The following is a 224,140-nucleotide window of genomic DNA, read 5'->3' as shown; positions in this document are numbered from 1 at the left end:
CTGACGTGCAGTCACTGATCGATGATCAAGAGATCACAGACACTTCTCCGCCCGAGCCGCCGGTGCGGAACGCCAGCAAGAAAGCCCGCCAGAAGACCTACCAAGAGTATCTTCAGGACATTGGCGACCCACCGAATGCCGATGACGAAGAGTCCGGGCCAACTAAGCGAAGTCGCAATCACTACCGCCGCAGCGTCAAATCCCGCCAAGCAGTACTCGTTCGCGCCAACGATGAGTGCGAGAACGACCGGTGCACTGGGATGCCAGGAGACACCAAGCCCGACGGCACTGCGATCCTCGAAGTTGACCACATTGACGATCGCGCGCTCGGCGGCTCTGATCACCCCACAGCCATGATCGCGCTGTGCCCCAACTGTCACGCCACGAAGACCCATGGGAGCAACCGAGTGGCCTTCAAGAAGCACCTTCGCGCCCGGCTCGCTGCGCTACATCACTAGTCCACAACGGACAGACAAAAAGGCCCTCCCGCGAACGGGAGGGCCTTAGTGCTGTCTCAACCAGACGTGCGCCCGAAGGGATTCGAACCCCTGACCTTCTGATCCGTAGTCAGATGCTCTATCCAGCTGAGCTACGGGCGCTTGTTCAGTTATCAATCTAGCACCTGCCGGAACAGGCACCAGCGGAGGCTCCGGGATTTGAACCCGGGAGGGGGGGTTACCCCCAACCGCATTAGCAGTGCGGCGCCATAGACCAGACTAGGCGAAGCCTCCCAGGCCCAACGACCACTGCTCAAATAGGTTACACACCCTCCTGCCCCCCTTGGAAGGCACCCCCCTTAGACGCGTTGCAGGGCTCTGAGCAGGCCGGATGGGCGTCCACCGAGTCCTTCGGCTTCGAAGACGGCGACGCCGACGCGAGGGAGGTCTCGGGCCGCGGGGTAGGCGAGGTAGCGCGGGACCCAGCGCGGCTGGAACTTCGCGTTGAAGCGGTAGAGGGTCTCGATCTGGATCCAGCGTGAGAAGAATCGCAGCGTCCGGGCCGAGAGGCGGGCGACGGGGCCGGCGCCGATGCGTTGGCCTTGTTCCAGCACCGCGCGGAAGGCGGCGAAGTTCAGGGAGACGTGCTGGGCGGGCGTCGTCAGAAGCAGCTCGGAGATCATCAGTTCGTTGACGCCGTTGTCGGCGGTCCGGTCGCGGCGCATGACGTCCAGCGACAGGCCTTTCTCACCCCAGGGGACGAACTGGAGGATTCCGCGCACCTGTCCGTCGTGCTCGGCGGTCACCAGGACCGAGCCCGGGTCGCCCATGCGGCCGAGGGCCATCGAGAAGCCGCGTTCGGTGTCGGTGCCGCGCCAGGTGGCCGCGAGGGCGCGGAGTTCGTCGAGTTCCCCGGCCGGCAGGTCTTCGGCTTTTCGGATGCGCGCGGTGTAGCCGGCGCGCTTCGTGCGTGAGACGGCTTGGCGGACTCCGCGCATGACGCGCCCTTCGAGGGTGAAGGTGTCGGTGTCGACGACGGCCTCGTCGCCGATCTCCAGCACTTCGAGCCCGAAGCGGGCCCAGACGGTCGCGCCCAGTTCCGAGCAGCCCATGGTCGCCGGGGTCCAGGCGTACCGTCGGCAGACGTCCAGGTACTCCTCGATCGCGCCTGGCCACGCTTCCGGGTCGCCGAGGGGGTCCGCCGAGCACAGCGCGACCCCGGCGATCACCCGATAGGTCACCGCCGCCTTCCCCGACTTCGAGAACACCACGAACTTGTCCCGGCGCAGCGCGAAGTACCCGAGCGAGTCCCGCTCCCCCAACAGCCCCCTGAGCCGCTCGACCTCCTCGTCGGTCAACTCCGGCGCGGGTTCGGCCGAGCGGAGCAGGAAGTACGCCGCCAGCAGCACCGCGCCGATCCCGAACAGCAGGCCGACGGCGGCCGACAGGTCTTCCAGCCACAGCGCGGGGAACGTCACCGGGCCGCTCACGCCGATCAGGGCCAGCGCCGACTGCGCCAGTCGGTCGCCGGCACTTGAGGGAGCGAGCGCGACCGACAGCAGCACGAAGTTGATCGCGACCCCGGCCACCGTCAGTTGCAGGAAGACCCGGATCGCGCGCCATCGCCCGGTCACCGGATCGGGGAGCGCGATGAAGTGCCGCCGCGTCGCGATCAGGGCGATCAGCAGCGCCAGCGACACGAGCCCCGCGCCGAGGGTGTGCCGCAGCCCGAGATGCGACACCGTCAGCAGCGCGGCGGCGGCGACGGCCAACTGCCAGGCCCGGCGCTTCCGCCGTTTGAGTCCGGTGGCGAGCAGCATCAGCAGCACGCCGGTCACCAGTGCGACCGTCGCCGCGCCGACCGTGGCCTCGTGCGGCAGTTCCAGCCAGGTGGCGACGCGTCCGCGCAGGGTGCGCCGCCCGGCCGGGACCAGCACCGAGACCAGTGCCAGCAGCCCGGCCAGCCGCGTCACCCAGGTGATCACCGCCACCGAAGTGGCGCCCGCCACCCGCCAAGCACCTGCCAAATCCCGCCCCCGTCAGCTCCTTGCCAGCTCCACGAACGGTACAAGGGCGTCGGGGTTCAGCAGGGCATCCCTGCTGACGGCGCGGTCAGGTGAAACCCCCGAAAGGATCTTCTTGACCGGGACCTCGCATTTCTTGCCGTTGAGCGTGCGGGGTACCTCGCTCACCTGGACGAACCGGTCGGGCACGTGCCGCGGCGAGAGCGCTCCGCGCAGCTCCTTGCGCAAGGCGGGTTCGACCTCGTCGAGCGACGCGCCCTCGGCCAACACGAGGAAGCACAGCAGCTGCCCGTCCTCGTTGCCCGCCGCCGAAGTGTCGATCACCAGCGAGTCCGCGACCTGGTCGAACGACTCGACGACCCGGTAGAACTCGGCCGTGCCCATCCGCACACCGCCGCGATTGAGCGTCGAATCGCTGCGCCCGTAGATGACGGCGGAGCCGCGGCCGGTGATCCGGATCCAGTCGCCGTGCCGCCAGATCCCCGGGTACATCTCGAAATACGCCTCGCGCAGCCGCGAGCCGTCCGGGTCGTTCCAGAAGTACACCGGCATCGACGGCATCGGCTCGGTGATCACCAGTTCGCCGACCGTCTCCACCACCGGCTTCCCGTCCTCGTCGAAAGCGGCGACGGCGGCGCCGAGCGCGCGGACCGAAAGCTCGCCCAGCCAGACGGGGACGTCCGGGGCCGACGCGACGAACGCCGCGCACAGATCCGTGCCACCGGACACCGAGCAGATCTGGACGCGTTTGCCCACCTCGTCGACGATCCACCGGAAGCCTTCGACGCTCAGCGGCGCGCCGGTGGATCCCAAGGCGCGCAACGCCGTCAGGTCGAACCGCTCGGCCGGTTTGATCCCGGCCTTCAGACAGCTCTGGATGTACGGCGCCGACGTGCCGAAATAGGTGACGCGGTGCTGCTCGGCCAGATGCCACAGCACGTTGAGGTCCGGGCTGCCGGGGCTGCCGTCGAAGAGCACGATCGTGGTGCCGGTCAGCAGGCCGGAGATGAGGAAGTTCCACATCATCCAGCCGGTGGTGGTGAACCAGAAGAACCGATCGCCCGGGCCGAGATCGCTTTGCAGGGCAAGGGCTTTGAGATGTTCGAGGGTGATCCCGCCGTGCCCGTGGACGATGCCCTTCGGCAGGCCGGTGGTCCCCGAGGAGTACAGGACCCACAGCGGGTGGGCGAAGTCGACGGGCTCGAAGGCCAGTTCCGCGCCCTTGTTGTCGGCGAGCAGCTTGTCCCAGTCGAGGGTGCCGTCGAGGCGGCCGCCCGCGTAGTCGATGAGCACGGTCGCTTCGAGCGTGGAGATCTCGTCGCGCAACGAGTTCACCGTCGGCCTGCTGTCGAACCACCGTCCATTGTAGACGTATCCGTTGACCGCGATCAGCACCTTCGGCTCGATCTGCGCGAAGCGGTCGGTGATCGCGCGGACACCGAAGTCCGGCGAGCACGACGACCAGACGGCGCCGAGGCTCGCGGTGGCGAGGAAGGCGATCAGCGTCTGCGGGCAGTTCGGCGCCAGCGCGACGACCCTGTCCCCTTTGGACACTCCGAGCTTGCGCAGTCCTTCCCGCGCGGAGGCGACGGCGGAGCGCAACGCGCCGTACGTCAGCTGCGACGCGAGGCCGTCCTCGCGGTGGAAGATCACGGCGATCTCGTCGTCGGCCTTCGCGGCGCCCGCGACGCCGGGCATGAGCGAGTGCTCGGCGTAGTTCAGCGTGCCGCCCGCGAACCACTGGGCGTTCGGCATCTCGCCGGTGAGCACCTCACCGGGCTGGTCGTGCCAGCGCACGCCGAGGAACTCCGCGACGGCGGACCAGAACTCCGCCCCCTGCCGTACGGAGAACTCCCACAACGCGTTGTAGTCGTCGACCTCCACGCCGCGTTCGGTGCGCAGCCACTGGCGGAACGCGTCGATCTTGGTGTCGGGCAGGCGGCTCGGCTCGGGGCGCCAGAGCACTTCCGGGGCGTCGGCGGTGTGAGTCACCCCGCGATGTTAACCCTCGTTAACCTGCTTGGCGAGCCCCGGTGAACAGCTCGTACGCCATCGACTTCAGCCGTGACGCGTCGAGCGGGGTGACGGTCAGCCACCCTCGGTCGCGCCGGAGCCCGTAGCGGCCGTCGGGGGTGTCCACCCAGGTCAACGTACCCTCTCCGCGCACCCAGCGGCCCTCCCACGATTTCCTGACCGCGCCGAGCCGCCCGCTGCCGATCCGCTGGGTCGCGATCCGGACCAGCACGATGATCTCGGGTTCCCGCAGCCCGGCGTCGCGCAGGACGTCGGAGAACGCCGGCTGCCCGCCGCGCTCCCCCGCCTCGCACGCGGCCGTGTAGTCGTCGACGCGCAGGTTGACCGAGAGACCCCGCCCCTGCTCGCATGGCGGCAACGCCTGCAGCAGGGTCGCGGCGACGAGCGGTTCGCGCAGCGCCGACAACTCGACGTCGGTGCCTGAAACGCCGATCGCGACCGCGCCGCGCTCGGACACGCAGCCGACCGCCCGGTACGCCGGGTCGGCGTCGAGCCGCAGGTCGAGTGTGAGTTCGCTGTTCGCGACGGTGTGCAGCAGCCGCACCAGTTCGGGCGCGGGGGCGTCCACCGTGCCCAGGCCGCGTTCCGACAGCGTCGCACTCGCCGTGGCCACCAGCTCCGCGCGGAACTCGGGTGTCCGCCCGACGTGCGGCACCTCCAGTACCGCGGGCAGTTCGTCGCGTCCATGCGCCGACCAGAGCAGGAACAGCTCGCCGACGTGCAACCGGATCCAGTCCATCAGCGACCGCTCCTCGGGTCCTCGCCGATGACCGGTGGGGTGACATGCCCGCTGAGGCCCCACACGTCCGAATCCTCGACGAGGTAGTCCGGCGCCTTGTGCGCTTCCTCGTCCTGCCGCCCTTGTGCGGGCGCCATCCCCATCGGCATACCGCCGAAGCCGCCCATGCCCGCGGCCGCGGCGCGGGTCCCGGCCGGTTGACCGGGCTGCCCCGGCGGCCCGAACGCACCGGCACCGGACCGGCCGCCCTGACCGAGCTGTTCTTGGGTGCCTCCGGCGGTGCCGGGCGGCGGTGGCACGTAGGCGCCGCTGCCCGCGCCCGGCACGCGCGGCGCATCGACCGGCTCCCGCACCGGGACCGGGGCCAGGTCGTCGGCGCCACTGCTGTGTGTCGAATCGTCCGGCGGCGGGACCGGTTCCGGCTTCGGATCGGGTTTCGGCTCCGGTTCTTCGGGTGTCTCAAGGATCTTCGGCTGCTTGCCGTACGAAGTGAAGCTGGGAACGTTCTCGTAGACCTCGCCGGAGCTGAACTGCATCCGCGTCATCACGTCGGCGGCCTGACGGTGCAGATCCTGCGAGCTCTCGTCGGTGGGTTCGGCGACGATCCGCCCGGCTTCGGCGAAGCCGGATCCCGACGGCGTCGACGCCGACATAGCCTGCGTCGAATCGGAGACCGGGATCGGGCGGCGCTTCGGCGGCTCCGGCAGCTTGGGCCGCGGCGCGTATCCCGGCGGCTCGGGCATCGTGCGGCGCGCGGTTTCGGCGATATCCGCCTGGCGGCGCACGCAGTTCGCGACGTTCTCCGCCCGCCAGCCCGTCTCGCCCGCCCAGTCGACGAGCTTGACCGCGGCGTCACGGGCCCTGTCCGCGCCCTCTCCCGTCCAGCCGTCGGCGGTGGCCACGAGGGCCGCCCTGAGCTCGGAACCGACCCGGTCGAGGAAGGCGCTGATCTTCGTCCATTGCGCGGCTACGGCTTCCGCGCTCGCGAGGTCCAGCTCGTTGTGGACCATCGCGTAGAGCTCCCGATGCGAGTAGCTCATCCAGTCGATGTCGGCGGTGAGGTGTTCGGGGCCCGGTCGCGGTTCGGGCTCCCGCGGCGGCCACGGCATGGGCAGGATGCGCATCAGTGCTCGTCCTTCCGCTCGTGGCCGACGATGTCCTCCATGTCGAACCGGCGGGCGACCCGTTCGAGCTGCTCCTGCCCCTCTTCGTCCGCGGCGACGTACATCTTCCGCGCCGCCATCACGGTGAGCTGGAAGTCTTTGAGGACCTTCGCGAAGTCCTTGAGCACGGGCACGGCCGCCTCGGTCCCCTTGTTCGCGGCGCCCTGGAAGCGATCGCTCATGGTGCGACCGATGAAGTTGTCGCCCAGCTTCAACGGCGCGTTGAACTCCGTCGAGTCCTTGATCAGCGCGTTGAGCTCCTGGCGCGCCTTGAGCAGGGCGTCGACGAGCTTCTTGGCGGCGTCCTCGGAGACTTTGACGGTCCCCTTCTTGGCATCGGTCTTGGAGTCCCGGATCTGACCCGCCACGGGAGCCAGCGCCGGAGCCGAAGCTCCGAACGCGGCTTGTGGCGTCACGGGTACTTTGGGTGACTGTGCCATTCGACCCTCCCCTGTCACATCTTGAGGGGAATGCTAGCGCGAATGGGGTCAGCGGAGGTGGGCGTCGAACCAATTCAACGTGCGCTGCCAGGCCTCCGCGGCCGCGTCCGGGTCGGCGTCGAAGCGGTGATTGGCGCCCGGGTAGTGGACGACGTTCGTCGCGACACTCGCCGTCGCCGCCGCGTCACGCAGCTGCTCGACCTCGGCACCTCCGGCGGCGTCGCCCGCGTCGCCGTACATGCCCAGCCACGGGCTGGTGAGCCGTCCGGCGATCTCGACGAGGACCGGCAGCCCGGTGACGCCCTGCCCGCCGACGCTCACCGCCGCGCCCAGCCTGCGGTTCGACGCCACGACCAGCGCGGCCGTCCCTCCGAGGTCGAAACCGACCACACCGACGAGATCCGCTTGGACACCACGCTCCGCGAGCCAGGAGAGCGTCGCGTCGGTGGCTTCGAGCAGGTCCTGCTGGGTGAGGTTGTCCCGGTCGAGATGCGGGGTGACGGTGAGCCAGCCTTCGCCGGCGAGACCGGCCAGGAGCAGGCCCAAACCCTCTTCGACCTCTTCGGCCTCCTCGTGCAGCACCACAAGTCCGCCGCGGACGACACCGTCCGGTTCGGCGAAGGTCAGGCGCAGCGTGTGGCCGTCGGCGTGCTGGTGTTCCACGGTGGTCGTCAGGGTCATTCCTCCATCAGACCACTCTTAGGTAAATATTCGGAGCTTGCCCTCGCGCGGGAGGATACGGTGTCGGAGCCGTCCCCCAGACGTAGGAGCGCCGAAGATGTCACCTGTTTCGCCGCGTGCGGATCTCGAATCGTTGCCGAAGTACGTCCCTGGCCGGACGATCCAGGGCGCGATCAAGCTGGCGAGCAACGAGGTTCCCGGTGGCCCGCTGCCGAGTGTGGCGCAGGCCATAGCCGAGACGGCGCAGGGCATCAACCGGTACCCGGACATCACGGCTTCCGCGCTCGTCGAGCGCCTGGCCCGCGAGCTGAACGAGTCCGTCGACCGGATCGCCGTCGGCTGCGGTTCGGTTTCCCTGTGCCAGCAAATGATCCAGGCCCTGTGCGGCCCGGGTGACGAGGTCGTCTTCCCGTGGCGCTCGTTCGAGGCGTACCCGATCGTCACGCAGGTGGCGAACGCCGTGAGCGTGAAGGTGCCGCTCACCGCCGGGCACGGGCTGGACCTGGACGGGATGCTGGCGGCGATCACGCCGAAGACGCGGCTGGTCTTCGTGTGCAACCCCAACAACCCGACCGGGACGGTCTTGCGGCGCGCGGAACTGGAACGCTTCCTCGACGCCGTTCCCTCGGGTGTGCTCGTCGTGCTCGACGAGGCGTACAAGGAGTTCGTGACCGACGCCGAGGTGCCGGACGGCGTCGAACTCGCGCGCGGCAGGGACAACGTCGCCGTGCTTCGGACGTTCTCGAAGGCGTACGGCCTCGCCGGCCTTCGCGTGGGTTACGCGGTGGCGCCGGAAGCGATCACCGTCGCGCTGAAGCAGGTCTACGTCGCGTTCTCGGTGAACATGATCGCCCAGGCGGCGGCCATCGCGTCCCTCGACGCGGCCGACGAACTGCTGGAACGCTGCAAGGAGATCGTCTCGGAACGCACGCGCGTCCGGGATGCGTTGGTGGCCAAGGGTTACGAGGTGCCGGAGACGCAGGCGAACTTCGTCTGGCTGCCGCTGGGCGAGCGGACGACCGAGTTCGCGGAGCACGCCCTGGAGCGGAAGCTGATCGTGCGCCCCTTCGCGGGCGAAGGCGCGCGAGTGACCATCGGGACGCCCGAGGAGAACGACCTCTTCCTCGAAGCGGCCGGGGACTTCCCCCGCTGACCGGGCTTCGCGGCGGCCCGCACTTCGTGGACGGAGTGCGGGCCGTTTCCTGTCTCGCGTGCCATGAAAGGTCCTTTCCTTGCGAAATTTGCAAGGAAAGGACCTTTCATGGCGTTCGCGGCGGAGCACGGCCTGCGGGTCGCCTATTTCAGGAGCAGCTGCACCATCGCGGCGACACCGACCACGACGATCACGCCGCGCAGCACCTTCGGCGAGAGCTTGCGGCCGATCTTCGCGCCGAGCTGGCCGCCGATCGTCGACCCGACCGCGAGCAGCGCGACCACGGGCCAGCTGACCGGCGCGATGAAGGCGTAGATCGTGCCCGCGACGATGTTCACGACGGCGGAAAGGGCGTTCTTGACGCCGTTGAGCCGCTGCAGCGACTCCGACATCAGCATCCCCATGACGGCCACCATCATCACGCCCTGCGCGGCCGTGAAGTATCCGCCGTAGATACCGATCAGGAAGATCAGGAACAGCAGGAGCGGCCCGATCTTGTGGACCTTCCCGTTCTCCTCGCGGCGCTTCGCGACCCAGGCGGCCACTCGCGGCTGGACGATCACGAGCACCACCGCGAGCCCGACGAGCGCGGGCACGACGGTCTCGAAAGCGTCCTTCGGCAGCGAGAGCAGCAGGATCGTCCCGCAGATCGCGCCGAAGAACGACGCCACGGCGAGTTTGACGACCTCGGGCCAGTAGCCCTTGAGCTCCTCCCGGTAGCCGATCGCCCCGCTGACCGTTCCGGGGGCGAGGCCGATCGCGTTGGACGTCGTCGCCGTCAGCGGCGAGTAGCCGAGCGCGACCAGGACCGGGAACGTCACCAGCGTGCCCGAACCGACGACCGTGTTGATGGTGCCCGCCCAGAGCCCCGCGATGAAGATCACGACCGCGTGCCACCACGTCATAAAGCACTCACGTCCGCACCCTAAGCACCGTTACCTCCTTTCGCGCCGCGGATGTGTCTAGTCGAACATTCAACGAGCCCGTTATGTCTCGTTCGACGGGGAACCACTCAGTTCTCCTCCGGCAGATGGGCCGCGGTGATCTCCGAGGCGACCGTCCAGCCGAGCGTCAGGTACAACGCGCGCCCCTCCTCCGTCGCGACCAGGACCGCCCGCTCCGCCCCGGCGGCGACCGCCACCTCGTCGAGCCTGCGCATGACGAACCGGCCCAGCCCTCGCCGCTGATGCTCGGGCTCCGTCACGACCTGATCGATCACCGCCGTGCCGCCGGCTATCGCGACCCGGCCGGTGGCCGCGCGCGAACCGTCGGGCGCGCGCACCACGACGTCGGTGACGACGCCGTCGCCGACCAGTTCCGCCCGGTACGGCTCGGGCGCGGCCATGACGGGACGCAGCGCGATCGGCGCGCTCATCAGGTACTCCGGCGGGCCGACCTCCCATTCCGGCGGCACCGTCTTCGCCACTTCCTCACGTGGACCACTCACCTTCAACCACGTTCCGGGCTCGGTCAGCGAACGCGCCCGGCTCGCGACCGATCCGGTATCCGCCAGCACGTATCGCACGCGATGCCCCGGACGCCCGACGTCGAGCCGGTAACCGTCCGGTTCGGCGACGGGGATCCCGACGCCGCGGGAGAGCGCCCAGCCGTGCACCCATGCCTTGATCAGCCCTGCCACCCCAGTCATCGTCAGAGGATGACATCCCGCACCGACAATTCCGGCGGCCCCGCCGGGCCTGCGAGGATGGGGCCGTGGCCGACGACGAGCGCGAACAGGTGTGGAGTGCGACCGTCGATCATCTGCGCACGATGATCGACTCGGGCAGGCTCCCCGCCGGGTCGAGACTGCCCGCCGAACGGGCGCTCTGCGAGCAGCTCGGGATCAGCCGCGGTTCGCTGCGGCAGGCGTTGCGGGTGCTGGACTCCATCGGTTACGTGCAGGTGCGGCCGGGTTCGGGCACCTACGTCCGCGAAAACCTCGGCGAACAGCCGCTGCGCGGTTGGTTCTCCGAACACGAGCAGCTGGTCGAGAAGCTGTTCGACCTGCGGACCACCGTCGAGCCGACGCTGGCCGAGCGGCTCGCGCTCGAGCACACGCCGCGGGTGCTCGCCCGGCTGGAAAGCACCGTCGACGAGATGGACCAGGCCGCCGCCGACGGCGACATGCTGCGCGTGATCGCGGCCGACGCCGAATTCCACCGGGTGATCGCGGGCAACGCCGGCAACGACGACGTCACCGATCTGCTGCGTTCGGTCCTCTCGCTGGTCGGCGAGGAGCGGCGGGCGGCGTTGCGGCTTCCGGGGCAGATCCGGAAGGCCGTCGACGAACATCGCGCGATCCTCGAAGCGATCCGCCGGTCGGACGCGGCGGCCGCGCGGGAGATCACCTTGCGGCATCTGCTCGACGCCAAGACCTACGTCCACGACTACACGACCGGGGATTAACGCTTCCTTGATGGCGCGACCACCCTCGCACGAGTATTGTTTTCAGAAGTTTGTGAAACTTCTGACAGGGGTGTTGTGGTGGAGAAGGTCCGGTTCACCGAAGAGAAGGCGACGATGCTCGCCACGCTGTACGGCCGGGCGCTCGACGCCCGCGGCGATCGGCCGGTCCTCGGCGACAAGGCCGCCGACGAGGCCGTCAAGCAGATCGACTACGACTTCGCCTCGCTGGGCGTGAACGCCGACATGGGGCTGACCGTCGCACTGCGGGCCAAGCCGATGGACGACTGGACCGCGTCGTTCCTCCGGGAACACCCGGACGCGACCGTCGTCCAGCTCGGCTGCGGGATGGACAGCCGCGTGTACCGCGTCGACCCGCCGCCCACGGTGCGGTGGTTCGACGTCGACTACCCCGAGGTCGTCGACCTGCGCGCCCGGATCTACCCCGAACGGGACGGGTACCGGACCATCGGCTCGTCGGTGACGGATTTCGGCTGGATCGACGAGATCCCGTCGGACAAACCCGGTCTGGTGATCGCGGAGGGGCTGACGATGTACCTGCGGCCGTCCGAAGGCGAGGAATTGCTGCGGCGGCTGATCGCGCATTTCCCGCAGGGCGGCGAAATGGTCTTCGACATCTTCAGCAGGCTGGGGATCAAGCTCCAGAAGCTGAATCCTGTGGTCCGCAAAGCCAACGCCACGCTGTACTGGGGTATCGACGAGATCTCCGAATTGGAACGGCTCGGACTGACGCTGGTGTCGAAGCTCGACTCGACGGACTACGCGACGCCTGAGGTGAAGGACCGGCTTTCCGGGTCGATGCGGGCGCAGCTGTGGTTCGCGGGACTGTTCCCGGCGTTCAAGAAGATGGGGCGGATCCTGCGGTTCCGGTTCTGAGCGGCGCGCGGAGGCGTTTCGGGTCAGGACCAACGGCCAAGTACATGAAGGACCCCATCCTTGCGCCTAAGTACAGGAAGGGGGCCTTCATGTACTTGAAGGCCCCCCGACCCGACGCGTCAGCGTGACTCCAGCACCCGCTCGACGAACCGGTGCAGCTTGTCCTCCAGCCGTAAGACGCGTTCTTCGAGCGACAGCGTTTCCGCCGGCTGCGGCACGTCCGGCTTCAGCTCGCCGCGGATGTACTGGCTGCACGCCAGATTCGCGCACGCGTAGATGCCGAGCGTGTTGCCTTCGCGCCCGAGTTTCCCGGCGCGGCGGCCGGAGAACAGCGCGATGTCGGACAGCGGATGTGTCGTCGTGCACAGGCCGCACATGTTGCTCAGCAGGACACGGCCCTTCGGCCGGGGCGCGGCGCGCAGGGACAGCCCGACGGTTTCCCCGCGGTACGGCAGCACGAGATACGCCCGCGCGGCGGCCTTCGGATCACGCCAACCGAGGAATTCCCTTTTCTCCCAAGGGATCTCTTCGGGCCGGGCGGGCAGCGTGACCCCTTTGGCCTCGCCTCGGGTGCAGTTCACGAAGGACGCTCTGATCTCGTCCTGGCCCAGCGGTTCCATGCCCGCACGGTAACCACCGCGCCCGGGAACTGGCGAACCGTTTTCCGCCGGAGGTCATACGATCACCGGGTGCGCGGGAAGACGATGTCGAGCCGGTTCCGGCTGGTGCTCAGGACCAGTCTGGGCTTCGCCGCGCTCGGCGTCGGATCCAGTGTGTGCGGCGCCGGTGTCGTGGCGTTGCTGCTGCTCCTGCAGGGCCTCCCGAGCGAGGTCGGCGATCGGGGCTGGATCCTCGGGGTCACCGCGGCCGGGATCGTCGCGCTGTCGCTGATCGTCGGCACCGCGTGGACGGCGTGGCTGCAGCGGCGCACGGCGGTCTGGTTCGTCTTCGGCCGTCCGCCGACGAAAGCCGAGGCCGAACGGGCGCTCCGGCTCCCGGTCGACATGGGGATCGTGAGCGGGACACTCTGGCTGATCGGCACGATCGTGCTCGGTTCACTCGCGCGGGTGCTCGGGTCCTGGATGGACGCGCTCGGGATGGCGCTGGTCATCGGGCTCGGCGGGCTGACCACGGTCGGCCTCACCTATCTCGCCGCGGAATGGGTCGCCCGGCCGGTGATGACGATCGCGCTCAAGGTGACCCCGCCGAAGGGGACGCTCAAGGTCACCGTGCTGACCAGGGTGGTCGTCACCTGGTCGCTGGCGAGCGGTGTCCCGTTCCTCGGCGTGCTGCTGGTGGCCACGCCGCCCGATCTCGGCCAGGGCGACCACGTCGCGAGCCTGATCATGCTTTCGGTGATCGGGCTGGGTGTCGGCGCGATCGGGACGGGCCTGCTCGCGAAGGCCGTCGCGACCCCGTTGCACCGCCTGCGGATAGCGCTCGACGAGATCGCGCGCGGCAACAAGGAGGTCGTGGTCGAGGTCGACGACTCCAGCGAGATCGGCCTGCTCCAGACCTCGGTGAACGACCTCGCCGCCGGGCTGCGCGAGCAGGAGCGGATGCGGGACCTCTTCGGCAGGCACGTCGGGGACGAGGTCGCCCGGCACGCGCTCGAGTACGGCGCCTCCCTTTCGGGTGACGTACGCGAGGTGACGGCGCTGTTCGTGGACGTCGTCGATTCGACGGCCTTGGCGAGCCGCACCCCGCCCGAAGACCTGGTGAAGATGCTCAACCGGTTCTTCACCAGCGTGGTGCACGCGGTCGGGGCGCGCGGCGGGCTGGTCAACAAGTTCCAGGGTGACGCCGCGCTCTGCGTCTTCGGCGCCCCGACCCGGCTCGCGGACGCGCCGACGGCCGCGCTTTCGGCCGCGCGGGCGATCCGGGACGCCGTCCAGGAGACCGGCGAGCTGGACCTCGGCATCGGGGTCGCGAGCGGCCGCGTCTTCGCCGGTCAGCTGGGCACCAGCAGCCGGTTCGAGTACACCGTCATCGGCGACGCGGTGAACGAGGCCGCGCGCCTGACCGAGTACGCGAAATCCGCCGACGGCCGGATCCTGGCGAGCGAAGCCGTGCTCAAAGCGGCCTTGGAGAGCGAGCGCTCGCACTGGGAGCCGTACGCGGCGCTGGAGCTTCGCGGGCGTCAGGAACCGACGCACACCTGGGCGGCGAGCGCGCTCAGCCCGGAATGACGTCCGGCCAGCGCAGCAACGTCGAACCCCAGGTCAACCCGGCCCCGAAGGCCCCCATCACGACGCGGTGCCCCGGCTGGAGCGTCCCGTCCTTGACGGAGTCGGCCAGCGCGATCGGGATCGACGCGGCGCTCGTGTTGCCCACCTTCTCGATGTTGGACACCATCACGTCGGCCGCGAGGCCGAGCTGTTTCGCGCAGGTCTGCAGGATCCGGATGTTGGCCTGGTGCCCGACGAACCGGTCGATGTCCCCGACCATCCAGCCCGCGGAATCCAGCACCGCGCGCGCCGACTGGACCATCCGGGCGCAGGCGTGCCGGAAGACGGTCTGGCCCTGCATCACCAGATAGTGGTCACGCGGGTCGTCCGAGCGGCGGTTCTTCGCGCCGCCCGCCTCGACCCAGAGCAGTTCCGCGAGTTCGCCTTCGCTGTGCAGGTCGAACGGGCCGAGCGCGCCTAGTTCGCCGGGGTCGCCCGCGCGCAGCAGGACGGCGCCCGCGCCGTCGCCGAAGATCGGCACCGTGCCGCGGTCTTCGGGGTCGATGAGCGAGGTGAAGACGTCGGCGCCGATCACCAGCACCCGCCGCGCGATGCCGGCGGCGATCAGCCCGGCGCCGGTGGCGAGCCCGTAGATGAACCCGCTGCACACGGCGTTGACGTCGAAGGCGGCGACACCGTTCAGCCCGAGTTTCGTCGCGACCTGCGGCGCGCTGGCCGGGCACAGCTGGTCGGCCGTCGACGTCGCGAGCACGATCGCGTCCGCCTCGGCCTCCCCCGCCGAGGCAAGCGCCCTTCGCCCCGCCTCGACGGCGAGATCCACAGTGGACGTCCCGGGGTCGACGACCCGGCGCTCGGCGATACCGGTCCGCGAGCGGATCCACTCATCGGAGGTGTCCAGCCGCTGGGCGATCTCCTCGTTGCCCACCACGCGCGGAGGCAGCCAAGAGCCGAGACCGGCGAGAACGGCCGCCTGAGATGAGGGCACCAAGAAATCCTTTCGCGGGGGAAAAGAGAGGTCTGCCATTCACTTGTAAGCGCTACCATTCAGTAGACCCGCCAGTTGTGTTCCGGGTCACAATTCAAAGAATTCTCATCTTCGCCCCCGCGGTCCGGCGGCGTGACCGACGCCGCGTGAGGGCGCGATCAAAGAACAGGCGCCGGGGAGAGCCGTCCGGTTAGCCTGACCTGGTGCATACACCCGACCTCGACCGCCTGGACGTCGCGATCCTCTCCTGCCTGCAGTCCGACGCCCGCACGATCGCCGAGCACATCGGCGCGAAAGTGGGCCTGTCGGCGGCGGCCGTGCAGCGGCGGATCAAGCGGCTGCGCGAGGCCGGGGTGATCGAACGCGAGGTGGCGGTGCTGTCGCCGCAGGCGCTCGGGCTGTCGATGACGTTCGTGGTCATGGTCGAGATGGAACGGGAGAACCTGGCGGTGCTCGACGGGTTCCGCCGTCAGGTGCTCGCGGACGACAACGTCCAGCAGTGCTACTACGTCACCGGCAACGCGGACTTCGTGCTCGTGGTGACCTGCCGTGACATGGCGGATTTCGAGACGTTCACGCGGCGGATGTTCTTCGACAACCCGAACGTGCGGCACTTCACGACGTCGGTGGCGATGGACCGGGTCAAGACCGGGCTGTCCCTGCCGCTGGAGCCCTGAGGGTCCAAAGAGGACTCCCTGACCTCGTCACCACGGGTGTCGGCCCGAACGCAAGGGGTCTGTGCCGGGCGTTACACCACTATGGACAGATGCAGCCGATAGCGTGAACGTGGCGACATTCGCGTCATCCGGCCCGTGTCCGGCCATCTCCTCCCCGAGACGAAAAGTTCGCGCCGCGCGAACCACGAGCACCTGAGGAGTGGCCGTGCACACTGACGCAATTCACCAGAGCCAGTTCGTTCTGCTGAACAACAGCAGCACGCCCGTTCTCTCCCGCCTGTCCTTCCACGCCGGCGAACCCTTCGCGGTCACCGTGGCGTTCCGGACCGAGCGCGGCCGGTGGGTCGAGTGGACCTTCGCGCGTGAGCTGCTCGTCACCGGACTCACCGACCCGGCCGGCCTCGGCGACGTCCGCGTCCGCCCCGACCTCTCGGAGGACGAGGCGATGCTGACGCTGGAAATCGAGTCACCCGACGGCTATGCGTCGTTCGAGCTGGAGCGCGAGGACGTGGAGACGTTCCTCGAGTCCACTTACGAGCTGGTCCCGCTCGGTTCCGAGAGCGAGCACTTCGACGTCGAGGCGCTCATCGAGGAGATCAGCAACGTCTGAAGACTTTCCCGCGGCACGAAAACGAAGGGCGGCCCGAGTGCGCTGGAGGCACTCGGTCCGCCCTTCGTCCTGTGTTCACGGTCCCCGGAGACCGGGGGCTGAGGTCAGCCGAGAACCAGGGAGGTCCCGGTCGCGGACAACGCCGGCCGGACCGGGAAGAAGTACGTCACCGTGCTGTTGCCGCCGGACAGCATGCCCTGGGCCTGGTTGCCCGCGATGAACGAACCGCCGGAGTCGCCCGCCTGCGAGCGGACGTTGGTGGCGGTCATGCCGTAGACGGTGCCTTCGGCGTAGCGGACGGTCTGGTTCTTGGCGCCGACGGTGCCGCAGGTCCAGCCGGTGGTCGAACCCGACTTGCAGACCGAAGCGCCGGTGGCGGCCACGGTCGAGCCGCTCACCCGGGTGCCGTTGTTGATGATGCCGCGCGGCGTCCAGTTGCTGTTGACCCGGACGTGGCCGTAGTCGTTGGTCGGGAAGCTGACGCGGGCGAACGAGCCCATCGCGACCCGGTTGGAGCCGGTCACCGTGCCCGGGCCGCAGTGTCCGGCGGTGAGGAAGCCGCCGTTGACCGAGAAGCCGATCGAGCACCGCGAAGAGCTGTTGATGTAGTAGGCGTCCCCGCCGCGGACGTCGTATTTCAGGGTCGGCACCGAAGTGGTCTCGACCACTGCGACGGCGGTCTTGTCCACCTTGGCCTTCTCCAGATACGAGTCGACGACGCCGCTCTTGCCCGGCAGGACGTTCACCGTCACCCGGTTGGTCTTGGTGTCCACACCCCAGCCGGTGATCGCGCCGTCCGCCGCGCGCTCACTCGCGTTCAGTTTGTCCACAGTGGAATCGAGCTGGGTGGCCGAGAAGCGGACCAGTTCGGCTTCCGCGCCACTGGCGAGGACCTGGCCGAGTTTCGCCGCGTCCGTGACGCCGACGCGGAGCTTGCCGGTGGCCTCGTTGTAGCTCGCGCCGCCGAAGCTGCCGGCGAGTGCCGAGGCGAGTACCTGTTCGAGCGAGCCGGCGGCGGTCTCGCTCTGGATCCGGGCGAGTGCCTGATCGGCGGTCAGGCCGAGGTCCCGTTGCAGGGCGGGAACCATCTCGGCGTTGAGCAGGTTGTCCGAGGACGCCGCCGCGGTGGTGGTGCCCGTGACGAGCGTGCCGGTGGCCAGTGCTGCCGTGGCGGCCACACCGAGGAGCTTCGTGATCTTCATGCTTCTCCCTCGTCATCACGCACGGCTCCGGTTCGCCATGCGATAGCCCTCCCCTGAAGGGTGAGGGTTCTGGACTCCGACGAAGCTCGCAATCCGGGTCGGCGCGGGATAGGTATACCCATTCTTCGGGAACCGAATCCCCTGCTCCACGGGCGGGCCACGTAGAGCGGGCACCCGGACGGACACGTCCGTAAGTAGGGTTTCGAGCGAATACCTTGCGTAGTCATTGCCATCCCCTGAACGTGGGATGAATCGCCGAATCGGGTTTGTCGCCGACGTTTCGGGTGCCTGGTGATTTTCCAACCGATGATCCGTCAGCCAACCGGTGACGCTGCGTCCCCGAACGGCCTCAATGGGTGCCCGGGGTGTCCGTGTTGGGTGGTTTACGACCCGGTAGGCAGTGCTTAGGCTCCGCAGGACAACGCACAAGATCGTGTCGGGCTCAGCGGGAACTCCCCACCGAGGAGCGCATGATGTGGCTTGCCACCCCTCGCCCGACCTCGGTTTCGGTCCGTGCCGGATCGACGGCATTGGTGGGCCGCGACGTCGAGGTCTCGGCGATCGTGAAGATCCTGCTGCGCCGTCCCGCAGCCGTGCTGATCGAAGGCGAACCCGGGATGGGCCGCAGCAGGCTGCTCGAAGAGCTGGCCGGGCGTCGCGAGTTCGCGTCCTCCCGGGTGCTCTCGGGTGCCTGCCAGCCGATGCGCGAACCGTTCCCGTTCGGGCCGGTGCTCGAAGCGCTGCGGTCGGCGGGCGACCGGCCGCTCGGTCCGCTCAGCCCGGTGGCCGGGGTACTGAGACCCTTGCTGCCCGAACTGGCGGAAAGCCTTCCGCCCCAACCGGAACCGCTCGCCGACCCGTGCGCCGAACGCCACCGCCAGTTCCGCGCCGTCCGTGAACTCCTGATCGCCTGCGGGCCCGCGCTCGTCCTGATCGACGACCTCCAGTGGGCCGACGAAGGCACCCGTGACCTCTTGCGGTTCCTCGCCGCCGCGATGCCCGCCGAGCTGGCCCTCGTCGCGGCCTACCGGACCGGTTCCCCCTCCGGACCCGGTGCCGGCATCCCGTTCCGCACCCCGCCGAACGTCCAGACCGCCCGCGTGACGCTGGGCCCGCTCGACCTCGACGCCGTCGGAAAGCTCGCGGAGGAACTGCTGGACCTGCCGAGGGTTTCCGCGCCGTTCACCGCGAAGCTCCACGAAAGCACCGCCGGGATCCCGTTCGTGGTCGAGGAGACCCTGCGGGCGCTGCGGGACGCGGCGGGGCGGCTGCCGATCGGCGAAGTGCTGGGCGACCGGCTGCTGGAAAGCCTCGAAGTCCCGATCTCCCTGCGCGAAGCCATCACCGAACGGCTCGACGCGCTGCCCGGACCCGCCGTCCGGCTCGCCCGCGCGGCGGCGGTGCTCGCCGTCCCCTCCGAACCGGCGGTGATCGGCGAACTCGCCTGCCTCGACGGCGACGCCCTCCGCACCGCCCTGTTGTCCACTTTGGACGGCGGCGTCCTCGGCGAACTCGGCGGCGACCGCTACGGGTTCCGGCATCCCTTGGCCCGCAAGGCCGTCTACGACACGATCAGCGGTCCGGAGCGGACTCTGCTGCATTCGCGCGCCATCAAGGTGCTCGCCGAGCAGCCCGCCCCGCCGCTGACGCTGCTGGCGAACCATTCGCGCGCGGCGGGGCGGACCGGGCAATGGCGCCACTACGCCGAAGCCGCCGCCGACGAGGCCATCGCCCACGGTGACACCTCACGCGCCATCGACCTGCTCCAGTCCGTGCTGGCCGAGGCGGGGCTCGGCGAGGACGACATCGCCCGGCTGGCCACGAAACTCAGCCAGGTCGCGCTGCGCGGGTTCCGCCCGGACGTCATCGAGACGCTGGAGCGGATCCTGGAAGACCTCACCGACCTGCGCCCGAGCGTGCGCGGGACGATCCGGCTCAGCCTCGGGATGCTGCTGGTCCGCACGATCGGGCGGCTCGGCCGCGGCCGGGTCGAGGTGGAGCGGGCGATCACCGAACTGGCCGACGAGCCGGAACTGGCCGCGCGCGGGATCAACCTGCTCGCCCAGCCGATCGACGGGCTGACCCCGTTGTCCTGGCACGAGGTCTGGATGGGCCGGGCCCGCGAGGTCTTCGACCGCATCGAAGACCCGGAGCTGCGGCTCGCGCTGCTCGGCGACCGGATCGCCACCCAGGCGCATATCGGCGACGGATCGGCCTGGACCGAGTTCACCGGACTGGCCGACCAAGGCGGCGGAGTCGCCGAACGGGTCCAGCTGGCGCGGCTGTGGTGCAACCTCGCCGACGCGCAGTCCTGGGCAGGCCATCTGGCCAGGGCGGAAAAGCTGGTCACGGAAGGGATCCGCCGCGCGACCGACGCCGGCGCGCTCTACGCCGCGGGCCTCGCGCAGGGCACCAAGGTCCGGCTCGACTGGGTGCGCGGCGACTGGTCCGGGCTCGCGGAGGCCACCGAACAGCTCCGCGACGGCTACCCCGATCTGGGCCCGATCGTCATGGAGTGCTCGCTCGTCCTCGGCGGGCTGGCCGCCGTGCGCGGGGAATTCGCCGCCGCGCAACGACATCTGGCCACGGCGAGCGTGCACGCCCCGGAACACGGGCCCATCCCGGTCGTCCTTTCGGCGGCGGGCGTCCTGATCCGGGTGCTCCTCGCGACGGACGACGTCGACGGCGCGTGCGCGGCGGCCGACAACGCCGTCGCGGCGGCCCGGCGCAAGGGTGTCTGGGTGTGGGCGGCGGCGCTGGTCCCCGCCGCGGCCGAGGCCTACACCCGGGCCGGGCGCTGGTCTGAGGCGGATGCCGTGGTCGAGGAGTTCGCCCGCGGCGTCGACGGCAAGGATTCGCCGGTCTCCCGGGTCGCGCTGCTCGCCGGCCGGGCGATCCTGCTCGACGCTCGCGGCAAACATCCCGCCGCGGCAACGGTTTTCGACGAGGCCGCGGCCGGATACGAAGCCCTGCCGATGCCGTATCAGGCCATCGGCGCCCGCGAGCGGGCGGCGCTGTGCCGGCTGACCGCGGGCCGTCTCGACGCGGGCCGCCTCACCGCGGGCGACCGCAAGGCGATCGAGGAGCTCGCGGCGGCCGCGGAAGCCTACGAGCGGCTCGGCGCGACCAGGGACGCCGGCCGGTGCCGCCACCTGCTGCGGGAACACGGCGCGTGGGCGCCCTCGCAGCGTGGGCGGCGTGGCTACGGCCAGGAGCTTTCGCCCCGCGAACTGGAGGTCGCGCGCATGCTTTCCGACGGCCGGACGAACCGGGAGATAGCGGACGGATTGTTCCTTTCCCCGCGCACCGTGGAACAGCACGTCGCCAAGGTCCTGCGGAAACTCGGGGCCCGTTCGAGGACGGACGTGGCCCGCCGGATGACGACTTACGCGCCCGCCGCCGTCGACCGGTAACGTGGCGGTGAACGACCGTTATTCCTTTAGGGGCAAGAAAAGTGCCCGATCGGGCACGGTGATCCATTCCATCGTGTTCGGCCGTGTACGTATGGTTCCGTAGGTTCATGCGCTGTGCTAGTTTGTTTTGGCCATTAACAAAGTCGGGGCCCGACCCCGTGAGGGAGTAGCGCAGAAGCATGGCTGAGCGAGCCGATTTCGCGCTGGGGACGGTCGAGGCGACAGTGGTCGGGCGGGCGCTTGGCGTCGATGCCCGCCTGTTTCCGTTGCGCGTGCAGAACACTTCGATCGACCCGGACCGGTACGCCGCGATCATCCGGAAGGTCTACACCGATCTCGAACAGCGCCGCCTGTCGGTCGACGGCGAGCTGAACAAGGCCGTCCGCACCGCGTTCGCACTGCTCGGGAACCACCGGATCACCGTTTCGATCAACGGTATCGACGGCATCGGCCAGGACATCGCCGTCCTCGCGCTCACCGACGGCAGGCAGGCGCTCGGCATCACGCAGGCCCACGGCGAAGACCTCCTGCAGTTCGCGCTCTTCGACGACGAGGAGCTGGTCGAGGTCCTCTCCGGGGTACTGCCGCGGATGCGCCCCGCGTCGACCGGCCGCCGCACGCTCGTGCAGAAGGAGGAGCGCGCCGTCTCCGCGATGGCCGCGCGCCGCCAGGCCGAAGCCGAGTTCGACGAGGAAGAGACCGACGCGTTCGGCAACCTCCAGTTCACCGGCGTCGTCCGCGCCCGGCCGGAAGCCGCGGCACCGCGCAACGACGAGAGCGACGTCGAGGTCTTGGAGAAGGTGCTGTCCGGGACCCGGCTCGGCGGCGGGTACATCATCGTGAGCGGGATCGGCCGCCGCGGCGAACGGCTCCGGTCGACACCGTTGAGCTGGCTCGACACCGAAGACGGCCGGTACCTGATCCGGACCGAGACCGACGAAGCCTCCGGCGCCGTGATCGGCCACTACGACCCGGCCAGTCAATCGGGCGTGGCGAACGCGATCCGCGAAGCCATCGCTGACATCTACTGACCTTCCTGAACCCGGCGAGAGGAGCCTCCGTTGACCGAGGAAGCACACGAACTGCAGCCGACGGAAGCGTGGGCCCCCACGAAGGTCGCGCTCTCGGGCACGCAGCTGAAGCGCATGGCGGTGCAAGGCGGCTTCGCCGTCGACGAAACCACCGGCCAGGAGATGATCCGTTCGCTCCAGGGTGTGATCGACAGCCTCGAAGAGCGCTGGAGCGCGCTGACCAAGCTGCAGAAGTCGCCGCCGATGAGCTCCACCGCGACCGCCCGCTGGGTGTCCGAACACATGCACGGCACCGCGACGGACGCGCAAGGTCTGCTCACCCAGCTCCAGGCCGCTCGCGCCGAGTTCCCCACCTACATCGAGGCGATCGAACTCGCCCAGCGGAACTACCGGGAACGCGACACGCAGAACCAGCGTGACCTGAAGCGGATCGACACCGAGATCTGAAGGAGAGACCTGTGACCGAATCCGAGGAGAAGACGGCGAAGGTCTCCGACCCGAACTCGCCCGATTACGACAAGCTCGACCCGAACTACGACCCCACGGCCGACTCGTCGTCCGACTACTACGTCGGACCGCTGGCGGACGAAGCCGCCTCCGGCGACGAGATCCGGGCCGGTGCCTCGGCCGGTACGGACCTTCTCTTCAACATCCTCGGCTGGGGTGACAAGGCGCTCAACGGCTTCAAGGACATCTTCACGCAGAAGATGTACGAGGGACAGCTGGAGAAGGCGCGCGAGGGTCTCGACAAGAACCTGGACATCCGCAAACCCGGCGAGCCGCCGTCCACGATCTGGGCGAACGCCACCCACGAACAGATGCAGACCGCGATCGCGGACAACGCGGATCCGGCCGCGGTGGCCGAGACCTCCGAGGAGTGGGTCCGGGCGGGCAACGACCTGGCCTCGCATCAGCGCAACCTGGCGAAGGCGATCAGCGCGAGCACGGCCAACTGGGAGGGCGAGGGCGGCGACGCGGCCCGCGAGCACCTCGCCGGTGTCGGCAAATGGCTCGGCTCGACCGCGAACGGCGCGACGCTGGCCGGACGGCAGCAGCAGATCCACTCGCAGACGCTCAACGAGACGCAGAAGCAGATGGCGGCGAACCCGCCGGTGGCGTTCAACGTGCAGGAGGCCAACGCCAACCTGCAGAAGATCACCGACCCGTACGTGTACATGGCACAGCTCGGGAAGGACCTCTCCACCTTCAAGCAGCAGCAGGACGCGCGCGACCAGGCCGCGAAGGTGATGACCGACTTCGACACCACGGTCGGCTCGGCGATCGCCACCCCGGCGTTCCCCGCTCCGCCGAAGCTGGCGACGGCGACCAGGCAGCTGCAGGGCAGCCCCGCCGGCGGTGGCGCGGGTTCGCCCGCCGGCACGCTTCGCGACCGGATGTCGCCCGAAGGCGCCGACGGCACCCCGTTCAACGCGGTCTCGGACCGTACGCGTCCGGACGGCCTCGTCGCTTCGATGGACGGGACGCCGCAGGGTGGGGCCGGTGGACCCGGCAGTGTGTCGCCGTTCAACTCGCCGAACGGCGGACCGGGCGGCGGCCCCGGTGGCAGCCCCAGCGGCGGTCCTGGTGGCGGTCCCGGTGGCTTCCCGGGCGGTGGTGGTCCTGGCGGCGGTCCCGGCTCCAGCCCGACCATGCCCAACATCAACATCCCGAACGGGCCGACCGGCGGCGAGACCTACAAGCCCGCCGCGTCGACGGGTCCCAACCTGCCGAACATGCCCAAGATCGACGACAGCACGCGCACCACGGGCTACACGCCTCCGTCCGTTTCGCCGCCGTCGTTCACCCCGCCGAACATCCCGATCCCGGAGAGCAGTGGCCCGCGGCCCGGTGGCGGTCTTCCCTTCACACCCCCGAACATCCCCATCCCGAACGGGCCCAACAGCAGCGGGCCGAAGCCGGTCATGCCGAACATCCCGCCGATCCCGCGTGGTGGCATCGGCGAGCGGCTCACCGGCCCCTCGTTCCCCGACGGCAACCCGTACAAGGGCACGCCGTACAACGCGCCCAAGCTCGGCATGCCGAACATCCCCGGCGGTGGCGGCACCGGCGGGACCAGTGGTTTCGGCGGCGGCGGTACCGGTGCGGGAGGTGCCGGCGGCGGCGGTCTCGGCGGCGCCGGACGGGCGACCGGCTCGCTCGGCATGGGCGGCGCCGTCGGCGCGGGCGCGATGGACGCCGAGGCGGCCGCGGCCCGTGCGGCGGGCTCCGGCGGCAAACCGGGTACCCCCGGCGGCATGGGCCCGATGGGCGGGATGGCTCCCGGTGCCGGCAAGGGACAGGGCCAGGACGACAAGGAGCACAAGGTCGCCGACTACGTCGAATCCGACGACCCGTCCTTCTTCGCCGCCGACGAGGTCGTGGCGCCGCCGGTGATCGGCGACTGGAAGAACAAGGACTGGAAGTGACGGCTTCGTTCGAGGTCGATCCGGACGACCTGACCGCGCACGCGAGCCATCTCGACGGGCTCGTGGACCGGCTGAACACCGCGCACGCCGCGACCGGTTCGGCGATGTCGGCGGACGCGTACGGCCTGCTGTGCGCGTTCCTGCCGCCGATCGTCAATCCGGCGGGCGAACGCGCGGCGGAGACGATCAAGGCCGCCGCGGAAGGGATACAGTCGACGGCCGACAACGTCCGCACCGCGGCCAAGTCCTATGTAGACGGTGACAAGACCAACGCGGAACCGTTCAAGGCGGACTTCTCGGCCTTGGACATCGGAGGAAAGAAGTGACCGGCGCGAACGAGCTCGGCGAGCTCATGCTGGACCCGGACGAGGTCCAGCGCAAAATGGAGCGATGGGCCGCGGGGCTGGAAGAAAAAGCCCAGCGTTACGCGGCCGCACAGGAGCGGACCGAGCAGCTCCGGCTGACCGCGTCCAGCTCCGACGGCGCCGTGAAGATCACCGTCGGAGCGGACGGCGGCGTGACGGACATCGAGTTCGGGAACAAGGCCAGGACGTACCCGCTGGAGGAGCTGTCGCGGCAGATCCTCCAGACCATGCACCAGGCGCAAGCCGGGATCGCGGGCCAGGTCGCCGAGGTCATGCAGGAATCGCTCGGCGACGAGGACCAGGAGACCAGGGAGCTGATGATCGGCACCCTGCGCAGCCGCTTCCCCGAGATCGAGGAGGAAGAGCCGCCGTCTCCGCCGCCCGCTCCCCCGGCGTCCGCGTCCGACGCTCCGCCTCCGCCGCAGGCCCCTCGCGAACGGCGTCACGAAGCGCCGGACGACGAGGAGAACTCACCCTGGTGAGCCCTTCCGGTCACAGCGGCTGCGCATGAAGGCCACCTTTGGGACGTTGGATGTCTCAAGGGTGGCCTTCAGGACATCGCTTCTGTCCAGGACAGGGGCGCGTCCGTGTCGCGAAAGCCACTTTCGGGACATCAGGCGTCGCGAAAGTGGCTTTCGCGACGCCTGCACGCCACCACTCACGCGGCGGTCAGGCGGCCGCGAGCGAGACGACGCGGTTCCGCCCGCTGTTCTTCGCCTGGTAGAGCGCGGAGTCGGCGACGTGCAGCAGCCGTTCCAGCACGGTCCCGCCGGACGGGTAGACCGCGACGCCGATCGACACCGAAAGCCCCCGCACGACCCGAGGCCCTGAAGCGGTCGCGACCTCGACCTCGATCGCCATCACCGCCTGGCGGACCCGCTCGGCCACGGGGAGCACCTCGGTCTCCGTCGCCCCGGGAAGCAGCACGACGAACTCCTCGCCACCGAAGCGGCCGACGGAGTCGTAGTCGCGTACGTGCTCGGAGATCGTCTTCGCGACGACCTTGAGCACGACGTCCCCCGCGAGATGCCCGTAGACGTCGTTGACCTGCTTGAAATGGTCGAGGTCGAGCATCAGCACCCCGAGTTTGCTCTTCGCCCGCGCCGCCAGCGAAAGCTCCCGTTCGCCCAGGGCGTGCCACGCGTGCGCGTTCAGGACGCCGGTCTTGCCGTCGATGTTCGCCGCGATCTCCAGCTGCCGCACCAGCACGCTGCGGTGCAGCACCAGCACCGGGAGCAGCACGAACGGGACCAGCGCGGGCGCGTGCACGATGCCCAGCGCGGTCGACGTCCCGAGCACCAGGGTGGTGACTTCCAGCAGGTTGTCGTCACCGGTACCGAACAGCGACCGCAGTGACCTGGCCCCGGTGTGCAGGTAGACCGACAGCGCCACGATGAACGCGTTGGCCACCGTGAACACGGCCGCCGCCTCGACGATCTTCAGCGAGCCCGCGAACCCGACGGGCAGTCCGTTCCAGCCGGAGACGATGGCCCCCGAAGCCAGGCAGGAGATCACGATCGCCGCCGCGCAGTACACGACGCGATAGGCCGGGCGGTGGCTCATCCCCCGCCAAACCCGGAACCAAAGATGCAGGTAGATGAGCAATCCGAGGACGGGCGCGAGCCCGGACGGCAGGACGAGCACCCCCGCGAACGTCCACACCGAAGTCATGTTGATATGCGGCCGGTCGCAAAGCGTGCGCCGCAACCGTTCCACCGAACGCGACAGCTCGGCCTGCAGGACAGCGAGGCCGAGCAGTGATCCAAATCGGACGAATTCCGTAGTCTCGTAGTTCGATCGGAGCAAGGCGATTACGGCGACTGCCGCCGCAAGACCTTCCACCACAAGAAAAACCGCGGGAACACCGCGTGGTCCGGACCATAATTCCCAGCGTCGGACCTTGGCTCTCAGACGTGTACCGGCCCCTTCTCCGGCGAGTTCCGCATCCCCCATAATCATCGTCACCGGTCCCCCTTCCGTACACATTTCAATGTATCCGAGGTAGTACTGAGGGTGGCTCGAGTCAATTCCGGAACACACAGATGGAGCAGTGGGAGGGAGGACCATCATGAACGGTCGCGAGGACTGATCCCACCAATTCAGCCGGTTCGGCTCCCGGCCGGGAGCCATACATCGGGGCCGGTGGCGATGGCGCGTTTCCAGGCCATCGCCATCGGTCCCGCCGTGACGACGGCCACCGTCGCGGCCACTCCGACGGCCACGAACGGACCGGTCAACTGGGCGAGACCGCCCGCGAGCATGATCCCGATTCCTTGCACGGTCACCAAACTCGTCGAGGTCAGCCCCATCACCTGCGCCCGGACGCCGTCCGGCACCGCGCGGGCCATCAACGCGACGGCCTGCAGGTGGTACGGCGCCGCGAAGGCACCGCTGAGCCCGATCAGCGCGAGGCAGACGGGCAACGAAGGACGAAAGAGGACGAACACCAAAGGAACGACGGATGCGATGGCGAGAATGCCGACGATTCGCGTTTTCCGTCGAGCGGGAACCCATTTCGTGAAGATCCACGAACCTATTACCGAACCGATCGGATCCGCCGCGAGAATAAGACCGACCGCGAAACTGCCCGCCCCGAGCCCGACGGCCAGCGGCGCCGCGAGCCCTTCCGGCGCGATGGCGAACCCGGCGAGCATCTTCAACCCGAACAGCACCCGGATTCCCTTGCCCTGCCACAGTTCCCTGGCGCCTTCACCACTGAAAGCCCGCGCCACCCGGCTTTTCACCGAAGATTCCGTGGCGGCGGGCCCTCGGCGGCGCACCCCGACGGACACGAGCGACGCCGAGACCACAAAGGTCACCGCGTCGATCACCAGTCCCCAGTAGGGCGTCACGAACCCGATCACCAGTCCGCCACCGCCGAATCCGGCCAGCTGTGCCGTTTGGATGGTGATCGTCCGGACCGCGAGCCCGGCGACGTAGGAGTCGCCTTCGAGAACGTCCGGGAGCAACGCGAGCTGCGCCGCCCGGAACGGGCCGCCCGCCGTCGTCAGGATCACCAGCAGTCCGGCCAGGACCGGCAGCGGCACCCCCGCGGCCATCGACGCCGCGATCGCCGCGCGCAGCAGATCGCAGACGATCATCACCGTCCGCCGCGAATACCGGTCCGCCAAACCGGCGAACAGGGTGCCGCCGATCAGTGTCGGCAGATACGTCAGGCCGTAGGTGAGCCCGGTCAGCCCGGCCGACGCCGTTCTTTCCCAGACCAGCACCGACAACGCGACCCTCGCCAGCTGGTCACCGGCCTGCGAAAGCGCCTCCGCCGCCCACAACGCACGGAACTCGCCGACCGCGAAAGCGGCCTTGAACGCGGTGCCCCGAGCGGAATCCCCCTTCTCCATGAGCCCCTCCCCTTGGCTCACGGTAGTCGATCACTTCCGCAGTGTCAGCGGCCATCCGGCCCACGACGACCGTCAGTATCCACTGTGGACAGACAGTTTCGCGTGCTCCACCGCGGCCAGCGCGAAGGCCCGGACGAGCGGATGCGGCCGGGTCCCGTCGCCGGCGAGTTCCGGCTGGAACAGCGTCGCCAGGAAGAACGGGTGCTCCGGCAGTTCCGCGATCCGCGCGTCGCCGTCGCCGTCGAATCCACTGAAGACCAACCCGTTGGCCGCCAAGGTGTCCAGATGCCGGACGTCGAGACCGTACGAACAGTGGTACCGCTCAACGGAACGTGCCGTCCCGAGAACCCGTGCCGCCAGGGTGTCCGGCGTGACGTGGACGGCACCCTCGTGCCCGACGAGCGAACAGGCGAGCGGGACGATCAGCCGCTCTTCCGCGTCCGGCGCGTTCTCCGCGTGCCCGATTCCGCCGAGACCGCAGACGTTCCGCGCGAATTCCAGCAGCGCGTGCTGGAAACCGGCGCAGGTGCCGAGGAACGGGATGCCGTTCTCGCGGGCGGCGCGCACGGTCTCGACCGCACCGGATTCGGACCGATAAGGACTGCCGGGCACCAGCCAGACGGCGTCGAAGCCGGTGAGGTCTCCGGCGGCGTCCGTCGGGATCCAATAGGCGTCGAGTTCGAGGCCGTCGCGTTCGGCGAGCCGTTCGAAGAGCAGGGGGATGCGGACGTGGGAGCGGACGCCGTCCGACCGGTCGCCGACCAGGGCGACCCGGGCTGTCTGTGTCATGCGCCCATCCTGACCCGCGAACCGAGTTCAGCGCCAACGATGATCCCTGCTGTCTTCATAAGCAATACTGATCCCCATGGAGACTCATCTGCTCCGCACCTTCGTGGCGGTGGCCCGCGGTGGCTCGTTCTCGCAGGCGGCCCGCGACCTCGGCTACACGCAATCCGCGATCTCCCAGCACATCGCCGCGCTCGAACAGGACCTCGGCACCACGCTGCTCACCAGGCGTCCCGTCGCCCCGACCCGGGCCGGAGAACGTCTCCTCGAACACGCCGGTCCGCTGCTGACCCGGCTCGACGCCGCCCGCGCGGACCTCGCCCGGCTCACCGCGGCTCCCACCGGGCGGGTCGTTCTCGGACTGACCCCGCTCTCGCTCACCGCCGAAGTCGCCGCCGCCGCGCGCCGCGGCACCGAATTGCGCGTCCTGGGCCGCGAAGACGTCCTGCCGCAGGTCGCGACGGGCTCACTCGACCTCGGCCTCGTCGACGGCATGACCGCGCCGAGCGATCCGCTCCCGCTGCCGGACGTCGGCCCGCTCACCACCACCGTCGTCGGCGAACGCCCGCTCGCGGTCGCGGTGCCCGGCGGCCATCCGTTGGCGGGTCGGGCGGTCCGGCTCGCCGAACTCGCCGACGCGGCGTGGATCGACGCGCCGGACACGGCGATTCCGTTGGAACGCTTGAGAAAATCCGCCTCGACCGACGGATTCCGCGCTCGGCTGCGCTATCGGGGTACCGACGTCCGCGGTCTGCTCGGCCTGGTCGCCGCCGGTCAGGGACTGGCGCTGCTCCCGGCGGACGTGATCACCGGCGTGAGCGCGCTCTCCCTGTCCTCGCCGCGTGTGGTGCACCGCACCGAACTCGTGCACGGCGACCCAGGCGAAGGCTCCGCGCTGGCCGCCGCGCTGACGGGTCAGCGGCCGTAGCTCACCATTCCCTGTGCCATCTGCATCGCCAGGGAACTCGCCACGACGGGGTCCATCATGCTCCGGATGTCCTGCGTGGCCTTGTCGCGCGAGCCGAGGTCGGAGCGCGGCTGCTCCGGCGGCTTGGTCTCGGCGGGCGGGAGGGCGACGACCCGCTCCTTGGCGGGCTTCTTCGTCGCGGGCACTTGCTGCTTCACGGTGACCGGGACGTAGACGGTCACCGGGGCGGGCTGCGGCGCGGGCTGCGCGGCCGGCGGTGCCGCCTGCTGGGTCACCACGGCGGGCGACGGCTGCTCGGGCAAGGCGGTGTCGCCGACCGGCTGGAGCGTGAAGGTGCCGGCGAACCAGCCGATCGCGAGCAGCGCCACCCCCGCTCCGCCGACCAGCCAGGACCGGGCGCGGCGATGGATGACGACGGCCTTGGGGCGAAGATCCTTGTCCACCACTGGTTCGCAGACCGGGGGCCGCACCGGCATCGGCTCGGGCTCGGGTTCGTTCTCCGGGCTGCGCCGCCGTTTCGGCAGGCTCGCCGCGATGATCCCGGTCCGGTCCAGCAACTCCGCCGTCTCGACGGAGAGCGCGGCATCGGTCGGCGTACGGCGCTGGGCGGCGCGCGGCATGGGGACCTCCGGAAGCGGAATCACGAACTTGAGCATTGTGGTGCATTTCCGACGCCGCCGTAAGTAACGCACCCCGATCGAGTTATCCCGAGCCGTCCGGACCACGGAGGGTTACTCCGTTCAGGGGCTTCCTCTTTTTTACAGATTCCGCATTCCCAAGCGCCCCAACAGCGCGAGCGGCCGCTGGTAAAAGGAGCCGAGCACCCGGGGGATCGCGTCGATGGCGTACGCGTCCGGACCGATCAGGATCCGCGCCGTCCCCCGTTCGATACCACGAACGATGGTCTGGGCGGCCTTCTCCGGCGTCGTCCTCGCGATCTTTTCGAATCCCTCGGCGGCTTTGTCGATGTCCCGCTCGGCGCCACCCCGCGCGTCGCGGGCGATATTCGTCTTGATCCCGCCGGGATGCACGCAGCTGACCTTGACCGGATACCGGGCGATCAGCATTTCCTGCCGCAGCGCCTCGGTGAACCCCCGCACCGCGAATTTCGCGGCGTTGTAAGCGCTCTGCGTGGGCACGCCGATGAAGCCGAACACGCTCGAAAGGTTGACGATGTGCCCGTCGCCCGAAGCGATCACCTGCGGCAGAAACGCTTTCGTACCGTTGACCACGCCGCCGAGATTGATCCCCATCAGCCAGTCGTAGTCGTCCCAGGTCATTTCCTCGACCGTGGCGCCGAGCGCGACCCCGGCGTTGTTCACCACGACGTTGGCGCCGCCGAAATCGACGGCGACCTCCTCGGCGTGCGCGAGAACGGCGTCACGGTCGGCGACGTCGAGCTCGTAGGCCTTCACTGTCGCGCCCGCCTTCTCGCACTCGGCGACGGTGCCCGCCGCGCGGACGGCGTCGACGTCGGAGAGCGCCAGCCTGGCACCCCGCCCCGCCAGCTCGATCGCGAGCGCCTTGCCGATTCCCGATCCCGCGCCCGTGATCACCACGACCTTGTCCGTGAACGACTTCATACCCGCTCCCAACCAGCTCGACTGTTACCGGAGGTAACACATACTACGGCTGTGACCTTGCTGTGCGTTGATCGATTCGGGCTGTGTTCGTTCCCCACTTATGGTGATCTGTAACCGGACAGCCGTGGACGAGCGAAAGGAAGGCGATGCGCCGCGCCCTGTTGCTCGTGCTCTGTGTCGTTCTGTCCGGTTGCTCCGCCGCGTCGGATCCCGCCGTGACCGAAGACGGCGCCGCCGCCGCGACGGTGGCGGCCACCCCCGCGGCACCGACGACGAATCCCGCGATCGGCGCGCTCTTCATGGACGGAACGCATTTCTGCACGGCCAGCGTCGTCCACAGCGCCCCCGGCGACCTCCTGCTCACGGCGGCACATTGCCTGCACGACGGCGAAGGCGGCGAGTACGCGACGGGGATCTCGTTCGCTCCCGGCTACCACGACGGTGTCGCGCCGTACGGCTATTGGGACGTCTCGGATCCGCAGGTCCCCGACGGCTGGGCCGATTCCTCCGATCCGGACCTGGATGTCGGCTTCGCGACCGCCCATCAGGCGGGCACCACGAAAACCCTCGAAAGCGTCACGGGCGCCAACACCCTGCTGACCGGTGGCGGGTTCGACCACCCCATCACCCTGACCGGTTATCCCGACGAACGGGAGGCGCCGGTCGTCTGCCACGGCACCAGCGCCCAGGCCGACACCTATCAGATGCGCGTCGCGTGCCCCGGCTTCACGACCGGCACCAGCGGCGGCCCGTGGGTGGCCGAGCCCGATCCGAAGACCGGGCTCGGCACCGTCGTCGGCGTGATCGGCGGCTACCTGTACGGCGGGGACGATCCGGACACGTCCTACAGCAGCTACTTCGACACCGACGTCGCCACCTTGTACCGGAAGATGGACGCACGGGGATGATCTCCCCATGAGCATCCACGACGTCCCGATCACCGGTGAGCCGATCCGCCTCGGCCAGTTCCTCAAACTGGCCAACCTGGCCGAAGACGGATCGCACGCCAAAGACCTCCTCGACGCCGAAGAGGTCACGGTCAACGGCGAGGTGGAGGTCCGGCGCGGCCGTCAGCTGACGAACGGGGACGTCGTGGAGGTCGGCGGCGAAGGCGGCCGCGTCGTCCTGGGCTAGCGGCCCTCGCTCGCCTCACGCGTGACCGACCGGACGACACCTGTGCTCAGCCGGACGACACACGTGAGCGAGCGGACGTCATCCGTGATCAGACGGACGACACACGCGTGGCTAGCGGCCCTGCAACGGCGCCAGGCGCAACGCCCTCGCGAGTTCTTCGAGCTCGCGGTGCACCGGCTCGCTCAGCGGGACCCCCAGTGCCTGGCACTGTTCGAGGTACTGCGCCTCGCGCCAGCCCGGATAGCGGACCGGGGTACCGCCCTCCCAGCCGAGCAGGCTGCCGAACAACGCGCTCGCGGCCTTGTAGAACCCGTCGGCGCTGCGCAGCGTCGTCGGCGCGATGGCCATCACCATCAGGCCGGTGTCGTGGTCGTGGTCGCCGACCCCCGACAGCACCCCGGCGAAGATCTCCACCAGCAGGGCGAAGCCGGCGATGGCGGCGCTGCCCGCGCCGTCGACGTCCCCCAGCGTGTCCAGGTCGAGGACGAATTCGGGGTACGCGCCGGCGGGGGCGGCCATACCGAGCGGGTTCGCGGCCGTCCCGCGTTCCCCGCCCGCCGCCATGACGAGCCCGATCATGGTGTGCGGCAACGCCCTCGCGGCATGATGCCCGGCGCGGCCGAACGGCCCGACGCCACGCACCGACATGAGCCCGACGCCGTACCGGCCCGCCCGGGACACCGCCCGGTCCATCGCGTCGCCGACGGCCCACAGGCCCGGCGCACGGCGGTAGTCGATCAGGGCGGCGGCGCCGCGGTCGGCGATCATCAGCGGTTCGGCCCTCGGCCGCACCATCCCGTCGGCCAGCATCGGCAGATGGACCCGGATCAGTTCGGCGACACCGGACTCCGGTGTTCCGGTGAGATCGCCGTGGCACAACGCCTCGGCGGCCATCCTGGCGCGCGACCACGGCAGGTCGTGCGCGGTGAAGACCTCGGTGACCAGGTCGATCAGGGCGTCGATCGGGACGCGCTGCCAGACCTGTTCCGGTATCGGGGAGGGTTCGGCCGGTTCGGGGATCGGCTCGACGGGGGCACGGCGGAGAGAGCGAGGTCTGAGGGGCACTCCGCCGAGGGTGCCCAAACGCGTTTTTCGGCGTCAACGAACCGGGGCAGCTTCTAACCGACTGTGTGATCGGAGCACTCGGAAACGTCGGTGGGCGGACGTACGATCGGGGCATGTGCCGGAACATCACCACGCTACGGGGCCTGGAACCGGCGGCGACGCCGGACGAGATCGAGGCCGCCGCCCGCCAGTACGTCCGCAAGGTGTCCGGGGTGCAGAGCCTTTCCGACGCCACCCGCGAGCCGTTCGAGGCCGCCGTCGCCGAGATCACCGAGATCACCCGGCGAGTGCTGTCCGAGCTGCCGCCGCGCCGTCAGCCGCCGACGACGGTGCCGCCGCTGCGCCGCCCCGAGGTCCAGGCTCGAATCGCGGCGAAGGCCGCGAAGAGCCAGGCATCCTGAGCTCCGGCGGTTACGGTTAGCGGGTGACATACCCGCAAGACCCCTACGGTCAACAGCAGCCCTACGGCCAGCAGCCTCCGTACGGGCAGCCGTACCAGCAACCGGGTTACGGATACGGCCCGGCGATGCCGCCGCAGGAACAAGGCCTGGCCATCGCGGCGCTCGTCGTGTCGATCGCCAGTCTCGTCGCGTGCAGCGGGCTGCCGTCGATCGCCGGCGTCATCATGGGGCATATCGCGCATTCCAAGGCCAAACGCGGGGAAGCGGGCGGCCAGGGGATGGCGCTCGCGGCGATCATCATCGGCTATATCGGCGTCGCCATCATCCTGCTGCTCTTGGCGGGCTTCATCTTCGTCGGGATCTTGACCGACTGGGACTTCGACTAGATCCGAAGCATGTCAACAAAGGCCCGTCGGATACCCTCGACAGCGGTAGCGTGTCCGAGCGGCCGAAGGAACATGTCTTGAAAACATGCGAGGGCTCTGTCCTCCGTGGGTTCGAATCCCACCGCTACCGCCAGTCTTGAAACGAAAGCGCCCCAGGCCCGCGGACCTGGGGCGCTTCGCGTCACGCGGGCACCAGTGCCCAGACGGTCTCGTCGCTACGGCCGCCTTGGAACGGCCGCTGCTCCAGGAGCGAAGCAGTGCCGTTGTTGATCTGCCGCACCGCCAGCTTGCTCGCCCGGTTCACCAGCCCGTAGCGCATGTCGGCGCTCCGCAGCAGCTTCCACTGCTGGTTGGTGGCCGAGCCGCAGTGCGTCTGTTCGAACTGCGCGCCCTCCGCGGTGCTGCCGGAAACCGGCCGCAGGCACTGACCGCTCCGCTCGTTGGAGATCTTCCAGTACCCGCCGCCCGCGTCGGTGAGTCGCCACTTCTGGCCGTTGTCGTTCTGCCTGGCCACGTTGGTGATCTTCGCGCCCGCGGACGACGAACCGTCGACGACCGCCGCGCTGTTGCCGTTGGTGGCGACGGTCAAGTAGTACTTCATGCCCGCTTTCGGGCCGGGATCGGCCACGGGGTTCAGGGTCCACTGCTGATTGGCCGCCCCGGTGTAAGGCTGCTGGACCAGCGGCGCCGGGTACGCGCCGCCGTCGGTGATCGCGTAACCCGTCAGATAGTTGAAGATCGCTACTTTGCCGTTGCCGAGCGGCTGGAACGCCCACCGCATGCCGTTCTGGCCGTTGCAGTTGTACTGCAGGATCGGCGTACCGGGCGCCGTCCCGCTCTGGGCGCTGTCGGCGCACAGCTGGCTGTTGGCGTTGATCAGCTGAAGACCGGTGTTGTACCCCAGGATCCACTTCTGGCTCATGGAGTCGGTCCGCGGCCGATGGCTGAGGTTGGCGAGGCCGCCGGTCGACGAGCCCACCACGTCGATGGCGTTACCGCTCGCGCCGGTGATGACGTAGGTCTTCCCGCCTTGGGCGTGGCCGTCGTCGTTGTCGGGGATGTCCTTCTTGATCAGGAAGGCGCTGTTCGCGACGTTCCAGTGCGTCGCGAGCCAGCTGCCGGGAGTGGGGTTCGTACTGAAGTAGTCGTCGTTGCCGCAGTCCAGCAGCCGGTCGAAGTCGCGTTCCGTGCAGTCGAAGGACTGGGTGTCGCCGTAACACATCAGGTCCCATTCCTGGGAGCAGTGCCCGCCGCCCTGATAGTGCGGGGCGCCCGGCAGTACCGCGCCGAGCATGTGCCCCAGTTCGTGGGCGGCGGCGTTGACACCCCAGCAGGGGACGGCGATCTCCGTGTAGTGCCTGCCGTTGTTGAAGGCGTTGGCGGGGCCGGGCTGGTCGTCGCTGTCGCCCCACGTGCCCGCGCAGGTGTGCGGGTTGTCGGAGAACAGCATGTAGTCCCGGTCCGCGTTGAAGAAACCGGCCTGGATGGCGCGGTCACGGATCGCGCCGGACTGGTAGGTGCCGTCGGGCACCACGAGATTCGCGACGGCGACCTGGCAGCCCGCGCCCGCCGTCGTCACGTAGCGGAGATGCCTGCTGGCGCCGGTCGCGGCGGCGCTGTCGTTGAACGAATCGTCGATCCCGGACGCGTAGGCGCGCAGGGACGGCACCACGGTCGCGTACCGGTCGGGCTGACCGGCCTCACGGACGTAGACCAGCTCGACACGTTTGCCGGAAACCCCGTCGCCCTCGCAGATCACCGGGTTCGCGGCGATCAGCGCTTGAGCGACGGCTGGAGCGAGCGGGGCCGGGTCCACACCGGAGGCGGCCGCCTCTCCGGTGAGCAGGCCACAGATGAGACCGATGGTCACCAGCAGGCAGGCGGTTCGCCGTTTCGCCTTGGACAAGGGCTCTTCCTTTCGCGATGGAGGAACGCGACAAGGACGCTAGAGATCGGATGTATGGCCGCGCCAGGCAGAAGGACCGGCAGACTGCCGCTACTCTTCGGCCATGCCCAAGTACCTGCTGCTCAAGCACTACCGCGGCGCTCCGGCAGCGGTGAACGACATCCCGATGGAGCAATGGGCGCCGGAGGAGATCACGGCGCATATCGACTACATGAGGGACTTCGCGAACCGGCTCGTGGAAACCGGCGAATTCGTCGGAGAACAGGCTCTCGCGCCCGAAGGCACCTTCGTCCGGTACGACGGCGAGGGCAAACCGCCGGTCACCGACGGCCCCTTCGCCGAGACCAAGGACCTCATCGCCGGTTTCATGATCATCGACGTCGACAGCTACGAGCGGGCGCTCGAATTGGCGGGGGAACTGTCGGCCGCCCCGGGAGCGGGCGGGAAGCCGATCCACGAATGGCTCGAACTGCGTCCGTTGCTGGGTGAGCCACTCGTCAGCACGGAGTGACCACCGAACTGGACGAGGCCCTGCTCCGGAGCCTCACGCCGAACGTCCTCGGGATCCTCGTCCGCCGCGGTGCCGGCTTCGCGTCGGCCGAGGACGCCGTCCAGGAAGCGCTGATCGAGGCCGTCCGGGTCTGGCCCGGTGACCGGCCGAAGGATCCGAAGGGCTGGCTCGTCACCGTCGCGTGGCGCAAGTTCCTCGACATGGCCAAGTCGGACGCCGCCCGCCGCCGTCGCGAGGACCTCGTCGACGAGGAGCCGGCCCCGGGTCCCACTCCCGCGGTGGACGACACGCTGCAGCTCTACTTTCTCTGCGCCCACCCGTCGCTGACGCCGTCTTCGGCGGTCGCGCTCACCCTGCGCGCCGTCGGCGGACTCACCACCCGCCAGATCGCCCAGGCGTACCTGGTGCCCGAAGCGACCATGGCGCAGCGCATCAGCCGGGCCAAGCGCACCGTCTCCGGAGTGCGGTTCGACCAGGCGGGCGATGTCGCCACCGTGCTCCGAGTGCTCTATCTCGTGTTCAACGAGGGCTACTCGGGTGACGTCGACCTCGCCGCCGAAGCCATCCGGCTCACCCGCCGGCTCTTCGCCTCGATCGACCATCCCGAGGTCGCCGGGCTGCTCGCCCTCATGCTGCTCCACCACGCCCGGCGCGCCGCGCGGACGGCGGCCGACGGCGCACTGGTGCCGCTCGCGGACCAGGACCGCGGCCAATGGGACAAGCGCCTGATCGCCGAGGGCGTCGAGATCCTGCAAGCCGCGCTGGCCCGCGACAGGCTGGGCGAGTTCCAGGCGCAGGCCGCCATCGCGGCACTCCACGCCGACGCGCCCACCGCGGCGGAGACCGACTGGGCGCAGATCGTCGAGTGGTACGACGAACTCGCCCGGCTGACCGGCAGCCCGGTCGTCCGGCTCAACCGCGCGGTCGCCGTCGGCGAGGCGGACGGACCGCGCGCGGGGCTGGCCGCGCTCGCGGAACTGGACGATTCACTGCCGCGGTACGCGGCGGTCGCGGCGTACCTCCACGAGCGCGACGGCGACCTGGTGACGGCGGCGCGGCTGTACGGCGAGGCCGCGGGCAAGGCGGCCGACCCGGCCGAGCGCGCCCACCTGACGCGTCAGGCGGCGAGACTCAGTTCCTGTTGGTGAACCCGCGTCCGCGATCGACGTCGGCAGGGCGCGACCCGGTCTACCAGGTCGCGCCGGGTGCTCAGGGCGCCCTGCCACCGCGATTGCGGGGCCTTCGGCCGGGGCGGGTTCACGCGTATGGTCACCTTCCCGGCAAATCTCAGCTCCGCCAACTGGTCCTCAGGAAGTGATCGGCGGCAGGCGCGGGAGGCCGTCGATCTCCGACAGGTGATCCAGCACGCGTCCGAAAGCCTGGCCGAGCACCCGCTGCTCCTCGGGGCTCAGCAGGTCGATCAGATGCTCCCGGACCCCTTCGACATGCGTCGGCGCGGCGCCTTCCAGCAGTTCCGCGCCGCTCGCGGTCATCTCCGCGACGACGCCGCGCTTGTCCGCCGGGTCGCGGGTGCGGCGGATGAGGCCCTCCGCCTCCAGCCGGACCATCTGGTGCGAAAGCCTGCTCTTGGTCGAACCGAGCACGCTCGCGAGCTCCGTCATCCGCATCCGCCGGTCGGGCTGGAGGGAAAGACAGACCAAGACCTCATAGTCGGCGAGGCTGACGTCGTGGCGCTCGGAGAGCTCGCGATGAAGGCGCTGCCGCAGCCGCATGGTGGCGACGATGTACGAGCGCCAGGCGACCATCTCGGAATCGGACAGCCAGCGCACTTCCTTCTGCTCCACCGCCATCCACGCAGAGTAGAGCGTTGATCGCACAAGGCGCATACCCACCGGTTACTTTTCGGCCCTGAAAAACCTGGTGGAACATTCGCCCGAAGGAGGGTTACGAAAAGGTTGAGACTCGGCGAGAAAAGGCGCATTCTGCTTGTCAGCGGATGGTCGGGCAAGTACCGGGCGAACCCGTGGAAGGGTCGCCGGACCTGCTCCCAGCCGGGAAGGGTCAGGTGGTGGTATGGCGGGTGATTCTCGCGGTTGACCGCCTGCTGTGTCCCCGCGACCGGAACGGAAAGGACCGGGTCGGTCGCGACTGTGAACAGCGACGAGCGCGGGCATCTCGGATGCGCTCGACAATTCTGGCGCATTCGGCGTCACTCCGGCCTGTTTCGGGTTCGCGGCCTCTTCGACCGCCTCGGCAGCGCAGGACGCCGGCCCGGTGATCGCGGCCAACCGGCGATCAGAACAAGACAACCTCGGTAGCCCTGGGTGCGGTCGCGTCGCGCGGCCGCACCCAGGCATATCCGGGGTCTTCCGGCTACGCTTCCCCCGTGCGATTCGACGAAGGCGCGGGCCTGGACACCTCCGAGGTGGAGGATCTGCGCGGCGGTGGCGGCGGGATCGGCGGCCGGGTGGCACTCGGCGGCGGCGGGCTCGGTGTGGTCGGCCTGGTCATCTACTTCCTCTTCTCCCAGTTCGGCGGCGTGAGCCTGAACCCGTCTTCGAGCGGGCTCGGCGGCGTGGGCTCCGGGCAGCAGATGGACAACACCTCGCTGTCCCAGGAGTGCCGGACCGGCGCGGACGCGAACCGGAACCACGATTGCGCGATCGTCGCCATCATCAACTCGATCCAGGACTACTGGGGGCAGGAGTTCCAGCGCTCCGGGTCGACCTACCGCAAGGCTGTCACCAACTTCTTCAACGGCGGCGTGAACACGGCCTGCGGCAACGCGACCTCCGACGTCGGGCCGTTCTACTGCCCCGGCGACTCCGAGGTCTACATCGATCTCGGCTTCTTCAACGAACTCCGCACCCGGTTCGGCGCGGAGGGCGGACCGTTCGCGGAGGCGTACGTGCTGGCCCACGAATACGGCCATCACGTGCAGAACCTCACCGGCGTGTCCAAAAAGGGCACCGGGAGCGGGCCGACGTCGGGTTCGGTGCGGCTCGAACTGCAGGCCGACTGCTACGCCGGTGTCTGGGCGAACCACGCCACCACCACCCCGACCGAAAGCGGGCGGCCGCTGATCAGCGAGATCAGCCAAAAGGACATCAACTCCGCGCTGGACACCGCTTCGCGGATCGGCGACGACTACATCCAGTCGAAGCTCGGCGGGGGCCGGGTCGACGAGTCGAAGTTCAGCCACGGCACTTCGGCGCAGCGGAAGAAGTGGTTCACCACCGGCTTCCAGACCGGCGAGCCGGCGCGGTGCGACACCTTCGCGACCAACAGCCTGGGCTGAGCGCCACCCCCTGGATGCCAGGAACGGTCCTTTCCTTGCAAATTTCGCAAGGAAAGGACCGTTCCTAGCATTCGAGGGAGCTACTACGCGGCGACGTGGTGCTCGTCGGCCTGGACGGAAGCCGTCATGCTCCGCTGCTGAGACCGCTCAGTCGCGCGAAGGGCCTTCGCCTTCGCGGTCGAGCTGCCCGACACACCGTTGATGTTCTCGGTGCTGGTCGCGTACACGCCCAGCGCCCAGGCGACGGCGTCGGAGTTGCGTTCGAGCGCGACGCGATCGACGTTGCCAAGGTTGTCGCACGCCTGGTGGTAGCACTTGTCGTAAGCAACGCCGGCGCTGCCGCCCCACTTGGCCGCCTGCGCCGCGGTCTTCACGCCTTCGGCACCGGTGAACAGGCCACCGGCCGGGATGCCGACCGCGATGAAACGCCCGTAGTCGGAGCGACCGGTGAAGTCCGTGCCCTCGACCGGGACACCCTTGCCGAGCTGGAGGTAGTCGACCAGGGTCTTTTCGAGCTGAGCGGAACCGTACGGGCCCGCACCCGCGCCGACACCGTCGGAGTTGTCACCGTCGTAGGCGAAGTACGCCGCGTTCGGCGAGCCGATCATGTCGTAGTTGTAGTAGAGCGCGATGTCGAGCTGCTGCTCGAAGCTCAGCGAGTTGACGTAGTAGGTCGAGCCGACGAGACCGAACTCCTCGGCGCTCCACCAGCCGAAGCGGACGGCGTTGTTGGCCTTGGGCTTGCTGCCCAGCTGCAGCGCGGTCTCCAGCAGTGCGGCGGAGCCGGTGCCGTTGTCGTTGATGCCGGGGCCCTCGGTGACGCTGTCGAGGTGGGCGCCGAGCATCACGACGTTGTCCTTGCGACCGGTCTTGGTCTCGGCGAGGACGTTGTAGCTGGTCCGCGCCTCCTGGAAGGCACGCAGGTCGAGGGTGACCGAGGCACCGGCCTTGCCGGCGAGCGCCTGGCCGTCGGCCTGGGTGATGCCGCCGGTCGGGATCTTGGCGGCGGACGGATCGCCCAGGGTGCCGTTGACCGGCCCCGGGACGTTGTTGTAGATGATCGCGCCGACGGCACCCGCCGCGGCGGCGGTCGCCTGCTTCTGCGCGAAGGAGCAGCCACCGCGCTGGATCAGCGCGATCTTGCCGGTGACCCCGCCGGCGTAGTCGGCCGCGTCGCAGCCGCTGGTGTCGTCGACCGGGACCACCGCGAGCGGGGCGGTGATTCCGCCGTCGGGCGTCGAGGGGCTGTAGGACATGATGATGATCGGGACGTCGGTGCCCGCGACCGTCAGCTTCTCCGCGAGGGTTTCCGCGTAGGTGAAGGGGAACTCCTGCCGCGTGACCGTGAAGCCCGCCTGCTCCAGCTTCGTGGCGACATACTCCGCGGACTTCTTGTGCCCTTCGGTGCTGGCCGCGCGGCGTCCGCCGTTCGCGTCCGAGATCCGCTGCAGCGCGATCAGATGCCGGTTGACGTTGTTCACGTTGACCTTGTCGACGAGCTGCTTGGCCAGCGCGGGACCGTCGAGCCCGGTCGTGGCCGTCGCAGCGGGAGCCATTCCGACCGTGAGCGCGGCGGTGGCCATCACCACGATCGAGGGAACAATGCTTCTTCGCGAATATGACATGAGCGTCACCTTTGTGTGGTTTGCACCACAGGTCAACCGACGTTCGGCGGACTTTACGACACCGGGATAGGGTCGTTTGTATGTATGCGATCACCATCCGTGAGCCCGGCGAACCCGATGTTCTCGAATGGACCGAGGTCCCCGATCCCATAGCGGGTGAAGGCGAAGTCGTCATCGAGGTCGCCGCGAGTGCCGTCAACCGCGCTGACCTGCTGCAACGTCAGGGAAACTATCCTCCGCCGCCGGGTGCCAGCGAAATCCTCGGGCTCGAATGTTCGGGCACGATCGCCGAAATCGGCGAAGGCGTCGAGGGGTGGCGAATCGGCGACGAAGTTTGTGCTTTGCTCGCCGGTGGTGGCTATGGGGAAAAGGTCGCCGTCCCGGCCGGACAACTGCTTCCGCTTCCCGCCGAAGTCGAATTGCTCGCGGCCGCCGGACTGCCCGAAGTCGCATGCACGGTTTGGGCGAATGTGGTGATGCACGCCGGCTTGTCCGAGGGTGACGTCCTGCTCGTCCACGGCGGCGCGGGCGGGATCGGAACGCACGCGATCCAGGTGGCCAAGGCTCTCGGCGCGACGGTCGCGGTGACCGCGGGTTCGGAAGAACGGCTGGAGAGCTGCCGCCAGCTCGGCGCCGACATCGCGATCAACTACCGGGAGCAGGATTTCGTCGAGGTGCTGCGCGCCGAAACTGGCGGCGCAAACGTCATCCTCGACAACATGGGCGCCAAGTACCTCGGCCGTAACATCGACGCGCTGGCCATGGACGGCAGGCTGGTGATCATCGGCATGCAGGGCGGCGTCAAGGGCGAGCTGAACATCGGCAAGCTGATGGGCAAACGGGCGAGCGTGTTCGGCGCGGGCCTGCGTTCGCGGCCGCTGGCGCAGAAGGCGGCGATCGTCGCCGACGTCCGCGAGCGGCTGTGGCCGTTGGTGGAGCAGGGTTCGGTGCAGCCGATCGTCGGTCAGGTCGTCCCGATGGCCGAAGCGGCTTCGGCGCACCGCGCACTCGAAGAAGGCACGGTTTTCGGCAAGGTTCTGCTGGCAGCGAAGTCTTAGCGGATCTCTTCCAGCACGCGAACGAGCTGGTTGACCTCGAAGACGTTCGAGTAGTGCGCGAGCCCGATGCGGACGGCGCCGCCGACTTCGGCGGCGCCGAGCGACCCGAAGACACCGCTCGTGCCATCGTCGGCGAAGGCGCACAGCCCCTGGGACGCCAGGTACTCGGCGACCTCCGGCGCTTTCTTGCCCGCGACGGCGAAGGCGAGCGCGGGAATCCTGCGCATGGCGTCGCCGATGACCATGACGTGCCGCAGCGAACGCAGCTCCGTGGACAGTTGCGCCAGAAGCCCCGCGTGATACGACTTCGCCGAGCCCAGCGACGTCACCAGTTTTTCGCGCCGGGAGCCCAACGCGGCGTCGTCCAAACCGGCCAGATAGTCGATCGACGCGATCAGCCCGGCCAGCAACGGGTACGCGTGCGGCCCCAGTTCCATCCGGGCCGGACCGCGCGCGGCCGGGTCGAGCGAGACCGACGGCAGCCGTTCGAGCAGTTCGGGGTCGCGGAACACCAGCGCGCCCACCGACGGGCCGCCCCAGGCCTGCGCCGAAACCACCATCACGTCCGCGCCGAGCGCGTTGAGGTCCAGCGGTACGAACGGCGCCGCGTACGTCGCGTCGACGACGACCAGCGCGCCGACGCGTTTGGCGAACTCGATCACCGTCGGGACGTCGGGCCGGGTGCCGACCGAACCGGACGCCAGCGTGACCGCGACGGCCTTGGTGCGCGCGGAGACGAGGTTCTCGTACTGCCAGGCGGGCAGCTCGCAGGTCTCGATGTCGATCTCGCCCCAGCGCACGACCGCGCCGACGCGTTTCGCCGCGCGGCGCCACGGCGCGAGGTTGGCCTCCTCGTCGAGCCGGGAGACGACGACCTCGTCACCGATCGTCCAGCGATCGGCCATCGCGTCGACGAGACGGCGGATGAGATCGGGCGCGTTGGGTCCGAGCACGACTCCGGCCGGGTCGGCGCCGACCAGGTCGGCGACCGCCCGGCGAGCGGCCGTGACAATGCTTTCCGCGCGCTGGGAGGCCGGAAACGCTCCACCCGGCCCGGACACCGGAGCGCGCATGGCCGTGGATACGGCCGAAGCGACCTGTTCAGGTACGAGCATTCCGGCGGCGCCGTCGAAGTGAATCCAGCCGTCACCCAGCGCGGGAAACAACCCACGGATACGAGCGACGTCGAACGCCATGGGGACACCGTACGGACGTGCGGTTTGGCGCTTTACCCGGGGTTGGCTGCCTGACCACGGGGCGCGACGATTCCCGCTACGCTCGGAGACGGCGCCGAAAACCACACTGCGCTTCGCGCCCGACGTAGGCCAGGATGGAGCACATGACCGACCCAGTTTCCCGCGAAACGACCACCCCCGGTGACGGCGGCGGAGACTCCCCGCACCATGTGGTGGTCGTCGGTCCCGACGGCACTCCGGTCGGCACCGCGCGTATCGCCGCCCCCGGCACCGACTCCGGCGAAGAGGCGCCCCAGGAGGAGTCGCTCGGCGACCTCGTCGAGGAACCCGCCAAGGTGATGCGCATCGGCACGATGATCAAACAGCTGCTGGAGGAGGTCCGCGCCGCACCGCTGGACGACGCCAGCCGCACCCGCGTGCGCGAGATCCACCAGACCTCGATCCGCGAGCTGGAGCAGGCGCTGGCGCCCGAGCTGCAGGACGAACTGGAGCGGCTCGTGCGGCCGTTCACCGAGAACTCGACGCCGTCCGATGCCGAGCTGCGGATCGCGCAGGCACAGCTCGTCGGCTGGCTGGAAGGGCTGTTCAGCGGCATCCAGACCGCGTTGTTCGCGCAGCAGATGGCCGCGCGGGTGCAGCTGGAGCAGATGCGGCGAGGGCTCCCGGCGGGACCGTCCGCGGGCGGCGCCGCTTTGGGTGGGCACGGTGCCGGTGGCGAGTCTCACGGGCCGGGCCAGTACCTCTGACACGCGCTATGAACGGTCCGTTCCTTGCAAATTTTGCAAGGAACGGACCGTTCATAGCAGCCGGGACGGGGGTCAGCGCAGCGGGCGGAAGAACGTCCGCAGGTCGTCGATGAGCAGGTCCGGCACCTCCAGCCCCGGGAAGTGACCTCCTCGGTCCGGAGTGGACCAGTGCACGACGTTGTCGGTGCGCTCGGCGAGGTGCCGGATCGGGAGCCCGGTGTCCTTCGGGAACACGGCGACCCCGGTGGGCACTGTGGACTCCGGCGGTCGCGAACCCCAAGCCGGGCCCAGCGCGGCGTAGATCCGTGAAGACGAGTTCGCCGTGCCGGTGAGCCAGTAGAGCATCACGCTGGTGAGCAGATCGTCGCGATCGATCGCGTCTTCCGGTACGTCACGCGAGTCCGAGTAGGACTTGAACTTCTCCACGAGCCAGCCGAGCTGCCCGGCAGGCGAGTCGGTGAGCCCGTAGGCAAGCGTTTGCGGTTTGGTCGCCTGGATCATCGCGTAGCCCAGCTCGCCGCTCTGGAACTCCCGCCCGCGCGCCAGCGCCGCCTCGCCCCGCGCGAGTTCTTCCCCGGTGAGCCCCGCGAGATCGGCCTCGGATTCCGGCACCGCGTGCGGCAGCATCGTCAGATGCGCGCCGATCACCCGCTCCGGGCACCGGACGCCCACCGCGCGCGACACGATCGCGCCCCAGTCGCCGCCGTGCAGCCCGAACCGCTCGTACCCGAGGCGCGACAGCAGCACACCCCAGGCATCGGCGATCCGGTCGGGACCCCAGTTCGCCTCGGTCGTCGGCCCGGAGAAACCGAACCCCGGCAGCGACGGCACGACGACGTGGAACGCGTCCCCGGGGTCGCCGCCGTACGCGCGCGGGTCCGAGAGAGGCCCGATGACGTCGAGGAATTCCACAATGGACCCCGGCCAGCCGTGCGTCAGCACGAGCGGGATCGCGTCCGGCTCCGGTGACCGCGCGTGCAGGAAGTGGACGTTCGCGCCGTCGATGTTCGTCAGGAATCCGGGGAAACCGTTGAGGCGTTCCTCGTGGGCGCGCCAGTCGTAGCGGAGTCGCCAGTATTCGGCGAGCTCCTGGAGGTACCCGAGCGGCGTCCCGAGCCCCCAGCCGGCACCGTCGATCTCGTCCGGCCAACGCGTGTTCGCCAGCCGGGTGGCGAGGTCGTCGAGATCGCGCTGGGGGACGTCGATCGTGAACGGCGTGATCTCATCGGTCATGGAGCCGACGGTAGGGAGGATCGAGGACAGCGGCGGTCCTTATCCCGCCCTTACAAGCGATATTCCCGCGGAACCCAGTCCGACATCAGGTCGGCGACATCCTCGACACGCTCTTCTTCAGCCTCCCGGCCCTGCTCACGCAGGAACAGGATCGTGTCGAGCAGTTCCTGGTACAGCTTCTCGCGCGAGACACCCCGCTCGATCTCCGCGGCGAGCAGGGGCCGGATCTCGAAGATGGTCAGGCCCGCGGCGACAGCCTCCAGGAGCCCTGCACGGAAATCCGCGCTCACCTCCATGCCCTCACCCTCCCGGCAGCTGAGCACGGAGGCGATCGAGCCACCGGTCGACGGTGTCCTCGTACCGGCCAGGGTCGTTCCGGCGCTGTGCCTCGCCGACGGACTCGTCGAGCGCCGCGCGGATCCGCGCGGCGTGCTCAGGCAGCGCGAAGACCTCCTGGAAGTAGCCCTCGCGCATCTGGATGTCCGCGACGAATTCGTAGTCCTTCGCCACCTCGGGCACGCTCATGCCGTACACGACGCCAGGAGTCGCCCTCGGGCCGTGGGCGGTGACGACGATGACCGTCGGGCGCGCGGCCTTCACGACGTCGGCCGGCCGGGCGCCTTGCGCGATCGCCTCGTCGTTGAGCCCGATGTAGTCGATCGCTTTCCAGCCGCTGTAGTACGGGATGGCCCCGGCGTCGGAGACCGCGAGACTGCGCGCCGTCTCGGGCACCCGCGCGGCGGCGAGGCCCTTGCCGATGGCGACATGCGCGCGCTGCAGGTCGGGGCCGTAGTTGGCGGCCACGGGCAGCTCCGCGGACGCCACGCCGGCGACCGCCACCCAGCCGACCGTGACGACGCCCGCCGCTACCGCGATCACCCGGCGGCCGAGCCGCGCCGTCGCCAGGGCCGCGCCGAGGCACAGCACCGGGAACGCGTGGAAGGCGAAGCGGTACAGGTAGTCCATGGTCGGCCCGGACACCGCGTAGGTCATCCCGGTCAACAGGACGACCGAGCACAGCACCAGACCCTCTCCCCTGCTCTCCTTCCTGATCAGGAGCGAGGCGGTGAGCACCAGCAACGGCAGGAAGAGCAGCACCGTCGTCTCGAGCCATACCGAACCGGCGTCGAGGTTGCCGAACTTGACGTAGAAGGTGTTCGGAAACGGATGCCCGAAGTAGGACCACCGCCAGGCGAAGTAACCGCCGCCGACGACCACGACCGCGGCGACCAGCGCCCATGTCCGGCCGTGACGACGGCGGAGCCAGCACCAGACCAGGAAGCCCGGCAGTGTCGCGAGCACCCCTTCCGGCCGGATCATCCCGGCGAGCAGCAGCAACAGCGGCGGCTCCCAGTCCCGCACGGCACGGCCCTGGACGAGGTCCACACCGACGATCGCCGCGCGCAGCACGACAGCCGCGAAGGCGATGGTCTCCAGCCCCGCGGTGACATGGAAGTACGTCGGCACGAACAGCACCAGCGCACCGGCCGCCACGAGCGCACCGAGCACGCCGCCGGCGCGATGCCCCGCGCGGACGAGCATCACGAGGATCCCCGCGCCCAGGACGACGGAAGTCACCTTGGCGACGGTCTCCAGCGGCAGACCGGCGAGGGCGAACGGGACATGCCACAACATCCAGAGGAAGTTGGTGAACCCTTCGATCGGATCCTCGCCGACGTTCCACACCGGACCGTGGCCGTCGGCCATGTTCGCCGAGTACCGGAAGGTGATGAAGGCGTCGTCGATGGTGAAGAACCACGCCGCCCAGCAACCCACGAGGAACAGCGCGCCGAAGACCGCGATGACGACGAGCGGGCCCCGGTTCGGCTTCCGTTCCGGGGCGGCGCCGGTTTCGGTGCGCTCCATCGTGGACTTCATCCCGTCGTCACCATTTTCTCGATCCGGTCCAGCACGCGATCCACGCCACGGCCGTCCACGACGGACGACGCCGTCTCCGAGAAACGCTTCCGCGTCTCCTTGTCCACCAGCAAGGTCCGCAAGGTCTCCACGGCGGCGCCGTCCAGCGCCGCCGCGCTCCCCAGCCCTGCCGCCAACCCGAGATCCAGGGCGCCCCGGTAGCCGGTCTCCTGGTTGTCGACCAGCTTCACGACGCCGGTCGGCACGCCGAGGCAGCATAACTCCAGCAGCGTCACCCCGGCCGCGCTCACCGCCACGTCCGTGTCCGCCAAAAGGCCGAGCAGGCCGGGGCCAGGCGGCTGGACTCGGAATTCCTGCCCCGGCAGGGCCTCCGGGACGACGGGTTCGCCACGCACGAGGACATCCGCGACAAAGGGGACTCGAGTGTCGCGCAAGGCGTGCAGCAGAGCGCTGACCGTTCCGGCCCATTCCGTCCCGCCGCCGAGTACCACGGTCACCCGGGAGCGACCCGTGGTCTCGCGGACACCGCGCTTCTCGCGCGCGTCCCGGACGACGTCTCGCATCGGCGCGTAAGCCACGCCCCTGAGCAGCTCGCCGGAGCCGTCGTCGGGCCGCGGCGCGGGAGCGAACCCACAGTCGACGACCAGATCCGCCGCGCGCCTGCCGAACACGTCGTCCTCGATGGACACCAGCAGCGCACCCGCGGCGTTGACCTCTTCGCGCAACTCGCCGAGGCCGTAGTGATCGACGACCACCGCGTCGAAGCCTTCGAAGGGGACGGACGGCACCACCGGAACGGACAGCTCCGCGAACCGGGCGGCCAGCCACTCGGCGTTGTCCGCCTGACCCGAGAAAACGACCTCCCAGCCTCGCGCGACCGCACGTTCGGCATAGGCGACCATGCGTGAGACATGGCCCGCACCGATCGTCCCGGAGGCGTCGGCTCGCAGCACCAGCCTCGTCACCTGGCCACCTTCTTCTGCTCGACATGCTGGTTGAGCGCCGCGAGATCGGGCCGCGAACGCAGCACCCCGACCACCTCGCGCCAAACGCCGACGCGATCTCCCAGCTCCGCCACGACGCCTTCGATGACCGCCCAGTCCTCGACGGTGTCCAAGGTCACGCGCAGATCGTCGGCGGGCGGGCTGACCACGACGCCCGAGCACGAGTACGTCTCCGGACGCGAGTAGATACCCGAGGTCACGTGCTCGCGATCGGCGCCGCGGGCGGTCTCGAACTGCTCGGCCAGCACTCCCGCACGCACGAGTTCCGCGTCGAAGCCCCGCGGCAGAGTACGGACGAGGGTGGTGCTCAAGTAGTCCAGCGACGGCCGGGCCCGCCACAACGTGACGAGCTGCCCGATCAACTCCGGGTCCAGCAGCGGGCAGTCCGCCGTGAGCCGCACCACCGCGTCGGCCGGGTACGACTCGACGGCCACCGCGAAACGCCCGAGGACGTCGTCGAGCGGGCCCCTCGCGACCAGGGCACCCTGCCGGGCGGCCTCCTCGGCCACCGCGTCGTCGTCGGCCTCCGTCGAGGTCGCGACCACGACGTTGTCGATCCCCGGCGAAGCGGCGGCGGCACGGACCACCCAGCCGAGGACGCTCCGGCCCGCCAAGGGGCGGAGCACCTTGCCAGGTAGCCGGGTGGACGACGCGCGTGCCTGGATGACGGCGTTGACCACGTGGGCCCCGGGGTCTGGATCCATGGGTGACATGATGTCGTGCGGCAGTAGCACCGAAACGCGGAGGTCAACGATGTCCGAGCTGGATGGCTCCAGCATCCTGCTCACCGGCGGGACCGGTTCGTTCGGCAAGGCGTTCATCACCTACGCCCTGGCCGAGCTGAACCCGCGACGGCTGGTCGTGCTCTCCCGCGACGAGCTCAAGCAGTACGAAGCGCGCCAGCAGTTCGACAACGACCCGCGGCTGCGCTGGTTCATCGGAGACATCCGGGACCGCCGCCGCCTCGAGCGCGCCATGCACGGCGTCGACTACGTGGTGCACGCCGCCGCGCTGAAGCAGGTCGACACGGGTGAGTACAACCCGTTCGAATTCGTGCAGACCAACGTCGTCGGCTCGCAGCACGTCATCGAGGCCGCGATCGACACCGGGGTGAAGAAGGTCGTCGCGCTGTCGACGGACAAGGCGTCCAGCCCGATCAACCTCTACGGCGCCACGAAACTGTGCGCCGACCGGATGTTCATCAGCGCGAACCACTACGCCGCGACGCATCCGACCAGGTTCTCCGTGGTCCGCTACGGCAACGTGATGGGCTCGCGCGGCAGCGTGATCCCGTTCTTCCGCGCGCTCGCGGCCAAGGGCGAGTCGCTGCCGATCACGCACAAGGAGATGACCCGGTTCTGGATCACGCTCCCGCAGGCCGTGCAGTTCGTGGTCGACTCGTTCGACCAGATGAACGGCGGCGAGCTGTACGTGCCGCGGATCCCGAGCATGCGGCTGGTCGAGCTCGCGCAGGCGATCGCACCCGGCTCGCCGATGCACGAGGTCGGCATCCGGCCCGGTGAGAAGCTGCACGAAGAGATGATCGCCCCCGACGACGCCCGCCGTACGGTGCAGCTCAGCGACCGCTACGTCGTGCAGCCGCATATCGCGGGCTGGGGCTACGAGCCGCCGTCGGACGGCAAAGCCGTGCCGGAGAACTTCGCGTACCGCTCGGACACGAACGACCTCTGGCTGGACGCCGAGGAACTGCGCGACCTGGTCGAGCAGTATGGCTGAGTCCGATGCCGCCTCCGCGGGAAAGAGCACGTCGACGGACTTCCTGCCCTACGGCCGTCAGTCCGTTTCGGACGAGGACATCGCCGCGGTCACCGAGGTGCTGCGCGGTGACTGGCTGACCACCGGCCCCGCTGTCACGCGCTTCGAAGAGGACCTCGCGGAGCACACCGGCGGCACGCCCGCCGTGGCCGTCACCTCGGGCACAGCCGCGCTCCACGTCGCGTACGCGGCGGCCGGGATCGGCCCTGGCGACGAGGTCGTCACGTCACCGATGACGTTCGTCGCCACCGCCGCGACCGCGGCTCTGCTCGGCGGCAAGGTCGTGTTCGCCGATGTCGAGGCGGACACCGGCAACCTCGACCCGGCGGCGGCTTCGGCGGCCGTCACCGGGCGGACCAAGGTCGTCGCGGCCGTGGACTACGCCGGCCACCCCGCCGAGCTGGACGAACTCGGCCGTATCGCCCGTGACAACGGCGCGCTGCTGCTGGAGGACGCCGCGCATTCCGTCGGCGGAAGCTGGCAGGGCAGGCCGGTCGGCTCGCTCGCCGACCTCACGACGTTCTCCTTCTTCCCCACCAAGAACCTCACCACGGCCGAAGGCGGCGCGGTGGTCGCCGGTTCGGACGAGCTGCTGACCCGCGCCCGCGGTTTCCGCAACCATGGGCTGGTGCGGGACAAGGCGTCGCAGCGTTATCCGGACGAGGGCGCGTGGCACCAGGAAGTGCACGAGTTCGGCCTGAACTACCGGCTGCCGGATGTGTTGTGCGCCTTGGGAAGCAGCCAGCTGCGCAGGCTCGCCGAGTTCAAGAAGCGCCGCGCGGAGATCCACGCGCGCTACACCACGGCACTGTCCTCATTGGACGGAGTACTGACGCCCGCGGTACGTGAAGGCGCGGACCCGGTGTGGCACCTGTACCCGCTGCGAGTCCTCGAAGGACGTCGTCGCGCGCTGTTCGATCACTTGCGCGGCAAGGGCATCGGCGTACAGGTCAACTACATCCCCGCGTACTGGCATCCGGTGTTCGAGGACCTCGGGTACCGGCGCGGGATGTGCCCGAACGCGGAGCTGTACTACAGCCAGGAGCTTTCGCTGCCGCTCTTCCCGGCGCTGACCGACGCCGACGTGGACCGCGTCATCGACGAGGTCCACGGCTTCTTCCGCTAGATCAGGCCCCAGGTGAGCGCGGTGCCCTTCGGGACGTCCGAGGAGAACGTGCGGCCGAGTACGTTCACGATCTCGGCGGGTGCCAGCCCGCCGGCCGGCCGGATCGACCGGACGTTCTCCCGCGTCACGGTGTCCCCCGCGCGCACATCCTCGACGACGTAAAGGGAACGCCGGAACCGGAGGCCTTCCTTCTCGCTCTCGCGCGGCCCGATCACGGCGGCGCCCAGCGCCTCCCACGCGCGGTGCGATTCGGTGACCAGTGCGGCCAGTTCGGCAGGCTCCAGCGAGAACTCCGAGTCGACGCCACCGTCGTTCCTGGCCAGCGTCACATGCTTCTCGATGGCGACGGCGCCCAGCGCGACGGCCGCCAGCGGGGCGCCGATACCGGGCGTGTGGTCCGACAGGCCGACGAGCGTCCCGGTCACCCCCGCCAGGACGGGCAGGCCGCGCAGGTTGCTCTCGGCGGGCGACGCCGGGTAGCTGGCGGTGCAGCCGAGCACGATCAGCTGGTCGTTGCCCGCCTCACGCGCGGTCCGGACCGCCGCGTCGATCTCGGCGACGCTGGCCATCCCGGTCGAGATGATCAGCGGTTTGCCGGTCTTCGCGCACAGTTCGATCAGCGGCAGATCGACGATCTCCGACGACGCGATCTTGTACGCGGGCGCATCCAGCGACTCCAGCAGGTCGACCGCGGTCGGGTCGAACGGGCTGGAGAAGATTTCGAGGCCGCGGGCACGGGCGCGCTCGAACAGCGGCTCGTGCCATTCCCATGGGGTGTGGGCGCGCTCGTAAAGCTTGTAGAGGTTCTCGCCACCCCAGAGCGAATGTGTGTCGCCGATCCGGAAGTCCGGCGTGTCCACGTCGATGGTGATCGTGTCCGGCCGGTAGGTCTGCAGTTTGACCGCCTGCGCGCCGGTTTCGGCGATCGCGTCGACGATCTCCAGTGCCCGGCCGAGGTCACCGTTGTGGTTACCGGACATTTCGGCGATCACGAACGGCGGATGCGCCGTCGAGAGGACATGTGCGCCGATGCGCACCTCGCTGGCGGTCATCGGGGTGGGACTACCTCGTCTTCCTGGTCCGGCGGTCGGTGGCACGCAGTTCGGTCCAGACGACCTCACGCGGCTCACCGTCGACCTCTCGAACATACCTGCGTGTTTCGGTGAAGCCGAATCGCTTGTGGAGCTGCAGCACCTGCCGGTTGTCCGCGAGCGTCGCGCCGCCGAGCAGGTTCAGGCCGAGCACGTCGAAGCCGTAGTCGACGGCGGCGCCCTCCAGCTTGAGCCAAGCGGGCAGGATTTCCCGGCCGAGGCCCTCGACGTCCAGGTAGAAGTGCCATTCCGCGCTTCCCGCCTCGGTGTCGATGTCGCTGAACAGCACGACACCGGCGGGCACGCCGCCGTGCCGGTAGACGAGGACACGACGGCTCGGGTCCGCACGGACGGCCTCGAACCAGCCACGGTGTTCCTCGACACCGATCTCGTGCGTGGTGAAGCTGACCCGCCGGACCGACGGATGGTTGCGCCACCGGCGGATCCGGTCGAGGTCGTCCTCCCCGGCTTCGACCAGCAGGCCGGTCATTCGCCTGCCGGGACGGTGATGGTGTCCTCGATCCGGCGCAGCCGGTCCTCGTACCGGGCGATCCCGGCGAGCCGGACGCGGATCTGGGCGTGCTGGCGCTGGATCTCCTGGATCAGGCTGCGCGCCTCGGCCAGCTCGGCCTTGTCGGCGTGCACCGGCAGCGACAGCGACTCGCGCAGGTCCTCCAGCTGGGCCTCCTGGGCCGCGACGCTCGGGATCAGGCGGTCCAGCTCGGCGCGGGTCCAGCGCAGGTCGCCGCGGGCGTGTTCGAGGCCGCTCTCGGCGCCGTCGAGCCGACGGCGGTGGTCCGCGGTGGCGTGTTCGAGGTCGTTGACGCGCCCGTTGAGGTCGCGAAGCCGCTCGTCGATCCGGAAGTCGATGAGCCGGGCGATCCGGCCGATCACGCCTCTGCGGAGTTTCTGCACTGCCATGGGGTGTTCCTTCTCGGGATGGGCTGGCTGGGAGTTCAGCGCAGGAGTTCGGTTTCGCCGGTCTTCGTCCACGAGTCCAGCAACCTGCCCTCGGCGGCGATGCGGTGCTCGGGTCCGACGATGCAGGAGTCGCCCGCGGCGTGCTCCCAGTGGGTCTGGGCCGGGTCGTCGATGAACGAGAACCCGGACAGGACCAGCGTGGCATGCGGGAACGAGGTGCGCGCGATCCAGGCGGCCAGCGTCCCGGTGGTCGACCACAGGCCCTCTTCGCGGCTCGGCAGCCCGAGGGCGTCGGACAGCGGCAGGACGACCTCGCGGTTCGGCACCGGCACGTAGCCGAGGTCTCCCGGCCACCAGCCCGGGATGTCTTCGGGCTCCCAGTGCATCCGGCCCGGCTCGACCAGCAGGTAGAGCCGCTTGCGGTAGTCACGGAAGACGTGCTTGGTGGCGCGGACGGCGCGGTTGAACACCACGACGTGCACGCGGCTGCCGACCGTCTCGGGGCCGCCCGGCTCGTCCACGACGAAGCCGTTGACGCGGATCACGAGGTCACACGCGTCGATGGCCTTCGCCCGCCGGGGGTCCGGCGGAAGCGGCTGATTCCCGACCACGGCCACCGAACGGGGCTCCGGCCGGTCGGCGTATGCGGCGAGCAGATTGACCATCAGGCTCGCGTCGCCGAGTGCAGCAGTCATGAGGGCAGAAAGTACCAGCACACGCACCGCGTTCGGGTTCGAATCCGTCGGTAGCGTTCCGTGGTCGGGACGGGGCGCCCCAGGCACCATCGGCCCCATCGGTACCCTCGTTCCCGTGCATGCCACCAGCACGGTTCACGCCGCCGACAGTGCTGCGCCGACCTCGGTTCCGCCGATTTCGGACAGCAAGACCTTTTCGCGCGCGTTCGCCGACATCAAGACCGGGTTCGCCGCCAAAGAGCTGTGGGGACACCTCGGCTGGCAGGACATCAAACAGCGCTATCGCCGCTCGGTGATCGGCCCGTTCTGGATCACCATCAGCCAGGGTGTCATCGCGCTCGGCCTGGGGCTTCTGTACTCACAGTTGTTCAACCTGCCGACGGCGACGTTCCTTCCCTACATCAGCACCGGGTTCATCATCTGGGGCTTCATCAGCGGCTGCCTTTCCGAGGGCATGGAGACCTTCATCTCCAACGAGGGGCTGATCAAACAGCTCCCGGCGCCGCTTTCGGTGTACGTCCTCCGCACGGTGTGGCGGCAGACGCTGATGCTGGCGCACAACCTGATCGTCTACGTCATCGTGGTCGCGATCTTCTTCACCAGCCTGGACCAGCCGTACGCGATGAGCGGCGCGTGCGTCAACGGCGCGCTTTGCCACCCCGGTCTCGGCTGGTACTCGCTGAGCGCGATCCCCGGCATCCTGGTGCTCGCGCTGAACGCCGGCTGGGTCACCCTGCTGCTGGGCATCATCTCGACCCGCTACCGCGACATCCCGCAGGTGATCAACTCGCTCATCCAGCTGCTCTTCTACATGACGCCGATCGTCTGGCCGATCGACCAGCTGATGGCGGGCGGCGCCCGTGACGGCGTTTCGTGGGCCTTGCCGTATGTCTACGGCAATCCGCTCTTCCACTTCATCCAGATCGTGCGCGCGCCGCTGATCGGCCAGGCCGTCAGCCTCAACAGCTGGTTCGTGGTGCTCGGCATCACCGTCGTCGGCTGGGGTCTCGCGCTGGTCGCGATGCGCAATTACCGTTCCCGCGTCTCTTATTGGGTGTGACAGATGGTCAGCATTGATGTGCACAACGCCTACGTCGACTTCCCCATTTTCGACGCGAAGACCCGCTCCATGAAGAAAAAGGTGCTGGGCAAGGTCGGCGGCAAGATCGGCACCGAGAGCAAGGTCCCGATCATCGAAGCCCTGCACGACGTGAGTCTCCAGCTCCGCGAAGGGGACCGAGTCGGCCTCGTCGGCCACAACGGCGCCGGGAAGTCGACGCTGCTGCGGTTGCTGTCCGGGATCTACGAGCCCACCCGCGGCTCGGCGAAGATCTCCGGCAAGATCGCGCCGGTCTTCGACCTCGGCATCGGCATGGACCCGGAGATCTCCGGGATGGAGAACATCATCATCCGCGGCCTGTTCCTCGGGATGACCGCGAAGCAGATGGAAGCCCGGGTCGACGACATCGCGGAGTTCACCGAACTCGGCGACTACCTGCAGATGCCGCTGCGGACGTACTCGACCGGTATGCGCGTCCGCCTGGCGCTGGGCGTGGTCACCTCGATCGACCCGGAGATCCTGATCCTCGACGAGGGTATCGGCGCGGTCGACGCGGCGTTCCTCAACAAGGCGAAGGACCGGCTCAAGGATCTCGTGAAGCGGTCGGGCATCCTGGTGTTCGCCAGCCACTCGGACGAGTTCCTCTTCGAGCTCTGCGACTCCGCCATCTGGATGGACGAGGGGCACGTCAAGCAGCGCGGTTCGCTGCGCGAAGTGCTCACCGGCTACAAGGGGCGCGACCCGTTCGAGAACATGAGCAAGGAGACGCTGGAGCGGTTCGGTATCGAGCCCGACCCGCAGCCGGTGTCGCTGACGAACGGTGGCCAAGGATGACCAGCGAGACCCGGCAGTTGCCCGAAGGCGCCGTCGTCGGCGTAGTCGTCACGCGCCATCGACGGGAACTGCTCGCGGACTCGCTCAAGGTGATCGCCGCGCAGACCCGGCCGGTCGATCACCTCGTCGTGGTCGACAACGGGCCGGACAAGTCGGCGCGGGACATCGTCGAGAACTACCCGCTTCCCTTCACGTACCTGCCTTCGCACCGCAACCTCGGCGGTGCGGGCGGGTTCGCGCTCGGCATGTTGCACGCGCTTTCCCTTGGCGCGGACTGGATCTGGCTGGCCGACGACGACGGCCGTCCCGCCGACGAGAACGTCCTCGCGATCCTGCTGGACGAGGCCGAGAAGCGGGATCTGGCCGAGATCTCCCCGGTGGTGTCCAACATCGACGCGCCGGACAAGCTCGCGTTCCCGTTGCGGCGCGGGCTGACCTGGAAGCGTTCGTCGTCGGAGCTGGGCGTCGACTTCCTGCCGGGGATCGCCTCGCTGATGAACGGCGCGTTGTTCCGGGCGTCCACTTTGGACGTCGTCGGCGTGCCGGATCTGCGGCTGTTCTTCCGCGGCGACGAGGTCGAGCTGCACCGGCGCCTGGTGCGTTCCGGGCTGCCGTTCGGCACCTCGCTCAAGACCGCGTACCTGCACCCGGACGGCTCGGACGAGTTCAAGCCGATGCTGGGTGGGCGGTTCCACGCGCAGGATCCGGAAAACGAGGTCAAGCGCTACTACACCTACCGAAACCGCGGGTACCTGCTGTCCCAGCCGGGCATGCGCAAGATCGGCGCGCTCGAAGTGCTGCGGTTCGGCCTGTACTTCGTCGGCGTGAAGCGGGATCCGAAGGCTTTCCTGCAGTGGCTCAAGCTGGTTCGCCAGGGCCGCAAGGAGAAGTTCTACCGCTACTGAGCTCCACGAAGGACCTGGTGGCCGGGCAACCTGTGCCCGGCTTCAGGCGTGCTCAGGTCGTGAACACACCTGCACTCGCGCTGGAAACCACCGAAGCGAGACCTAGATCGAGACACAGACCCAGCCGCCGGTTCGACTGGAATTTCGTCACCATCGGGCTGGTCGTGGCCTTGTTCGCGGTCATCGCCTGGAACCGAAGATGGGTGTGCGACGACGGACTGATCGTGCTGCGGACCGTGCAGAACCTCTTGGACGGCAACGGTCCGGTCTTCAACGCCGGTGAACGCGTCGAAGCGAACACCAGCACCCTTTGGACATACCTCGTCGCACTTCCCGGTCTCCTCGGCGTCCGGCTCGAATGGGCCGCCGTCCTTCTCGGACTGCTCTTCGCGGTCGCCGGAATGGCGCTCGGCCTCGACGGCGCGCGGCGCCTGCACCCTTCGAAACCGATTTTGCCCGCCGGAGCACTCTTGCTGCTCGGCCTCTCCCCGTTCTGGGACTTCGCGACATCGGGCCTCGAAACCGGCCTCGTCACCTGCTGGCTCGCCGGCGTGTGGTGGCTCTTGGTCCGCCACGCCACCCGGCCTGACACGCGACCATGGGCGACGGTCTTCATTCTCGGCCTCGGCCCGCTGGTCCGCCCCGAATTCGCACTGGTGACGGCGCTGGGGGGCGTCGCCTTGCTCCTCATCGCCAAGCCGGGCTGGAAACGCGCCCTGCTCTGGATTCTCGTGGCAGGCGTACTGCCGGTCGGCTATCAGATCTTCCGGATGGGCTACTACGGCCTGATCACACCGAATACGGCGCTGGCGAAGGAAGCCTCGAAGGCCCGCTGGGACCGGGGATTCTTCTACATCGCCGATCTGCTCGACCCGTACCTGCTGGTGATCCCGCTGCTCACGCTGGTGGTCCTCGCGGCCTTGGTGCTCCGGAAGCTGACGCGGGCGACGACCATCGTGGTCGTGATGCCGGTCATCGCCGCGCTCTGCCTGCTCTTCTACGTCACGCGCGTCGGCGGTGACTACATGCACGGCCGGATGCTGCTTCCGTCGCTCTTGCTGCTTCTCCTCCCGGTTCTCGCCGTACCGCTGAGCAAGTGGACCGCGCTGCCACTGCTGGTGCTCGGCGTTTGGGCCGTGGTGAGCGGGGGCTGGTTGCGGGCGCCCTCGGCGATCGAGCACAAGATCGGCGCCCACGCCATCACCGATTCCCGCGTCTTCTGGCTCGACACCACGGCCAAGTCTCATCCGATCCTGGCCGAGGACGCCGCTCAGGTCCCCGGGTATCTGCCGGAGCTGGCCAAGGCCATGGAAGGTGAACAGGGGCCGGTCGTCGCGGTGTCGGTCGGCCATCGATGGCTCGTCGTGCCGGCCCGGGACCGGACCGTGGTCTCCTCTCCCGGCGCGCTCGGTTTCCCCGGCATGCTGCTGCCCTACGACTACAAGGTGGTCGACGACCTCGGCTTGGCCGGTCCGCTGGCGTCGCACTCGATCTCGATCGAAGGCGGGCCGATGGGTCACGACAAGCTGCTCTCGGTCGCCTGGACCATCGCGGATGCCGGCCGGGGCACTCCGGAAGAGCTGTCCGCGGCGACCGAGGGCGTGGTCCCCGCGGAGGAGATCGCGTCCGCGAGGCGTTCCCTCGCGCGGCCTGAGATCCAGGAAATGCTGGCTTCCGTGCGAGCGCCGCTGACCGGAAACCGGTTCTGGGAGAACCTGGTGCACTCGGTCGGCCGGTCCGGCCTGCGTTACGACCGCGACCCGTACGTCGCGCAGTTCGGACGCTGACCTCGAAAACGAAAAGGCCCTTCCTCGCGCCTGGCGCGAGGAAGGGCCTTTTCGGATACGTCTACTCGCCGATGACCGGCGGCGCGGTGCGCATGTCGGTCCCGAAGACCTCGTCGGGGTCGCCCTCGACGAGGTACGTCGGACGCTGGTGCTCGGTGTCGTCGTCCCCGTCCGACTGCTGACCGCGGCCACCCATGCCGCCGCCCATCCCCGGTCCGCCACGACCGGCGGCGCCACCGCCGAGACCGCCCATACCGCGGCCGGCGGCCGCTTCGGCGGCACCGATACCGCCGGGCCGGGCCGCACCGGACGCGGAACCCGAACCGGGTGTGGAACCGCCGCCGCTGCCGGGGCCGAACCCGCTCCCGCCGCCACCGCGGCCGGTTCGGCTGTTGTGGTCCGAGTCACCCATGCCGCCCATCATGGGCGGCGCCATCGGCATCGGGCTGATCGGCATCGCGGTGTTGTTGTTGGGGCCGGGCGTGGTGATCGGCGCCGGGCCGTTCTGGAAACCGGACGGCGTCGTGCCTGACGGCAGGCTGCCGGACCCCGTGGTGCTGCCCGGGCCGGGCAGGTTGGAGCCGTAGCCGCCACCACCGCCTCCGCCACCGCCGCTACCCCCGCCACCGCTGCCGGGCGGGATGTAGGTGTTGCCGGGGTTGTTGGAGCCGGGCGTGTTCGAGCCGGGCGGGACCTGGTACGGCTGCGGCTTGCCCGGGTCGTCGATCCCGCCACCGCCGCCCTCGCCGAACTTCGGCGGCTCGGCGAACACCGGCTGCTTCGACGCGGCCTCGTACAAGGACTTGTCGTAGCTGTTCATGGCGGAGGCCGCCTGAGTGTGGGCCTCCTGGCTGTCCTGCTGCTTCTGGATGGACTTGTCGATGTTCTCGCCGAGGTTGAACGGGTTCGACGTCATCCACCCCCCGACCTCTTCCTTCCAGTTGAAGGGGATCGGTTTGGGCATCGTGTTCTTCACGGTGGAGGCCGCGGTGCCCTGGTCGTAGATCGTCTCGGAGGCGAGCTTGGCGTTCTGGGAGTTCGCCTCGGACCACTTGCTGAGGCTCTTGAAGTAGCCCTGCGCGCTGCCCGCCGCGTCACCTTCCCAGGTCCCCTGCGAGGTGGCGACGGCCTGGTCCATCGTCCTCGAGAAGGTGTCGAAGGCCTTGTGGATCTCGTGGTACGCGGTCGAGACCTCGGAGACCTGCTCGACGTTGAGGTTGCTGTTGACGAACTGTTCGAGCTTCTCGTGGTCGTAGCCGAGGTAGTCGCCGTTCGGCGGCTCGAGCCCCTCGACGTACTTGACGTCCTTGTTCTTGGTCAGCTCGTCGACATTCTTGTTCCCGACGTCTTCGGACTGCTGCTGAGCCCTGCCCTGGGCGATCAACCGCTGGAAGATGCCGAACGGTCCGTCGCCGCCCTCGCCGCTCGCCTTGTCCCGGTAGTACTGGTCCCGGGCCTGGGGCGAGAGACCGCTGACGTACTCCTGCTCGGTCATCTGACCTTTGTTGGTGGTCATCCTCTGTTCCCCCTAGCCCTTCGGAAGCTTCGGTTCGACGATGTCGGCGATCTTCTCCGCCATCCCGCACGCCTTCTCCGGATCCGAGGCGACGACCACGATGTCGGCCCGGGCCGAGGCGCCGATTTCGAGCGCCATCAGGCAGCCCGAAGGAGGTTTCGGGACGAGTACCGCTTTGCGGCCGTTGACGTTGCCGGTGGTCTTGCCGTTCCCGCCGTCGGTGACGCTGTCGATGCCCTGCTTGTCGCGGATGTCGACGCCGAGCGAAACGGCGTCCGCCGCCGTCTCGGCCTCCTTGGTGAACTCGCAGCCGCGGGCACCGGCGTCATTCTGGGGAACCGGCGCCTTGAAGGTGCCGTACGACGCGAGATCGGCCACGCCGAGGAGCGAACACGGATCGATCGACGCGGGGTCGGCACCGCCGGTGGCCGTCGTCGGGGCGGTGGACTCGCCGCCTTGCGCGGGTGACGACGGCGCCGCGGAGGGAGTGCCCGGCTTTTCGGTGGAACAGGCCGCGAGTACGAGCGCGGCCGCGGTCAGCGGTACGAGGAGCAGCTTCTTCATTCCGCCTCAGTTCTTGAGCCGATCGAGCGCCTCGACCGTTTCTTGTTCCTTCTTCTTGTACTGCCCGGAGGCACGCAACAGCGCTTCTTCGGTGTCCTGCACGACCTGCTTGAACTTGCCGAGCACCGCACTCGCCGAATTGGCCGACTGGGCGGCGCCCTTGTGGTCGTGGGCCGCGACGGCCCTGCCGTACGGGTGGTCGCCGAGTTGCGGCGCTTCGGAGAGCCGGATCGTCTGCCGCTCAAGCCTGGTGAGCTCGGTCCCCATGTCGCGCACCGCTTTGAGCAGCGGCTTGACACCTTCGGCGGTGATCTTGAAACCGCCGCTCTTGGCCGCCGAGACCAGCTTCTGGGTCTCGGCGCTCACCTTGGCGATCGCGGCCTGGTTCAGGCCGCCCGTCTCCACGTAATTGGCCGCCGCGCCAATGGCGCGCCCGATCGAGAAGTCCGGTCCCGCCTGTCCGCCGTCCGCTTCGAAAGCCATCGCCCGCCCCACTGCATCGTCTGCTCGCCCGTGCGTATCGCCCGGCAGTCTACTAGCCGGGCACTCAGCGCGACGGTGATTCACCGATCGCCGAAGATCTCCGGAACTGTGACGAAACGGGCGTCACCCCGGTTCCCCGTGCTTCAGAACTGCCCTTCGAGCTGGGCATACAGCTGCTGAGCGATCCTCGCGTTATCGGCGGGAGCGTAGGTCAGCCAGCTTTGCCCGTCGGCCGCCTGGCGCGAAGTCATCATGAAGCGGCCCGCTTCGGTGTCGAACCACGCCAGCGGCGGGAAGACCTGGCCGCCGCGGATGAACACGCTGAACTGGCCCACTCGCGTCTTCGGCTTCTCGAAGATCCGCTCCACCTGCCGCTGCTGCGGGTTCGACCCGTGCGACCGCGGCCCGCTGACCTTGGCGAAGGGGTCGTACGCGTCGTCGTTGCGAGGGCGCTTCGGCGCGCTCGCCGGCTTCGCGATGGTGACCGACTGACCGGGGCCAGCCGGGGTGAGCGGCAGCAGGTCGACGATCGACGCGACGATCGCGGTCGGCCTGGTCTCCTCGAACACGAGCAGGTTCTCGTCCTGGCGCACGAGGACCGCGAACTGCCCGTTAGTCGCCGCCCTCGCGAACAGCTGCTTGTCCTTGTCCATCTGCGCGACCGCCCAGACGGCGAGCTGTGGTTTGGCGAAGGTGGCGATCGCGAGTTCGACGTCGGCGTCAAGCCTGCCGCCGCGCATCAGGCCCCGGCCTTCGAGGTCGCGGAAGACGGCCTCACGCACCATCGCGCGCTGATCGGTCGTCGTGCCGATGTGCGGTACCTCGAACGGGACGGGCGCCGGCCCGAACCGGCCGTGTTCGAGCAGGATGTCCACCGCCGCCAGCGACAACGAGAACGAATGCGGCATCGCCATTTCCCCCCGCGGGTGTCTTGTCCGTCGGGATGAACGTAGTCCACGTGCCCGATACGCCCGCAGCGAACCCGCTTGCCCGGCCGTGATCAAGGCTGGTGCCATGGATTCATGGCAGACCAGAAACCCGCGCTCGTCCTCCATCTCGCCACCGGCGGGGAGCCGCTGCTCTTCGCGCTCACGACGGAAGAAACCGAACGGCTGACCAAGGATCTCTCGCATTTCGTCCGCACCGGTTCGGTGCAGACGATCCAGACGAAGGACGACTCCGAGGTGGCGATCAACTTCTCCCACGTCGCCGCCGCCTACATCGACGACCTGAACCGCAAGACCCGGGTGTTCGGGCTGCACTAGGGCGTGTTTCATATGCCAGTTCGATGGGCTTCGTGATCCAGGTGGTTCCTGGCGGTGCGGCGGGGTCGCCCTCGTACCGGGTCGTACTCGGGCGCATCCCGCCGTGCCGCCAGGGACCGCCTGGGCGCGAAGACCGCGAACTTGGGCTTATGAAACACGCCCTAGTCCCGGGAGAAGAGTTCCAGCAGGCCCGTCTTGATCTCCGGCCGGCTGGCGGCGACCAGCAGGAAGGTGGCTTCCCGGACGAGCCGCTGGGGGTGTCGTCCGGCGAGTACCGACGTGCTGCCGGTGGCCGCGACCAGCGCGCCCGCGGCCCGGAAGGCGAGCTCCGCGCCCGCCGCCCTGGCCGCGGGCAGCGACGGCGGATCGGCGAGCGCCGCGTCGAGCCGCAGGCGGACGGCGTCGATCTCGCTCCGGATCCCGGCGGCGACGTCGGCCTTCCCGAGTTCCTCGACGATCCGCGCGGCGCGGGCGGCGAGGCCGAGGGGCGCGCAGCCGTTGAGCCGGGAGGCGAAGGTGTTGCCCGCGACGAAGTCCGCGTGCGGGATCTTCCCGTAGACGCGGTCGTCGGGCAGGAAGTAGCGGGTGAAGCCGAGGTGCACGGTGGACGTGCCCTGCGCCGCGACGAGGTCGAGCGGCCGGACCTCCAGCTGCTCCCCCGCCACCGGATCGATGATCGCGCTGACGACGGTGTCACCGTCGCGGGCGCAGAGCTGGAGCAGGTCGATGATGCCCCAACCGCTGACGAACGGGGCCTCGCCGTCGAGCAGGTAGCCGCCCTCGACGCGTTCCGCGCGCAGCCTGGGCGGGGTCGGGATCACCGCGGCGAACGCGGCACCGGCCTTGAGTTCCCCGCTGACCAGCGGCGGGAGGTAGCGATCACGCAGTTCGGCGTTCTCGGCCGTGGCCAGTGCCGCGACCAGGCCGTGGTGCTGGATCCAGGTGAACATCGTGCTGAGGCAGCCGCCCGCCAGCGTTTCGAGGACCTGGACGATCGTCGGGAGGTCGGCGCCCGGACCGCCGGCTTCCTTGGGTGCCGCGAGACCGTAGAAGCCTTCGGCGGCGAGGGCGTCGAAGTGGCTTGAGGGCACTTCGCCCTTGAGGTCGACTTCGGTGGCCGCGGGGAAGAGGAGATCATCGGCGAGGGCTTGGGCTCGGGTGACCAGATCCGTCATGCGGTAAGGGTACCCTTACTTGACCATGCGTGGGTCTAGCGCCGCTAGGAAAGCTAGCGTTACTAAAGGTCCCTTGCTCCCCTTTTGGCTGCCGTCCCCGAACGCTAGGAAAGGCTCTTTCATTGCAAAATTTGCAATGAAAGAGCCTTTCCTAGCACGCCAGTGAAGCGAAGCGCGCTTACAGCTTGTAAAGCCGCTTCCAGTTGTCCCGCGAGGTCAGCTCGGGCATGGCGCGCTTGTACTGCTCCTGCACCGCCGCGCCTTCCTTCCGGAGCCGCTGGATCACCTTCGCGCCCCGGCGCGCCAGGTCGAACATCTTCGCGCGGTCGTACGAGCGGACCCGCACGCCTTCCTGCGAAGCGTCGGTGACGACGGCGGTGTCGAAGGTCGCGACGTGCCACCAGTGGGCCTCGTCGATCGGGATCGCGCCGAGCGAGTGGCGGCTGCGGCCGAGCACCCGGTCGAGGATCCGCTTGATCAGCACCAGGCGCTGCATGCTGGGCCGCGGCGCGCTGTTGATGATGCCGATGTCGTTCGACGCGATACCCGGGACGTCGGTGGCCTTGTGCCGCTTGGTCTCGGGGTACTCGTCGCGGATCCGGCGGATCTCCTTCATCGCGGCGACGCCGCCGTCACGCAGGACCTCCGGCCCTTCGAGGAAGTCCTCGACGGCCTTGATCAGCGTGGCGGACAGGCCGTACTGCATGCCGAGCAGGTACCGGACCAGCTGCGCGATGAGCACGCGCGAGAGCAGGTTCAGGTTGAACGGCGAGTGCAGCGCGGCGGTGATGATCGAGTTCCGCAGGTTGAAGTAGCGGTGCCACTCGTCCCAGTCCTTCCAGTGGAAGTCGGCGTGCCAGACGCCGGCGCCCGGAAGGGTGACCGTCGGGAAGCCGGCTCCCCGCGCGCGGTAGCTGTACTCCGCGTCGTCCCACTGGAAGAAGAACGGCAGCGGGTAGCCCGTGGCCTTGACGACCTCGTACGGGATCAGGCACGACCACCAGCCGTTGTACCCGGCGTCGAGGCGGCGTTCCTGGCGGTTCGGCTTGAGGGTCTCCTCGTCGACGCCGAGCAGGTCGGCTGTCGAGAGCGAGTGCTGCACCGGCTGGCCGGGCTCCAGCGTGTTCAGCCGGGCGTATTCGGCGCCGACGTGCAGCTGGTTCGGGTGCAGCAGGTTCAGCATCTGCCCGCCGACGATGACCGGGTTGACCGTGCGGTTGGAGAACGCGGTCATCCGGATCACCAGATCCGGCTCGAGCAGCACGTCGTCGTCCATGAACAGGACGTTCGCGTGCTCGGTCTCGGTGTGGCCGGCGACCTCGTAGAGGCCGCGGGTGAACCCGCCGGCGCCGCCGAGGTTCGGCTGCTTGATGTAGTGCAGCTTGTCACCGAGGTCCTTGGCGACCTGCTCGAAGCCGTCGCGCGACTCGACGAGGTCGGTGCCCTGGTCGGCGACGTAGATCGCGTCGAGCGTCTCCAGCGAGGAGACGTCGGCGGCGAGCGCCTGCAGGTTCGACAGGCAGTCGTCGGCGCGGTTCATCGTGCAGATGGTCACCGCGGTCGGGCGGATCTTCTCCGGCGCTTCGACCGTCCAGCGGACCTTCTCGACACGCAGCGACTGGCCGCCCTCGGTCTCGATGTCGAGCCAGAGCGCGCCGCCGTCGTAGAACTTGTCGAGCTTCGCGGTGAGCGTCACCTTCTGCTGCTTCGCACCCGCGACGACCTCGGCGGCGACGACACGCGAGTCGCCCTCGATGTCGGAGGCGCCGACGGACAGCTGGCCGTCACCGGTGACGACGGCCTCGACCTGGACCTCGGTCACGTCGGTCCAGCGCTGCCAGTAGCTGGCGGGGAAACGGCCGAAATAAGTGTTGCCGGACACCTTCGACGCCGGCTCGATGGCGATGCCCCCGCGCTCGCGCACGGCGGTACCCCATTCGAGTTCGGCGTAGAGGTCCTTGCTGACGATGGGGGACGGGCCGGCGTAGAGCCCGCGCTGCGCGGTGAGACGGCCCTGCGGGGTGCGTTCCGCGAAGCGGGTGTCGTCGACAGTGCTCACCATGGCGCTCGGGGCCTCTCCGGTGACGGCGGCTTTACCGGGCATGAATCCTCAGTTCTCCTCTGTGCTGGTGGCGGTGGCGCGGGGCTCACGGAAGACGACCCACTTGAGCATGACGAAATTGATCACGGTCGCGGTTGCCTGCGAGACGACCCAGCCGAAGGTGGCCTTCCAGGCCGACTCCGGCAGGACGTGCAGCATCGTGCGGTTGACGCCGACGGCCACGAGGAACGTCACGGCGTACAAGAGCACGAAGCTACCGATCTGACGCGCGCCCTCCTGGCGTCCACCGGCGAAGGTGAACTTGCGGTTCAGGAAGAAGGCGGTCGTGGTGCCCACGATGAAGCTGAGCGCACGAGCGATGTCCACCCACGGCGTCGCGTCCATTCCGAGGGCACGAAGCCCCTGGTAGACGCCGAAATCGACCAGGGCGCAGAAGCCGCCGATGAGGCCGAAGCGGATGAGCTGCCCGAGCAGCCCAGGAGAGGACGGCGCTGCTGCCGTCACGCCGGCTTTCGGGTCGGTCGCCACCACTGCTCTACCTCATAAACTGCTGGGGCTGGTGCGCAAAGTGTAGAAGCGAGCACTTCAGGGTCACGTTCCGGGCAGTGTTCGGCGTGGTTACCCTGGTCGGCGTGACCCAAGCACCCAAGACACAGCGGCAGTCGCTCATGGGCTGGGCAAGGACGTCGCCGAGTATCGCGAACGTCCTGAGCACCCCCGACGTGGAAGCCATCGCCCGCGCGGTGACGCGGGCCGGGGAACGCGGGGTCATCGCGCGTGGTCTCGGCCGCTCCTACGGCGACCCTGCGCAGAACGCGGGCGGCCTGGTCGTGGACATGACCGCGCTGGACCGCATCCACTCGATCGACCCGGATTCCGGCATCGTCGACCTCGACGCCGGGGTCAGCCTCGACAAGCTGATGCGCGAGGGCCTCCCGTACGGCCTGTGGGTCCCGGTGCTGCCGGGCACGCGCCAGGTGACCATCGGCGGCGCGATCGCCAACGACATCCACGGCAAGAACCACCACTCGGCGGGCAGTTTCGGCAACCACGTGGTGTCGATGGACCTGGTCACCGCCGACGGGCAGGTGCGCACGATCACGCCGGACGGCCCCGACGCGGAGCTGTTCTGGGCGACCGTGGCCGGCATCGGCCTGACCGGCATCATCGTCCGCGCCAAGATCCGGATGACGAAGACCGAGACGGCCTACTTCAAGGCCGACATCCAGCGCACGGCGAATCTCGACGAGACGCTGGCGCTGGTCACGGACGGTTCCGAGGACAACTACACGTACTCGTCGGGCTGGTTCGACTCGATCTCCAGGGGCGCGAAGCTGGGCCGCGCCGCCTTCCAGCGCGGCTCGCTCGCCAAACTGGACGAACTGCCGCCCAAGCTGCGGACCGACCCGCTCAAGTTCAACCCGGGCACCCTGGCGACCCTGCCGGACGTGTTCCCGAACGGGCTGGCGAACAAGCTGTCGTTCTCCGCGATCGGCGAGCTCTACTACCGCAAGACCGCGAAGAACGCGCGCGACCAGATCCAGAGCCTGACCGCGTTCTACCACCCGCTCGACCTGTTCGGCGAGTGGAACCGGGCGTACGGCTCCAAGGGTTTCCTGCAGTACCAGTTCAGCACGCCGTTGAACGCGCACGAGCCGCTGCGCCGGATCATCCAGAAGGTCGCGGACTCCGGGCACGTGTCGTTCCTCAACGTGTTCAAGCAGATGGGCGAGGGCAACGCGGCGCCGCTGTCGTTCCCGCACCCCGGCTGGATGGTCTGCCTCGACTTCCCGATCAAGGACGGGCTGAGCCGGTTCTGCCAGGAACTCGACGAGGACGTGCTCGCGCTCGGCGGCCGTCTGTACACGGCGAAGGACTCACGCACCTCCGCGGAGAACTTCGCGAAGATGTATCCGCGGCTCGAGGAATGGCGCAAGGTCCGCGCTTCCGTAGACCCCGAAGGCGTTTTCGCCTCTGACATGTCCCGAAGGTTGGAACTGTGATCGACGCTGTGGGCAACCCCCAGTCCCTGCTGCTGCTCGGCGGCACCTCCGACATCGCGCTCGCGATCGCGGAGAAGTACCTGTCCGAGCGGCCCCTCCGGGTCGTGCTGGCCGGACGGCAGTCGCCGCGGCTCGACGCGGCCGCTCAGCGCCTGAAGGACAAGGGCGCCGAGGTGTCCACCGTGGACTTCGACGCCAAGGCCCTCGACACCCACCCCGCCGTGCTGGACAAGGCCTTCGAGGGTGGCGACATCGACGTCACCGTCGTGGCGTTCGGCCTGCTCGGCGACCAGGAAGAGCTGTGGCAGGACCACGCGAAGGCCGTCGAAGCGGCGACCGTGAACTACACGGCCGCGGTGTCCGTCGGGGTCGCGCTGTCGAACAAGCTCAAGACGCAGGGACACGGCAAGGTCATCGCGCTGTCCTCGGTCGCCGGTGAGCGGGTCCGCCGGTCGAACTTCGTCTACGGCTCCTCCAAGGCCGGTTTCGACGGCTTCTACCTGGGCCTCGGCGAGGCCTTGGCGGAGTTCGGCGTGCAGATCACCGTCGTCCGTTCCGGCCAGGTCCGGACCAAGATGACCGAAGGCCTCAAGGACGCCCCGCTGACGGTGGACGTCGAGCAGGTCGCCGAGACCGCCGTCGCCGCCTCGCGCGCCGGCAAGGAACTGGTGTGGTCGCCCGCGCCGTTCCGGCTGGTCATGTCGGCCCTGCGGCATATCCCCCGGCCGATCTTCCGGAAGCTGCCGATCTAGGGAATGAACCTCGGCTACCCGCTCGGGGCCGCGTCACAGGCCTTGCCTTCGCTGCACGCGGGTGAACGGCTGCTGTGGGCCGCGTACGGCCGGACGCTGAACTACGACGTACGCGGTCTGGACCCCTGGGGTGTGCCGAAGAAAAGCGTGCTGGGCAAACTCGGCTCGGGCGCGGCGAACTTCGCCGGGGACATGATCGGCGCCGCGTTGGGCGGCGGAGACGACAGCGGCGCGTCGAATCCGCCGTCGCCGCAGGTCATCGTGCTCGGCGAACAGGGCGGCCTCGCCCACACGGCGGTGCGTGGGCTGTCCACCAGTGGTTCGCTTTCGCGGCTGTGGGCGCTGACCAGCGCGCGGCTGCTGGTGCTGGAGAAGTTCGTCGCTCCCGAAGAACCCTCGAAGAAGTCGTTCATGTCGAAGGCGATCGGGTTCGGCAAGGACATCGCCGCGATCATGACCACGAAGACATACGGCGAGAACGCGGCGGGCGTCCCGATCGCGCGGCACGAGATGGTGCCGTGCGCCGAGATCCCGCGCGAGTCGATCGCCGGATTCGCGGTGGCCGAGCACGGCAAGAAGCGGCGCCCATGCCTTCGTGCATCCTTCGTGGACGGATCGGGGATGGATTTCCTGTTCGACTGTGACGATCCCCGGCAGTTCGCCTGGCTCTACTCGGTGACGGTGAGCTGATGGAGAACACGCTTCCGATGGCGAAGTCCGTCGACGAGATCGTCGAAAAGGAACTGCACCGGTTCTGGCTCGCTCCCGGCGAACGGTTGATCATCGGCTGCCCGCCCGCGCACGGCCACGTGGGGCTCGTGCTGGACGGCGAGCTCACGCTGCCCTATTCGGCGTCGCGGGAAACCCCCGCGGTGACCGGGAAAACGCGGTGGCCATTACCCGCTCCGGACGTCCTCGAAGGCGACTGGACCGACGACCCGACGATCGCGTACTGGGTCGTCGCGCGGACCGCGGATCAGACCGCGGCGCGGCTCGCGGACCACCTCGCCGGCGGTAAGGGTGAGGCTCGGCTGACGCTTTCGGATCGGCGGCTGGCCGTCGTGTACCCGGCGCGGCTGCTGGAGGGCGAGGATCCCGCGCAGCCGTTCCGGACCTTCGAGGAGATGCCGCCGGGAGTGGTGCGTTCGGTTTCCGCGCTCTACCTGGGGCGGAGTTTCCCGGCGCGTCCAGTGCTTCAGTTCGTCTTCGCCGACGGGTCCGTGGTCTGCCAGCGGGACATGCTGGCCGTCACGAAGGCCGACCGGGCCCGTTCCCGCCGCTGACCCCTCTCGGGAGTCAGCGGGCCGGGAGGAGGTACAGGCTTTGCGTGCCCATCCACGGCGAGTGGATCGTCCAGGTCGCCAGCGCGTTCGCGGGCGGGGCCTTCCTGGTGGTGGCCAGCACCAGATCCGGGGTCGCGGGCGGGACACTGTGATCGAAGAACCGGAAGTTCGCCGCCAGCAGCGCCTTCCCCAGGTCGCTGCTGCGGTTCTTCGTCTCGATGATCGCCGGATCGACGGAGCCGCGGTCGGAGAACTGGTCGACGATGTCGCAATCGCAGGAGTAGGCGAGCGCGCCGACCTCGCCCGCGCTCTCCACCTTGCGCCCCTTGGTCAATTCGCCCAGTTGCGAGCCGATCGCGCGATATTCGTCCGACGAGGCGTGATTGCTGGTGATGGGGGCGAACCGGCGCGGCAGCTCAGGAGCCGCGTAGGCGACGGCGCTCGTGACGAGGAACGCGCCCGCGAGGATCCCCGTTCCGAGCCGGGCCCGCCCGGGTACCGCGCAGGCCGCGGCGGCGAGGAAGATCGTCGCGCCGACGATGCTGGGCGCGTAGTACCAGTGGTACGGCGGGACGTTCAGCCAGCAATAAGCCAGGTAGTGCGCCGCGCCGGCGATGGCGAGGGTCGCGAACGGCAGCAGCCGCTTCGCCCGCTCCGAGCCGCGCCGGAAGTGGAATGTCCACAGTAGACCGACGAGCGCGCCGATCACGAGTGGCAGAAAGGAAAGTGTCGCCGCCACCGGGAAGTTGCGCCAGTACAGCAGCGGGCCGTTGGTGAAGCTGAACGGTCCCCACGAACGCTGCATGATCTTGATGACCAGGGTGTCCGGCACCGCCGAACCCAGCACCAGCCAGCTGAACACGAACCACGGCAGCATCACCGCGAGCGCGGCGAACGTCATCCGCCAGATGCCTGCCCAGAATTCGCGGCGCCCGAGGAACAGGACGAACGCGATCAGCAGCAGATCGATCCGGATCAGCGCGATCAGGCCGATCATCGCGCCCGCGGCGGCGGGCCGTCGTTCGTACAGGAACACCATCGACCAGACGACGGCCGTCGCGCCGAGGGCGACTTCGAGGCCGACTGACGACAGCAGCAGCGGGTTCACCAGCAGCAGGCCCAGCGCCAGCGGGGCGAACCAGGCCGGGAGACCGGTCGCGGCGCCGATCCGGCGGAGGCCGAGGACGAGCGCCACCTGGCTCGCGACGTAGACGATCCCGGCGGCGAAGACGGCGTCTCGCACGATGAAGGTGACGAGCCCCAGCACGAGGACGTTCAGCGGCGACGTCGCGGTGTTGGCGGTGCCTTCTTCGATCAGGCCCCAGTGGCCGTGGAAGGCGAGGTTCTTCGCATACGAGAGCGTGATGTACGTGTCGTCGATCAAATGCCCGCTGACCAGCACGAACACCAAGGCCGACGCCACCGCCGCCCCGGCCGGGAGCACCCAGGGACGGGTAAGGACGGTGGCTTCCGGCAGCGCACCGGAAGCCTGAGGCAGATCGGCGGAGGCGCTTCGCATCACGAACACCGTACACGGCGGCGTGATGATTCCGTTATCTACCCGCCGTGGCGCTGGTCACGCCAGCCGGGGCCGTCACGGAAGTCGCGATCCATGCCATGACCACCCGGACCACGGTGTTCACGGGAGAAACCGGGCCGGTCACCGTCGCGGGAGGCCAGTCCTACGGCGGTGCCGATGATCCCGCCACCGAGGACGAAGCCGAGTACGCCGACCGCGACCAGCTGCGTCGCGCGGTGCCCGGCGAAGCGGCGGAAACCGCCCTTCGCGGGCGGAGCCTGCTGCGCCGGAACCCAGCCCGGCGGCGGGCCCGCGGGGGCGGCGGCCGGGGTCTCGGCGGGTTTCTCGTCGGGCTTCTCGGCGCCGGCGGCGGGCTGCTCGACCGTCTTGTCCTCGTCTTCGGACGGCCGCTGCGGGTCGCTCATCTTTCGCTCCTCAGGTCGATGGGGGCGGGCTGTGTGCCCGCCCCCATCACCGAGGATGCGTGCGCTTCCTATGGATGCGCTGTGTGTGAGCTGTCGAATCAGAGGTAGAACGACAGGAACAGCGTGACCACCCAGCTCGCGCCGAGTACCTGGAGCACGCGGTCCTTGAGCGCGATCTCCTCCGGCTCGCCCGCGTTGCCGCCGTCGACGTCGACGGCGTAGCGCAGGACGGCCACCACGAACGGGACCATCGAGACGACCGCCCAGACCGAGTCGTGCTCGACCTGGCGGATCTCGAACGCCCACAGGCAGTAGGACATGATCAGGATCGCCGCGGACGTCGCCCAGACGAACCGCAGGTAGCTCGCCGAGTACTTCTTGAGCGAAGAGCGGATCTTCGCCCCAGTGCGCTCGAAGAGCATGATCTCGGCGTAGCGCTTGCCCGCCACCATGAACAGCGAGCCGAACGCGGTGACCAGCAGGAACCACTGCGAAAGCGCGATACCCGCGGCCACACCACCGGCGATCGACCGCATCAGGAAGCCCGAGCCGACGATGGCCAAATCGACCACCGGCTGGTGCTTGAGCCCGAAGCAGTAGCCGAGCTGGACGGCCTCGTAGACCGCCAGCACGACCGCGAGCTGCCAGCTGGCGAAGAACGAGATGCCGAGACCGGCGGCGAAGAACACACCCGCCGCGACGAACGCCACCGGCACCGGCACGATCCCGGCCGCGATCGGCCGGTTCCGCTTGGTCGGGTGCGCCCGGTCGGCCTCGACATCGATCGCGTCGTTGATGAGATAGACCGAGGAGGCCACCAGCGAGAACGCCGCGAAGGCGATCAGCGCGGCGATCAGCAGGCCGGTCCGGTCCGTCGACTTCGAAAAGGCGAAGAACGGTGCGGCGAACACCAGCACGTTCTTCACCCACTGGCGCGGGCGTGCCGTCTTGATGATGCCGCCGACGAGACCGCCGGCGACCTTCTTCGGTTCGGCGGCCTCGGTCGCGGCCACGGGTTCTACGTCGTCAGGCTTGGAATCGGCCTTCTCGGTCGTTTCACTCATCGTCGCTTCAGCTTCCTACGTATCAAGCCGCCGACTACGCCCCCAAGGGCCGCTCCGGCCAGAACGTCGGTCGGGTAGTGGACGCCGAGCACGAGCCGGGAGGCCAGCATCGGCGGTACCAGGGCCGGGACCAGGTTACGCCCGGTCAATCCGGAGTAGAGCACCGCCGCCGCCGTAGTCGAGGTCGCGTGCGAGGACGGGAAGCTCAGCTTGCTCGGCGTGGAGACCAGGACCTCGACGCTCGGGTGGTCCGGTCGCGGCCGCCTGACCACGCGTTTCACCGCGATGGACGCGGCGTGCGCGCCGACGACGCCCGCCGCCGCGACCAGCCAGTCCTTGCGGCGCTTCTTGTCGACCGCGGCCCCGACGAGCCCCAGCGCGAACCATCCCGCGCTGTGCTCGCCGAAGTGCGAAAGACCGCGTGCCGCCTTCACCGTGATGTCGCTCTTCAGGACGCCCTGAGCCTTGGCCAGGACGGCGACTTCACCCGTGGGAGTGCCCTTCTCAAGCATCGAGGGACCCGTCCAGAGGCGCGCCATCGGTCAAGTGCGGCGCGATCTTGTTGTCGAACGCGGACAGCGCCGAGCCGATGGCCATGTGCATGTCGAGGTACTTGTAGGTACCGAGACGGCCGCCGAACAGCACGTTCTTGTCCTTGGCCTCGGCCTTCGCCAGCTCGCGGTAGGCCTCGAGCTTCTCGCGGTTCTCCGGGGTGTTGATCGGGTAGTACGGCTCGTCGGCCTCGCCGGCGAACCGGGAGTACTCGCGGAACACGACCGTCTTGTCGTTCGGGTAGTGCTTGCGCTCCGGGTGGAAGTGCCGGAACTCGATGATCCGGGTGTAGGGCACTTCTTCGTCGTTGTAGTTGACGACCGAAGCTCCCTGGAAGTCACCCGTCTCGACGACCTCGGATTCGAAGTCCACGGTCCGCCAGGTGAAACGGCCCGCGGAGTACTCGAAGTAGCGGTCCAGCGGCCCGGTGTAGACGGTCGGGGTGCCGGCGGGGATGTGCTCGCGGACGTCGAAGTAGTCGACGTTCAGCCGCACCTCGATGTTCTCGTGCTCCGCCATCTTTTCGAGCCACGCGGTGTAACCGTTGACCGGCAACCCCTCGTAGGTGTCGTTGAAGTAGCGGTTGTCGAAGGTGTAGCGGACCGGGAGCCGGGTGATGATGTCGGCGCCGAGGTTCTTCGGGTCGTTCTCCCACTGCTTGGCCGTGTAGCCCCGGATGAACGCCTCGTAGAGCGGGCGGCCGATCAGCGAGATCGCCTTTTCCTCGAGGTTCTGCGCGTTCGCGGTCTCGAACTCCGACGCCTGCTTGGCGATCAGCTCGCGAGCCTCGTCCGGCGTGTGCGACTTGCCGAAGAACTGGTTGATCAGCGCCAGGTTCATCGGCAGCGGGTACACCTGACCCTGGTACTTGCCGAACACCCGGTGCTGGTAGTTCGTGAACTCGGTGAAGCGGTTGACGTACTCCCACACACGCTTGTTGGAGGTGTGGAACAGGTGCGCACCGTAGCGGTGCACCTCGATGCCGGTCTCGGGCTCGGCCTCGGAGTAGGCGTTACCACCGATGTGGTGGCGCCGCTCCAGCACGAGGACCTTCTTGCCGAGCTCGGCCGCGGCCCGTTCGGCGACGGTCAGCCCGAAGAATCCGGAGCCGACCACGATGAGGTCGTAGCCGGTGAAATCGGCTTCAGTAATCTTGTCGGGGTTCGTGTGCGCGCTCACGGGCGTCGAGGGTACGCACGTCGACTCCGTGCCCTGCACCGAGCACCGGTTTTCACCTTCGACAGACACATTTAGGAAGCAGTGCCTACTCCGGACACCTTCTGGTCCTACTTCGGTGCGACCTTCACTTACCTGGCCGTCCTGGCGGTCCCCGGCGGGCTCGTCGGCCGGGCCGCGGGCCTGCGCGGCTGGGCCCTGGCGGGCCTGGCCCCACTGCTGTCCTACACGGTAACCGGACTGGCCGGTCCGTGGCTGGCACTCGCGGGCGTGTCGTACAACCCCCTGACCGTGGCGGCCGTCACGGCCGTGCTCGCCGGGATCGGCTTCGGCCTGCGCAAGCTGGGACAGAGCCGCGGCTGGATCAAGCAGGGCGCCGAGGAGCCGCCGACGAAGTGGCACCCGCGCGCGCACTACGCCGTCGCGGCCTGCGTCGCGCTGGCCGTCGGCATCTCGATCCTCGTGGTGCTCTCGGCCCGCGGCGGCACGACGGCGGTGTTCCAGCGCTGGGACACCGTGTTCCACGCGAACGGCATCCGCTACATCGCCGAGACCGGCGACGGCTCGCTGACCGGCATGGGCACCATCAACTGGTATCCGGACGGCTCGTTCTACCCGAACGCGTATCACCTGGTCGGCTCGCTCGTGTACTCGATCTCGGGCACGACGATCCCGGTCACGCTGAACGCCATCACCATGCCGGTCGCCGGGATCTTCGCGCTGTCGATGGTCGCCCTGATCCGCCAGCTCGGCGGGCGGGCGGTGTTCGCGGGCTGCACCGCGCTGGTGGCCGCCGCGGCCACCACCGGCGCGTACGAGTCGGTGTCCAGCGGGCTGCTGCCGTTCGCGCTGGGGATCGTGCTGACACCGCTGGCCGTGGTCGCACTGGCCCGCTTCCTCGCGCGGCCCGGCCTCGACACCGGCTACGTGCTCGCGCTGACCGCGGTCGGCCTGCTGGCGGCGCATTCGTCGGCGCTGTTCGGCGCGCTGCTGTTCGCCTTCCCGCTGGTGGTGCAGCGCTGGTACCGCGCGCTGCGGCACAAGCCGCTCGACGGGGTGCCGGAGGGCCGCGGCGGGCTGAGGATCATCGGCGGCGACGTCGTCAAGATGGTGCCGGTGATGGCGGGGAGCGCGCTGCTCGCGGCGCCGCACATCCTCGGCGCCCTGAAATTCACTTCGGGTTCATACCCTTATTACGCGTGGGGCTCCGACCTGCCGGTGCTGAAGTCGCTGGGGCTGCTGGTGACCTTCCGGCAGGTGCTGAGCGCCCCGCAGGTGTGGCTGACGGTGCTGCTGGCGATCGGCGCGCTGAGCCTGTTCCGGCTCGGGCGGATGCGCTGGGTGGGGCTTTCGGCGATCGGCTTCTCGGCGCTGTTCGTGCTGGTCGCCTCGTTCGGCGCCGAACCGTGGGTGATCTCGCTGTCGCGGCCCTGGTGGAACGACCGGTACCGCCTGATGGCGCTCGCCGCGATCCCGCTGTGCCTGCTCGCCGGGCACGGGATGGCGGAGCTGCAACGCTGGTTCGCGAAGTGGGCGAGCGGCCGGTCCTGGGTGAAGAGCCGTCCCGCGCTGCCCGCCCGGCTGGGGCTGGCCACCGCCGTGTTCGTCGTGGCCGCGTCGGCCGTGCTGACCAAGGGTTTCTACACCGAGTCGAACGCGCACGCGGTGTCGTTCCTGTACTACAACGGGCCGGAGGGCGAGGTCACGCCGCCGGTCAGCGCCGACGAGCTGGCCGCGATGGACCAGCTGACCAAGATGAACATCGGACCGGACGAGAAGGTGCTCAACGAGCGCTTCGACGGGACGGCCTGGCTGTACGCGATCACCGGTATCCACCCGGTCGCCGGGCACTACGACCCGGGCGTGCCGCCGCCGGACGCGAAATACCTGGCGCTGCACTTCCGCGACTACGACACCGACCCCGAGGTGCGGGCCGCGGTGAAGCGGCTGAACGTCAAGCACGTGCTGATCGGGAGCACCCCGATCAAGATCGGCGAACCGCCGGCGCCGGGGCTGCGGGATCTGGACGGGCTGGGCTTCCTGCGGAAGGACTTCTCCAACGCGGGTGCTTCGATCTACACGCTGACGCGCTGACGCCTGCTTCGCGCCGCCTGCCCGTGCTAGGAACGGTCCTTTCCTTGCGAAATTTGCAAGGAAAGGACCGTTCATTGCATCTGGCGGGGCGCTGACGCCGGTCCCTTCACGGATGTCATGAAAGGGTCGTTCAGGACAAAAGATGTCCTGAACGACCCTTTCATGACATCCGGACCGGGCAAGCGCGGAAAAGATAAAGGCTCGCGTGGCCGCGGACTGCCCCTGCCGCGACCACGCGAGCCTCAGTCCCCCATTCACCCCCGGGGTGACCCGTGAGGGGTAGCCGTCGTCGGCCACACCCACTCGCTGTACTTGTTCTTCAGACGACTACTGGGCGGAACCGGTTTACCCGGCTCGCCAACGTCACCCGATCGGCCTAAGAGCTTCTTCCTTGGAGTACCGGGAGTACGTCGCTGACGACCTCTTCGAGTGTCGACTCGCGGCCGACGTAGTAGTCGCCGGACCGCGGCCAATGCGTGACGATGTCGGTGAACCCGAGTTCACCGGCCCGCCCGGCGGCGTCGGTGAACGCGCCCACGCTGTCGAGGGAGAAGACCGGCGCCGCGTCGAGGCTCAGGAACCGCTGCACGCTCGCCTTGTCCCGGCCCACGGCGTCGAGCCGCTCGTCGAAGGTCTTCACGAGTTCCGCGACACCCTTCCACCACTCGTCCTGGGTGTCCGCCTTGACGCCGGTGGTGGCCCAGCCCGCGCCGAACCGCGCGGCCAGCGTCATCGTGCGGGGGCCGTTCGCGGCCACCAGGAACGGCAGCCGCGGCCGCTGCACGCAGCCCGGCAGATTCCGCGCGCCCTTGGCCCGGTAGTACTCGCCCTCGAAGTCGAAACCGTCGGTCATCAAGAGCCCGTCGAGCGCTTCGACGAACTCGGCGAAGCGGTCCGTGCGCTGTTTGACCGACAGTTCGGGGCCGTCGAGCACAGCGGCGTCGTAGTTGGTGTTCGGGACGCCCGCACCCACGCCGAGGATGAAGCGGCCGTCGGAGATGTCGTCGAGGGTGGTCAGCTCGCGGGTGAAGGGCACAGGATGCCGGGCGACCGGCGAAGCCACGAAGCTGCCCAGTCTGATCCGCGACGTCACCATCGCGGCCGCCGTCAACGTTGGCATCGCACTGAACCACGGGCCGTCGACGAGAGTCCGCCAGCCGAGATGGTCGTACGTCCAAGCGTGGTCGAAGCCGTATTCCTCGGCGGCCCGCCATTTCGGCTCGGCCGCCCACCAACGATCTTCCGGAAGGATCACGATGCCTACGCGCACACAGCGAAAGTAACAGCGGAGCGAAGCTTCTCCTTTGAGGGTGGTGGCGGGGAGGAAGGCGGAGGTATCGGTGCCCGCCGACACTTCGCCCGATGGGCGGATCTTCGGGGACAATGTGCCGGTGGAAAAGCCCCTCTTGATCGCATCCGACGTCGACGGCACCCTGCTCGCCCCGCTGGAGGTCCTGTCCGAACGCACGATCGACATCGTCCGGCGTGTCACCGAGGACGGAGTCCCCTTCGTGCTGGCCACCGGCCGTCCGCCGCGCTGGGTCGCCCCGATCGCGAACCCGCTCGGTCTCACCGGGTACGCGGTCTGCGCGAACGGGGCGGTGCTGTACGAGATCGGGACGGACCGGATCGTGGCGGTCCACGGCCTGCTGGAACCGACGCTGCTGCACGACACCGTGAGTGCTCTTGATCACGCCTTGCCCGGCTGCCGGTTCGCCGCGGAGCGGGTCGGCGAGTCCGCGCAGGACCCGCGCGTCCGCAGTTTCGTGATCGAGCCCGACTACCACAATCCGTGGGGCAACCACGAGGGCGCGGAGGCGCCGCGGGCCGAGGTGCTCGGGCATCCGGCGATCAAGTTGCTGATCAGCAGGCGCGGGATGAGCTCCGACGAGATGGCGCGGGCGGCGCGCGAGGTGCTCGACGGCTCCGTCGACATCACCTACTCGACCGACACCGGGCTGATCGAGGTCGCCGCGCACGGCATCACCAAGGCGACCGGGCTGGCCGAGGTCGCCGAGCGCCTGGGCGTCCCGGCCGAGCGGGTGATCGCGTTCGGGGACATGCCCAACGACGTCGAGATGCTCGGCTGGGCGGGGCACGGTGTCGCGATGGCGAACGGGCACCGCTACGTCTTCGACGTCGCCGACGAGGTGACGGGACCGAACTCCGAGGACGGCGTCGCGCAGGTGCTCGAACGCTGGTTCTAGGGCTAGCGGCCTTCGCGGTCGAGCTTCGCGGCCTCTTCCGGCGTCGGCGCGGTACCGCCGAGGTGCGCGGGCAGCCACCAGCGCTCGTCGTCGGAGGCCGGCTTCTCCGGATAGCCGGCCTGGACGCGGTCCACGAGCGCGGACATCCGCACGCGAAGGTCCTTCGAAAGGACTTCGGCGTCTTCGTCGGGCTTCGGGTGCATCGGCTCGCCGGCGAGGATCGAGATCGGGACGTGGCGTTTGGTGAGGTCCTTCGGACGGCCCTTGGTCCACAGCCGCTGCGTGCCCCACAGCGCCATCGGCACGACCGGGACCCCCGCCTCGGCGGCCATCCGGACGGCGCCGGATTTGATGTCCTTCACGGTGAACGACCGGCTGATCGTGGCTTCGGGGAACACGCCGACGACCTCCCCGGCCTTCAGGCGCTCGACGGCTTCCCGGTACGACGCGAGACCGGCGCCGCGATCGACGGAGATGTGGTGCATACCGCGCATGAGCGGCCCGGCGACGCGGTTGCTGAAGATCTCCTTCTTCGCCATGAACCTGACCAGGCGTTTCGCCGGTCGCGCGCCGAGCCCGCAGAAGATGAAGTCGAGATAGCTCACGTGGTTGCAGGCGATGACCGCCCCGCCCGTCGACGGGATGTGCTCGGTCCCCTCCACCCGGATGCGGTTGTCCAGCACCCGGAACATCAACTTCGCCGCCATGATGACGGGCGGGTAAACGAGCTCAGCCATTCGTTCAGGTTACGCTACCGTAGGGTAACCAACCTACGGTCGCGTAGGTCACATCACTCCGAGCGCTCCTGACGTGCGAAGGTCACCGCCGCCAGGACGACGCCGAGCAGCGTGCAGTACAGCGCGATCACCTGGTGCTTGACGTTCTCCAGCCCGTCGCCCAGCGCGGCCAGCACGAACTGCCCGGCGGCGACGGCGAGCAGGAAACCCAGCGTGACACCCAGCGCGGTCCGCCGGGTCTTCCAGCCACGCCAGGCGATCAGGGCCCATATCGGCAGCAAGGCGAAGAAACCCAGCGGGGCCAGCAGTTTCGTCACGGTCGAAACGATCGGGACGCGATACTCCTGCGTTTCCGGGGCGAAGCCCGCCGACTGGTCGAAGCTGCCGAGGTACGGCGGCCGCGCGGTGAGCAGATCACCCGCCGCGCGGTCCAGGATCTCGACGGTGCGGAAGGGATGCGTCGCGAAGTACTCGACGACGTTGCGCCTGCTGATCCGCTCGCGGTACTTCGGGTACTCGGGGTCCAGTGTCGCGGGCTTGGGATGCCACCAGCCGTTGCCCGCGTACTGGCCGAACGAGGTGGGCAGCCCCAAAGCGGCGAGGTCGGCCCCGGTGTCGTGCCGACCGTCCACAATGGTCAAGAAGATCGTGTTGAACATGTTGATCTCACGCGAATCGTCGCCTGGCCGCGCGGCGAGAGAGCCGTCGGGCAGCTTCGCGGGCTCGACGGTCTGCTGCGCGTACGCCGTGCTTCCGGCGAGCGCGCCGATGACGAACACCACGGGAAGCCAGCGCCTGAGGCCGCCGACGCCCTCCGGGCGGACGAGCAGTGCGGCGAGCGCGAGCAACGGCAGGATCATCAGCGTCTGGACCTTGGCGTTGACCGCGACCACGCCGCCGAAGAGCAGCACGGCCAAGCCCGCGTAGCGCCACCAGCCTGGCCTCGCGGACACCAGAAGGCCGCCGACGGCCAGCAGGAGACCGAGGAACGCGGCGCCTTCGCCGAGCACTGACGCGAAGTAGCCGAAGAACGCGGAGTCCGCGACGACGAGTAGCAGCCCCACAGCCGCGAAGCCACGGACGCGGCGCGAGTACGGCAGCCCGACGACGATCAACGCGACCGCGGCGGCGGCGAGAACACTGGTGAGCACACCCAGCACCACCAGGCTGAGCGTCGATTCGAGGCCGAACAGCCCGCCGATCGACCGCGCGATCCGCGCGAACCAGCTCTGGCTCAGGAGATAGGTGGCGTCGCATTCGCCGGCCGGGACGGTGTAGGCGAGGTGGACGAAACCCTCCGGCTTCCCCTTCCACGGGATGCCCGCGCCGCACAGCACGCGGAAACCGTCACCGTTGTCGGCCATCGCGACCGGCCTCGGCACGAGAAAACGCACCAGCAACACGGCGAGCGCGGCGGCGAACACGCCGAAGCCGAACAGGCGCGAGGATGCCTCGATCACTGCCGGTCTGCTGGGGGAAACGACACTCACGAAGGGCACGGTACGTGGCGGAAATCGGGTGAGCGGTCGAGGGCCGACCTGACCGTCCGCTCGACGTCCGCCCGCAGGAACACGGTGATCCACGACGAGGTTCCTTCACGCGCGAAGGTCGCGACGCGGTACCTCGCCACGTACGCCGGGTCGATCACGCAGGATTGCTTCGCCGAATAGCCGCTGTCGGTGATGACGGCGATCGTCGGATGCCGCCGGGAAACGACGGCCTCGCCCAGTTCCTCCGTCTGGCCACGGACGCCGACGATGGGCAGCTGCGTCCCGGCGTGGTACGACACCACGCCGGGCGCCGACGTGCTCACGACCGAACCGGGCGGCAGGTAGGCGTCGAGCCAGCGGCCGATCTCCTCCATCTGCGCGCCGTGGTCGTGCCAGGCGCGCACCCGCTCCAGCATCTCCGGGCTGAACACCGACACCAGCACCGCGAGCCCGGACAACGTCACCGCGGCGGCGGGCATCAGCCGCTGGATCGGTGGCCGAGGCCGAGGGCTCGGCTTCGCGGCCGCGACGAGCACGCCGTAAACCGAGACCGCCGCCACCGACAGCAGCGGCGGGATCGGCGCCAGCAAGCGCCAGGCCGGCGCGGCGTCACCGCCGAAGAAGACCACGAAACCGGTGAGCGCGACGGCGGTGACGAGCATCAGCCAGATCAGCGACCTGGCCTCGGCCTCGTGCGGGGTCCGGCCGGTGCGGCGCAGCGACAGCGCCACCACCGAGATCAGGCCGAGCAGCAGGAATCCTTGGTGGACCACCGAGAAACCCGACAGGTACTGCCAACCGTGGTCGATCCGGGACCGGACGTCGAGATCGAAGGGAATGACGCCCGAGGTCGGCAGGACGTGGTCGTAGTAGGTCACCCGCCAGGCCGTCCAGGGCGCGGCGAAGACGAGCCCGCCGAGCAGCCAGGCCACCGGCGACCACCAGGTGTACCGGCCGCGCAGGGCGGCGGCGACCAGCCAGCAGCCCACCAGCACCGCGAGCAGGATCCCCGCCGGCCGCGTCATCATCGCGAAGGCCACGAGCACCCCCGCGACCACCGGTCGCCGGGCCGCGAGCGCGGCGAAGACGCCGAACAAGAGCAGCACGAACAAGGGTGTCTCGGTGCCGGATCCGCCGTACGCGGCGAGACCCCCGGCTCCGGCGACGAGCACCGCGGCGGCCACCCCGTAGGCGGGTCGCGGGTCGCCTACGGCCCGCGCGACCACCCGGTTCACCGTCACGTACGCGAGCAGGACCGCGCCGAGCGTGGCGAGAATGCCGAGCACGACCGCGGAGGCCTCGATATCGGCCCCGAAAGCGGCCTTCGGCAACGCGATCATGATCATCCAGAGGAAATTCGTGTAACCCTCGATCCGCTCGCCGGTGTTGAACACCGGCCCATTGCCGTCGGCGATGTTCTGGGCGTATCGGAAAGAGATGTACGCGTCCTCCGCGATGGTCGAAAACACCAGCTGGTGCACCAGCGAGAAGCCGAGGGTCAGCATCAGCGCGGCGGCGCGCCAGCCCTTGTCCGCGCCGATCTTGGGCCAGGCCACCAGTACGAAGATCGCGACAGCTGCCCAGGCGACGACAAGCGCGATCACCACCTGATCCCCACCCTCCCGGGCCGAGCCGCTCCCCTGACGAAAGACTACGGTCAAGTATCGATCATCGCGGCAAGGTGTTTCTTTCGGCGCAGTCAATTGACTCGAATGGGCGAGTGATGTGTGCGCCGAGTAAACGAGGACGGACGGTTTTCCCCGGCGGGATGTGACTCCTTCGGGTAACGGTCCCGGGCGGTTAATCTGGCGTCCCATTCCGTTCCGCACCTCGGGGGTTCTGTGCGGATTCCCCACCCGAGGTAGCCCGTGCCCACCCACACCTCCCTGTCGGCCGACGTCCTCACCGTGGGCGTCGCGCTGCTCGTCATCGGCCTTCCAGGTCTGCTCACCGGTTTCGCCGCCGGCCTGCGCGGCTGGGTGCTCGCGGGGATGACGCCCTTGCTGAGTTACGCCATCGGCGGGCTCGCGGGGCCATGGGCGGCCGCGCTCGGCATCCCGTTCAATCCGGTGACGTACGCGGTCGCGACGGTGTTGTTCGCGGGAGTCGCCTTCGGCCTGCGGCGGCTCACGCTGCGCCGGTGGCCGCCCGCACCGGAGGAACCGCTGTGGGGACGGTCCGGGCACCTCGCCGTCGGGGCGTGCCTGCTGCTCGCGGCCGCCGTCGGGATGTACGCGGTGGTGCGCGGGATGGGCAGGCTGGACGCCATCCCGCAGGGGTTCGACGCGGTGTATCACGCGAACGGCGTCCGCCAGATCGCCGAAACCGGGGACGGCAGCCTGTTCGGCACCGGCGAGGTGAACTGGTACGGCGACGCGGCGCCGGTGTTCTACCCCAACGCGTACCACCTGCTCGCGTCCGTGGTGTACCTGCTCAGCCCGGCGACCATCCCGCTGGCACTGGACGTGAACACCGCGCTGCTGCCGGCGCTGCTGGCGTTGTCGCTGGTCACGATGGTGCGCGTGTTCCGGGGGCGCGCGGTGTTCGCGGGGGCCGTCGCCCTCGTCTCCATCGCGCCGGTGATGGGCCTGTACGAATCGATGAGCAGGGGACCTTTGCTCCCGTTCCTGCTCGGCCTCGCGCTGACCCCGCTGGCCGCCGTCGCGGTGAAGCGGTATCTCGACCGGCCCGCGCCCGACACCGGTTTCGTACTGTCGGTGAGCGCCGTCGGACTGCTGTGCGTGCACTCGTCGGCGTTGTTCGGCGCGATCCTGTTCGCCGGTCCGCTGCTGCTGCAACGCTGGATCGCACCCGGTGCACGGTGGCGGCGGATCGGCCGGGACCTGCGTGCGCTGGCGATCGTCGGGGTCGTCGCGATCCTGGTGGCGTCGCTGCAACTGTTCGGCGCGATCGGGCTCGCGAACGGCGAGGTGCCCTACCGCAGCTGGCCGGTCGAATGGCGGGCGACGACGGCGCTCGGCGCGCTGCTCGGCTTCCAGCACCACGAGCCGTATCCGCAGCTCTGGCTTTCAGTGGCGTTGTTGCTGGGCTTCATCTTCTTCTCGCGCGCGGGCGCGCTGCGCTGGATCGGGGTCACGGCGCTGATCACCGGGCTCGCCTACATCGCGGTGACGTCGTCCGAGCAGCCGCTCGTGCTGGCGTTGTCCCGGCCGTGGTGGAACGACCCGTACCGGTTCATGTCGATGGCGGCGGTCCCGCTGTCGATCATCGCGGCGCACGGCCTCGCCGAGACGCAGGCATGGCTGCGGGACAGCGTCGCGCACCGGAAGGTGCCCGCGTTCGCCGTCGCGGTGGTGGTGTTCGGCGCGTTCGCCTTCCTCAGCAACGGTTTCTACGCGCCGTCCAACGCGGCGAAGGTCGCGCCCGGCTACGCGAACACCCCCGGCGTCAACCCGCACAAACTGCCGGTGAGCCCGGACGAGGTCGTCGCGATGGAGAAGCTCGCCGAGTTCGCGAAACCCGGCGAGCGCGCGCTGAACGATCGCCTGGACGGGACGGTGTGGACCTACGCGCTCTCCGGCGTCCGCACGACTTCCGGGCATTTCGACGAGACGTTGTCGCCGTCGGACGCGCGGTTGCTGGAGTGGCACTTCCGCGAGTACCCGTCGAACCCCCAGGTGCGGGCGGCGGTGGCGCGGCTGAACGTGCGGTGGGTGATCCTCGGGCAGTACGGCTACCCGACCGGCGCCCCGCGTCAGGCCGGGCTGCGTGATCTGGACGGCCTGAACTTCGTGACCGAGGTGTACCGGAACGCCGACGCGGTGATCTACCGGGTGAACCCCTGACGCGTTTCGTCCTCTGAATGCATGGGCTGAAGGCTCCCTTCACCGCGTCTGATGCGACGAAGGGAGCCTTCAGCCCATGCCGGATAAGGGTCGTGAGTGGAGATTCGGTTAGAACCGACCCTGTCTCAGTTGCCTCTGCCGCTGCGCGGGTGGCGATCTCGCGTGACTGGATGGCCGACACGCGTGATCAGGCGGACGACACGGGGCCAGGCCCCGGTGACATGTGTGTCGTCCATCCAGTCACACGTGTCGCCCACCTGGTCACATGCGCCGTCCCCTCAGACACGCACAACCACCGAAGCGATGGGCACGTCTCGTGAGTGGCGACCAGCTACACCGACCGCATTCAGAGGACTAAACGCGGGAGGTCACGAGGCGGGCCGAGAGGGCGGCGCCGCCGGCGGTGATCAGGTCGGCGACGGTGAACATCACCCGTGAGGCGATGGCGAAGGCCGTCGCCTGGACGACGGTGAGGCCCGAGGCGGTGAGCACGGCGACCTGCGCGACCTCGCGGACGCCGACCCCGCTGGGCAGGATGAACGCGAACGTCCCGACGGTCATCGCGACAGCCATCGCGCCGACGCACAGCACGAAGCCGCTGAATCCCGGCGTGCCGACGGAGTTCGCCAGCAGCCACAGGTGGACACCCTGCAGCGCCCAGGCGGCCGTCGACGAGCCGAAGACCTTCCCGACGACCGACCAGCTCAGCCGGTGGTCCAGCGGCGGGCGGCGCAGGATCCGCAGCACCAGCGACGTGCCCCAGGTGAGCACCCGCGGATGCAGCATCGCGAGCCCGACCGGGATGAGCACGAAGAGCCACAGCGCCCGCGGGCTGTTGCTGAACACCGCGGGGGCGGCGAGCAGCGAGACGACCAGCGCGGACACCACGCCGACGCCGAGCTGGATCAGCGAGCCGGTGAAGATCCGGGCCCTGGCGAGCCCGGCCTTGCGCCCGAGTTCCATCTGCAGCAGGTACGCCCACACCGAACCCGGCACGTATTTGCCGAGCGAACCGACGAGGCAGATCTGCGCGCCGCGGGCGTAGCCGATCGGCTTGCCGAGGTCGTCGACCATGACCTGCCAGCCGTAGGTCGACACCATGATCGCGGCGATGAGCGCGAGCAGGCTCAACGTGGAGGATTCCCACGCGACCTCGGACAAGGTCCGCCAGAATTCACCCCAATTGGTGACCAATGTCTTCGCCGCGAAACCGACGACCAGCAGGATGGCGATCCAGCGGACGACGTCGAGGATCTTCGCCTTCGTGGATTTCGGTTGTTTTACCGCAACCGAAGTGTCCTCTTCGGGCGTTTCGACCGTCGTCACTGAACCTCCTCTGCTGCTACCTCGTCACCGCAGGTCAGGCCTGTACGGTCACCAAGCGGCTGAACTCGGCCAGCAGATCGTAGCCGTCCCAAATCGCGGAGAACGTCAGGGCCGAGCCGAAGGGAACGACCCGGTCGACGCCGCGGCCGGCCAATTCCGTCACGAATTCCGTCAATTCTTCTTTGGTGAAGCCGAATTGACCGACGGTTTGATCTTTGCGGAGCACGATCGGGACGAGGTCGGAAAGCGTGTCGACCCGCGCGTTGGCGAAAGTGCCGGCGCCGAGCCATTCACGCGGCAGGACCGCGGGGTCGGCCAGTTCGAGCGTCGCGATGCCGTTGCCCTGGAACTCGATGCCGTCGACGAGCCCGTCGACGGCCGCGCCGTACGCGGAGACCCGCTTCTGCACGGCCATGGCCGGCTCGGTGACGTGCTGTTTCGCCGCCAGCACTTCGGCGAGCAGCTTCCGGAACTCCTGCCCGGCTTCGCGGGCGCCGTCTTCTTCGCCGACCCAGAACACCGCGCGCGGCGACGAACAGGCGGCCTGATCGAACCAGTACGAGTCGTTGTAGAAGCCCTCGGCGGCACCGCGCCGCTCGGCCTCGGAGGCGTTCTGCCAGCCGCGCACCGACGCGACCGCGAACGACGACCGGTCCGGGAAGGTCAGGTCGCGCGCGTGCGGCGCGAGCGGGTACTTGCGCAGCGCGGCGACCGAAGCGTCGCCGCCCCAGATCACCCGCAGGTCCGCGGCGACCGACAGCGCGCCGCTGATCGCGTCGCTGCGGTCGTAGGTGACCATGCGCTGCGTCGCGGTGATCGCGGCGGCGGTGCCGGCGTCCACTTCGGACAGTGCGGCGTTCAGTGCCTCCAGCACCGTTTCGGCGGCACCGGCCGAACGCGAGGAGACGCGGACGACGTTGTGGTTGCCCGCCAGCGCCGAAAGCGCCCACGAGTACACGAAGATCGTGTCGACGTTGGCGGGCGGCACGTGGAAGACCAGCCCGCGCGGGAAGCGCAGCGCGTCGCCAGAAGTCTCCAAAGTGGACAGTGCCTTGGCGATCTCTCCCTTGCGCAGGAAGAAACCGAGGGACGCCAGCTCCGGGAAGCGGCGGGCCGTCGCGGGCGCGAGCAGCTTGCGCGCGAACTTCGTCAGGAACTCGACGACGCGCGGGTCGCCCACGCGCAGCCGTCCGCCGACGGGCTCGGCCCGCAGCTCTTCGACCAGCGAGGAGACCTCGATCGCGTCGCCGAGCGGGAAACGCTGGTTCAGTGTGCTCATGCCGCCGCCCCCTGGAAGGTGTCCGAGCAACCGCGGGCCTCGGCCTTGGGCAGCCTGCCCATGACCGAGAAGTGCTTGCCCGGCCAGTCGCCGTCGTCGATCCCGTTGTAGACGCCGAGATCCTCGGTGAGCAGGACGTGGCCGGGGTACGAACGCGGCAGCGTGCTGACGACCTCGATCACCCCGGGCTCGCCGACCGGCTGCTCTTCCCAGGTCTCCGGGTTCCGGATCACCACATCGGCGAAATCGGGGCAGTACAACGAGTTCCCGGACGGTCCTTCGAGGAACACGGTGCCGATCTGCTCGATCATCCCGTAGTAGTTGTGGATGCGGGTGAGCCCGGTGTCCTCTTTGAAGCGACGACGGAACTCGGTGTTGTCCACCGCGCGGTCGATCAGCTTCTTCCAGCCGCCGGAGTGGATCAGGATCCCGTTGGAGAGATCGAGCTTGTACTCACGGGCGACCTCGTAGAGGTACTGCCACACCATGAAGGTGAAGCCGAAGATCAGGAACGGCTTGTCGCCGTACGTCGCCAGGAACGTCTTGACCGCCTCGACGTCCGGCTGGTCGTTCTCGTCGAGCACGTAGGTGTGCTTGCGGCCGAAGTTCGCCATGCCCAGCACGCCCGCGCCGCGCGCGGAGAACGAGCGGCGGTTCTTGATGATGCCGATCGTGTCGACCATCAGCATCGGCAGGCGCTCGCCGCCGAGTACCTCCTGCAGCGTCGCGCCGAGCTGCTTGGTCTGCGCGGCGGCGGCGTCCTTGTCCAGGTAGATCCGGGACGCGCCCGCGCCGGTGGTGCCCGAGGAGGTCAGCGTCTTGAAGATCTCGGACTCGGGAATGCTGCGCAGGTCGTGCGTCTTGAACATCCGCACCGGCAGCCACGGCAGCTCCGCGATGGACGCGAACGACGCGTCCCGCGCGATGCCGAGCGACGAGAGGATGCGCTCGTAGCCTTCGGAGTTCTCGCGGTGGTGCGCGGTCAGTTCGGCGAGCTGCGGAAGCAGCTGCTTCTCGCGCTCCGCCTGGGACAACGTAAAGACGCTCATACCTGGGCCTCCAGCGACCGGTAGTCGATCTTGCCGCTGGCGAGCAGCGGCACGGTGTCGATGGGGCGGACGTCGAACCCGCTCGTGTGCAGGTGCAGCCGCTCGGACAGCGCCTTCGCGGCGTCCTTGCAGATGGCCTTGGCTCCGTCGCCCTCAGGCAACTCGGCGAACAGGACGACCTTGTCCCCGGCCGGGACGGCGGCCACGACGTCGATCCCCACCGAAGCCGAACGCACGGCGTGCTCGAGATCATCCAGGCTGACCCGGTTGCCGAAGACCTTGCCGATCCGCTTGAGGCGACCGGTGATGTAGAGGAACCCGTCCTCGTCGAGGTAGCCGAGGTCGCCGGTGGCCAGCACGCCGCCGTACTCGTCGCCCGCGGCCAGCCCGGCCTCGTCCTCGGCGTAGCCCATCATCACGTTGGGCCCGCGGTAGACGACCTCGCCCACGATCTTCGGATGCGTGGTCTCGGACCCGTCCTCGCGCCGGATGGCGAACGCACCGCCGGGCAGCGCGGGCCCGGCCGAACCGAGCTTCTCCGCGAGCCGTTCCGCCGGGACGGTGGTCATCCGCGGGGCGGCCTCGGTCTGCCCGTACATGACGAACATCCGCCCGCCCGCCTCGCGGATCTTGTCGTTGAACTGGGCGACGAGGTCGTCACGCAGCTTGCCGCCCGCCTGGGTCAGCGTGCGCAGCGTCGGGTACTTCGCCGGGTCGAACTTGAGGCGCCGCAGCATCTCGTAGTGGTACGGCACCCCCGCGAGCGAGGTGACCTTGTGCTCGTTGACCGCGTCCCAGAACCCGCGGCCCAGCACGCCCGACGGCTCGATGACCACGGTCGCGCCGCGGACGAGGTGCGAGTTCAGCACGGACAGGCCGTAGCTGTAGTGCAGCGGGAGGCTGGTCGGGGCGATCTCGTGGCGGTCGATGCCGAGCACCTCGGCGATCGCGTCGGCGTTGGCGAAGATCGCGCCGCGGGAAAGCCGGACCAGCTTCGGGTTCCCGGTGGAACCGCTGGTCGGCAACAGGACCGCGAGATGCGGATGCGGCTCGACACCTTCGGCGGACTCCCGGACCCAGTGGCCGTCGGAGACGCCGTACCCCTCGGGTGCGGGCGCGTCCGGCGCGGACAGCACGGCGGCCGGGCGGAAACGCTCGATGAGCCCCGCCAGCACGTCGGCGTCCAGCGCCGGGTCGATCAGCGCGATCGCGCGGCCCGCCTCGAACGCGCCGAGGTAGTTCAGGACGCTGGGGAGGTCCACCGACATCCGCGCGAACAGCGCGCCCGGCGGCAGCAGCGACAACGCGGCACCCACGCGGGTGACCTCGGTGTCGAGTTCCTCGCCCTCGAGCGTCCTGCCGCTCGTGACGTCGATGAGTCGTGCACCCACACCCAAAAGGGTCATCAGAGAACTAATCCTCCGTCGATGCCCAGCACCTGGCCGGTGATGAACGAAGCGTCATCACTGACGAGGAACCGGATCGCGTTCGCCACGTCCTCGGGCGTCCCGAGCCGCCCGAGCGGGGTCTTGCCGATGTTCTCGGCCTTGGCCTCCTCGGTCAGGCCCGAGGTCAGGTCGGTGTCGATGACGCCGGGCGCCACCGCGTTGACCCGGATCCCTGACCGGCCGAGTTCCTTCGCGGCCGAACGCGCGATGTTCGCCACCGCCGCCTTCGAGGCCGCGTACACCGTCTGACCGGCGCTTCCGTGCTCGCCGACGATCGAGGCCAGCACCACGATGGCGCCGGTCTTCTTGCGCATCATCGCCCTGGCCGCGGCCTGGACGGTGTGCAGCGTGCCGGCGACGTTCGTGCTCAGCGTGGTGTCGACCAGTTCCTCGCGGATCATGCCGAGGAGCGCGTCCTCCATGATCCCGGCGTTGGCGACCACGATGTCGAGCTTGCCGTGCTCCTTGGCCACCCCGCGGACCAGCGTCGACACGGCCTTGGCGTCGGTGACGTCCAGGGCGAGCCCGCTCGCGGCCCCCGCCGCGGCCGCCGCTTCCTTGGCCTTCGCCTCGTCGCGGCCGGTCAGCACCACGGTGGCGCCCGCCTCGGCGAGCGCCCGCGCGGTGGCCAGCCCGATACCCCGGGTACCCCCGGTGACCAGGGCGACCTTTCCGTCCAGCATCACTTGGACTGGAGGTCGGTCACCATGTCGACGGCGACCTTGAAGCTGGACATGTCGATCACCTGGTCGGTGTCGAACTCCACATCGAACTCGTCCTCGATGGCCGCGACCAGCGCCATGTGACCGACCGAGTCCCAGGCTTCGATGTCGCGGTACTTCAGGTTTTCGACGTCGACCTCGCCATCGAGGTCCAGCGCCTCGACGAAGACCTCACGCAGCTTGCCGGCGACTTCCGCCATGTCCGTACTCCTAATGATCGTCGCGTGGACGGGCGTCCCACGCCTTCACCAAGGTAGAGAGGTCGCCGGGCAGCCGGTCGGCCAGCCCGTCCTCAGGGAGACCGGCCTTACCCTTCAGCCACGGTCCCAGCGCCTCGATGGCGGCCTCGTCCAGGCCGCGGCGGGAAAGTCCCACCGTGTTGACGCCGGTCACCCGTGCGGGGTTGCCGACGGCGATGGTGAACGCGCCCACTTCCTTGCGGACCGCGGAGCTCATCCCGACCATCGCGCCGGGGCCGATCACGACCCGCTGGTGCAGGATCGCGCCCATGCCGAGGTTCGCCCCGGACCAGATGTGGCAGTGGCCGCCGGTGATGACGTTCGAGGCGACCGTGACGGCGTCCTCGACCAGGCAGTCGTGGGCGATGTGGGAGCCGCGGAGGAAGTAGCCGCCGTCGCCGATGGTGGTCGTGCGCCAGGTGCCCTGGTGGACGCTGACGTACTCGCGGATCCGGTTCCGGCTGCCGATGACGACGCCGTGGCCGTCGTGATCGGGATCACCGCTCGGCGCGGCTTCCCAGGCGGCTGGGTGTTCGCGGCCGCGGTCCTCACCAGGGGTCCCGATGGTCACGTGCGGGCCGATCCAGTTGCCGTCCCCGATCCGGGTGGGGCCCACGATGACCGTGAACGGTCCGATGACGTTGTCTTCGCCGAGCTCGACACCCTCGCCGATGACTGCTGTCGGGTGGATGCGGTTCACCACGTGAAGTTCCGTTCGTTGTGGCTGGAGGCAGCCTGGGGTAATGGGCGCTTCGGCGGTCCCGGTAACGTGTGGCCCGCGCCAGAGGGGGCGGCCGGGCGCAGAACCGGCGGCTCACTGTACCGGACGCACCAGAACGCCCAGGCGAGAGAGACTTGCAGATGATCCCCATTACCGTGGTCGACGTCCGTGACGCGGAGGACCTCGTCGTCGAGGTGCTGCGATCCGGCGCCATCGCACAGGGACCGATGGTCAAGCGCTTCGAGGACGCGTTCGCGAGCGTTTCCGGCACGAAGCACGCGATCGCCGTCAACAACGGCACCACCGCGCTGGTCGCCGCCATCCAGGCGCTCGACCTCAAGCCGGGCGACGAGGTCGTCACCTCGCCGTTCACCTTCGTGGCGACGCTGAACGCGATCCTGGAAGCCGGCGCGACCGTCCGCTTCGCCGACATCCGGCGCGACGACTTCGCGATCGACCCGGACGCCGTCGCCGCCGCGATCACCGACCGCACCAAGGTCCTCATGCCCGTGCACCTCTACGGGCAGACCGCGGACATGGGCAAGCTCGCGCCGCTGGCCGCCGAGCACGGTCTCAAGATCATCGAGGACTCCGCGCAGGCCGTGGGAGCGTCGTTCGAGGGCAAACCGTCCGGCTCCTTCGGGATCGGCTGCTTCTCCTTGTACGCCACCAAGAACGTGACCACCGCCGAGGGCGGCGTGATCACCACGGACGACGACAAGCTGGCCGACAGCCTGCGCGTGCTGCGCAACCAGGGCATGCGCGCCCGCTACCAGTACGAGGTCGCCGGGCACAACTACCGGATGACCGACCTGCACGCCGCCGTCGGCATCCCGCAGCTGGAGAAGCTGGACCAGCTCACCGCCGCCCGCCAGGCCAACGCGAAGCGCCTTTCCGAAGGCCTCGCCGGCACCCCGGGTCTCGACATACCGCAGGTCCTGCCGGGCCGCGAACACGTGTGGCACCAGTACACCGTGCTGGTCGGCCCGCACGCCTTCCTCTCGCGTGACGAGCTCGCCGCCGCGCTCACCGAGCGGGGTATCGGCAACGGGATCTACTACCCGAAGATCGTCTTCGACTACGACTGCTACCGGAACAACCCGCTCATCCCCGACGCGAACGTCGAGGACTTCCCGGTGGCCGCTTCCGTCGCCGCGCAGGCGCTTTCCCTGCCGGTGCACCCGCACCTTTCCGAGTCCGATCTGGACACCATCATCGAAACGGTTCGCGAGGTACTCGGCGCATGACCACGCACAAGATCGCCCTCATCGGCACCGGGAACATGGGCTCGCTGCACGCCCGTGTCCTCGCCGCGAACGAGCGCGTGGACCTCGTCCGCGTGATCGACCCGCGCGAAGAGGCCGGCCGCAAGGTCGCCGAACGCTACGAAACCCAGTGGACGCCCGAAATCGGCTCACTGTCCGATGTGGACGCTGTCGTGCTCGCTTCGGCCACCGAGGCACATTACGAGCTGGCGCAGGAGATCCTGGGCCAGGGCAAGCCGATGCTGGTCGAGAAGCCGGTGTGCAACAGCTTCGAATTCTCCCAGGAGATCGTCGGGCTCTCGGCGAAGAAGGACGTCCCGCTGATGTGCGGGCTCCTGGAACGCTACAACCCGGCCGTGATGACCGCGCGGGCGCTGGTCAACGAGCCGATCCACCTGATGGCCCGCCGCCACGGCCCGTACGCGCCGCGTATCAAGACCGGTGTCGCGTGGGACCTCCTGGTGCACGACGTCGACCTGGCGATCCAGTTCTTCGGCGGCGCGACCCCGCAGCGGGTCGCCTCCGGCGCCGGCTACTTCCACCCGAGCTCGGTCGAAGGCGCCGAGGACACCATCGAGACTGTGCTGTCGTTCGAGTCCGGGCTCGCCACGGTTTCGGCGTCCCGTCTCGGCCAGCGCAAGGTCCGCTCGCTGTGGGTGTCCGAACTGGACCGCATGATCGAGATCGACCTGCTCCGCCGCGACGTCACCATCTACCGGCACGTCTCGCACGACTCGGTCACCGAGGACGGCCTCGGCTACCGGCAGCAGACCGTCATCGAGATCCCGGAACTGGTCACCGCGCGCGAGCCGCTCGCGACGCAGCTGGACCGGTTCGTCGACCTGCTCGAAGGCAAGGTCGACGCCGACGTCGAGCGGGACCTGATCCTGCCGTCGCACGCCGTCGTCGACCAGGTGCTGACGCAGGCCGCGGCCTGATCATTTGGTGAGGCGCTGGCCCTTCGCGTCGTACGCGACGAGAGGGGTCAGCACGTACGGCGACTCCACCTGGGCGCCGTCGAACCAGAAGATGACGACCGACGGGTCCTCGCTCCAGGGGATCACCTTGGCCTCGACCGGTTTCCCGCGGACGGTGCTGCTGATCCGCACCGCCGGACCGGAGAAGTAGCCGAACACCGGCACGAAAGTGCCCTGGACCAGGTCTCCGCCGTCCACGGCGTGGAAGCCGAACGACCGGTCGGATCCCTTGAATTCGTTGGCGGACAGGAGCGCCTCGTACTCGCCCGCGCCGCTCCGGTACGCGACCTGCAGGCCGAACCGGACGTCCGGCATCGACGGCTCGTCGATCTCGGACGCGTAGATCACCAGCTCACGGCCCCCTTCGCCCTTGAGCCCGAGCGGGATCACGTCACCGAGCGGGGAGACCGACGGAGCCTCGGTGACCGACGGGCTCACCGGTGCCGGGACGGGCGCCGCGGGCGCGCTCGCGGCGGGTGGAAGCGGCTGCTGAGCGGGCTCCCTCAGCGCGACCGCGCCGACGATGACCAGCACCGTCACCACGGCGGCGGCGACCCCGCCCGCGCCGGTCGCGAGGCGGCGGCGACGGCGGATACGCCTGCCCTTGGTCATGATCGCGCCGAGGTCGGGCTCGGCGAACCCTTCGGCGGGCGGTTCCCGCAAAGCCGAACGCAGCGTCTCGAGGTCGGTCATCGTCCCAGCCCGCCGATCAGTTCCGTTCCGTCCTCCGCGGTGATCCGCAGCTTGGTCAGGGCGCGGGAATTGGTGCTCTTCACGGTGCCGACCGAGACACCCAATTCGCCGGCCACGTCGGATTCCTTCAAATCGAAGAAGTGCCTGAGCACCACGACGGCCCTCTCCCGGTCTGTGAGCGTACGCAACGCGTCAAGCAGCCATTTCCGCTGGACGACGGCACCGGCGACGTCGAGGCCGCTCGGCTGCTCGGGGATGTCCTCCGTGGCGTTCTCGCGGATCGGGCGCCGCCAGCCGTCGATGACGTGATTGACGAGGACCTGCCGCGCGTACGCGTAGGCGTCCTTGCGGCGTACCCGCGACCAGGCCGCGTACGTCTTGGCGAGCGCCGTCTGGGTGGCGTCCTCGGCCTGATGACGGTCGCTGGTGAGCAGGTAGGCCGCATGCTGAAGACGCGTCGCCGAGTTCCGCACGAACTCGACGAACTCGTCATCGCCGCGAGCCACCCTGGTCCTCATCTCCGTTCGACGGTTGACCACCTGAAAGGTTGCCTTGACCGCTGCCGTAAAACTCAGTCCTTCCGACGAGTGAACCGGAGCGCGACGACGATCCCCGCCACGACCACGGCCACCGCGAGGACGATCCACACCCAGGCCGGCACCAGGTCATCGGGAGTGGTTTCGGCGGCCTGCGGCGCCGGCGCCGCGCTGCTGCTCTGCGGAGCCTGGCTGCTCGTCGGGGCCTGGCTGCTCGGGGCGGCCGCCGCGACGCTGAGGTTGAACTTCACCGAGCCGCTCGTGGCGTGCGAGTCGTCGAAGGTCACCTTGTAGCGGAGGGTGTACTCGCCCGCGGGGCCGACGGCCTGGACCGGCGCCGTGACGACCGTTCCGGCGACCTCCGCGCGGCCGACCGTCCACGACGCGTTCTCCGGGCCGGTGATCTGGATCGGGTTGTCGTCGGCGAGGGTGACCGGGCCCGAGAAGGTCAGCTTGACCTGCGTCGGGGGCGTCGCCAGCGAAGCGCCCCTCGCCGGGTCACTGCTCTTCAGCTCCGAATGGGCGAGCGCCGGGGACGCGGTGCCCAGCAGGGCCAACCCGGTGACCAGCAACGACGCACCGAACCGCTTGAACCTCATCTGACACCCTTCTCACCGGGGGACTCCCCCGGTGAGCCTAGTAGTCGGCGCCGGGTTGGTGGTGGTTCCCGGTCGGCTTGGGTCGCCGCCCCGGTCGTGTGTCATGAAAGACCCTTTCCTGACGTTTTTCGTCAGGAAAGGGTCGTTCATGACAGCTACGGACGTTGCGCGTGGCGGGTGGTCAGCGCGTCGAGGTCGAGCGTGAGCGACGTGCCGTCGAAGTCGAGGCTCACCTTGCCGGTGTGTTCGCCGAAGTTCTCGTACTCGCCGTCGATCAAACGGTAGGTGGTCATGCTCGCCGGAGCGTCGAGGTCGACGATCCAGTAGTGCTCGATGCCGACTTCGGCTTACTCGGAGAACTTGGTGACCCTGTCGGTGCGAACCGTGCCCTCGGACAGCACCTCGATGACCAGCCGCACGTCCGACGGCGAGGCCCGGCGAGCATTCAGCTCGGTGGAACTCGTGACGAGTACGTCCGGCACACGAATGGTCAAGGGCTCCTCGGCGAGCAACAGCTCGACTCCGGCGAGGGCGACCAGATCCGGAAAGCGCTCGTCCAGGAAGTACGCCAGCCGCGTGACCGCCAGTTGGTGCCGGACGTCCAGGAAAGGTGCAGCGACCAAGACGCCGCGCCTCACTTCGGCCCGGTTCAGCGGCATGGCCGCCCATTCGTCGAGAGTCACCTCAGGCATCGGCATCGAACATACTGCGGGATCGAGGCGGGATTCATCACTCGATACCGTGGTGAACGATCGCGCTCTTGCGGAGCCGCACACGTGTGTCGCGAAAGCCACTTTCGGGACATCAGACGTCGCGAAAGTGGCTTTCGCGACACAGTCTTCCGACCGGCTCTAGCTACTCCGTGAAGTCGCCCGCCGGAGCACCCCAAGAACCAGCGGCGTCCCCGCGCTCCTCGGCCAGCGCGCGCCGCCGCGCGTTCTCGCCGCGCACACGCTCCACTTCGGACTGGATGTACTCGTCGTCGTACTTCTGGAAGACCCGGGCCGGGTTGCCCGCCACCAGGCTGCGCGGCGGGACATCCTTGGCGACCACGGAATTCGGCTGCACGGTGGCGAAATCGCCGATCGTGACACCGGCCATGATCACCACGAGGCCGCCGATGAAGCAGCCTTTGCCGATCTTCACGGGTTTGCGTTCGATGAGGTCGCTGCCGGAGTGGTTCTGCAGCGTCATATTCGCGAGCCAGCTGGAATGCGTGAAGATCAGCGTGTTCAGGCCGATGCTGGTGTGCTCGCCGATCTCCAGCCCGCCGCTCGCGTCGAGCGCGGCGCCTTCGCCGATCCAGCAGTGTTCGCCGATCTTCAGGTTCTCCGGGCTGATGATCTTGACGCGTTCGCGGACCCGGGTCGACTCCGGCAGCCCGTAGAAACGAGCGCGCTCGGCGTCGTTCATGTACTGCGAGACGAGCTCGGTCAGGATCTGCGGGCGCAGCCGGTTGCTGCGCTCGTCATCGAAGAACATCGGCCTCGGTCACCAGTTTCTCGAAGGTACGCAGGTGTTCTTCGGCGACGACGTCGAGGCCGAAGTTGGCCCGCACCATCGCGCTTTCCCGCTGTGCCACCAAAGCCCGCTTCTCCGGGTCGTCGAGCAGTTCGATGACGGTGTTCGCCACCGCCTCGCTGTCGTCCGGGCGCACCAGCAGGATGTTCTCGCCGTTGCGCAGTTCGATGCCCGGGTAGTTGTCCTCGGTGACCGACGCGATGGTCGCGGTGCCCGAGAGCATCGCCTCCAGCGACGCGGTGCCGCAGCCGCCGTTGAGATCGTGCGTGACGATGTCGGCGGCGGCGAAGTACGCGGGGACGTCCGCCTTCGGCACGGCGCCGGTGACGATGATGGCGTCCGCGACCCCGAGTTCTTCCGCCCGCTTGAGGAAGACGTCGTGATACACGCGGCCGACGACGACCACCTTCACGCCGGGGTGTTTGTCCAAAATGGACGGCAGTGCCTCGACCAGCGGCAGCCGGTTGCGCAGCGGGATCACGTGCCCGAGCGAGACGATCACCGGACCGTCGCCGAGGTCGTGCTCTTCCCGGACATCCTTCGTCAGCGGTTTCTCGAAGTTCCCGGTGTCGACCGCGATCGGGAAGTAGTCCGAGTTCGCGTCGCTCGTGCCGTAGCGCTCGACGCAGTAGTCGACGCCGAGCTTGTCGAGGATGACGTACCGCGGCTTGAGGTAGCGCAGGATCGGGTTCACCAGCACGGTGTCCAGGAACCGGAAGACGCCGCCGTACAGCTTGTTGTCGCTGATCAGCAGCGTGTGGATGGTCAGCAGCATCGGCAGCTTGTGCCGCCGCGCGTACCGTCCGGCCAGCCACGACAGGTCGAAGAACTGCCCGTGCAGGTGGATCGCGTCCGGCTTGAACTCGTCCAGCAGCTTCCGCAGCCGCCGCCAGTTCCCCGGCCGCAGCGAGGCGAAGCTCATGTCGAAGTCGATCGACAAGCCCAGCTGCGGCATCTTCACCGCGGGCAGGCGGACGACGCGGTAGCCGTCCTTCGTCTCGTCGGCCGGGGCGTCGGCGTACGCGGCGGTGATCGCGAGCACCTCGTGCCCGCGCGCCGCGTACTGCTCGGCCAGGGAAGCCGCCATGTGCGCGCTTCCGCCCACCCTCGGCGGGAAGAAGTTGTTGACGACAGCGATGCGCATGGGGCGGCTCTCCCCTGGCCCGGCGGTCATCCCTCCGAAGCCTTCACCAGTTCGTACATGCCCTCTTCCACCGAGATCTTCGGCTCCCAGCCGAGGACCTCGCGGGCACGGGTGATGTCCGCGGCACGCCGCGAAACCAGCACGTCGCGCTCGTTGAACAGCGGCTCGACGTTCACGCCGACGGCGTCGATGAGGATCTTCGCCAGCGTCGCGATGGAGGTGTCGATGCCGGTGCCGATGTTGATCGGCAGGTTCGCCTGCTCCGATTCGAGCGCGGCGACGACGGCGCGGGCCAGGTCGGTGACGTGCACGAAGTCCATCGACTGGTCGCCTCGGCCGTCGATGATCGGCGGCTGGCCGGCGCGCAGGCGCTGGATGAAGTGGTTGATCACCGACGTGTAGTAGGCCTCGATCTTCTGGCCGGGGCCGTACACGTTGAAGAACCGCAGCGCGTTCCAGGACAGGCCCTTGGTGCGCTCGTAGAAGCCGAGCATGTCCTCGCCCGCGCGCTTCGAGATGCAGTACGGCGTGAGCGGCTTGAGCTCGTCGTCCTCGTGCATCGGCAGCCGCTTCGGGTCGCCGTAGACGGACGCGGTCGAGGCGAACACGAGCCGCTCGACACCCTCGTCCGCCGCGGCGGCGAAGACGTTGTGGTTGCCGACCATGTTGATGTCGATGGACTCGTGCGGGTCCGCGACCGACTTGTTGATCGACACGGTGGCGAAGTGGATGACGTGGGTGCAGCCGCGCATGGCTTCACGCACGGCGCCGCCGTAGCGCACGTCCTTCTCGACCAGTTCGACCTTGCCGGTGGCGACGAACTCGTTGATCCTGGCGCGGTCGCCGCGCGTCATGTTGTCGAAGACGCGGACGGTGTAGCCGCCCTCGATCAGCATCGGGATGACGTGCGCGGCGATGAAACCGCCGCCCCCGGTGAAGAGGACCTTCTTGTCGGGCATTTCTCTCCTAGCTCGGCAGTGCGGCGCTGACGGTCCCGATGACCCGGTCGACCTGGGCATCGGTGAGGTTGGCGTGCATCGGGATGGCGAGATGACGGGCGAAGAGGTCCGCCGATACCGGCAAGGTCTGCTTCTTGCCGTAGATGGGCTGGAGGTGCGAGGCGTAGGTGCCGAAGTTGCACTGCACGCCCTGCTCGCGGATCCGCAGCGCGAGCGCGTCGCGGTCGATCTCCGGGGCCACGGTGAGGATGTAGGCCTGCCACGGATGCTCGCGGTCCGGCAGCTCCACCGGGACGTCGAGACCGGGCAGGTTCTCGAACGCCTCGTGATAGCGCTTGGCCACCGAACGGCGGGCCGAGAGCAGGTCCGGGAGGCGGTCGAGCTGGACGTTCATGATCGCGGCCTGCACGTCCGAGAGCCGGAAGTTGTAGCCCAGCTCGTGGAACTCCGGGATCGGCAGCGCGCCGGAACCCTCGCGGGTGATGGCGGGCTCGATGCCGTACGTGTGCAGCTTGCGCGCGTGCGCGATGAGGTCCTCGCGGTCCGAGACCAGTGCGCCGCCTTCGCCCGCGGTGATGCCCTTGCGGCCGTGGAAGGAGAACGCGGCGAGGTCGGCGAGGCTGCCCGCCGGGCGGGTCTTGTACGTCGCGCCCGCGGCGCAGGCGGCGTCCTCGAAGAGCCACAGGCCGTGCTTGTCGGCGATGGCGCGGTACTCGTCGAAGTCACCGGGCTGCCCGGCGACGTCGACGGCCAGGATGCCGACCGTGCGCGGGGTGATCAGCGCTTCGATCGACGCCGGGTCGGCGCTCCACACGTCCGGGCGGATGTCGGCGAACACCGGGGTCGCGCCGGCCTGGAGCACGGCGTGGCCGGTGGCGGGGAACGTGTAGTCGCCGACGATGACCTCGTCGCCCGGCTTCACGCCGAGCACACGCAGCCCGAGGAAGAGTGCCGAGCCACAGTTGCTGGTGGTCAGGGCGTGCGCGGTGCCGACGGTCTTCGCGAAGCGTTCCTCGAAACGGCGGCAGGCGGGACCGGCACCGGCCAGCCAGCCGGACCGGAACACCTCCGCCACCGCGGCGAGCTCTTCGTCGCCGACGGTCGGCTGACCGAGGACCACGGGTTCGTGCTCAGACATTTCCTCTACCCTCTCCCGCCGCCCTCTCCCATTGCGTGGGGACCCGGCGAAGTGTATAGACGCCATTCGGCCGATCTCGGGCGGGCTGGATCCGCCCAGGTAAACGACCCCCTAACCTCTAACCATGCGATTCCGCGTGCTGGGGGCGACGGAGGTGCGCCGCGAGGACGGCACCACCGTCCCGGTCGGCGGGCCGAGGGTCCGGACGCTGTTCGCGTTGCTCGCGCTGGAGGCGGGCCGGGTCGTCCCCGCGGAGCGGCTCATCGACGGCCTGTACGGCGAACAGCCACCCGAAGGCGTGGCGAACGCGCTGCAATCGCAGGTCTCGCGGCTGCGCGGCGCGCTGAAGGAGCTCGCGCCCGTCGAGTTCAGCCCGGCGGGCTACCGCCTCGTCGTCGACCCCGACGACGTCGACGTCCACCGGTTCGAGAGGCTCGCCGCCGAAGGACGGCGCGCTCTCGCGGCGGGAGACGCCACGAAAGCGGCCGAGCTGCTTCGTGACGCTCTCGGTCTCTGGCGCGGTCCGGCGTTCGCGGACATCACCGACGCGCCGTTCAGGGATCCGCAGGTCACGCGGCTGAACGAGCTGAAGACGTCGGCGATCGAAGACCGTGCCGAGGCCGCTCTCAAGCTCGGGAGACACGAAGACGTCCTCGCCGAGCTTCGCGAGGTCATCGACGAGCAGCCGCTGCGGGAACGGCCCCGCGCGCTGCTGATCCGCGCCCTGCACGCCGCCGGCCGTCAGGCCGACGCGCTGACCGCGTTCGAGGACGCCCGCCGGGTCCTGGCCGACGAGCTCGGTGCCGACCCAGGACCGGATCTCGCCGCCGCGCATCTGGCAGTGCTGCGGGGTGAAACGCCGCCGGTCAAGACCACGACCGCACCGCTTCCCGCGCAGCTCACCAGCTTCATCGGCCGCGAAGGCGACCTCCGGCACGTGCTCGGGCTGCTGGACCGCTCACGGCTGGTGACGCTGACCGGCCCCGGCGGGACGGGCAAGACCCGGCTGGCCATCGAGACCGCTGCCGCGATGGATCTCCCGGCGATCTTCGTCGAACTCGCGCCGTACACCGAGGAGTCGGACGTCGCCCACGCCGTGCTGACCGCGCTCGGCCTGCGGACCGTCCCGCGCGGGACGGTCACCGCACCGGTGGAGAACGCGCCGCTGGACCGGCTGATCGACGCGCTGGCGGATCGGGCGGTACTGCTGGTGCTCGACAACTGCGAGCATCTGGTCGAGGCCGCCGCGAAGCTGACCGCCCGGCTGCTCGGCGCGGCCCCGGCCTTGCGGGTGCTCGCCACCAGCCGCGAACCGCTGGGTATCACCGGGGAGGTCGTCTCCCCCGTGCCGCGGCTCGCCGTGCCACCGCCGGGCACGCCGCCCGCCAGATCGCTGGAGTTCGCCGCCGTCCGGCTGTTCGCCGACCGCGCGCGGGCGGGTGACCCGGGATTCGCCGTGGACGGCACCACCGCGGGCGACGTCCAGCGGGTCTGCGCCGCGCTCGACGGGTTGCCGCTGGCCATCGAACTCGCCGCCGCGCGCGTGCGGACGCTGCCGATCGGCGAGATCGCGGCCAGGCTGGACGACCGGTTCGGGCTGCTCTCGCGGGGCAGCCGGACGGCCGAGAGCAGGCATCGGACCCTGCGCGGCGTCGTCGAGTGGAGCTGGGATCTGCTCGACGAGGACGAACGCCTGCTGGGCAGGCGGCTGACGGTCTTCGCGGGCGGCACGACGCTGGCCGACGCCGAAGCGGTCTGCGCCGTGCCGGACACCGCGGAGCTGCTTCCGTCCCTTGTGGACAGATCGCTCGTCGAACGCGGCGGCGACCGGTACCGGATGCTCGAAACGATCCGGGCCTTCTTCGCCGGGAAACTCGCCGAAGCGGGCGAAACCGAGCGGATGCGGCGCAGGCACGCCGAGTATTTCCTCGTCCTCGCCGAGGAAGCGGATCCGATGCTGCGCACCGGCGACCAGCTGCGCTGGCTCGACCGGCTCGACGCCGCCTACGACGATCTCCTCGCCGCGTTGCGCTGGGCCGCCGAGTCCGACGTCCGGATCGCGCTCCGGCTTTCGGCTTCGCTGGTGACGTACTGGTGGATGCGCGGTCGCCGGTTCGAGGGCTCGACGCTGTGCTTGGAAGTGGTCAAACGGCTCGGAGAGCGGGCACCGGACGGTCTCGAAGAGGAGCACCAGCTCTGCGTGCTCACCGCCGCCGCGGGACTGCGGGGCCACGAGGCGCTCGACCCGCACCTTCCGGTGGTGGAGGGCCATATGCTGAGCCTCGTCAAGTCACCCCGGAACCCGGCGCTGCTGCTGTTGATGGGTGTCGTGACCGGCCCGCCCGACGACGACGCGCTGATCGAACGCGGCCGGGCGCTGCTGGCGAACAGCGACGCCTGGAGTCTCGCCCTCGCGCCGACCGGCTACGGTCTCCGCGCGCTGATGCAGGGCGAACTCGACACGGCGGAGGAATTCCTGCGCGAGGGGGCTCAGGCGTTCCGCTCGATCGGGGAACGCTGGGGCCTTTCCCTGGCCCTCGACCATCTGTCACAGATCCTGACCTGGACGAACCGGCAGGCCGAAGCCCTCGAAACGATGAACGAGGCCCTGCGGCTGATGCGGGAACTCGGCGCGTCCGACGACAACGCGGACCTGCTGTGCCGTCGCGGCGGCAGCAAGCTGCTCCACGGCGACGCGGCGGGCGCGCGGGCGGATTTCGAACTCGCCATCGAGATCGCGCGCCGCGCCGGGATGCCGGAAAGCCGGGCGGCCGGGTATGTCGGGCTGTCGTTCCTCGCCCGGCACGAGGGCGATCTGGCGGCGGCCCGCGTGTTGAGCGAACGCGCGCTCGCGGAGTGTTCCGGTGGTTCGTTCGCGGCCGAGGGGGTACGCGCCGGCGCGAAGATCTCCCTCGGCTGGGTACTGGCCGCCGAGGGCGACATCGACGGAGCCGAGGAGCTGCACCGGGTGGCACTGGTGTCGGCGGACCGCTGGCACGACAGCACCACCGTGGCCTGCGCCGTCGAAGGCCTCGCCGGCGTCGCGCTGCTGCGGGGCGACGCCGAGCGGGCGGCGGTCCTGATCGGGGCGGCGGTGACCATCCGGGGCACCTCGTTCGCCGTCGATCTGGACGCCGCCCTGCTCAGGACGACCGTGCGGGAGCGGCTCGGCGACGACTTCGACCGGGCCTATCGCCGGGGGCTCGGTCTGCGCGGCGCCGCTCAACTGGCCGGGAAGCTCTGACCGCCGGCCAGTTGGATGCCTTGCGGTGCGAAGCGGCCGACGGCTTCGGAGAGGCGCCGCTGGTCGAGTTCGGTGTCCTGGACCGCGACGTACAGCGGCGCCGCGTTGGCCGGGACGGCGCCGAGCCGGGTCATCCCGGGACCGACGGGATCGATGGTGAGCCGGGTGACGTCACGCCAGGGCACGACGGTCCGCTCGATCCGGACGCCCACCGCGTCCAGTTCGAAGAGCACCCACTGCTGGTCGTGCAGCGTCTTCACGTAGGCGATGGTGCCGACGCCACCGGCGATCAGGACGATGCGCAGCGGACCGGGCGCCTCGATCGAACCGAGCAGGGCGGCGATCCCGAAGAAGGCCACCAGAAGCCCGGTCAGCTTCGCGGCACTGACCAGGCCCGCGTTCGGTTTGTGCACCCGGAACCGCACGTTGCGCGTCAGGTGTTTGGTGAGCACCCCGCCCCCGACCGCGACGGCCAGCGCGATCACCGTCACCACCAGGGAACCCGGCGAGAAGTCCACGAAGGCGTTGTAACCGGCGACCAGCGCGACGAAGCCGCCCGCGACGGTCAGGAGCAGTGCGAGCTTGCCCTTGCGCACGTCTCGTTCACGGCGGTCGAGCGAGGCCTGGTCCGGCGCGGCGAGAAAGCCGCCGTCGATATTCCTCATCGGGCGTCACGCTGTGCTTCGGCGGCCGCGCGACGCTCACGCTGGCGGCGGTCGAGGACGTACAGCAGGGCGCCGGCGCCGGCGCTCAGGACGGCGTAGAGCAGGTCCTGCAGGCCGTCCTCCGGGTAGCCGGTGGAGAACTCGACCATCGCGAGCGCGACGAAGAGGACGCTGAGGACGGCCCCGCCGATGATGTACACCTTGTTGCTGAGCATGGTTTCCCTCGCTTGTCGTTGCCTTGGTGAGAGCACTTTCGCGCGGGGCACATGACATTCCGATGACAGCGCTGACAGCACTGACAGCACTGACAGCACTGACAGCACTGACAGCGTTCGGTGCGCGGACGGTCAGCGGCCGCGGAGACCCTCCGGACATGACTTACGCAGCTGGATCTCCCGAAGACTTCCTCGCCGTGCGGCATCTGACGTTGCGCGGCTCCCAGGCCGAGATCGGCCAGGCGCTCGGCGCCGAAGTGAAGGCGCGCTCCGACTGGTCGCCGTCGTCGATCGACCCGATCGTGGCCAGGGCGCGGCGGACCTGGTTCACGCGGAACTGGCCCCAGTACGCCGGACGCCTGGCCGGGTTCGCCGAGGCCTACGGGCTCCCGGCCGGCGCGGCGGTCTCCTTCGACGACGCGAGCGCGCTGCCCGCCGGGTCGGGGTGTTCGGCGCTGTGGACGGGGAGCACGCTCGGCCGGAACTACGACTTCTTCACCATGAGCTGGACCCAGCTGGGTGCGGTGCTGGCCGGGAAGGAGCCGGTCGACGACGGGACCGTGCCGATGGCGTCGCGGCCCTATGTCCTGACGACGATCCCCGACGACGGCATCGCCTCGACCACCCTGACGATGTCCACAATGGACGGCGCGACGGAGGGGGTCAACGAGGCCGGGCTGGTCGTCGCGTTGCTGATGGCCGACGTCGAAACGGCCGCGCCGCTGGAACACGATCCGGGCCCGCAGGCAGGTCTCTCGGTCATGCAGGTGTGCCGGTATCTGCTGGACACCTGCGAGAACCTCGACGAGGCCAAGGAAGCGCTGATGCTCGCCAAGCAGTACGCGCACGGCGCGCCCTGCCACTACATCGTCGCCGACGCCTCGGGCCGTGGCTTCGTCCACGAGCGCGGCGCGAACGACATCGAGTACTTCGTCGAGGTCGCCGACGGGCCGCTGTGCGTCACGAACCATCTGCTGCACCGGCACCCGGACGTCGACGCGCTGCCGGAGGACACGCCGGAGACCATGCGCACCTACGAGCGGCTGCGCACCGTCACCAAGGAAGCGGGCTCCGGGCCGCGCGCCGCGCTCGACGCGGTGTCCTTAGCCATCGAGCCCGGCGCGCCGTGGCGGACGTTGTGGCGCAGCGTCCTCGACCCGGCGGCCCGCACCCTCAGCACGCGGTTCTACCTGGGTGACGGCGAGAACGGCACCGCGCGGCACTCGCCGGAACTCACCTTCGGGGTATCGCGGTGACCATCGGCAAGGGTCGCAAGATCGGCACCGTCGCGGTCTGCGTGCTGGCGCAGCTGCTGATCGCGATCGACCTGACCGTGCTGCATCTGGTGCTGCCGTCGCTTTCGGAGCAGATGCACCCGTCGACGACGGAACTGCTGTGGATCGCCGACGCGTACGGTTTCGCGCTCGCCGGGCTGCTGATCACGATGGGGAACATCGGCGACCGCGTCGGCCGGAAGAAGCTGCTGCTGATCGGGGCGTCGCTGTTCGGGGTCGCTTCGGTGATCACGGCGTACGCGCCGACGACGGAACTCCTGATCGCCGCCCGCGCGCTGCTCGGGATCGCCGCCGCGACCCTGATGCCGTCGACCCTCTCGATCGTGCGGAACGTGTTCACCGGCAAGGAACGCGCGGCCGTGATCGGGGTTTCGAGCGGGCTGACGATCCTCGGTTTCGGCATGGGGCCGCTCGTCGGCGGTTTCCTGCTCGACCATTTCTGGTGGGGCTCGGTATTCCTCGTCAACGTGCCCGTGGTGGTGGTCATGGTGATCGCGGGCGCGCTGATCCTGCCCGAATCGAAGAACGCCGCCCCTGGCCGGATCGACGTCCTCAGCGTGCTGCTGTCGATCGTCGGCATGGTCGGGATCGTCTACACGATCAAGGAAGTCGCCTACCAGGGCTGGGGGCACTGGGACGTCGCGGTCGCCGCGGCGCTCGGGCTCGGCTGCCTGCTGGCGTTCGTCCTGCGGCAGCCGCGGCTGGCCGAACCGCTGATGGATCTGAAGCTGTTCGCGCGGCGGGCGTTCTCGGCGACCGTCGGCACCACCATCGTGGCGATGTTCGCGCAGCTGGCGGTCTCGCTGATGTTCGCGCAGTACCTGCAGCTGGTGGCGGGCTGGTCGCCGCTGAAGGCCGGGCTCGCCGGGCTGCCCGGGATGGGCGGCGCGGTCCTCGGCGGCGTGCTCGCGCCGCTGGGGATCAAGGTCTTCGGCCGTGCGGTCACCATCGGGCTGGGCTGCGCGCTGTCGGCGGCCGGCTTCGCGTTGTACTCGGGTATCGGCGTGACGATCGTTTACCCGGACCTGCTGGCGGCGATGATCGTCTTCGGCGTGGGGCTGGCGCTGATCCTCACCGTCGCGACGGACACGGTGCTCGGCGTCGTGCCGAAGGCCAGGGCGGGCGCGGCGTCGGCGATCTCGGAGACGGCGACCGAACTCGGCGGGGCACTGGGGATCGCCGTCCTCGGCAGTGCGCTCGGCGCGCTGTACCGGAGCGAACTCGTCATCCCGCCGGGTGTGCCGCCGGAGGCGATCTCGGACACCCTCGGCGGCGCCGTCCAGGTCGCGGCTCAGCTACCGCCCGAGCAGGGCGCTTTGGTCCTGGCCAACGCGAAACTGGCATTCGTCGACGGGTTGCAGGTGACGATGCTGTGCTCGGCGGGGTTGATGGCGGTGCTGGCGGTAAGCGTCCTGTTCACGTTGCGCGGGGTGCCGAAGGTCCTCGAAGACCCCGAAGAGGAACCTGCTCCGGTCCCCGTGGCCGCGTGAAGTGTCATGAACGACCCTTTCCTGACGTTTTTCGTCAGGAAAGGGTCGTTCATGACATCCGTCAGCGGCCTCACGCACTGATCGTCCAGAAGGGACTCTTCCCGGGACTGGATGGACGGCACGCGTGACCGGACGGACGACACGCGTGATTGGGCGGACGACGAGCGTGTCGTCCGTCTGATCACGCGTGTCGTCCGTCTGATCACGCGAAAAGCGTTCGTCAGCGGGGGCCGGCGAGCGGGACGGCGCGCCGGTCACCCGACCGCACCATGGCCAGCAAGGGTTTCGCGGCCACCGCGAGCAGACGGGCCGCGAAGGTGCGGCCGTTGCGCCGGGCGATGTCCGGGCCGAAGGCGTCCATCAGCGCGACGAGCCCCGGCAGCGGCCGCACGAACAGCGTCACCTCGGTGATCAGCCCGTCTTCGCCGAGTTTCAGCACCGCCGCCTCTTCGATCTCCTCGTCGCCGATGCGCGCGGTGTAGACGACGACGCGGGTCTCGCCGTCCCCGGTGTCCGTGTGGAACCGGACGTCGCGCAGATGCGTGTAGGCGACTTCCAGCAGCGGCCTGAGTTCCTCGTGCCCGCTGAACCGGACGCGGCTCGTCAGCGGCGAGTGCACGACGGCGTCCGGCGCGAAGGCGCTCAGCGCGAGGTCCACGTCCCGGGTCTCGAGGGCGCGGCGGTACCGCTCGGTGGTTTCGATGCTCATCGGTCCTCCTGGATCAGGTTCCCCAGTCCGCGCCACAGCAGATCCGCCGTGAGCGCGACGACTTGCTCCCGCGGGATGTCGCGGTTGTCCCACCACCAGGTGGCGATGGCGTTCAGTGCGCTCTTCGCCGCTTCGGCGAGCGCTTCGTTCGCGCGGTCGCGCGGCAGGTCCGCGGTCAGCGCCAGGCCGGGGACCCGGGCGAACACCTCGGTCAGCTGCGCCGTCGCCCTGGCCTGACCGCGCCGGTGCACCTCGGCGACGCCTTCGTCCGACGGCGTCTCGGCGAAGATCATCCGCCAGCCGCGTTCGTTCGTCTCCATCCAGGCGAAGATCGCCGCCACCCTGGCGCGCAGCAGCTCCTCGGCGGTGTCCGACGGCGGCAGCTCCGCCCACCCGGCCAGCAGACTGTCCACTTCGGACTCCAGCAGGCCGGCGTACAGCGCCGACTTGGCCGGGAAATGGTCGTAGAGCACGGGTGTGCTGATCCCCGCGGCCGTCGCGACCTCGCGCATCCCCGCCGCGTCGTACCCGGACGCGGCGAACACCCGCGCCGCCGCGGCCAGGATCCGCTCCCGGCGTTCTGCCCTGCTCAACCGCTTACCTGACATCGGTTAGGTACGCTACCACCCAACCTGACAGCTGTCAGGTAGCGCTCCGGGTAACCTGGTCGATCGTGCGCACAGTCGTAGTCATCGGGGGCGGGATCGTCGGTCTCGCCACAGCCTGGGAACTGACCAAACGGGGTCTGGACGTCACGGTGCTCGAAAAGGAGGAGCACTGGGCGGCACACCAGACCGGGCACAACTCGAACGTCGTGCACGCGGGGCTCTACTACAAGCCGGGCTCCTTCAAGGCCAGGATGTCCACCGCGGGCAACCGGTCCATTGTGGACTTCGCCCGCCAGTACGGGGTGCCGGTCGAGGTCTGCGGCAAACTGGTCGTCGCCACCTCCGAAGCCGAGCTTCCGGCGCTCAAGGTGCTCGCCGAACGCGCGGAGGCCAACGGGGTCCCGGCCAAGCTGATCACCCCGAGCGAGGCTCGCGAGTACGAACCCGAGGTCTCGTGCGTCGCCGCGCTGCGCGTGGAGTCCACCGGCATCATCGACTTTCCCGCCGTCTGCGCCGCGCTGGTACGGCTGCTCGACGAATCCGACGCCGACCTGCGGCTCGGCACGCCCGCGCTGGGGATCCGCCCCGGCCGTACCGGCGGCGTCGAGGTGGCGACCGGCGACGACGTGATCCACGCGGACGCCCTCGTCAACTGCGCGGGCCTGCACGCGGACCGGGTCGCCCGGCTCGCCGGGCTCACCCCGAGCGCGCGGATCGTGCCGTTCCGCGGCGAGTACTACGAACTGAAACCCGAACGCCGCCATCTGGTGCGAGGCCTGATCTACCCGGTCCCCGACGCGTCGCTGCCGTTCCTCGGCGTGCACCTGACCCGCATGCTCGACGGCAGCGTGCACGCCGGCCCGAACGCCGTGCTCGCGCTGCGGCGCGAGGGCTACACCTGGCGCGACTTCTCGGCGAAGGACCTCGCCGAAGTCGCCCGCTTCCCCGGCGTCTGGCGGCTCGCGCGCAAGTACGCGTACCCGACCGGGCTCGACGAGGTCCGCCGCTCGTTCTCCCGCCGCCGCTTCGCCGAAAGCCTCGCGCGGCTCGTGCCCGCCGTCACCGAGGACGACATCGTGCGGCACGGCTCCGGTGTCCGGGCACAGGCGCTGCGCCCGGACGGCGCCCTCGTCGACGACTTCCTGATCGAGACCGCGCGGAACCAGGTGCACGTCCTCAACGCGCCCTCACCGGCGGCGACCAGCGCGCTGGAGATCGCGAAGCACATCGCCGACGAGGTGACCGGCTAGGCCGTGTCCTAGGAGGACGGCGGCAGGTTCGTGTTCAGCAGCGGAACCGCGGCCTTGATCACTTCGCACGCCTTCGCGGGGTCGTCGAGGTTGCCCGCGATGATCGCCACCGTCGACGTCGCGGTGATCGCGATGCCCGCCGCGCACAGTTTGCTGCCCGGCTCGGTGTAGATCTTCCACTTGCGACCGCCCGACTCGAAGTCCTGCGGTTCGCCCTGCGAGATCAGCGTCGGAGTCTCGTCCATCGCCTTCGCCGGGTAGAACCAGAGGTCGAGCGCCTTTTCGCCCTTTTCTCCGTCGGTATCGGCCCATTCGCAGCCGACCTGGTTCGGATCCGAGGTGGACTTCATCGGTTCGCCGGTGGGGGCGAGCCGCAGCTGGGCGGTCTGCTCGGGCTTGAGCATGGCGCACGGGTCGGTGCTCACGAGCGGACCGCCCGGCTCGGCGGGCTTCTGTCCCGGCGGGGCGGTGATCTGCGGGTTCTGCTCCCCGCCCGGCAGCTTCGACGCCACGGCCGGGGCCGCCGCCTTGGCGAGGTCGCACGCGTTGCCCTCGGTGTGGTCGGGGCTCTCGCTGGCGATCTCCACGAACGAGTCCGGCGTGATCTCCGTGCTCAGCGAGCAGTAGGTCGGGCCGAGGATGGTGGCGTACCGCGTCCAGGTGAAACCGCCGATGCCGAACTTCTCGCCGGGCTGGGCACCGTTCATGTACTCGTTCAAGGACAGGTCCTTGCTCAGCGCGACCTCGAGGCTCGACGCCTTGCGCGCGTCGTCCGGCTCGCGGAACCGGCAGACCGCGGGGACCTTCTGTTCGGGTTTGGCGGGGCGCTCCGCTCCGGGATAGGTGACTCCCAGCGCGTTCGCGTGTTCCTCCGAGAGCAGTGTGCACGGCTCGGCCTTCGTGACGACGGGTCCCTGTCCGGGCACCGGCGAGGCCTTACCGGCGATCGTCGCCGTGCAGCCGCCGAGCGTCAGCACCGCCAGCCCGATCGCGAGCGAGTTCCGAAACCGCATGCGTCCCCTCCTCATCGGCTCGCACACTACTTGTGCGCGGCCGCCGTTCACGAACCGGCGGGCAGCGCGGCGCTCACCGTCGGCAGCGCGGCCCGCAGCAGGTCACAGGCTTTCGTCTCGTCGTCCCAGTGGCCACTGGAGACCTTCACGGTGGACGTCGCGGTGATCGGCAGCGCGGCCGTGCAGTACTTCGTGGCGGCGTTGGCCCGGACCGTCCACTTGCGACCTCCGAGGTCGCTCTCCTCGGGAGTGCCTTCGAGCCCGGCGACGTCGGCGACGGCGGTCGCCAGGAAGAGCGTCACGTCCAGCGGACGCTGCCCCTTGTCGCCGTCGGAGTCCTTCCACTCGCAGCCCTTGTCCTCGGGATTGGCCAGCTGGGCCGGATCGACCGGGGTGCCCGGCGCGATGGCCAGCTTCGCGGCTTCGTCGGGCTTCAGCAGCGTGCACGGGTCGACCTGCAGCAACGGACCGGACGGCTCGGGTTTCTTCTGTCCCGGTGGCGCGACGATCTTCGGGTCCGGCTGCCCGCCCGGCAGCCTCGACGCGATCGCGGGGGCCGCGGCGAGCGCGAGATCGCAGGCCGTCGCTTCGGGCGCGCCCGTCTGCGTCTCGCTGCCGAGCTCGACGAACGAGGACGGCCCGAGTTCGGTGCTGAGCGAGCAGGCCGTCGGGCCGAGCGGGGACGCGTAGCGCGTCCAGGTGAAGCCGCCGATGCCGAACTTCTCACCGGGCTGGGCACCGGCGTAGAAGTCGTTCAGCGGGATGTCGATGCTCTGCGTGATCGACAGGGACACCCCGCGCGGCGAATCGTCGCGTTCGGACAGCAGGCACATCGGCGGGAGCTGCTGGGCCTTGTTGCCCTTGGTCTCGACACCCGGCAGCTTGAGCGCCAGCGCGTCGGCGTGTTCCGGGGTGAGCAACGAGCACGGCGCCGCCTTGGTGAGCACCGGCCCCTGGCCGGGCACCGGCGACGCCGTCCCCGAGATCGTCTCGGCACATCCGCCGAGCAGGAGGACCGCCGCGAACAACGCGGTCATCGGTTTGCTACGGCGGTTCATCGGGTCCCCCTCGGTGCGAACCCTACTTCGATGTCGGCGTGAGCACCTCGGTTCCGCCGAGGAAGGGACGAAGCGCCTCCGGCACCCGGACCGAACCGTCTTCGAGCTGGTGGTTCTCCAGGATCGCGACGATCCACCTGGTGGTGGCGAGCGTGCCGTTCAGCGTGGCGACGGTCTGCGGGCGGCCGTCGTCGTCGCGGTAGCGGATGCCGAGGCGGCGGGCCTGGAACGTCGTGCAGTTCGACGTCGAGGTCAGCTCGCGGTAGGTCTCCTGCGACGGCACCCAAGCCTCGCAGTCGAACTTCCGGTACGCGGAGGTGCCGAGGTCGCCGGTGGCGGTGTCGATCACCCGGTACGGGACCTCGATCTTGGCGAGCATCTGCTCTTCCCAGTCCAGCAGGCGCGCGTGCTCGGCCTCGGCGTCCTCGGGACGCGTGTAGACGAACATCTCGACCTTGTCGAACTGGTGCACGCGGATGATGCCGCGGGTGTCCTTGCCGTACGAACCGGCCTCGCGGCGGTAGCAGGAAGACCAGCCCGCGTACCGCTTCGCGCCCTTGCCGAGGTCGAGGATCTCGTCGGCGTGGTAGCCGGCGAGCGGGACCTCGGAGGTGCCGACGAGGTACAGGTCGTCGTCGCGCAGCCGGTAGACCTCCGACGAGTGCGCGCCGAGGAACCCGGTGCCCGCCATGATCTCCGGCCGCACCAGGGTCGGCGTGATCATCGGGGTGAAACCGTTCGCGGTCGCCTGCGCGATCGCCATGTTCAGCAGGCCGAGCTGAAGCTGGGCGCCGACGCCGGTGAGGAAGTAGAACCGCGAGCCCGAGACCTTCGCGCCGCGCTCCATGTCGAGCGCGCCGAGGCCCTCGCAGAGTTCGAGGTGGTCCTTCGGCTCGAAGTCGAACTTCTTCGGCTCGCCGACGTGCTTGAGCACGACGTAGTCGTCCTCGCCGCCTACGGGCGCTTCGGGGTGGACGAGGTTCGGCACCAGGCGGTGCAGCTGCTCGAACTCCTCCGACGCCTCGGTCTGCTCGACCTCGGCCGTCTTGACCTGGGCGGCGAGATCCTTCGCCTTGGCGAGGAGCTCGGCCCGCTCGTCGCCCTGTGCCTTCGGGATGAGCTTGCCCAGCGACTTCTGCTCGGCGCGCAGCTTGTCGGCGGCGGCGATGGAGGACCGGCGGCGGGAGTCGAGGGAGAGCAGCTTGTCGACCACTCCTTCGTCCTCGCCACGGGCACGCTGCGAAGCGCGCACGACGTCCGGTTCATCGCGCAGAGTCCTGGGGTCAATCACGAGTGCTGAGGGTAGTCCGTGCGAGTCGCACAAAATGTGCGGGTCCGCGCGGATAACCCGACAGTCTGATCGTTGCCGCCCGTTTCGGCCGCTCCCCATACTGAGATCTCCCTGCTGCGGACGGAGAAACCCGATGACCGATGCGGACCTGCTGGCGCGGCACAAGGCGGTACTGCCGTCGTGGCTGGCGCTCTACTACGACGAGCCGATCGAGATCGTGCACGCGCAGGACCGCCGGGTCATCGACTCGACCGGGCGCACCTACCTCGACTTCTTCGCGGGCATCCTGACGAACTCGATGGGCTACGACGTCTCGGCGATCAGCGACGCCGTGCGCAAGCAGCTCGACACCGGGATCCTGCACACGTCGACGCTGTACCTGATCCGCTCTCAGGTCGAACTGGCCGAGCGCATCGCGAAGCTCTCCGGCATCCCCGACGCGAAGGTGTTCTTCACCAACTCCGGGACCGAAGCCAACGACACCGCGCTCATGCTCGCCACCCAGTACCGGCGCAGCAACCAGGTGCTTGCGATGCGGAACTCGTACCACGGGCGGTCGTTCGCGACGGTCGGCATCACGGGCAACCGCGGCTGGTCGGCGTCGTCGCTCAGCCCGGTGAAGGTGAGCTACGTGCACGGCGGCTACCGGTACCGCAGCCCGTTCCGGGCGCTTTCGGACACCGAGTACATCGACGCGTGCGTCGCGGACCTCGTGGACGTCCTGGAGACGGGCACTTCGGGCGACGTCGCCTGCATGATCGCCGAGCCGATCCAGGGCGTCGGCGGCTTCAGCTCACCGCCGGACGGCCTGTTCAAGGCGATGAAGGAGGTCCTCGACCAGTACGGGATCCTGTTCATCTCCGACGAGGTCCAGACCGGCTGGGGACGGACCGGGGAACACTACTGGGGGATCCAGGCGCACGACGTCGTCCCCGACGCGATGACCTTCGCGAAGGGGCTCGGCAACGGCCTAGCCATCGGCGGTCTCGTGGCGCGCGGCGACCTCGTCGACTGCCTGACCGCGAACTCGATCTCGACCTTCGGCGGCAACCCGGTCGCGATGGCGGGCGCGGCCGCGGTGCTCGACCACATCGCCGACCACGACCTGCAGGCCAACGCTCTCGCCCGCGGCAACGAACTGCTCGACGGCCTGCGCGCGGCCGGGAACCCGCTGATCGGGGACGTGCGCGGCAAGGGCCTGATGATCGGCGTCGAGCTGGTCGAACCGGGCGGCATGACGCCGAACCCGGGCGCCGCGGCGCGGATGATGGAGGAGACCAAGGCGCGGGGACTACTGATCGGCAAGGGCGGGCTGCACGGCAACGTGCTGCGGATCGCGCCGCCGATGACGCTGACCGCCGAAGAGGCCGCCGAGGGCCTGGGGATCATCGTGGACGCGCTGGCCGCCATCTCCTGACGAACGCCAGGAAAGGACCGTTCCTTGCGAAATTTGCAAGGAACGGTCCTTTCCTAGCGTTCAGGAGCGGACGAAGCGGGCGATGACCTCGCCCAGCCGCCCGCCGGCGTCCTCCTGCAGGAAGTGACCCGCGCCGGTGATCGTCGGATGCTCCAGTTCGCGGGCGCCGCGCATCGAACCCCGCAGTTCGAGGCCCCACGGCGCGGTGATCGGGTCTCCGTCGGAGAACGAGACCAGGAACGGCTTGTCCAGTTCGGCCAGCACCTTCAGCGCGGCCCGGTTGGCGGCCGAGGCCGGATCGTCCGGGGTGATCGGCACCAGGGACGGCATCGCGCGCGGCGCGGCCTTGTACATCTCGTTCGGGAAGGGCGCGTCGTAGGCGGCGCGGACCTCCTCGGCCAGCTTGGTCTGACAGCCCGACTGGACGAACCGCCCGACATCGATGACCTGGGCGTTCTCCATGGCGTCGCGGAACTTGTGCCAGAGCTCGGGCATGTCGGTGTCGCCGGTGGGGAGGCCGGTGTTGGCCGCGACGATCCCGGTGAAGCGGTCGGGGTTCTCGGCGACCAGCCGCAGGCCGATCAGGCCGCCCCAGTCCTGACCGACCAGGGTGACGCCGGTCAGGTCGAGGACGTCGAAGGCGAACGCCCGCATCCACTCGACGTGCCGCTGATAGGTGTGGTCGACCATGTCGCCGGGTTTGTCGGAGCGGCCGAAGCCGACCAGGTCGGGCGCGATGGCGCGCAGCCCGGCGTCGGCGAGCACCGGGATGACCTTGCGGTAGAGGTAGGACCAGGTCGGCTCGCCGTGCAGCAGGAGAACGGGCGGGCCGTCCTCGGGGCCGGCCTCCACGTATCCCACTCTGATCACGCCGCCGTGAAGGTCGACGAGCTCCGCGTAGCGCGGTTCGAAGTCGAAATCGGGCAGGTCCGAGAACCGGTCTTCCGGTGTCCTTAAAAGGCGCACGACTCCCACGGTAGTGGGAATCGTGCGCCTATGCCGTTTTCAGTGCGTCAGAGAATCACGAGATGGCAACGGCCACGATCAGGCCGAGGGCCAGGTGCGCGGAGGCCACGACGACGCTGGCCGGGGCGAACTTCTCGCTTTCGATGGTCGAGCGGATGTCGATCCGGGTCGCCCACTCCAGCAGCCGGACCGCGAGCACCTGCACGACGATGCCGAGCAGGCCGTAGACCAGCGAGGTGATGAGCCCCTCGGTCAGGTCGCTGGCGGAGTTCGCGATCGCCACGACGATGATGAACGCCATCGACAGCAGCCCCGAAGCGGTGACGATGACCGCGTTCGGCAGGCCACGGGTGACCAGCTGGGACAGCTTGCCGGGCGTGGTCCAGTCGATCGCCCAGAACCCGGCGAACATCATCAGCAGGCCGACGACGCCGTACAGCAGGATCGCGCCGATCCCTCGCACGAGGTCGGAGCCGAACGTGTCGGACAGCGCAAGGGTGGTGGTCACAGGGGTTCTCCAGAAGTCAGGAAATGTCAGGTTTGTGCGGTTGCTTCTATCACGACTCGACGATGCGGTGCGGGACGAACGCCGCACCGTCGTCCGTGACGAGTCCCGCGGTCTCGCGGATACCGAGACCGGCGGCCTGGTCCCCGACGATCCACGCGCCGAGCGCGGGCCGGTAACCCTGGAACTCCGGGAGCGGGTCGAACGCCTGGTAGACGTACCCTTCCGCGCCGTAGACCCCGTCGGTCTGCGTCTCGTACCCGGTGGCCACGATCTGCACGTTCGCGCCCTCGCGGCCGAGTTTCGGCTTGCGGACGTACTCGGTGAGCAGGCCGGGGTCGTCGGCGAAGGCGGGCAGCAGGTTCGGATGCCCCGGGTAGTTCTCCCACAGGATCGCGAGCAGCGTCTTGTTGGAGAGGATCATCTTCCACAGCGGCTCGACCCACAGCGTGCGCGGCATCGTCTCGACGGCGAAGCGGCCGAACTCCTCGTCGACCACCCATTCCCACGGGTAGAGCTTCACCACGGTCGCCATCTGCGCCTCTTCGAGGTCGACGAACCGCTTGAGCACCGGATCCCAGCCGATCTCCTCGATCGACAGGCCGACGGTGTCGAGCCCGGCCTCGGCCGCGGTCTCCTGCAGGTACGCCGTCGTCACGTGGTCCTCACCGGACGGATCGGCCGAAGACCAGGTGAAGTGCAGCTCGTTCGAGGGGAGCTTGTCGGCGAGTTCGCCCCAGCGCTCGACGAGCTTCTCGTGGATCGAGTTCCACTGGTCGTCCTCGGGGAAGACCGCGGTCTTCCAGTGCCACTGCAGCACCGCGGCCTCGAGCAGGGAGGTCGGGGTGTCGGCGTTGTATTCGAGCAGCTTCGCCGGGCTCTTGCCGTCGTAGCGCAGGTCGAACCGGCCGTAGACGTGCGGGTCCTGCCGCTTCCACGACTCCGCGATATGCGGCCAGACCCACTCCGGGATACCGAAGCGGTGGTACTGCTCGGTGGTGATCACGTTGTCGACCGCTTCGAGGCACATCGAGTGCAGCAGTTCGACGTCCGCCTCGACCGACAGGATCTCGTCCATGTCGAAGACGTAGTGGACCGACTCGTCCCAGTACGGCCGGGACTTGCCGGAGCCGTCGCGGGCGGGCGTGCCGAAGACCAGACCCTGCTCTTCGACGATGTTCTGCCAGTCCCGCCGGGGCGGCTTGGAATCCCGGTACACCTACGAGCCCCCGCTCTTGCCGCTGCCGCCGCTCTTGCCGCTGATGCCGAACCCGCCGCGCTGGACGGACTTGCCCGACTTCGTGCTGACGTTCGCGTTCGACGGAGCGGTGTACGAACCACCCGACACACGCTGGCCGATGGTCCCGGTGCCGCCGTAGTTGTAGCGGTAGCTGTCGTACCGCCCGCCGCCGATCGGGATGAAGAAGAAGCCACCGGAGTGGTAGCCGCCGTGCGACGTCACGTACCGCTCGTCGCAGTTCTGGTCGTCGCTGATGATCTCGGTGTCCTTGGCCGCGCAGACGGCCGTGACGTTCTCCGGCTTCGCGACCGTGTAGAACGTCGCGACCAAGCCCACCAGACCGACCGTCACCCCAGTGCCGATCAGGATCTTCTTCTTGGTCGAAGACTTCTTCTCGGCGGCGCGGGCGGCTTCGGCCGCGAGCGCCTCCTGGCGCTCCTGCTCCGCCAGCGCCTGCTGGCGTGCCCGCTGCTCGGCCAACGACGGCTGCCGCGCCTGCGTGCTGCCGTCCTGGAAGCGCATCGTGCCGCGCTTCGGCGGCTCCTGAGGCGGCTGTGCCCCCTGGTTGTCATCCTGCGTCATCGAAGCTCCGTAATCGCCCGCCGGCCCGAACTCGTGTCCAACACTAACCACCCGGTACGCGCACCTTACGTGCGGCGCGGGCATCATGGAGTGGATGTCTCAACAGGCCGAGCGGTTCCGTGATCCGCGAAACGCGCTGAGCACCCTGCGCACCCGGCTCGTCATGGCCGGTGTGTTCGCGGGCGCGATCATCGCGCTTTCGCTGAGTGTGGCGTTTTCGTGGAACGTGGGCCCGGAGGGCGGTGCGGGCGGCGGCGCCCCCAAACTGTCGCCTGCCGCGGCCGAGGCGTTTCAATCTCCCCCTGGCACCTGTCTGACCTGGAACAATCCGGACGCCACCGACGCGCGGCGCGTGCCGTGCGCGGAGTCCCACCTGTTCGAGGTCACCAGCATCGTCGACATCGGCGCGCAGTACCCGCCGGGCGTGCCGAGCCCGAACCTGGAGCAGTGGCAGGAGATCTCCCGGTCGCAGTGCACGATCGACGTCAAGCCGTACCTCGGCCGTAACCTCGATCCCTACGGCAAGCTGAGCATGAACCTGCTCCGGCCGACGCCCGCGCAGTGGGCGGACGGCGACCGGCAGTTACGGTGCGGTCTGCAATGGGCGGGCCAGGGCGGCAAGCTGCAGCCGACCAAGGGACCGGCCAAGGAGCAGAACCAGTCCGCGGTGTGGGAGCCGGGCACCTGTCTCGCGCTGCTCAACAACAGCTTCGGCGACCCGATCGACTGCGCGCAGGCGCATTCGTACGAGATCATCGCGACGCTCGACCTCAAGACGAAGTTCAAGGACGGCTACCCCTCGCAGGAGCAGCAGAACACCTGGCTCGACACCGACTGCTCGACGGCCGCGCAGGAGTACACCGGCAACGCAGACCTGACAGCGAAGAAGCTCATCCTCAGCTGGGACGTCCGCGAGCAGGAAAGCTGGGACGCCGGGTCCACGCTGGTGAACTGCAAGGTCGCGGCGGTCCTGCCGGACAACAAGGGGCTGGCACCGGTCACCGGAAGCGTCAAGGTCGGCGCCGGTGAGTCCCCGCCGCCGTCGTCGTCTTCGCCGCCGAAGACCGGAGGGTGATCGCGTGCCCGTCGAGATGACCCAGGAACGTTTCGAGGAGCTGGTCTCGGAGGCGCTGGACGAGCTCCCGCCCGAATTCGCGGACGCCATGGACAACGTCGTGGTGCTCGTGGAGGAGTTCAACGAGGAGTCGCCGACGATCCTCGGGCTCTATCACGGGGTCGCGCTGACCGAGCGGACCCACGAGTACGGCGGGGTGCTGCCCGACCGGATCTCGATCTACCGGCGCCCGCTGTTGCAGATGTGCGACACCGAGGAGGACGTCGTCGAGGAGGTGCTGATCACGGTGGTCCACGAGGTCGGCCACCATTTCGGCATCGACGACGCGCGTCTGCACGAACTCGGCTGGGGCTGAGCCGCCGGGCACGTGATAGCAAAGGTCCCTCGCTCTCCTCGCGACGGATTCCGTGCCGGAGGCGGTATGGTCGGTGATTTTTGTGCGTGGAGCACCAAGGGATCTCCGGATTCTTAACTGGGTGTAACAACGCCGCCACTTTGGGCGACAGCCCCGCTAAACTTTTTTACACGTGTCGCCGGCCTTCGCCGGCGAATGCCTGGGGAGGCGGTGCATGGCCGAGTCGACGGTGCGGAGGAGGAGCGACCGGCGGTTGCGCTGGCTGCTCGCGTCCAGCGCGGCGTCGAACCTCGGCGACGGCATCGGCAAGGTCGCGTTCCCGCTGCTCGCGGTCACCCTGACCCGGGATCCGCTGCTCATCGCCGGTCTTTCGGCGACCCAGTTCCTGCCGTGGCTGCTGTTCGCGCTCCCGGCGGGCGCGCTGTTGGACCGCGTCGACCGGCGGCGGGCGATGATGCTGGCGAACGGTGCCCGGGCGGTGGTCGTCGGCGGGACGGCCGCACTGGTCGCCGCGGGCGGGGCGACGATCTGGCTGGTCTACGCCGCCGCCCTGCTCATCGGTTTCGCGGAGGTGGTCGCCGACAGCGCCGCGAACGTGCTCATCCCGGCGGTTGTCGGCGAAGGTTCACTCGACGGCGCGAACAGCAAGCTCCAGGCCTGCGAGATCGTCGGCCAGACCTTCCTCGGCGGGCCGGTCGGCAGTGCCACCTTCGCGCTCTTCGCGACCTTCCCGTTCTTGCTCAACTCGGTGGGCTTCGCGATCGCTGCGGTCGTGTTGATCGGCCTCGCCGGAAGCTACCGGCCGAAAGCCGTCGACACCGCCCCCACCGACCTCCGCACCGAGCTGGCGGAGGGTTTCCGCTGGCTGAAGCAGAGCCGGCTGGTGCTGCGCCTGGTCGTCATCGCCGGGTTGATCAGCCTGGTCAGCGAACTCGCGCAGGCTCAGCTGGTCCTGTACGCGATCGAGTACCTGCGTCTCAGCGAAGCGGCCTTCGGGCTCTTCGCGTTCGTCGGAGGCATCGGCGGCCTGCTCGGCGCGGCCGTCGCCCCGCGGCTGGTGAAGACGTCCAGCCGTCGCGCGGTGCTGCTCGGGGGCACGGCCTGCTGCGGCGCGGCGTTCACCGGCATGGGCCTGACGAGTTCGCCGGTGGCGGGGGCGGCGCTGTTCGGCCTGTTCGCGGCGGCCGTCGTCGCGGTGAACATCGTGCTCGGCACGGCACGGCACACCCTTGTCCCCGGCGACCTGCTCGGCCGGGTACTCGGCGTATGGCGCACCGTCGTCTGGGGAGCGATCCCGGTCGGCGCCTTGCTCGGCGGCGTCCTCACCCACGCCCTTGGTTCCCCGGCCCGGACGTTCCTCACGTCCGGGCTTCTGCTGTTCGGCGTAGCCGGTTTCGCGTTCGTCTCGTTACGGCCCGGCGCCTTCGATGACGAATCGGCCACGGAGGAGCGGGTTCTCCACCAAGACCGGTGAAAACCGAGGTCTTTGGTGCTGAAATAGCCCATCACCGCCACGGGTGACGGGGAGGTCCGCGATGCAGCAGACACTGGTGCCGGAGGCCGGCGTGGGGACTACAGAACCTTCCAGACGCCCGCAAGTGCTCACCGCCGTCGCCGGTTTCGTGATCGGCGGTGGCGTGATCGGCATGCTTTGGGCGCTCTCGGGCGTCAACGCGGGAGCACTCGAAGACGCGCAGGCGGCGTGCTCGGCGCTGGCCAGGGTCGGCACGATCCCCGACACCACCGACTCGGCGCCCGGCGACCGGACCGTGGCCGTCCTGGCGCCCGAAGTCCTGCATCGGATGACGGCCGCGCGCGAACTCTCCGCCGCGGCGGCCGCCGCCAACGACACCTACCGGCCGCTGGCCGACCACATCGACGGCGTCAGCCGGATGGTGTTCAGCCTGCACTTCAACCAGATCTCGGGCCAGCGGCACCTCGTGCAGGCCGAACAGCTCTGCACCCAGCTCTAACCCTTGGCAGTCGCGGCGGCCGCGCGTGACTGGCGGGACGGCACACGTGTTTGAGTGGACGACACGTGTGATTGGACGGACGACACGTGTGTCGTCCACTCAAACACACGGAAGTACCGGCCCCGCTCTAGCCCTTGTGGACGGTCTTCACGGTCAGCTGGTTGCCGGGGATCTTCCCGGCACACCCGAGCCCCTGCACCGGCACGAAGTTCGACGCCGTCTCCTGCGGCAGGTACACGCGCAGGCCCCGGGTCTCGGTGGGCTTGCAGACGGCCTCGTCGTAGTTGCGGACGTTCACGAAGCCGACGTCGGCGATCGCGCTCTCGCCGTTGCCCAGCTGGACCGGGCCGCCCTTGGCGCCGTCGCGGAACGCGGCCTCACCGACCTGGTGGCCGTCGGCGCCCGTCACGTAGGAGACGCCGGGGAAGCCCTGGATGGTGCACGGGTGCCCGCTCGCGTTGGTGATGACGAGCTTCCGGTACACCGTGCCTGCGGCGGCGTCACTGTCCTTGATGGACAGTTTGACGTCGCCCGCCTTGCAAAGCCCGTCGTTCTTCGACGCCTGCGCGGGTGGCTGGACGGGCTGCGGAGCCGGCGCCGAGGAAGTCGCGCTGGGCGCCGCAGAGGTGTCCGGAACCGAACTCGACGGTGACGCGGACGTGTTCTGCGCGACGGGCGCGTTCTCCGAGCCGCACGCGCTGAGCAGCAGGAGTCCGGCGGTACCCGCGACGAGACCGCCGATGGAGATCAACTTCGAACGAACCATGGTCATTCGCCTCCTGTAGCCGGGTGACCCACCGTCCAGTAGACGTGTCGTCCGCCGTCGGGGTTGCGCCCCACCGGTTAATTCCCCACAAGGTGTTAATCGATCTTGTGTGCTGTGTTCCCCGGCGGGAGTGGAGGCAAACGTCCCTGGTCAGGGTTCGACGGGGGTTTCCGCCCAGGTGAGGCAGGCCCAGCCGGTGGCGGTCCCGACGAGTTCGACGACGCCGGTGTTGGGGATGAGGCCCAGGTTGGCGATCTCGGCGGTCACGTTCCCGGCGAGCCATTCGCCGCCGAGCCGGATCGCCCCGCCGTGGCTCACCAGCACCACCGTGCCGTCGGGGTCGGCCTGCTCGTGCTTGGCGCGCAGCCGGGCGACCGCGTCGAGCAGCCGGGCGCGGACCTGCGCGCCGGTCTCCCCGCCGGGGATCGGCGGGTCGAGCTCGCCGAGCGTCCACCGGCGCACGACGCTCATGTAGGTGGTGACCGAGTCCTTGTCCGTCTTGCCTTCGAGGTCGCCCGCCGCGACCTCGTGCACGCCGTCGAGGACCTGGACGTCGAAGCCGAGTTTGGCGGCCAGCGGCGCCGCGGTCTGCTGGGCGCGGATCGCGTGCGAGGCGTAGACCGCGACGATCGGCTCGCCGTCCAGCCGCGTCACGAGGTGCTGCGCCTGCTCTCGGCCCAGCTCGGTGAGCGGCGGCCCCGGCAGCGCGGTGTCGAGCGCGCCGCGCACGTTGCCGTCGGTCTGGCCGTGGCGGACGAGGAGAAGTTTCACGCTTGTGCTCCCTTCCGTACCGACTGGACCCAGTCGATCGCTTCGGTGAAGTCCTCGTTGGCGGCGCCCGGCTCGATCTCGGTCGTGCCGTTGTCCGCGCGCGGGTGGGAGCCGAGGAACCGCACGTTGCGGCACCGGCGGCGCAACGCGGCCAGCGCGTCGCCGATCCGGGGCTCGGCCACGTGCCCCTCGAAGTCGATGAAGAAGCGGTACTCGCCGAAGTTGTTCCTGGTCGGGCGGGCGTCCAGCTTGGTCAGGTTGATCCCGCGGACCGCCAGTTCGGTGAGCAGCTCCGCCAGCGCACCGGTCCGGTTCGTGGCGGCGGCGACGATCGACGTGCGGTCGGCCCCGGTCGGCTCCGGCAGCTCGCCGGGAGCGCGGACCAGCAGGAACCGGGTCTTGGCGTCGCGGACGTCGGCGACCTCGGTGGCCCGTACCTCCAACGGGTAGTGCTCGACCGCGACCGGCGCGGTGACGGCCGCGTCGAACTCGCCCTCGGCCACCGCGACCGCGGCCGCCGCCGTGGACGACGTCGCGACCGGATGCGCCCCTGGCAGGTTCGCCTCGACCCAGTGACGGACCTGGGCGAGCGCGTGCGGATGGCTCGCCACGGTGCGGATCTCGGTCGTCCCCGGCCGGGTCAGCACGCTGAAGTGGACGGGCAGCAGCACCTCCGCCACCGCGACCAGCGGCTCGGCCTCGCTCAGGCTGTCGAGGGTGGCGGTGACCGCGCCCTCGACCGAGTTCTCGATCGGGACACAGGCCGCGCCGGCCGCGCCCGAGCGCACCGCGGCCAGTGCCGCCGGGATGGTCTCCGCGGGGATCAGCTCCTCACCGGAGGCGAGCCGGCGCGCGGCCTGTTCGGTGAAGGTTCCCTGGGGGCCGAAGTAGGCGATCCGTGACACCCCGCCAGATTACGCACGGCGTATGTCGCGAGTTTCACTCGGACAGCCGGTACGCGCACCGGTTACGCCGAATGCCTTTTTTTGCCATGCTTAGGGCGTGACCGCCGAACCGGGCACGCACCCCGGCCATGAGGATGTCGGCTCCTCGTTCGCTCCCGTGCCGGACCATCCCACTCCGGAGCTGGTGCTGTGCGCCGTCGATGACCTGCTGGCCCAAGCCTGGACGACCGTCGCGGACACTGTGGACGGCCGGGTCTTCGTGCACCGCGGGTCCGTGCTCGACGTCGTCGCACAGGCCGTCGTCAGCCCCGCGAACTCCTACGGCTGGATGCGTGGCGGCATCGACGCCGTCTACGCCCGCGCGTATCCCGGGGTCGAGCAGAACGTCCGCAGCGCCGTCCTCGCCTACCACGGCGGCGAGCTGCCGATCGGCGAAGCGGTCATCGTGCCCACCGGCGAGGCGGAGCCCGCCTGGCTGATCAGCGCGCCGACGATGCGGGAACCGGGGGAACTCCTCCCACGCGACACCGTGCACCCGTACCTCGCCGCCCGCGCGGTGTTCCAGCAGTGGCGCGACGGCAGTCTCGACCAGGGCCGGATCCGTGATCTCGTGCACACGATCGCGATGCCAGGGCTCGGTACCGGCATCGGCGGCGTCGCCCCCGCGTCCTGTGCCCGGCAGGTCGCCGCGGCCTGGGACGAGGTCTTCACGCCCGGCCGTCCCCGTAACGGACGGTAGCGCCCCGAAGCGGGCTACATCACATCGCGGCGCGTTCACGAGCCGTAAGCCCTACCGTTAAAGCGGCTTCATCCGGTTCGAGGCACGTTCACCCGCCGAGAACTCGTCAACACGGTTTTGTACGGCGCCAGCGCAGGCGACGGGCGAGGAGTGTGCGATGCCGCGGGTCCGTGAGCTCAGTCCCTACGTCGAGCTGCACCGTGAGCAGTGGCGAGAGTTGCGCAGGTCGACTCCCCTGCCGCTGACCGCCGCGGAACTGCTGCGGCTGCGCGGTCTCGGCGAGCAGGTCGATCTGGCCGAGGTCGCCGAGGTCTATCTGCCGCTCTCCCGGCTGATCAATCTCCAGGTCGCCGCCCGGCAACGGTTGTACGAGGCCACCACCACCTTCCTCGGTGAAGACAGCCGGGGCACCAAGGTGCCGTACGTCATCGGGATCGCCGGGAGCGTCGCCGTCGGCAAGTCGACCACCGCGCGCATCCTGCGCACGCTGCTCGCCCGCTGGCCGGATCACCCCAGGGTCGACCTGGTCACCACCGACGGGTTCCTGTACCCGCGTGCGGAGCTCGTGCGGCGCGGGATCATGCACCGCAAGGGTTTCCCGGAAAGCTACGACCGGCGGGCGCTGCTGCGGTTCGTCACCGACGTCAAGTCCGGGGCCGAACGGGTCAGCGCGCCGGTGTACTCGCACCTCGCCTACGACATCCTTCCCGGCGAGGAACAGGTCGTTCAGCAGCCCGACATCCTGATCCTCGAAGGGCTGAACGTCCTCCAGCCCGGCCCCCGGCTCACCGTCTCCGACCTGTTCGACTTCTCGATCTACGTGGACGCGCCGACGAGCGACATCGAACGCTGGTACGTCGAGCGCTTCCTCAAGCTGCGGCACACCGCTTTCGCGGACCCCGCGTCGCACTTCCACCACTTCGCCGGCCTCCCGGACGACGAGGCCCGTGCCGAGGCACGCCACCTGTGGCGCACGATCAACGAGCCGAACCTGATGGAGAACATCAAGCCGACCCGGCCGCGGGCGACCCTCGTGCTCCGCAAGGACGCCGACCACACGATCAACCGGGTCCGGCTGCGCAAGCTCTGAGCGGCGACACCGCGTAACCGGGCGCTCGCTGATTCTCCACGCACAGCGAGCGTTCACGGCGCCGCCCAAGATCCTTCGATCACGCGGCCGAATTCCGGCCGTTCCCTCACAAGCAGCAGCCTTCGCACCACCGGCGAGCCGGTGGTGCCCGCCGGTCGCGCACCGCTGTCGCCGGGCGGCTTTCCTCGGCCGATCGGCCGATCCACGCTCAGTACGTGTAACCGGTTGGCCGATACCGGCTACAGCCCCCCACAGCGACCCTTGTGTCAGGGGAACGAAAGGTCTCGAAAAGACCTTGAGCAGGGAGGAGGCTCACGATGTTCTCGATCATCCTGACCTGGGTCGGCTCGATACTCGGACTCGCACTCCTGGTGGCCATGGCCGCCGGCGCCTTCGTCGTCGACTTCGACGACGCCCGCGGGGACCGGCGCCGGAAGAAGCCGCAAGTCACCGAGACCAAGGGCTCCCCCGCGGCGCCGCTGGGCTGAACCTCCCCGCGCTCAGAGCTCGTCGAGCGCCTTCCGGTAGTCGTCGACGTCGTAGTCCATCTCGTGTTCGCCCGCTTCGGTGAGCTGCCCGGACAGCGCGTCGATGAGGCGGTCGAAGATCGCCTCCCGCTCCTGCCCGGTCTCGCTCAGCCGCCGCACGGCCTGCCAGACCTCGGCGGGTTCGTCGTCCCAGAGCTGGTCGACGATCGTGGTCTTCAGCGCGAGCCGCATCCTCGGCTCGCCGTCGAAGGTCTCTTCGGCCAGGGCCTCGTGGTACTCGGGGTGCTCGCCGATCACCAGCAGCCGTCGCTGTTCGGGGTCGGCGGGCTCGAGTTCCAGCTCCTCGTCGCCGATCTCCGCGTAGACCGTCGGGACGGCGAACATCCGGCGCGCGAGGGCTTCCGCGAGCTCCGCCGGGTCTTCGATCCCTTCCGAGCCGTCGAAGTACACGTCGAGCGCCGAGTCCTCGTCCTGCGCGAACTCCTCCAGGAACTCGGTCGCGCTCTCCAGCAGCGCCACCCGCGCGGCCTCGGGGAGCCCGGCGCGGTCGGCGGCCCAGGTGACCCAGCCGAGCAGAGCGGGCTCCAGCGCGTCTTCGTAGGCCTCGTCGATCTCGAACTCGCCGTCCAGCAGCGATTCGAGGAACCGGGCGAGCTTCTCGGGCCCGACCCGCAGCGGACTGCCCGGCTCGGTCTCACAGCCGTGATCGACGAGCAGGCGCGCGTAGAACCGCGTCGCTTCCGTGTCCTCCACGAGCCCGGAGCCGATGAAGTCGGCGACGACCTCTTCGCGGACCTGCTCGGGCCATTCGGAGATCTCGGGCGACGGTTCGGGCGCGGGAAGTGCCCGGATCCAGGCCAGCGCGAGCGCGTGGAACCGCGCGTAATCCTCGCTGACGTCGGGTTCCTCGGCGACGTCCGTCGCGGCGAGGCCGTCCGCGAGCAGCTGGTGGGCGCGTTCGGGCAGCACCCGCTCCAGCGTGACCAGCTCCGGGTCGTCGGCGGCCTGCTGCCGCATCTCGGCCAGCACGTCCTGCGGCTTGTCGACCACGACGACGTCGCGGATCCGGCCACCCTCGGTGAAATCGACCAGCGCGAGCAGGCCGTGCTCGACACCGCCCCGGGAGAACACGCAGAGCAGGGAGGACTCGTCACCGAAGACGTCGCCGGTCCGCCAGCAGTCCCCCACGGTCACCGCGGCGAGGTCCGCCACCCACTCCGGCTCCGGGATCCCACGGCCCAGCACGGTGTTCAGCGCCGAGGCGGCCGCCTCGCGCTCCTCCTCGGTCTCGGCGAAGACCCGCAATCCGGCGAGCAGCGCGGCCGCGGCGGGGGTGATCTTCCGCTCGGCGAACGCGATGAGCTCCAGGCCCAGCGGCGTCTCGTCCTCCTCGACCTCGATCTCCCACCACTGGCCGAGCACCTCGGAGGTCAGCAGCTCGACGTCGAGCACCTCGGGTTCGGCACCAAGGGTCGAGAAGTCCCGGAGGACGTCCTTGAAGAGGCCCGTCACACTCGGGGTGGAGGGCTGGGCTGCCTTCTTGCGGGCACGGCTGACCGGACTCATGGCGACATGTTTTCACGCGGACCCGATCGGGCTCGCCGCGGTGGTCCCGGGCGCGGAACACGGGTCCCGTCCGCGGGGAGGACGCGGGCGGAAACCGGTTACAGGACCACCGCGACTTCGACCTTCTTCGCCGGGTTTCCTCGGTTCACTTCGAATAACGACCGCCGCCGGACGCGGTTACGCACCGACCGGTTTGGGAATCGCGATTCTCGCCGCCTTGACCTCGGCGATCAGCCGTGTCTTGCGTTTGTGTATTTCCACCAATGTGCCGAGGTACGAGCTGAATTCTTCAGCCGTACCGGCCTTTTTGTGCACCGTGCGCAGTTTGCGCAGTTGCCGGGCCGCCTCGCGGTAGGAGTTCGGGTCTTTCCGCGTGATCAATTCTTCGACATGCTCCCGATATACCGGAATGGTTTCGGCAGGCTGGGCGACGGAACGGGAATCCGCGAGTTCGACGCGTACCGGCAAAGAGGCCTCGAATCGCACCGCCGCCCGCCATGCCTCGTCGGCGCGGTCCTCGCCGAGCAACGCGCGGACGAGCTCGTCGGCGGCCTCCGTGCTTCCGGCGGCGAGTTCACGCAGCCGGGCGAGCGCGGTCTTCCGCTGCGCGGCCCAGCGCCCCGCGTCCAGCGACTCCTCGCGCAGGGCGAGGTACGCCGCGGCCGTGGGATGCTCGTCGAAGTTCTTGCGTGACAAGGGAACCGGCTCCGCTTCCGGCGGAGGCGGCTCTTCCTTCTTGTCGTGCGTGAGCGCCCGCGCCGCGTGCGCGATGGCCTCGCTGTGCCGTCCCGCCGCGCGCAGGACGCGCACGATCTTGAGGCTGACGTCCACTCGCGGCGGTTTGGCGGCGAGGATCGCGACGAGCGCGTCGACGTCGCCGGACACCTCCGCCAGCTCCTCGCGCAGCCGCTCGGCCGTCTCGCGTTTCGCACCGGACGGCTGCTCCGCCAGCACCTCGTCCACAGCGGACCGTATTCGCGCGATTCCCTTTTCCCCCAAGGCGGAGGCGAAATCGGCCAGTTCGATGGCCGGCCACCCCGGGCCGTCGAACTCCACTTCGAGGATCCAGGCGGCCAGGCTTTCGGGATCCGGCGGGCGGGCCACGCAGGCCCGCGCGTACAGCTCGACGGCCCGGTCCAGCCGGTCCGCGACCTCGCCGGAGGTGTCGTCGATCTGCTCCAGCATCTCGCTGATGTCGTCCACGGTCCGGCGGGCGAGCGGCGCGAGATCGGCCCGGCTGCCGGCGTCGAGGAGCCGCTGAAGCGTGTCGAGGACGGAGCCGACCTTCGCGGCGTACTCGACGTTGCCCGCCAGCACGGCGGTGTCGAGGAGGCGGTGCGCCTCGGCGACATCACTCCCCTGGGTGGCGAAACGGTTCTCCAGCGCCTGTCGTAACACAGGGTCACGCTCCGCCTGGGCGTGCAGCAGGTCCGCCAGCGTTTCCGCGTCCAAAGTACGCAGGTAGGGGCGCAGATCCGTCGGGGAACTCACCCGGACAAGTCTGCCCGACCGCTTCGCCGACTCGTGTGGGCCAACAGCGTGCTCTTTTCGGCGTAATCGCTCACCAGGTGTGACCAGGTCAGCGGCACCGCTTCGAGCCGTGAAGGGCAGCGGATGACCGGGATCGGGAGCCGTTTGGCGAGCTGCATGACGATCGCCATCACGACCACCGCGAGCAGCGAAATCGCCGCGGCGGCGGCGAGGGCACCGCTCAGCACCCGGCGTCCGCCGTCGATCGCGAGCTGCGCCGAGTACTCGATCTGGCGCGCGACGAGATCGCCGAGGGTCCGGCCGACGACACCGGCCGCGACCCGCCAGGCGTCCTGGCCGACGGGCGGCGGCGTGGCCGCGCTCAACGCGGTTTCGACCGCGCCGAACCGGCTCCAATCCACGCTCCCGACGAGATCGCGGTAGGTCTGACGGCTACTTTCCGTCAGCTTTCCGGCGACGGCGTCGAGCCTGGACCGGTAGGCGCCCACAGCCGCGGCGTAGTCGCGCCGTCCCTCGTCGTCGATCCCGGCGACCGCGAGGGAATCGCTGCGGTCCATGCCTTCGACGGCGGTGAGCAGTTCGACGGCGATCGTCTGCTGATAGCCGACTTCGGCGTCCGGGGCGGCCCGCGCGATCTCGCGCAACGAGGAAAGGGAAGTGTCGATACGGTCGGCATACGCGGTGTACGTGGCGGAACGGCTGCCCGGCGCCCGCAGCGCGACCGCCCGCTCCCGCTGCAGCGACGCGATTCCCCGGCTCGCCCCGGCCAGGGTGATCGCCCCGCTCTCGGCGTCGTCACGGTCCTCGATGGCCTGCTGGACGAGGAATCCGCCGATGAACAACGCGACGAGCACCAAGGCCGCACTCGGCACGAACGCGATGGAGAGCATGCGAGCGCGAAGGCTTCGCTGGTACGTCAAGACTTTCCTTCCGGATCGGGTCCCCGACGCCCAGCGACGCTAGGCAAGTTGCAAATTGCACGTCAACGCTCGTCCGCCATACGGCCGTTAGCGCACCGTGACGATCTGGTAGGCACGGCACGTGACTCTCGACGACCTCAACCAGCGCCTCCGCGACTTCGCCGCGGCACGGGCCTGGGAACCGTTCCACACCCCGAAGAACCTGGTCATGGCGCTGTCCGGCGAAGTCGGCGAGCTGACTTCGCTGTTCCAGTGGCTCACCCCGGAGGAATCGGCGAAATGGCGCTCCGACCCTGAGCTGGCGCACAACGTCGTCGACGAGATCGCCGACGTCACGCTGTATCTCCTCCAGCTCGCGAACAGCCTCGGAGTGGACCTGATCGAGGCGGCCAACGCCAAGATCGATCGGAACGAGCACCGGTTCCCGGCGCCCGGTTAGCCGCCTTTCGGGTCTTGTGGGGCGTTCGTTCGACAGAAACACTGTGCCGACGTCTCTGGAGGTGGCCCTTGTCGCGTTCGGCTCGCACCGTGTTCCTGGCCCTGATGCTGTCACTGAGCGCGGTCGCCGCGCCGGCGTACGCGGCGCCACCGCCGACGTCGCCGCATCGCGACCACGGCAACGGACCGGAGCGCAACGAGGTGGCCGCGACCGACCAGCCGATGAGCGTCGCGCGGGCCGCGGCGGGCGAGAACCTCGCGGGTGACCATTCGGGTTATCCGCGCAAGACGAAGCTGCGCGTGTATCCGGAGAACACGGCCGACAAGTCGATCAAACTCGGGCTCGCGCCGTACCACGCGATCGCGCCGAAGCTGAACGCGTTGCAGGCGCGCAGTGACCGGATCTCGGTCGAGATCGCCGGGCAGTCCGGGCTCGGCCGTGACCTCTACCTGGTGACGCTGACCGCGCCGGAGAGCCGGTCCGAGACGAGACGGCAGGACACCTGGCGGTCGCTCATCGAGAACGACCCGGCGCGTGCCGCGCGCGACCCGTTCCTGCGCCACGGCTACAAGGCGCCGGTGTGGATCAACAACAACATCCACGGCAACGAATGGGAAGGCACCGACGGCGCGCTCCGCGTCATCGAGAAGCTGGCGACGTCGAACGATCCCAGGACCGTCGAACTGCTGAAGCGGAACCGCTTCTACTTCAACGTCACGGCCAATCCGGACGGCCGCGTCGCCGGCACGCGGCAGACGTCGCAGGGTTTCGACCCCAACCGCGACTTCGTCACCGCTTCGCAGCCCGAAGTGCGGGCCATGCGCGGGATCGCCATCGGCAAGCAGCCGCTGATGATGCTGGACGAACACGGCTACGTCGAGAACACGCTCATCGAGCCGACCACGCCGCCACACGGCCAGAACTACGACTTCGACCTCTACATCAAGCACGGGTACGCCAACGGGCTCGGCATGGAGCAGGCCGTCAAGGCGCTCGGGCGCCCCGAGACCGCGAAGCCGGAGATCCCGTTCCGCGACTACGAACCCGGCAGCTGGGACGGCTGGGCGCCGATCTACACCGCCCAGTACGCGATGTACCACGGCGCGGTGTCCTTCACGATCGAGATCCCGATGCGGGTCAACAACGCGGACTACGAAGCGCAGCCCGTCGCGGAACTCCAGCGGCGCGCGGTGATCAACACCGAGGTCGTCGAGGCCACCATCGGCAGCACGCTGAACTACGTCGACCGCAACCGCGGTGAGCTCATCGCGAACCAGATCGAGATGTTCCGCCGTGGCACGGCCGGTGAAGCGCAGCGCGAGATCCCCGACGGGTTCGTGCCCGGCTTCGGGCCGGAAGACCGCTACCGCACGGAGTTCCCGCGCGCGTACGTCATCCCCGCCGGGGCAAGCCAGCGTTCGGCCGCCGCCGCTTCCCGGCTGGTCGACCACCTCGTGGCCAACGACGTCCGGGTACGGCAGGCCGATCGCCCGTTCTCGCTGGCCGGGCGCGGCTATCCGGCGGGTTCGTACCTGGTCGACATGCACCAGCCGAAACGCGGTCTGGCGAACGTGATGCTGGAGCAGGGCAGCGACATCTCGGCGAAGGTGCCGGTCATGTACGACATCTCCGGCTGGAGCCACCGCCTGCTTTGGGGAGCGTCGGTCGACATCGTGAAACAGGGCCGCCTCGACGTCCGCGCGCACGACGTCGTCACGGCGTCGCCGACCGGTGGCATCGACGCCGCGCCCGGCCGGGACCTCGCGCTGAAACTGGTCGACGCCAAGGACGTCGGCGCTGTCAACGACCTGCTGAACCGGGGCCTCGCCCTCGGCCGTACGGACGACGGCACGATAGTCGTCCCCGCGGCGGCCCGTCCGGCCGCCGCCGAGGTGGCGGATCGCTACGGCGTCCGGTTCACCGAGGCAAGCGGGACGGCGTCCCCGTTGACCCGCAAGACGATCGCGGCCGCCGTCGGGGCGGACGAGCTGAAAGCGCTGCGGGACATGGGCTTCGACGTGCGACCGGTGTCGGCGGCGGTGCTCAACGCGGGCTTCGACTGGTCCCGGGTGGACCTGCTGTTCGTCTCTTCGGGACTGCGGTACACCGACCTCGCTCCGGCCGCGAAGGACGCTTTGCGTGCCTTCCTCGCCCGCGGCGGTGTGGTCACCCGCGGTGCCACGGGCGCGCGGTTCAACACCGACGTGGGACTTCTCGAAACACGTCCGGTGGCGGGCTGGGAGGACGGGAACGGTGTCGTTTCGGTCGTCAACGGAACCGGCCCGGTGGGTGCCGGCGCACTGCCGGACTCGTTCGTCTACGGGCCGTTCTGGTTCACCGATCTCGGCTCCTCGGTCAGCGTCGAGCAGCGCTACGCGAGCGGGAATCCCCTGGTCGCGGGGCATTGGCGGACCCGGGACGACGGGACCGGCGGGCCGCTGCAGGCGGCGGGACAGGCCGCCGTCGTGTCCGGGACGACGGGGCTCGGCGGGCGGGCGGTGCTGTTCGGCACCGAACCGCTGTTCCGCGATCACCCGAAGGGCTTGTACTCGCAGGTGGCCAAGGCGATTTACTGGGCGGCCCCGAAGTAACGTGCGGGCATGCCCGTATCACGTGGCCGGAAGCCCAAGAAGAACAAGAAGAAGAAGTCGCCGGTCGCCACCGAGCCGATCTCGTACCCGTCTTGGTTCGACGAGGCCATCGAGAACATCGTCGACGGCATCGACGGAACGCTGGCCTGCGAGACGGCTCGCGGCCTCGAGCAGGCGGCCGCCGAACTGCTCGGAGCCGAGCTGAAACGTGTCCTCGACGAGGAGAACGACGTCCTCGACTTCGACCTGTTCTTCGCCACCCTGGTCGGCGAGGTGTCCGTGCTGGCCAAGACGGAACCGTCCGAAGCGCTGTGGCGGTTCCTTCACGGCCTGCTCGCGATCGCGGCACCCGGCGTGGTGCCGGCGCTGCGCTCTTCGATCACCCGCGTCAAAGCGGCGTCAGCGAGCCTGTCGGAGTGGCCGCGCTCGTTGGCGAACATCGAAGCGACCGGTGACGTCTGGGAGATGCGAGACGTCTACGGCACCCGCCTCGCCGTGATCGCGGCCTACAGCTATCCCGGCGTTTACCTGTTCGACGTCGACATGTCGGGTCTCTGCGAGCCGGCGGGCGGCGGGGTCTACGACAACGTCGAGCAAGCCGCCGAGGCGTGGCGGAAGAAGCTCGGCGACGAAGCCGCCGACGCCGAGCCGCACGTGGTGACCGACACCAAACGACTGATCGGCCTGGCCGGCTGCAGTTTCATGGTGATCGGCGATGAATCACGGACCGTGCTGGACGACTGGTACCGCGCACAGCGCCGGTTCGAGGATCTCGAGACGGCGTTGAACAAACGGAAGACGCCGCTTCCACCACGCCGGAGTTTCTTCGACGACGTGGACCCGGCCGAGATGGCTCGTCCGTTCGCCGACTGGCATATCGAGCGGTACGGGAACGAACCCGATCCGGTGATCGTCGAGGACCTCGCCGAGGAATGGATGGGCGGCCTCGTACCGGACACCCGGTTCCTCGCGTCTCCCGGCCGGATCCGTTACTACCAGGAAGTGATCGGCGACTGGCGTGATCACCCTCATCGCCCGGTCGCCCAGGCGTTGCTGCCGAAATGGGTGCGCTGGCTCGGCGAGCGGGCCGGGCTGCCGTCCGCGCTGGTGGAAGGGATGGTCGCCAAGGCGACGAAGTAACGTGGGGGTATGCCGATCCAGGTGCTGCTCATCGACGACCACGAGGTGGTGCGGCGCGGTCTGCGTGACCTCCTCACCGACGAGCCCGACATCGAGGTGGTCGCCGAGGCGAGCGGGGTCGACGAGGCCCTCGCCGTGGCGATGCACGTCGAGCCGGACGTCGCCGTGGTCGACGTGCGGCTCGGCGACGGCGACGGCATCGCGCTCTGCCGCGAGCTGCGCTCGAAGCCGAACCCGCCGCAGTGCCTGATGCTGACCGCGTTCGACGACGAGGAGGCCATGGTCGGCGCGATCATGGCGGGCGCGGCCGGGTACCTGCTGAAACAGGTCCGCGGTCAGGACGTCGTCAACGCGGTCCGCGAGGTCGCGGCCGGCCGGTCGCTGCTCGACCCGTTGTCGACGGCGCGGGTGCTCGACAAGCTGCGGCATCCGCCCGAGGACGAACTCGGCTCCCTCACCGAACGCGAACGCGAGGTGCTGGACCTGATCGGGCAGGGCATGTCCAACCGCGAGATCGCGGAGCGCCTGTTCCTCGCGGAGAAGACGGTGAAGAACTACGTGACGTCCGTCCTCGCGAAGCTGGGCATGCAGCGGCGCACACAGGCCGCGGCGTGGATCGCGCGCCGGGACAGGTAGTGCGCGAAAAAGGTTCCCCCCCCCCGTCGTTTTGGGCGAAGGTCCCGGTCGATCCCGAGTTCGACCAGTGGCTCACGGTCCGGTTCTCTCATCGCGTCCTGGTCGTCGTCCGCACCGTCACCACCCTGACCCGACTGCTCGACGTCGTGTCGCTGCTGAAGGACGATCCGCGGGTCCAGATCGTGTTCACCCACAACGAGCGCGAACCGGCGATCCTCTCCTCCGGGGTCAGTGAGTTCCTCGCCTCGCTGGACGCGAAGGTCATCTCCTGGGAGCAGGCCGTCGAAACCCGGTTCGACCTGGCGATAGCCGCCAGCGAGAACGACGAACTCCACCGGGTGAAAGCGCCCGTCCTGCTCGTGCCGCACGGCATCGGGCACCAGAAGCACTATCCGCACCAGACGGTCATTTCAGGACTGAACCCGGCACGGCTGGTCCGCGATGGTCGCGTCGTTCCCAGCCGGATCGGCCTTTCGCACAGCAATCAGCTGCGTTATCTCCGGCGGAACTGTCCGCAAGCCGAACCGCACGCCGTCGTGGTCGGCGACCCCTGCCACGACCGGATGCTCGCCAGTCTCAATCGCGCGGCCCGCTACCGGCGCCTGCTCGACGTCCGTGACCGCAAACACGTCGTGCTGGCCTCCACCTGGGGCCCCGATTCCCTGCTGGGCACCGATCCCGGCCTGCCCACCCGGCTGCTCACCGAACTCCCCGTCGGCGAGTACAGGTTCAGCCTCATCGCGCATCCGGGCGCTTGGGCCGCGCACGGTCCCTGGCAGATCCGCGCGTGGCTGTCGCGGGCCCGGCGAGCGGGGCTCGCCGTGATCCCGCCCCAGCGTGGCTGGCAGGCGACCGTCGTTTCCGCGGATTGCCTGATCTCGGACGGCGGCTCCATCGCGCTGTACGCCGCCGCCGCGAAGATCCCGGTGCTGATCGGCAGCCGGGAACCCGCCACCGTGGTGCCGGACTCCCCGCTCGCGGAGCTGCTGGCCAGAGCCCCGCGGCTCGACCAGGACCGCGATCTGCGCGAACAGCTCGACCAGGCGTGCGCGGCGGGACCGCTCACCGAGGTCGCGGCGCAGGCGGTCGAGTTCTCCGGCAAGTGCGCGGAACTTCTTCGCCCCGTCCTCTACGAACTGATGCGACTCACGGAACCGGACACCCGGGCGGTCTTCCTCCCCGTCCCCGATCCGGCGCCGGACGTCACGGAGCCCGCGACGTTCTCGGTCGAGGTTCGGCGGCACGCGGATCACCTGGCGGTCTCACGGTTTCCCACCGAACAGGCCGCGACGCCCGGCCACCATGTCGTCGCCCACGAGGAACTGTCCACTTTGGACGAGCTCGAAGGCGCCGCCGTGGTCTACTGCGAGTTCACCGGCGAGGACACGGAATTCGACGGCTGGGCACGGGAAATCACCCGCCGCCGTCCCGACGCCGGGCTCATCGCCGGGATCGGTGTGGACCGGTGCCTGCTCTGGAGTCCCGGCGAGCCGGTCGTCGAGCTCACCACCCGAGGTGAGCCGCTGGCCGCGATTTCCGCCTATTACTGGCGCAAGAACCGAAACCTCCCGGCGACCGGGTCGTTCCGCGTGCGCGAGGGCCACCACATCCGGGACGTCGTCGCCTCGGTGCTCACCGGATGAGCGGCGGCTCGGTGTAGATCTTGACGTGCACCGCGCCGGCACGCGGATGCTTGACCGCTTGCAGCCGCTGCCAGACGCCGGACCAGTACTCGCGTGCCTTGCCGAAGTCCCCGCCTGCCCAAGCGGCGTCCCCGAGTGCCTCGGCGATCTCCAGGTCGTACTGATCGCTCCCCGTCGGAGCCACCATGCGCCAGACTTCCGGCACCAGGTCGAGCGCTTGCCGCGCGGCGTCCGCCGTACCCGATCGGCTCAGCGCCTTCGCCCGCACCAGCCAGACCTGGGCGAGGTCGCGTTTGTACGCGGGATCCGTGTTCGCCTCGGCCTCTTCCACCAGCTGGAACGCCCCGGCGAGGTCACCGAGCAGCACCTGGACGTTGGCGAGCATCCTCGCGTGCAGCCCTTGCCCCCGGAAGGGAAGACCGCCCAAGGTCCGGCTGATCTTCAGCGCCTCGAAGAAGCAGGCCGATGCCTCGGTGTACTGGCCTCGTTCTCGGTGGAAAAGCCCGCGGAACTCCCAAAGCGACGCCCGCAGCTGCCGATTCGTTTCGGTTTCGGGTGACTCCAGCCGTCGCAGCAGCTCTCCCAGCCTGCCGAACTCGTTCTCCGCCCGCGGAAACTCCTGAAGCAACGAGTACAGCCGTGCCTGCTGCGCGATGGCCCTCAACTGGAGCGGGACGTCACCGAGGGCGTCCGCGCTCGCGATCCCCCATTTGTTGATTTCCGCGAGTTCACGCAGATGCCCCCGGTGCAGCCCGACGATTTCCAGTGCGCCGCAGATCTGCGTCAGCTCGCGATGGAGTCCGGCGTCGTGGGCCGGTTTCGCCAGTGCGCGGTACGTCGGGATTTCGGCGACGAGCAGGTCGACCGCGTCCTGCCCAGGGGCGAGGTCCAAGGGTCGGGTTCCCTCCGGCAGCGTCTGGTCGTACAGCCTCAGCCGCCGGTCGCCCATCTTCCAGTGATCCGCCTGCACCGCCCGGGTGCGGTGGAAGCGCACGAGCCGCGGGAATCCGTCGCCATCCGGTTCATGACCCGCGCGAGTGAGCGCCTGCCTCGCCTGTTTGGTCAGCCGCAGCCGCTTGCCGGGCTCCTCGGTCACGAAGAAAACCGACTGGAGATGCACCAGCCCGTCGAGGACCTCGAACGGTTCGCAACCGGCGACGGCCGCTGCCGCCTCGTGCGTGAAGCTCGGCCCCGGAATTCCGCTCAGCGCCCGGCAAAGCTCCTGTTCACGCGGCGGGAGCCCGGCGAGAACCCGGTCGAAGGCGGCACTCACGGGGCCGAGTGCTCGCCCACTGCTCAGTTCCTTCGCGAGAAGCTTGAGCGGCCGAGCCGCCAGTGCGGCCCGCTGCCTCGCCGCGATCGCGGCGGCCACCACCGTCGCCGGAAAACGGTCACATTCGACGAGGACTTCGTGCGTTCCTTCGGGATCGGCGGCGAGCAAGCCGGTCCCCGCGATCGCTTCGAAAAGCATCCGATCCGCACCCTCTTCGAGCCTGCTGAGGGGGACATGCCGGGGATATTGCGTCACGAACTCGTCGGACGCGTCTTCCGTCAGCGCCAGCACCAGGCTCATCGGCGCCGGTGGCACCAGCGCCTGGAGGTCGCGGACGTTTTCGACCGAGTCGAAGACCAGGAGCAGGCGCAACGGACCGAGGACGTCGTGGTACTGGGTTTTCAGTTCCCCGGCACCCGGCGTGATGAGCTTCGGCTCCACGCCCAACGCCTGGAGCACGGCCTCCCGCACCTGGCTGATCCGCAACGGCGCGCCCGGGCCGTCGCGATGGTCCGCGAGGTCGATCAGCAGCGCGCCATCGGGATACGCCCCGCCGGAACGCGTCCCGTAGTGCTCGGCGAGCGTCGTTTTGCCGACTCCGGAAGGGCCGGAGAGCACCACGACGCCGGTTCCGCCCAGCTGAGCCTGAGCGCCGACGCGGTCGTACAGGTTCGGTGACCGGGGCACGATCCGCGGCCGGTCGTGACCCATCGCGAGCATGCTTCCGACCAGCTCGCGCAATTCCCCCGCCACGGCAGGGTCTTCCGTGGCCAGGCGGCGAACGGCGGCCTCCAGCGCGGCCGGGTCCGAACGCAGGCGTTTCTCGTCCCGGCGCCCCGAAAGCTTCTTCCAGAGGTACTCGGCGACCTTGCCCCCACCCGTGAACACCAGCGCGACGGTCTGTTTGACGAGCTCCGCCTGCAACGGATCGGTCACCTGTAAACCCCCTCACAGCTGTATCCGACACGCTAGCAGCGCGGATCATGCACGTCACTCACCGTGAACCCGCTCAGGGGTGCACGGTGTCGCGCTGGTCCGGGATGACCGTGCCGTCGTCGCGCAGCACCGGACCATGTGTGCCGTCGGCGTTTTCGTACGCCGTCGTCGAGCACGGATAGGTGCGGCTCAGCGCCGGGAAGGGCTCGATGAACATCGGGTTCACCGCCCATTTCCCGTCCGCGTTGTCGTAGGCGCGGCACATCAGCTCGTCCTTGTTGCGGTTGAGCGTGACGCGGACTCCGGTGGCGTCGCGCAGCATCGTGACGTCGGTGGTCGCGTCGCCGCCGGCCAGCGCCTGCCGCTTGTCCGCCGGCGCGGGTTCCATCGCCTTCGCGCCGCGGATCCCGAGGATCCGTTCGTTGATGTAGCACCGTTTGCCGTCGATGTAGGTCATGATCTCGTCGGCGCCGTCGGCGTGTCCGCCGCAGCCTTCGAGATGTCCGTTGATCCGGCCGTTCGTGGTCTGCGAGTAGATCCCGAGCGTGCGGCTCGGCGGGATGCCGACGGCGGAACCCCAGACGTCCGCGAATTCCTTGGGCGAGGCGGAAACCACCCAGGTCGAGAAGCCCGCCTTGGTGAGCGTCGCGATCAGGTCCTTGATCTCCGGGTAGTACCGGATCCACGCGATCTGGGTGCTCGAACCGACCTTCTGGGTCGCCCCGATCGGTGCCAGCAGCGCCGCGGCCCTGGCCTGCCGGGCGATCGCGCGGACCTCGTCCGGGCGGTATCCGGCGTTGATTTGCGCGACCCAGGCGTAGGCCGCCTCCATGTACCGCCGGTTGTGCCCGGCGAAGACCTCTTCGCCGGTGGTCGTCTTCGCGCTCTTCCGCACCGAGAGGAGCTCGTCGGCACAGGCGACGTTCTTGCTGGTGGGAAGCGGTTTCCCGGCTGGGGTGGCGGTGCCGCACGCCTTACTCAGCGCGTTCGCGCCCGCCTCGGTCAGGTAGCGGCTGGTCGTGCGCCAGTCCTTGTTTCGCGGCTGGAGGACCTTGTCGTGCCGGATCATCCAGAAGACGGTCTGGTCGGAGATGTCGTTCTTGATGACCGTGTTGTCCCAATCGAACACGGCGACCGGCCGCTCGCCGTGCTTCTTACCGCAGATGACCTGCTGGATCTTGGCCGCGTTGTCGCCGTACCAGTGGTCGGCCAGCCTCAGCTGCGGACAAGGTGACGCGGTCGAGGCGGTCGCCGTGCCGGGCAAGGCGACCGGTACGACCGCCACGGCGGCGGCAAGGACCACGGCTCGCAGGAACCTCGGCATGTCATCTCCCCACATGGTCTTCGACAGTCCGGGGAGATCCTGTCATTTCCCGGCGAGGGTCACGACCTGCCGGTTGTGAAAGTAGTCGTCCTCACGCAGCACGGTGACGCTGCCGGGTGAACCGCGGAAGTCGACGTAGCCTGCCGATTCGAGCGGCATCCGGATCCACGCGGCGATCACGAAGGTGAGCGCGCCACCGTGCGTGACGACGATCTGGTGCTCGCACGGGCTTTCCAGGATCGACTCCATGGCCGAGTAGACCCTCGCCGCCATCGCGCCTTTCGTTTCGGCGCCGGGGATTCCCTCGTCGTGCCCCAGCCGCTCGCCCACGGCGGGAGGCGGGACGAACCGGCTGTCGAGCCACGCCTGTGGTCTGCCACCGGCTTCTCCGTACGACTTCTCGCGCAGCCGCCGGTCGAGGACCGGGGCCACGCCGAGCCGCTCGCCGATCAGTTCCGCGGTCCGCGCGGTGCGGCGCAGATCCGAGGCATAGAGCTCCACCTCGTCCGGCACCTTCGCGCGCAGCGACTCGGCGACAGCGGCGGCCGCGCGTTCGCCCCCGGGCGTGAGTTCGGAGTCGTACCACCCGCCCACCAGACGATCGACGTGGTGCGTGGCCTCCGGATGCGTGACGACGTAGACAGTGCGCATCCGGAGAATCTAAACGCGCGTGAGTTTCGCGAAGGCGACTACGTTGTCGAGGTAGTTGCCGGTCGAGGAGTCGAAATCCCCGCCGCAGGTGATCAGGCGCAGTTCGGGACCGGTCGTGTCGCCGTAGACCTTCTCCGTGGGGAAGGACGCCTTCGGATGCCGCTCGACGGCGTACACGGTGAACACCGCGGTGATCCCGTCCTCGCGGTGGACGAGGGCCTCGTCGCCGGCCTTCAGTTCCTTGAGCCGGACGAACACGCCTGGGACCTTCTTGTAATCGACATGCCCGGCGAGGACGGCGGGCCCGATCTCGCCCGGCGCCGGGCCGCCGGTGAACCAGCCGGTGGTGATCGCGTCGTGCGGCACCTGGAGGGTGCCGTCACCGGCCAGGCCGAGGTCGACGATCTCGCCGGTGCGGACCCCGATCGCCGGGATCTCCAGCCTCGCCGGTTTCGCAGGCGCCAGCGGAGGCGTCTCCGCGACAGAAGACACCGTGGAAGGCGGCGCCGGCGAGGCGACCTTGCCCGGCGGAGGGACGGCGCACGCGGTCAGCGCGGCCGCGAGCACCACCCCGATGAGCGTGCCGACGACCAGCGGGAACGGCCACCGGCGCCAAGAAGGCCGGATCATCGCTCCGCACGCCGCCGAAGGACCAGGGACGCGCCCGCGGCGGACACGGTCAGCAGAGCCGTGCCGGTCAGCACGACCGCGGCGATCTCCAGGAGGCCGCCGTTGGCTTCGACGGGCTCCCCGCCGCCGGTCGCGACTCCGCCTTTGGGCTTGACCTTCACCTGGCCGGGTTCACCGAACCGGGATTCGCAGGCGTATCCGTCGTGATCACCGTCGAGCTTGTGCGGGTCTCGCGGGTTCTTCTTCAGCTCGGCCTGCGCGGCGGCTTGCGAAGAGAAATCGGCGCAATCCTTGTCCTTGAACTGCGGCGCCCGCGTTTCCGTGGTGATCGGCGGAACGGTAGGAGTGACCGTTTTGGTCACCGGAGCTCCACGCTTCGGCAGATCTTCACAGGCGATTCCATCTTTGTCGCGATCAAGCCCGTGCGGATCGGACCGATCTTTGTCGAGGACGGCCTGCGCCTCTTCCTGGAACTGGAAGTCCTTGCAGTCCAGGTCGACGATCGCGGGCGCTTCAGCCAGCGCGAACGCGACGGAAGCGGGTCCGAACAAGGAGAATCCGGCAAGGATTACGGCCGTGCCGAGGGCGCGACGAACCGAGGACATGGCGAGTCCTTTCGCTGGGAATCCGCGCTCGGAGCGCGTTCGATGCCCATAGAGTCGCGCCCCGGCCCCAGCCGTTACACGGTTCAGTCGAGCGGAACGTCGAAAGCGACCAAGGTCCCCAAACTCGGGGAAGAATTGATCGAAAAGCGCCCGCCCGACGTCGTCGCGCGTTCGGCGAGATGGCGGAGACCGCGTTTGGCGACCCCCTGCGGGACCCCGGATCCGTTGTCCCGCACGCGGAGTTTGACGCCTTCCGCGTCGCGGCTGAGCGTCACGCGGGTCTCGCTCGCCCCCGAGTGCCTGACCACATTGGACAGTGCCTCGCGCAGGGCGGCGCGGATGTGATCCGCCTGTTCGGCGGGGATGTCGGCGAGTTCTCCCGACAGTTCGAGGGTCGGCGGGTAGCCGAGCAGCTCGCCCGCGATACGCACCTCGCCCCGCGCGGACTCGGCGAGGTCGGTGGCGATGACGGTCTCGTTCGCGGGTTCCGGGCTGCGCAGGGCGCGCACGGTGCCGCGGATCTCTTCGATGGTCTGGTCGAGCTGGTCGATCGCCTCGGACAGCCGCGCGCCGTCGGCCTGCGCGAAGCGTTTCCGCATGTTCTTGCGGACGCGGTCGAGCTGCATGCCGGCGCCGTAGAGGCGCTGCACGATGACGTCGTGCAGTTCGCGCGCGATACGTTCGCGCTCTTGATAGAGGGTCACGCGGTGCCGGGCGTTGGCGCCCTCCGCCAGCGCGAGCACCACGCCCGCCTGCGCGGCGAACGCGGTGAGCACCTCGACCGTGCTGGCGGAGAACGGTTCCCCGCCGTGTCGGCGGTACACGGTGAGCGCGCCGAGGACACGGCCGCCCGCGCCGAACGCCGAAGCGGCGAAAGGCCCGAAGCCCTGGAGTTCCGGCGGCACGAACGGCGCCGTGCGGGGATCGACGGTGAAGTCCTCGCTGACCACCGGCTCCCCGCCGCGCGCGACCTGGCCCGCCGCGGAATCGGCGGAGAAGGCCAGCCCGCGGAGGCCTTGGGTGGTGGCCCCGTGCGCGGCCTCGGCGACCACCTGGCCGTCGTCCGCGCGCACCATGACGAGACCGAGGTCGGCCTCGGCCAGTTCGACGGCGCGGGCGACCACGGTCTCCAGCACGTCACCCGGGTCGTCACCGGACAGGGCGGTGCCGGTGATCTCGGTGGCGGCGGACAGTGCGCGCGCGGCAAGCGTGGGATCCATGAGCGCTATCGACATTAGTCGGCTCCGGCCAAGGCGCGCGCTGTGACGCGGCCCTCTCGGACCTCCAGGATCACGTCCGCTTCTTCGGCCTCGGCGGCGTGGTGCGTGACGTGGACGACGGTCTTCCCGGCGAGCGCCTCGCCGAGCCGTTCGCGGACGGTGCGCGCGGTCGGCTCGTCGAGGTGGGCGGTGGGCTCGTCGAGCAGGACGAGATCGGCCTGCCCGGCACCGAGCACGGCCCGCGCCAGCGCGACCCGCTGCGCCTGGCCGCCCGAAAGACCGGCACCGGCGCTGTCCAGCATCGTGGTGAGCTCGACGTCCTCAAGAACGGCCTCGTACAAGGCTTTTCGCAGGTCGGCCTCCGACGCCGTCGGTTTCGCGAGGCGCAGGTTTTCGGCGACCGTGGTCGAGACGAGCATCGGTTCCTGCGGCGCCCAGGCGACGTTCTCGGGAGCGGCGACGTCGCCCTTGCTCGGCTGGAGGAAGCCGAGCAGGGCCGCGACGAGCGTCGACTTCCCGGCGCCGCTCGGGCCGACGACGGCGACGTGCGTCCCGGGCGCGATATCGAGGTCGACCCCGGTGAGGACCGGGTGCTCGGTGCCGGGCCAGCCGAGGTCGGCGTTCCGGATCCGCACCCCGCCGGTGCCAGGAACGGGGCTTTCCTTGCGAATTTCGCAAGGAACGGACCGTTCATTGCACGCGGCGAGGCGCAGACGGGCCTGGCGCAGGGTGTCCCAGTGCTGCGCGGCCGGCGGAAGAAGGGAGAGGACCTCCGCCAGCGCGAGCGGCACCAGGGCGACCACGGGCGCGAGCACCGGGTTCAGCGCGCCGGCGGCGACGGCGCTCACGGCGAACCCGGTGCTCACGACGGTGGCGGCCCCCGTCGCCAGGATGATCAGGGCGTCGGCCGCGCCGGCGCCGAAAGCCTGCCGACGGGCTTCGGCGGTCAGCGCGGCATCGGTTGTGGTGATTCGGCGACGACGCTCTTTGTCGTCCCCGTACGCGATCAGCTCGGCGGCGGCTTCGAACAGGCTCAGCACCTGCGCCGACACCGAACGCCGTCCGGCGGCCAGCGCGCTGGTCGCGCGGCGTTCCGCCCGGAGCGCGAGCAGCGGCGCGAACGCGCTCACCAGCACGGCCGCCGCCAGCGCGAGCCCCGCCTCGGGCAGCACCGCGGCCTGGACCGCGACCGCGCCGACGGCCACCAACGCGACCACGATCAGCGGAGTGACCACGCGCGGGAGCAGGTCACGCACGGTGTCGGTGTCGCCGACGAGCCGCCGCTGTTCCTCACCCGCCCGAAGCGCCCGGGCCGGCCCGAGCCGCACCAGCGACTCCCACAGCCGGACGCGCAGGCTCCCGGCGATCCGGAACGCGGCGTCGTGCGTGACCAGCCGTTCGAGGTAACGCAGCCCCGCGCGGCCGAGGCCGAACGTCCGCACGCCGACGATCATCACCGTCAAGGTGAGGATCGGCGGCTGCTGCGACGCCTTGGCGATCAGCCAGCCCGAGAGCGCGGTCAGCGCGACCCCGGCGAGCAACGCGGCGGCGCCGAGCAACGCGCCGCCGAAGAACCTGGGGTGCAGCAGTTCGCGCCAAGGCAGGGGCCGGACTTCCCGGGTCTCCTCGGCGGTTCCGGTTTCGATCCCCGTCGTGGTCGACATGTCGACACCGGAGCCTCGTTCGTGGGCGGCGATGATCGCGGCGGCACCGTTGTCGACGGCCTTCCGGACAGCGGCCATGACACGTGCGGCGTTGACCTCGTCGAGGTGCGCGGTGGGTTCGTCGAGCAACAGCAGCCACGCGCCCGACCGGACCCGCACCAGGGCCCGCGCCACCGCGACACGTTGCCGTTGCCCCTGCGACAGCTTCGAAACCGGCCGGTCGGCCAGTCCGGTCAGGCCGAGTTCGCCGAAGATGTCTTCGGCGCCGACCTCGTCGCGGACCGTGCCGCCGCCGAACACCGGCGACTGCGGCACCCAGGCGACGTTCTCACGCCACCTCGTCAGATCGGCGTCGGCGAGGTCGGTGCCGCCGACGGTGATCGTCCCGTCGTGGGCCTGCACGAAACCGAGCAGGGTGGCGAGCGTCGTCGACTTGCCACCGCCGCTGGGCGCGCGCAGCCAGGTGATCCCGCCGGGCCGGGCGGTGAACGTCTCGCCGTCGGGCGCGAATCCGCCGCGCCTGGCGACGCGGAGGCCCCCGACGTGCACCTCGCCCTTGGCCAGGGTCCCGGAACCGTTGGGCGGCAAGGGTTCCGCGAGCACGTCCGCGACACGGCGCACCGCCTCGACGCCGTCTTCGCTGGCGTGGAACGCGGCGCCGACCGCGCGCAGTGGCTGGTAGCACTCCGGGACGAGGATCAGCACGCCGAGCCCGATGGCCAGCGACAGTTCGCCGGAGACGAGCCGGACACCGATGACGACCGCGACCAGCGCGACCGAGAGTGTCGCGATCAGTTCGAGCGCGAACGCCGACGCGAACGCGACCTTCAACGTCTTCAGTGTGGTGCGGCGGTGACGTTCGGAGATCTTCCGTACCGTCTCGGCCTGCGCCCCGGCGCGGCGGAACGCGCTGAGGATCGGCAGCGCGCGAACGAGTTCCAGCAGGTGTCCCGACAGCCGTTGTTCGGCGTCGGCGGCTTCGGCGACCCGTTCGGCGGTGTGCTTGCCGATCAAGATGGCGAACAGCGGCACCAGCGGCACGGTGATCGCGACGAGCAGGGCCGACGGCCAGTCGGCGAACAGGATCGCGACGCCGGCGGCGAGCGGCACGATCGCCGCGGTCACAAGGGCCGGGAGGTACTGGGTGAAATAGGCGTCGAGCGCGTCGAGTCCCTTGGTGGTCAACGACGTCAGCTCGCCGTGGCCGCGGCGCGCGATCCATTCCGGCCCGAGTTTCAAGGCGTGATCGAGGGCTTTGGCGCGCAACTCCTCCTTCGCGCGGGCGGCCGCGCGAACGGAAACGATCCGCACCGCCCAGCCGGTCGACGCGCGCCCGGCGACGAGCGCGAGCAGCACGGCCAGCTGGGCGGTGCGGTCCCCCGGTGTTCCGCGGACGACCGCGGAGAGGACGTCGGCCAGCAGGAACGCCTGTCCCACCAGCAGGAGCGCGTTGACGAAAGAGAGGATTCCACTGAGGATCAACGCCCGGCGCGCCGCACTCGAAAGTGGAGCCAGCGCGCCGAGCGGACCCTTCCCCGGTCGCGCTGGGTCCATTGTGGACTCCGTGGCGGAAAGGGTGTCGCGGCCGGGAAGTTCGGTCATGGTGCGTGCACCGGTGGGATGTGCCGGGTGCCGATGCGTTTGCGGAACACCCAGTACGTCCAGCCCTGGTAGATCAAGACCGCGGGCGCGCCGAACAGCGCGACCCAGGTCATCACGGTCAGGGTGTACGGGCTCGACGCCTCACCCGCGATCGTCAGCGTGTTGGCCGCGTCCAAAGTGGACGGCAGGACGTTCGGGTACAGCGCGACGAAGATCGCGACCGCCGAGGCTCCGATGACCCCGCCGAGCGCGGCGAACGCCTGCCCTTCGCGGCCCATGCGGATCTTGAACCACGCGAGGACCGCCGCGATCACGGCGACGCCGATGAGGAACAGCGTCCACAGGTCACCCGAGCGCAGTTGCACGACGATGAGGAACGCGAGCAGCGGCAGGAGCGCGACCGGGAGCAGGCGGGTGGCGAGGTTCCGCGCGCGGTGCCGGAGGTCGCCTTCGGTCTTGAGGGCGAGGAACGCGGCGCCGTGCACCAGCGAGAACCCGACGACCGCGATCGCGCCGAGCAGCGTTTCGAGGCTGAGGGCGGCGAACGGGCCGCCGACCCGGTTGCCGTCGGCGTCGAGCGGGAGACCGAGGACGGTGGTGGCGAGGAGCAGGCCGACACCGAACGGCGGGATCCACGAGCCGATGCCGATGACGCGGTCCCAGTTGCGGCGCCAGCGGTCGGAGTCGACCTTGCCGCGGTACTCGAACGCGACGCCGCGGCCGATGAGGGCGAGCAGCACCACCAGGAGCGGGAGATACGCGGCCGAGAACAGCGACGCGTACCAGCCGGGGAACGCGGCGAACATCGCGCCGCCGGCGACGATCAGCCAGACCTCGTTGCCGTCCCAGACCGGGCCGATCGTGTTGACCATGACGCGGCGTTCGGTGTTGTCCTTCGCGAGGACCGGCATGAGCATGCCGACGCCGAAGTCGAAGCCTTCGAGGAAGAGGTAGCCGAGCCAGAACAGGGCGATGACGCAGAACCAGATCGTTTCGAGGGTCATCGGGTGCTCACTTTCCTTGGCCTGGGCTGAAGCGCGGGCCTGGGCTGAAGGACGCTTTCGCCGCGCCGCCCGGTGCGTGCTCCGGCGCGTGCTCCGCCGTTCGCGCCGCCGACGCCGTACGGCATGTCGCGAAAGCCACTTTCGAGACATCCAGCGTCGCGAAAGTGGCTTTCGCGACGTTCCCCGTCCCGCACGACGGCCCCCTCAAGCCCCGGTCGCCCTGAGTTATCCACAACCGCTCAAGTTGTCCACAGATCGGCTGTGGGTAACCCGCCTGAGCGATACCCCCGATACGCTGGGTGCGGGGCCGTCCCCCGGGAAGGGCGGGGGGCTGGGTAGGTGAGGTAAAGAGGCGATCAGTAGGCGAAGGCCAGCGCGTCGTCATCGCCGTCACCGCCTTCGGAATCGCTGTTCTTGCTGGTCGGGGTCGGTTTCTTGGGTGGCATGACGGCGTCGACGCCGCCCCGGACGTACTTGCGCATCAGGTAGACCTCGACGACGCCGAGCACCGCGTAGACGGTCGTCAGAGCGATCAGCGAGGTCCACACCTCGCCTGTGGACAACTTCGAGACGGCCTGTGCCGTGAACATCCACACCCCGTCGACACCGGTCGGGTTCGGCACCACCACGAACGGCTGACGGCCCATCTCGGTGAAGATCCAGCCGGCGCTGTTGCCGATGAACGGCGTCGCGATCCCGCCGAGCACGAGCCACGGGAACCAGCGTTGCCCGGGGATCCGCCCGCGCCGGGTCAGCCAGAGCGCGAGCACCCCGATCCCGGCCGAGATCGCGCCGAAGCCGATCATCGCGCGGAAGCCCCAGTAGGTCACCGGCAGGCTGGGCACGTAGTCGATCGGCTTCCCCGCGAGCGAGCCGAGCTGCGGGTCGTCCGGGTAGTTCGTGCCGTACTTCGCCTGGTACTCGGTGACCAGGTTCTCCACGCCCTTGACCTCGGTCGAGAAGTCGTTGTGCGCCAGGAACGAGAGTAGCGCGGGCACGGTGAAGGTCTTGACGTCCTCGCAGTTCGCGTTCCGCACGTCGCCGATCGCGATGATCGAGAAGCTCGCCGGTTTCTCCGTATGGCACAACGCTTCCGCCGAAGCCATCTTCATCGGCTGCTGCTCGAACATCAGCTTGCCCTGCAGGTCGCCGGTGATCGCCAGCACCGCGAACGCCACCACACCGGTCCAGCCGCCGAGACGCAACGACGAACGCCACACCGCGCGGTGCTCGTCGTCCTCCGAACGCTTGCGCCACAGCTGCCAGCCGGCCACGCCGACCAGGAACGCCGCCGCCACCGAGAAGGCGCCCGCGAGCGTGTGCGGGATCGCGGCCAGCGCGGTGTTGTTCGTCAGCACCGCCCAGATCGAGTTCATCGTCGGCTTCCCGTCGACGAACTCGACCCCGACCGGATGCTGCATCCACGAGTTCGCCGCCAGGATGAAGTACGCGGAAGCCACGGTCGCCAGCGAATACGCCCAGGCGCAGGCCAGGTGCACCTTCTTCGGCAGCTTGTCCCAGCCGAAGATCCACAGCCCCAGGAAGGTCGACTCGACGAAGAACGCGACGAGCCCTTCCATTGCCAGCGGCGCGCCGAACACGTCGCCGACGAACCGCGAGTACGCGCTCCAGTTCATCCCGAACTGGAACTCCTGCACGATGCCGGTGACCACGCCCATCGCGAAGTTGACCAGCAGGAGTTTCCCCCAGAACTTGGTCATCTTCAGGTACCGCTGATCACCCGTGCGAACCCACGCCGTCTGCATCCCGGCCACCAGGACCGAAAGTCCGATGGTCAGCGGGACCATCAAGAAGTGGTAGACGGTGGTGATGCCGAACTGCCATCGCGCGAGATCGAGAACTTCCACGCCTCAAGCCTGCTCAACACCCGATGAGCCCGCCAGTTCAAGTGGTCCCGATCTCGCCAGGACGTAGGTCCTGGCAGGCCTCAGCCGAGGGCGGCGAGCGCGAGCCGCGCCTCGTCGGCGACCTGCCGCCGCAGGCCCGTGTCCCCCAGTGTCAGCACGTGGGCCAGCGCCAACGCGTACGCCGTGTCGAAAGCGGCCTCGACGTCGACGGCGATATCGGGCTGGACGCCGACGCCTTCCCAGTTGGTCCCCGTGACCGGGTTCACGGCCCGTCCACCCGGGACGGTGACATCCAGATGGGTGTCCACTTTGTACTGCTTCCGGGGATTCGCCCCGCCGCCGGTGCACGCGCCCACCGTCTTCGCCCGCCCCAGTTGCTGCAGCGAGTAGCTCAGGTCCTCGGCACCGGAGAACGTCGTCGGCCCGGTCAGCACCCACACCGGTTTGTCCGCGCCGAACTTGCGGCCCGGTACGTACGGCTGTGTCCAGAACTGGTTGGTCACGTCGCCGTCGCGCAGATAGATACTGTTGAAATGCGTCGGCTCGCCGACCAGGTAGCTGATCAGCAGCGCCACCGTGGCCGGATCGCCGCCGCGGTTCTCCCGGACGTCGATGAGCAGCGCGTCGGTGGTCGCGAGCAGCGTCATCGCCGCGGAGATGGCCTCGCCGGCGATGTCCGGCCCGTAGAACAGCTTGGTCTCCAGGTAGCCGACGTTCCCGGCCAGCCGCCGCGCCGACGCGATGCCATGACCGTTCAGCTCCGCCTCGCGCCGGAACTCCTCGGGATCGAACGACTCCCCGTCCACCTCGGGCAGCGGGTCGACGTGGTGCCGCAACCGCAGATGTTTGTCCCCGTTGACCGACTGCAGATCCTGCGTGACCGCGACGGCGAACGCCTGATCGTCGAGCCCCGCGTACGCGCCGTCACTCACCCTCGCCCGTAGGAACACCGCCAGCTTCTCGGCGACGTCGGGGAACACGTAGTGGTCCTGCAGGCGCCTGCACACGTCTTCGATCCGCGCTCTCTCGTCCATGCCCGGCGACGCTACCAGCGAAGCCTGAAAAAAGAATTCGGTTTACCGAAAACTCATTTCCGCTGCACCAAGGAATACAATTCGCCCGCACATGCCGCCCAATTCGGAAAAGCCATCAGCTTGCCTTTCTCTGAATCGCCCCTTTATCGTTGCAGTGAAAGGGGTGAAGAACCATCATGTCTAGCTCGATGCTGGCTCTGATCAGCGCGTTCGGCCTGGTACTGGCCGTGGAGCTGCCGGACAAGACTCTCGTCGCCACTTTGGTTCTCACCACTCGTTTCCGCGCGTGGCCGGTATTCGTCGGCGTCACCACCGCATTCGCCGTGCAATCCGCGATCGCCGCCACGTTCGGCAGTGTGCTCACTTTGCTGCGGGAGGCACTGGTGACCGCGATCGTCGCCGGAATGTTCGGCGTCGGCGCGTACATGCTTCTTCGCGAAGGGTTCAGTCCCGCCAAGGACGGCGGAGAGGACGCCTCGCGTTCCGGTCCCGGCCCCGCGACCTTCCTCCGCTCCGCACTGACGTCGTTCGGCGTGCTGTTCGCCGCCGAGTGGGGTGACGCGTCCCAGCTCGCGACCGCCAGCCTCACCGCTCGCTTCGGCAACCCGTTCGCGGTCGGCCTCGGCTCCTTCGTCGCACTGGTCGCCGTCGCCGGTCTGGCCGTCTTCATCGGTGCGAAGGTGCGCAGCCGGATCCGCCCCAAGCTCATCCAGCGCGTGGCGGGCTTCGTCTTCGCCGGGTTCTCGCTGTTCGCACTGGCCCAGCTCGTCTTCTGAGGCGCACGGGGTTTTCACAGGTTCGCCGGGTAACCTTTCGGGAACGAAAAGGTGAACACCCGCCCCGATGTGCCTGGAGAAACCGGTCGTGACCTCGCCGAAGACCCTCGTGGCCCGAGCCGTCTCCCCCGTGCACGGCAGGCTCGCGGTCCTCGGCATGGCCGTCGCCGTCGCCATCTCGATCGACCTGCACTTGAGGCTGTCCAGCCAGGTCAGCCCGATCTGGCAGACGCTGTCCGAGTACGTCTACGGCTACCTCTCGCCCGGTTCGACGGCGGCCCCGTTGTTCGGGGCGATGTGCCTGGCGCTGGGGTTCGGTTCGCTCGCTCTGCTCGGCGGGATCGCCAAGGCGCACCGCAAGGGCTACGAGTCCGTTCTCGTTCTGCTCGGCGTGTGGTGCGCCGGGCTGTTCGTCCTCGCGCTCGTTCCCGTCGACCCCGAGGGGATGGCCCGGTCGCTGGCCGGCCAGATCCACAACTACGCCGCGCTGGTGGCCTTCCTCGCGCTTCCCGCCGCCGCCTGGGTGCTGACCCGCCCCGGCCGCGCGCGCTGCCCGTGGGAGCCGCGCCGCACGACGATCCGGCGGCTTTCGGTGGCCAGCTTCGCCGCGGTGGTGATCGTGCTCGGTGGTTTCGTCTGGACGATGCTCACCGGCCCATCGCACCAGGAGGTCACGCTCGGCCTGTTCGAGCGGCTGCTGTTCGCGGTCGACCTCACGCTGCTGGCGACCATGGTGCGGCCGCTGCTCAGCCACCGCTGAAACGCTATTCGGGCTGCTTCAGCACCTCGGCCAGCCGGACGGCGGCCGCCACGACCGCGGGTCCCACCACGGAGGCCTCCAGCGGTTCGAGGGACACCACACCCACGCTGGCCTTCAACCCCGGCACTCCGCGCACGGGCGCGGCGACCCCGGAGGCGCCCGCCTCCAGCTCACCCGACGAGGTGACCCAGCCTTCGCCGCCGCCGGGGCGCAGTGTCATCGCCTTGCCCGCCGCGCCGGCCGACAGCGGATGCCGGGTGCCGACCCGGTAGGCGACGTGGAAGCTCGTCCACGACGGTTCGACGACCGCGACGGCCTGCGCCTGGTCGCCTTGCGCGACCGACAGATGCGCCGTCGCCCCGACCTTCTCCGCCAGCTCGCGCAGCACCGGCCTCGCGGCCTCGCGCAGCTGCGGGAGGACCTGCCCGGCGAGCCGGAGCAGGCCGACACCCAGCCGCACCTTGTTGCCGTCGCGCCACACCAGGCCGCGTTCGGACAGCGGGACGAGCAGCCGGTAGACGGCGGCCCGGCTCGCGCCGATGGCGACGGCGAGTTCGGAGATCGTCGCCGCCTCGCCACCGGCGTCCGCCACGGCCTGCAGCAAAGCGAGGCCCCGGTCGAGGGTGAGTGACCCTTCGCGGGTCACAGCAACCCGAGTTCCCCGAGGTCGGCGACCGGCTCGTCGAACGAGGCCGCCGCGTAGGACGCGAAGAGCCCGCGAACCGCCTTCGCGGCGGGCTCCGACATCCCCTTGGCCTCGGCGGCCAGCGCGGCGCCGTCGGTCGATTCGAGGGCGCCGCGCACGTCGCCACCGGAGAGGCAGCGCGCGGACGCCACGATCAGGTTCAGGAATCCGTGGTGGGTGAAGCCGCTCGACTCCTCGGTGTGCCGGACGGCGCGGTGCAGGCTGTTCGTCGCCTTGAACGACGCCCCGGTCGAGCCGCTGACCACGGCGAGGAAGTCGGCGACCTCGTCGACGCTGGGGAAGTTCTCGCCCGCCTTGCCGCCGCAGCGGATCTTCGGCCAGCTGCCGTGCTCGATCACCTTCCGCACGCCGTCCAGCCAGCCGACGCCGCGCCGCGGCTCGACCACGCGGATGACGTCCTCGGGCACGAATTCGGAGACACGCTCCAGCCAGACCTCGTCGACGTCCGACGGCGCCGGCATCTCCACCATGCGAAGGCTGAGGATCTCGCTGCGCGATTCGACGATCGAGATCGCCTTCGGGACCCCGCCGAGGCCGGTGTCGATGATCAGCGACAGCGGCAGCGGTTCCTTGGGTTTGATCTTGATGAGTTCGGTGATGAGCTCGGGCAGCCTCGACGCCTGGCACAGGAACACACCGAGGACGCCGGAGTGCTCACCGGCCCTCGACGCGAAGTGCGCACGCAGCGCTTCGGGCATGGACGCCTCACCGGGCGGGAACAACGCCGAGTCGTCGACGAGCCGCGCGAACAGGGGAGGGATTCCTCGGGGGCCGGGTGGCGTGAGTTCCACAGCGCTTGACACGACTGACACGCTAGTAGCGTACGACATCAGGACAAAATCGTTCGCACAACGGACACGTTCCGGGGAGATTCCGATGCCTTACTACCGGCAGGTAGGCGAGATCCCGCACAAGCGCCACACGGCGTTCCGCAAGCCCGACGGGGGCCTGTACGCCGAGGAACTGATGGGTGTCGAGGGCTTCTCGGCGGACTCGGCGCTGCTCTATCACCGCGGCCTGCCCACCGCGATCGTCGACGCCGTCGCGATCGAGGACGAGCGCGGCCCGATCACCCCGAACCACCCGCTCAAGCCCCGCGCCTTCAAGACCCACGACCTCAAATTCGGCGACGCCGACGCGGTCACCGACCGGCGGCGGCTGTTCGGCAACGCCGACGTCACCATCGGTTTCGTCCACGCGACCAAGCCTTCACCGCTGTACCGCAACGCGGCGGGCGACGAGCTGTTCTACGTCCAGGGCGGCGGAGCGACCGTCGAGACGATCTACGGCTCGCTGGAGGTCGGCGACGGCGACTACCTCGTCATCCCGACGTCGTGCACCTATCGCGTGCTCCCGCACGACGGCGACGGGGTCAAGCTGCTGACCATCGAAGCGCGCGGCCACATCGGACCGCCGAAGCGGTACCTGTCGGCGAAGGGCCAGTTCCTGGAGCACTCGCCGTACTGCGAGCGCGACATCCGCGGGCCGTCCGAGCCGCTGGTCGTCGACGGCACCGACGTCGAGGTCCTCGTGCGGCACCGCGCGGGGCTGACGCGCTACACCTACGCGACCCACCCCTTCGACGTCGTCGGCTGGGACGGCTGCCTGTACCCGTGGGTGTTCAACATCGACGACTTCGAGCCCATCACCGGCCGCGTGCACCAGCCGCCGCCCGTGCACCAGACCTTCGAGGGCCCGAACTTCGTGGTCTGCTCGTTCTGCCCGCGCAAGGTCGACTACCACCCCGAGTCGATCCCGGTGCCGTACAACCACGCGAACGTCGACTCGGACGAGCTGATGTTCTACGTCCGCGGGAATTACGAGGCGCGCAAGGGCTCCGGGATCGAGGTCGGCTCGCTCTCGCTGCACCCGTCCGGTTTCACGCACGGACCGCAGCCCGGGGCGGCCGAGGCGTCGATCGGGGCGCAGTTCTTCGACGAGACCGCCGTCATGGTGGACACCTTCGCGCCGCTGGATCTCGGCGAAGCGGCCGACGCGTCGGAGGACCACGGCTACGCGTGGACCTGGTCCGGCCGCGGCCCCGGCGCCTGACGACATGCGTTTAGTCCTTTGAATGCGGTGCTCACGCATTCAAAGGACTAAATGCCGCGGGGTGGCGGGATAAGTACCGCCATGGCCGCAACGGTTCGGCAACGCCAAGCCTGGCAAGGCGAAACCTCCGGATAATCGGTGTCCCCACCGGCGGAGGTTCTCCATGGTCGTGAATCCTCAGCAATCCCGCGGCGGCCGCAAGGTCCTGGCGTTCGTGGCGGCGGCGGTGGTCGCCGTCGGCCTGATCATCGGCTTGCGCGCGCTCACGAGCGACTCCGGCGAGGAGGCCGTGGAAGCGAAGTGCACGACGGGCGACGCGGTCAAGCTGCAGGTGTCGTCGTCGCCGGAGAAGGCGGGCGTGGTCGCCGAGATCGCCAAGGGGTACAGCGGCCGCACGGTGGCCGGACGCTGCGTCGACGTGCTCGTGCAGTCGAAGTCGTCCGGCACCGCGATGCAGGCGCTGTCCCGCGGCTGGAACGAGGCGGTGGACGGCCCGCGGCCGGACGTCTGGACGCCCGCCGCGTCCGGCTGGGTGAACCTGTTACGCCAAAACCTCACCGGCTCCGATCATCCCTCGCTGGTGCCCGAGGGCGACCCGGAATCGGTCGCGAACGCGCCGCTGGTCGTCGCGATGCCGAAGCCGATGGCCGAAGCGCTCGGCTGGCCCGGCAAGGGAATCGGCTGGAAGGATCTCGCCGCGCTGGCCACGGATCCGCAGGGCTGGGCGAAGTACGGCCATCCGGAATGGGGGAGGTTCCGGCTGGGGAAGACGAATCCGAACATCTCGACGTCCGGCCTCAACGCCACCATCGGCGCCTACTACGCGGCGACGGGCACGTCTTCGGACCTCACCGCGAACGCGCTCGCGAAACCCGAGGCGCGGACGTTCGTGCAGAACGTCGAGCAGGCCATCGTCCACTACGGCGACAACACGCTGACGTTCCTGACGAATCTGCAGAAGGCCGACGACCGCGGCGCCGCGATGTCGTACATCTCGGCGGTGACGGTCGAGGAGAACTCGCTCGTCGGCTACAACCAGGGCAATCCCACGAACGATCCGGCGAAACGCGGTCAGCACGCGCCGCCGAAGGTGCCGCTCGCCGGGATCTACCCGAGCGACGGCACGCTCAACTCCGATCACCCGTTCACCGTGCTGAACTGGGCCGACGACATCCACAAGCAGGTCGCGGCGGATTTCCTCGCGCATCTGCGCGGCGCCGAAGCGCAGCAGAAGTTCAGCGACATCGGCTTCCGCACGTTCGACGGCAAACCAGGGTCGCAGACCACGAAGGAGAACGGCGCCCAGCCCGACGGGAAACTCAACCTGATCCGCCCGCCGAGCCCGCCGGTGCTGACCGAGGTGCTGAAGTCGTGGAAGGACCTGCGGAAGAAGGCGAACGTGCTGCTGGTCGTCGACGTCTCCGGTTCGATGGGCGACGGCGTCAGCGGGACCGGGAAGAACAAGATGGATCTCGCGAAACAGGCCGCCGTGGCGTCGCTGCCGCAGTTCGGCGACGCGGACAAGGTCGGGCTGTGGATGTTCTCGACGAAACTGGACGGCGACAAGGACTACACCGAACTCCGGCCGGTGTCGCCGATCGGCGGTGAGCCGGGCAGGCAGGAGCTGGCGTCGCGGCTGAACGGGCTGACCCCGCAGAACGGGACGGGGCTCTACGACTCGTCGCTCGCGGCCTACGAGTTCATGAAGCAGCGGCTGGATCCGGACGCGATCAACGCGGTCGTCGTACTCACCGACGGCCGGAACGAGGATCCGGGCGGGATCGATCTGGCGAACCTCGTCGGGCGGTTGCGGACCGAGGGCGGCGGCGAGGCGGTGCGGCTGTTCACCATCGCCTACGGCTCGGACGCGGATCTGGGCGTGCTCAAGGAGATCGCCGAGACCACCCAGGGCGTCGGGTACGACTCGTCCAAACCGGACTCGATCGACCAGGTCTTCACCGCCGTGATCTCGAATTTCTGAGATCCTCGGATATGCGCTTCGTCCGTGAGCTAGCCGAACCGTGGGGTCTGCTCCTCGCGGCGACGTCGGCGGGTGCGGCCTGGGCGGTGCAGCTGCCGCCGCTCGCCGCGCTCGGTGTCGGCGTGACCGTGCTCGCCGCCCGTGCCGGGATCGCCGTCGCCACGCGACCGAAACCGTTGCCGGAGCCCGAAGAACGGCCGCTCCCCGATGTCGAGCCCGGCTCCCCCGAAGCGGACTGGGTGCGGCGCGCGGAAGCGGCGGCCGACGGCTTCCGGTCGATCTCCGCTTCGCTCGACACCGGCCCGCTCGCGGATCGGGTGGCCGACATGGAACCGGTGGTGCGGGAAACCGTCGACACCCTCCGGAGGCTGGCCGCGCGCGCGTCCGCCACCGGGAAGGCGCTGGCACGCGTGGACCCGGTCGCGGTGTCGGCCGAGAAAGCCCGGCTGCGCAAGGAATTGAAGACCGCCGACGACGACATCCGCGGCGACCTGAACCAGTCGCTCGAATCGGTGCAGGCACAGGAAGACGTACATACGCGGCTGTCGAGCGCGCAGCGGAAACTGCTGGCACAGCTGCGCTCCGGCGCGCTCGGCCTCGACGGTCTGGTCGCCAGGGCGGCCGAACTCTCGGCCGCCAGCGGCGATTCACTGCTCGACACCACCACGATCGGCGAGTTGAGCGAGCAGCTGGAAGGGATCCGGCGGGGGGTCGTGGAGACCGAGGAGGCGACGCGGCGCTCGCTCAGTTGAATCTGACGCGGCCGAGCACGGCGTGGCCGGGAACGCCGGCGAACGTGGTGGCACCGCGGAACGGCTCCCCGAGGATCCAGATCCGTTGGGTGGCGAAGATGTCCGCGGCGAGCGCCGGGTCCACCTTGGCCAGGAAGATGTCGCTCCACCAGCCGTTGGGCCACTGGACCCGGCAGGCGAGGGTCGCCAGGCCCGTGACGCCGATCTGGGGCGGCCGGTAAGGAACGGCGACCATCTCGGTCCATTTCCCGCGCGGCAGCGGTTTCAGCATTCCCTTGACCGCATCGATCCCCCAGACCAGGAACACGACCGAGTAGATCGTCAGGACGGCGATTCCCGAGCCGGTCCCGGACACGATTTCGACGACCGCGAAGGCCTGGGCCACCGCGAGGAGGACGAAGACGAGCACCGCCGCCGCGAACAGGGCGCGGATCCAGCGGACGATCCGTTGCCGATGCGCGGTCAGGACCACGTCCTCTTCGGGTGGGACGACGCGCTGCTCGACCGGCTCCTGGCACACCGCGCCACCGGGCACGTCCGGTACCACCTTCATCCGGTGCGGCCAGAGCACTCCCGGCAGCTGCAGGAACCGGCGTCCCTTCTCGTCCGGCCCGAGCAGCCACACCCGCCGCTGCGCCTGGAGCTGAAGCCGGGCGGCTTTCGGCAGCCTGGTCTCGGCCCAGGCGGCATCCGTGTCGGGAAGCCGGAAGTAGACCTTCGTCCCGTCGGCGAAAAGCCCTTCCGGGGGCAAGGACAGTTCGCGGAACGGCGCCTCGCGCGCCAGTTCGGAGAGCGCCTTCCACGGGATCGACCGCCGAAGCCCCCAGCACACCGCCGGTACCGCGAGAGCAAGGAACACCGCCATCGGGACGAGACCGAGACGTCCGCTCAGGTAGGCGGCGGGGGCTCCCGGGACGGCCAAGGGCACGACGATCCACAGGGCACGAGCCCCACGCATGGCTCCCAGCAAGGACCCGAAGACCGGCATCGCGACCGCCGGCTGATCGCGAAGCGGTTCGAGCACGCGGACGCGCGAAACGGCTGAATCGTGCATTTTCTCCCCCTGATCCCCGCCTGTGGATCGCGTGGGGATCGGGGTCCGTTACCGGCCGAATCGGACCGGCCCGAAGACCGCGTGCCCCGGCACTCCCGCCTTCGCGACCTTCCCCGCCGCGGGCACGCCGAGCACCCACAGCCGTCCGGTCGCGGCGATGTTCGCGGCCAGCGACGGATCCGAACCGCCCGCCTGGACGGTGACCTCGCGGCCGTCGGGCAGCACGGTTCGGCCCTTGCACGTGACGATGCCGAAGAGGTTGACCGACGCCGGCCCGGACACGACGGCGAGTTCGGTCCACCGCGGCTCGGGTGACGGCCGGGCGACCACGAGCGCCGCGATGCCGAGCCCGATCGTCGCGAGGACACAGAGAGCGGCCAGCACCCGCGTGTTCGGCACGATGAGACTGTCGCGGTCGGGATAGTCGAAGCTGACCCAGAGCGAAAAGGCGGCCGCCACCAGCGTGATCCCGGCGCCCAGCAGGTAGTACGCACCCAGCAGCCGTCCTTGCAGGGTGACCAGCCGTCCCGGCGTGACCGGCTCGGCCGCCAACGGCGCCGAACCGCGCGCGGGGGCGTCCCGGAACGCGCCGCGCCGGGGGCCGATGACACCGGGCAGCACGAAGAACGGGCCGAGCACCCACAGCCGCCGTTGCGCCGCCAACTGCGCTCGCAGCGGGGCGGGCAGCCGGAAGACGAGCCACCGGCCGTCGATCGGGACACTCACCCGGGAACCGGCGACGACAGCCCCGTCCAGCCCGCTCACCAGGCGGAACGGCTTGCCGGTGAGCTTCCGCATCGGCGACGATCCGGCAAGGACGAGGTAGCCGAAGTAGAGCGAAACCGGTGTCATGAAGCAGAGCAGGAAGGCGGGCGCGGCGATTCCGTACCGGCCCGACACCGCCAGGACGACGCCGAGCACCACGAGCAACCCGGACGCGATCGACGACGTGCCGGCGGTCGCGGTGAGGCGGTCGAGAAGGGGTGTCAGGACCGGCATGTTCTTCGCCGGAATCCCTTCGGGTGGTTCGAGCACCCGGATTCTGTGGTCTTCCACCAGGTCAACGTAGAGGTATGCGGTGAGACGTGATCCAGGCTACTTCCACTCGGCAGCCAGATCAGGTTAGGCTCACCTAACCAGGAGGTGAGCCGTGACCACACCGACGTCCATCCGCCGCCCGCCGGCGCCGAACCCCGCGGAACGCGCGAAGACGATCGCCACCCGCAACGGGCCGGCGACGCTGATGCCGACCGCCGAGCAGCGTGACCTGCCAGGACAGTGCGGCCGCGTCGTCCCCGAGCTGCACCACGTGCACCCGAGCGGCAGCGTCAGCATCCTGCTGCCGGACGAGCACCATCTGGTGAAACGCGCGCACGAGGCACAGCGCGGCGAGCTCGCGGTGATGGTCGAACTGACCGATCAGGCGCCGGTCGACCTGCGGGAACCGATCCGCGGGCTGCTGTGGATCACGGGCTGGCTCCGGCCGCTTTCCGAGGTGTCGGCGCGGGCCCGCGCGGTCTCCATCGCCGAAACCCGGCCGGACGAGCGGCTGCTGGACGTCGGGCACGGCCTGACGCTGCTGAGGCTGACCCCGGCGTCGCTGGTGCTCGCCGACGCCGAGGGCACGCACTCGCTCCGGCCGCATATGTTCAGCGCCGCGCCGCCGGACCCGTTCCACGACTACGAGGCCGCGTGGCTGCGGCATCTGGAGACCGACCACGCCGACGTCGTCCAGCAGCTCGCCAAACACGTACCCGCCGAACTGCGCGGCGGCTGGATCCGGCCGCTGGGGCTGGACCGCTACGGGCTGCGGCTGCGGGTGGAGGCCGACTCCGGCGACCACGACGTCCGGCTCGCGTTCTCGCGGCCGGTCGAAGGGCCGCAGCAGTTGAGCGGCGAGATCCGCCGCTTGGTCGGCTGCCCCTACTTTCCGCAGGGCTAGGCGAGTTCCGCCGGGAATCCGCCCTTGGCGATCGGGCCCCACGATTCGATGGTGACGCGGATGATGCTCTTGCCCTGCTTCACCATCGCTTCGCGGTATTCGTCCCAGTCGGGGTGCTCACCGGAGATCGCGCGGAAGTAGTCGACCAGCGGCTCGACCGAGTCGGGGAGGTCGAGCACCTCGGCGGTGCCGTTCAGCTGGACCCACTGGCCGTTCCATTCGTCGGAAAGGACACAGGCGGACACCTGCGGCCGGCGTCGCACGTTGACGACCTTCGCGCGCTTCGGATACGTGGAGATGACCAGGCGGCCTTCCGCGTCGACTCCGCAGGTCACCGGGGAAAGCTGGGGGCCGCCGTCGGCCTTGGCGGTCATCAGGATGGCGCGGTGGCGGGTGGACAGGAAGTCGACGAGCGCGGCCCGGTCGACGGTTTCGTTGGTCGCGATGCTCCTTGCCATGACTCGACGGTAACGTGCGGCCGATGAGCTGGCTGCGTCCCGAACGCCCGGCGCTGCCGGAATTCGTGGAAGATCCGGCGCGCCGCCGCGCGATCGTCATCGAACTGGTCGTCGTCTTCGGTATCACCCTCGGCCTGTCCGGGTTGCGCAGCCTGCTGTCCCTTGTGGACTCGCTGCTGCAGCCCGTGCCGCTGGCGCGGCAACAGGCCCAGCTGAACGTTCCCCAGGCGACCCTGAGCCTGGTCGACCTGCTCAAACAGCTCCTGAGCGCCGGCCAGCTGGTCTGCTGGGGCGCGCTCGGGCTGTACCTGTTGTGGCGCGGCGGGATGAAGCTGGCGGAGATCGGCCTCGACAAGCGGCGTCCCGGCCGCGACGTCGTCCACGGGCTCCTGCTCGCCGCGGTGATCGGGATTCCCGGGCTGGGGCTGTACTTCCTCTCCTACGGCCTCGGGTTCAGCCTGTCGGTGCAACCGTCCACTTTGGGCGAAACGTGGTGGCGTCCGATCACGCTGACGTTGTCGGCCTTCGGGAACGCGTTCGCCGAGGAGGTGCTCGTCGTCGCGTACCTGCTGACCCGGCTGCGGCAGCTCGGCTGGCGTGAGAACACCTCGCTGGTCGCGTCTTCGGTGCTTCGCGGGTCGTATCACCTGTATCAGGGATTCGGCGGTTTCGTCGGCAACATCGTGATGGGCCTGGTGTTCGGCAGGCTGTGGCAGAAGACGAACCGGCTGTGGCCGCTGATCGCCGCGCACACCGCGCTGGATTTCGTTTCCTTCGTCGGATACGCGCTGCTCAAAGGGCGAGTTTCCTGGCTTCCCTAGCTAGTGTGAAACCGTGATTGACGAGACGACTCCACCCCGAGTTGACAGCGAAGTCGGCCCCCTGCGTGCGGTGCTCCTGCACAGGCCCGGCAACGAGCTCAAAAGGCTCACGCCTCGCAACAACGACCAGCTCCTGTTCGATTCCATCCCCTGGGTGGACCGCGCGCAGGAGGAGCACGACGCGTTCGCCGAGGTGCTGCGCGGCCGCGGTGTCGAGGTGCTGCTGCTGGCCGACGCGCTGCGCACGGCGCTCTCGGACACCCGCGCCCACGCGGCTGGCGTACACGCGGCCGTCGACGAGCGGCGGCTCGGGCTCGACCTGGCCGACTCGCTCCGTTCCCACCTGTCGAGTGTGCCCCCGGCGACGCTGGCCGAGGTCCTGATGGCGGGGATGACCTTCGAGGAACTGCCCGCCGCCGAGGGCGCCTCGCTGGTCCGGCTGATGAACCACCCGAACGACTTCGCCGTCGATCCGCTGCCGAACCTGCTGTTCACCCGTGACTCGTCGGCCTGGATCGGCGACCGGGTCGCGGTCTCCTCGCTCACCATGCCCGCGCGCGTCCGCGAGACCGCGGTGCTGGACCTCATCTACGCCTATCACCCGTGGTTCCGGCACGCGTCCCGCGCTTACGGCGCGCATTCGGCACCGATCGAGGGCGGCGACGTCATGCTGCTCTCGCCGGGTGTCCTCGCCATCGGCGTCGGCGAGCGGACGACCGCGGCGGGCGCGGAATCCCTCGCCCGGTCGGCGTTCGCCGACGGGATCGCGCATACCGTGCTCGCCGTCCCGATCCAGCAGACCCGCGCGACCATGCATCTGGACACCGTCTGCACGATGGTCGCCGCCGACGCCGTCGTCATGTATCCGCTTTCCCGTGATTCGCTGACCGCTTTCACGATGCGGCCGACCGACGACGGTTCCGTGAAGGTGGAAGGCCCGGCCCCATTCCTCACCGCGGCCGCCGAGGCAATGGGAATCGATCGGCTCCGGGTCATCGACACCGGCCTCGATCCGGTCACCGCGGAACGCGAGCAATGGGACGACGGAAACAACACCCTCGCCCTCGCGCCCGGTGTGGTCGTCGGATACGAACGCAATGTGGAAACCAACGCGCGCTTGGCCGAAGCCGGTATCGAGGTACTGGCCATCACCGGCTCCGAGCTGGGCTCCGGCCGTGGCGGCCCGCGCTGCATGTCGTGCCCGATCCGGCGCGAAAGCATCTGAAACAGAAATTAAGTAAGCCTTCCCTAATTGATTTCAATTGATTAGGGAAGGCTTACTTAATTGAGGTGGGCCTATTGTCGGTAATGGTAACCTAATAGGGGGGAGATCACCAGAGAAAAGTGGAAATCGAATAGGGACATGACGTATCGTCGAACACATGGCCCTCACCAAGAAGCAACCGCGCTCGAAGTTCTACGAACTGCTGCAGGCGCAGATCCACAACGAGTTCAACGCCTCCCAGCAGTACATCGCGCTGGCGGTCTGGTTCGACGCCGAGGACCTGCCGCAGCTCGCGAAGCACTTCTACAAGCAGTCCGTCGAGGAGCGGAACCACGCGATGGCGCTGGTCCAGTACATGCTGGACACCGACCACCACGTGGAGATCCCCGGCACCGGCGACGTACGCAACGACTTCTCCGACGTCCGTGAGCTCATCGAGCTCGCGCTGCAGCAGGAGAAGGACGTCGCGACCGACATCCAGCAGCTGGCCAAGGCCGCGCGCGCCGAAGAGGACTACATCGGCGAGCAGTTCACGCAGTGGTTCCTCAAGGAGCAGGTCGAGGAGATCTCCCAGATGTCCACGCTGCTCAACATCGTCAAACGAGCCGACGGCAACCTGTTCGAGGTGGAGAACCACCTGCACCGCGAGTCCGTCGGTGACGGCGGCGCCGACTCGGGGATGCCCCCGGTCGCGGGCGGCGCGCTCTGACCAACGCTCCCACCACGGGAAAACCCGGGCTCTCCCCCTTGGAGAAGCCCGGGTTTTCTTCGTTTCGTCAGCTGAACTGACAGTCCTGGTTGAGGCTGGTCAGCAGGATGCCGACGGCCGACCCGTCGTCGGACACGGAGATCCGATACGCGCTCACCGCGCTGACCGGCGCGACGTACGAGCTGCCGTTCTTGGTGCTGCCGGGATAGGCGGCGAGGATGTCCGCCTCGGTCGAACCGACGCCGATCCCCTCCGGGGTGTGCACCGTGCCCGTCGGGTTGATGACGGTGATCCCGTCGCCCTCGGTCAGCGACACCGACGTCGAGACCGGAACGGCGGCCCCCTCCGCGTAGCCGTAGGTGCAGGTGCCCCGGACCTCTTTCGCCCGCAGCGGACCCGCGGTGGCTTCCGCCTCGGACTCGCTCATCCCGAGCCGGAGCTTGCCGAAGCCGGCGGCGGTCAGCAACGCACCGGAGGTCACCTTGCCCTGCGTGGGCGGCTTCGTGGCGGGGGTGCTCTTCGGCGGTTTGGCCGGTCCATCGGGGGCTGTCGACGGCGGCGGCCCGGACGTCGGATTCGGCGGCGGCGCCGAGGAGGACACCGGCGGCGCCGAACTTCCCGGCCCCGGCTGCGGCAGGCTCGACGACGCCGCGCCCACGGTGAGCTGGTCGCCGCCGGGGAAGGCCGCGCCGTTGTCCTTGTCGTGGATCGTGAAGACGGTGAGCCCGCCGCCCAGCAGGACCACCGCGGCGGCCATCCCGCTCGTCGTCTGCATCAGCTGACGGCGGCGACGGCGGCGGCGGGCGCCCGCGACGATCGTCTCGGGATTCAGCGTGGACCCCGCGCCCAGCCGCTCATCGGAGAACAGGTCGCGCAGCTGCTGCCGCACGTCCTCGTCGGACATGTTCATCCCGCTTCCCTCCCTTCGTCCTTGGGCTCGGCCAACGCGAGCTTCGTCCGCAGCGACGCGATCGCCTTGCTCGCCTGGCTCTTGACGGTGCCTTGGCTGATACCGAGCGAATCCGCGATCTCCGCTTCGGACAGCCCCTCGTAGTAACGCAGGACCATCACCGCGCGTTGCCTCGGCGGCAACGCGCGTAACGCCTGCCACAGCGGCTCGTGCTCGAACGGATCGGCCGGACTGTACGGCTGGACGTCCGGCAGGTCGGCGACGAGGCTCTCGCGTTTGGTCCGGCGCCAGCGGCTGATATGCGCGTTGGCCATCGAACGGCGGATGTAGGCCATCGGGTCGCCGGTCTTGTGCTGGACGTACGACCAGCGGGAGCCGATCTTCTCCAGCACGGTCTGGACCAGGTCGGCGGCGTCGTGCGGGTTCCCGGTGAGGGCGTGCCCGTACCTCAGGAGCCCCGGCAGGCCGGCCCGCACGAAGTCGCCGAAGTCGGTGAGCTCACCAGGCACGTCACTCCCGCGGCTCTCGCCGGCCCCCCAGACGTCCGTCGCCGGGATGACCGTCGCGGCAGCGGTCACCGTATCGCCTCCTCCCGGGGTCACCCGGCCAGCTCTGCCTGGCCCACCTCTCCCGAAACGCATGACCGCCCCCACAGGTTGTCTCTTGCCGCGAACCAGTTCGAGAGACGTCTGCTCAACGCCTCGACACGGATTCGGGAATTCTGAACGAACCGTCCCCCTGAACAGGGAATTCGTGTACGGCCACCACGGCGTTACGGGGTATCGGCCCGTACACGTGGGGGAACTGGAGACCGGCCGGATGCGGCGGGTCGCCGTCCTCCCAGACGACGGGCGCGCCGACGAGCGCCGGGTCGATCTCCAGCAGCACCAGATCGGTGCGGCCGGGGAACACGGCGTTGGCCGGGATATGCGCCGTTCCCGGGTCCGAGCAGTGGATGAAGCCGTCGGAATCGAGTGACGCGGCGGTGTAGACGCCGCCTTCGGGCACCGCCGCCCAGTCACCCTTGGCACAGATATGAAGGATCACGCCGCCCATTGTCGCGTGAAGGCCCCCTTCCCTCGGCTGAGCCGAGGGAAGGGGGCCTTCACGCGCATCAGCGGATGGTGAGCTGGCGGCCGATGAGGCCGTCGCGCGAGCGGCGCTCGGCGGCGTTGAGCGGCTCGGTGTCGAGGGACTTCAGCGCGGCCTCGAGCCGGGTGCCGAGCTGGTCCTTCGCGTCGGCCCACTCGCGGGCGTGGGCCTCGGGGTCGAGGTCCCACACCGGGACGAGCAGCCCGTGCGCGCGGAACGAACCGGCGTAGCGGGAGCCTTCGCCGAGGCTGAGCTCACCGGCCGCGGACAGCCGCGCAAGCGCTTGCAGCAGCAGGTTCTCCGGCTCGGGGCGAACCCAGCGCAGGTGCGCCTTCTCCCCGGCGAGCACCCAGTACGCGCCCGCGCCGAGGCGTTCGGTCGGCATGATCGCCGCGTTCGCGCGCTCAAGGGACAGCGCGACGTCTCCGCTCGCGTCGGCGTCCTCGGGCAGCCACCAGGCGAAGTCGTTGTAGAGCGTGACGTCGAGTTCGACGTTCGTGTCGAGCAGGTCCTGCAGGCGGGCCTTCTCGTCGGCGGTGGGCGGCGTCGTGGTGTCCGGCACGGACAGGACGTCACCCTCCTTGGCCTCCAGCACCCACTGGAGCGCCCGGCCGAGGTCGCGGCTGATGTCCGAGGACCGGGTCTGCACCTGCATCCCGATGTAGCGCTCGCCGTCGGACCGGACGAACGCGGCCGCCGCCATCGGCAGCACCGTGCCGAGGGTGACCTTCTCGCCGGAGCCCAGCGTGAGCGCCGCCGTCGCCGACGGGACGAACTCGCGCAGCGCGATCAGTTCGGTCTCCGCCGCGAGTCCCTCGAAGGGCTGGCCGACGAAGACGTCGCGCACCTTCGGCTTGCGGTCCGAGGTCGTCTTGGGACCCTTCTTGCGCGAACCCTTGCCCACGTCAGCCTCCTCAAAGCTCGGTTGGAGACGCTATCGCGGGAAGGCGCACGCCTCGTAAGGCCCCCGGGGTTGGTGACGAGGCCCGGCGCGGACGACACCCGGCCGGCCGCCGGATCGACCGGATCGGCGGGTTTCAGCGGCCATCCGGGTACCACGGAAACGTGACTGAAAACGGTTGTCATCATACGGACGATCTAACCGCGGGTGATCAGCCTGCCGTTTTCCCCGGACCGCACCGAATACTCGATTACGGCGCCATCCGGTGCCGTAGTGCGGAGAAGGGATCACAGATGAGCACCTCGAAGCGCCGGGCCGCGTTGGCCGCGTTTCCCGTGGCACTCGGTCTGATGCTGGCCGGGCCCGCGGTAGGCACGGCTTCGGCCGCGCCGCAGTCCGACAGAGCCGACCAGGCGCGGCATTGCCTGCTGCTGTGCGTCGGCCATCACCACGGGCATCACCACCACGGGCTGCACCTGCACCTGGGGCTTTGGCTGCATCTGTAGCTCCCTGCCGCGCCGGGGCGGCCACCCCGGCGCGGCGCCGGGCCGGGTTACAGTCGGCGAGTGTTCGACCTCGCCGACCCGGCCTTCCTCGCGAATCCGTACCCGTCCTTCGCCGACCTCCGCGAACACGGCGAAGTCCACCGGCACGACGGTCTCGGCATCGCCGTGGCGGTGTCGCACGCGGCGTCGGCCGCCGTCCTGCGGCATCGCGGGCTCGGCCGGATCTGGCAGGACGCGCTGCCGGTGGAGCGGTTCGCGTCGTTCAACCTCCTGCACCGCAACTCGCTGCTGGAGAACGAGCCACCCGCCCACACGCGGCTGCGGCGGGTGATCGCGGGCGCGTTCGGCCGCGGGCACGTCCAGCGGCTGCGGCCGATGGTCGCCGAACTCGCGGACGGCATGGTCGACGCACTCGCCGCCGAGATCGCCGAAACCGGCTCGGCCGATCTGCTGGCCCACCTCGCGCAGCCGCTGCCGGTCGCGGTCATCGCGGAACTCCTGGGCGTCCCGGTCGAGGACGGCCCGCGCATGGTCACCCTGTCGAACCACATCGTGAAGATGTACGAGTACGGACTCGCCGAGGAGAAGCGCGATGCCGCCGAAGCCGCGGCCGCGGAGTTCGTCGACTACCTGCGTGGCGTCGCGAAGCAGCGCGCGAACTCCCCCGGCGAAGACATCGTCAGCGACCTTCTGCGCAGTGAACTCACCGAGGACGAGCTGGTCGCCACCGCGGTCCTGCTCCTGATGGCCGGGCACGAGGCGACGGTGAACGTCATCGGGAACGGCGTCAACGCGCTGCTGACCCACCGCGACCAGTGGGAGCGGCTGGTGGCCTCCCCGGATCTACTGGACCCGTGCGTCGAGGAGCTGATCCGCTTCGACGCGCCGCTGCAGCTCTTCGAGCGGACGGCGACCGCCGACGTCGAGATCGCCGGGTTCCGGGTGGCCGAGGGCGAGAAGATCGGCGCGCTCCTCGGCGCCGCCGCGCGGGACCCGAAGGTGTTCGACCGGCCGGACACGCTCGACATCGGCCGCACGCCGAACGCGCACCTCGGCTTCGGCATGGGCATCCACTACTGCGTCGGCGCCCCGCTCGCGCGGGTGGAGATCGCGGCCGCGCTGACCTCCCTCGCCTCGAAGCTGCCGGGGCTTGGGCTCGCGGAGACCCCGGAGCGGCGGCCGGAGTTCGTGATCCGGGGCCTGCGCTCGCTCCGCGTCACCACGGGCTAGGGGTACTCGACGACGACCTCGTAGAGCGCGGCGTTCGGGGTCGCGATCTCCGCGGCCCGCTCGGTCGACGCCTTGAACACCTGATTCTTGCCCGCGGCCTCCCAGGCTTCACGGCTGTCGTAATGCGTGACGTTGACGAGCTGGAAGCGCGAATCCGGCAGCAGCGCCCGGTGGAGCTTGGCGTCACGGAAGCCGGGCGCGTCCCGCATCAGCTTCGCGCGCTCTCGCCATGTTTCAACGAACTCGTCGACGCGGTCCGCGGGGATCTCGAAGACATTGATGAAGGTGACGCCGTCGTCGCTCATGATCACAGTCTCGAACCTCCAGCTCGCTGGAGGTCAACGGTGACCTGGCTTACCCAGCGCCGACCGGTGCTGGACCGATGAGGATGTCGCGAAAGCCACTTTCGGGACGTCAGATGTCGCGAAAGTGGCTTTCGCGACACGGACCGCGACCCAAGTGGTAGCAAAGGTCCCTTGCTCTCTTTTCCCAGGTCAGCGCACTGAAGAGGCCGGACGTTCGCGCCGCTCCGGATCCGGAACCCCATCCACCTTCAGCACACGAAGCAGCCGAAGGCGCTTCTCCGCGACAGGAGCGAGCAGCCCGGACATGCGCTTCACGAGCAGCGCCGTCACCACCGCCAGCCCGGCCGCGGCCAGGTCGGTCAGCGCGACCAGCACCACCCCGTCGGCCAGCGCCTGGACGCCGTCCCGGAACCGCCAGACGATGACCAGCGTGAGCAGCAGCCAGTTCAGCGCCCAGACACCCCACCAGAGCAGCACGAGCCGCGACGGCTTCGGCCGGGTTTCCCGCGTCCGGCGCAGGACGGCGTGTTCGAGTTCGGCGACCACCGGCAGCGCCATGATCAGGTTCACCACCGGCACCAGCACGAACGCCAGCACGTGCCGTTGCCGCCTGGGCGGCGCCTCGCCGGAGACGTCCGCGGCGGCGTGCCTGGCCACGAGCAGCCACCACACGGTGAGCCCCGACGGCAGCAGCGAAAGGATCGTCGTGAGCAGGCCGGCGGTGATCACGAAGCTGTCGGAGACCGAGACCACGGACGTCGACAGCGCGGAGTCGCGGCTCTGCACGAGCAGGACGTAGCGCCAGATCTCCGCGGCCGAGGCGATGACGGCAAGAGCGGCGAAGGTCCACAGCACCGGCAGGAGGCTGCGCGTGATCACCCGCAGCCGCTCCCCCGCGGTGACCTCGCCGGACGCAGTCCCTGGCACGGCGGTCGGGCGGCGCCAGACCAGATTCGGGAAGCCCCACCTCGGCGGGACCGGGTAGGACGGCGGACCGGAGTAGCGCTCGGCCACGGGTTCACGCCGCTGCGGCCAGGCGCCGGGCGGTGGCGAAGCGACCCAGCGGACGCGATGGCGCACCGGCTGCCGCATCGGCGCGGGACGCACCGGCGGCATCGGCGCTCTCGGCGGGTAGTGGCCTGGCTGCACGGTTACAGCACTTCGGGCTCGACGCCGGGATGGTCGCCGACCATCGGGCGCCCCTCCTGCTTCCAGGAGCCCATCCCGCCGGCGACGTTCACCGCGTCCCAGCCGCTCGCGTTGAGCCACGCGGCGGCGCGCGCGGACCGGCCGCCGCTGCGGCAGATCACGTAGATCGGCTGGTCGTCGGGCAGGTCGTCGAGTTCGCCGACGCGCGCGGGCAGCTCACCCATCGGGATGTGCTTGGCGCCAGGGGCGTGCCCGGCGGCCCACTCGTCGTCCTCGCGGACGTCGAGCAGCGCGACGCCGTCCTTCGGCAGATCACGGACGGCGACGGTCGGGATGTCAGCAGGGCTCACCACGCTGCCATCCTCCCATCCCGTCCCGTTGCGCGCGCGTGAAGAGCCGCTCAGTGCCGGACGGCTTTTTCCGCCCCGGCGCCGGTGAGCGAGCGGACCTCCATCTCGGCGTACTTCTTCCGGTTGTGCTCCTTGGACAGCACGGTCCCGAGCCAGCCGAGGAAGAAGGCGACCGGGATCGAGACGATGCCGGGGTTGTCCAGCGGGAACCAGTGGAAGTCGACGCCCTGGATCATCGAGGCGCTCTTGCCGGTCTTCGGGTCGACGGGCTTACCCGAGACTGCCGGCGAGAACACGATCAGCACGACGCAGACCGCGAGGCCGCCGTAGATGCTCCACAACGCGCCTTGGGTGTTGAACCGCTTCCAGAACAGCGAGTACAGGATGGTCGGCAGGTTCGCCGACGCCGCCACCGCGAACGCGAGCGCCACCAGGAACGCCACGTTCTGGTTCTTCGCGAGGATCCCGCCGACGATCGCGACCGCCCCGATCACCAGCGCGGTGATGCGCGCGACGCGGACCTCGCTGTCGGCGTCGGTCTTGCCCTTCTTGATCACGTTGGCGTAGACGTCGTGCGCGAACGACGCCGACGCGGTGATCGTCAGGCCCGCGACCACGGCGAGGATCGTCGCGAACGCCACCGCCGCGATGAACCCGAGCAGGATCGGGCCGCCGAGTTCGAGTGCCAGCAGCGGTGCCGCCGAGTTGGTCGTGCCCGGCGCCTTCGCGATCACGTCCGGGCCGACGAGCGCGCCCGCGCCGTAGCCGAGCACCAGCGTGAACAGGTAGAAGATGCCGATCAGCGCGATCGCCCAGACCACCGAACGGCGCGCGTCCTTGGCGGTCGGCACCGTGTAGAAGCGCATGAGCACATGCGGCAGGCCCGCGGTACCGAGTACCAGTGCGATGCCCAGCGACAGGAAGTCGAGCTTCGTCGTGCCGGTCTTGCCGTACTGCTTGCCGGGGCCGAGCAGCGCTTCCCCGGTCTGGCCGCCCTTGTCGACGGCGGCCTGGAACAGGCTGGAGAGGTTGAACCCGTACTTCCCGAGCACCCACAACGTCATCGCGAACGTACCCGCGATGAGCAGGACGGCCTTGATGATCTGGACCCAGGTGGTGCCCTTCATCCCGCCGATCAGCACGTACAGGATCATGATCACGCCGACGACGGCGATCACCAGGTCCTGGCCGAGGTTCCCCTCGATGCCGAGCAGCAGGTTCACCAGGCCGCCCGCCCCCGCCATCTGCGCGAGCAGGTAGAAGAACGAGACGGCGAGCGTGGAGATCGCGGCCGCCGCGCGGACCGGGCGCTGCTTCATCCGGAACGCCAGCACGTCGCCCATGGTGAACTTGCCGGTATTGCGCAGCAGCTCCGCGACCAGCAGCAACGCCACCAGCCACGCGACGAGGAACCCGATCGAATAGAGGAAACCGTCGTAGCCGTTGATCGCGATCGCACCGGCGATACCCAGGAACGACGCCGCGGAAAGATAGTCGCCCGAGATCGCGATCCCGTTCTGCGGACCGGTGAACGCGCGCCCGGCGGCGTAGTAGTCCGAAGCGGTCTTCGTATTCCGGCTCGCCCGGAAAACGATCACCAGCGTGATCGCGACGAACACCGCGAAAATGGTGATGTTGAGCGCCGGACTGCTGCCTTGGACGCCCGCTGCCAGCGTATTCACCGTTCGGTCCCTTCGACCTCGTGCCGGATCTTGTCCGCGAGCGGATCGAGCTTCCGGTTCGCGTACCGGACGTAAAGACCGGTGATCACGAAGGTGGACACGAACTGCAGCAGGCCGAAGACCAGGCCGACGGTGATGTTGCCGAAGAGCTTGGTGCTCATGAACCCGGTCGCGTAGTCGGCGAGGAGCACGTACAGCAGGTACCAGAGGAGGAACAGGGCCGACACCGGGAAAACGAATACCCGGAGCCGTCGTCGCAGCTCGGCGAATTCCGGGCTCGCCTGGACCTTTTCCCAGTCGGATTCCGGTTCGGACCCGAGGTCTTGATCGGTCTCGCTCATATCGGACCTCCCACCCTGCCGCGACCATTCGATGACTTCGTTGTCACGAAAGATCATGCCCCTCATAGGGCGCCAGAGGGGCAATCCATTTGAGTGAACGGTACGACTCTGCGTAGAGGGTCGCGACTCGAACGAGTGATTTTATTTCCGGTGACGGCCTTTACCGGTGGTCCGGGTCTTCTCTTCGGCCTGCCCGAACCGGGCGACCGCACGATCCCGCATGAACCCGAGCGGATCGGGCGCGTGCAGCCGCAGCATCACGCCGTGGACGTCGTCCGGCCGCCCGTATCCGGTCGCGCGGCTCACCACGTAGGTGGTCAGGAAGGCGGCCGGAACGGTGATCAGCGCGGGCTGGTTCGAGAACCACGGCGCCCAGCCGCCGGTGTACTTGCTGACGATGTTGACCACCAGCGCGGTCAGCACGAGTCCGCCGCCGACGAGCATCCCGGCCAGCGCACCGGGCCAGCTGAGCTTGCGCCACCAGACCCCGAGCAGCAGCAACGGGCTGAACGTCGACGCGGCCAGCGCGAACGACATCCCGACCGAAAGCGACAGATCCTCCGACGGCAGCAGTACCGCCAGCGCGAACGGGATCAGCGCCACGATCGCCGTCGCCACCCGGAAATCGCGGACGCGGCCGGGCAGGACGTCGGTGGACACGACCCCGGCGACACTCACCAGCAGCCCGGACGAGCTCGACAGGAACGCCGCGAAGGCACCGGCCGCGGTCACCGCGCCCAGGATCTGCCCCCAGAGCCCTGGCAGGACCGCGGACGGCAGCAGCAGGACGGCGGCGTCGGTCTTCCCGGTCACCAGCAGTTCCGGGACGTACATCCGCGACAGCGCGCCCAGCAGCGTCGGGAACAGGTAGAACAGGCCGAGCAGCAGCAGGACGTGCACCGTCGTGCGGCGCGCGGCCTTGCCGTCGGGGTTGGTGTAGAAGCGGACCAGGACGTGCGGCAGGCCCATGGTGCCGAGGAACGTCGCGAGGATCAGCGAATAGACCTGCAGCAGATCGGTGAGACCGCCGGAACTCGGCCGCAGCCAGTCCCCATTGGACGTGGGCGCGTCGCTGACCACCGGCACCGGGGTGCCCGCGGTGAACTTCAGCGTCGTGCCCTTGGCGACCTTGTGCCCGGCCTCGGGCGCCCAGACCGCGAAACCGTTGGCGCGCGCGCCTTCCACCTGACCGTAGGCCTCGAGCACGGTCACCGAGGTGACCCTCAGCGTGACGTCGGCCTGCACCGAAACCGTGGTGTTCTCGGGGAACGTCGGCGGCGCGGGCTGCCCCAGCGGTCGCGCGCTGCCCGGCCCGCCGGAGCCGAGGAAGACGATGCACAGGATGAACGTCGGCAACGCGATGGCGAACAGTTTCAGCCAGTACTGGAAGGCCTGGACGACGGTGATCGCGCGCATCCCGCCCGCGATCACGTTGAACCCGACCACACAGGTCACCAGGATCGCGCCCGCCCACGCGGGCACGGGCAGGATGGTCGCGAGCGTCAGGCCCGCGCCCTGCAGCTGCGGGACCATGTAGAGGATCCCGATGAACACCACGAACGCCGTCGAGACCCGGCGCAGCATCGTCGAACCCAGCCGCATCTCGACGAAGTCCGGCAGCGTGTACGCGCCGGACCGCCGCAGCGGCGCGGCGACGAACAGCATCAGCGCGAGATAGCCCGCGGTGAAGCCGATCGGGAACCACAGCGCGTCGGCGCCGTCCTTGAGGACGATGCCGGCGACGCCCATGAACGACGCGGCGGACAGGTACTCACCGGAGATCGCGGCGGCGTTGCGCCGGGAGCGCACGGTGCGCCGGGCGACGAGGAAGTCGTGCGTGCTGACGGCCGACCGCGAGGAGCGGTGCCCCAGATAGAAGGTCAGGACCGCTACCAGCACGATGCCGGCCATGGCCCACGGATTCAGCTGCACAGGGTGGATCCTCGCATGTGCAGCTCCGCAATCAGTTCTCGATCATGTCGACGAAGTCGCGTTCATGACGTTCGGCGAGCCGGTTGTACCAGAGGCCGATCCCGAACAGGAACGGGAAAGGCGCCACGCCGAGGATCAACCAGGGCAACGGGATGCCCACGACCACCACTCGTCCGAAGGACGGGATCAGGTAGAAGAGCACCGGAAGTGAACACAGCGTGACCATCACCAGCAGCGCCAGCAGGGAGGCCGTCCGCAGCTGGATCTTCACCAGATCCTTGACCAGCAGCTTGCCCCAGCTGGTCTGTTCTTCGAGTTCGACCCTGGCCCGCAGGGTGCTGGTGGCCTGCCGCGGATCGGCGAGGATCACCCGCTGCCGCTTGGGTTTCGCGTGATGTTCGGGTTTGGCCTGTTCGTGCTTCGGGCCGGACGGCGCGCCCGGCACGGGCTCGACGGCGGCGCCTTCGGGCGCCGCCGGTTTCCTGGTCCTGCCCTTGCCCAGCGTCGGATCCGGTTCGCGGACACCGTTGACGCGGCGGTAGTAGTCGTCGGTCACGTCGACCGGTTGGCGCCGACCAGCCTGTCCTTGAGGGCGCGCGTGTGGCGGCGGCTCACCGGCAGCACCTTCTCCTCGTTACCGATCACGACCTGATAGCCGCCCTGGCCCATGCGCAGTTCGGTGATCAGCGGCAGGGACACCAGGAACGACCGGTGGATGCGGACGAAACCCGCCTTCTCCCAGCGTTCTTCGAGCTGGGCGAGCGGGATGCGGACCAGGTGGCTGCCGTCGGTGGTGAACAGCCGGGCGTAGTCGCCCTGCGCCTCGACCCAGCGGACCGAAGACCGCGGGATGAGCTTCGTGGTGCCTGCCAGTTCGACGGGGATGACCTCGTCGTCGTTCTTGACCTGCCCGAGGCCGCCTTCCTGGCCGAACTGCGGCGCGGCGTTGGCGGCGAGTTTGTCCATCACGCGAGTGATCGCGCGGTCGAGGCGATCCTGCTGGTACGGCTTGAGCACGTAGTCGAGCGCGCCGAGGTCGAAGGCGTTGACCGCCTCTTCCGCGTGCCCGGTCACGAAGACCAGCGCGGGCGACGGGCGCAGCGCGGCGAACACCCGGGACATCTCCATCCCGGACAGACCGGGCATGTCGATGTCGGCGAACACCGCGTCCACGATCGGCAGACCGCGGGCCTTGCGATCGGCCAGTCTCGGATCGTCCGCGGACAGCAGGCGCAGCGCCTCCGAAGCGTCGATCGCCGGGTACACCAGGGCGACGTGCGGGCTGTTCCGGAGACAGTGGACGAGTTCGTCTAGCCCTTTGGGCTCATCGTCCACCGCCAGGACGATGAGCTTCCGGGTGTCATCGTGAGCACTCACAGTGAGACGCATCCTGCCCATTGCCGGGTTCCTTGTCCAGCCCGCTTCACGAAAGTCGAACGAAAGGACGGCACCGGCACCCCCGCGCCTGGGGTGGCCGGTGCCGTCATCTTTTCCGGTGACACGAACCGCCTCGCCGTGCCACACCTATCCCTTCACGGGGTGAAGGTGAACCAGTTGACGCTCACGAAATCGGCGGGCTGGCCGCTGGTGAAGGTCAGGTGGACGTCGTGTTTCCCGGTGACGCCGCTGATATTCGCCGGGATGGTCCGCCAGCTCTGCCAGCCGCCGGTGTTCGCGACGGCGAAGCTGCCGACGGGCGGGTTGGACCGGCTGTCGAGCCGGACTTCGACGAGACCGCTCACGCCTCCCGCCGCTCCGGACGCGACGCGCGCCTGGAACTGTCTGCCGGTCTGCGTCCCGAAGTCGACGCCCGGGTACGACGCCCAGTCACCATTGCCGGCGGGGCCGATGCTCTGACCGCCACCGGAATCCGAAGTCGCCTGTTTGGCGATGCCCGCCGCCTGGGCGTACGACTCCGCCTGGATCGTGTCGTACGCGCTGCCGCCGCCCGGGCTTCCCGTGCCGCCGCCGCGGGTCAGGACGGTGACGTAGTCGACGAGCATCGGATGCCCCGGCACGATCCCGGGCCCCGGCGTGGTGGTGCCGGAGTTGTTGTTCGGGAACGCGCCGCCGATGGCGACGTTCAGCAGCACGAAGTAGCCCGCGTGGTTCGTCATGTTGGCCCAGGTCGTGGCGTCGACCTGGTTCTGGCTGACCGCATGGAACTGCTGCCCGTCCACCAGCCAGCGGAACACGTTGGGGCTGACGCTCGTGTCCCATTCGAAGGTGTAGGTGTGGAACGCGCTCTGGCAGCTCGCGCCGGGACACGTGCGGCTGCCGACCAGGCCGGTGGTCTCGTTGCACGGGCCGCCGGGGTTGACGCCGCAGTGCAGCACGCCCCAGACCGTGTTGATCCCGTTGACGTTCTCCATGATGTCGAACTCGCCGACGGCGGGCCAGTTCCAGTAGTTGCCGCGGTACGGCGAGCCCAGCGCCCAGAACGCGGGCCAGTAGCCGAGTGCCGCGGCGCCGGTGACGTTCGGCATCTGGATGCGGCCCTCGATCCGCAGCGCGCCGCCCGCGGGCGGTTTGAAGTTCGTGCGTTGCGTTTCGATCCGCGCCGAGGTCCAGTTGCCCGCGCCGTCGCGCAACGGCGTGATCCGCAGGTTCCCGGAACCGTCCTGTGCCAGGTTGGCGGGGTTCGCCGTGTAGTTCTGGATCTCGCCGGTGCCCCAGTTGGCCGGGCCGCCGGGGTACGCGTGACCGGTGTCGATGATCCAGTTCGCGCTCGACGGGAGCGAACCCGCGGCGCCGGTGAAGTCGTCGGTGAACACGGTGGTCCAGCCGGCCGGTGGCGGCGGGACGGCGGCGGTCGCGGGCAACGCCAGGGGCACCAGGAGCAAGGCCGCGCCGGCCAGTGCGATCTTCCAGCTCGTTCGGGAACGATTAACGGACATCGGACCTCCTCGTCAACACTGTCGAGGTTTGTTGCCGTTCACAACAAAGCGGTATGTCCGATATGAGACCTGGTCTGAACCATCTGCGCCTACCACCGTTCGGGTGAATCCACTCCGCCCCCGAATGCAAGGAAAGGTCCTTTCCTCGCAAATTTCGCAAGGAAAGGACCGTTCATTGCACGCGGGTCAGAGGCCGAAGCGGCTCCAGGCGGCCTTGGACTGAACGGCGTCCAGCAACGCGCTCGCCGCGGCGGGGGCGCCGATGCCGAGCCGCGCCAGCAGCGGCTTCTTCGGCTCGGCGACCGAGATCTCGGCGTCCGGGTACCGCTCGGTGATCACCTGGCGGAGGCTGCCGACGCCGTCGATCAGGCCGAGCTCGACCGCGCGAGCACCCAGCCAGACGTCGCCGGTGAACAGGTCGTCGGAGCCGGAAAGCCGGTCTCCCCGGCGTTCGGTGACCCAGTCGACGAACAGTTCGTGGAGCTGGCCGTGCATCTTCTTCAGCCACTCGACGTCTTCCGGCTTCTCCGGGCTGAACGGGTCGAGGCGGGACTTGTTCGCCCCCGCGGTGTGCAGCCGCCGCTCGATGCCGAACCGCTCGAGCAGGCCGGTGAACCCGAACCCGCCGCTGATCACGCCGATGGAGCCGACCATCGACGTCCGGTGCGCGTAGATCTCGTCGGCCGCGCAGGCCAGCCAGTAGCCACCGGACGCGGCGACGTCCTCGGCGAAGGCCAGGACGGGCACCTTCTTCTCGTCGGCGAGCTGGCGGATCCGCTCCGCGACCAGACCCGACTGCGTCGGCGCGCCACCCGGCGAGTTGATCTGCAGCGCGACGGCCTTCAGCCGGTCGTGCGCGAACGCGCGGGTCAGCGCCGATTCGACGGCGGCGAGGTTGATCGACCCCCTGGCCAAGGGTGACGGGGTCGGCGTGATCACCCCGTGCAGCTTGACCACGGCGACGACGTCCTTGCGTTCACCCCGTTCGCCGATCATCGGGAGACGGGAGGTCAGCTTGTCCGCAACGCTCATACCGCCAGGTTACCGACGTTCACGACGGCAGCACGCCGCTGCGCGAACCGCTCACCCCGCTGGCCTCGTTCGGGCCGCCCTGTGGCGGGACGGTGGCGCTGTCGGCGGAGAAGTCCGGCAGATTCGGCCGCACGCCGGGCATGAACTTCGGCACCCGCAAGGTCACCTTCATACCGGCGCCGGGCGCCGTCTCGACCATGAGCGCGTAGTCGCGGCCGAACACCTGCTGCATCCGCTGGTTGATGTTGCCGAGGCCGACGTGCGCGCCCGTGCGGTGCTGGCTGCGGAGATCCGCGAGTTTGGCGGGCTCCATGCCGATGCCGTCGTCCTCGACGCTGATCAGCGCTTCGGCGCCGTAGTCCTCGGCGATCACCGTGACGCAGCCGCCGGACGGCTTCGACGCGAGGCCGTGTTTGACGGCGTTCTCCACCAGCGGCTGGATGATCAGGAACGGCACGACCACCGAGAGCACCTCGGGCGCGATCTTCATCCGCACTTCGAGCCGTCCGCCGAAGCGGGCGTTCTCGATGGTCAGGTACCGGTCGATGTTGCGCAGTTCCTCGGCGAGCGAGGTGAACATGCCCGACGTCCGGAACGAGTAGCGCGTGAAGTCCGCGAAGTCCTGAAGCAGCTCTCGCGCTTCCTCCGGGTCTGTCCGGATCAGCGACGAGATGGTGTTGAGCGCGTTGTAGACGAAGTGCGGCGAGATCTGCGCGCGCAACGCCTTGATCTCCGCCTGCTGGAGCTGGTTCTTCGATTCGTCCAGGCGCGCCAGCTCGAACTGGGTGCAGACGAACTGCGCGACCGCGTCGGCCATCTGCACCAGCCGCCCGCGGGTGCGCCCGACGACCAGCAGCGCGGCCTCCGTCTCGCCCTCGACGATCAGCGGCACGATCACCGCCGTCCGCATCCGGCAGGTGCCGCGGTGGTTGCACGGCATCTTGTCGTGCGCGACGACCTCGCGGCGGTGCTTGCGGATCGCGTTGCCGATGGCGTCGACGAGGTCGACGTAGTGATCGTTGGCCTCGCCGTCCCAGGACAGCAGCGTGCCTTCGCTGTCGGTGATGCCGACGGCGACGCAGTCGAGCATCTCCAGCAGCTGGCTGGTGATCTTGTCGGCGACCTGCTCGTCGAGCCCCTCGCGGAGATCCGGTGTCGCCTTCGACATGCGGTGGACGGCCTGCAGCACCGCGTTCTCCACGATGCTCGCGGGACGCCTCAGCTTGATCAGCAGGACGACGACGAGGATCGCGAGCAGCAGCGCCACACCCCAAGGGATGATCTGCGCGATCTCGAGCCCGGACACGGCGTCCATGCTCTGCGCTCGACCAACCGGGTGCAAGGCCTGCTCCCCACTTTCCGTTGAGTTGTGACAACTGAGGGTGGGGCCGACCCTACCCAAGACCCGGGCGTTGTCCCCATGGTCACTCCCCGTCGCGCGGGAAAGACTGTGCGCAGGCAATCGTTTCCGGGGGAGGAACACAATGCGCGGATCGGGGAAACTCGCGGCGGGGGTGCTGGCAGCGGTCCTGCTGGGGAGCGGGACGGCGGCCGCGGCCGGGGACCCGGTGCGCGCGGCTGTCGGCGATCTGGTCGGCGAAGGGGGTTTTCCGGGAGCGGTCGTCCAGGTCCGGAACGGTGAGGCGGTGTCGCGCTTCGGCGCCGGGTACGCGAACCCGGTCACGCGCGAAGCCGCGGGGCCGCACCACCGGTTCCGGATCGCCAGCAACACCAAGGCCTTCGTCGCCACGGTGGTCCTGCGGCTGGCAGGCGAAGGGAAACTGTCGCTCGACGATCCGATCGAGCGGCGGCTGCCCGGTGTCGTACGAGGACCGGGCTATGAACCGGAAAAGATCACGCTGCGCATGCTGCTGAACCACACCTCCGGCGTGCACGACCCCCTGGATCCGCATTTCTTCGACCCGTACCTCGTCCAGGGGAACCGCGCGCACATCATCACGCCGTCGGAGGTGATAAGGCGATCCCTCGTCGACCGGCCCTCGTTCCCGCCGGGCAAGGGCGTGGAGTATTCGAACACCGGCTATCTGTTGCTGGGCAAGGTGATCGAGAAGATCACCCGCAACGACGTCTGGGAGGAGATCCAGCGGCGGATCCTCGATCCGCTCGAGCTCGGCCGGACGTATTTCCCGCTGTGGTCGCCGTTCCTGCGAGGTCCGCATCTGCACGGGTACGACATGAGCGGGAAGGACATGACCGTGTTCAGCCCGTCGTACGACTGGACCGCGGGCGCGATGGTGTCGACCGTCGACGACCTCGCGACGTTCCATCGCGCGTTGCTGGCAGGACGGCTTTTGGAGCCCGCGCAGCAGGCCGAACTCAAACGGCTGGTGCCGCACAGCGAGTTCGGCGCGTACGGCGCGGGGGTCGAGACCCTCAACCTGCCCTGCCCCGGTGGGATGAAGACGTTCTGGGGCAACACCGGCGCGGGGCCGGGGTTCTACAGCGTCTCGATGAGCACCGAAGACGGCTCGAAGCAGATCGTGCTGGCGCTGAACGTGTACGACCTGGCCGCGGACGTGCACGGCGGGCAGCGGGTGCCGAAGCCGCCGATGCCCGCGGTGATGGCCGCCCTGTGCTGATCACTTCAGCAGGCGTGACATCCGCCGGTCCGCGAGGGGTTTCCCGCCGGTCTGGCAGGTCGGGCAGTACTGGAACGACTTGTCCGCGAACGAGATCTCGCGGATCGTGTCGCCGCAGACCGGGCACGGCAGCCCGGTACGCGCGTGCACCCGCAACCCGGACCGCTTCTCGCCCTTGAGCCGGGCCGCGGACTGGCCGACCGAACGTGTCACGGCGCTGGTCAGCACCTCGCGGATCGCCTCCGAGAGCCCGTCGAGCGCCGCCTCGGACAGCTTTCCGGTTGTGGCGTAAGGGGAAAGCTTCGCCATATGCATGATCTCGTCGGAGTATGCGTTGCCGATCCCGGCGATCAGCGACTGATCGGTCAGCGCCGTCTTCAACCGTTCGGTGCGTCCGGCGAGCAACTTCTCGAGCTGCGTGCGGTCCAGCGAAAGCGCGTCCGGCCCGAGCCGCGCGATACTCGCGACCTCCTTCTCCGGATCCCGCACGATCCAGACCGCCAGGCCCTTCTTCGTCCCGGCCTCCGTGAGATCGAAACCCGGCCCGGCGGCCGCGTCGAGGTGGACGCGCAGCGAGATCGGCCCCTTGCCGGGTTTGAGCGGCGTCGGCGACAACGCGTCGGACCAGCGCAGCCAGCCCGCCCTCGCCAAGTGGACGACCAGATGGAGATCCCCGGCGACGAGATCCAGATGTTTGCCGAACCGGCCGGCCCCGGTGACCTCGCGGCCGTGCAGCTCGGTCCAGGGCGGTGTCGCCGTCTTCAGCACGCTGAGGGACGACACGTCGACGCGGAAGACCGTCTTGCCCACCGCGTGTTCACGCAGGTGGTGAGCGAGCGCTTCGACCTCGGGTAACTCGGGCATGGCCCCAGTCTCGCGCGTTCAGGCCGCCTCGACTACTCCACCGGGTGCAACGGGCCGTCGAAATCCGGCAGCGAGTGCTTCTGGATGGTCTTGGTGATCTTCGAGACCTCGCCGCGCACGGTGAACATGCCGCGGATGGTGCCCACCCAGCGCTCCGACGGACGGTCGCCCGCCAGATCGCCCTCGGTCTCGGCGACCACGGTCCACGGACGGCGCAGGATCCACCGCAGTGGGAAGAACAGCGCGATCAGCAAGAGCGCCAGCGGAACCCACGACGGAATCATGACGTCGGCCGGAGTCCACATGATGAGCACGATCGCGAGCAGCGCCGTCACGGCGATCATCGCGATACCCGGGCCGTAGCTGCCCGCCACATCGTGCTCGAAATCGTCCGCTGTCGCGGGAGCACGCCATTCCATCTGGGCTCGGACCACCCAGTCACGGCCGTCCTCGCCGTGCACCAGCCGGTTCATTCAGTCGCCTCCCGCGCGGCCGCTCGCTCGTCGTGAGCGAACTCCACCGTACCGTGACGGGAGCCGGATTCGCGAGAGTTCGAAGGCGATATGCCCGCTCGGGCGTTATGGGCACGTCGGGTAATCGACACCCGGTTCCGGATAGTGGGAAGTCGGTTTGACCGGGCTCGGCTCGTCCGCCGACGGGTCGCCGGACGAGGTTCCGGTCGTGCTTTCGGGAGTGCCGGTGTCCGTCGAAGAAGACCCTTCCGGGTAAGTCGTCGCCTCCGGCGTGGTCGACTGCTCGGTCGAGTCCCGTGAAGTCGTCGTGGTCGGGCTCAGCGACTCCTCGGTGGGCGTGAACGATTCGTCCGGCGGGATGTCGTCCCGTTTCGACGTGGTCTGGTTCGAGCCCGTGCCCGGGTCCGGGACCTCGTTCCGCGGCGAGGTCTCCTGCGCCGGATTCCGCTCGTCGGGCGGCTGCACGACGTCTCCGCCGCCGAGTTCCTTCCGCGGCGTGCCCACCCCCGGCAGGCTCGGCGTTTCGGACACCCCGAGCTCGGCGCCGGGGCCTCGTCCGGTGACGGCTGGCTGGGCGCCCTTGCCGTGCAGCTGGTCCTGCGCGATCCGCTGCGGCGGGAGCTCCACCGGCTTGCCCTGGGCAGGCGGCGCGACCTGCGCCGGCAGCAGCGCAAGCTCCGGCAGCCCACCCCCGGACAGACCGACGGTGTGGGTGACGTCGGTGCCGAACACGGCCGGACCGGCGACGATCCCGACCGCACCGGCGGCGGCCGTCGACGCCACCGCGAGGCCGACCTTCACCTTCGACCCGAGCAGAAGTCCCTTGACCGACGCGGCGAGCCCGGACAACGCCCCGCTCGCGTGGGCTCCGGCGGCCGCCGGCACCAGCAGCGCCACCACACCGGCGTGCGCCCGCAGCGACGAACAGACGTCCCGCAGCTCGTCGTGGGTGGCCCGGCAGGACTGGCAGGCGATCAGATGGGTCTTGATCCGGCGGGCCTCGGCCCCGGTCACGCTGCCCGCGGTGAACCCGCCCAGCTTCTCCACCACCGCACGGCACGAATCGGGCCCGCGGTTCACCGACAGATGCGCCTGCAGATACGCCGCCCGCAGCCCCTGCCGCGCCCGGCGGGCCAGCGCCGCCGTCGCGTTCGCGCTCAACCCGAAATGCGGCGCGACCATCGACGGCTGCTCGCCTTCGACCTCGGTCTGCCACAACACCGAACGCCAGCGCTCCGGCAAACTCGTGAAAGCGGTCGTGATCAGCGAATGTTCGGCCGTCCGGGCATGCGTGTCGGCGCCCGCCCCGGCCCGGAAGGTCAGCTCGTCGTCGCTCACCGGCACGTCACGGCGCGCGCCATGCCACTCCCACGAGACCCGGCGAGCCACCGTCAGCAGATAGGCCCGGACGTAGTCACGCGGCCCGGCGCCCCGGCGCAACGCCTGAAGCACCCGGAAGAAGGTCTCGGCGGTGATGTCCTCCGCCTCCGACCGATCGGCGGCCAGACTGCGGGCCAGCCTCCGCACAGCGGCGGCGTGAAGTTCGAAAAGCTCCCCGAAGGCAGCGTCCTCCCCATCACGGAGACGCTGGAGCAATGCCTGCTCGTCGGATTCCGAGGCCGCCTGAAGCGGCACCGTGCCCTGCTCGGTCATCCGGCCAGGCACCTCCTCCCCGAAGGACTCACCATTCGGTCGAATGGGGACACCATACGGAGGTATGCAGCCGTCGTCACCCCTTGTACGCCAGGTGTGACACCGAAGCACCTGTAGGGGTGGGTCGAAACCGCTACAGACGGTCGGTGTATGGTTGTTCCACTGCTTCAAACGAGTGCCGGAGCAGAGCAAGACATGCGGATGTAGCGCAGCTGGTAGCGCATCACCTTGCCAAGGTGAGGGTCGCGGGTTCGAATCCCGTCATCCGCTCTCAGGTGGGTTGCCGTGTCCAGGGAAAGCCTGGACCAGGACCTGCTCGCCATAATTCCCGGGGGTCGAGCCCCCGGACCCCCACGCTCCTTGCACCTCGCGTTGACGAGTGGGTTGTGGGTTACGTCGATCTTCCCTCTTGTTTCGTTGATCTCTTCGGTTACTAAGTGCTACAGGTTCGGTGAGCGGGGTCACACGACCGTAGTAATTCGGATTTGTGCATATGTTGGCTGAGGTCGCACCGGCGTGAACCGGTGCGACCTTTCGCTCAGGAAGGCACGCAGGCCGGCTGCGGCCGATGCCACAAGGTCACCAGCCGACCGTTCGGCAGGGGGTGCGTCGCGACCGGCGCGAACCCCGTCGCGGCGGCAGCGGCCGCCATCGCCGGTGGATCGACCTTCGGCAGGAACTCGTTGTTCAGCCCGGTCGCGGTGAACAACAGGCACGCGGTGCTCGCGTCACCGGAAATGCTGTCCTGGTACCGCGTCAGCCAGCGCTCGTAGTCCGGCTGCGAGTTCCCCGCCTCGATCGGCCGGATCTGTGGCACGGCCACGCCGTAACCCAGCTTTCGGAGCACGGCCAGCTGGACCGTGTTCGTGTTGAAGATCCGGTCACGGAAACCGAACGCCGTCACCCCACGGATCGCGTGCCGGTCGACGATCTGCTGCGCCGCCCAATCCGCGGCGACGATCCACTGCTTCGCCGCCTCCGCGCTCACCGGCTGCGGAGCATCGGACTCGACCCCGAGCCCCGCGTACTTCTGCGGAACACCCCGGCCATCGGTGACAGTCACTCGTCCGACCACCGGCAATTCCGCCTCCCACAGCCGCGCCGTCGGCGCCCGTAGGTCCAGCTGCGGGACCAGCGCCACCACGCCGATCACCGCGACCACGACCGGCAGCGCCTTACGAAGGCGGACATGTACGCGGTACAGGCCCCACAACGCCACCAACGTCATCGACGGGACCAAGGGGAGCGTGAACCCGTTCCCAGTGGTCTTGGACGTCACGAAGGCCATCGCGCCTTCCACCACGAGCACCGCGGGCGGGAACAATGGCGAGGCGATCATGGCCGTCACCGTCGCCTTCGCTTGACCGCCCCTCAACTTGCGGATGGCGACGAAGACGGCCGCGACGAGCCCGACACAGATGAAGAGGACGTGCGGCAGATACTGCTCAATGGTCAGCAGGTGCAGCCGATACGCCCAGGCAGCGGGGTTGAAGATCCCCGCCTCGGTCCCGTACTCGGCGGACTGAGGCCCGTACCCGAAGCCGGTCAGATAGCGGTAGACCTGTGCACCATTGGGAATCAGCCAGATCGCGGCCACGCCGACGGCTGCCACCGCGGCGGCCCCGAAACGGATCAGCCGCTTCTTGCGGTCCTGAGCCAGCACGGCCTGGATGAACGCGGCGAGAACCAATGCGGGCACGAACGCGATGATCATCGTCCTGGTGAGCGGCATCAGCCCGACGAAGACACCGAAGGCGATCGTCGACTTGGTCTTCGTCAGCCCCTCGGACCGGATGAGGAAGTAAATGGCCGCCAGCGTCACCGCGGCCGCAGGGGCGCCGAAGTGATAAGCCCTCGAGTCGACGATCACGCCGGGCAGCGTGGCGACCAGCGCGGTGGCGAGCCACGCGAACGGCCTGCCCGCCACCCGGTTCGCCACCGCGTGCGTCAGCAAGACGATCGCCAGACCCGCCAGCATCGGCACGATGAAGGCGGCCACCACGCTCGTCCCCGTCACGAAGAACTGCAGCGACGTCAGCGCGGGAGTGACCGGGGCCTGGATCCCAGGCGCCTCGACGGCCTGGATCCAACCGAGGACCCCGTCGCGTACGGCCGCGTAGTGGTCGTTGAGGGCCATGCCGATGTAGCCGGCCTCGTCGATTTCGAGGATCTGCCCTCGGCGATAGGTGATGATCCACCGCAAATTGACGGCGACCCACACGATCGCCACCCCGAGCAGTACCCATGTGTTCACCTGGACGCGGCGAATCCCCCTGGTCAAGAGCATGGCAGAGAATCTAGTCGCGCCTCTGGGCAGGCTAGAGCGCGGGCGTTTTGAAGGGGTCGTGCTCGGACAGGAGCTTGTCGACGCGGGCCTGGTCGACTCTGCTGACGACGGTGTTCTCGTCCTGGCGGTCACGGATGCACTTGGCGAGGGTGAACGCCGAAGTGGTCAGGAAGAGCATGCCGAGGGCGAGGAAGCCGCGGACCCAGCCGTCGACCGGCAGGTACCAGATGCCGACGACGACCGCGAGCAACGCCAAGCCGAACGAGAGGGCGGCCTGGACGAAGAACGCGACGGTGGTGGGCGGCGCTGCGGAGGTTTTCGTCATGCGTACCACGGTCGCGCCGTCGGCCCACGGTGTCTTGAGTACGGCTACTCAAGAAGGGTTGCGGTTCAGAACTCGTGGTCGTCCCGCGTCCAGCGGCCAGAAAGGTCTGCGCAGCACGCGCCACTGGCACGAGCACACGGCTCACCTGCGCTGGTCGCCACCGCCTGCCGACCACAAGACGAGTTGCCGCTCCAAGAGATACGACGAGGCGTCCTCCTCCCAAGGAAACAGTCCATTCTCGTCAGGCCAGTAGACCACCAGTACCGAAAAATCTTCGCCCCGATAGAAGTTCACAGCCTGCTGCACATATTCCGAATACAGATTCTTGTCCAGTAAACGGAAACAGACTTCCTTGCCTTCCAGAACAGAATCCGAGCGAATCATGTCCCCGAACTCGGCACCGCCCCTTACCAGCTCTACCAGATTGTCGATGATCGCGAACTCTACCGAGATTTCAAGCCCCATGATCAAGAACTCGGGATGGCCGCACAGATGCTCGAGCCCGACCGTGTAGCCGAAGTCCGACTCATCGGCATCTTCCGCGAAAACCCCAACCTTATGGTAGCCATAGTCCCTGATGTCGGATATCAGACGCACAGCCTGCGGAATTTCGGCCACGGAGTTCTTTCGATCGATACCGCAAAGATCACATGACTCGTCATGCCGCATGCTGATCACCACCGCTTATTCGACTTTGCCCGATTGCACACCCTTGCGGCCCTGCTTGGCGAATTGCGTCGCGGCCGCGGTGTCGGGAGCGGGATCCGGCACCGCCGATGCCTCAGGGGTCGCAGCGACCCCCGGATATGCGAAAGCCGTGGCCGGGAACAACCCGAAAGTCACGGCCAACACCACGACGACAGCACAGAGACGCGATCTCAGGCACGACGATCTCACGGCGAATCTCCTCGTTCCGCAGGGATGTGCCACCCGCGCCCGGAAGCACTCTGTCCTCTTGGGACGGGCGGTGGAAGCAGCCGAACAGCCTGAAAAGCGCAGGCAGACGGCTCAGATCTCGTAGCCGTCCAGCACGGTCGGCGCGACCGGGGACAGGTGCTCGTCGCCGCGTTCGGTGACCAGGCCGCGGGCCATCCGGTACACCTTGAACTCGTTGTCGTGCTCGGGATCCTGGTCGTCCCAGACGTGCAGGAGACCGTAAGAGCCGGGCGCGAGGTCGCCGACGCGGGTGAACAGGTCCACCAGCTCGGGCGCGATCGCCGTGCCGTGTTTGTCCATGCCGCCCAGGTGCAGCACCGGCACCCCGGCCGCCCAGCGGAGGTCGAGCAGGTCGCCGTCGCCGAAGTCGCGGACGGCACGGTGCACCCGCTCGACGATGCGCTCGAGCAGCGCGGCGTCGTCGTCACCGGAAGGGCTCGCTTGGATGGTCACCCACCCGTGATATTCGAACACCCGCCTTAGTTTAGGCACCGGTCGGCGGAGCTGAAGGTGCACCTCGAAAAGCAACCGAGCGCGTGAACCCGCCCCGGCCGAAGGCCCCGCTATCGCGGTGGCAGGGCGCCTACACCACCTTCGCGACCTTGAAAGACCAAGTCGCGCCCTGCCGACGTCGATCGCGGCCTCGGGTTCACCCATGGACACAGGCAGGTCCGCCCGCCGGACGGCGGTCAGCCCGCCATCGCGGCCGGTGCCCCGTTGCGCCGCAGCGCGTTCTTGAAAACCTGTTCGCCGTGCTTTTCGAAGGCGGGCACGAGCTTCTCGCCGTAGACGCACAAGGTCCGTTCCCAGGGGTGCCCGAGCGTGCCGAAGCGGAAGTCGTTCGCCAGGAACATGTGGTAGTCCGTGCGCGGGAACACCGGGACCGGCCACGGGTCGAGCGCGGCGTGCCGGTGCGGGTAGAAGCGGTACGACTGGTGCTGCCAGTGCAGCACCCAGACCCATTCGTCCTCGGCGACGCAGTCCTTCAGCGCCGAGAGGGCGACTCGGGCGACGTCGTTCTGCTCGACGGCGTACGGGCCGACCCGGAATTCGGCCGACGCGCGGTCGAGGCCGCCGGGCGCGAGATCCCACGCGACGGACGGAGCGGGTTCGCGGAAACTCGGCCAGGCGTGCGCGTAAGTGCTCGGCCAGAACGCGAGCTTGTCGTAGACCCAGTACCAGGCGGGCTCATCTACGACCCTGGAGATGGCTTCCCAAGCGTTGTTCACGAGCGACCCTCGGTGGTTCGGCCGATTAAGACTGGGAAAGCTTCGTGTTCGGGGGCCAAGTTGTCCAGCTCGTGGGCATTCTCCGTGCAACTGTCACCTGATCAGGTGTCTTGCGCCGCCGCCTGAACCGTGAGAATGACGGTGCGTGAACGGCGAGCCCACGGAACGCGGGCTCGCCGTCGATCGATCATGCGGCCGCCTCCCAGAGGCTCATGAAGGCCGAGGCCTCACTCCGCACCCACGGCCGCACCTTGTCGCGATCGCGCGGCGACAACGCGAACTCCTTCGAACGCCGGACGTCGACGACCAGCGGCCGCCCACCCGGACGCAACTCGTCCATGGTCTGTTCGAGCAGCCACAGCACCATCTGCGCCGCGTCCCGGCTCAACGGCTCCTCCTTGAAGTAGAGCCAGGTCACGTAGACGGGGCCGTCGCCCTTGCGCAGGCCGAGATGCGGATTGATGCCCACTTCGAGCGAGCCGAGCCGCCATCGCGACCGGCCGACCTCGGCCAGCCGCAGGTCACGCCGCCCGACGTAGCGCAGCCAGCCGTTGGCGATCTCGGTGTAGTGCGGCCGCGTGCGCTCGTCCGCGTTCTCGACCAGTGCCCGCAGTACCTCGCGATCCCGCCCGGAGATCCGCCCGGCACGGATCGCGTTCGCGGCGCGGAGGTAGAAGTTGAACCCGCCCCGGGCCGGGTCCTCGTACTGACGGCGCCAACGCCGGACGAACGAGGAACGCGAGGGACCCGAGCTCGTGCTGTACCCCACGAACGTGGGCAGGGTGATGTAGGCCATCCGTGTCTGCCTTTCGCCGCTGTTCCTGCTGTACAACGACCATTTTAGAACACATGTACGACAGAAAACGGGGCTTTACGGGTGACGCGGCGAAGGAGGCCAAGGTCCTTCGAGCAGCTCGGCCGATTCCTCGAGGATCGGCACCTCGCAGACGTCCCTCGGGGTGAGGTCGGTCGGGATCCAGTGCTCGAGCATCGCCGACCAGCGCGTGATCCCGCGCAACGCCTGGGGCGACCCGAGCAGTTCGCCGACCTCGCTGACGAGGGCGCCGCCGGCCGCGGGCGAGAGGCGCCCTTCGACCATCGCGGTGAGCCAGCCGTGGATCAGCAGCCAGCGGGCGGCCGTCGGATCGGCGGGCAGTTCGAGCCCGAGCTCGTCGACGACCTGGCCGAAGGCCTTGTCGACGGCTTCTTCGGCAGTGGATTCGAGCCCGGCGAGCAAGGGAAGGGACGGGGTGTCCAGTCCGGCGACGATCGCGTCCAGACCGGCCTCGACCAGGTGGGAGGTGCGGACGTCACGTCCGGCGAGCCTGCCGATGGCCAGCTCGCGCAACGCGCCACGACACGCGTCGATTTCCGTCACCCGGCACTTCCCACGTCCGCCACCGTACCGCCGGGAGCGGTCAGCCGCGCCTGACCAGCCGAAAGAGCATCACACCGTGGACAGACGCGGAGTGATCCGAATATCGAGATCGGCTTCGAGTGCGTGCGCCAGCCGTTCCAGCACCGGAATGGTCGGCACCGTTCCGCCCGCCTCGAACCGCGCGACGGTGGACTGTGTCATCCCCGCCCTGGTGGCGAGCCTCGCCTGAGACCAGCCCCGCGCCTCACGCATTTCACGCACCGTCTTGCCCAGGACATAAGCCAGCTTTGCGGCCTCGTACGCGTCAGCGGCGCCTGGCTCCGCCATCCGCTGCTCGCGAAGTCTCCGCCAGTCGGTCCGCTCAGCCATCGTTCTCACTCCTCTCCCCGCTCGTCGATCGTGTGCTTCCGGGCAACGCATCGCCACATCGCCTTCCGCGCCCGTCGCACCTCACGCTCTTCCCGCATTCGCGTCTTCCGGAACTCGGTCAGCAACACGATTCGCCGACCGGATGCGATCCAGTAGGTGATCCGCACGGCTTCTCCGTCCAGATGAAACCGCAACTCCCGTAATTTGCCGTCGAGCTGTCGCGTGTACGGCTCGCCGAGCAACGGGCCCTGCTCCGCGAGCAGATCCACGTAGAAGGCCACTGTCGCGAAGTGCGCCGTGGACAAACTCTCCAGCCAGTCGCGAACCTCCGGCTCCAATTCCACGGTACCCCATGTCATAGCTTTGATGCTATAAAGCCAGGTAGATCCACTTTTGGACGATCCGTTTGCGCCCCGGCAAAGTCGCGAGCGCGCTCGGAGCAGATCGTGCTGGACCAGGTCGTGAGTGGACGCAAGAATGAGGAAAGACCACATCAACCACCCATAAGGGTGCATGCAACACTGGCTGCCCACACCCGGCGGCAGGGGGCTGAATGAGCTGGCAAGACGAGCTTCGACTGCTGGACGTCGAGCTGGCCGCGGGTCGCATCGGGCACGCCGAACACCGCAGGAAGCGCGACGAGCTCCTGGCGGAGGCCTCCGGCGGGACGATGCCGTCACCGGTCCCCTCACCGCTGCGGCGCCCGGGCGGGACGTGGCACAGCACCAATCCCGCCGCGCGCCCGGCCGAGCCGCCGGCGGTCACGGTTCAGCAACCCCAGCCGTACCAGCAGACTCAGCCGTATCAGCAGACTCAGCCGGTGCACACGCCGCCGGCGACCGTCGGGCAACCCGAGACGAAGTCCGCCGTCCCGCGGATCGCGGACCACAAGACCACCGCGCCTTCGCCCGCCGACATCAATCCGACGGTCTACCTGCGTGCCACGCCGCCGCCTGCCAAGAACCCCTCGCCGGCCCGCGAACCGAACCGGCCGCTTCCGCCGCTGGCGCCCGAACCCGGCCCGCGCCACTACGCCTCCGCGGAGGACTACGCGGTCGTCGGTAAACGCAAGCCGACCTGGCTGTTCATCGGGGCCGGCGTGCTGGTCGTGCTGGCGTTGATCATCGGCGGGACGCTGTGGCTGGGCTCGTCGCCGTCCTCGAACGTCGCCGAACAGCCGAGCGTGGCCCAGCCGCCGGGCGATCTCACGCCGTCAGGCCGGCCCGACAGCGCCCAGACGCCGTTGGAAGACCGGCTTCCCGCGCTGCCGGGGACACCGTCGAAGGACAACTCGACGATGTCGGTCGCGAAGGGTGTCGAGCTCAACTTCTACTCGAAGGCCGCGGGCGACTACCTCGCGTCGAAGAATGTCGCGTCCATCACCTACAAGGGTTCGAACGAGGGTACGAACAGTTACCTCGTCCTGGTGATCCCGGCGAACGACGCGAAGGACGCGGCCGCGATCGTCAAGTACTTCCGGGAGAACTCGATCAACGCCGGACTGCGCGAGCAGCGCGTCGGCGACCGGCTCGCCCTCGTCGGCGCGAACAAGAACGGCCAGCTCAGCGGGATCGGTTACGTCTCCGGGACGATGGCCGTGACGACTTGGGTCTCGCAGCCGCTCGGCGGCGACCCGCAGGCGCTCGACACCCGTCTGGAGCAGACGCTGACCTCCTTGGACACCGTTCTCCCGGCGAGCTGAGAAGCGCAGGTCGCGGGGAGATCACGATTCGACCCGCGAGGGCGCGTCGACTCCGGGCAGTGCAGAATGTGCGAGGTCACCGCAGTGGTGGTATCGCGACGGCCGGGAGCATTCCTCCCGCCGGAAATTCGGATAAGGGGGCCGGTGGTGTCCTGGCAGGAAGAGCTGCGCAATCTGGACGAAGAGCTCGCATCTGGACGGCTCTCCGCGGACGATTACCGGCTCCGCCGCGACCAGGTGCTGTCCTCGGCGGTCGCGTACGGCGACCCCGCCCAGCAGCAGGTCCAGCAGCCCGGTCAGCAGCCGCAGCAGCAGTTCCAGCAGCAACAGCAGCCGCCCGCTCCGCAACAGCAGCAGGCGCCGCAGCAGCCCGGCCAGCCCAGCGCCGACTCGACGCAGATCATCGCGCCGGTGAACCAGCCGCAGAGCGGTGAGGGCGAGCGCACCCAGGTCGTCCCGAACTGGCAGCAACAGCAGGCGGATCCGAACCGCACCCAGGTCGTGCCTCCGGTGGCGTCGCCGCCGGGCGGTTTCCCGCAGCAGGGCCAGGCGTCCCCGGCCGGTGGCTTCCCCCAGCAGGGTCAGGCCTCGCCCGCGGGCGGTTTCCCGCAGCAGCACCAGGGCTACCAGCAGCAACAGCCGCAGCAGCAGGGCTGGACCGACAACAACGACGCCAGCCCGCCGTGGGGTGGCTCGGAATTCCCGCCGATCTCGCCGGTCGGCAGCACGGAGTGGGTCAAGCAGGGCCCCGAACTGTTCGAGGACAAGCCCAAGGGCAAGGGCGGCAAGATCGCGATCATCGCGATCGTGGCCGTCCTGGTCCTCGCCGGTCTGGGTGTCGGCGGGTACTTCGCCTTCTCCGGTGGCGGTGACACCCCGCCGGACCCGACGGCCGCGCCGCAGTCGTCCCAGCCGCAGCCCGCCCCGCCGTCGTCGACCAAGCCGAAGACGCCCGAAGAGCTGCTCTTCGAGAAGATCCCGGAGCAGTCCGGTGAAGAGGACTCGAAGAGCGGCGCGATCCCCGCGGCCCAGCTCGCCGAGATCACCGGCATGGAGAAGGCCGAGGCGGATCTGGTCATCGCCGCCGGCGTGAAGCAGGTCGCGTACCGCGGCTCGCAGAAGCAGCCGGACGAGACCGGCCCGCAGCCGGCGAAGATCTCGGTCACGGTCATCCCGCTGACCAGCCCCGGTGCCGCCGGCGACCTGGTCAAGCAGCTGCGCCAGTACCAGACGAGCAACGGGTTCGTGCAGATCACCGAGCCGCTGCCGGGTATGCCGCCGAAGCTGAACTTCCAGAAGAAGATCGACGGCGACAAGGGCACCTACCGCGGCACGTGGATCAGCGGCAACAACATCGTCCGCGTCGACATCCTGCAGAACCCGCTCGGCGGGGAAGAGGGTGAGAAGGCGTTGAGCGGCACGTACCAGCGTGCGGTGAAGAAGACGCTGGAAAACTACTCCGTCACCAGCTAACCGATGACCGCGGAGACGGCACGGCTGCTCACCACCCTGCTCTCCCTGGCCGAGGACACCGGTTCGCTGTCCGACGAGCTGCACTTCGCCGGATGGGACGCCGCCGAGCGCGTCCCGCTCGACCACGGTGCCGCGAACGTCCTCCGGGCGCTCGTGCTGCCGAAGGCGGCGAAGGTGCTGGAGGTCGGCGCCGGTTTCGGTGGGCTGACCAGGTATCTGGGCGAGGTCTCGGCGACGGTGCACGCCGTCGAGGCCGACCCGGTCCGCGCCGCCGCGGTGCGGTTCCGCACCCGTGACCTCGGCACGGTCTCGGTGCACGACCGGCCGCCCTCCGCTGGTTACGACCTCGTCGTGATCCAGCAGCCGTACGCGACGCGGGGGTTGGTGGAGTCGGTTCGCGAGCGGTTGTCGCCGATGGGTGCCGTCGTGGTGCTGACGTCTTCTCGCGGTGTCACCGGGACGCTCGCGGCCGCGGGCCTCGAAGTCCGGCGCGAGTTGCTCTGCTCCCCCGGGCACGAGGTCGCCCGCGCGGTCCGGAGCGAGCGGATCGACATCGAACTGCCCCGGCTGTCCGCGGCGATCACCGGTGGTCCCGCGAACGGCCTCGCCCTGCTCTGCGGTCCCGGTGCCGCCGCGCTCTGGCCCGCGTACCGGCTCGCGACCTACTTCAACACCGCCGAGCGCGCCGCGTTCGCGTGCACTCGCGCCGACGTCGTGCGCACCGGCGAGGGCGCCGAGGTCCGCCGCGTGCCGCTCATGCCGTCGCCGCCGGTCGCCGGGATCTCGGTCGGACCGTGCACGGACAAGGTGTACGACGCCCCGACGATGGTCGAAGTCCTGATCGACGAGCCGGAACGGGTCGCGGAGCTGCTCACCGGCTGGCGGGATCTCGTTCGCGAGGAGGCCGCTCGCGGAGTCGAGGCGCTCTGGGATCTGGTGCCGCACAACGTCCTCGTCGACGGTGCGACGCTGCGCCCGATCGACCTCGAGTGGCGGCACGCGGGCGCCGGGGTGCCCGAAGTGGTCGAGCGCGGAGTGCTGGTGCTGGCCGACAAACTCACCGACGCGGGCTGGTCCGCGGCGGCGGACGACGGGTCGATGCGCGATCTGGCGGGCTGGCTCGGTGTGCTGATCGGCCTCCATCCCTCCTTTGTGGACGGTGCGCTGGCGCGTGAGGCGGCCTTCTCCGCGATCGGCTCGTGCGGCACCGCGCACGGGACGGACGAAGTACGCGCGGCGATCGCCGGGATTTGGCGAACGCGCCTGGCGAGAACCGTCCACGAGTACCGTTCAACGAAGGTCGGCGCCGGTGTGGCGGCGAACGAAGACGAGGTAGCGAAGCGATGACGAGCCTGCATACCGCCGGCATTCTGACCCCGGACGGGCCGGTCGGGCACCTGTTCGAGCTCCGGGGCTGGACGACCGGGATCAGCCGGATCGGCGAGATGTCCGTGACCATCGCGGACGTCGAGGCGAACCTGTTCCCCGAGCCGTGCCCGGGCGCGCCCGAAGGCACCTTCGGCTGGCGTGCGGTCCCGGCCACCTTCGTGCCCGCAGGTGTCCAGGACGTCGTCGTCACCGGTCCGGCCGAGCGTGTGCTGAACCAGGCGACCGTCCACGTCGGAACGCTGCCGGGTGAAGAACCGCTGTGGCTGGGCGAACTCGAAGCGCCGAAGCAGGGCAAGGTCTCCGAAGGACACGTCGTCTACGTGACGGGTTGGGCCTTGCTGCAAGGGCGGGCGCCCAACTTGATCGAGGTCATGGTCGAGGGTGGCGGCACGGTCAGCGCGCGCACCCGGCTGCCGCGCAAGGACGTGCCCAAGGAGTTTCCCGGCTTCGACGACGCCGCTGTGAGCGGCTTCGAGGCCTGGGTGCCCATCGACCTCCCGTACGGCGAAGAGCGGACGCTGTCGCTTCGCGTCCGGTACCGCACCGAAGGCATCGGCGAGGTCGTGTCGGCGAAGCGCACCTTCACGCTTCGCAACCCCGTCGCGGACCTGGACGACGCCGAACTCGCCGACGAACTGGCAGGCGACACCGCCCGCGCGATGGCTCGGGTGAACATCCCGACCGACCCGAAGCATGTGCTGGTGTTCACGCACAGCCTCGGCGTCGGCGGCGGGCAGCTGTGGCTGCAGGAACTGCTGAGCCGGATCGTGACCGACCACGGCTGGCAGGTCAGCCTGGTCAGCGAGACCGACGGCCCGCTGCGCGCGGACTGCCACGAACTCGGTATCCCCGTGCACGTCACGACGCATTACCGGAACCAGACGGTGCCCGCGTACGAAGGACATGTCGCCGAGCTGGCGCGCTTCGCGAAGTGCTCCGGAGCAGGCGTCGCGCTCGTCAACACTCTCGGCGGCTTCGTCGGCGCCGACGCGGCGAAGCGCGCCGGGTTGCCGACGGCGTGGGTCATCCACGAGAGCTTCTCGCTGCCCGCGTTCGCCTACCAGAACTGGGGCCCGGTGAAACCGCCCGCCGCGGTTTGGCGGCGCTGGGAAAGCACCCTCGCCGAGGTCGACAAGCTGCTGTTCGTCGCGGACGCGACACGCGAGATGTTCCTGCCGTACAGCAAGCCGGAACGCTGCCGGACCGTCCGCTACGGCACGCCGATGCACAAGTTCGGCGGCCGGACGCGGTCGGAGACCCGGCAGCAGGCGCGCAACATGCTCGGCTACTCGCCGGACGACATCGTGCTGGTGAACATCGGCATCGCGGAATCCCGCAAGGGGCAGGCGCCGCTGATCTCGGCGATGGAGCGGATCCACAAGATCCACCCCGAGGCGAAGCTGTCCATCGTCGGCCTGCACCCGTCGCCGTACGGGCTGGCGATGGAGGAATCGGTCGAGCGCGCGGGACTGGAGAAGTCCGTCAGCCTGGTGCCGATCCAGCCGGATCCGCTGCGCTGGCTGCAGGCCGCGGACATCTTCGTGAACAGCTCCGACATCGAGTCGCTGCCGCGGTCGATCCTCGAAGCCGTCTGCTGTGGCGTCCCGGTCGCGGCGACCGACGTGTTCGGCGCGCGGGAGATGATCGTCGACGGCGAGACGGGCTGGCTGTTCGAGACCAACGACGTCGACGCGCTGACCGCGGCGTTGCTGCGCGCGCTGGGCACGTCGGCCACGCGCCGCCGCGAGATGGCCAAGGCCGCGCACGAGAAGCTGCTGCCGTGGCTCGACCCGGCGGGCTACGCGCGCGAGTACTCCGAAATCCTGACCGAACTGAGTGGGGGCGTTCATGTCTGACACCGACATTCCCGGCCGTGTCCAGGCCGAGCTGACCCGGCTCCGTGCCGAGCGGCAGGTCTTCACCGCCGAGCAGGACCGGCTGAAGGCGAAACTGGCCGAGACCGAGCAAGAGCTGCGCGAGGCCACCGCCGCCGCGCCGGACGAAGGCGAGTCGGCCGCCGTGGACCAGAGGCTCGCCTCGCAGCAGGAAGAACTCGACGTCGCCAAGGCGCGTCTGCGGGCGCTGGAGGCCGAGGTCCTGCTCGCCCACCAGCAGCGTGACTCGCTGCGCGCTGAGCTGAAGACCTGCCGCGAGGAGCGGGACAAGCTGCGGCTCGCGCTGCTCGACGCCGAGCTCGTGGTGTCGGCGGGCGTCGTCGACGCGGACGTCCTGCCCGGCGGCGAACCGTCGGCCGACCGGCAGCGGCTTCTCAACGCCGAACGGCTCGCCGCCGAGATGGCCAGGGAACTCGACGCCACGCGCCGCACCGTCAGCTGGCGGGTCACCGCTCCGCTGCGTGTCGTGCGGAAGAAGATGGACCGGCCGTGACCGAACTCTGCTTCGTCTCCGCCGAGGGCGGTTCCGCCTTCATGGAGGAGCTCCTGGAGGTGGTCGCCGACGCGGTGCGCACGGCGGGCGGCAAGGCCAGGACCGCGATCGGCACGTACCCCGAGGACAACGGCGACACGGTGTACGTCGTCGTCCCCCACGAGTACTTCGTGACCATCCCGGACGCCGAGTTCCCGACCGCCTCGCAATGCCGCCGCACCATCGGGTTCTGCGTGGAGCACCCCGGGACCGCGACCTTCGAGCGCAACGCCGAACTGCTGTCCATCCTGGGCGGCGCCGTCGACATCAACACCGATTCGACCGCCGAACTGCGGAGGCGCGGGATCGCCGTCGAGCATTTCCAGCTCGGCTACAGCCCGCTGTGGGATCTGTGGGGCGGCGACCTCGACAGTCCGCGCGACCTCGACGTCACCTACCTCGGCACGGCCGAACGGCGTCGTTCGGTGCTGCTCGGCTCGTACGCGCGGGACCTCGCGGCCCTGCGGACGCGGCTGCTGACCCCGCCGCACGAGCCGATGACCGCCGCCCGCGTCGATTTCCTGCCCGGCAAGGCGAAATTCGAGCACCTCGCGCGGTCGCGGTTCCTGCTGAACCTGCACCGTGAGCGGAAGCAGACCCTGGAGTGGGTGCGCACGCTCGAAGCGATGACCAACGGCTGCGTGGTGGTCAGCGAGACGTCCGTCGACGTCGAACCGCTGGTCCCCGGCGAGCATCTGGTCCTCGCGCGGCCGGAGGCGCTGGGCTCGGTCGTCGCCGCGCTCGCCGACGAGCCGGAACGGGAACGGCATCTGCGTTCGGCCGCCTACGGCTTCGTGAAGTCGCTGGACATGACGGCGTCCGCGCGGCGCTTGATCGAGCTGGCGTCCTCGCTGGGTTCGGCGCCCGCCGCGGACATCGCCCCGGCACGGGCGCTGGCGACGAGTCTGCGGAACCCGGAGGACGCGCTGGCGATCGACACCCCGTCGTTCGACGCGCGGTTCGCGGGCGACCGGTCCGCCGCCGGACCGGCTTCGGCACGCGGGACGGCGTTGTCGGCACGGATCGCGCAGCGCGCGGCAGGGGCCCGGCGGGTCGCCGAGCGAAGCTGGGAGCCGGCGGCGGCTTCGACGGCGGGCACCGCCGACGTCGACGTGCTGATCGTGCGCCGGACCGGCGAGGTCGACCCGGACGATCTCGCGAACGACCTGCTCACGGGCAGCGTGACACCGCGGCAGGTGCTGGTCGGCGAGGACGGTGTGCACCCGTGGCCGCGGCCGCGGCCGTACGACGTCCTGCTCCACGACACCCCGCTCGGCCGCGGGCTCACCCGGAACTCGCTGCTGGAGCGCTCGACGGCGTCGTGGCTGCTGGTGCTCGACGGCGGGATGCGGGCTTCGGAATTCCTGCTGGAGCGCCTGCTGGCCGCTTCGGAGGGTGCCGACGTCGTGCACTGCCCGGTCGCGGACCCGGTGGACGGCCTGGTCGGCGCCCTGCCGCCGGAGGAGCGGCGCCTGCGGACGCTGCCGTATCTGGGCAGCGGTTATCTGGTGCGGCGGTCGCTGGTCGACGAGTTCGGCGGGTGGAACACCGAGGTGCTGTTCGAAGGCCTGGAGGATCACCTGTTCTGGCGGCGGGTGGCCGCGGCGGCCCGGCCGACGACGCTGGTGCAGCAGGTGCTGCTGCGGCGGCTGCGCCCGGATCCGGACTCGCGGCCGATGGACCTCGACCCGCATCGGGTGTGGGCGGCCGTCGGCGCTCTGTAGGTCTCTCTCGTGCAATGAAAGTGTCTTTCCTTGCGAAATTTGCAAGGAAAGACACTTTCATTGCACGGGTAGTGGGCGTGGCGTTGGTCCGAAAGTGTGAGTTGGGCCGTGTCGGTGAACGTCCTCCCCCGCTGATGCGCCTTATGGGCAGAGCATCTGATGAGTTCGGATGCCGGCCGAGAAGGAGCAGCCATGGCCTGGGAAATCGCCCTGGTCGCCGCGCTGGCCGTCGTGTTCGTCATACGGCTCGCGCTTCAGCTGAGGCGCAGTTGACCTGATCTTGCGCACCCCGCGGCGCAGGGAGGAGATGAACGGGGCTTTCCCCGGGGAAAGCCCCGTTCACCCCGCCGCGATCCGCGGTATCCGCAGCTGCGGGATCCGCCGCCGCGCGGACGGGACCGGAGTGAGCGGCGGACCGTCCTCACGCAACCGCTTCTTCAAGTGGATCGTCTTGTAGCCGGTGCTCAAATACCCCTCGTTCTTCAGCTTCGCCATCTCGGCGTTGACCGACGCGGGCGAAGCGCCGATCGCGGAGGCGATGTCCGTGTGGTTCAGCCCCACGTCGATCACGACGCCCTCGTCACCGGGAACCCCGTAGAGCGCCTGCATCCTGGTCAGGAACGCGGTCAGCCTGCTCCGGACCTTGGCCGTCGCGAACCCCAGCGCGACGTTCCGCAGGCGCAGCCGGGCGGCCAGGTCCGCGGTGATCAGGGCCATCATCTCGTGATCGTCGTCGAGAAGGCCGCGGAAGGCGTTCCGCGGGATCTCCAGCGCGCGAACCGGTTTCGTGGCGATATACGAGAGGTGGCTCGGCCGTCCGGCCAGGCAATCCTCGACGCCGAGCACGTCACCGGCGCCGAGCAGGTCCACGATCATCGGCGGCGAGCCGCCCTGGGCCGCGCGCAGCGCCTTCACGTAGCCGGACCGCGGGATCAGCACCGGTGGCGCCGGGTCGCCCTGGTTGAGCAGTGTCGTGCCCGCCGCGTAATCCACGTGTTTGCCGAGGTCGAGCAGCCGGCGGAGCTGCCGTTCGGTGACCGCGGCCAGGAAGTCCCCGCCCATCAGCCGACCACCGGAAGCGGGTCAGGTGTCTTTGCCGTCAATAGTGACTCCCAGTGAGAGAAAAAGGTGAATCGAATTCTTGCCCGGCCGGGTGAGAATCACGTCGGGTAGGTGAAAACCGCCTTGCCGTTCAGCCGGAGACTAATGCTCAGCGCCATTGCGACAAAGCAACACCGAGCGAGCGGAACCCGTCCAGGGAGCGATTTCGCGACGGAAAGTAACGGTTGTTCGGTTCGACGGCAAGCAAAAAGATCACGCACCGTACACGATTACCAGAGCGGAATCCCGCGCGATACTTCCGCACTCGTCAGGAAATCAGGGTTAGCCGTACACCTGTCTGTTTTCGAATAAGCGATCGAAATCCCACCGGACTCCTGGTGGAGACGGAGAAGAGACACGAGTGCGGTTGGTGCACGTGCAGATGCACGGCCTAATCCAAGAGGTAGGGCGAGCCGGTCAGGCGACGGATTAACGGATTGTCGACGTTATGTCGTACCTGACGACTCCCCGTCACCGCCGCAGGTTTTTCGGCAATCTCAGCATTTTGGGGGAATCTCAGCCCCGGCGAGGACTGACCAGACCCGATTCGTAGGCGAGCACCACCAGCTGCGCCCGGTCCCGTGCCCCGATCTTGGTCATGATGCGGCTGACGTGGGTGCGCGCGGTGGCCGTCGAGATCACCAGATGCGCCGCGATCTCGTCGTTCGACATGCCGCCGGCCACCAGGCCGAGGACCTCGCGTTCGCGATCGGTGATCTCGCGGACGGCACTCACGTCGATCCGGCGATTTTCCGGGCGGTCGACGAACTCCGCGATCAGCCGCCGGGTCACGGTCGGCGCCAGCAGCGCCTCGCCCGCGGCCACCACCTTCAGCGCCCGCAGCAGCTCCACCGGATCGGTGTCCTTCAGCAGGAACCCGCTCGCTCCGGCGCGCAACGCCTCGTAGACGTACTCGTCGACGTCGAAAGTGGTCAGGACCAGGACCTTCACCCCGGCCAGCTCGGGATTCGCGGTGATCCGCCGCGTCGCTTCGAGCCCGTCGACGCCGGGCATCCGGACGTCCATCACGACGATGTCCGGCCGATACTCGACGGCGGCCGCGACCGCCTGCTCGCCGTCGCCCGCCTCGGCACAGACCTCGAAGCCGTCTTCGGTCTCCAGCAACACCCGGAAACCGGCGCGGACCAGCACCTGGTCGTCGGCGAGAACCACCCGGATCGTCATTCTTCCCCCTTGATGGGCAGGTCCACGCGAACCTGGAAGCCGCCGTTCACCACGGACGTCGTGAGCGCGCCGCCCAGTGCGGCCGCCCGTTCGGACATCCCGCGCAGCCCGTGCCCGGGCGCGGGTTCGACCGCGCCACGGCCATCGTCGCGGACGAGCAGCGTCAGCGCACCGGTTTTCCGCTCGAACCTGACGTCGACACCCCGCGCCTGGTTCGCGTGGCGGACCACGTTCGTCAGCGATTCCTGCAGGATCCGGTACGCGGCGCCGTCGACCGGGGCGGGCAGCTCCCCCGGCTCGCCGTCGACGCGGACGTCCAGCCCGGCGGCGCGGGCGTGCTCGAACAGTTCGTCGGCCTGGGCGAGGCTCGGCGCGGGCGCCTTGTCCTCCCCGGACCGCAGCACGGCCAACGTCGCACGAAGGTCCTTCAGCGCCGAAGCGCTCGCTTCCTTGATGTTCAGCAACGCCTCTTTCGCCTGCTCAGGACGTCTGTCGGCGACGTGCGCGGCGACCCCGGCCTGGACGTTGATCATCGCGAGGCTGTGCGCGACGACGTCATGCACCTCGCGGGCGATGGTGAGCCGCTCCTGCTCGGCCATCCGGTGCCGGTGCTCGTCGGCCTGCTCGCGGCGGGCCCGCGCGGCGGCCATCCCGTTGCGCACCGCCGTCCCGATCCCGACGACCGCGATCACCCAGACCAGGCCCAGCCCGGCCCGCAGGTCGAAGCCGTCGAGCCCGTGCCGGACGAACAGCGCGACACCCGCCACCGCCAGCAGCGCTCCGCCGGTACCGCCGGCGACGACCGGCCCGCGGATCTTGGTGAGCAGGAAGAGCGCGATGGTCGGCAGCACGATCGCCGGACCGCCCGGGTTGCCGGACGTGTAATAGCCGAGCGTCAGCGCGGAGGTGAGCAGGAAGATCGTCATCGGGAAGCGGTGGACGATCAGCAGCGGCACCGCGATGGCGACCAGCCACAGCACGCTGGACGTGGTCAGCTGCGGCGCGCCCGGCTGCCAGCGCGAGGCGCCGCTCGTGGCGCCGAGCACGAACCCCAGCGGCAGCACCACGCGCAGCACGCGGCCCACCCAGGGACTCCACGGATACCGTTCCTTCAGCAACACAGGACGAAGCTACCCGGGGCAGGGGCGTATCGCGTCCGTTGAAAAGCGGCTTCCCGGCTACGCCGCGTGCGGTAGCCGCCGCAGGAGTGCGACTTTCGTTTTTTTCGTTTTACTCTGAGCCGGACGCCCATCGGGAGCTCCGGCGGCTCGACGAGTTCATGATCTCGGCCTCGCCTGCCCATCAAGCGAAATTGGTGGGCCCGGACGGCAGCGAAGTGTCGCTTCCCGAGCAGGTCTATGACGTGCTTCGGGACGTCGTGAAGGCGATGTCCCAGGGCTTCGCCATAAACATCGCACCGTTGAACGCCGTCCTGACCACCCAGCAGGCGGCCGACATGCTCAACGTTTCCCGGCCGACGCTGGTCAAGTTGCTGGAATCCGGCGAGATCCCGTTCGAGAAACCGGGACGTCACCGGCGGGTCCTTCTCAGCGACCTGCTCGACTACCGGGCACGCTCTCGTGCGGAACGGCAAGGAATACTCGATGAGCTGACAGCTTCGGCGAGCCGGGACGGCAGCGATGACATCGTCGACGAGTTCGTCCAGACTCGCTAGCCGTGCCATTTCCCGCCTTCCTCGATGCTTGCGTACTCATTCCGATCCGGTTGACGGATCTGTTGCTGCGCCCGGCGGAGGCCGGCATGCGCTCAGCCTTCCCCGGATTCCGAGGTCACCGCCTTCAGTAAGGAATCACGTCGTCTGCTCGACCGCGGGTAACCGCCGCAGGACCGAAACCATCATCAGCACCCCGCCGGCCACCTGCACGGCCAGCACCGCCGCGTGCTCGGCGGATCCCATGGTGAGCGCGGCGAACAGGCCCCACGCCCCGGTGCCCGCCATCGCCCCGGCGCCGGTCCACACCAGCACCAGCCGCGGCCAGAACCGGCCTCGCGAAACGTTCGCCAGCGCGAGAACGGCGAGGACGGCGAGCACCGCGATCACGATGTCCTGGCCACGAGCGGCGATGCCGCCGGGACCGAAGGCCCAGATCGAGTGACCGGCCGCGCAGACGAGTGCGGCGACGATGCCGAGCACACCCGCCGCACCGATGGTCCCCGGCTTCACGGTGCCGGTGACGACGAACCACCAGCGATCCCGGGCGTAGAGCACGAACGCGGTCAGCAGCATGATCCCCTGCCAGGCGAATCCGCCGTAGACGACGGCCCAGACCCAGTTCTCCAGCGGCAGTTCGGCCGATTGCGCGGTCGTCAGATCGGCGACGATCACCGGGAGGTCGAGCACGATCGGCGCGAGCAGCCCGGTGCCGATCCAGATCGGGAACAGGACGAGCGGTGCGGGGATCCGGCGGCCCCAGGAGTAGGTGAACGCCAGCGCGAGGATCACCGCGACGACGTCCATCCCGCCGGTGACCAGGTTCGCGAACAACATCAGGTCTGAGTCCACAAAGGACGGATCACGGAGGCCTAGGCTGCCTCCGGTCACCCAGGACGCCTTCAATGCCAGGTACGGCAAAGTGCCGAGGATCGCCGCGTAGCAGACGATCAGGCGGACGCTGGAGATCTTGGGTGGAGCCATCGCTACGGTCATGCGTCTCAGCGTCGGCGTTCACGCCGCGGAAAGACTCCCTCGCGAGCCTGGTCCGCCTCCCCCTTCAGAAGGAGCTGGGCAGTTTCGCCGCGGTCTCCTCGTCCGCCGGGGTCAGCGTCGCCAGGGAGATCTCGGAACGCCGCCCGAGGTACAGGTACGAGAATTCGAACCGCAGCAGGCCGACGTCCGGGTGCAGGTATCGCTTGAGCACGATCCGTTCGGTGGAGACGTCGTGCTCCTTCCACATCCGTTCGAAGAGCTCGGACTCCTGCCGCAGCCGCTTGACCAGGTTCTTCCACGCCGGCTCGGCGAGGTGTTCGGCCATCGCGGCGCGGAAACCGGCGACCACCCGGGGCAGGTTGAGTTCCCAGTCCGGGAGCCTGCGTCGCCACTCGGGATTGGTCAGGCACTGGATCAGCGTGTTGCGCTCCTCGAACGGGATGTCGTCGAGGCCGCCCATCAGCCAGTCGTAAGCGCGGTTGTAGGCGAGGATGTCGCACCGCGCGTTGCGCACGCAGACCGGGAACGGCTCCAGCTTGTTCATCATCCGGTGGATGTTCTGGCTGAGGAGCTTGCAGTCCTTCTCCAACGGCGGTTCGGGCGCGCCGGCGAGGGTGAACAGATGCGTGTGTTCGTACGGGTCGAGCCGCAGGGTGCGGGAGATCGCGTCCAGCACCTGCTCGGACGCGTTGATGTCGCGGCCCTGTTCGAGCCACGTGTACCAGGTGACCCCGACCCCGGCCAGCTGCGCGACCTCTTCGCGGCGCAGTCCCGGCGTGCGGCGCCTGCCGCTGATCGGCAGGCCCACCTGGTCCGGGGTGATGCGCTCGCGGCGGCTGCGCAGGAACGCGGCCAGTTCGTGCCGTCGCACCTCGGCCACTCGCGAATCGACGGTCATGGTCACCTCATCAGGTTCGCAAAGCTCGGAGCCGGTTACCAGGTAGTGGCGGTACCAGGATAAACACACTCCTGGTACCAGGGTCGCGGTCGGCTGATCGTGGTACCCATGACTTCGACGCAAGTTCCGGCGACGCCCGCGCGCGTCACCGCCGGACCGGCCCTGACCTCGGCGGGTCTGGTCACCGTGCTGCTGGGGGCGGCACTTCCGCTCATCGACTTCTTCATCGTCAACATCGCCCTGCCCGCGATCGGTTCGGACCTCCGCACGTCGTCGGCCACCTTGGAACTGGTGGTCGCGGCCTACGGGATCGCCTACGCCGTCCTGCTCGTCGTCGGCGGACGGCTCGGTGACGCCTTCGGCCGCCGCAAGCTGTTCCTGATCGGACTGACCGCGTTCACGGTCACCTCCCTGCTCTGCGGGATCGCACCGACGGCGTTGACGCTGGTGCTGGCACGGGCCGCGCAGGGGGCGGCCGCCGCGCTGATGCTGCCGCAGGTGCTTTCGATCATCCAGGCGACGACGACCGGCGAACGCCGCTCCAAGGCTCTCGGCCTCTACGGTGCGACAGCGGGGCTTTCGATGGTGCTGGGCCAGTTCCTCGGCGGGGCGCTGGTCGCCGCCGATCTCTGGGGTACCGGCTGGCGGCCGATCTTCCTGGTCAACGTGCCCGTCGGGATCGCCGGGCTGGTGGTCGCGCGGCGGCTGATCCCGGAGAGCCGTTCGCGGAACCCGATCGGCGTCGACCGTCCCGGCACGGTCTTCCTGGCGATCGCGCTGGTGTCGCTGCTGCTCCCGCTGGCGGAAGGACCGGTACTGGGCTGGCCACTGTGGACGATCGCGCTGCTCGTGGTGTTCCCGTTCGCCGCGGCCGGGTTCGTCCATGTCGAGCGCCGGATGGAACGCCAAGGGGGCGTCCCGCTGCTGCCGCCTTCGGTGATGCGGATGCCGAGTGTGCGCCAGGGCCTGCTGGTCGGGGTGCCGTTCTTCGTCGGATTCAGCGCGTTCATGTTCGTGTTCGCGGTGACGCTGCAGGACGGCCTGCACCTGGGACCGTTCGGTTCCGGCCTGGTGACGGCGCCGCTTTCGCTCGCCTTCTTCGCGATGTGCCTGGTCAGCAGCCGCCTCGTGACGCGGTTCGGCCAGCGGGTCGTGGCCGCCGGTCTCTCGGTGCAGCTGCTCGGGCTGCTGGTGCTGATCGGGACCGTGCTGCTGGAATGGCCGAACCTGGGCGTGCTCGACTTCGCGCCGGGGATGCTGCTGTGCGGTCTCGGCCAGGGACTGGCGATGACGACGGTGTTCCGGATCGTGTTGTCGAAGGTGCCGCCGGAGATCGCCGGGGTCGGCAGCGGGATGCTGACGACGTCGCAGCAGGCCGCGATGGCGCTGGGCGTGGCGACCCTGGGGACGTTGTTCGCCTCCGCCGGTGCCGGGCCGCTCGGGATGAAGGGCGCGTTCGCGCTGGTCATCGGCATTCAGGCGGTGCTGACGGTCGGCGTGATCACGGTCGCGCGACGGCTGCCGGACCCGCGTGCCTGAGAAAGTTCGATTTCACCCGTCGGAGTTCCGGCTCCCCGAGCGACGATGGGGATGTGACGGAACCACGGGTGCATCGGGACCCGGCCTTCGCGCTGCTGTCTCTGTACGAGACGGCGTTGCCGGAGGTCTACGGGTACCTGCTGTCCCGATGCGGTGATCGCACCCTCGCCGAGGAACTGACGTCGGAGACGTTCCTCGGCGCGGTGAGGGCCTGTCGCAAGGAGTTCGCACCGCCGGTGAGCACCGGGTGGCTGATCGGCGTCGCCCGGCACAAACTCGCCGATCACTGGCGGCGCAAGGAACGCGAGGAACGCGGGCTGCGGCTCGTCCACGAGGAGGAGTACACCGATCCGTGGGACGAACGGCTGGACGCGCTTCTGGCGCGCGAGGTGCTCGCGTCGCTCGGGGCGCATCATCAAGCCGCGTTGACACTTCGCTACGTCGACGGCCTCCCGGTCCCGGAGGTCGCCGATCATCTCGAGCGCACGGTGCACGCCACGGAGGCGTTGCTCGTGCGGGCCCGTGCCGCGTTCCGGCGTGCTTACCAGGAGAAGGAGGGTCGCGATGCCTGATCCGTTCGACGCGCTTCGCGCGCCCTCGCAGCCTGTCGAGCCTGACCCGCTCTTCGCCGCCGAACTGCGCGACAACCTTCGTCGCGCCGTCCTGAACGGAGCCGAGATGACCGAAACACTCACCACCACCGATGCCGAAGTCCGCTCTTTGACGCCGTACCTCGTGGTGACGGACGCCCGCGCCGCGCTCGACTTCTATGTCGAGGTCTTCGGGGCGCGACGGCGGTCCGATCCGGTCGTGATGGAGGACGGCCGCGTCGGGCACGCGGAACTGGCCATCGGGGACAGCGTGCTGATGTTCGCGGAGGAATTCCCCGAACTGGGCATCGTCGTGGCACCCGCCGGAGGCCCGCTGATCCGGGTCGAGGTCGCGGACGTGCACGCATCGGCCGCGCGAGCCGTGGAGCTGGGCGGGGAACTACGACGTCCCGTCGCGGACGAAGGCCACGGGCTGAGCGGGGAGATCAAGGACCCGTACGGCCAGCGGTGGCTCCTCGCGCAGGCGGCACCTCGGCCCGCTTCCGGCGCTTCGCCGATCCGGCACGGCGAAGCGGGCTACTTCACCTTCCAGGTCCCGGACGACGAACGCGCGAAGGCGTTCTACGGCGCCGTCCTGGGCTGGCAGTTCTCGCCCGGACGGGTCGAAGGCGGCTGGGGTGTCGAGGGTTCCGGCCTGCAGGGCGGACTCTGGGGTGGCCCGGGGCGGCAGGTGGGCTGGAAGGTCATGTACGCCGTCGACGATCTCGCCGCCGCCCTCGACCGGGTCCGGGCGCACGGCGGCCAGGCAGGCGAAACCGAAGAGCAGCCCTACGGTTTGAGCGCCGACTGCGTGGACGACCAGGGCATCGAATTCTGGCTCTGGGAACAGCCGCGCTCGTGACCTCAGCGACCGGCGGCGTAACCCTGCATGCCGCGCGCGTTGGCGGCGGCGCGAAGCACGCCGCCGGACCGCGACACGGCCGAAAGCCGCCCGAGCGCCCAAGGTCCCGCGTCGACGACGGCGTGTCCACGCGCGGCGAGAGCGTCCATTGTGGACTTACCGAGCCGTGACTCGACCACCAGTTCCCGCGGCGTCCACGAACGCGGATAGAACGAACTCGGGAACGCGGTGGTGTGCCACGCCGGAGAGTCGATCGACTCCTGCAGGTTCAGCCCGCCGAGCGTGTGCGCCAGCCAGAAACACAGCTGCCACTGGTCCTGCTGGTCGCCGCCGGGAGTCCCGAACGCGAGCACCGGCTCGCCGTCACGCAGGCCCATCGACGGCGAAAGCGTGATCCGCGGCCGCTTCCCCGGCGCGAGCGAGTTCGGCAAACCCTGTTCCAGCCAGAACATCTGCCCACGCGAGTCGAGACAGAAGCCGAGTTCCGGGATCGTCGGGCTCGACTGCAGCCAGCCACCCGACGGCGTCACCGAGACCATGTTCCCCGCCGCGTCGACGACGTCGATGTGCACGGTGTCACCGCGGGTCTCGCCCAGCGGCCCGACCGTCGGCTCCCCCGTCGCACCGGAACCGGATTCCAGTCCGCGCAGCCTTTCGAGGATCGCGGGCAGCCGCGGCGAAGGGCCGCCGGGCCGGAGTTCGGCGGACGCTTCGTCGGTGATCAGGGCCCGGCGGGCGTCCGCGTACTCGCGGGAGATCAGCAGCTCGATCGGCACCTCCGGTGAGTCGCCGTACCACGCCTCACGATCCGCGAACGCCAGCTTCGCCGCCTCGACGGCCAGGTGCACCGTGCGTTCCGTCGGAATCCCGTCCACATAGGACAGTTCGTCGCGCAGGCCGTCCAGCAGCCGCGCCTGCTGCAGCAGCGCCGGGCCTTGCGTCCAGGCGCCCATCTTCACCAGGCCCCAGTCGCCGAAGTCGACCTGCAGCGCGTCCTCGTACGTCGCTTCCCAGCCGGCGATGTCCTCGCCGGTGAGGAGACCGGCGTGATCGCGGCCGGAGTCGTCACGGAAAGCCTTGCGGCTGAACGCCTCGATCGCTTCGGCGACGAAGCCTTGCGACCACGCGCGGCGTCCGGCGTCGATCTGCGCCTCGCGGCCGCTGACCGCCTCGGCCTCGGCGAGCAGCCGCTCCCAGGTGTCCGCGAGCGCCGGATTGCGGTGCAACCCCTCCGCGGGCTTACCGTCCGGCAACCAGAGCGCCGCGGACGTCGGCCAATGCTCGGTGAAGAGGTCCTGGACCGCGCGGATCGTGTCACCGACCCGGCTGACCAGCGGAATCCCGTTACGCGCATAGGAGATCGCGTAGCCGAGGACATCGCGCAACGACTTCGTGCCGTGATCCCGCAGGAGCAGCAACCAGCCGTCCCATGCGCCCGGGACGGTCGCCGGAAGCAGGCCGCTGCCGGGGATCAGATCGAGCCCCAGATCCGCGAAGTATTCGGGCGTCGCGGCCGCGGGCGAGACCCCCTGACCCGCGAGGACCCTCGGGGTCCGATCCGCCGCGGTGACGAAGATGCCGGGGACCTGCCCCGCCGGGCCGCACAGATGCGGCTCGGCGATCTGCAGGACGAACCCGGCCGCCACCGCCGCGTCGAAGGCGTTGCCGCCGTCTTCCAGCACCGCCATCCCGGTGGCCGAGGCCAGCCAGTGCGTCGATGCCACCATGCCATGGGTGCCGGCCAGTTCCGGCCTGGTCGTGAACACGACGGTGATACTACGCTTTGCTAACTACTTTTTCAGTCCCAGTAGTTGAAGAGGGCCTCGCCGAGGTTGTCAGGTCGCCAGTACCTGACGTCGTCTTCATCGACCCAAGGCCACTCGGCCTGGTCAAGCGGCCCCTCCAGCTCGGCACGAGTGAAGACCCGGCAAGCGGGGAGAAGCTCCTTCAGCACGGCCAGCAAGCCCGGCTCGTCGACGAAGGTGAGCGAACCGGATTCCACCGGCGTCGCGGCGATGCCGAGCCCGTGCCAGGTCGCGTTCTTGCCCCAGTCCCGCGTCCACAGCACGGCGACGGTGCGGTGGGGATAAGCGATGTGGCACTGGTCGAAATTCGGCGCGTAATAGGAGTACTGGAACTCCTTCACGGCACCGGCCGTCCTCCGGGCAGCCTCATAGCAGGCCCGGCGGAATTCCTTCTGGTCCATCACCCGCCGAAACTATCCCCGCGCGGCCACCGGGGCGTCATAGTTTTCCAGCGTCGCCGCGTTCGCCGCCCGCGAAGTGATCCACGTGAACACCTTCGTCATCGGCCGCGAACCCAGGATCCGGTACAGGAAGTTCCGGTAGCCGACCATGAACCGCGTCTTCGGCGCGAGGAAGGTGCCGATGCCGGCCGCCTGCTTCTGCGAGACCTTCACCGGACCGCGCAATTTCTCTTCGTACCGGGCGAAAGCGACCTCGTGGTCTCCGTGCGCGGCGGCGAGTTCCCCCGCCAGGACGTACGCGCCCATCATCGCGAGCCCGGTGCCCGAACCGCCCGGCCCCGCGCACCAGGCGGCGTCGCCGAGCAGCACGATCCGGCCCCGCGACCACTTGTCGAGGTGGATCTGGCTGAGCGAATCGAAGTACAGCGTGCCGGCATCACCGAGGCCTTCCAGCAGCGTCGGGATTTCCCAGCCGAAGTCGGCGTAGCGCTCGGCGAGGACCTTCTTCTGCGCCTCGACATCGCGACGACGCACCTCCAGCGACTCCGACGCGAAGACGAAGCTGACGTTGAGAGCCGAGCGATCGCGACCGCTGGCGACCATGACCGTGCGGCCGGGGACGCTGCAGATCTGGCCGAGGTGATCCAGGCCGAGGTGATTGGGCGCGCTGAACCCCGCGGTGTGGAAACCGAGGTCGGCGCGGAACAGCTCTTCGTCGCCGAACGTCAGCCGCCGCACACCCGAGTGCAGCCCGTCCGCGCCGACGACCAGGTCGAATCTGCGTGACTCGCCGTGCGCGAAACCGACGTCGACGCCGTCCGAGAGCTCGTCCAGCCCGGTGATCCAGTCGCCGAAGATGTACTCGACGTCGTCTTTCGTGTGGTCGTAGAGGATGCGCGTCAGATCTCCGCGCTCGATCTCGACTTCGCCGCTGAAGAAGACCGACGGCATCTGGGCGACCTTCTTGCCCTGCGGATCGACGATGACCTGCGCGCCCATCGCGGTTTCCTTCGCGCGGATGTCGTCGAGGATTCCCATGCGCTTCAGCAGCGTCATCTGCTCGCCGCGGAAGTCGACCGCGCTACCGCCTTCGCGCAGGGCCGGAGCGCGTTCGACGACGGTCGGCGCGAAACCGCGCTTCCGCAGCCAGAAGGCGAGGGCCGGACCCGCGATGCCGGCGCCGGAGATCAGAACGGTGGTCGTCATGGCTGCTCCCTGGGGTTCGTGGTGACGGGAACGGTACGGCAGATTTGCACGCTTGGTCAAGCCGCTTGGTTAAACCAGATGGATAAACCGCGTGGTCTAGGATCTCGGCCATGGGTAATCGCGAGGACCTGATGGCGGGCGCCATCCAGTGCTTGAAGGAAAAAGGCTGGTCACGCACGACGGTGCGGGATATCGCGACGGCCGCGGGGGTCAGCCACGCGGCGATCGGCTACCACTTCGGATCGCGCGAAGCCCTGCTGCTGACGGCGTTCTCGCAGGCGATGGACGACTGGGGCAAGGAGATCCAGGTCGAGATGCGGGGCGCTGTCGACCCCGACGCCTCACCGTCCGAGCAGTACGCGGCTTCCTGGCGCGCGATGATCGACTCCTACGGGCGCAACCGGCAGCTGTGGATCGCCTCGATCGAGGCGTTCGTGCAGTCCGAACATCACCCTGAGCTGCGGAAACAGCTTGCCGCCGCGCAGCGCGAAGGCCGCCGTGGCATGGCGGCGGGCATCCTCGGGATCGACGAGGACACCCTCACCGAGGCGGACGAACGCCGGATCGGCGCGGTCGCCACGGCCCTGAATTCGGGCGTGATGTTGCAGCACATGCTCGACCCGGAGAACGGTCCGACGGCCGAGGAGGTCGTGGACGGGCTGTTGAAGCTTGTCTCCCTGGTGCAATGAAAGGACCTTTCCTTGCAAATTTCGCAAGGAAAGGACCTTTCATTGCACCCGCGGGAGGCAGGTGGGTCAGGAGACGGCGACCTTCCGCCGCAGCGCCGCCCGCGGCCGCCCGACGCCCTGCCACGACAGGCCGGCGTCCAGGATCCGTTGCGGCTCGAGGAGATTGCGCGTGTCGACGACCGAATCGCCGTCCATCTGCTCGGCCATGTAGGTCCAGTCGAGCCGTTTGAACTCGTCCCACTCCGTCAGCACGACGACGGCGTCGGCGCCCTTCGCGACCTGGTACGGGTCGTCGACGACGGTCATGCCGTCGATATGCCCGCCGACGGCGGGGTCGTAGGCGGTCAGTTCCGCGCCGAGCGCGCACAGCACGGACGCGACCGCGAGTGCGGGCGAGTCGCGCAGGTCGTTCGTCCCGGCTTTGAACGCCAGCCCGAGGACGCCGATCCGCGAACCGGCCAGCGTGCCGCCGACGGCGCCGGCGATCTTCGCGACGACGCGGTCCCGCTGCGCGATGTTCTCCTCGATCGCCGAGGTGAGCAGCGTGAAGTCGTACTGCACCGACTCGGCGACCTTCACCAGCGCGCTGGTGTCCTTCGGCAGGCACGAGCCGCCCCAGCCGGGGCCGGGTTTGAGGAACGAGCGGCCGATGCGCCGGTCGTAGCCCATCCCCTCGGTGACCAGGTCGATGTCCGCGCCGAGGCGTTCGCACAGTTCGGCGATCGAGTTCACATAGGACAGTTTCATCGCGAGGAAGCAGTTCGCCGCGTACTTCACCAGCTCCGCGCTGGCCGCGTCGGCGACGACGACCGGGGCGGCGAGGTCGGCGTAGAGATCGCCGACCCAGCGGGCGGCCGCGACGTCGTCCGAACCGACGACGATCCGGTCCGGGCCGAGGAAGTCCTCGACGGCGGTGCCCTCACGCAGGAATTCCGGGTTCGACACCACCGGCACGTCCGTGCGGCCGAGCATCGCCTGGATGCGCTTCGACGTCCCCACCGGAACGGTCGATTTGGTGATCAGCGCGCAGCCCGGCGGGATGACGTCGCCGATCTCGGTGGTCACGGCTTCGACGGCCCGCAGATCCGCCGAACCGCCCGCGCCCATCGGCGTTGGCACACAAAGGAAAACGGCCTCGGCGTCGCGGACGGCTTCGCGCGCGCCGACCACGAACTCGAGCCTTCCGCTGGTCAGCCCTCTCGACACCAGCTCGGACAATCCCGGCTCCAGGATGTCCACCCGTCCGGCGGAAAGCCTTGCGACCTTGGCCTGGTCGACATCGACACAAGTGACTCGATGCCCCAGGCCGGCCAGGCAGGCCCCCGTGGTCAATCCGACGTAACCGGTCCCCACCACCACGATCCGAGCAGCGCTCATGCTGCTGAAGGTGACAGCCGGAGTTGACCTCCGAGCGAACGGAATGCTTCAGGCCCGAATACTCCTCACGACATGCTTCGCACCGGAGTGAGCCATCCCACCTGGGCCCGATGCGAACGAGCGTTAACCTATGAACGGTTGCCGACGAAAGGGAGAACATGCAGATCACCGATACCGCGGCGCTGGTCACGGGTGGCGCGTCCGGGCTCGGCGGCGCGACCGCGAAGGCGCTCGCCGCGAAGGGCGCGCGGGTCTTCGCGCTGGACCTCGCCGGCGCCATCGCCAACGCCGAGCAGATCGAGGGCATCACCTACGTCGAGGCGGACGTGACCGACCCGGAGCAGGTGCGCGCCGCCGTCGCGACCACGGCCGAGTCCGGGGTGCCGCTGCGGACCGTGGTGAACTGCGCCGGGATCGGGCCGTCCGCGCGGATCCTTTCGAAGAAGGGCCCGCACGACCTCGCCCTGTACGCGAAGGTCGTCCAGATCAACCTGATCGGCTCCTTCAACGTGCTGACGCTGGCCTCCGAGGCCATCGCCAAAACCGAGCCGCTGGCCGACAACGCGCGCGGCGTCATCATCAACACCGCGTCGGTCGCCGCCTTCGACGGCCAGATCGGGCAGGTCGCTTACTCGTCGTCCAAGGGCGGCATCGTCGGGATGACCCTGCCCGCCGCGCGTGACCTCGCGTCGCACGGGATCCGCGTGCTGACCATCGCGCCGGGCATCGTCGACACCCCGATGCTGGCGACGGTGAGCGAGGAGTTCCGCGCTTCGCTGGCCGAGGGTGTGCCGTTCCCGAAGCGGCTCGCGCGGCCGGACGAGTACGCGCAGCTCGCGCTGTCGCTGATCGACCACGACTACCTGAACGGCGAGGTCATCCGGATGGACGGCTCGCTGCGCATGGCCCCTCGCTGATCCTGCCCCACGTGCCAGGAACGGGCCGTTCCTTGCGAAATTTGCAAGGAACGGCCCGTTCATAGCGTCTCAGGGGCGGGTGAGGCGGACGTCCAGGCCGATGCCCGACGTCGAGATCTCACCGGTCCGGAACGCGGTTTCGGCGACCAGCCCGCCGAAGCCGACCGGCGTGTACGCCCGCCGCCGCAGCTGCGCGAGCGTCTGACGGGTCGCCAACGCGGCCAGTTTGCCGAGCCGCATACTCGCGACCTCGCGCGCGATGTCGCGCTCGGTCGCCTCCCGGTTCATGTCCTGCACCACGGCCGTACCGCCCGGGCGCAGCACCCGGTACATCTCGTCGAGTGCCTTCACCGGCCACACGAAGTTCTTGAACGCCGCCTGGCAGACGACGAAGTCGAACGACTCGTCGTCGAACGGCATGGCCGCGACATCGCCCTCGCGGAACGAAACCTCGACGCCCTGCGCCCGCGCGTACTCGCTCGCGATCTCGACGAACGTCGGCGCGACGTCGAGGCCAGTGACCGGGAACCCGAGCCGCGCGAGTTCGACGGCGAAGTAGCCGGGGCCGAAGGCGACCTCGAGGATCTTCGCGCCTTCCGGCAGGTCCGCGGTGAGTTCGCGCGCCTGCTGCCGCCAGTGTTCGATCTGCGGTCCGGTGCCGCGCTGCCGGGCGTAGTTCCGCGCCAGCGCGCCGCCCATCTCCGGCACGATCTTGAACCGTTTCCTGTCCTTGATGTTCGACATGTCTCTCCAGGTTGTTCGCCCGGAGCCCGGTTATCCTCGAAGTGCCGTCTCGTGGCCGGGTTCCGGTTGCGGGATAGTCGCCCCGGCGGGGTGCTGCAACACCTCGCCGGGGCTCTTTCAACTGCGGGTACTCCCCCTTTCCGCCACCAAGGCCCGCCACTGCGCGAGCCCCGGCATCGAGCCGGAAGTCAGTTCCCCCATGATCGAGCGGACCCACTCGGCCTCGGCGACCCGGATCGCCAGGTGGTACTCGGTTTCGAGCAGCACCAGCCGCGGGATTTCCTCGAGCAGCCGCGCCAGCTCCGCTCGCGTCGCGGCGATGTCCTCCTCCAGTGCCGCCAGGCGGGTGCGGAACAGGGCGACCACCTCGTCCGGCCCGAGCCACCCCATCACCGAGAGCCCGGCGACGAACTTCGGTTCCTCCGGCGCGAGTCCGGCGAGGAGTTCACGCAGCCAGTCGAGCATTTCGTCACGGCCGGCGTCGGTGATCCGGTACACCGTGCGCTCGGGGCGGGCGCCGTCGCGACCGCTCTCCGCGGCCTCGATGAGGCCGTGTTTCCGCAGGTTGCCGACGACCGTGTAGAAGGAACCCCATTTGATCCCCATGTCGCGGTCCTTGCCGCGGCTCTTCAGGACCGAGGCCATTTCGTACGGATGCATCGGCCGCTCGTTCAGCGTGGACAGGATCGCCAGCGCCAGCAGATTCCCGACCTTGCGCCGCTTCACCGCGCCTCCTCGTAGACGAGTATTCGTCAACGAGTATCCACCGGGGCGCGCATGATCGCAAGCTCGGCAAAGCCGGGATCAGAGGTCGTTCATGTACGGCACGGACGTCTGCGCGTGGTCGGTCATCCAGTTCCGCAGCGCGTACGTGGCCAGGACGTCGTCCTCGTTGTAGCGCAGCAGGCGCTCCCGCTGGACGTCGTCGGGGACACCGCCGTCCATGCCGACGGCGTCGCGGTACCACCTCATCGACGCCTCGCCGCCCGCTTCCGGATCGCGCCACGCGAACCCGGCGACCGGGGCGATCACCTTGAGTCCCTTGCCGTGCGAGCACAGGAACTGGTCGGTGACGCTGCGGAAGAGGTCGATCCACTCCTCCGAGTCCACAAAGGACGCGATCTCGGCCTTCTTGGGGACACCGGGGTGATCGCCGAACCGGCTCGCGGAGCCGAAGAGCCAGCGGTTCTCGGCGAGCGCGTTGTAGCAATAGGCGCGGAAGGTCAGACCCGCGGCGAGCGTGCGCTCACGGACCTCGGTGAACCAGGCCCAGAACTCCGCGAACGACCGGGCTTCGTCCGCGGTCGGCAGCGGCTCCCAGGTCGCGAAGGCCCGGTAGCCCTGCTCCATCCCGATGTCGGCGCCGGTCAGCAGCGAACCCCACAGGTACGCGCCGGAATCACCGAAGCTCTCCATGTCGACGTCGACCTCGACGTCGCCGCGCGAGACCTCGACGCGGTCGACCTTGCGCACCATCGTGAGATCGGCGAGCCACGCGCGCGCCAAAATGATCGAGTCGGCGAAGGTGCCGCCCGTCCAGTTCATCGGCGGGGGCTCGTCGGCCGGGTCGAGCGCGGCCAGCTTGTCCACTGTGGACACCCCGGCTCGGCGCAGTTCCATCGCGTCCTCGCCGCGGACGACCAGGCTGACGTCGCGGGTTTCGGTGAGCACGACTTCGCAGGTCGGCCACCAAGGGCAGCGTCGGCATTCGAGGACACGAGACGGTTCGGCGAGTGGCTCTTCCCCTTCGGCGGCAGCGCTCGCGATGGCGAGCCTGTCGGCGAAGCGGCTCTGGTACTCCGTCAGCGCGCTCCGGCCGCCAGGCCAGGTGCCCGCGGACAGGTCGTGCCAGACGACGACGTCCGCGTCGAGCCCGATGACGCCGCCGACAGCGCGGTGTCCTTCGTGCTTTCCGAGCGCTTCGAGCATCCGATAGAGGTGCGCGAGCCGCATCTGGTCCCGCGGCTGCGAGCGGACCTTTCGCGCCGGATCGGGCAATCGGTTCGCCGGGTCGAGGTCGGTCATCACGGTGGTCGGCGCGCCCGCGCCGCGATCGGTGATGCGGTGCCGCACGACCAGCACCGGCACGTAGCCGTCGCCGGTGTGGACCAGAAGCTCGGAGCCGCCCCGCCGATGACCGGCGCGATCCACCGGGAGCAGCGCACCCCAGATGTAGCGCGCTTCGGCGGCGAAGGCCTCTTCGGTGAGCTGCACGCGCTCGGCGGCCGGGAGGTCGCGAGGGATCTTGACCCAGGTCGCGCCGGGACCCGTGGCGTCCATGAGCCGCTGCACGATCGCGTCGCGATGCGCTGAGGCGTCGGCGATCCGCTGCTGAGCGGCGGGGTCGGGCGGGGCGAGCGGCACCTCGCGCATCGCCGGATCGTGTTCCAGGTGCACGCGACGCCGGCAGCGGCTCACCGCTCCCGCGTCCAGTAGCACCTCGTTACTCACGGACAACACTCTAGAAGGCCACCGGCAAGCCGACATGCCCGCCACATCGGGGACCAGTAAGTTCGACCGTGACACAGCGTGGGAGGTGCCATGGCGCGCAAGGCCAAAGCCGTCGAGGGCGAAGGCAGGTTTACCCCGAAGAAGGCGAAGAACGCCGTCGCGGTGGCCAAAGTGCTCGGTCCGGCCGTACTGCCGGTGATCGCGCCGTACGCCGTTCGAGCGGCGGGCGCCGCTCGAGAGCTATACGACCGTTATCAAGCGAAAAAGCTCGGCGTCGCCGTCGACCAGCTCGGCGAGTTCAGCGGACGCGGTGCGGCGTTGCACGCGCGGATCGCGGGGCTGACGCAGGGGCTCGCGGAGCTGAAGAGGTCCGCGAAGGCGACAGACGCCGACGTGGCCTTCGCGAAGGACACCCAGGGGACGCTGGAGCAGCTTTCGGCGACCGTTCGCGCTTCGGAGCGGATGCCCGCCGCGCGGCGGAAGGCGGCGCACCGGGCCGTGGCCGGGGAGCTGGACCAGCTCGAGGGGAAGCTGCTGCACCGGCTGGGGATCTGAAGCCGCTCTCGAACGCTAGGAAAGGTCCTTTCCTCGCAAATTTTGCAAGGAAAGGACCTTTCATGGCGTCGGCTAGGAGATGAAACCCTTCTTCTTCATCCATTCGTAGGCGACCTCGCCCTGGTCCCGACCGTCGACGTCGACCTGCTTGCACAGCTCGATCATCTGCTCGTTGTCGAGGGCCGCGGCGACGGTTTCCAGCGGCCCGCGGATCTCCGGGTGCTGCTTCAGGAATTCCGTCCGCAGCGTCGGCACCGCGTTGTACTGCGGGAACGCCTTCTTGTCGTCTTCGAGGACGCGGAGGTTCAGCCCGGCGATCCGGCCGTCGGTCGTGAAGATCTCGCCGATCGGGCAGGTCCCGCTCGCCACGGCCGAGTAGATCGTCCCGATGCCGAAGTTCTTGATCACCGGATTCTGGAATCCGTACGCCCGCACGGCGGCGGGGAAACCGTCCTGACGGCTGGTGAATTCGGTCTCCAGGCAGAACACGCCCTGGTCGGGCTTCCGCTTCAGGAACTCCGCCAGATCCGAGGTCGTCTTCAGGTTGTTCGCTGCCCCGTAGGCCTCGGTGACCGCGAAGCCGTACTGGTCGTTCAGCGGCGAGTAGTTCAGCCAGGAGACACCGTACTTCGCCTCGTCTGCCGCCTTCGTGGCTTCGTACTGGGCCTGTTCCCCGCCGGGGACGGGGAGTTCGTTGCCCTGGTAGTTGATCCAGCCGGTGCCGGTGTACTCCCAGGTGACGTCGGTCTGGCCGGCGAGCAGCGCCTGCCGCGACGAGTTCGACCCCTTGATGTCGGTCAGGTCGACGACGTCCGCACCCGCGGCGGAAAGCGCCATCTCGGCCATGTAGCCCAGGATGATGTTCTCGGTGAAGTCCTTCGAGCCCACCGTCACCTTGACGCCCTTGAGCGATTCGATGGGCTGGATCGAGCCGGGTTCGATCTTGTACGGCAGCGCGGTGTTGACCTCGAGCCCGCACGCGGAAAGCGTGCCGCACAACAGGACCGCGCCGAGGATCGCTTTGAGTCGCATGTCAGCGCAGTCCCTTCGGTCCGAAGAACTGTTCCGCCACCGCGCCGAGCCAGTCCACCAGCAGCGCCAGCGCGACGGCGAGCACCGAGCCGGTGATCAGCACCTTCGTCAGGTTGAGCTTGTAGCCGGTGTCGATGAGCAGGCCGAAACCCCCGGCGTTGACGAACATCCCGAAGGTCGCCGTGCCGACGGCCAGCACCAGCGAGGTCCGCAGGCCGGCCAGGATCAGCGGGATGGCCAGCGGGAACTCGACCCGCCACAGCACCCCGGAGGCCGACATGCCGATCCCGCGGCCGGCGTCGATCAGCGACGGGTCGACCTGCTGCAGGCCGACCATCGTGTTCCGCAGCACCGGAAGCAGCGAGTAGAACGCCAGCGGCAGCGCGGCGACCCACAGCCCGCCGGTGGCGCCGGTGACGATGAACCACAGCACCAGCACGCCGAGCGCGGGCGCGGCCTGGCCGATGTTCGCGACCGCCAGGAAGACCGGCGCCGCCCATTTCGCCCACGGCCGCGTGACGAGCACGCCGAGCGGCACCGCGACGGCGACCACGATCGCGGTGACCACGATCGTCATCGCCAGGTGGTCGCGCAGCGCGGCCAGCAGCCCGGCGGCGTTGAGGGTCTCCTTCTCCGTCGCGGTGAGGTCACCGCTGAACACCCAGATCAGCACCCCGGCGACGATCAGCAGCACCGCGGCGGGCTGGGCGAACAGCCGGACCCGTTCGGCGCCTCTCGACGAGGACTCGGTGGAGAAGCCGGTGTCGACGGTGGCCGTCATGCGGTCACACCTTCCGCCGGGCTGTCGTCGGAGTGCTCCTCGCGCAGCTGCTGGATCGTCGCGATGACGGTGTCGAGTTCGATCGTCCCGGCGTATTCGCCGCGGGCGCCGGTCACCGGGACGCTGCCGCCCTCGGCGAGCATGGCTTCGAGCGCGTCCTGAAGCGTCGACTGGAGGCTGACCGAGTCGCGCAGCGGTTTGCCCGCGGTGGCCAGCGAAGACGCCGCGGTCAGCTCGCGGACGTGCACCCAGCGCATCGGACGGCGGCGCTGGTCGAGCACCAGCACGAAGTGCTTGCGCTGCTGGGTCAGCTTCTCGCGTACCTCGGACGGCGACTCGCTCACCGTCGCCGTGAGCGCGTCCTGCTTCAGCTCGACGTCGCGGACTCGCAGCAGCGTCAGCTGCTTCAGCGAGGCACCGGCGCCGACGAAACCGGCGACCGTGTCGTCGGCCGGGTTCGCGAGGATCGCGTCCGGGGTGTCGTACTGGAGGATCCGCGACTGGTTGCCGAGCACCGCGATCTTGTCGCCGAGCTTCACGGCCTCGTCGAAGTCGTGGGTGACGAAGACGATCGTCTTCTTCAGCTCGGTCTGCAGCCGCAGCAGTTCGTCCTGCAGGTTGCCGCGGGTGATCGGGTCGACCGCGCCGAACGGCTCGTCCATCAGCAGCACCGGCGGATCCGCCGCGAGCGCCCGCGCGACACCGACACGCTGCTGCTGCCCACCGGACAGCTGACGCGGGAACCGGTCGCGGAAGTCGGCCGGGTCCAGCCCGACCAGGTCCATCATCTCCTCGACCCGGTCGTTGACCTTCTTCTTGTCCCAGCCGAGCAGCCCGGGCACCACGGCGATGTTCTGCGCGACGGTGAAATGCGGGAAGAGACCGGCCTGCTGGATCGCGTAGCCGATGCGACGGCGCAGGGTGTCGACGTCGAGTTTGAGCGCGTCGTCGCCGCCGATGGTGATACGGCCCGACGTCGGCTCGATCAGCCGGTTGATCATGCGCATGGTCGTGGTCTTGCCGCAGCCGGACGGGCCGACGAAGACCACGATCTTGCCGGCGGGCACCACCATCGAGAAGTCGTCGACCGCGGGCTCACGGGTGCCGGGGTAGCGCTTCGTCACGTTCTCCAGCTCGATCTCGACGCCGGATACGGTTTCAGGAGACTCAGCCACGGACACCCCTAGAGACGGTCAAACGGTTGATCAGGACGTAAACGGCGTCGAGGACCAGTGCGAGGACGACCACGCCGAGCGTCCCGGTCAGCGCCTGGTTGAGGGAGTTCGTGCTCCCCGCGTTGGTGAGGCCGGAGAAGACCTCCGAGCCGAGGCCCGGGCCCTTCGCGTAGGCCGCGATGACCGCGATGCCCATGAGCATCTGCGTCGCGACCCGCATCCCGGCGAGGATCGCGGGCCAGGCGAGCCGCAACTCCACCCTGGTCAGCACGCCGAACCGGCTCATGCCGATGCCGCGCGCCGCGTCGCTGACCGCCGGATCCACCCCGCTCAGCCCGACGATCGTGTTCCGCACGATCGGCAGCAGCGCGTAGAGCACGAGCGCGATGACCGTGGTGTTCGCGCCGAGGCCGAACACCGGGATGAGCAGCCCCAGGAGGGCGAACGAGGGGACGGTGAGGATCGTGCTCGCCAGCGCCGTGGCCACGGCCGACCCGATCGGGCTGCGGTAGACGGCGACGCCGATCACCACGCCGAGGACGGCGGCCAGGATCGTGCACTGCACGACCGCGCTGACATGGAGGAGCCCTTGGAGGGCGAGTCTGTCCCACCGATCCGAGATGTACTCGAAGAGATTCATCGCGTGCTGGTTCTCCCGCCGCCTCTGGGTGAGCCTCCTCACCCATTCGGAGTAGCTGTATCGGGAGCCTGACTACCCAAAACGCTCGCGGTCAAACCCCTGTTTACCGCCTTTTATCCTGCAAACCTTCCCCATTCGGCCTAAATGGGCAAACGCACGCGCCGCCCGGGCGGTGTCTTTCCCACTGCTCAACAGCCGGGAGGACATCGACCACCCGGATGTACGTCGAATACTCTTCATCCGTGAGTAAAGGCAGCCATCACCGAAGCGCGTTACGCGTTGTGCGTGGTGGCTTGCTCGGCGTGAGTTCCGCGGCGCTGGCCGTGACCGCCCACCTGATCGGGGACGGCGACCTCCCCGATACGGCGATGACGTTGCTGCTCACCGTGCTGATCGGCTGGAACGCCGCCGCGCTCGCCGCGAAGGCCCGCGGGCCGCTGGCCACCATCGTGGACCTCGGCGCCGGTCAGGTCGTGATGCATCTCGTGCTCAGCTCGCTGAGCACGCACGAACTCGTGCACAGCGAACCCGCCCCGGTCCAGGGCGGGCTCGCGATGACCATCGCGCACGTCGTCGCCACGCTGATCACCGCGTTGCTGCTGGCCAAGGCCGACGGACTGCTGCTCGGCGTCCTCTCCTGCCTGCGCGCGCTGGTCCCCTTCATCCTCAACGCGCTCCCGGTCCCCGCCGCGGTGGCGTCCCCGGTGCTCGCCCGTCCGGCCGGCCCCGGTCACCTCGTCCGGGTGGACCTCCGCCGCGTCCACGGCAGGCGCGGCCCGCCGTTGTTCTCCTGAACCCACGACATCCCCCGTATCCCGGCGCGGCCCCCGAGCCCGCCGTCTCAGTCACGTTCAGGAGTTTTCGTGTCCAAGCACGTCTTCAAGCGCGCCGGTTTCCTGGCCGCCACCGTCGGCATCGCCGGCCTGCTCTCCGCCGGGGTCGCCTCGGCCCACGTCACCGCCAACGTCTACGGCCCCCAGCCGTCGAAGGGCGGCTACGGATCGATCTTCTTCCGCGTCCCCAACGAGGAGAAGGACGCCGGCACCATCAAGGTCGAGATCACCGTCAAGCCCGAGTACGCGCTCAGCTCCGTGCGGGCCAAGCCGCTTCCCGGCTGGAAGGCTGAGGTCGTCAGGTCCAAGCTGCCCGCTCCGGTGACCACCGCGTCCGGCACGCAGATCACCGAGGCCGTCTCCAAGGTCTCCTGGACCGCCGAACCCGGCACCAAGATCGCCGCCGGATCGACCGAGTTCCAGGAGTTCCAGATCAGCGCGGGCCAGTTCCCGGCCAACGTCGACTCGATCGAGTTCCCGGCCACCCAGACCTACGAGAACGGCAAGGTCGTCGAGTGGAACCAGCCGACCCCGGCCTCCGGCGAGGAGCCGGAGCACCCCGCGCCGACGGTGAAGCTCGCCGAGAAGACCGCTGACGGGCACGGTGGCGGCCACGGCACCGACGCGAAGGCGTCCGAGGAGTCTCACGCCGCTTCTTCGTCGTCCGACAACACCGCCCGCTGGCTCGGCGGCGCCGGCCTGGTCGTCGGCGCGCTCGGTCTCGGCGTCGGCGCCGGTGCCACCCTGCGCGCCCGCCGCGCCACCGCCGTCTCCGGCAAGAGCGACACCGAAGGAAAGTGAATGCGTAAAGCGATCGTCGCGCTGGCGATCACCGGGGTGGCGTGGCTCGCCACCGCCACCCCGGCGCTGGCGCACAACGTCCTGATCTCCTCGGACCCGGCGAAGGGCGCTTCGCTCGCCGCCGGGCCCGCGAAGATCACTCTCACGTTCGACCAGTACGTCCAGAACGCGAACGTCAACCAGATCGCGGTCATCGGACCGGGCGGCGGCCAGTGGGCCGAAGGCCAGGTCGAGGTCCGCGACAGCGTCGTGACCGTGCCGCTGCGGCCGCTCGGCCCGGCGGGCGAGTACAAGATCGGCTACCGGATCCTGTCCGCGGACGGGCACGCCGTGACCGGCGAGGTGCCGTTCACCCTCACCGCCGCGGGCACCGGGACCCCGGCGAGCGCCGACGCCGCGCGCAGCAACGCGGGCCAGGCCGAGACCACCCCGGCGACCGGCGGCGAAGGCTCGTCCGGCGTGCCGATCTGGGTGTGGATCGCGGGCGCCGTCGTGCTGCTCGCCGTCGGACTGACCGTCGCGCTGCGCACCGGCGCCGGTGACAAGGAGAAGAGCGGCTCATGACCCAGGCCGAGACCACCTCGCGCGCCCGCGTCGCCGTCCTGTTCTGCGTGGTGACGGCGGGGATCGTCGGCGCCTT

The 224,140-nt window shown here is 69.0% G+C and carries 222 protein-coding genes and 4 tRNA genes (2 of these 226 cut by a window edge); 87 read left to right on the top strand and 139 right to left on the bottom strand.

Translation table 11 applies throughout. From position 1 onward, the window contains the following. Positions 1-458, top strand: partial view of an HNH endonuclease gene (locus tag ACIBTM_RS14765; protein WP_395877026.1) — the final stretch only. It extends 712 nt beyond the left edge of the window; only the last 458 of its 1,170 coding nucleotides appear in the window; its start codon lies off the left edge, out of view; the stop codon is at positions 456-458. Between the two features lie 67 nt (positions 459-525). Here the strand turns inward: ACIBTM_RS14765 and ACIBTM_RS14760 are convergent. From ACIBTM_RS14760 to ACIBTM_RS14725, 8 genes are all read right to left on the bottom strand, one after another. Beyond that, positions 526-599: transfer RNA gene (locus ACIBTM_RS14760), tRNA-Arg, on the bottom strand. 42 nt (positions 600-641) lie between these two features. Next, positions 642-731, bottom strand: a tRNA-Ser gene (locus ACIBTM_RS14755). 65 nt (positions 732-796) lie between these two features. Continuing rightward, the gene (locus ACIBTM_RS14750; RefSeq protein ID WP_395877025.1) at positions 797-2,446 is read right to left on the bottom strand and encodes a phosphatidylglycerol lysyltransferase domain-containing protein; all 1,650 of its coding nucleotides are present in this window, start codon (positions 2,444-2,446) and stop codon (positions 797-799) included. 30 nt (positions 2,447-2,476) lie between these two features. Further along, on the bottom strand, positions 2,477-4,453 hold the full coding sequence (locus tag ACIBTM_RS14745) for an acetoacetate--CoA ligase (protein WP_395877024.1): 1,977 nt from the start codon (positions 4,451-4,453) through the stop codon (positions 2,477-2,479). A gap of 19 nt (positions 4,454-4,472) precedes the next feature. Continuing rightward, entirely contained in the window at positions 4,473-5,234 is a 762-nt protein-coding gene (locus tag ACIBTM_RS14740) for an ESX secretion-associated protein EspG (protein ID WP_395877023.1), read from the bottom strand. Then, the gene (locus tag ACIBTM_RS14735; protein ID WP_395878066.1) at positions 5,234-6,244 is read right to left on the bottom strand and encodes a PPE domain-containing protein; all 1,011 of its coding nucleotides are present in this window, start codon (positions 6,242-6,244) and stop codon (positions 5,234-5,236) included. The genes ACIBTM_RS14740 and ACIBTM_RS14735 overlap by 1 nt, the downstream gene beginning before the upstream one ends. A 113-nt stretch (positions 6,245-6,357) precedes the next feature. Beyond that, the gene (locus tag ACIBTM_RS14730; RefSeq protein ID WP_395877022.1) at positions 6,358-6,837 is read right to left on the bottom strand and encodes a hypothetical protein; all 480 of its coding nucleotides are present in this window, start codon (positions 6,835-6,837) and stop codon (positions 6,358-6,360) included. Between the two features lie 48 nt (positions 6,838-6,885). Beyond that, entirely contained in the window at positions 6,886-7,518 is a 633-nt protein-coding gene (locus ACIBTM_RS14725) for a dienelactone hydrolase family protein (protein WP_395877021.1), read from the bottom strand. Positions 7,519-7,615: 97 nt separating this feature from the next. On the opposite strand from ACIBTM_RS14725, the gene hisC reads away from it, so the two are divergent. Further along, positions 7,616-8,671: a histidinol-phosphate transaminase gene (gene hisC, locus ACIBTM_RS14720; RefSeq protein WP_395877020.1), complete on the top strand. Its 1,056-nt coding sequence runs from the start codon at positions 7,616-7,618 to the stop codon at positions 8,669-8,671. Positions 8,672-8,814: 143 nt separating this feature from the next. Here hisC and ACIBTM_RS14715 read toward each other — a convergent pair whose 3' ends face one another. After that, complete coding sequence (locus tag ACIBTM_RS14715; RefSeq protein ID WP_395877019.1) at positions 8,815-9,576, bottom strand: sulfite exporter TauE/SafE family protein; 762 nt, start codon at positions 9,574-9,576, stop codon at positions 8,815-8,817. A gap of 107 nt (positions 9,577-9,683) precedes the next feature. Beyond that, complete coding sequence (locus ACIBTM_RS14710; protein WP_395878064.1) at positions 9,684-10,310, bottom strand: GNAT family N-acetyltransferase; 627 nt, start codon at positions 10,308-10,310, stop codon at positions 9,684-9,686. Between the two features lie 74 nt (positions 10,311-10,384). Here ACIBTM_RS14710 and ACIBTM_RS14705 point away from each other — a divergent pair, with 74 nt between their 5' ends. Both ACIBTM_RS14705 and ACIBTM_RS14700 read left to right on the top strand, forming a co-directional pair. Then, the gene (locus ACIBTM_RS14705) at positions 10,385-11,077 is read left to right on the top strand and encodes a FadR/GntR family transcriptional regulator (RefSeq protein ID WP_395877018.1); all 693 of its coding nucleotides are present in this window, start codon (positions 10,385-10,387) and stop codon (positions 11,075-11,077) included. A 78-nt stretch (positions 11,078-11,155) separates the two neighbouring features. Then, positions 11,156-11,971, top strand: a complete 816-nt coding sequence (locus ACIBTM_RS14700) for a class I SAM-dependent methyltransferase (protein ID WP_395877017.1) — start codon at positions 11,156-11,158, stop codon at positions 11,969-11,971. 119 nt (positions 11,972-12,090) lie between these two features. Here the strand turns inward: ACIBTM_RS14700 and ACIBTM_RS14695 are convergent, their stop codons facing one another. After that, positions 12,091-12,591 (bottom strand): FBP domain-containing protein, encoded by a 501-nt coding sequence (locus ACIBTM_RS14695; protein ID WP_395877016.1) that lies wholly within the window; start codon positions 12,589-12,591, stop codon positions 12,091-12,093. An 84-nt stretch (positions 12,592-12,675) separates the two neighbouring features. Between ACIBTM_RS14695 and ACIBTM_RS14690 the strand changes: the two genes are divergently transcribed. Further along, positions 12,676-14,160 carry an adenylate/guanylate cyclase domain-containing protein gene (locus ACIBTM_RS14690; protein WP_395878062.1) on the top strand — a complete coding sequence of 495 codons (1,485 nt, stop codon included), beginning with the start codon at positions 12,676-12,678 and terminating at the stop codon, positions 14,158-14,160. Here ACIBTM_RS14690 and ACIBTM_RS14685 read toward each other — a convergent pair. Further along, positions 14,147-15,184, bottom strand: a complete 1,038-nt coding sequence (locus ACIBTM_RS14685) for a beta-ketoacyl-ACP synthase III (RefSeq protein ID WP_395877015.1) — start codon at positions 15,182-15,184, stop codon at positions 14,147-14,149. The genes ACIBTM_RS14690 and ACIBTM_RS14685 overlap by 14 nt on opposite strands. Before the next feature lie 164 nt (positions 15,185-15,348). Between ACIBTM_RS14685 and ACIBTM_RS14680 the strand changes: the two genes are divergently transcribed. Continuing rightward, positions 15,349-15,822 carry an Lrp/AsnC family transcriptional regulator gene (locus ACIBTM_RS14680; RefSeq protein ID WP_395877014.1) on the top strand — a complete coding sequence of 158 codons (474 nt, stop codon included), beginning with the start codon at positions 15,349-15,351 and terminating at the stop codon, positions 15,820-15,822. Between the two features lie 205 nt (positions 15,823-16,027). After that, positions 16,028-16,432, top strand: a complete 405-nt coding sequence (locus ACIBTM_RS14675) for an SsgA family sporulation/cell division regulator (protein WP_395877013.1) — start codon at positions 16,028-16,030, stop codon at positions 16,430-16,432. A gap of 104 nt (positions 16,433-16,536) precedes the next feature. On the opposite strand, the gene ACIBTM_RS14670 is transcribed toward ACIBTM_RS14675, so the two are convergent. Continuing rightward, positions 16,537-17,634: a S1 family peptidase gene (locus tag ACIBTM_RS14670; RefSeq protein WP_395877012.1), complete on the bottom strand. Its 1,098-nt coding sequence runs from the start codon at positions 17,632-17,634 to the stop codon at positions 16,537-16,539. A 473-nt stretch (positions 17,635-18,107) separates the two neighbouring features. Here ACIBTM_RS14670 and ACIBTM_RS14665 point away from each other — a divergent pair, with 473 nt between their 5' ends. The 6 genes from ACIBTM_RS14665 (at position 18,108) to ACIBTM_RS14640 (ending at position 25,351) form a co-directional block, all read left to right on the top strand. Next, positions 18,108-21,047, top strand: coding sequence for an ATP-binding protein (locus tag ACIBTM_RS14665; protein ID WP_395877011.1), 2,940 nt, complete (start codon positions 18,108-18,110; stop codon positions 21,045-21,047). Between the two features lie 179 nt (positions 21,048-21,226). Then, positions 21,227-22,078, top strand: coding sequence for an ESX secretion-associated protein EspG (locus ACIBTM_RS14660; protein WP_395877010.1), 852 nt, complete (start codon positions 21,227-21,229; stop codon positions 22,076-22,078). Between the two features lie 30 nt (positions 22,079-22,108). Further along, a complete protein-coding gene (locus ACIBTM_RS14655; protein WP_395877009.1) occupies positions 22,109-22,525 on the top strand; it encodes a hypothetical protein in 417 nt (138 codons plus the stop codon). Between the two features lie 11 nt (positions 22,526-22,536). Beyond that, positions 22,537-24,504 carry a hypothetical protein gene (locus tag ACIBTM_RS14650; RefSeq protein ID WP_395877008.1) on the top strand — a complete coding sequence of 656 codons (1,968 nt, stop codon included), beginning with the start codon at positions 22,537-22,539 and terminating at the stop codon, positions 24,502-24,504. Continuing rightward, positions 24,501-24,830 carry a type VII secretion target gene (locus ACIBTM_RS14645; protein WP_395877007.1) on the top strand — a complete coding sequence of 110 codons (330 nt, stop codon included), beginning with the start codon at positions 24,501-24,503 and terminating at the stop codon, positions 24,828-24,830. The genes ACIBTM_RS14650 and ACIBTM_RS14645 overlap by 4 nt, the downstream gene beginning before the upstream one ends. Next, positions 24,827-25,351, top strand: coding sequence for a YbaB/EbfC family nucleoid-associated protein (locus ACIBTM_RS14640; protein ID WP_395877006.1), 525 nt, complete (start codon positions 24,827-24,829; stop codon positions 25,349-25,351). The genes ACIBTM_RS14645 and ACIBTM_RS14640 overlap by 4 nt, the downstream gene beginning before the upstream one ends. A gap of 187 nt (positions 25,352-25,538) precedes the next feature. Here the strand turns inward: ACIBTM_RS14640 and ACIBTM_RS14635 are convergent, their stop codons facing one another. The 3 genes from ACIBTM_RS14635 to ACIBTM_RS14625 form a co-directional block, all read right to left on the bottom strand. Then, positions 25,539-26,675 carry a diguanylate cyclase gene (locus ACIBTM_RS14635; protein WP_395877005.1) on the bottom strand — a complete coding sequence of 379 codons (1,137 nt, stop codon included), beginning with the start codon at positions 26,673-26,675 and terminating at the stop codon, positions 25,539-25,541. 293 nt (positions 26,676-26,968) lie between these two features. Continuing rightward, on the bottom strand, positions 26,969-28,228 hold the full coding sequence (locus tag ACIBTM_RS14630; protein ID WP_395877004.1) for an MFS transporter: 1,260 nt from the start codon (positions 28,226-28,228) through the stop codon (positions 26,969-26,971). A 72-nt stretch (positions 28,229-28,300) separates the two neighbouring features. Further along, the gene (locus tag ACIBTM_RS14625) at positions 28,301-29,017 is read right to left on the bottom strand and encodes a hypothetical protein (RefSeq protein ID WP_395877003.1); all 717 of its coding nucleotides are present in this window, start codon (positions 29,015-29,017) and stop codon (positions 28,301-28,303) included. Positions 29,018-29,093: 76 nt separating this feature from the next. Here ACIBTM_RS14625 and ACIBTM_RS14620 point away from each other — a divergent pair, with 76 nt between their 5' ends. Next, the gene (locus ACIBTM_RS14620) at positions 29,094-29,942 is read left to right on the top strand and encodes a LysR family transcriptional regulator (RefSeq protein WP_395877002.1); all 849 of its coding nucleotides are present in this window, start codon (positions 29,094-29,096) and stop codon (positions 29,940-29,942) included. On the opposite strand, the gene ACIBTM_RS14615 is transcribed toward ACIBTM_RS14620, so the two are convergent. Together ACIBTM_RS14615 and ACIBTM_RS14610 are read right to left on the bottom strand one after the other, a co-directional pair. Continuing rightward, the gene (locus tag ACIBTM_RS14615) at positions 29,930-30,586 is read right to left on the bottom strand and encodes a hypothetical protein (RefSeq protein WP_395877001.1); all 657 of its coding nucleotides are present in this window, start codon (positions 30,584-30,586) and stop codon (positions 29,930-29,932) included. The genes ACIBTM_RS14620 and ACIBTM_RS14615 overlap by 13 nt on opposite strands. 114 nt (positions 30,587-30,700) lie before the next feature. Beyond that, on the bottom strand, positions 30,701-31,525 hold the full coding sequence (locus ACIBTM_RS14610; protein ID WP_395877000.1) for an SDR family NAD(P)-dependent oxidoreductase: 825 nt from the start codon (positions 31,523-31,525) through the stop codon (positions 30,701-30,703). Positions 31,526-31,671: 146 nt separating this feature from the next. Here ACIBTM_RS14610 and ACIBTM_RS14605 point away from each other — a divergent pair, with 146 nt between their 5' ends. Together ACIBTM_RS14605 and ACIBTM_RS14600 are read left to right on the top strand one after the other, a co-directional pair. Next, positions 31,672-32,433 (top strand): trypsin-like serine peptidase, encoded by a 762-nt coding sequence (locus ACIBTM_RS14605; protein ID WP_395876999.1) that lies wholly within the window; start codon positions 31,672-31,674, stop codon positions 32,431-32,433. A 7-nt stretch (positions 32,434-32,440) separates the two neighbouring features. Beyond that, positions 32,441-32,659: an RNA-binding S4 domain-containing protein gene (locus ACIBTM_RS14600; RefSeq protein WP_016330720.1), complete on the top strand. Its 219-nt coding sequence runs from the start codon at positions 32,441-32,443 to the stop codon at positions 32,657-32,659. Between the two features lie 111 nt (positions 32,660-32,770). Here ACIBTM_RS14600 and ACIBTM_RS14595 read toward each other — a convergent pair whose 3' ends face one another. Continuing rightward, positions 32,771-33,724, bottom strand: a complete 954-nt coding sequence (locus ACIBTM_RS14595) for an Ldh family oxidoreductase (RefSeq protein ID WP_395876998.1) — start codon at positions 33,722-33,724, stop codon at positions 32,771-32,773. 113 nt (positions 33,725-33,837) lie between these two features. On the opposite strand from ACIBTM_RS14595, the gene ACIBTM_RS14590 reads away from it, so the two are divergent. The 3 genes from ACIBTM_RS14590 (at position 33,838) to ACIBTM_RS14580 (ending at position 34,644) form a co-directional block, all read left to right on the top strand. Beyond that, complete coding sequence (locus tag ACIBTM_RS14590; protein ID WP_395876997.1) at positions 33,838-34,125, top strand: DUF2277 domain-containing protein; 288 nt, start codon at positions 33,838-33,840, stop codon at positions 34,123-34,125. Between the two features lie 23 nt (positions 34,126-34,148). Further along, positions 34,149-34,511, top strand: a complete 363-nt coding sequence (locus ACIBTM_RS14585) for a DUF4190 domain-containing protein (protein WP_395876996.1) — start codon at positions 34,149-34,151, stop codon at positions 34,509-34,511. A gap of 44 nt (positions 34,512-34,555) precedes the next feature. Continuing rightward, positions 34,556-34,644: transfer RNA gene (locus ACIBTM_RS14580), tRNA-Ser, on the top strand. Between the two features lie 48 nt (positions 34,645-34,692). Here ACIBTM_RS14580 and ACIBTM_RS14575 read toward each other — a convergent pair. Further along, a complete protein-coding gene (locus tag ACIBTM_RS14575; RefSeq protein WP_395876995.1) occupies positions 34,693-36,417 on the bottom strand; it encodes an RICIN domain-containing protein in 1,725 nt (574 codons plus the stop codon). Between the two features lie 103 nt (positions 36,418-36,520). Here ACIBTM_RS14575 and ACIBTM_RS14570 point away from each other — a divergent pair, with 103 nt between their 5' ends. Both ACIBTM_RS14570 and ACIBTM_RS14565 read left to right on the top strand, forming a co-directional pair. Then, positions 36,521-36,928 (top strand): YciI family protein, encoded by a 408-nt coding sequence (locus ACIBTM_RS14570; RefSeq protein WP_395876994.1) that lies wholly within the window; start codon positions 36,521-36,523, stop codon positions 36,926-36,928. Next, positions 36,925-38,076, top strand: a complete 1,152-nt coding sequence (locus tag ACIBTM_RS14565) for an RNA polymerase sigma factor (protein ID WP_395876993.1) — start codon at positions 36,925-36,927, stop codon at positions 38,074-38,076. Before ACIBTM_RS14570 ends, ACIBTM_RS14565 begins: the two co-directional genes overlap by 4 nt. Before the next feature lie 159 nt (positions 38,077-38,235). On the opposite strand, the gene ACIBTM_RS14560 is transcribed toward ACIBTM_RS14565, so the two are convergent. Continuing rightward, on the bottom strand, positions 38,236-38,739 hold the full coding sequence (locus tag ACIBTM_RS14560; RefSeq protein ID WP_395876992.1) for a MarR family winged helix-turn-helix transcriptional regulator: 504 nt from the start codon (positions 38,737-38,739) through the stop codon (positions 38,236-38,238). 536 nt (positions 38,740-39,275) lie between these two features. Here ACIBTM_RS14560 and ACIBTM_RS14555 point away from each other — a divergent pair. Beyond that, on the top strand, positions 39,276-40,187 hold the full coding sequence (locus ACIBTM_RS14555) for a neutral zinc metallopeptidase (RefSeq protein ID WP_395876991.1): 912 nt from the start codon (positions 39,276-39,278) through the stop codon (positions 40,185-40,187). An 83-nt stretch (positions 40,188-40,270) separates the two neighbouring features. On the opposite strand, the gene ACIBTM_RS14550 is transcribed toward ACIBTM_RS14555, so the two are convergent. Then, entirely contained in the window at positions 40,271-41,812 is a 1,542-nt protein-coding gene (locus ACIBTM_RS14550) for a M28 family peptidase (RefSeq protein ID WP_395876990.1), read from the bottom strand. Positions 41,813-41,892: 80 nt separating this feature from the next. On the opposite strand from ACIBTM_RS14550, the gene ACIBTM_RS14545 reads away from it, so the two are divergent. Beyond that, positions 41,893-42,870: an NAD(P)H-quinone oxidoreductase gene (locus tag ACIBTM_RS14545; RefSeq protein ID WP_395876989.1), complete on the top strand. Its 978-nt coding sequence runs from the start codon at positions 41,893-41,895 to the stop codon at positions 42,868-42,870. Here the strand turns inward: ACIBTM_RS14545 and ACIBTM_RS14540 are convergent. Then, positions 42,867-44,066, bottom strand: coding sequence for a cysteine desulfurase-like protein (locus ACIBTM_RS14540; protein WP_016330709.1), 1,200 nt, complete (start codon positions 44,064-44,066; stop codon positions 42,867-42,869). The genes ACIBTM_RS14545 and ACIBTM_RS14540 overlap by 4 nt on opposite strands. 134 nt (positions 44,067-44,200) lie before the next feature. Between ACIBTM_RS14540 and ACIBTM_RS14535 the strand changes: the two genes are divergently transcribed. Then, complete coding sequence (locus ACIBTM_RS14535; protein ID WP_395876988.1) at positions 44,201-44,812, top strand: bacterial proteasome activator family protein; 612 nt, start codon at positions 44,201-44,203, stop codon at positions 44,810-44,812. Between the two features lie 72 nt (positions 44,813-44,884). Here the strand turns inward: ACIBTM_RS14535 and ACIBTM_RS14530 are convergent, their stop codons facing one another. Genes ACIBTM_RS14530 through ACIBTM_RS14510 form a run of 5 tightly spaced genes read right to left on the bottom strand, consistent with a single transcriptional unit; the run spans position 44,885 to position 49,631 of the window. Continuing rightward, the gene (locus ACIBTM_RS14530; protein ID WP_395876987.1) at positions 44,885-46,045 is read right to left on the bottom strand and encodes an epoxide hydrolase family protein; all 1,161 of its coding nucleotides are present in this window, start codon (positions 46,043-46,045) and stop codon (positions 44,885-44,887) included. A gap of 50 nt (positions 46,046-46,095) precedes the next feature. Then, the gene (locus ACIBTM_RS14525; RefSeq protein WP_395876986.1) at positions 46,096-46,341 is read right to left on the bottom strand and encodes a hypothetical protein; all 246 of its coding nucleotides are present in this window, start codon (positions 46,339-46,341) and stop codon (positions 46,096-46,098) included. A 4-nt stretch (positions 46,342-46,345) separates the two neighbouring features. Beyond that, positions 46,346-47,923, bottom strand: a complete 1,578-nt coding sequence (locus ACIBTM_RS14520) for a hypothetical protein (protein WP_395876985.1) — start codon at positions 47,921-47,923, stop codon at positions 46,346-46,348. Next, the gene (locus ACIBTM_RS14515) at positions 47,920-48,888 is read right to left on the bottom strand and encodes a spore coat protein (RefSeq protein ID WP_395876984.1); all 969 of its coding nucleotides are present in this window, start codon (positions 48,886-48,888) and stop codon (positions 47,920-47,922) included. Before ACIBTM_RS14515 ends, ACIBTM_RS14520 begins: the two co-directional genes overlap by 4 nt. Then, positions 48,885-49,631: a cytidylyltransferase domain-containing protein gene (locus ACIBTM_RS14510; protein ID WP_395876983.1), complete on the bottom strand. Its 747-nt coding sequence runs from the start codon at positions 49,629-49,631 to the stop codon at positions 48,885-48,887. The genes ACIBTM_RS14515 and ACIBTM_RS14510 overlap by 4 nt, the downstream gene beginning before the upstream one ends. 49 nt (positions 49,632-49,680) lie before the next feature. Here ACIBTM_RS14510 and pseB point away from each other — a divergent pair, with 49 nt between their 5' ends. Further along, positions 49,681-50,664 carry a UDP-N-acetylglucosamine 4,6-dehydratase (inverting) gene (gene pseB / locus ACIBTM_RS14505; protein WP_037333402.1) on the top strand — a complete coding sequence of 328 codons (984 nt, stop codon included), beginning with the start codon at positions 49,681-49,683 and terminating at the stop codon, positions 50,662-50,664. Next, positions 50,657-51,829: a DegT/DnrJ/EryC1/StrS family aminotransferase gene (locus ACIBTM_RS14500; RefSeq protein ID WP_395876982.1), complete on the top strand. Its 1,173-nt coding sequence runs from the start codon at positions 50,657-50,659 to the stop codon at positions 51,827-51,829. The genes pseB and ACIBTM_RS14500 overlap by 8 nt, the downstream gene beginning before the upstream one ends. Here ACIBTM_RS14500 and pseI read toward each other — a convergent pair. Genes pseI through ACIBTM_RS14480 form a run of 4 tightly spaced genes read right to left on the bottom strand, consistent with a single transcriptional unit; the run spans position 51,826 to position 54,506 of the window. After that, entirely contained in the window at positions 51,826-52,881 is a 1,056-nt protein-coding gene (gene pseI, locus ACIBTM_RS14495; RefSeq protein ID WP_395876981.1) for a pseudaminic acid synthase, read from the bottom strand. The genes ACIBTM_RS14500 and pseI overlap by 4 nt on opposite strands. A gap of 10 nt (positions 52,882-52,891) precedes the next feature. Then, the gene (locus tag ACIBTM_RS14490) at positions 52,892-53,410 is read right to left on the bottom strand and encodes a GNAT family N-acetyltransferase (protein ID WP_395876980.1); all 519 of its coding nucleotides are present in this window, start codon (positions 53,408-53,410) and stop codon (positions 52,892-52,894) included. Next, entirely contained in the window at positions 53,407-53,841 is a 435-nt protein-coding gene (locus ACIBTM_RS14485; protein WP_395876979.1) for a hypothetical protein, read from the bottom strand. Before ACIBTM_RS14485 ends, ACIBTM_RS14490 begins: the two co-directional genes overlap by 4 nt. Before the next feature lie 35 nt (positions 53,842-53,876). Beyond that, positions 53,877-54,506: a hypothetical protein gene (locus ACIBTM_RS14480; RefSeq protein WP_038507558.1), complete on the bottom strand. Its 630-nt coding sequence runs from the start codon at positions 54,504-54,506 to the stop codon at positions 53,877-53,879. A gap of 145 nt (positions 54,507-54,651) precedes the next feature. Between ACIBTM_RS14480 and ACIBTM_RS14475 the strand changes: the two genes are divergently transcribed. The 4 genes from ACIBTM_RS14475 to ACIBTM_RS14460 are packed head-to-tail and all read left to right on the top strand — an operon-like array spanning position 54,652 to position 59,122. Continuing rightward, complete coding sequence (locus ACIBTM_RS14475) at positions 54,652-55,596, top strand: ABC transporter permease (protein ID WP_395876978.1); 945 nt, start codon at positions 54,652-54,654, stop codon at positions 55,594-55,596. A gap of 3 nt (positions 55,597-55,599) precedes the next feature. Further along, complete coding sequence (locus ACIBTM_RS14470; protein ID WP_395876977.1) at positions 55,600-56,430, top strand: ABC transporter ATP-binding protein; 831 nt, start codon at positions 55,600-55,602, stop codon at positions 56,428-56,430. Further along, complete coding sequence (locus tag ACIBTM_RS14465) at positions 56,427-57,335, top strand: glycosyltransferase (RefSeq protein WP_395876976.1); 909 nt, start codon at positions 56,427-56,429, stop codon at positions 57,333-57,335. Before ACIBTM_RS14470 ends, ACIBTM_RS14465 begins: the two co-directional genes overlap by 4 nt. Positions 57,336-57,394: 59 nt before the next feature. Beyond that, a complete protein-coding gene (locus ACIBTM_RS14460; protein WP_395876975.1) occupies positions 57,395-59,122 on the top strand; it encodes an arabinofuranosyltransferase in 1,728 nt (575 codons plus the stop codon). A gap of 61 nt (positions 59,123-59,183) precedes the next feature. On the opposite strand, the gene ACIBTM_RS14455 is transcribed toward ACIBTM_RS14460, so the two are convergent. From ACIBTM_RS14455 to ACIBTM_RS14440, 4 genes are all read right to left on the bottom strand, one after another. Further along, positions 59,184-60,638: a WXG100 family type VII secretion target gene (locus tag ACIBTM_RS14455; RefSeq protein WP_395876974.1), complete on the bottom strand. Its 1,455-nt coding sequence runs from the start codon at positions 60,636-60,638 to the stop codon at positions 59,184-59,186. Positions 60,639-60,650: 12 nt separating this feature from the next. Next, complete coding sequence (locus ACIBTM_RS14450) at positions 60,651-61,202, bottom strand: DUF3558 family protein (protein ID WP_395876973.1); 552 nt, start codon at positions 61,200-61,202, stop codon at positions 60,651-60,653. Between the two features lie 6 nt (positions 61,203-61,208). Further along, positions 61,209-61,685: a hypothetical protein gene (locus ACIBTM_RS14445; RefSeq protein ID WP_395876972.1), complete on the bottom strand. Its 477-nt coding sequence runs from the start codon at positions 61,683-61,685 to the stop codon at positions 61,209-61,211. Between the two features lie 143 nt (positions 61,686-61,828). Beyond that, positions 61,829-62,593, bottom strand: a complete 765-nt coding sequence (locus ACIBTM_RS14440; protein ID WP_395876971.1) for an ESX secretion-associated protein EspG — start codon at positions 62,591-62,593, stop codon at positions 61,829-61,831. A 114-nt stretch (positions 62,594-62,707) separates the two neighbouring features. Between ACIBTM_RS14440 and ACIBTM_RS14435 the strand changes: the two genes are divergently transcribed. Next, entirely contained in the window at positions 62,708-62,950 is a 243-nt protein-coding gene (locus ACIBTM_RS14435) for a hypothetical protein (protein WP_037315352.1), read from the top strand. 161 nt (positions 62,951-63,111) lie between these two features. On the opposite strand, the gene ACIBTM_RS14430 is transcribed toward ACIBTM_RS14435, so the two are convergent. From ACIBTM_RS14430 to ACIBTM_RS14420, 3 genes are all read right to left on the bottom strand, one after another. Then, positions 63,112-64,125: an acyl-CoA dehydrogenase family protein gene (locus ACIBTM_RS14430; protein WP_395876970.1), complete on the bottom strand. Its 1,014-nt coding sequence runs from the start codon at positions 64,123-64,125 to the stop codon at positions 63,112-63,114. A gap of 178 nt (positions 64,126-64,303) precedes the next feature. Continuing rightward, positions 64,304-66,229 (bottom strand): glycosyltransferase, encoded by a 1,926-nt coding sequence (locus ACIBTM_RS14425; RefSeq protein WP_395876969.1) that lies wholly within the window; start codon positions 66,227-66,229, stop codon positions 64,304-64,306. Positions 66,230-66,235: 6 nt separating this feature from the next. Further along, positions 66,236-66,718 carry a GtrA family protein gene (locus tag ACIBTM_RS14420; protein WP_037333430.1) on the bottom strand — a complete coding sequence of 161 codons (483 nt, stop codon included), beginning with the start codon at positions 66,716-66,718 and terminating at the stop codon, positions 66,236-66,238. 101 nt (positions 66,719-66,819) lie between these two features. Between ACIBTM_RS14420 and ACIBTM_RS14415 the strand changes: the two genes are divergently transcribed. From ACIBTM_RS14415 to ACIBTM_RS14400, 4 genes are read left to right on the top strand one after another with little or no spacing between them, the layout of a single operon-like run. Next, the gene (locus tag ACIBTM_RS14415) at positions 66,820-68,190 is read left to right on the top strand and encodes an FAD-binding protein (RefSeq protein ID WP_395876968.1); all 1,371 of its coding nucleotides are present in this window, start codon (positions 66,820-66,822) and stop codon (positions 68,188-68,190) included. Further along, positions 68,187-68,942, top strand: a complete 756-nt coding sequence (locus tag ACIBTM_RS14410) for a decaprenylphospho-beta-D-erythro-pentofuranosid-2-ulose 2-reductase (RefSeq protein ID WP_378428978.1) — start codon at positions 68,187-68,189, stop codon at positions 68,940-68,942. Before ACIBTM_RS14415 ends, ACIBTM_RS14410 begins: the two co-directional genes overlap by 4 nt. A gap of 3 nt (positions 68,943-68,945) precedes the next feature. After that, positions 68,946-69,632, top strand: a complete 687-nt coding sequence (locus ACIBTM_RS14405; protein ID WP_395876967.1) for a hypothetical protein — start codon at positions 68,946-68,948, stop codon at positions 69,630-69,632. Then, positions 69,632-70,225: a hypothetical protein gene (locus ACIBTM_RS14400; protein ID WP_395876966.1), complete on the top strand. Its 594-nt coding sequence runs from the start codon at positions 69,632-69,634 to the stop codon at positions 70,223-70,225. The genes ACIBTM_RS14405 and ACIBTM_RS14400 overlap by 1 nt, the downstream gene beginning before the upstream one ends. Before the next feature lie 13 nt (positions 70,226-70,238). Here the strand turns inward: ACIBTM_RS14400 and ACIBTM_RS14395 are convergent, their stop codons facing one another. From ACIBTM_RS14395 to glf, 5 genes are all read right to left on the bottom strand, one after another. Beyond that, positions 70,239-71,744, bottom strand: coding sequence for a hypothetical protein (locus ACIBTM_RS14395; protein WP_395876965.1), 1,506 nt, complete (start codon positions 71,742-71,744; stop codon positions 70,239-70,241). A 38-nt stretch (positions 71,745-71,782) separates the two neighbouring features. After that, entirely contained in the window at positions 71,783-72,169 is a 387-nt protein-coding gene (locus tag ACIBTM_RS14390) for a hypothetical protein (RefSeq protein ID WP_395876964.1), read from the bottom strand. Positions 72,170-72,267: 98 nt separating this feature from the next. After that, on the bottom strand, positions 72,268-73,233 hold the full coding sequence (locus ACIBTM_RS14385; RefSeq protein ID WP_395876963.1) for a decaprenyl-phosphate phosphoribosyltransferase: 966 nt from the start codon (positions 73,231-73,233) through the stop codon (positions 72,268-72,270). Then, positions 73,230-73,745 carry a phosphatase PAP2 family protein gene (locus ACIBTM_RS14380; RefSeq protein ID WP_395876962.1) on the bottom strand — a complete coding sequence of 172 codons (516 nt, stop codon included), beginning with the start codon at positions 73,743-73,745 and terminating at the stop codon, positions 73,230-73,232. The genes ACIBTM_RS14385 and ACIBTM_RS14380 overlap by 4 nt, the downstream gene beginning before the upstream one ends. Then, positions 73,738-74,964: a UDP-galactopyranose mutase gene (gene glf, locus ACIBTM_RS14375; protein ID WP_395876961.1), complete on the bottom strand. Its 1,227-nt coding sequence runs from the start codon at positions 74,962-74,964 to the stop codon at positions 73,738-73,740. The genes ACIBTM_RS14380 and glf overlap by 8 nt, the downstream gene beginning before the upstream one ends. 81 nt (positions 74,965-75,045) lie before the next feature. On the opposite strand from glf, the gene ACIBTM_RS14370 reads away from it, so the two are divergent. Continuing rightward, on the top strand, positions 75,046-77,055 hold the full coding sequence (locus ACIBTM_RS14370; protein ID WP_395876960.1) for a DUF6541 family protein: 2,010 nt from the start codon (positions 75,046-75,048) through the stop codon (positions 77,053-77,055). Between the two features lie 376 nt (positions 77,056-77,431). On the opposite strand, the gene ACIBTM_RS14365 is transcribed toward ACIBTM_RS14370, so the two are convergent. Then, positions 77,432-78,325, bottom strand: a complete 894-nt coding sequence (locus tag ACIBTM_RS14365) for an LLM class flavin-dependent oxidoreductase (RefSeq protein WP_395876959.1) — start codon at positions 78,323-78,325, stop codon at positions 77,432-77,434. A 121-nt stretch (positions 78,326-78,446) separates the two neighbouring features. Between ACIBTM_RS14365 and ACIBTM_RS14360 the strand changes: the two genes are divergently transcribed. After that, entirely contained in the window at positions 78,447-79,262 is an 816-nt protein-coding gene (locus ACIBTM_RS14360) for an HAD family hydrolase (protein WP_395876958.1), read from the top strand. Positions 79,263-79,264: 2 nt separating this feature from the next. Here ACIBTM_RS14360 and ACIBTM_RS14355 read toward each other — a convergent pair whose 3' ends face one another. From ACIBTM_RS14355 to ACIBTM_RS14345, 3 genes are read right to left on the bottom strand one after another with little or no spacing between them, the layout of a single operon-like run. Continuing rightward, positions 79,265-79,999 carry a lysophospholipid acyltransferase family protein gene (locus ACIBTM_RS14355; protein WP_395876957.1) on the bottom strand — a complete coding sequence of 245 codons (735 nt, stop codon included), beginning with the start codon at positions 79,997-79,999 and terminating at the stop codon, positions 79,265-79,267. A gap of 53 nt (positions 80,000-80,052) precedes the next feature. Beyond that, entirely contained in the window at positions 80,053-81,489 is a 1,437-nt protein-coding gene (locus ACIBTM_RS14350; RefSeq protein WP_395876956.1) for a hypothetical protein, read from the bottom strand. Beyond that, positions 81,486-83,096 (bottom strand): hypothetical protein, encoded by a 1,611-nt coding sequence (locus tag ACIBTM_RS14345; protein ID WP_395876955.1) that lies wholly within the window; start codon positions 83,094-83,096, stop codon positions 81,486-81,488. The genes ACIBTM_RS14350 and ACIBTM_RS14345 overlap by 4 nt, the downstream gene beginning before the upstream one ends. 261 nt (positions 83,097-83,357) lie before the next feature. Here ACIBTM_RS14345 and ACIBTM_RS14340 point away from each other — a divergent pair, with 261 nt between their 5' ends. Next, positions 83,358-85,295, top strand: coding sequence for a DUF6541 family protein (locus ACIBTM_RS14340; protein ID WP_395876954.1), 1,938 nt, complete (start codon positions 83,358-83,360; stop codon positions 85,293-85,295). A 354-nt stretch (positions 85,296-85,649) separates the two neighbouring features. Here the strand turns inward: ACIBTM_RS14340 and ACIBTM_RS14335 are convergent, their stop codons facing one another. Genes ACIBTM_RS14335 through ACIBTM_RS14305 form a run of 7 tightly spaced genes read right to left on the bottom strand, consistent with a single transcriptional unit; the run spans position 85,650 to position 92,061 of the window. After that, a complete protein-coding gene (locus ACIBTM_RS14335; protein WP_016330670.1) occupies positions 85,650-86,621 on the bottom strand; it encodes a lysylphosphatidylglycerol synthase transmembrane domain-containing protein in 972 nt (323 codons plus the stop codon). 34 nt (positions 86,622-86,655) lie between these two features. Continuing rightward, positions 86,656-87,900 carry an acyl-CoA reductase gene (locus ACIBTM_RS14330; RefSeq protein ID WP_395876953.1) on the bottom strand — a complete coding sequence of 415 codons (1,245 nt, stop codon included), beginning with the start codon at positions 87,898-87,900 and terminating at the stop codon, positions 86,656-86,658. Continuing rightward, entirely contained in the window at positions 87,897-88,949 is a 1,053-nt protein-coding gene (locus ACIBTM_RS14325) for an acyl-protein synthetase (RefSeq protein WP_395876952.1), read from the bottom strand. The genes ACIBTM_RS14330 and ACIBTM_RS14325 overlap by 4 nt, the downstream gene beginning before the upstream one ends. Beyond that, the gene (locus ACIBTM_RS14320; RefSeq protein ID WP_395876951.1) at positions 88,946-90,355 is read right to left on the bottom strand and encodes an AMP-binding protein; all 1,410 of its coding nucleotides are present in this window, start codon (positions 90,353-90,355) and stop codon (positions 88,946-88,948) included. The genes ACIBTM_RS14325 and ACIBTM_RS14320 overlap by 4 nt, the downstream gene beginning before the upstream one ends. Next, on the bottom strand, positions 90,355-91,080 hold the full coding sequence (locus ACIBTM_RS14315) for an SDR family NAD(P)-dependent oxidoreductase (protein ID WP_395876950.1): 726 nt from the start codon (positions 91,078-91,080) through the stop codon (positions 90,355-90,357). The genes ACIBTM_RS14320 and ACIBTM_RS14315 overlap by 1 nt, the downstream gene beginning before the upstream one ends. Next, on the bottom strand, positions 91,080-91,319 hold the full coding sequence (locus tag ACIBTM_RS14310; RefSeq protein WP_005149592.1) for an acyl carrier protein: 240 nt from the start codon (positions 91,317-91,319) through the stop codon (positions 91,080-91,082). The genes ACIBTM_RS14315 and ACIBTM_RS14310 overlap by 1 nt, the downstream gene beginning before the upstream one ends. Positions 91,320-91,329: 10 nt before the next feature. Then, complete coding sequence (locus ACIBTM_RS14305) at positions 91,330-92,061, bottom strand: UDP-N-acetylglucosamine acyltransferase (protein ID WP_395876949.1); 732 nt, start codon at positions 92,059-92,061, stop codon at positions 91,330-91,332. A 158-nt stretch (positions 92,062-92,219) separates the two neighbouring features. On the opposite strand from ACIBTM_RS14305, the gene ACIBTM_RS14300 reads away from it, so the two are divergent. Together ACIBTM_RS14300 and ACIBTM_RS14295 are read left to right on the top strand one after the other, a co-directional pair. Next, the gene (locus tag ACIBTM_RS14300; protein ID WP_395876948.1) at positions 92,220-93,326 is read left to right on the top strand and encodes a DegT/DnrJ/EryC1/StrS family aminotransferase; all 1,107 of its coding nucleotides are present in this window, start codon (positions 92,220-92,222) and stop codon (positions 93,324-93,326) included. Beyond that, positions 93,323-94,282, top strand: a complete 960-nt coding sequence (locus ACIBTM_RS14295) for a Gfo/Idh/MocA family protein (RefSeq protein WP_395876947.1) — start codon at positions 93,323-93,325, stop codon at positions 94,280-94,282. Before ACIBTM_RS14300 ends, ACIBTM_RS14295 begins: the two co-directional genes overlap by 4 nt. On the opposite strand, the gene ACIBTM_RS14290 is transcribed toward ACIBTM_RS14295, so the two are convergent. The 9 genes from ACIBTM_RS14290 to ACIBTM_RS14250 all read right to left on the bottom strand — a co-directional run bounded on the left by ACIBTM_RS14290 (position 94,283) and on the right by ACIBTM_RS14250 (position 100,911). Next, positions 94,283-95,014 (bottom strand): hypothetical protein, encoded by a 732-nt coding sequence (locus tag ACIBTM_RS14290; protein WP_395876946.1) that lies wholly within the window; start codon positions 95,012-95,014, stop codon positions 94,283-94,285. Then, complete coding sequence (locus ACIBTM_RS14285) at positions 95,011-95,520, bottom strand: SigE family RNA polymerase sigma factor (RefSeq protein ID WP_016330660.1); 510 nt, start codon at positions 95,518-95,520, stop codon at positions 95,011-95,013. Before ACIBTM_RS14285 ends, ACIBTM_RS14290 begins: the two co-directional genes overlap by 4 nt. Positions 95,521-95,585: 65 nt before the next feature. Further along, a complete protein-coding gene (locus tag ACIBTM_RS14280) occupies positions 95,586-96,149 on the bottom strand; it encodes a copper resistance protein CopC (RefSeq protein WP_395876945.1) in 564 nt (187 codons plus the stop codon). Positions 96,150-96,304: 155 nt separating this feature from the next. Next, on the bottom strand, positions 96,305-96,442 hold the full coding sequence (locus ACIBTM_RS14275; RefSeq protein ID WP_395876944.1) for a hypothetical protein: 138 nt from the start codon (positions 96,440-96,442) through the stop codon (positions 96,305-96,307). Between the two features lie 54 nt (positions 96,443-96,496). Continuing rightward, positions 96,497-96,841: a Uma2 family endonuclease gene (locus tag ACIBTM_RS14270; protein ID WP_395876943.1), complete on the bottom strand. Its 345-nt coding sequence runs from the start codon at positions 96,839-96,841 to the stop codon at positions 96,497-96,499. Between the two features lie 163 nt (positions 96,842-97,004). After that, positions 97,005-97,631, bottom strand: coding sequence for an acyltransferase (locus ACIBTM_RS14265; protein ID WP_360123851.1), 627 nt, complete (start codon positions 97,629-97,631; stop codon positions 97,005-97,007). Continuing rightward, on the bottom strand, positions 97,618-98,814 hold the full coding sequence (locus ACIBTM_RS14260) for a glycosyltransferase family 4 protein (protein WP_395876942.1): 1,197 nt from the start codon (positions 98,812-98,814) through the stop codon (positions 97,618-97,620). Before ACIBTM_RS14260 ends, ACIBTM_RS14265 begins: the two co-directional genes overlap by 14 nt. 26 nt (positions 98,815-98,840) lie before the next feature. Beyond that, positions 98,841-99,773, bottom strand: coding sequence for an NAD-dependent epimerase/dehydratase family protein (locus ACIBTM_RS14255; RefSeq protein ID WP_378366780.1), 933 nt, complete (start codon positions 99,771-99,773; stop codon positions 98,841-98,843). A 7-nt stretch (positions 99,774-99,780) separates the two neighbouring features. Next, positions 99,781-100,911: a DegT/DnrJ/EryC1/StrS aminotransferase family protein gene (locus ACIBTM_RS14250; protein ID WP_063275930.1), complete on the bottom strand. Its 1,131-nt coding sequence runs from the start codon at positions 100,909-100,911 to the stop codon at positions 99,781-99,783. A gap of 124 nt (positions 100,912-101,035) precedes the next feature. Between ACIBTM_RS14250 and ACIBTM_RS14245 the strand changes: the two genes are divergently transcribed. After that, positions 101,036-104,155, top strand: coding sequence for a BTAD domain-containing putative transcriptional regulator (locus tag ACIBTM_RS14245; protein ID WP_395876941.1), 3,120 nt, complete (start codon positions 101,036-101,038; stop codon positions 104,153-104,155). On the opposite strand, the gene ACIBTM_RS14240 is transcribed toward ACIBTM_RS14245, so the two are convergent. Both ACIBTM_RS14240 and ACIBTM_RS14235 read right to left on the bottom strand, forming a co-directional pair. Continuing rightward, positions 104,134-104,820, bottom strand: coding sequence for a hypothetical protein (locus ACIBTM_RS14240; RefSeq protein ID WP_395876940.1), 687 nt, complete (start codon positions 104,818-104,820; stop codon positions 104,134-104,136). The genes ACIBTM_RS14245 and ACIBTM_RS14240 overlap by 22 nt on opposite strands. After that, positions 104,817-105,035 (bottom strand): hypothetical protein, encoded by a 219-nt coding sequence (locus ACIBTM_RS14235; RefSeq protein WP_395876939.1) that lies wholly within the window; start codon positions 105,033-105,035, stop codon positions 104,817-104,819. Before ACIBTM_RS14235 ends, ACIBTM_RS14240 begins: the two co-directional genes overlap by 4 nt. Before the next feature lie 158 nt (positions 105,036-105,193). On the opposite strand from ACIBTM_RS14235, the gene ACIBTM_RS14230 reads away from it, so the two are divergent. Together ACIBTM_RS14230 and ACIBTM_RS14225 are read left to right on the top strand one after the other, a co-directional pair. Then, positions 105,194-106,291, top strand: a complete 1,098-nt coding sequence (locus ACIBTM_RS14230; protein WP_395876938.1) for a C45 family autoproteolytic acyltransferase/hydolase — start codon at positions 105,194-105,196, stop codon at positions 106,289-106,291. Further along, on the top strand, positions 106,288-107,820 hold the full coding sequence (locus ACIBTM_RS14225) for an MFS transporter (RefSeq protein WP_395876937.1): 1,533 nt from the start codon (positions 106,288-106,290) through the stop codon (positions 107,818-107,820). Before ACIBTM_RS14230 ends, ACIBTM_RS14225 begins: the two co-directional genes overlap by 4 nt. Before the next feature lie 220 nt (positions 107,821-108,040). Here ACIBTM_RS14225 and ACIBTM_RS14220 read toward each other — a convergent pair whose 3' ends face one another. Both ACIBTM_RS14220 and ACIBTM_RS14215 read right to left on the bottom strand, forming a co-directional pair. Further along, positions 108,041-108,529, bottom strand: coding sequence for a nuclear transport factor 2 family protein (locus ACIBTM_RS14220; RefSeq protein WP_395876936.1), 489 nt, complete (start codon positions 108,527-108,529; stop codon positions 108,041-108,043). Beyond that, complete coding sequence (locus ACIBTM_RS14215; protein ID WP_395876935.1) at positions 108,526-109,122, bottom strand: TetR/AcrR family transcriptional regulator; 597 nt, start codon at positions 109,120-109,122, stop codon at positions 108,526-108,528. The genes ACIBTM_RS14220 and ACIBTM_RS14215 overlap by 4 nt, the downstream gene beginning before the upstream one ends. 80 nt (positions 109,123-109,202) lie before the next feature. Here ACIBTM_RS14215 and lhgO point away from each other — a divergent pair, with 80 nt between their 5' ends. Next, the gene (gene lhgO / locus ACIBTM_RS14210; protein WP_395876934.1) at positions 109,203-110,387 is read left to right on the top strand and encodes an L-2-hydroxyglutarate oxidase; all 1,185 of its coding nucleotides are present in this window, start codon (positions 109,203-109,205) and stop codon (positions 110,385-110,387) included. Between the two features lie 8 nt (positions 110,388-110,395). Here lhgO and ACIBTM_RS14205 read toward each other — a convergent pair whose 3' ends face one another. Genes ACIBTM_RS14205 through serS form a run of 3 tightly spaced genes read right to left on the bottom strand, consistent with a single transcriptional unit; the run spans position 110,396 to position 113,749 of the window. Continuing rightward, positions 110,396-111,400 (bottom strand): DUF3558 family protein, encoded by a 1,005-nt coding sequence (locus ACIBTM_RS14205; RefSeq protein ID WP_395876933.1) that lies wholly within the window; start codon positions 111,398-111,400, stop codon positions 110,396-110,398. A gap of 47 nt (positions 111,401-111,447) precedes the next feature. Then, the gene (locus ACIBTM_RS14200; protein ID WP_395876932.1) at positions 111,448-112,458 is read right to left on the bottom strand and encodes a DUF3558 family protein; all 1,011 of its coding nucleotides are present in this window, start codon (positions 112,456-112,458) and stop codon (positions 111,448-111,450) included. Positions 112,459-112,480: 22 nt separating this feature from the next. Beyond that, complete coding sequence (gene serS / locus ACIBTM_RS14195; protein WP_395876931.1) at positions 112,481-113,749, bottom strand: serine--tRNA ligase; 1,269 nt, start codon at positions 113,747-113,749, stop codon at positions 112,481-112,483. Positions 113,750-113,882: 133 nt separating this feature from the next. Here serS and ACIBTM_RS14190 point away from each other — a divergent pair, with 133 nt between their 5' ends. Beyond that, positions 113,883-115,166, top strand: coding sequence for an aspartate aminotransferase family protein (locus ACIBTM_RS14190; RefSeq protein WP_395876930.1), 1,284 nt, complete (start codon positions 113,883-113,885; stop codon positions 115,164-115,166). A 60-nt stretch (positions 115,167-115,226) separates the two neighbouring features. Here the strand turns inward: ACIBTM_RS14190 and ACIBTM_RS14185 are convergent, their stop codons facing one another. From ACIBTM_RS14185 to ACIBTM_RS14170, 4 genes are read right to left on the bottom strand one after another with little or no spacing between them, the layout of a single operon-like run. Further along, positions 115,227-116,132 (bottom strand): haloalkane dehalogenase, encoded by a 906-nt coding sequence (locus ACIBTM_RS14185; RefSeq protein WP_395876929.1) that lies wholly within the window; start codon positions 116,130-116,132, stop codon positions 115,227-115,229. 55 nt (positions 116,133-116,187) lie between these two features. Continuing rightward, positions 116,188-116,640 (bottom strand): DUF350 domain-containing protein, encoded by a 453-nt coding sequence (locus ACIBTM_RS14180; protein ID WP_007030574.1) that lies wholly within the window; start codon positions 116,638-116,640, stop codon positions 116,188-116,190. Between the two features lie 49 nt (positions 116,641-116,689). Then, the gene (locus tag ACIBTM_RS14175; protein ID WP_037333548.1) at positions 116,690-117,856 is read right to left on the bottom strand and encodes a glutathionylspermidine synthase family protein; all 1,167 of its coding nucleotides are present in this window, start codon (positions 117,854-117,856) and stop codon (positions 116,690-116,692) included. Continuing rightward, positions 117,857-118,459, bottom strand: a complete 603-nt coding sequence (locus ACIBTM_RS14170; protein ID WP_395876928.1) for a hypothetical protein — start codon at positions 118,457-118,459, stop codon at positions 117,857-117,859. It abuts the gene before it with no gap. A gap of 94 nt (positions 118,460-118,553) precedes the next feature. Here ACIBTM_RS14170 and ACIBTM_RS14165 point away from each other — a divergent pair, with 94 nt between their 5' ends. The 4 genes from ACIBTM_RS14165 (at position 118,554) to ACIBTM_RS14150 (ending at position 121,862) form a co-directional block, all read left to right on the top strand. Continuing rightward, positions 118,554-119,534, top strand: a complete 981-nt coding sequence (locus ACIBTM_RS14165) for a septum formation family protein (RefSeq protein ID WP_395876927.1) — start codon at positions 118,554-118,556, stop codon at positions 119,532-119,534. A gap of 4 nt (positions 119,535-119,538) precedes the next feature. Continuing rightward, positions 119,539-119,889, top strand: a complete 351-nt coding sequence (locus ACIBTM_RS14160; RefSeq protein ID WP_395876926.1) for a metallopeptidase family protein — start codon at positions 119,539-119,541, stop codon at positions 119,887-119,889. Positions 119,890-120,103: 214 nt separating this feature from the next. Continuing rightward, complete coding sequence (locus tag ACIBTM_RS14155) at positions 120,104-121,363, top strand: MFS transporter (protein ID WP_395876925.1); 1,260 nt, start codon at positions 120,104-120,106, stop codon at positions 121,361-121,363. A gap of 61 nt (positions 121,364-121,424) precedes the next feature. Then, a complete protein-coding gene (locus ACIBTM_RS14150; protein ID WP_395876924.1) occupies positions 121,425-121,862 on the top strand; it encodes a hypothetical protein in 438 nt (145 codons plus the stop codon). A gap of 127 nt (positions 121,863-121,989) precedes the next feature. Here the strand turns inward: ACIBTM_RS14150 and ACIBTM_RS14145 are convergent, their stop codons facing one another. From ACIBTM_RS14145 to pheA, 3 genes are all read right to left on the bottom strand, one after another. After that, entirely contained in the window at positions 121,990-122,634 is a 645-nt protein-coding gene (locus ACIBTM_RS14145; RefSeq protein ID WP_395876923.1) for a DUF4232 domain-containing protein, read from the bottom strand. Positions 122,635-122,778: 144 nt separating this feature from the next. Then, entirely contained in the window at positions 122,779-123,399 is a 621-nt protein-coding gene (locus ACIBTM_RS14140) for a histidine phosphatase family protein (protein WP_395876922.1), read from the bottom strand. Beyond that, on the bottom strand, positions 123,396-124,304 hold the full coding sequence (pheA, locus tag ACIBTM_RS14135) for a prephenate dehydratase (protein WP_395876921.1): 909 nt from the start codon (positions 124,302-124,304) through the stop codon (positions 123,396-123,398). Before pheA ends, ACIBTM_RS14140 begins: the two co-directional genes overlap by 4 nt. Before the next feature lie 97 nt (positions 124,305-124,401). Between pheA and ACIBTM_RS14130 the strand changes: the two genes are divergently transcribed. From ACIBTM_RS14130 to ACIBTM_RS14120, 3 genes are all read left to right on the top strand, one after another. After that, positions 124,402-125,043, top strand: a complete 642-nt coding sequence (locus ACIBTM_RS14130) for a macro domain-containing protein (protein WP_395876920.1) — start codon at positions 124,402-124,404, stop codon at positions 125,041-125,043. Positions 125,044-125,200: 157 nt separating this feature from the next. After that, complete coding sequence (coaA, locus tag ACIBTM_RS14125; protein ID WP_395876919.1) at positions 125,201-126,133, top strand: type I pantothenate kinase; 933 nt, start codon at positions 125,201-125,203, stop codon at positions 126,131-126,133. A 317-nt stretch (positions 126,134-126,450) separates the two neighbouring features. Then, a complete protein-coding gene (locus ACIBTM_RS14120) occupies positions 126,451-126,621 on the top strand; it encodes a hypothetical protein (protein WP_395876918.1) in 171 nt (56 codons plus the stop codon). Between the two features lie 12 nt (positions 126,622-126,633). On the opposite strand, the gene ACIBTM_RS14115 is transcribed toward ACIBTM_RS14120, so the two are convergent. The 3 genes from ACIBTM_RS14115 to ACIBTM_RS14105 all read right to left on the bottom strand — a co-directional run bounded on the left by ACIBTM_RS14115 (position 126,634) and on the right by ACIBTM_RS14105 (position 130,598). Continuing rightward, complete coding sequence (locus ACIBTM_RS14115; protein ID WP_395876917.1) at positions 126,634-128,187, bottom strand: DUF1841 family protein; 1,554 nt, start codon at positions 128,185-128,187, stop codon at positions 126,634-126,636. A gap of 177 nt (positions 128,188-128,364) precedes the next feature. Further along, the gene (locus tag ACIBTM_RS14110) at positions 128,365-129,678 is read right to left on the bottom strand and encodes a hypothetical protein (protein WP_395876916.1); all 1,314 of its coding nucleotides are present in this window, start codon (positions 129,676-129,678) and stop codon (positions 128,365-128,367) included. Beyond that, positions 129,675-130,598: a nitrate- and nitrite sensing domain-containing protein gene (locus tag ACIBTM_RS14105; RefSeq protein WP_395876915.1), complete on the bottom strand. Its 924-nt coding sequence runs from the start codon at positions 130,596-130,598 to the stop codon at positions 129,675-129,677. Before ACIBTM_RS14105 ends, ACIBTM_RS14110 begins: the two co-directional genes overlap by 4 nt. Positions 130,599-130,719: 121 nt before the next feature. Here ACIBTM_RS14105 and ACIBTM_RS14100 point away from each other — a divergent pair, with 121 nt between their 5' ends. From ACIBTM_RS14100 to ACIBTM_RS14080, 5 genes are all read left to right on the top strand, one after another. After that, on the top strand, positions 130,720-131,037 hold the full coding sequence (locus tag ACIBTM_RS14100) for a nucleotide pyrophosphohydrolase (protein ID WP_016330623.1): 318 nt from the start codon (positions 130,720-130,722) through the stop codon (positions 131,035-131,037). Between the two features lie 68 nt (positions 131,038-131,105). Beyond that, positions 131,106-133,628, top strand: coding sequence for a M14 family zinc carboxypeptidase (locus tag ACIBTM_RS14095; protein WP_395876914.1), 2,523 nt, complete (start codon positions 131,106-131,108; stop codon positions 133,626-133,628). A gap of 9 nt (positions 133,629-133,637) precedes the next feature. Beyond that, positions 133,638-134,768: a hypothetical protein gene (locus ACIBTM_RS14090; protein ID WP_395876913.1), complete on the top strand. Its 1,131-nt coding sequence runs from the start codon at positions 133,638-133,640 to the stop codon at positions 134,766-134,768. A 9-nt stretch (positions 134,769-134,777) separates the two neighbouring features. Further along, the gene (locus ACIBTM_RS14085) at positions 134,778-135,404 is read left to right on the top strand and encodes a response regulator transcription factor (RefSeq protein WP_016330621.1); all 627 of its coding nucleotides are present in this window, start codon (positions 134,778-134,780) and stop codon (positions 135,402-135,404) included. After that, the gene (locus ACIBTM_RS14080; protein WP_395876912.1) at positions 135,404-137,047 is read left to right on the top strand and encodes a hypothetical protein; all 1,644 of its coding nucleotides are present in this window, start codon (positions 135,404-135,406) and stop codon (positions 137,045-137,047) included. The genes ACIBTM_RS14085 and ACIBTM_RS14080 overlap by 1 nt, the downstream gene beginning before the upstream one ends. Here ACIBTM_RS14080 and ACIBTM_RS14075 read toward each other — a convergent pair. From ACIBTM_RS14075 to ACIBTM_RS14030, 10 genes are all read right to left on the bottom strand, one after another. Then, the gene (locus tag ACIBTM_RS14075; RefSeq protein WP_395876911.1) at positions 137,037-139,256 is read right to left on the bottom strand and encodes a hypothetical protein; all 2,220 of its coding nucleotides are present in this window, start codon (positions 139,254-139,256) and stop codon (positions 137,037-137,039) included. The genes ACIBTM_RS14080 and ACIBTM_RS14075 overlap by 11 nt on opposite strands. A 73-nt stretch (positions 139,257-139,329) precedes the next feature. Then, on the bottom strand, positions 139,330-140,580 hold the full coding sequence (locus ACIBTM_RS14070) for a haloacid dehalogenase-like hydrolase (protein ID WP_395876910.1): 1,251 nt from the start codon (positions 140,578-140,580) through the stop codon (positions 139,330-139,332). Positions 140,581-140,622: 42 nt separating this feature from the next. Then, entirely contained in the window at positions 140,623-141,231 is a 609-nt protein-coding gene (locus ACIBTM_RS14065) for a histidine phosphatase family protein (protein WP_395876909.1), read from the bottom strand. Between the two features lie 9 nt (positions 141,232-141,240). Continuing rightward, complete coding sequence (locus tag ACIBTM_RS14060; protein WP_395876908.1) at positions 141,241-141,861, bottom strand: class F sortase; 621 nt, start codon at positions 141,859-141,861, stop codon at positions 141,241-141,243. Further along, positions 141,858-142,466 (bottom strand): excalibur calcium-binding domain-containing protein, encoded by a 609-nt coding sequence (locus ACIBTM_RS14055; RefSeq protein WP_395876907.1) that lies wholly within the window; start codon positions 142,464-142,466, stop codon positions 141,858-141,860. Before ACIBTM_RS14055 ends, ACIBTM_RS14060 begins: the two co-directional genes overlap by 4 nt. Before the next feature lie 83 nt (positions 142,467-142,549). Next, positions 142,550-143,686, bottom strand: coding sequence for a GAF domain-containing protein (locus ACIBTM_RS14050; protein WP_350593894.1), 1,137 nt, complete (start codon positions 143,684-143,686; stop codon positions 142,550-142,552). Positions 143,687-143,700: 14 nt separating this feature from the next. Beyond that, positions 143,701-146,952, bottom strand: coding sequence for a thiol reductant ABC exporter subunit CydD (cydD, locus tag ACIBTM_RS14045; RefSeq protein ID WP_395876906.1), 3,252 nt, complete (start codon positions 146,950-146,952; stop codon positions 143,701-143,703). Beyond that, positions 146,949-147,956: a cytochrome d ubiquinol oxidase subunit II gene (gene cydB, locus ACIBTM_RS14040; protein WP_395876905.1), complete on the bottom strand. Its 1,008-nt coding sequence runs from the start codon at positions 147,954-147,956 to the stop codon at positions 146,949-146,951. Before cydB ends, cydD begins: the two co-directional genes overlap by 4 nt. A 356-nt stretch (positions 147,957-148,312) precedes the next feature. After that, entirely contained in the window at positions 148,313-149,824 is a 1,512-nt protein-coding gene (locus ACIBTM_RS14035; protein ID WP_395876904.1) for a cytochrome ubiquinol oxidase subunit I, read from the bottom strand. 80 nt (positions 149,825-149,904) lie between these two features. Then, positions 149,905-150,858 (bottom strand): S41 family peptidase, encoded by a 954-nt coding sequence (locus ACIBTM_RS14030; RefSeq protein WP_395876903.1) that lies wholly within the window; start codon positions 150,856-150,858, stop codon positions 149,905-149,907. 188 nt (positions 150,859-151,046) lie between these two features. On the opposite strand from ACIBTM_RS14030, the gene ACIBTM_RS14025 reads away from it, so the two are divergent. Together ACIBTM_RS14025 and ACIBTM_RS14020 are read left to right on the top strand one after the other, a co-directional pair. Continuing rightward, the gene (locus tag ACIBTM_RS14025; RefSeq protein ID WP_395878061.1) at positions 151,047-151,634 is read left to right on the top strand and encodes a TMEM165/GDT1 family protein; all 588 of its coding nucleotides are present in this window, start codon (positions 151,047-151,049) and stop codon (positions 151,632-151,634) included. Between the two features lie 88 nt (positions 151,635-151,722). Continuing rightward, entirely contained in the window at positions 151,723-152,394 is a 672-nt protein-coding gene (locus tag ACIBTM_RS14020; protein WP_395878059.1) for a DUF998 domain-containing protein, read from the top strand. 4 nt (positions 152,395-152,398) lie between these two features. Here ACIBTM_RS14020 and ACIBTM_RS14015 read toward each other — a convergent pair whose 3' ends face one another. Both ACIBTM_RS14015 and ACIBTM_RS14010 read right to left on the bottom strand, forming a co-directional pair. Next, entirely contained in the window at positions 152,399-153,040 is a 642-nt protein-coding gene (locus ACIBTM_RS14015) for an IclR family transcriptional regulator (RefSeq protein WP_395876902.1), read from the bottom strand. Continuing rightward, positions 153,037-153,891, bottom strand: coding sequence for a hypothetical protein (locus tag ACIBTM_RS14010; RefSeq protein WP_395878057.1), 855 nt, complete (start codon positions 153,889-153,891; stop codon positions 153,037-153,039). The genes ACIBTM_RS14015 and ACIBTM_RS14010 overlap by 4 nt, the downstream gene beginning before the upstream one ends. Before the next feature lie 85 nt (positions 153,892-153,976). Here ACIBTM_RS14010 and ACIBTM_RS14005 point away from each other — a divergent pair, with 85 nt between their 5' ends. From ACIBTM_RS14005 to ACIBTM_RS13995, 3 genes are all read left to right on the top strand, one after another. Beyond that, a complete protein-coding gene (locus tag ACIBTM_RS14005) occupies positions 153,977-155,152 on the top strand; it encodes a homogentisate 1,2-dioxygenase (RefSeq protein WP_395876901.1) in 1,176 nt (391 codons plus the stop codon). A 163-nt stretch (positions 155,153-155,315) separates the two neighbouring features. Next, positions 155,316-157,133, top strand: coding sequence for a substrate-binding and VWA domain-containing protein (locus ACIBTM_RS14000; protein ID WP_395876900.1), 1,818 nt, complete (start codon positions 155,316-155,318; stop codon positions 157,131-157,133). An 11-nt stretch (positions 157,134-157,144) separates the two neighbouring features. Continuing rightward, positions 157,145-157,885 carry a hypothetical protein gene (locus ACIBTM_RS13995; RefSeq protein WP_395876899.1) on the top strand — a complete coding sequence of 247 codons (741 nt, stop codon included), beginning with the start codon at positions 157,145-157,147 and terminating at the stop codon, positions 157,883-157,885. On the opposite strand, the gene ACIBTM_RS13990 is transcribed toward ACIBTM_RS13995, so the two are convergent. Together ACIBTM_RS13990 and ACIBTM_RS13985 are read right to left on the bottom strand one after the other, a co-directional pair. Then, positions 157,878-158,939, bottom strand: a complete 1,062-nt coding sequence (locus tag ACIBTM_RS13990; protein ID WP_395876898.1) for a hypothetical protein — start codon at positions 158,937-158,939, stop codon at positions 157,878-157,880. The genes ACIBTM_RS13995 and ACIBTM_RS13990 overlap by 8 nt on opposite strands. Before the next feature lie 48 nt (positions 158,940-158,987). Then, positions 158,988-159,995, bottom strand: a complete 1,008-nt coding sequence (locus ACIBTM_RS13985) for a hypothetical protein (RefSeq protein WP_395876897.1) — start codon at positions 159,993-159,995, stop codon at positions 158,988-158,990. A gap of 94 nt (positions 159,996-160,089) precedes the next feature. Between ACIBTM_RS13985 and ACIBTM_RS13980 the strand changes: the two genes are divergently transcribed. Then, positions 160,090-160,881, top strand: coding sequence for a DUF2470 domain-containing protein (locus ACIBTM_RS13980; protein WP_395876896.1), 792 nt, complete (start codon positions 160,090-160,092; stop codon positions 160,879-160,881). Here the strand turns inward: ACIBTM_RS13980 and ACIBTM_RS13975 are convergent. Then, complete coding sequence (locus ACIBTM_RS13975) at positions 160,878-161,339, bottom strand: PPOX class F420-dependent oxidoreductase (protein ID WP_395876895.1); 462 nt, start codon at positions 161,337-161,339, stop codon at positions 160,878-160,880. The genes ACIBTM_RS13980 and ACIBTM_RS13975 overlap by 4 nt on opposite strands. 23 nt (positions 161,340-161,362) lie before the next feature. Between ACIBTM_RS13975 and ACIBTM_RS13970 the strand changes: the two genes are divergently transcribed. The 3 genes from ACIBTM_RS13970 to ACIBTM_RS13960 all read left to right on the top strand — a co-directional run bounded on the left by ACIBTM_RS13970 (position 161,363) and on the right by ACIBTM_RS13960 (position 164,094). Beyond that, entirely contained in the window at positions 161,363-162,160 is a 798-nt protein-coding gene (locus tag ACIBTM_RS13970) for a CPBP family intramembrane glutamic endopeptidase (RefSeq protein WP_395876894.1), read from the top strand. A gap of 13 nt (positions 162,161-162,173) precedes the next feature. Further along, on the top strand, positions 162,174-163,385 hold the full coding sequence (locus ACIBTM_RS13965; RefSeq protein ID WP_395876893.1) for an arginine deiminase: 1,212 nt from the start codon (positions 162,174-162,176) through the stop codon (positions 163,383-163,385). 157 nt (positions 163,386-163,542) lie between these two features. Beyond that, a complete protein-coding gene (locus ACIBTM_RS13960; RefSeq protein WP_350573403.1) occupies positions 163,543-164,094 on the top strand; it encodes a ferritin in 552 nt (183 codons plus the stop codon). A 67-nt stretch (positions 164,095-164,161) separates the two neighbouring features. On the opposite strand, the gene ACIBTM_RS13955 is transcribed toward ACIBTM_RS13960, so the two are convergent. The 4 genes from ACIBTM_RS13955 to ACIBTM_RS13940 form a co-directional block, all read right to left on the bottom strand. Further along, on the bottom strand, positions 164,162-165,004 hold the full coding sequence (locus ACIBTM_RS13955) for a hypothetical protein (protein WP_395876892.1): 843 nt from the start codon (positions 165,002-165,004) through the stop codon (positions 164,162-164,164). Continuing rightward, on the bottom strand, positions 165,001-165,582 hold the full coding sequence (locus ACIBTM_RS13950; protein ID WP_395876891.1) for a SigE family RNA polymerase sigma factor: 582 nt from the start codon (positions 165,580-165,582) through the stop codon (positions 165,001-165,003). Before ACIBTM_RS13950 ends, ACIBTM_RS13955 begins: the two co-directional genes overlap by 4 nt. A 115-nt stretch (positions 165,583-165,697) precedes the next feature. Beyond that, positions 165,698-166,051: a DUF952 domain-containing protein gene (locus tag ACIBTM_RS13945; RefSeq protein WP_395876890.1), complete on the bottom strand. Its 354-nt coding sequence runs from the start codon at positions 166,049-166,051 to the stop codon at positions 165,698-165,700. 67 nt (positions 166,052-166,118) lie between these two features. Next, complete coding sequence (locus tag ACIBTM_RS13940) at positions 166,119-167,000, bottom strand: DUF5926 family protein (protein ID WP_395876889.1); 882 nt, start codon at positions 166,998-167,000, stop codon at positions 166,119-166,121. Between the two features lie 290 nt (positions 167,001-167,290). Between ACIBTM_RS13940 and ACIBTM_RS13935 the strand changes: the two genes are divergently transcribed. Together ACIBTM_RS13935 and ACIBTM_RS13930 are read left to right on the top strand one after the other, a co-directional pair. Then, entirely contained in the window at positions 167,291-167,503 is a 213-nt protein-coding gene (locus tag ACIBTM_RS13935; RefSeq protein ID WP_037333665.1) for a hypothetical protein, read from the top strand. A 60-nt stretch (positions 167,504-167,563) separates the two neighbouring features. Beyond that, positions 167,564-168,733: a cytochrome P450 gene (locus tag ACIBTM_RS13930; protein WP_395876888.1), complete on the top strand. Its 1,170-nt coding sequence runs from the start codon at positions 167,564-167,566 to the stop codon at positions 168,731-168,733. Here ACIBTM_RS13930 and ACIBTM_RS13925 read toward each other — a convergent pair. From ACIBTM_RS13925 to ACIBTM_RS13875, 11 genes are all read right to left on the bottom strand, one after another. Then, on the bottom strand, positions 168,730-169,038 hold the full coding sequence (locus ACIBTM_RS13925) for an antibiotic biosynthesis monooxygenase (protein ID WP_043847837.1): 309 nt from the start codon (positions 169,036-169,038) through the stop codon (positions 168,730-168,732). The two genes, ACIBTM_RS13930 and ACIBTM_RS13925, sit on opposite strands and share 4 nt — an antisense overlap. 189 nt (positions 169,039-169,227) lie before the next feature. Beyond that, positions 169,228-170,154, bottom strand: coding sequence for a DUF4328 domain-containing protein (locus tag ACIBTM_RS13920; RefSeq protein ID WP_395876887.1), 927 nt, complete (start codon positions 170,152-170,154; stop codon positions 169,228-169,230). 35 nt (positions 170,155-170,189) lie between these two features. Continuing rightward, on the bottom strand, positions 170,190-170,540 hold the full coding sequence (locus tag ACIBTM_RS13915; RefSeq protein ID WP_395876886.1) for a rhodanese-like domain-containing protein: 351 nt from the start codon (positions 170,538-170,540) through the stop codon (positions 170,190-170,192). Between the two features lie 47 nt (positions 170,541-170,587). Then, positions 170,588-172,219, bottom strand: a complete 1,632-nt coding sequence (locus tag ACIBTM_RS13910) for a cation acetate symporter (protein ID WP_395876885.1) — start codon at positions 172,217-172,219, stop codon at positions 170,588-170,590. Then, a complete protein-coding gene (locus ACIBTM_RS13905) occupies positions 172,216-172,560 on the bottom strand; it encodes a DUF485 domain-containing protein (protein ID WP_395876884.1) in 345 nt (114 codons plus the stop codon). The genes ACIBTM_RS13910 and ACIBTM_RS13905 overlap by 4 nt, the downstream gene beginning before the upstream one ends. A 141-nt stretch (positions 172,561-172,701) precedes the next feature. Then, positions 172,702-174,492, bottom strand: coding sequence for a cation acetate symporter (locus ACIBTM_RS13900; protein WP_395876883.1), 1,791 nt, complete (start codon positions 174,490-174,492; stop codon positions 172,702-172,704). A 31-nt stretch (positions 174,493-174,523) separates the two neighbouring features. Continuing rightward, entirely contained in the window at positions 174,524-175,048 is a 525-nt protein-coding gene (locus ACIBTM_RS13895) for a hypothetical protein (RefSeq protein ID WP_395876882.1), read from the bottom strand. Next, positions 175,045-175,881, bottom strand: a complete 837-nt coding sequence (locus tag ACIBTM_RS13890; protein ID WP_395878055.1) for a LytR/AlgR family response regulator transcription factor — start codon at positions 175,879-175,881, stop codon at positions 175,045-175,047. The genes ACIBTM_RS13895 and ACIBTM_RS13890 overlap by 4 nt, the downstream gene beginning before the upstream one ends. Before the next feature lie 143 nt (positions 175,882-176,024). Beyond that, positions 176,025-177,389: a glycoside hydrolase family 16 protein gene (locus ACIBTM_RS13885; RefSeq protein ID WP_395876881.1), complete on the bottom strand. Its 1,365-nt coding sequence runs from the start codon at positions 177,387-177,389 to the stop codon at positions 176,025-176,027. Between the two features lie 186 nt (positions 177,390-177,575). Continuing rightward, positions 177,576-178,421, bottom strand: a complete 846-nt coding sequence (locus ACIBTM_RS13880) for a S49 family peptidase (RefSeq protein WP_395876880.1) — start codon at positions 178,419-178,421, stop codon at positions 177,576-177,578. Positions 178,422-178,440: 19 nt separating this feature from the next. Further along, positions 178,441-179,736: a histidine kinase gene (locus ACIBTM_RS13875; protein ID WP_038507282.1), complete on the bottom strand. Its 1,296-nt coding sequence runs from the start codon at positions 179,734-179,736 to the stop codon at positions 178,441-178,443. Positions 179,737-179,905: 169 nt separating this feature from the next. Here ACIBTM_RS13875 and ACIBTM_RS13870 point away from each other — a divergent pair, with 169 nt between their 5' ends. Then, a complete protein-coding gene (locus tag ACIBTM_RS13870; RefSeq protein WP_395876879.1) occupies positions 179,906-181,021 on the top strand; it encodes a serine hydrolase domain-containing protein in 1,116 nt (371 codons plus the stop codon). Here ACIBTM_RS13870 and ACIBTM_RS13865 read toward each other — a convergent pair whose 3' ends face one another. The 3 genes from ACIBTM_RS13865 to ACIBTM_RS13855 all read right to left on the bottom strand — a co-directional run bounded on the left by ACIBTM_RS13865 (position 181,022) and on the right by ACIBTM_RS13855 (position 184,011). After that, complete coding sequence (locus ACIBTM_RS13865) at positions 181,022-181,885, bottom strand: Fpg/Nei family DNA glycosylase (RefSeq protein WP_395876878.1); 864 nt, start codon at positions 181,883-181,885, stop codon at positions 181,022-181,024. Positions 181,886-181,917: 32 nt separating this feature from the next. Next, a complete protein-coding gene (locus tag ACIBTM_RS13860) occupies positions 181,918-182,358 on the bottom strand; it encodes a hypothetical protein (RefSeq protein WP_005161585.1) in 441 nt (146 codons plus the stop codon). Between the two features lie 105 nt (positions 182,359-182,463). After that, the gene (locus ACIBTM_RS13855) at positions 182,464-184,011 is read right to left on the bottom strand and encodes a sigma-70 family RNA polymerase sigma factor (RefSeq protein WP_395876877.1); all 1,548 of its coding nucleotides are present in this window, start codon (positions 184,009-184,011) and stop codon (positions 182,464-182,466) included. A gap of 197 nt (positions 184,012-184,208) precedes the next feature. On the opposite strand from ACIBTM_RS13855, the gene ACIBTM_RS13850 reads away from it, so the two are divergent. Continuing rightward, positions 184,209-184,281: transfer RNA gene (locus ACIBTM_RS13850), tRNA-Gly, on the top strand. A gap of 268 nt (positions 184,282-184,549) precedes the next feature. Here the strand turns inward: ACIBTM_RS13850 and ACIBTM_RS13845 are convergent. The 9 genes from ACIBTM_RS13845 to ACIBTM_RS13805 all read right to left on the bottom strand — a co-directional run bounded on the left by ACIBTM_RS13845 (position 184,550) and on the right by ACIBTM_RS13805 (position 190,894). Next, positions 184,550-186,298 carry an ArnT family glycosyltransferase gene (locus ACIBTM_RS13845; protein ID WP_395876876.1) on the bottom strand — a complete coding sequence of 583 codons (1,749 nt, stop codon included), beginning with the start codon at positions 186,296-186,298 and terminating at the stop codon, positions 184,550-184,552. Between the two features lie 31 nt (positions 186,299-186,329). Beyond that, a complete protein-coding gene (locus ACIBTM_RS13840; RefSeq protein WP_395876875.1) occupies positions 186,330-186,623 on the bottom strand; it encodes a YiaA/YiaB family inner membrane protein in 294 nt (97 codons plus the stop codon). Between the two features lie 141 nt (positions 186,624-186,764). Then, entirely contained in the window at positions 186,765-187,292 is a 528-nt protein-coding gene (locus tag ACIBTM_RS13835; RefSeq protein ID WP_395876874.1) for a DUF4262 domain-containing protein, read from the bottom strand. 339 nt (positions 187,293-187,631) lie between these two features. Further along, positions 187,632-188,033: an immunity 7 family protein gene (locus ACIBTM_RS13830; RefSeq protein ID WP_395876873.1), complete on the bottom strand. Its 402-nt coding sequence runs from the start codon at positions 188,031-188,033 to the stop codon at positions 187,632-187,634. A gap of 215 nt (positions 188,034-188,248) precedes the next feature. Beyond that, positions 188,249-188,788, bottom strand: a complete 540-nt coding sequence (locus ACIBTM_RS13825) for a DUF2716 domain-containing protein (protein WP_395876872.1) — start codon at positions 188,786-188,788, stop codon at positions 188,249-188,251. Between the two features lie 187 nt (positions 188,789-188,975). Next, positions 188,976-189,584: a hypothetical protein gene (locus ACIBTM_RS13820; protein WP_007030508.1), complete on the bottom strand. Its 609-nt coding sequence runs from the start codon at positions 189,582-189,584 to the stop codon at positions 188,976-188,978. A gap of 75 nt (positions 189,585-189,659) precedes the next feature. Further along, positions 189,660-190,166 (bottom strand): hypothetical protein, encoded by a 507-nt coding sequence (locus ACIBTM_RS13815; protein WP_395876871.1) that lies wholly within the window; start codon positions 190,164-190,166, stop codon positions 189,660-189,662. A 69-nt stretch (positions 190,167-190,235) separates the two neighbouring features. After that, positions 190,236-190,535 (bottom strand): multiprotein-bridging factor 1 family protein, encoded by a 300-nt coding sequence (locus tag ACIBTM_RS13810; RefSeq protein WP_395876870.1) that lies wholly within the window; start codon positions 190,533-190,535, stop codon positions 190,236-190,238. 5 nt (positions 190,536-190,540) lie between these two features. Then, positions 190,541-190,894 carry a type II toxin-antitoxin system RelE/ParE family toxin gene (locus tag ACIBTM_RS13805; protein ID WP_395876869.1) on the bottom strand — a complete coding sequence of 118 codons (354 nt, stop codon included), beginning with the start codon at positions 190,892-190,894 and terminating at the stop codon, positions 190,541-190,543. Between the two features lie 194 nt (positions 190,895-191,088). Between ACIBTM_RS13805 and ACIBTM_RS13800 the strand changes: the two genes are divergently transcribed. The 6 genes from ACIBTM_RS13800 to ACIBTM_RS13775 all read left to right on the top strand — a co-directional run bounded on the left by ACIBTM_RS13800 (position 191,089) and on the right by ACIBTM_RS13775 (position 199,250). After that, positions 191,089-192,237 carry a hypothetical protein gene (locus ACIBTM_RS13800; RefSeq protein ID WP_395876868.1) on the top strand — a complete coding sequence of 383 codons (1,149 nt, stop codon included), beginning with the start codon at positions 191,089-191,091 and terminating at the stop codon, positions 192,235-192,237. Between the two features lie 144 nt (positions 192,238-192,381). Next, entirely contained in the window at positions 192,382-193,710 is a 1,329-nt protein-coding gene (fliL, locus tag ACIBTM_RS13795; protein WP_395876867.1) for a flagellar basal body-associated protein FliL, read from the top strand. A 3-nt stretch (positions 193,711-193,713) separates the two neighbouring features. Beyond that, complete coding sequence (locus ACIBTM_RS13790) at positions 193,714-195,057, top strand: methyltransferase (RefSeq protein ID WP_395876866.1); 1,344 nt, start codon at positions 193,714-193,716, stop codon at positions 195,055-195,057. Beyond that, positions 195,054-196,955 carry a glycosyltransferase family 4 protein gene (locus ACIBTM_RS13785; RefSeq protein WP_395876865.1) on the top strand — a complete coding sequence of 634 codons (1,902 nt, stop codon included), beginning with the start codon at positions 195,054-195,056 and terminating at the stop codon, positions 196,953-196,955. Before ACIBTM_RS13790 ends, ACIBTM_RS13785 begins: the two co-directional genes overlap by 4 nt. Continuing rightward, positions 196,948-197,487, top strand: a complete 540-nt coding sequence (locus tag ACIBTM_RS13780) for a hypothetical protein (protein ID WP_395876864.1) — start codon at positions 196,948-196,950, stop codon at positions 197,485-197,487. Before ACIBTM_RS13785 ends, ACIBTM_RS13780 begins: the two co-directional genes overlap by 8 nt. Continuing rightward, on the top strand, positions 197,484-199,250 hold the full coding sequence (locus ACIBTM_RS13775; protein ID WP_395876863.1) for a glycosyltransferase: 1,767 nt from the start codon (positions 197,484-197,486) through the stop codon (positions 199,248-199,250). The genes ACIBTM_RS13780 and ACIBTM_RS13775 overlap by 4 nt, the downstream gene beginning before the upstream one ends. Before the next feature lie 339 nt (positions 199,251-199,589). Here ACIBTM_RS13775 and ACIBTM_RS13770 read toward each other — a convergent pair whose 3' ends face one another. The 3 genes from ACIBTM_RS13770 to ACIBTM_RS13760 all read right to left on the bottom strand — a co-directional run bounded on the left by ACIBTM_RS13770 (position 199,590) and on the right by ACIBTM_RS13760 (position 202,657). Then, complete coding sequence (locus ACIBTM_RS13770) at positions 199,590-200,312, bottom strand: Crp/Fnr family transcriptional regulator (protein WP_395876862.1); 723 nt, start codon at positions 200,310-200,312, stop codon at positions 199,590-199,592. A gap of 555 nt (positions 200,313-200,867) precedes the next feature. Beyond that, on the bottom strand, positions 200,868-201,536 hold the full coding sequence (locus tag ACIBTM_RS13765; RefSeq protein ID WP_395876861.1) for a response regulator: 669 nt from the start codon (positions 201,534-201,536) through the stop codon (positions 200,868-200,870). Beyond that, positions 201,533-202,657: a sensor histidine kinase gene (locus ACIBTM_RS13760; protein WP_395876860.1), complete on the bottom strand. Its 1,125-nt coding sequence runs from the start codon at positions 202,655-202,657 to the stop codon at positions 201,533-201,535. Before ACIBTM_RS13760 ends, ACIBTM_RS13765 begins: the two co-directional genes overlap by 4 nt. A gap of 86 nt (positions 202,658-202,743) precedes the next feature. Here ACIBTM_RS13760 and ACIBTM_RS13755 point away from each other — a divergent pair, with 86 nt between their 5' ends. Then, the gene (locus ACIBTM_RS13755) at positions 202,744-203,211 is read left to right on the top strand and encodes a helix-turn-helix domain-containing protein (protein WP_395876859.1); all 468 of its coding nucleotides are present in this window, start codon (positions 202,744-202,746) and stop codon (positions 203,209-203,211) included. Positions 203,212-203,346: 135 nt separating this feature from the next. On the opposite strand, the gene ACIBTM_RS13750 is transcribed toward ACIBTM_RS13755, so the two are convergent. Together ACIBTM_RS13750 and ACIBTM_RS13745 are read right to left on the bottom strand one after the other, a co-directional pair. Further along, a complete protein-coding gene (locus tag ACIBTM_RS13750; protein WP_395876858.1) occupies positions 203,347-204,204 on the bottom strand; it encodes a hypothetical protein in 858 nt (285 codons plus the stop codon). A gap of 64 nt (positions 204,205-204,268) precedes the next feature. After that, entirely contained in the window at positions 204,269-205,102 is an 834-nt protein-coding gene (locus tag ACIBTM_RS13745) for a helix-turn-helix transcriptional regulator (RefSeq protein ID WP_125731480.1), read from the bottom strand. 108 nt (positions 205,103-205,210) lie between these two features. Between ACIBTM_RS13745 and ACIBTM_RS13740 the strand changes: the two genes are divergently transcribed. Genes ACIBTM_RS13740 through ACIBTM_RS13730 form a run of 3 tightly spaced genes read left to right on the top strand, consistent with a single transcriptional unit; the run spans position 205,211 to position 208,093 of the window. Beyond that, the gene (locus ACIBTM_RS13740) at positions 205,211-206,641 is read left to right on the top strand and encodes an MFS transporter (RefSeq protein WP_395876857.1); all 1,431 of its coding nucleotides are present in this window, start codon (positions 205,211-205,213) and stop codon (positions 206,639-206,641) included. Positions 206,642-206,694: 53 nt separating this feature from the next. Then, complete coding sequence (locus ACIBTM_RS13735; RefSeq protein ID WP_395876856.1) at positions 206,695-207,213, top strand: RNA polymerase sigma factor; 519 nt, start codon at positions 206,695-206,697, stop codon at positions 207,211-207,213. Continuing rightward, complete coding sequence (locus ACIBTM_RS13730) at positions 207,206-208,093, top strand: VOC family protein (protein ID WP_395876855.1); 888 nt, start codon at positions 207,206-207,208, stop codon at positions 208,091-208,093. The genes ACIBTM_RS13735 and ACIBTM_RS13730 overlap by 8 nt, the downstream gene beginning before the upstream one ends. Positions 208,094-208,095: 2 nt before the next feature. On the opposite strand, the gene ACIBTM_RS13725 is transcribed toward ACIBTM_RS13730, so the two are convergent. The 3 genes from ACIBTM_RS13725 to ACIBTM_RS13715 are packed head-to-tail and all read right to left on the bottom strand — an operon-like array spanning position 208,096 to position 211,505. Next, positions 208,096-209,859 (bottom strand): gamma-glutamyltransferase family protein, encoded by a 1,764-nt coding sequence (locus ACIBTM_RS13725; RefSeq protein ID WP_395876854.1) that lies wholly within the window; start codon positions 209,857-209,859, stop codon positions 208,096-208,098. 32 nt (positions 209,860-209,891) lie between these two features. After that, the gene (locus ACIBTM_RS13720; protein ID WP_395878054.1) at positions 209,892-210,299 is read right to left on the bottom strand and encodes a hypothetical protein; all 408 of its coding nucleotides are present in this window, start codon (positions 210,297-210,299) and stop codon (positions 209,892-209,894) included. Between the two features lie 12 nt (positions 210,300-210,311). After that, positions 210,312-211,505, bottom strand: a complete 1,194-nt coding sequence (locus ACIBTM_RS13715; RefSeq protein WP_395876853.1) for an FAD-dependent monooxygenase — start codon at positions 211,503-211,505, stop codon at positions 210,312-210,314. 110 nt (positions 211,506-211,615) lie between these two features. Between ACIBTM_RS13715 and ACIBTM_RS13710 the strand changes: the two genes are divergently transcribed. Further along, positions 211,616-212,194, top strand: coding sequence for a TetR/AcrR family transcriptional regulator (locus ACIBTM_RS13710; protein ID WP_395876852.1), 579 nt, complete (start codon positions 211,616-211,618; stop codon positions 212,192-212,194). 66 nt (positions 212,195-212,260) lie between these two features. Here the strand turns inward: ACIBTM_RS13710 and ACIBTM_RS13705 are convergent, their stop codons facing one another. Beyond that, the gene (locus ACIBTM_RS13705; RefSeq protein WP_395876851.1) at positions 212,261-213,571 is read right to left on the bottom strand and encodes a UDP-glucose dehydrogenase family protein; all 1,311 of its coding nucleotides are present in this window, start codon (positions 213,569-213,571) and stop codon (positions 212,261-212,263) included. A gap of 158 nt (positions 213,572-213,729) precedes the next feature. On the opposite strand from ACIBTM_RS13705, the gene ACIBTM_RS13700 reads away from it, so the two are divergent. Continuing rightward, on the top strand, positions 213,730-214,488 hold the full coding sequence (locus tag ACIBTM_RS13700) for an SDR family NAD(P)-dependent oxidoreductase (protein WP_395876850.1): 759 nt from the start codon (positions 213,730-213,732) through the stop codon (positions 214,486-214,488). A gap of 69 nt (positions 214,489-214,557) precedes the next feature. Here ACIBTM_RS13700 and ACIBTM_RS13695 read toward each other — a convergent pair whose 3' ends face one another. The 3 genes from ACIBTM_RS13695 to ACIBTM_RS13685 form a co-directional block, all read right to left on the bottom strand. After that, entirely contained in the window at positions 214,558-215,232 is a 675-nt protein-coding gene (locus ACIBTM_RS13695) for a class I SAM-dependent methyltransferase (RefSeq protein ID WP_395876849.1), read from the bottom strand. A 117-nt stretch (positions 215,233-215,349) separates the two neighbouring features. Continuing rightward, positions 215,350-215,958 carry a PadR family transcriptional regulator gene (locus ACIBTM_RS13690; protein ID WP_395876848.1) on the bottom strand — a complete coding sequence of 203 codons (609 nt, stop codon included), beginning with the start codon at positions 215,956-215,958 and terminating at the stop codon, positions 215,350-215,352. 78 nt (positions 215,959-216,036) lie between these two features. After that, on the bottom strand, positions 216,037-217,683 hold the full coding sequence (locus tag ACIBTM_RS13685) for a TM0106 family RecB-like putative nuclease (protein ID WP_395876847.1): 1,647 nt from the start codon (positions 217,681-217,683) through the stop codon (positions 216,037-216,039). Positions 217,684-217,773: 90 nt separating this feature from the next. Between ACIBTM_RS13685 and ACIBTM_RS13680 the strand changes: the two genes are divergently transcribed. Beyond that, the gene (locus ACIBTM_RS13680) at positions 217,774-218,238 is read left to right on the top strand and encodes a DUF6474 family protein (protein ID WP_395876846.1); all 465 of its coding nucleotides are present in this window, start codon (positions 217,774-217,776) and stop codon (positions 218,236-218,238) included. 72 nt (positions 218,239-218,310) lie between these two features. On the opposite strand, the gene ACIBTM_RS13675 is transcribed toward ACIBTM_RS13680, so the two are convergent. The 4 genes from ACIBTM_RS13675 to ACIBTM_RS13660 are packed head-to-tail and all read right to left on the bottom strand — an operon-like array spanning position 218,311 to position 221,866. Then, positions 218,311-219,270, bottom strand: a complete 960-nt coding sequence (locus ACIBTM_RS13675; protein ID WP_395876845.1) for a glycine betaine ABC transporter substrate-binding protein — start codon at positions 219,268-219,270, stop codon at positions 218,311-218,313. 1 nt (position 219,271) lies between these two features. Further along, on the bottom strand, positions 219,272-220,051 hold the full coding sequence (locus ACIBTM_RS13670; protein ID WP_395876844.1) for an ABC transporter permease: 780 nt from the start codon (positions 220,049-220,051) through the stop codon (positions 219,272-219,274). After that, positions 220,048-221,232 (bottom strand): ABC transporter ATP-binding protein, encoded by a 1,185-nt coding sequence (locus tag ACIBTM_RS13665; RefSeq protein WP_395876843.1) that lies wholly within the window; start codon positions 221,230-221,232, stop codon positions 220,048-220,050. The genes ACIBTM_RS13670 and ACIBTM_RS13665 overlap by 4 nt, the downstream gene beginning before the upstream one ends. After that, positions 221,219-221,866 (bottom strand): ABC transporter permease, encoded by a 648-nt coding sequence (locus tag ACIBTM_RS13660; RefSeq protein ID WP_007030477.1) that lies wholly within the window; start codon positions 221,864-221,866, stop codon positions 221,219-221,221. Before ACIBTM_RS13660 ends, ACIBTM_RS13665 begins: the two co-directional genes overlap by 14 nt. A 302-nt stretch (positions 221,867-222,168) precedes the next feature. Between ACIBTM_RS13660 and ACIBTM_RS13655 the strand changes: the two genes are divergently transcribed. From ACIBTM_RS13655 to ACIBTM_RS13640, 4 genes are all read left to right on the top strand, one after another. Then, the gene (locus tag ACIBTM_RS13655) at positions 222,169-222,660 is read left to right on the top strand and encodes a hypothetical protein (protein ID WP_395878052.1); all 492 of its coding nucleotides are present in this window, start codon (positions 222,169-222,171) and stop codon (positions 222,658-222,660) included. Between the two features lie 69 nt (positions 222,661-222,729). After that, positions 222,730-223,500, top strand: a complete 771-nt coding sequence (locus ACIBTM_RS13650) for a YcnI family protein (RefSeq protein WP_395876842.1) — start codon at positions 222,730-222,732, stop codon at positions 223,498-223,500. Beyond that, entirely contained in the window at positions 223,501-224,064 is a 564-nt protein-coding gene (locus ACIBTM_RS13645) for a copper resistance CopC family protein (RefSeq protein WP_240596304.1), read from the top strand. Continuing rightward, positions 224,061-224,140, top strand: partial view of a copper resistance D family protein gene (locus ACIBTM_RS13640; protein ID WP_395876841.1) — the start only. The gene runs 952 nt beyond the window's last position; the window shows 80 of its 1,032 coding nt (coding positions 1-80); the start codon lies at positions 224,061-224,063; its stop codon lies off the right edge, out of view. Before ACIBTM_RS13645 ends, ACIBTM_RS13640 begins: the two co-directional genes overlap by 4 nt.

Source organism: Amycolatopsis sp. NPDC049868 (assembly GCF_044461365.1).
Classification (GTDB): Bacteria; Actinomycetota; Actinomycetes; order Mycobacteriales; family Pseudonocardiaceae; genus Amycolatopsis.
The sequence above is the reverse complement of the archived record's forward strand: the minus strand, read 5'-3'. Positions and strand labels throughout refer to the sequence as shown.

Excerpts from the sequence above, each read along its gene's own strand:
- ACIBTM_RS14560 (WP_395876992.1), bottom strand. The coding sequence starts at position 38,739 with ATGGCGGTGGAGCAGAAGGAAGTGCGCTGGCTGTCCGATTCCGAGATG.
- ACIBTM_RS14535 (WP_395876988.1), top strand. The coding sequence starts at position 44,201 with ATGGAGCACATGACCGACCCAGTTTCCCGCGAAACGACCACCCCCGGT.
- ACIBTM_RS13955 (WP_395876892.1), bottom strand. The coding sequence starts at position 165,004 with ATGAACATGTCCGACGAGGACGTGCGGCAGCAGCTGCGCGACCTGTTC.
- ACIBTM_RS14620 (WP_395877002.1), top strand. The coding sequence starts at position 29,094 with ATGGAGACTCATCTGCTCCGCACCTTCGTGGCGGTGGCCCGCGGTGGC.
- ACIBTM_RS14065 (WP_395876909.1), bottom strand. The coding sequence starts at position 141,231 with ATGCGCACTGTCTACGTCGTCACGCATCCGGAGGCCACGCACCACGTC.
- ACIBTM_RS14400 (WP_395876966.1), top strand. The coding sequence starts at position 69,632 with ATGGAGAACACGCTTCCGATGGCGAAGTCCGTCGACGAGATCGTCGAA.
- ACIBTM_RS14455 (WP_395876974.1), bottom strand. The coding sequence starts at position 60,638 with ATGACCACCAACAAAGGTCAGATGACCGAGCAGGAGTACGTCAGCGGT.
- ACIBTM_RS14290 (WP_395876946.1), bottom strand. The coding sequence starts at position 95,014 with ATGACCGACCTCGAGACGCTGCGTTCGGCTTTGCGGGAACCGCCCGCC.
- ACIBTM_RS14325 (WP_395876952.1), bottom strand. The coding sequence starts at position 88,949 with ATGAGCGTCTTTACGTTGTCCCAGGCGGAGCGCGAGAAGCAGCTGCTT.
- ACIBTM_RS13705 (WP_395876851.1), bottom strand. The coding sequence starts at position 213,571 with ATGAGCGCTGCTCGGATCGTGGTGGTGGGGACCGGTTACGTCGGATTG.
- ACIBTM_RS13805 (WP_395876869.1), bottom strand. The coding sequence starts at position 190,894 with ATGACATGGGGTACCGTGGAATTGGAGCCGGAGGTTCGCGACTGGCTG.
- ACIBTM_RS13880 (WP_395876880.1), bottom strand. The coding sequence starts at position 178,421 with ATGAGCGTTGCGGACAAGCTGACCTCCCGTCTCCCGATGATCGGCGAA.
- ACIBTM_RS14155 (WP_395876925.1), top strand. The coding sequence starts at position 120,104 with ATGGCCGAGTCGACGGTGCGGAGGAGGAGCGACCGGCGGTTGCGCTGG.
- ACIBTM_RS14170 (WP_395876928.1), bottom strand. The coding sequence starts at position 118,459 with ATGACGCAGGATGACAACCAGGGGGCACAGCCGCCTCAGGAGCCGCCG.
- ACIBTM_RS14485 (WP_395876979.1), bottom strand. The coding sequence starts at position 53,841 with ATGGCAGTGCAGAAACTCCGCAGAGGCGTGATCGGCCGGATCGCCCGG.
- ACIBTM_RS14150 (WP_395876924.1), top strand. The coding sequence starts at position 121,425 with ATGCAGCAGACACTGGTGCCGGAGGCCGGCGTGGGGACTACAGAACCT.
- ACIBTM_RS14500 (WP_395876982.1), top strand. The coding sequence starts at position 50,657 with ATGGCTGAGTCCGATGCCGCCTCCGCGGGAAAGAGCACGTCGACGGAC.
- ACIBTM_RS14005 (WP_395876901.1), top strand. The coding sequence starts at position 153,977 with ATGCCTTACTACCGGCAGGTAGGCGAGATCCCGCACAAGCGCCACACG.
- ACIBTM_RS13885 (WP_395876881.1), bottom strand. The coding sequence starts at position 177,389 with ATGTCCGTTAATCGTTCCCGAACGAGCTGGAAGATCGCACTGGCCGGC.
- ACIBTM_RS14725 (WP_395877021.1), bottom strand. The coding sequence starts at position 7,518 with ATGACCCTGACGACCACCGTGGAACACCAGCACGCCGACGGCCACACG.
- ACIBTM_RS14115 (WP_395876917.1), bottom strand. The coding sequence starts at position 128,187 with ATGAGTCCGGTCAGCCGTGCCCGCAAGAAGGCAGCCCAGCCCTCCACC.
- ACIBTM_RS14665 (WP_395877011.1), top strand. The coding sequence starts at position 18,108 with ATGTGGCTTGCCACCCCTCGCCCGACCTCGGTTTCGGTCCGTGCCGGA.
- ACIBTM_RS14000 (WP_395876900.1), top strand. The coding sequence starts at position 155,316 with ATGGTCGTGAATCCTCAGCAATCCCGCGGCGGCCGCAAGGTCCTGGCG.
- ACIBTM_RS13865 (WP_395876878.1), bottom strand. The coding sequence starts at position 181,885 with ATGCCCGAGTTACCCGAGGTCGAAGCGCTCGCTCACCACCTGCGTGAA.
- ACIBTM_RS13715 (WP_395876853.1), bottom strand. The coding sequence starts at position 211,505 with ATGACGACCACCGTTCTGATCTCCGGCGCCGGCATCGCGGGTCCGGCC.
- ACIBTM_RS14255 (WP_378366780.1), bottom strand. The coding sequence starts at position 99,773 with ATGCCCGACAAGAAGGTCCTCTTCACCGGGGGCGGCGGTTTCATCGCC.
- ACIBTM_RS14480 (WP_038507558.1), bottom strand. The coding sequence starts at position 54,506 with ATGGTCAATCTGCTCGCCGCATACGCCGACCGGCCGGAGCCCCGTTCG.
- ACIBTM_RS13800 (WP_395876868.1), top strand. The coding sequence starts at position 191,089 with ATGAGCTGGCAAGACGAGCTTCGACTGCTGGACGTCGAGCTGGCCGCG.
- ACIBTM_RS14120 (WP_395876918.1), top strand. The coding sequence starts at position 126,451 with ATGTTCTCGATCATCCTGACCTGGGTCGGCTCGATACTCGGACTCGCA.
- ACIBTM_RS14430 (WP_395876970.1), bottom strand. The coding sequence starts at position 64,125 with ATGACGGATCTGGTCACCCGAGCCCAAGCCCTCGCCGATGATCTCCTC.
- pseB (WP_037333402.1), top strand. The coding sequence starts at position 49,681 with ATGTCCGAGCTGGATGGCTCCAGCATCCTGCTCACCGGCGGGACCGGT.
- ACIBTM_RS14740 (WP_395877023.1), bottom strand. The coding sequence starts at position 5,234 with ATGGACTGGATCCGGTTGCACGTCGGCGAGCTGTTCCTGCTCTGGTCG.
- ACIBTM_RS14685 (WP_395877015.1), bottom strand. The coding sequence starts at position 15,184 with ATGGCAGACCTCTCTTTTCCCCCGCGAAAGGATTTCTTGGTGCCCTCA.
- hisC (WP_395877020.1), top strand. The coding sequence starts at position 7,616 with ATGTCACCTGTTTCGCCGCGTGCGGATCTCGAATCGTTGCCGAAGTAC.
- ACIBTM_RS13975 (WP_395876895.1), bottom strand. The coding sequence starts at position 161,339 with ATGGCAAGGAGCATCGCGACCAACGAAACCGTCGACCGGGCCGCGCTC.
- ACIBTM_RS13680 (WP_395876846.1), top strand. The coding sequence starts at position 217,774 with ATGGCGCGCAAGGCCAAAGCCGTCGAGGGCGAAGGCAGGTTTACCCCG.
- ACIBTM_RS13840 (WP_395876875.1), bottom strand. The coding sequence starts at position 186,623 with ATGACGAAAACCTCCGCAGCGCCGCCCACCACCGTCGCGTTCTTCGTC.
- ACIBTM_RS14425 (WP_395876969.1), bottom strand. The coding sequence starts at position 66,229 with ATGCCCGGTAAAGCCGCCGTCACCGGAGAGGCCCCGAGCGCCATGGTG.
- ACIBTM_RS13770 (WP_395876862.1), bottom strand. The coding sequence starts at position 200,312 with ATGGGCGGGGACTTCCTGGCCGCGGTCACCGAACGGCAGCTCCGCCGG.
- ACIBTM_RS14230 (WP_395876938.1), top strand. The coding sequence starts at position 105,194 with ATGACTTACGCAGCTGGATCTCCCGAAGACTTCCTCGCCGTGCGGCAT.
- ACIBTM_RS13740 (WP_395876857.1), top strand. The coding sequence starts at position 205,211 with ATGACTTCGACGCAAGTTCCGGCGACGCCCGCGCGCGTCACCGCCGGA.
- ACIBTM_RS14590 (WP_395876997.1), top strand. The coding sequence starts at position 33,838 with ATGTGCCGGAACATCACCACGCTACGGGGCCTGGAACCGGCGGCGACG.
- ACIBTM_RS13765 (WP_395876861.1), bottom strand. The coding sequence starts at position 201,536 with ATGACGATCCGGGTGGTTCTCGCCGACGACCAGGTGCTGGTCCGCGCC.
- ACIBTM_RS13730 (WP_395876855.1), top strand. The coding sequence starts at position 207,206 with ATGCCTGATCCGTTCGACGCGCTTCGCGCGCCCTCGCAGCCTGTCGAG.
- ACIBTM_RS13860 (WP_005161585.1), bottom strand. The coding sequence starts at position 182,358 with ATGAACCGGCTGGTGCACGGCGAGGACGGCCGTGACTGGGTGGTCCGA.
- ACIBTM_RS14735 (WP_395878066.1), bottom strand. The coding sequence starts at position 6,244 with ATGGTCCACAACGAGCTGGACCTCGCGAGCGCGGAAGCCGTAGCCGCG.
- ACIBTM_RS13875 (WP_038507282.1), bottom strand. The coding sequence starts at position 179,736 with ATGGACGCCGTGTCCGGGCTCGAGATCGCGCAGATCATCCCTTGGGGT.
- ACIBTM_RS13870 (WP_395876879.1), top strand. The coding sequence starts at position 179,906 with ATGCGCGGATCGGGGAAACTCGCGGCGGGGGTGCTGGCAGCGGTCCTG.
- ACIBTM_RS14490 (WP_395876980.1), bottom strand. The coding sequence starts at position 53,410 with ATGACCGGCCTGCTGGTCGAAGCCGGGGAGGACGACCTCGACCGGATC.
- ACIBTM_RS14070 (WP_395876910.1), bottom strand. The coding sequence starts at position 140,580 with ATGCCGAGGTTCCTGCGAGCCGTGGTCCTTGCCGCCGCCGTGGCGGTC.
- ACIBTM_RS14660 (WP_395877010.1), top strand. The coding sequence starts at position 21,227 with ATGGCTGAGCGAGCCGATTTCGCGCTGGGGACGGTCGAGGCGACAGTG.
- ACIBTM_RS13780 (WP_395876864.1), top strand. The coding sequence starts at position 196,948 with ATGTCTGACACCGACATTCCCGGCCGTGTCCAGGCCGAGCTGACCCGG.
- ACIBTM_RS14450 (WP_395876973.1), bottom strand. The coding sequence starts at position 61,202 with ATGAAGAAGCTGCTCCTCGTACCGCTGACCGCGGCCGCGCTCGTACTC.
- ACIBTM_RS13905 (WP_395876884.1), bottom strand. The coding sequence starts at position 172,560 with ATGAGCGAGACCGATCAAGACCTCGGGTCCGAACCGGAATCCGACTGG.
- ACIBTM_RS13675 (WP_395876845.1), bottom strand. The coding sequence starts at position 219,270 with ATGCGACTCAAAGCGATCCTCGGCGCGGTCCTGTTGTGCGGCACGCTT.
- ACIBTM_RS14265 (WP_360123851.1), bottom strand. The coding sequence starts at position 97,631 with ATGTTCTTCGATGACGAGCGCAGCAACCGGCTGCGCCCGCAGATCCTG.
- ACIBTM_RS13670 (WP_395876844.1), bottom strand. The coding sequence starts at position 220,051 with ATGACGGCCACCGTCGACACCGGCTTCTCCACCGAGTCCTCGTCGAGA.
- ACIBTM_RS14390 (WP_395876964.1), bottom strand. The coding sequence starts at position 72,169 with ATGAGCGACCCGCAGCGGCCGTCCGAAGACGAGGACAAGACGGTCGAG.
- cydB (WP_395876905.1), bottom strand. The coding sequence starts at position 147,956 with ATGACCCTCGAAACGATCTGGTTCTGCGTCATCGCCCTGTTCTGGCTC.
- ACIBTM_RS14330 (WP_395876953.1), bottom strand. The coding sequence starts at position 87,900 with ATGAGCACACTGAACCAGCGTTTCCCGCTCGGCGACGCGATCGAGGTC.
- ACIBTM_RS14250 (WP_063275930.1), bottom strand. The coding sequence starts at position 100,911 with ATGTCTGAGCACGAACCCGTGGTCCTCGGTCAGCCGACCGTCGGCGAC.
- ACIBTM_RS13695 (WP_395876849.1), bottom strand. The coding sequence starts at position 215,232 with ATGTCGAACATCAAGGACAGGAAACGGTTCAAGATCGTGCCGGAGATG.
- ACIBTM_RS14145 (WP_395876923.1), bottom strand. The coding sequence starts at position 122,634 with ATGACCATGGTTCGTTCGAAGTTGATCTCCATCGGCGGTCTCGTCGCG.
- ACIBTM_RS14055 (WP_395876907.1), bottom strand. The coding sequence starts at position 142,466 with ATGTCCTCGGTTCGTCGCGCCCTCGGCACGGCCGTAATCCTTGCCGGA.
- ACIBTM_RS13925 (WP_043847837.1), bottom strand. The coding sequence starts at position 169,038 with ATGAGCGACGACGGCGTCACCTTCATCAATGTCTTCGAGATCCCCGCG.
- ACIBTM_RS14260 (WP_395876942.1), bottom strand. The coding sequence starts at position 98,814 with ATGCGCATCGCTGTCGTCAACAACTTCTTCCCGCCGAGGGTGGGCGGA.
- ACIBTM_RS14300 (WP_395876948.1), top strand. The coding sequence starts at position 92,220 with ATGATCCCCATTACCGTGGTCGACGTCCGTGACGCGGAGGACCTCGTC.
- ACIBTM_RS14570 (WP_395876994.1), top strand. The coding sequence starts at position 36,521 with ATGCCCAAGTACCTGCTGCTCAAGCACTACCGCGGCGCTCCGGCAGCG.
- ACIBTM_RS14190 (WP_395876930.1), top strand. The coding sequence starts at position 113,883 with ATGACCGATGCGGACCTGCTGGCGCGGCACAAGGCGGTACTGCCGTCG.
- ACIBTM_RS14270 (WP_395876943.1), bottom strand. The coding sequence starts at position 96,841 with ATGCCTGAGGTGACTCTCGACGAATGGGCGGCCATGCCGCTGAACCGG.
- ACIBTM_RS14245 (WP_395876941.1), top strand. The coding sequence starts at position 101,036 with ATGCGATTCCGCGTGCTGGGGGCGACGGAGGTGCGCCGCGAGGACGGC.
- ACIBTM_RS14690 (WP_395878062.1), top strand. The coding sequence starts at position 12,676 with ATGTCGAGCCGGTTCCGGCTGGTGCTCAGGACCAGTCTGGGCTTCGCC.
- ACIBTM_RS13790 (WP_395876866.1), top strand. The coding sequence starts at position 193,714 with ATGACCGCGGAGACGGCACGGCTGCTCACCACCCTGCTCTCCCTGGCC.
- ACIBTM_RS13820 (WP_007030508.1), bottom strand. The coding sequence starts at position 189,584 with ATGGCCTACATCACCCTGCCCACGTTCGTGGGGTACAGCACGAGCTCG.
- ACIBTM_RS13645 (WP_240596304.1), top strand. The coding sequence starts at position 223,501 with ATGCGTAAAGCGATCGTCGCGCTGGCGATCACCGGGGTGGCGTGGCTC.
- ACIBTM_RS14025 (WP_395878061.1), top strand. The coding sequence starts at position 151,047 with ATGCTGGCTCTGATCAGCGCGTTCGGCCTGGTACTGGCCGTGGAGCTG.
- ACIBTM_RS13890 (WP_395878055.1), bottom strand. The coding sequence starts at position 175,881 with ATGCGTCTCACTGTGAGTGCTCACGATGACACCCGGAAGCTCATCGTC.
- ACIBTM_RS14395 (WP_395876965.1), bottom strand. The coding sequence starts at position 71,744 with ATGCGAAGCGCCTCCGCCGATCTGCCTCAGGCTTCCGGTGCGCTGCCG.
- ACIBTM_RS14310 (WP_005149592.1), bottom strand. The coding sequence starts at position 91,319 with ATGGCGGAAGTCGCCGGCAAGCTGCGTGAGGTCTTCGTCGAGGCGCTG.
- ACIBTM_RS14510 (WP_395876983.1), bottom strand. The coding sequence starts at position 49,631 with ATGGATCCAGACCCCGGGGCCCACGTGGTCAACGCCGTCATCCAGGCA.
- ACIBTM_RS14240 (WP_395876940.1), bottom strand. The coding sequence starts at position 104,820 with ATGAGGAATATCGACGGCGGCTTTCTCGCCGCGCCGGACCAGGCCTCG.
- ACIBTM_RS13995 (WP_395876899.1), top strand. The coding sequence starts at position 157,145 with ATGCGCTTCGTCCGTGAGCTAGCCGAACCGTGGGGTCTGCTCCTCGCG.
- ACIBTM_RS14090 (WP_395876913.1), top strand. The coding sequence starts at position 133,638 with ATGCCCGTATCACGTGGCCGGAAGCCCAAGAAGAACAAGAAGAAGAAG.
- ACIBTM_RS14280 (WP_395876945.1), bottom strand. The coding sequence starts at position 96,149 with ATGAGGTTCAAGCGGTTCGGTGCGTCGTTGCTGGTCACCGGGTTGGCC.
- ACIBTM_RS14385 (WP_395876963.1), bottom strand. The coding sequence starts at position 73,233 with ATGAGTGAAACGACCGAGAAGGCCGATTCCAAGCCTGACGACGTAGAA.
- ACIBTM_RS14630 (WP_395877004.1), bottom strand. The coding sequence starts at position 28,228 with ATGGAGAAGGGGGATTCCGCTCGGGGCACCGCGTTCAAGGCCGCTTTC.
- ACIBTM_RS13970 (WP_395876894.1), top strand. The coding sequence starts at position 161,363 with ATGAGCTGGCTGCGTCCCGAACGCCCGGCGCTGCCGGAATTCGTGGAA.
- ACIBTM_RS14380 (WP_395876962.1), bottom strand. The coding sequence starts at position 73,745 with ATGCTTGAGAAGGGCACTCCCACGGGTGAAGTCGCCGTCCTGGCCAAG.
- ACIBTM_RS14465 (WP_395876976.1), top strand. The coding sequence starts at position 56,427 with ATGACCAGCGAGACCCGGCAGTTGCCCGAAGGCGCCGTCGTCGGCGTA.
- ACIBTM_RS14610 (WP_395877000.1), bottom strand. The coding sequence starts at position 31,525 with ATGAAGTCGTTCACGGACAAGGTCGTGGTGATCACGGGCGCGGGATCG.
- ACIBTM_RS13835 (WP_395876874.1), bottom strand. The coding sequence starts at position 187,292 with ATGCGGCATGACGAGTCATGTGATCTTTGCGGTATCGATCGAAAGAAC.
- ACIBTM_RS14295 (WP_395876947.1), top strand. The coding sequence starts at position 93,323 with ATGACCACGCACAAGATCGCCCTCATCGGCACCGGGAACATGGGCTCG.
- cydD (WP_395876906.1), bottom strand. The coding sequence starts at position 146,952 with ATGACCGAACTTCCCGGCCGCGACACCCTTTCCGCCACGGAGTCCACA.
- ACIBTM_RS13920 (WP_395876887.1), bottom strand. The coding sequence starts at position 170,154 with ATGCCGCCGGTGCGTCCCGCGCCGATGCGGCAGCCGGTGCGCCATCGC.
- ACIBTM_RS14050 (WP_350593894.1), bottom strand. The coding sequence starts at position 143,686 with ATGGATCCCACGCTTGCCGCGCGCGCACTGTCCGCCGCCACCGAGATC.
- ACIBTM_RS14730 (WP_395877022.1), bottom strand. The coding sequence starts at position 6,837 with ATGGCACAGTCACCCAAAGTACCCGTGACGCCACAAGCCGCGTTCGGA.
- ACIBTM_RS14470 (WP_395876977.1), top strand. The coding sequence starts at position 55,600 with ATGGTCAGCATTGATGTGCACAACGCCTACGTCGACTTCCCCATTTTC.
- ACIBTM_RS14355 (WP_395876957.1), bottom strand. The coding sequence starts at position 79,999 with ATGGCTGAGCTCGTTTACCCGCCCGTCATCATGGCGGCGAAGTTGATG.
- ACIBTM_RS14060 (WP_395876908.1), bottom strand. The coding sequence starts at position 141,861 with ATGATCCGGCCTTCTTGGCGCCGGTGGCCGTTCCCGCTGGTCGTCGGC.
- ACIBTM_RS13990 (WP_395876898.1), bottom strand. The coding sequence starts at position 158,939 with ATGCACGATTCAGCCGTTTCGCGCGTCCGCGTGCTCGAACCGCTTCGC.
- ACIBTM_RS14435 (WP_037315352.1), top strand. The coding sequence starts at position 62,708 with ATGGCAGACCAGAAACCCGCGCTCGTCCTCCATCTCGCCACCGGCGGG.
- ACIBTM_RS13810 (WP_395876870.1), bottom strand. The coding sequence starts at position 190,535 with ATGGCTGAGCGGACCGACTGGCGGAGACTTCGCGAGCAGCGGATGGCG.
- ACIBTM_RS14235 (WP_395876939.1), bottom strand. The coding sequence starts at position 105,035 with ATGCTCAGCAACAAGGTGTACATCATCGGCGGGGCCGTCCTCAGCGTC.
- ACIBTM_RS14530 (WP_395876987.1), bottom strand. The coding sequence starts at position 46,045 with ATGACCGATGAGATCACGCCGTTCACGATCGACGTCCCCCAGCGCGAT.
- ACIBTM_RS14670 (WP_395877012.1), bottom strand. The coding sequence starts at position 17,634 with ATGAAGATCACGAAGCTCCTCGGTGTGGCCGCCACGGCAGCACTGGCC.
- ACIBTM_RS13720 (WP_395878054.1), bottom strand. The coding sequence starts at position 210,299 with ATGGACCAGAAGGAATTCCGCCGGGCCTGCTATGAGGCTGCCCGGAGG.
- ACIBTM_RS13710 (WP_395876852.1), top strand. The coding sequence starts at position 211,616 with ATGGGTAATCGCGAGGACCTGATGGCGGGCGCCATCCAGTGCTTGAAG.
- ACIBTM_RS14525 (WP_395876986.1), bottom strand. The coding sequence starts at position 46,341 with ATGGAGGTGAGCGCGGATTTCCGTGCAGGGCTCCTGGAGGCTGTCGCC.
- ACIBTM_RS13785 (WP_395876865.1), top strand. The coding sequence starts at position 195,054 with ATGACGAGCCTGCATACCGCCGGCATTCTGACCCCGGACGGGCCGGTC.
- ACIBTM_RS13855 (WP_395876877.1), bottom strand. The coding sequence starts at position 184,011 with ATGACCGAGCAGGGCACGGTGCCGCTTCAGGCGGCCTCGGAATCCGAC.
- ACIBTM_RS14030 (WP_395876903.1), bottom strand. The coding sequence starts at position 150,858 with ATGGACGAGAGAGCGCGGATCGAAGACGTGTGCAGGCGCCTGCAGGAC.
- ACIBTM_RS14315 (WP_395876950.1), bottom strand. The coding sequence starts at position 91,080 with ATGCTGGACGGAAAGGTCGCCCTGGTCACCGGGGGTACCCGGGGTATC.
- ACIBTM_RS14165 (WP_395876927.1), top strand. The coding sequence starts at position 118,554 with ATGTCTCAACAGGCCGAGCGGTTCCGTGATCCGCGAAACGCGCTGAGC.
- ACIBTM_RS14695 (WP_395877016.1), bottom strand. The coding sequence starts at position 12,591 with ATGGAACCGCTGGGCCAGGACGAGATCAGAGCGTCCTTCGTGAACTGC.
- ACIBTM_RS14625 (WP_395877003.1), bottom strand. The coding sequence starts at position 29,017 with ATGACACAGACAGCCCGGGTCGCCCTGGTCGGCGACCGGTCGGACGGC.
- ACIBTM_RS14205 (WP_395876933.1), bottom strand. The coding sequence starts at position 111,400 with ATGCGGTTTCGGAACTCGCTCGCGATCGGGCTGGCGGTGCTGACGCTC.
- ACIBTM_RS14715 (WP_395877019.1), bottom strand. The coding sequence starts at position 9,576 with ATGACGTGGTGGCACGCGGTCGTGATCTTCATCGCGGGGCTCTGGGCG.
- ACIBTM_RS13845 (WP_395876876.1), bottom strand. The coding sequence starts at position 186,298 with ATGCTCTTGACCAGGGGGATTCGCCGCGTCCAGGTGAACACATGGGTA.
- ACIBTM_RS13935 (WP_037333665.1), top strand. The coding sequence starts at position 167,291 with ATGAGCACCTCGAAGCGCCGGGCCGCGTTGGCCGCGTTTCCCGTGGCA.
- ACIBTM_RS14605 (WP_395876999.1), top strand. The coding sequence starts at position 31,672 with ATGCGCCGCGCCCTGTTGCTCGTGCTCTGTGTCGTTCTGTCCGGTTGC.
- ACIBTM_RS14220 (WP_395876936.1), bottom strand. The coding sequence starts at position 108,529 with ATGAGCATCGAAACCACCGAGCGGTACCGCCGCGCCCTCGAGACCCGG.
- coaA (WP_395876919.1), top strand. The coding sequence starts at position 125,201 with ATGCCGCGGGTCCGTGAGCTCAGTCCCTACGTCGAGCTGCACCGTGAG.
- pseI (WP_395876981.1), bottom strand. The coding sequence starts at position 52,881 with ATGACCGCCAGCGAGGTGCGCATCGGCGCACATGTCCTCTCGACGGCG.
- ACIBTM_RS14445 (WP_395876972.1), bottom strand. The coding sequence starts at position 61,685 with ATGGCTTTCGAAGCGGACGGCGGACAGGCGGGACCGGACTTCTCGATC.
- ACIBTM_RS14540 (WP_016330709.1), bottom strand. The coding sequence starts at position 44,066 with ATGGCGTTCGACGTCGCTCGTATCCGTGGGTTGTTTCCCGCGCTGGGT.
- ACIBTM_RS13700 (WP_395876850.1), top strand. The coding sequence starts at position 213,730 with ATGCAGATCACCGATACCGCGGCGCTGGTCACGGGTGGCGCGTCCGGG.
- ACIBTM_RS14440 (WP_395876971.1), bottom strand. The coding sequence starts at position 62,593 with ATGCCGCATTCGTTCTCGTTGTCGCTGGCGGCGGTGGACATCCTGCTC.
- ACIBTM_RS14405 (WP_395876967.1), top strand. The coding sequence starts at position 68,946 with ATGAACCTCGGCTACCCGCTCGGGGCCGCGTCACAGGCCTTGCCTTCG.
- ACIBTM_RS14550 (WP_395876990.1), bottom strand. The coding sequence starts at position 41,812 with ATGTCATATTCGCGAAGAAGCATTGTTCCCTCGATCGTGGTGATGGCC.
- ACIBTM_RS13960 (WP_350573403.1), top strand. The coding sequence starts at position 163,543 with ATGGCCCTCACCAAGAAGCAACCGCGCTCGAAGTTCTACGAACTGCTG.
- ACIBTM_RS13660 (WP_007030477.1), bottom strand. The coding sequence starts at position 221,866 with ATGAATCTCTTCGAGTACATCTCGGATCGGTGGGACAGACTCGCCCTC.
- ACIBTM_RS14320 (WP_395876951.1), bottom strand. The coding sequence starts at position 90,355 with ATGACCCTTTTGGGTGTGGGTGCACGACTCATCGACGTCACGAGCGGC.
- ACIBTM_RS14545 (WP_395876989.1), top strand. The coding sequence starts at position 41,893 with ATGTATGCGATCACCATCCGTGAGCCCGGCGAACCCGATGTTCTCGAA.
- ACIBTM_RS14085 (WP_016330621.1), top strand. The coding sequence starts at position 134,778 with ATGCCGATCCAGGTGCTGCTCATCGACGACCACGAGGTGGTGCGGCGC.
- ACIBTM_RS14275 (WP_395876944.1), bottom strand. The coding sequence starts at position 96,442 with ATGACCACCTACCGTTTGATCGACGGCGAGTACGAGAACTTCGGCGAA.
- ACIBTM_RS14520 (WP_395876985.1), bottom strand. The coding sequence starts at position 47,923 with ATGAAGTCCACGATGGAGCGCACCGAAACCGGCGCCGCCCCGGAACGG.
- ACIBTM_RS13750 (WP_395876858.1), bottom strand. The coding sequence starts at position 204,204 with ATGACCGTAGCGATGGCTCCACCCAAGATCTCCAGCGTCCGCCTGATC.
- ACIBTM_RS13745 (WP_125731480.1), bottom strand. The coding sequence starts at position 205,102 with ATGACCGTCGATTCGCGAGTGGCCGAGGTGCGACGGCACGAACTGGCC.
- ACIBTM_RS14200 (WP_395876932.1), bottom strand. The coding sequence starts at position 112,458 with ATGAACCGCCGTAGCAAACCGATGACCGCGTTGTTCGCGGCGGTCCTC.
- ACIBTM_RS14600 (WP_016330720.1), top strand. The coding sequence starts at position 32,441 with ATGAGCATCCACGACGTCCCGATCACCGGTGAGCCGATCCGCCTCGGC.